The following is a 175,207-nucleotide window of genomic DNA, read 5'->3' as shown; positions in this document are numbered from 1 at the left end:
TTTGCTAAAGGCAAAATCATATACCAGAGACAATGTGGAGTCTCTCGGAAAGCTCCTTCAAATAGCTAATCCCCTGTCTTAGCACCTCTCTGCCCTGTTCAGTTATCGCGAAGTACTTTCTCCTCTCTACGTAGTGGCTCCTTATCAAGCCCTCTTCCTCGAGCTTCTGTGTCACAACGTAGAAGATAACTTTCCCAGCGTCAACCCCAAAGTCTTCCCTTATCCTCTTGATAAGCGAGTAGGGATAATCTTCTCCCCTAGCAAGCTCGGCCAAAACATATAGCCATAGGTTCTCGACACCGGTTTTCCTTTTGAGCCTTTCCAGAGGCTTGAAGGGCTTGTTTCGCTCCACAGCACCAAAGATGAACTCAGATATATAAATCAAGCCAATAGGTTTCTACTACGCCTACAAGGGGTCTGAAATGATCCACTAGCCGTAGAGGACTCCGAGGTTTAAGTGGGCGTGAAGACGTTTGCCGTCAATATACCTCGTGGATACCTTTCTCTTTTTCAATCGTTCGTCGAAGGTTTGGGGATCAAGCTTGTAGAGGTCGTGTTTCTCGGAGGCCACAATGAAGTTGACGTTTGTAGCGAAGCTAGGCATCCACGCCCAGTACTCGGCTACGTGCCTAAAGTTTTTCTCTATGTTTTCCTTTACCTGTCTGTACTCTTTTGGGTAGAAATAGCTCGAGCCTGCCTGCGTCGCCACTACACCATCTGGCTTGAGTATCCTTTTTATCTCCCTGAATGCCTCATAGCTGTAAAGCGGCAAGGCTGTGGGGCCGGCATAGGGGTCTGTCAGGTCCATTATCACCACGTCGAAACTGCCGTCGCCAGTCTTCCTAATGTATTCCAGTCCGTCCATTATGACGACCCTTGCCCTTGGGTCAAAGAAGCTTCCACGGTGCATGACCTCTAGGAACCTTTTAGAGAATTCCACGACCTTCTCGTCAATGTCAACCATGACCGCCTCCTCTACTGTTCCATGCTTCAAGACTTCTCTAAGCGAGGCCCCCTCGCCACCACCTATAATCAGGACCCTTTTGGGCTCCGGGTGTAGGGCCATGGCCGGATGCACGAGCAACTCGTGGTAGATAAACTCGTCCTTCTCGGTGCTCTGGACAAATTCGTCTATGAGTAGAGCCTTGCCGAAGCCCTCCAGCTCCGCGAATACGATCTCCTGGTAGGGGGTCTTTTCGACAGCGTATATCTTTTTCAGCTTAAGTATCTGCCTAGTATATTCGCTTACAGGCTCAATAATCACGAGACCATCCGAGCTAGACATAAGTAAAAGAACAACCACAATCTACATATATTTTTGCCCATAACCAGAGGGGTCAGGTGAAACCCTTTTCTTCACAGAGAATCGGAGTCCGCCAAAGGATCATCATCCACAAACATTTTTTCCAACAAGCCTTAAAAACTTCACTTATTATCAGAGGGGAAGCTACCTAACGTGCACAACGTCCCCAGCATAGAAAGCCCTAACCCCGTCGCCTGTATCGATGTACAGCTCGCCCAAGGGACCAACGTCGACAGCCACGCCGATGTATTCACCATCGGCAGTAATTATCTTCACTGTCTTGCCAAGCGTCACAGAGAGCCTCCTCCATTCTTCAAGAATCACCTCGCCTCGGCCCTCTATGAGCTGCAGATATACATTGTCAATCTCCCTTAACAGTTTCAGGAAAAGCTGGAGCCTCGAAAGCCTCGCGCCAACAACTTCTCGGAGGGCAACAGAAACCTCGGCAAGACCAGGTGGAAGCTCGTTGTTCACATTAAGCCCCACACCAACAAGCGCCACTATGCCGTCCCCTGGGACAGTAAAGCCCTCTACAAGTATGCCGCCAGCCTTCCTGCCATCGACTAGCACATCGTTTGGCCACTTTAGGCCGGCGCTAAGCCCAAGCCCCCTCAACACGCGTCCCACTGCGACCCCAACGCCTAGACTAAGCAGGCCCAGAGCATCGGGTTTTGGCCTTAGAACCACCGTGAACCATAGGCCGCCCCTGCCGGAGAACCAGCGTCTGCCAAGCCTACCCCTGCCATTCTCCTGCTCCTCAGCAACGACAACTACGCCCTCTGGGGCACCTTTCTCTGCCAGCTCCCTAGCGACGTCCTGGGTCGAGCCGCACTTCTCAAGGTAATAGACCTGGTACCTTATCCTGGTGCCTAGGTTGCTCACAATTTTTGTGACTTCTGATAGGTTGTCCTCACTAGCAAGGTCTTCTCTGCTCTTATTCATAGAATCCGCGCACCAGGCAAATTTTGTTCTACTCTGGCGTGGCTAGGACCCTTCTCGCCCTCTTCGCTCTCCAGTTTGAGTACTCGACAGCCACAACGATCAAAGCAATGACTATCACGATGACAAGCAGTGCTAGCCCGAGGAACTCTGTCACAGACAAATCCATGCCGCCTATGCTCAAGAAAACGTCTAGCTGAACGTTGACAACGTTTTCGCGGGAAGGCTCCACAGCAATGGTCTTCTCTACCCTCCTTCCACCATAGTCCACAATAATCCCGTAAGACGCCGCTGGGAGGAGAGTTGTATACACGCCCCCCGCGTCCGTGGAGCCCTCTTCGATAGTCTGACCACCATAAGTAATTTTGATAGAGACCCCCTCTAGGGCTTGGCCACGGGAGCCTGAAACCTTCAGGGTCAGCTTCCCAATGCTTGGGACCACAAGGGTCTGGTTGCTGTATACGGTCATGTTTTGCCTATAGCCTATGGGCACACTCTTCCAGGAAACCACCTCGACAAACAGCACGCCCTTGACGACGTCCCGCACAACAAACGGGTTTCTGGGGTCAAGCGTAAACTCAAATACTCTGCCGTCCAGTGTCGAGACACGTATCTGTGCGCCCCTAAGCTGGGAGCCGTCATAGGCAACGATCTTCAGTGAAGGCTGAGCTATTCCTGGGACATTAGCAATGCAAAGCAGAGCCAAGAGTATCAGTAAAGCCCATAGACGCATACTTTTATTTGGGCAGACATGGATATCAGTTTAACGCCGGCGCCTTCACCGCAACATTAAAAATTTTTTAACCTCGGTGCGCCTATTTACATGTGTGCAGGATACTTGTCCTCGTAGGAGAAATACAAGGAGAAACACTAAAACTCCTCACAAGGGCGCTTGTTGACTCTGCTCGTAGAGACCCATACAACGACAATGATTCTCACGGAGACGGGTGGGGATACCTAGAAATAAGCCTCGAAGGAAACGTTGGAAAAACAGTCCGCTATAGGAGCATCAGGCCCATCTACGAGGAAGAGGAAGTCCTGCGAGGAATAAAGCCTGGACGCAAAATCCTCATGTTCCACGCGAGGAAAAAGAGCCCAGGCACACCCCTAAACATTCACTCTACACACCCGGTCATGGCTACCACTAGGCTGGGCTACGAGCTATACATGATACACAACGGAGAATTCACCCTAGACCCTTTCATGCAAGAAATAAGCCAACTACTCGGCAACCCAAGGCTACTCCAAGAATTCAACGACACCTACCTTGCAAACCTTTGGCTCGCAAGCAAGACACTAAATGAAATAGACCAGTCACACTTAGCGAAACTACAATCCACGGCAAAAATGGCCAACATAGCCCTAGCCCTCCTAGCACCACAAGAAACGACACTAATCGTGTCGACCAAGTACCCCTCCCAGAAAAAAGACTACGCCAAGCTCTACCACTGCACAGCCCAAAACCTCCACATCTACGCCTCCTCGACCCTAATCGACTACTACACCCCCACAAACCTACTCAACTGCACCGTGCTAGACAACCTCACAGCCCACAAGTATACAGCAAAAAACAACGAGATAACGGGCCCAATACAACTAAGGCTACAAGCCTAGCCCGACCCCACCCGCACAACACTGAGCCTCAGACCCGGGTCCAGCCTACCCAAAACATCCCCAACAATCTCGGCAAGCCTCTCAGCATCCTCTCCCTCCCCACGCAGAAAGAGAGAAGCAGAGCCCCTCGAAGGCTCAAGCAACAAGACCCCAAGAATCCTGCCCCTGTAGCCAAGCAGATACTCGTAGGCATGAAGCCTGACATAGACACCCCTCTCCCTAAGCATCCAAGCAAGCCTAAGCCTGTTCCTTGCCACACCCAGCTCACTAAACACGGCAAACAAACACCCACAAACACTTATATTCATTCTGTGAATCAAAGAAATAATTGGACACTGATACGTGAGAATGCTTTATCTCTTTTCATATATGACCCGCATCTCTTTTTTAACGTCTTTTTGCTGGGCTACGCGCCGTGGCGTGTGTTTAAATGTTTTACTTTCGGCGTTATCCCCCCTATGCAGGAGTGTCTCCAGTGTTTATAAGGGGTTTTCTCGCACAACTGCCTGTGGTATCCATGTTGATGAATGCGAGGAGCCTCCTAGAGCTTCCCAGGCTGTCCACGGGCCTCTCGGGACTAGACAGGCTTGTGGGCGGGCTTGTGCCCGGCTCTGTGGCCACGTTTTATGGTGACGAGGATTCTAGGGGAAAGATGCTCTACACCCTTCTTGCCTCAGCCCTCTCCGGGGGCTTGCCGCCGCTCGTCGTCAACATGAGGGACTACCATGAGGGGAGGTCTATAGACACGTACGCTTTGTCGGAGGCCCTGATGTGGCGGGGCGTGGATCCGGAGGAGGGGCTCTCGAGGATACACGTAGCCAATGTCTACGGCGTTGGACAGGTGGGCTCTGTTGACTTGATTGTGGAAGAGGCACTGAAGAGGGGCGTGGGGCTCATAGCTGTTACCCATTTATCCGAGCTGTTTAGCCCGAAGAGCTACGACAGGCTCGTGATGTTTCTGGGGAGGCTCCAGAGGCTGCTGGAGAGGGGCGCGGTAGTCGTGCTATTTGCGGGGAGGTCTAGGTTTTCTAGGAGGCCTCTTCCAGAGGTCCCCGTGTATGCTAGGCATGTTTCCAGCGTTATAGCTAGGCTCGAGGACGTTGGAAAGAGGTATACTAGGATAACTGTCGAGAAGGGCCCTCTGGCTACCCCCATGGTTGTCTACGCTGAGAGGACTGGCTGGGGACTGAGGGACGTGGAGGGGTGGTTCTAGTGGGCAGGGCTACCCCGAGCGTCAGGGAGAAGTACCTGCAGTTGCTCAACGAGCTCGAGGCCGAGTTTGTCGAGCTCTTGAGGAGGGAGAGGAGGGAGGCATACATCTACGTCAAGAAGGCCTGGGGCGAGGAGCTGGGCGCCGTGACAAACTATCCTAACCCGTACCTCCTCGGCTCGCTCCTCCTCGTTTCTGTGCTTGACCTCGAATGGAGGCTCAGGGAGCTAGAGCGCAGGCTGAGGGACCTAGAGGATGAGGTCGAGCGAATCAGTAGTGGTTGACGCCTCTGTCTCGCGTGGAGAGGCCAGGCTGTGGCTCAGGGGGCTTGACGGCGGCGTAGAGGCTCTCCGCAGGGGCTTCGAGGACTACTTCCTGGTAGAGAGTAGCGCTCTTGGCTTCCTCGCCTCCCTGTGGGATCAGGGCTTCAGTGTCGAGGAGGTTGAGAGGAGGCTTGTAGGCGGGAAGACTGGGGCATTTCTAAGGGTCTCCCACGGGTCCCGCAGGCTCCTGCAAAAGGCTCTGAAGGTCGTAGAGGGCGCCGGTTTTACTAGCTACGACTCAGACGTGAACGTCGTCCAGAAGCTATTCGCTGAAGTGGGAATCGTGGCTCTCAGGTCGTATAGGCGTAGCGGCTGGCTCTTCGTGGAGGGCGAGGACAGGGTCGAGCCGCTCCCACTCGTGACGGTGAGTCTCGACCTACACGTGCGCGGGGGCTTTCTCTCTAAGGCTGTCATTAGGAGTAACGGGGGCGAAAAAGTCTTTGAGGGGTCTGAGTCTAGGATCCTTGAAGGCCTCGACGCCGTGCTCAAGGAGCTTGACCCCGACGTTGTAGCTGTGAATATGCCTGTGAAGGAGCTTCGCAAGCTAGCTATTGGGGTTAGGAGGCGCCACGGCTGGTTTAGGCTTGGGAGGGGAGACGGCGTCCTCGAGGGGAGGATATTCGTCGAGAGGGGTCTGCTGGACGGCATAGGGCTCGCTGGCCTCGAGGAGAGGTGTAGGGCTACGGGGCTGTCTCCGACCCTGGCGGGTATGACAAGCTATGGCAGGCTGATTGACGCTAGGCAGGTCTACCTGTTGCTTAGGAGGGGCTACGCTGTGCCCAGGGCTAGGCATAGGAACGTCCACGTGAGGACAATGCTTGAGCTCCACAGGGGCGACAGGGGAGGGCTCATATACCAGCCGGTAACGGGGATATATGGGAACGTCGCGGAGCTAGACTTTGAGTCTATGTTTCCCAACTTGATTGTTAGGTACAATATCAGCTATGAGACTGTCTCGCTCGGCGGGGTCGCCAGGGAGCCTAGGGGGATACTCGTGGACGTTGTTGAGCCGTTGCTTGAGCGTAGGCTCAGGTTTAAGCATATGGCCCGGGAGCTCTCTGGAGACGCAAAGAGGTTTGCAGACCAGAGGCAGAAGGAGCTCAAGATGATACTGGTCTCTAGCTATGGGTACAGTGGTAACAATTATAACAGGCTCGGGAACCCGTTGACGTTCGAGTGGATAAACAGGCTCGCCAGGAGAGTCATGCTGGGGGTCTACGGGCTCCTGAGGGAGAAGGGCTACACGGTCATCTACGGCGACACGGACAGCGTCTTTGTCTATAGGGACGGCGCCTCGCGGAGCGACTACGAGGAGCTTGCAGGAGAGATAGCCGAGAAGTACGGTATGCCGATAAAGGTCGACAAGCTGTTCAGGTTTATAGCTTTCCCAGAGGCGAAGACCACGCGTGCGTCACCCGTAAAGAGGTACTTCGGCGTCACGGCTGAGGGCGAATACGTGTTTAAGGGCGTCGAGGCGGCTAGGAGCGACTACCCGCCATTCGTCAGGAGCTTCCAGGCAAGGCTCGTGGAGACAGTCTTCAGCACGCTCGAGAAGTCCGGCGTAGACGGGGCCTTGTCAGCGGCCGAGGAGCTTCTGAAGAGGGAGGTCGAGAGGCTACGTAGCGGGCTGGTCCCGGTGGAGGAGCTCTTGATAGAGAAGACTCTTAGAAGGGAAAAGTACAAGGTCAAGGCCATGCACGTTGTTGCAGCCCAGCAGGCAGGCGTGTCCGGGAAGGGGTCAAAGGTATGTTTTGTGTTAGCAAAACATCCAAAGTCGAGCCCCCACCTCCGCGTAAGGGTGCCGGGCACTGGGACTATTCTCCCAGACTACGACGCCTATGAAAAGCTACTTGTAAGGGCCTACGAGACAGTGATCTCCTCGCTTGTAAACGTCAATATACCTGCTTCACATTAAAGTGGAGCCCAGTGGTAGAGGCTAGAAAAGATTATAGAAAAATCCCAAACATTTGAGGAAGTTTTCTTCGAGACTTGTAGATGAGGATATTTAGTGTTGTCACGGGATGTAAATGGTTGAAAACCTTTATAACGTTAAACTATAAATAATGATCAGACAATGATGAGTGGTAGGATTATACGTGTTAGTAAGAAGGGGGTTATTGTTATACCAGTAGAGGTGAGGGAGGTTTTAGGCATTAAAGAAGGGGATCTGCTTACGCTCGAGCTAATCGATGACACGATGGTTATTAAGCCTTTGAGGCCTCTACGTGTCAAGCTTGGCGGTAAGGCGCAGGAAATTGTCAGGGAAGCTAAGAGGGAGGAACTTGAACTCGAGGAGGGTCTTCGTTCTGGATACTAGTGTGATTGCTGAGTATGTCGATGAGGCTTCGCCATTCCAAGTAGACAAGCTTTTTGATTTCTTGCGGGCAGGCGCGGTAAGGGCATACGTGTCTCCTGTCACTATAAGCGAGGTCATATATGTGGCTTCCAGAATGTATAGTGAGGCTGGTGTTCAGGACGCAAATAGGGAAGCTCTAGAGCTAGTTAGGTGGTTGCTCGCTTTGCCGGGCGTGGAGCTAGAAACAATAGGCAGAGAAGTAGCCGTGTTGGCTGGAGAGCTTAGGAAAAAGTTTAAGATGGCTCTCTCTGACATTTATGTCATCGCTGTTGGCATGCATAGACAGGCAACTCCTCTATTCTTGAAGAGAGAAACAGAGATGGCACCATACGAGAACGAGCTGAGGAAACTTGGTGTAGCTTTTGGGAAGAGATCTGCCAGCAATTCTAAGATGCTAAACCCTATGCGTGAGATTAATGACGTATTTATTGGGACTGTCCTTAGTCTCTTGTTTACAGATGTAGGAGAACGAAACAGTATGTTAAGCTTAAGGAAAAATTTTTCCAGTAGCCTTTCTGTGAGAATGCATCCTGGGCTGAGCCCAAGAAAGTGAGTTTAAAATATTAATTGTAGATTTAGGAAATAATGTGTAGAGTCACATGGAAATCGTGAAAATGGACAAGCATGGTCGAATAGTGGTTCCGGCAGACATCAGAGAGAAATTTAATTCAAGAGTGTTTTTCGTGGAAGCTACCGGCAACGAGATTAGGCTTATTCCCATCGAGACTATTAAGCTAACTGAGCTATTCGACTCGATAGAAGTAGACGTGGACGACTTTACTGATACCCATAAGCTTAAGGAGTCTCTATATAAGGAGCTCGCGTTCACTTAACGCTTACATATTAATAATGGTTTCCAAGGAGCCACGAGTTGCCTATCCACACCTTTTCTAGCCCCTCTTCCTTTGCGATTCTTAGAGCCTCGTATGCATGTCTTTTGCTAGTGGGTGGCAGGTCGTCCATTAGGTATCTAGGGTAGAATGCGAGGAGGCTCAGCGGTATCTCTGGCGAAAGCTTTGCGAGGAAGCTCGTTATGCCTCTTATCTCGGTCTCGTCTATGTAGCCTGGCACTAGTAGGACGCTGGCAGTGAACAGGGGGATCTCGGGCCTCTGCCCTGAAAGCTTTGCCACGTATTCCGTGTTCCTGTAGAGGTTTCCAACGTCTACCCCGGTTAACGCCTTGTATACTTGTGGGCTCCATGCCTTCAGGTCGAACTTGACTATGCCCCCTGTCTTGAGGGAAAGCCTGGCAACTGTGGGTAGAATTCTTGGTGAGAAGTGCCCGTTGGATTCCCAACATATCCTCATTATCGTGTTTTTAGACTCCTCTAGCAACTTCCTAGAGAAATAAATGGCGTGAAGAACTTGTGGCCCAGGGTCTCCGCCGAAAAAGCAGACACATGTTACCCTGGGGTTTAAGGCGGCCTTGAGGAGTTGCTCGGTGCCTATCTTTGGCTCCTTCTTGGCTAAGAGTTCCCTGTAGAACCAGTTCTGGCAGAAGAGACAGTTATGGTTGCAGGCGCCGTAGAAAACTGCAAGGTTCATGTATCCGTGTTCCCCGCTTCTTCTCAAGGCGTACTTGGGATAACCTGTACCAGTTGCCCCAGGGCAGAACCAGTAGGCTACACAGTTTGTTGGGTGGGGGTCGTAGTAGTACTCTAGCAGGGCTGTGTATGGCTGTCCAGAAAGGTGGACAAGTCTGCCCCCAACGTTCTTTACGAGCCCGCAGTAGCCAAGACCGCCGTCTGGGATTACACAGTCGAGGTCGCATAGCCCACATTTTATGCCTCCAGGTGCCCTTGGAGGCTCAGGTGGCAAGCCCCACTTTTTTCTCTCAGAGTAATGTGTCTCCATTGCTATCTTTAGGGCTTCGGGGTTGCTTCTCAGGCAGTCCACGCATACTCCTATGGCTTCAGATATCAGCTTGGATTTTTTCCCGCATAGTTTACATGTTTTCTCTGCTGTCCAAAGTTTGCTGTAGGGCATCTCTAATGTATGTTTTACTTTTTAGTCAAATATTTGTTTACTTTCAGTCTACTTGTAGATTTATTTAAAACACCCAACAATAAACATAAGGTTAGAAGTAGATGTCCTCGAGGGCCGCGGCTCTGTGCCTCAAATGTAGGGGGGCGAAAAACCTGTGCGGGAAGGCTTTCTGCCCCCTAATGAGCTACTGGAAAGCGCTAAATGACGTCAGGCTTCCAGAAACAACCGAGCTTGAGGGTCCGACCCCGCCAACAGTGTTTGTTGGGAGGCAGGGCTATCCAAAGGTAAGATTTAGCATCGGTGTCCCAGCTACGGGCGGAGACCCATCTTTCTATGAGGCCCAGGAGAAATGGCTCGAGAAGCCTCTCTCAGAGATACTTAGGATGAGGCTTTCATTGATACGGGGAGAGACGAGCGTAGATGTGCGACGGGCAGACGTCCCAGAAGAGGTTAGACTTGCATCTATCTCTAGGGAACCAGTAGAGGTAGAGCTGAATCTCTCCAGGAAGCCAAGCCTAAAAGCATTGTTGGACCTTTTCTCTCCACCCCTCGGCCCAGCAAGCCCCGTGGAGAGGATACGGGTTAGCGGCGAGCCAAAGCTTCCCAGGCCAGTCGAGAAGATGTATTACTCTCTCGACATAAAGGCGTCAGATGCAATCATGTATCTCTACGAGTCGGGCGTCCCTGTTAGCCAGATCCAGAGAATGCTTTCCACTGGCTCGCTTGGGTATGGCTTCCAGAGGAGGCTTGTCCCAACTAGGTGGTCTATAACGGCCGTCGACTCGACTATTTCTCAGAGGCTTATCGAGAAGATAAAGGAGTATGATACCTTTTCGAGCTATTTGTTTTTCCAGTGGAGACACGAGGACAACAACTTCATCGCGATAATTGTGCCCCGTGAATGGAGCTACGAGTGGATAGAGGCCTGGTTCCCCCACACAATGTGGAATCCCTCCAGCATAATAGAGGTTGAAGGGGACCATGAGGGCTACAGGGGCAGAACCACGTATGCCAGTCTAGGAGGTTGCTACTACGCTGCGAGGCTTGCAACAGCCGAGTACATGCTTAGGGAAAAGAGGCAGGGGACAGCTATACTCATAAGGGAGATATATGAGGGCTTCTTCTCGCCCATAGGGGTTTGGTTTGTAAGGGAGAATGTTCGACAGCTCTACAGGACAACGCCCGAAAGATTCGACTCGTTAAGCGAGGTTCTCGAGAGGCTTGGAAGAGCAACCAGGCTACCTCTTCACGTTTGGCTTGAAAAATCCAGGCTTATCAGGGACCTCACGAGGCAGGAGACACTACTCAGTTACTTGACGAGATCCTTACAGGGGAGGTGAAAAAGTGGACAGCGTGGACAAGGTTACCTATAAGAAGATAAAGGTTAAGACAGCCCTTTCCAGGTCAGGACTCTACGACCTCGACTATGCATATAACCCATACGTGGGTTGCCTTCATGGCTGTATATACTGTTATGCTAGGGCATACACCAGGTACGATGAAGTGTCTCTGAACTGGGGCAAAATAGTCTACATAAAGGAGAACATTCTCGAAGTACTCAGTGAAGAAGTAAAAAAGAAGCCCAGAGGAACAGTCGGCGTGTCAACACTTACAGACCCCTACCAGCCAATCGAGGCCACTGAGGGGCTCACCAGGAGGGGCCTGCAAATCCTACTGCAGAGCGGCTTCAAGGTCAGCGTGCAGACAAAGTCCCCATTGGTCACGAGGGACATAGACATATTGAAGAACCACATCCCCCATGTAGACGTTGGCTTCACCATAACGACGCTGGATCCCCAGCTCGCAAAACTTATAGAGCCAAACGCTCCGCCACCACATCAGCGCGCCAGGGCTCTACGAGAGGTCAGCACAGCAGGAATACCTACATGGATATTTATTGGGCCAATTATCCGTGGCTTAAACGATACAAGGGCAAACCTCGAGGAAATAGTTAGGCTAGCTGCAGAGACAAGCTCCAAGGTCTACTATGACTATCTCCACCTAAAGCCAGGGATAAGGGAGTCCATGATGCCACTCATCGAAAAGTTTCCAAACATGTTGTCCTCTAGCACAACTTGGATAACCACAGTCGAAGACAGGATCCGAGATTTGTGTAGAAAATACTTTGTAGAGTGTGAAGCCGCCTTCCCCAAAGAAGAAAAACCACGCCAAAATAAGATTACCCAATACCTATGAGGGAGCCTCATGAGAAGAAGGGATCCCTCTAGACAAGAAGTCAGAGAGACGCTTAGACAGGCAGAGAAATTAGTCAAGGATTCGCTAGAAACAGCAAAGACGGACTCTCTCAGTGAGGCAATAAGACAGCTATATCAAGTTTTCCCCAAAGAGCAATGGCTGGAGAGAGCGGTTACACGCTACCTCCTCGCAACAGTGGAGGAACAGTCAAGACATACATGGCTAGTCAAGGGTGTCCCTGAGCTTGGAGACAAAAAGGCATACTATCTTGTCACCCAAGTGGGAGACAAATACGAGTGTAGTTGCTACAATGCGCCATTCGGGTGGACACGCAGAAAAAACATATGTACCCACATAGCGGCTGTTATGCTCTATAAGAGGCGAAGATACATTGATGAATATATTTCTGACGAAAACAATGATTACTAAATAGGGTGTCGGTCAGATTTAACGGAAGATTTGTGTGGCGAGTAGAAATGGTCGAGGTTCAAGATGTATGACGCTTTGTCAAATTTTCATGGGATATCTGCTGAATTTATCATTGAGAATGCTTATGTAGAGTGATGGCATAGTTCCCACGAAATGAGAAAAGACTTAAACTTGAAAATAGATTCGCAAGGACAAACAAATATGACAAGTTTCTCGAAGATCAAGTTCTCTCAGTGTGGTTTTGTTAAAGGAGAAGAAGACAAAAAAGTAGCTGTGATAGGCGCTGGTCCTGCGGGTCTCTCTGCCGCGGCAAACCTTAGATGTGTAGGTTACAGGGTAGATATATTCGACAAGATGCCCGAGCCAGGGGGAATGCTTGTGTTCGCAATTCCCGAGTTTCGCTTGCCGAAGAAATCTGTCTTTGAGAGTATTAGGGATGTGGAAAAAATGGGGGTGGGTTTCTTTCTTGAGACAGAGGTGGGGAGAAATCTCAGACTGGCCGAGTTGCTCGAGGACTATAATGCTGTCCTTGTATCGACTGGGACATGGAGAGATAAAAAGCTTAATATCCGCGGAGAAGATAAGAGGAACGTATTCTATGCGCTAAGTTGGATTCACACTTATATGTCTTATCTTCTCGGATATTCCAATAGAGCTCCAGCAGAGCTTAGAGGAAAAGTCGGTATAATAGGTGCAGGCTTAACAGCTGTAGATATAGCCGAACTCGCGGCGCTAGAATACAACGCAGAGCCCGTCATCTTATATAGAAGACCGAAAACCTTGGCACCGGCAAGGCATTTGGTTAAGCACTTGGAAAGCCTCGGTGTAACCTTCATTGAAAATGTTGAGCCCATAGAGATAATTGGGGAATCAAGCATAGGGGGAATAAGGCTGGCAAGAGTAAAGCCAACCACAAGTAGAAGTGAAAAAACAGAGATAATTCCAGGAACGGAGTTCGAGCTCGAGCTAGATACTCTCGTCATAGCGATAGGAATGGAGCCCACTCCACCACCTTGCTTAAGACAAATAGGGGCAGAACTCAACCACGATGGCTCGGTAAAAATCAGCGAAAACTACATGACTACTCTCAGAGGCCTATTCGCAGCTGGAGACGTAGCGCACGGTCCCTCAAATATCGGTTTAGCTATTAGGAGCGGGAAAATTGCTGCCCAAAAGATAGCAGAGTGGCTTAGACGAAACAGTTAGACCTATATTTTACATCTGCTAGAATCACTGGTGCAATTTGACGATCCTATACACCATCGGCTACGGAGGCCGAGCCCTAGATGACTTCCTTGAAATCATTAAAACATACTCGATTAAAGCTGTAATAGATGTCAGGAGGTGGAATTCATCTAGAAAGCTACCCGAATATTCTGGGAAAAACCTGGAATATGCCCTTAGACAGCTGGACATAGAGTACCACTGGTTTCCACTTCTCGGTGGCTACAGGAAGTTCGGTGTAGACGTGGAAGACATCGGTGTTGCTTGGTGCTTCGAGTCTGAGGGGTTTAGGGCCTACGCCACCTACATAACCCTAAAGGAAGACGTTAAAAGCAACCTCGAGTCAGTGGAATCAATAGCAAGAAGCAAGACGGCAACACTCCTGTGTAGCGAGAGGATGCCCTGGAGGTGCCACAGGAAAATACTTGCAGACTACTTTCTTGCTAGAGGCTTCACAGTCCTACACATACTTGAAAGCAAAAAAGTAGTCGAGCACCAGCTCAGCAAGTGCGCCGAGATAGTTGAAAATAGGCTTGTATACAAATAAAAAAATTGAGTTTCTCAGAGCGTCTGTGTCTCGATAATAAAGTCCCTAAATATCTTTTCAAAGTTCTTCTGGTTTACTACTGGCTCTCCCTGGACTTCAATTACAGAGTTTGACGGGTTAAGTCCTGGATAAGCCTTTAACCGCTGGGAAATCCTTTCCTCAAACGTTGAAACAAATGGGTTAACGTAGAACCTGCCAATGGGTATTTTTTCGCCCTGCTGTAAAGCCTTCTCCATGGCTCTCAACATCTTTTCTTGTGCCTCCTCGGGCTTTCTCACGTAGGGGTCCCAAGCCTTGTCGTCCTCTAGCTTGTAGACAGACTTCCTATAGAAGTCCGCCGTGTAGACATCGTTGAATGTCACACATGGCTGGAGAACATCTATAAACGCGGCGCCCTTGTGGAGCACAGCCTCCTTGATTATGTTTTTTAGGTGGTTAGTATCAAAGGCATAGCTCCGTGCCACAAAGGTATAGCCGGCGGCCAGAGCCAGCATTATCGGGTTAAAAGCATTCTGGATGTTTGGCTCCACTAGGGACTTTGTCTTCACACCGAGTGGAAGAGTTGGGGAAGCCTGCCCCTTGGTAAGCCCATAAACACCGTTATTGTGAAGAATGACTACTATGTCGAGGTTTCTTCTGCCAAGAGCCACGAAGTGCCCTGCGCCAATCCCTAAAAGGTCCCCGTCGCCCCCATGCACAATAACGGTGAGCTCTGGATTTGCAAGTTTTATGCCTGTTGCAAACGGAATGGCTCTTCCATGGAGAGTGTGGACACCGTTTGCGTAGACGAAATGCGGTATCTTGCTAGAGCACCCTATGCCAGAAACTATAACTGTCCTGTCTGGGTCGAGGCTCAGCTCTTCCAGGGCCCTATATATCCCCGTTAGTATACCGAAGTTTCCACAGCCTGGACACCAGTCTACCCACACGTTTGTCCTATAGTTCCTACGCTCCATACCTGCAAACCACCTTTTTCTCTTTACCGCTCTCTATAAGCTCGAATCCCTCGATTACTTCTTTCAGAGTTAGGGGTCGACCCGTAAACTTCACTATGCTTTTCTCAATGGAGATCCCCGTATTCATCTCTATGAGCTTAGCAATATTAGCGCCATAGCTGTGTTCGACGACAATCATCCTGTCTGCTGGGACATTTTCAGCAGCCTCAACGAACTCCCTTTCAGGGAAAGGCCAAAGCATCTTTATATTTAGGTACTTAGCCCTTATACCCCTCCCTCTGAGGACATCGATAGCTTCGAGAACAGTGTTCTTTACGGAGCCCCAACCAACGAACATATAGTCGGGGTTTCTGTCTCCATAGATCCCTATTTTCTGCTCACTTGGAACCCTATCCTTGATAAGGCTCATTTTCTCGATTCTCTTTGAATACATGGCTATCCTGTTCTCGGGGTCTTCAACTATGTGACCATACTCGTCGTGCTCGTCGCCAGTATACCACATGACTACACCTCTTGTACCAAGGAAAGCCCTTGGCGATACTAGTGAAGCGAGGCTGAACCTCTTGTATTCTTTTGCTTCCCTCACTATCGCCCCTCTACTTATCTTTATCTCGTCCAGTCTGGGCAGACTAACCGTAGCGGTAGAATTTGCGAGGAACTTGTCGAGCAAGTGAATTACGGGTACCTGGAACTCCTCGGCCAAGTTAAACGCTAGAATAGTGTCATAAAAAGCTTCTAGGTGGTCCCCGGAAGACAACACTACACGTGCAAATTCCCCGTGTCCAGCAAAAATAGCGTTGAATAAATCGCTCTGACTGCCCCTTGTCGGCTGGCCAGTGCTCGGTCCACCCCTCTGGTAATAAGTTATAACGACGGGGGCCTCATTCATGCCTGCCCAGGAAAGACCTTCAACCATCAAGTCAAAGCCGGGGCCACTCGTAGACGTCGAGCTTCGTGCCCCTGTTAGGGAGGCTCCAATCGCGGATGTTATGGCGGCAATCTCGTCCTCGGTCTGTAAAACTAGCAGGGGACCAATATTCTCGTCCTCTATAAAGCTATACCTCTCTAGGAGCACGCTTTCGTCTGCCGCAGGCGTTATAGGATAGTAGCTCTGATACCTCACACCTGCAACAATTTTTGCAATAGCTACAATGTCATTACCTGTCACAAACATAGTCTTTTTCTGATTAATGCGTGGAGGAGCAAGCATCAATGCTCCCTTATAGCCTCCCATTTCTCTCACAACAATCCTATAGAGATCCATGTTTTGCTCCACTATCTGAGCTCTCTCCTTAAAGTGTAAAGACAAGGCATAGCGAAGAGAATCCTCGTCGAGGGCTAATAGGACAGCAAATGCTGAAAAAACGATCCCGCTCAAGTATCTTGAAAGCTGTCTAGGGTCAATCTTGTATTTATCAAAGAGCTCCCGTATAATTTTCTCGTATTGGAGCGATATGAGACTAGCCTTCTTCTTTTCGGCTAGATATTTCAGAATAGATTCGACACTGCAGTCTAGTCCTAGTTCATTGCATCTCTTCTTTATTCTTTCCCTCGTTATGTCCTCAATACTAGGTGCTTCTTCAAGAGTTTTATGCAAAGAGGCATTATCACATACAATGAAGCCTCGGTTCGAAACGTCTTCAAAATGCATAAAAATAGTTTCAGCATCCATTGCAACAAGCAGGTCTACTGGGTAAGTTAATGATCTAGGATATTCGTCACTCTTTACGCGTAGGTGGATATAGCTGTGTCTCCCAACAATGTTAGAGAAATACTCCCTGTTTGCAAGAAAACCGTATCCCCTTCGTGCCAGTGCCCTGCCAATTATCATCATTGATGTCTCTATTCCTGAACCCTGAGGTCCACCCAAAATCGCGTTTAATTCGGTGAGGGGCACTAGTCTCCACCTGCCTCCTCGCCTACAGAGGTGTCGATCACAACTTCTTTTGCTATAACATGTTCCTGAAAGTGTTTCTCGAGCTCTTCCCTTGTAGTGATGATTTTCCTACAGTTTATACAGTAGAGCCACCCATTCTCTTCGAGGTGTTTGGCTAGGTCCTCGAGGGATACAGGCTTGAAGCTTTCACATGGCGCGGCTCTATCGATAACATCTGTACGATAAACATTGCAGAAACCTATGTAGGGAACATAGACGTGCGGCTTGAAGTACACACAGCCTGTACATCCTAGCCTCTGCATCTTTTCATCCTTCTATTTTCTCGATCTTTATAGCCCCTACGGGGCAAACATCTGCACCGTTTCTAGCACACTCGTAGAGCTCTTCGGGGATCTCTCCAATAGATACACTGCTGTCTGTCTTTACACTGTATTTCTCTATAACTCTATTCTTCCCGTTGTCGGAGCCAAGCTCGAATACTTCTGGGCACGCGGCAGGAGCGGCACCACAAGCTATGCAAGCATTTCTATCAACAATAACACGGTATTTAACCAAGTTTTTTCACCAACATTAGAACAATGTCAACTCAAACTTATAAGTGTTGTTTTTGAAGAATTCTTATTTAAAAAGAGAACCTTACCAATAACTTTGCTTTCGAAATAGTTAAGAGACGGAAAAAGGCCATAATTGTCTTGAATGTTTCCTTATTCATGTACTTTTAGAAATTACTTGCAGGAAGACATTATTTGTGGACAGGTTGATCTTTAAGAAAGTATAGGGTAAGACCTACCAAGAACCATAGCAAGGCCAAGATTCTTCCCTCCGGGTGTAAAAACACGAGGAGTGTCAGCATAAATATGCAGGCGACTGTAGCGAGGATGCCGAGAAGCTTCTCTTGCTTATTTGCTGACAGCTTCACTAGGCTAATCGAGGCGTAGATATATGCAACTATGGCGCCGAAATTATAAAGTGAGGCAATAAGCTCTAGGAGGTGCAAGCTAGTAGAGAAACCATTCACGATTATTAGTCCTGTAGCTATAATGGTGAAAACAGCTATCGAGATATATGGAACCCCTCTTCGACTAATTCTCCTAAAACCTTCTGGTAGAAGTCCCGTCCGGGCCATCGAGTATGCCACTCTACTTACACCTATTACCCCAGAGTTCGCTGAGGCAAGGTTAATCAGGAACCCCATTAAACCTACCCAGAGGGCAAGCCACGTCCCTATGATGGGAACCTTTAGGGCTAGCCCAGCAAATGGGTGAAGCGCTTCATCATTGTTGACTGGGCTTGATGCAATGAAGAATGCTCCTGCAAGAGCCACTAGTAGTGTCAAGGAGACCGTGAGGTATGTCGCTTTTGGAACAGTTTTACTAGCGTTACTTGTTTCCTCTGCAGCCTGGGATATTGCCTCGACACCAACGTATGAAGCCATGGCAATCGTGACTGCGTAGAGGAAGTTCCCCACAGGCACATCTTGACCAATGCTGGGAGGTTTCCATGAAAAGCCATTGAAAAAGAAGTATATGCTTCCGCCGACGCCTAGAACCAAAAACAGCGTTGCCAAGTCGAGCGCCACGAACAGCTTGTTCAGCCTTACAGATTCCCGTATCCCCAATATATTTAGGAAACCTAAAAACCCAACAAAAAGAGCGCTGACAAATGCATAGTATGGGTTGACGAGTAGCAAGCCAAAGCAAGAGTGGCTTTGAGGAGGTATCCAAGGTAGCCAACTGAGGCCAACACAAAGAGGGCAATATCAATTGTATAGTCGAGCATCAGCCCCCACCCAGCAATAAAACCATGCATGGGTCCAAGCGCCCTCTGAGCGTAGAACTGTGCACCACCGGCATAGGGATAACGTCCAGAAAGCTTTGCATAGACACTTCCAACAAGGACGTAGACTATACCAGCAATGATGAGGGCCAGAGGTGTGGCTCCTCCAGCATAAAGAGCTACAAGTCCAAGCGTAATATATATGTCCGCTCCCACGTCAGCATAGCCTATACTGAATGCTCCAAATAGGCTCACTTCTCTTCTGAGGTCGCCCTGGGGAACATTCTCTTCTTCCTGCATACAGATTCCTTAGCATCCTGTCAGTCTAAAAGGAAAAACAAATGAGACTTTAAATATATTTCTTGAAATATTGTTTTCTTCCACAGTTTTCCCTTAAAACATCCATAACGAAGGGGTTCAAAACCTCAAAATTTTTTAACAAGCTTAATATGATAAGCGCGCGCTAAATTAGTTTTTAGCATGACCTGGGCTTACCAAGCATGTTCAGAGCTATGGGGGCTAGAGGCCGAGAGATTTTTCTATTTCCTTTTTAAATTCTTCCATTGTCGCCTCTCTTTTGCATTCCTCGCATAGCCACAGGCTTTCCCGTTGCTCCTTGCTTACACCCTTCTCTGCAAGCTTCCTCTCCAGTCTTATAATCATCTTTTCTGGACCTATCTCTTTTCCACACTTCCTGCATCTAGCAACGTTGCTTGTGGCGATCTCAATTGTCTTCCCGGAATAGAGTAGTGAGGGATTTGTAGCTTTTTCGATGGTGAGGGCTTTTTCGGGGCAAATCTTTACACAGGCGTTGCATCCTATACAGCTGGAATGATTGAAGAGTAGCCTATAGTTGCCGTCACGTGTGAGTGTCAGGGAATTGCTTGGACAAGCCTTTACGCATGCACCGCAAAGGGTGCAGAGATTCTCGTCTGCTTTTACGCGGAAAAGCTCTAAGCGTGCAAGAGGGGTCCACTCGTCCCTGTCAACGGCTAGCGGGGCGGCTAGTTCGGTTATCTTGTTGCTGTATACGGGTCTTCCCAGCGGCTTCGGCCTTATTATTTCCTCTGCCTCACTGATAAGTGCGAGGTAGTCTTCGACAGCCCTCCTTTTTGGACACTTATCCCTTTTCTCGCTGGGGCAGAAGAAGGTCACATCGAAGCCCAGTTGTCGGGCAAAAAGGTATTCATGTATTCTAAGCGTAGCTATGCAGGGCAACTCGAGAATAGCACCCCTAAGTTCCTCTTTCTCATATACCCCTGCCCTGTTCAATAAACAGGTGACTATGAGCTTTTCAACGCCGCTTTTCTTGAGCTCGTAGAGGAGGCGCTTTACAGCTTCAGGTGAATGCGTGGGAGTATAGAGGAGTCCTGTGGGGCAGTAAGACGTGCATAGACCACACTCGGTACACTTCCTTTCTGAGGCTTTAGGCGGCTTTCCCTCCAACGCGGAGTACGGGCAACTAGCCAGACAAAGGTCGCAGGACCCCAGAGAGGAACACTTTTCATCCAGAACATCCGGGATAGAGGTATACACGAAGAAGACTCCCAGCCCACCCCTTAGCAGGTCCCGTCTAGAAACAATCTTTCCAGCGTCTGATACCACCACTGGAACATATGTGCCCAACGCCTCGAGGTAGGCTCTATATGCCTCAACAAGACTGTCGGCTCCTATACCAGCCTTGTCTGGGTCACGTTCATCAATATAGACGACACGGTGCCACCTAGCCCCAGCCTTACGTAGATACTCGAGAAGCCTAGGCCACTCAGAAGCCCACCTACCCACGACAATTACTCCGTCGTGTTCGTCGGCTGAGCGTGCCAGCTCATCGCCTGGTAGCGGCTCCTGGGCATTTACAACCTCGATATCTGTCATAAAAGAAACATGTTTTAGCATCAATATATGTGTTTATACTCCCTCCCAATGAACCAAGCTTTTTATCAACCTTTTTAAAAAGAAAATCCATGTGGACAAGTACAGGTTCGTTGTACATGAACACAATGCACGTCGGGCCGGGCTACACTACGACCTCCGCCTCGAAATGGACGGCGTGCTGAAGGACTGGGCCTTTAGGAAGCCCCTGCCGCTCGAGCCAGGGGTCAAGCGGTATGGTGTCCAGCAGGAGGACCATGACCTTTACTGGCTGGACTTTGAGGGCGAGATAGAAGAGGGCTACGGGGCTGGAACAATGAAGATATGGGATAAGGGCGAGTACGAGGTTCTTGAACGAACACCTGACAAGATGGTTCTAATGTTCCATGGGTCAAAGCTTAAGGGAAAATATGTGATGCTTAGATTTAAGGATGGGTGGCTCTTTTTCAAGGTCTAATTCAACTTGTACTGCTGTGCAACGCGTGCCTACTTGTTATAATTGTTAACCACTGTTTTTTTAGACATGTTTCAAAGAGAATGTTCAAGGATCTGCTTTGGCAACTACGCCTCAATTGCTTTTTGAAGAGGCGAGGAGAGAAGGCAGGAAAAAGCTACTGGAACACGAGGCGCTAATGCTCTGTGAACACTATGGGTTGCCGGTGCCAAGGTACGGTGTAGCAACAAATAGTAAAGAGGCTGTAGAGGTGGCAACGAAGATAGGTTTCCCCGTAGTAATGAAGGTCATTAGCCCAGATATTGTCCACAAGTCTGATGTCGGGGGCGTCGCTTTAGACGTGAAAACTCCTGATGAGGCACGTGAAAAATACATTACTATTACACGTAGCGTCATGCTGAGGGCTCCTAATGCAAGAGTCACCGGCATCCTTGTAGAAGAAATGCTCCCGAGAGGTCTCGAAATGATTGTGGGCGCCTCGAGAGACCCGTTTTTTGGCCCAATAGTGATGATTGGTGTAGGAGGCATTTTCGTAGAAGTCTTAAAAGACGTTAGTTTCCGGGTGGCGCCGCTCACTCCTCCCGATGCCTACGATATGCTCAGAGACCTTAAGGGATATGTCCTCTTTGGGGGCTTTAGGGGGATGGGTCCCCTAGATGAGGAGGCAGTTGTCGACGTTTTAATGAAGGTCTCGGAGATGATTACTCAACTTGATGAAGTTGCAGAGATAGACATCAATCCTCTATTAGTATATGAGAGGGGGAGAGGAGCAAAAGTTGCAGATGTAAGGTTTATTCTTGGTGATACACGTGGAGAGTGAGCTTTACAGGTTATTTTATCCTAGGGGAATAGCGATAGTAGGCGCATCCAAGAATCCATCAAAGATTGGACACATTGTTCTTAAGAACATCTTGGATGGCGGCTATAAGGGAAGGGTTTACCCGGTGAATCCGACGGCTGAAAGCGTACTGGGCTTGCCATGCTATCCTAGCGTTTCAAGCATTAATGGAGAGGTAGACGTTGTTATAGTCTCGGTTCCCGCCGACAAGACAATAGAGGTAGCCGAGGACGCTGGCCGAGCCGGTGCGCAGTTCCTGGTGGTCCTAAGTTCTGGCTTCAAGGAGGTGGGCAACAAAGAGCTAGAGGAGAGACTCGTCCAAGTGGCTAGGAAAAATGGTATGAGGGTTCTTGGTCCAAACATCTTTGGATACGTCTACACGCCGGCAAAACTCAACGCGTCCTTTGGTCCGCCAAACCTTCTGCCGGGCAATATTGCCTTTATAACTCAGAGCGGAGCCCTAGGCATAGCCTTGATGGGCTACTCAATTGTCGAGGAGATAGGAGTCTCAAGCGTCGTAAGTGTAGGTAACAAGGCGGATATAGACGACGCTGATCTCTTGTCTTTCTTTTTAAATGACCCAAACACTCAGGCCGTCATAATGTATATAGAGGGAATCAGCGACGGCAGAAAATTCCTAGACATTGCAAGCGAATTCTCAGCCAGGAAGCCCATAATAACTATCAAGGCAGGCAGAACAGAGTTTGGAGCAAAAGCAGCGGCTAGCCATACAGGGTCACTTTCAAGCGGGCCAATATTGTGGGAAGGAGTCCTAAGACAGGTAGGTGCACTACAAGTCAAAGATGTACAGACCGCTTTTGATTATGCTAGGATTTTTGAGCGAAACATTAAGCTGCCTGGTCCAAATGTATTAGTCATTACGAACGGTGGGGGAGCAGGTGTACAAGCCACAGATACCTTGGCTGAAAGGGGCATTCGCTTGAACGAACCCCCCAAGGATTACGTAGACTACCTAAGAACATTCCTGCCGCCCTTTGCGTCGACGAGGAACCCAGTAGATATAACTGGAGGTGCGAGCGATGAATACTACTACCTTGCACTCCGTAAGGCTCTGGAGCATGAAGAGATACACTCAATCCTTGTATTATACTGTCAAACTATGACCACAAACCCGATGAAGACGGCTGAGGCAATAATCAAAGCTGTTCAAGAGACAGACATAAAGAAGCCTGTTGTAGCCGGCTTTGTAGGTGGACCCGAGTCAAAGGAAGCCATAAGCTATCTATATAGAGCAGGTATACCTGCATACCCAACGCCTGAACGCGCAGCTGAAGCTCTTTCAGCAATCTATCTCTACAGCAAGAGGAGAAGCGTGGTAGAAGCGCGCCTAGCCTATCTAAAGACGCTATATGGGAAGTCTCAAAGACTTGTCGAGACAAGGATAATAGGAGAAAAATAAAATTTTTTTAAAGTAAAGCCATTACGGCCGCCATCGTGAAGGCAACAGTGAGGGCCCTAAAGATCGACGTGATGCCGATGTTTCTATATTCCTTGTAGAGATAGCTCGCGACAAACGCGTGTAGCATTTCAACACTCATGAAGGCATAGTATAGACCGTATGCGTTCATGCCGAGGAAGGACTTAACTGTGTCAAGGTTCTCTAGAGAAATTAGCCCTGCCGCGACATATTGCTTCAATATACCTTCGGCTACAAGTGGCTGGGCTACTAGTCCAACCCACCATGCAAATGGGAGGACTCTCAACATGTACTCGAGTATAATTGTTATGCCGAGCTGTAGCCACCATTTTTTAACTGGGATCTTGTCTTGGATGAGTTCTCTAAGGTAGAACTCGTCGACAAATATGGGTAGCAGGCAAAGAGCAAACAAGTAGAACATAAATGCGAACCTAGTGGGTGTCATAGCATAATTGGCTACGACACCTGTCAGCGAAATATTATACATGATATATACTGTCAGCCAAGCAATGAGCACCGTTACTAGACCAGGTATCCAGTTCTTCTTTAGTTTTTGAACTGCATCACCAAGAATCTCTCTCTTGATGGCCACGAGGACTATGATTATGGGTAAAAGGGCTAGTGCAAGGAATAGGAAGTAGAAGATGGTATACTGCGCTCCTGAGAACCTTGCAAACTGGTATACTCGCCAGCCCCAGTCAACTATCAATGGGAAAGTATAGAACGAGGCAAGAATGTACAGAATTGACAAGACAATGATGAGAACTATAGCAAATGTTCTGCGGATGCTCGATTTTGATTCAACCTGGACAATTTTCCCTTTGGATCTATAGTACCTTGTGACTAGGTAAGCAACACATAGAACCGCTATTATCGAAAGGAAACTAGCAGAGCCAGAGAGCGAGCCCAGTACAGAGGGATCCAAGTAATAGGTCGCTTTCCCCTTTCCAAAACAGAGTAGGACCCATTCAACTGTCTCCTCTATAGCCTTTTTGGTAAAAACGATGGTGTAGTGGTCGGCTCCGGGAACAATCACAAGTTTCCTGCCGGTACCTGCACTTGGAGAACCAAAGACTTCAGAGGGCTTTCCAGAGGAACTCGTTGCATAGTTAAAGAGCAACTCGGCAAAGGACGGCGGAGTAATAATGTCATTTTCACCCACGATTATAAGGAGGTTGTTTGGTCTCGTTGTGTTTACAGTGCTAATTTCCCATGCATAATACGGTCCAATCATCACTACGGGGTTTATGTTTGGAGCAAGGATTCCAAGTCTTAACGCCGCCCTAGAGCCCATCGAGTACCCTATGACACCTATATGTTGTTTGTCAACGTCTGCCCTGCTCTGCAGGTAAGTTAGGGAAGCGTAGAGGTCGTTTGAGATGTTTGGCGCCGCTATTGGGTCGCCGATATAGTTTACCCCGCCCTCGCTACCGTCGTGTCCCCTATAGTTCAGTGATAAAACTAGGATGCCGTTTCTTGCAAGCTCCGTGGAAATAGCATTCATTGTATCTGATGAGGCACCTAGCCCGTGGACAACAATGACTGCTGGTAGCTTCCCTTGAGCATTAGAAGGCTTATAGATCACTGCCCTAAGTTTGGCTCCGTCGAGACCCGTTATCCAGACTTCTTCTGTCTGGACGCCTTGGTAGAGTAGTGTCTTAGCGGTGAAAGAGCCCGATAAGGCTAGCAGGGCTGAGAGGACGAGAAGTATTACTGCGGCTAACAGCTTTTTGTCTAGTTTAGGTTTTTCTTTGCTCATCAGTTTAAGTTATTTGGGATAACATTTTTATTTGCTTTGTAATATAGGTTAACCAACATGCTTTTATTTATCTTAAAAGGCTAGATATTGATCGACAAATGATAAAAAAGAAACAATTCACAGCACCATTTTTCATGCTACTGTTTTTCCTGGCTTTTACTATGCCTGTGCTCCAGGCTTCCTCGAGCGACAGTTATCACCCATACGGCTACTTCGTGCACCCCTATCCAAACGTCTCGCTTAGACCAGGCGACATCGTAATTGGTCATTACCCTGGACAGGAATATACCATAGTGGGCTACTGGTCCCATGCGGGCATTTTATACAAATATGATCCAACAATTGGCGACTGGCTGGTTGTAGAGGCACTATTCGAGGGTGTAAGAATAAACACTCTAAGCGAATTCATGTCCCGTTATAGTGCTGTCATAATTCTGAGGGTCAAAGGCGTGACAGACTCACAAGCCCTAAGTGCCGCCAACTGGGCGTACTCCAAGCTTGGCTATACATACGACTATAACGGATACTACAAACAAGTATATGGCCCATCCTATTACTGCTCTGAGCTTGTCTGGGCGGCATACAAGGCTACGACAGGCGTCGATATCGACGCGTACTACTGGTTGCCGCAAAACTGGTACGGCGTTCTTCCAGGAGAAATAGTGGCTGATTCAGATGTATACACCCTCTGGCTAAGCGACCTGGGCTTCTAATTTTTTCTATTTCTATCTAGGTAACAATGTTAACCTCTCCGCTTTTAGGCAAGTGTTGAAATTTCCTATTTGGTGACACTAACGCCCCAAAACGGTAGAATAGGCGTTGTAGGAGCCTATAGCACAAAGTATGAGGCCAGGAGTCAAAAGGAGACACACGAAATGATACGTGAAGCTGTCGAGGGAGCCCTGAAAAGCGTTGAGAAGGGGATTTCTCCGCAGGAAATAGACCTAATCATAGTCTCCAACTACAGTGACTCCTTCGGGGGCTTACTGCATACAGCCCCCCTTGTAGCAAGCTACATTGGGAACCTAAACGCTACGGGCTTCAGGGTTGAAAATGCCTGTGCAGCTGGTACAACAGCTGTTTATCTTGCACACAAGCTTCTCAGTGCTGGCTTCTTTAAAAACGCCCTGATTGTTGGCTTTGAAAAAATGAGCACTGTGGGGACGTCTGCAAAGTCGAATGAGATCTTGATGCGTACAAGTGCGCCAGAAGAGTACAAAGTGGGGGCTCCATTTCTAAGCCTCTATGCTTTAATAGCTAGAGAATACATGAACCGCTACGGGGCAAAGGAAGAGGACCTAGCCTTGGTCGCCGTAAAGAACCATGAAAACGCTACAAGAAACCCGCTCGCCCAGTTTCAGAAGAAGATCACAGTTGAAGACGTCTTGAAGTCTCCATACATATCACCGCCCCTAAAACTATTTGATGCCTCGCCACTCTCCGATGGGGCCGTAGCCCTTCTCATGAGCTCGGAGCCTAAAAAGTATACTGATACACCCGTCTACATCAGCGGCATAGCTATGAAGCATGATTATTCAGGGGTCTACCAAAGAAAAGACATGTCAGCTATCGAGGCGGCCAGGCAAGCCGCCCAAGAAGCTTACAAGATGAGTGGATATGACCCAGAAAAGATAGACCTTTTCGAAGTCCACGACGCCTTTACAATCGCTGAGATAATTCTCTACGAGATGCTTGGGCTTGCACAGAGAGGCGAAGGCTACAAGCTGATTAGGGACGGGGTAACAGCATTCACAGGATCTAAGCCAGTAAACCCAAGTGGTGGGTTGAAGGCTAAGGGACACCCCATTGGTGCAACGGGTGTAGGCATGGTCGCAGAGGTATACTGGCAGCTAAGGGGTGAGGCCGGGGCCAGGCAAGTGAAAGATGCAGAAAGAGGCTTAGTTGAGAATCATGGTGGGACTGGGGCAACTTCAGTAGTTATCGTTTTTGAGAGGTGAAGGGAATGGCGTGGAAAGTAAGAATATTTACCGAATTGCTGACCCCTGTAGAGCCCTACAAGTCTACGTACATCGTCGCCATAGTTGAGAATGGAAATGGAGAAAAAAGAATCGCGAGAATACCTCAAAAATACATGGGGCTTGTAAAGGAGGGAGCTGAAGGAGAACTCACAGAAGAATTGACAGTCTTCGGCAAAATCCCAGTATTTATCCCGCGTGTCGATCAGCCAAGAAAAGTCGTCCTTGTTACCGGGGGAAGCAGAGGCATAGGAGCGGCAATATCACTAGAGTTTGCTCGGCACGGTTACAACGTCGTCATTGCGGATATAGTGAGAGATCAGGAAGCAGAAAAAACTCTCGAAGCTATAAAGAACCTAGGTGTAGAGGCATACTTCGTAGAGATGGACGTCAGCAAGAGTGAGAGTGTTTCTAAGGGCATATCAGAGGCTTTACGGCTGGCCGGCCGGATCGATGTATTGGTAAACAATGCTGGCATAACACGTGACACTTATCTAGAGAGAATGAAGGACGAAGACTGGGACAGCGTATTAAATGTGAATCTAAAGGGAGCTTTCCTATGCTCAAAAGCTGTTTTCCCAATAATGAAAAGGAACGGCGGGGGAGTAATCATCAATATTTCGTCAATTGTAGGATTGCTTGGAAACATTGCCCAGGCAAATTATGCGGCTTCTAAGGCGGGACTCATAGGTCTCACTAAGACGCTTGCAAAGGAGCTTGCCCCCTACGGTATCAGAGTCGTAGCTATAGCTCCAGGATTCGCCAAGACTAGGATGGCTCTCGCAGTGCCTTCACCGATCCTCCAAGAATACTTAAGGAGGATTCCAATAGCGAGACTCGTCGAGCCGGAAGAAATTGCTAAATTGGCATACCACGTGGTGGAAAACGAGGCACTCACAGGAATAGTGATACCCATAGACCTAGGAACCACTATTGCATCTCCACTGGCTTAGAGAAAAAATAAAAAAATTATTTAAGTGTAGTTTTTCTCCCAATCTTTCTTAACCATTGACACAAATTCTACAACGGGACCTAGCACCTTGTATTCAGCTTTCCTAAGCGACTTAATTATACTCACACGAGAAACGCCTAGCATTCTTGATAGTTCAACGCTATCAACCCCCTTCGGCCACGAATAATATCCCTTAGACAAAGCCAGCTTTAACATGTTCAGCTGATTGGGGGTCAGCTTGTTCAGTTGCGAAACCAATTTAAGTATAGATAGATAGTTTGCAGAAACAGTTACAAAGTCCTCCTCCTTTACCTCTGTCAAGTAGTATTTCTTTACATGGTCTCTTTCCCTGATCAAAGACAGAAAATCGTAGAACTGTTTCTTACTTATGAAGCCTAGGGTCCACCTCTCAACGCCGCTTCTCGCAATCCACGGAGAAACAAACATTGCACCAAGATTTACACTAGCCTCCATTGTATGTGTCTTTTTAATGTTCATGAGTATTCTCCATGCATCGTCAGACTTCCCAAGTACTTTACAGTTCTTTACTTCGGGAATTGTTTGCGCGACTTCTAGAATGTCCTTAAGCTTGTCCTGCTCGGAACTCTTAATTGTTAAAAAGATCTGCTCTACTCCCCTTGAAAGTTCAGATACATTTACTGATAGAACTGTTGTTGTAACGCCTTCTCTTTTCTCGGTCAATTTAACAACGGGGCAATCATATTGCTCAATGTCGAACACTCCAATGTACATCATTATCCATGCAAAATATTACGAAAACAACTATTTAAATTTTCTGTAGTGTGTTTTTATAATGTAGCCTACTGTCGTAAAAACTATAGAAAAAGAGATACCTTTTAATCGTTGAGAAGGAAATATCCTTGTAGCAACGATAAGAATGGCACCCCGGTCATTAATATTATGTCAAAGGTTAACAATGTTAACCTAAAATGTATAACACGATTTCACCTATTAACATGCATTATATGTCTCTGGAGAGAATCTATACGTGTGGAAAATGGGTCAACAACTGGATAGCTCGTAGAGCAGATATAAGTGGTAATTGGATAGCACTCAAGGACGACCTAACGATACCCTTACGTACGGTGTCCTTTGCACAGCTAAACGAGATGTCCAACAAGATTGCTAATTTTCTTCGGGAAAATTTCGGAATAAGCAAGGGAGATTATGTAGCTATTCTTTCGTGGAGCCGCATAGAGTTTGTTGCCACGCTTCTTGCATGTTTCAAGATTGGCTGTGTCCTAGCTCCTATAAACACGAGGTACACTTCACGTGAAATTCAAGAGTTTGTTGATAAAGTCAATCCAAAAGTTCTCCTATATGAAAAAGAATTTTCAGAAACCGTCTCTAACATAGAGACGAAGAAAGTGTGCTATGACTGTCCAAACGAGTTTAATTATGAGAAATACTCTTCCAATGATGTCTCGACGGCGTGTTGCCTCGAAGACCCCGCCCTAATACTACAAACTGGTGGAACAACTGGAAAGCCAAAATTTGCAATAGTAAGTCACAGGATGATTCTCTGGAACGCCTTGAACACTGTTAGGGACTTGGTTATACCTGGCGACGTCACAATCAACACGTTACCTCTCTTCCACATTGGTGCCTTCACATATCTAATCCCTCTATTAATGTTTGGAGGGACAAGTATTCTAATGCGAAGATGGAATGTTGATAGGTTTATTGACCTCGTAGAAGAGGAGAGACCAACATTTCTCTTCCTGGTTCCGACGCAACTTAGGATGTTGCTTGCTTCGCCCCGTTTCAAGGACGCAGACTTTTCATCCGTTAGGTGGTTTACAAGCGGCGGGGGAGCGTTAACGCCAGACATCATCGAGAAAATATTTGAGAAGGGTGTTGTCCAGAAACAAGGTTTTGGGATGACCGAGATGGGTCCAGGTATTTTTGCTCTCGATCCATGGGACGCTAAGAGGAAAATGGGGTCGATTGGGAAACCGAACCTATTGATAGAGGCCAGGGTTGTTCTTCCAGATGGAAGTGAGGCTCCCAGAGGTGTTGAGGGCGAGCTGTACCTAAGGGGTCCAAGCGTGTTTTCAGGATACCTGAAAAACGAGGAAGAGATGAAGTCTATTATAAAGGATGGATGGCTGGCTACGGGAGACGTTGCTAGGGTAGATGAGGAAGGCTATTTCTGGATAGCTGGGAGAATTAAGAACATCATTAGGAGTGGTGAAGAGAGCGTGTATCCAGAAGAAATTGAGAGGCTTTTGATTATGCATCCAAAGATTAAGGATGCAGTGGTTATAGGAGTCCCTGACCCCAAGTGGGGGGAGGTTCCAAAGGCATTGATTGTACTTAAGGAGGGAGAAAAGATAACGAAAGAAGAAGTCATAGATTTCTTGAAAGACAAGCTCGCGAAATACAAAATACCAAAGTATGTAGAAGTTGTTCCCCAACTTGTCTACACGGAGACTGGGAAGGTGGCTCGCCAGCCTCTTAAAATCCTTTATGGAAAACCTGAAGACAAGTTAGAGGTGTAGGATCCATGGCGTATTTCACTACAACGGACGGTATAAAGATCTATTACGAGGTCGAAGGTGAAGGGGAAAAGACGGTAGTGCTACTCAATGGCATAACGATGAATACTGTAGGATGGAGGCTTCAAGCAGAATATCTGAGGAACCTAGGCTATAAGGTAGTTCTACATGATATGCGTGGTCAGGGACAAAGTGATAAGCCGAGGACAGGTTATAGTATTGATAGACATGTTTCTGACTTGAAGGAACTGTTAGATTACTTGGGCATTAACACTTTTACGCTTGCAGGCATCTCTTATGGCGGAAAAGTAGCATTGGCTACTGCGCTAGCCTTCTCCGAGCAAGTCGAAAAACTCGTAATTCTAAATTCGTCGCACACCGTAGACAAGGCCTTGAGACTGCGTGCCGACAGGTGGATTTTGGCGGCACGGCTTAAGTCAGGTAGATTCCTGTGGCAAGTAATGATTCCGGACATATTCTCAGACGAGTTCATCAATAACAGTTTCTCCTTTATTTCTTCTTTGGCACCTAACTTCGAGCTTGTAGACATGGTAGCATTCGAAGAGATGATTAAAGCTTTTCTTAGGCTCGATCTGAGGGGAAAGCTCTCCAAACTAACAATGCCAACTCTTGTTGTTGCCAGCACTCATGACAGATTCTTCCCGCCTAGATACTCCAAGTTGATAGTTGAGGAGCTTCCCAATGGAAAATATGCTGAAGTTGAAAGTGGGCATGTCTCTATTTGGGAAAAACCGGGCGAAATTAATGTACTGGTGTCGAATTTTCTTAAGGGAGAGGTGAAATAAAAATGTCGCAGGGATTAGAGCACAGGTATGCAGTATCAAAAGACGGTATAAAGATACACTATGTTGCTGAAGGAAATGGAACACCAATAATCTTCGTACACGGCTTGGGCGAAAGCCATCTTACATGGAAACCCCAGTTAGAGTTCTTCCCAGCTAGGGGGTACAGGGTATTAGCACTAGACCTTCGCGGGCACGGCGAAAGCCAGATTCCCCCAAAAAGGATATCAATGGAGGATTTTGCTAGAGACGTAGAAAGCGTCCTCGAAGCCGAAAAGATAGAGAAAGCGCTCATGGTAGGCTACTCAATGGGCGGCCTAGTCCTGCTAGAGCTTTACCGCTTGTATCTACAAAGATTTGAGAAGATTGTCCTCGAAGCCATTGCACCTGAATACCCACCAGCAATGACAGAAGTTCTTGAAAACATGTCTATGCATGAAATAGCCAGCCAAGTAGCTGAGTTCGCTGTGTCGCCATACGCATCTACCGAATTAAAACGAGAAATCTATGAGATAATCTCACGAACTGATAAACGTGTCTACATACAGAGCGCTGAAGCTGCGACAGAAAAAAGCTACAGAGACATAATCAGATCACTTAGGAACCCTGTTCTCTTCATTTCTGGAGAGCTAGACTACATATCCCCACCAGAGGTCGTCGAAGAAATGCACGCCATGGTGCCTACCTCAAAGGCGCACATAATGAAAGGCGTAGGACACATGCCCCACAGGGAAAGACCCGAAGAATACAACCAATTATTGCTAGAATTTTTCAGGGGCATCTAACATGTCAGGCATAATTCTACGCACAGAAAATCTCACAAAGAGCTTCGGTGGACTCGTAGCTGTCAGCAATGTTAACCTGAAGGTGGCGCAGGGCACGGTTCATGCTATAATAGGTCCCAACGGTGCTGGGAAAACAACGCTATTTAACTTGATTACTGGAGTCCTCAAACCTACAAGTGGTAAAGTGTATTTTGAGGACAGAGATATAACTGGTAAACCCCCTCACTACATTAGCTCCCTGGGTCTAACAAGGTCTTTCCAAATATATTCGATTTTCCCAAACCTTACTGTTCTCGAAAACATAAGGCTTGCTGTCCAAGCAAAATGGAAAAACGTGAGATGGGACTTCATTCATCCAACAAGCCATTACAAAGATGTTGTCTGGGAAGCCATGCGGATTGCCTCCATAACTGGCCTCTACGGCAAGACAAACATTTTGGCAAGTAGCCTCACCCCAGGCGACAAACGGAAACTAGAAATCGCTATTGCCCTTGCTGGAAACCCAAAGCTCATAGCATTAGATGAGCCCACGGCCGGCGTATCTCTAGAGGAGGTAGCACCAATTGTACGTCTCATTAAAAAGCTGAGAGACGAAATGAAGAAAACAGTTGTAGTGATCGAGCACAAAATAGATGTTGTTCTCGAAGTAGCAGACAAAGTCAGCGTAATGAATCAGGGAAGTATTCTCGCGGAAGGGTCTCCCAAAGAGATAGTTGAGAATAGGGAGGTTCAGAAAATCTACCTGGGTGAATGATGTGGCGTCTCCAATTCTGAAAGTAAAGGATCTTCATGCATATATAGGCGGCTTCCATATACTTCAAGGAGTAAACTTCGAAGCGGAAGAATACAAGCTCACGGCCATTCTAGGTAGAAATGGCGTGGGAAAAACAACAACTCTAAAAACAATAATGGGAATATATAAGGCAGCTAGGGGAGAAGTGTTTTTCAAAGGAGAGAACATCACTAATTTCCCAACGCATAGCATAGTCAAGAGGGGAATAAGTTTTGTCCCAGCAGAGAAAAATGTATTTGCAAACCTTACCGTCATTGAGAACCTTAAGCTAGCCTATAATGGCCCAAAGGAAAAATTCGACGACAAGCTTGAAATGGTAATGAATCTTTTCCCAGAGCTTAAACGGTTCTCTGGCCTCCTAGCAGGAGAACTTAGCGGCGGTCAGCAAAGAATGCTTGCACTTGCATGTGGACTGGTAAGGGAGCATGATCTTCTCATACTAGATGAGCCATCTGAGGGTCTAAGCCCAGCTTATGTTAAAAACTTCTACAGGCAGCTGAGGCACTACATGCTTGAAAATAAGAAGACAATACTATTGATTGAACAGAACTTTGCTTACGCCCGCGAAATAACAGATTACATTTACCTGATGGATAAAGGTGTTGTGGTGACAGGTTTTCCCTCGGAAAAAATAGAAGAAAACAATCATGTAATAAGGAGAATCCTGGGTGTAAGCTTATAGGTGGTGGATATGGTTTCACCTGAATTGATTCTAAGCGCAGTTATAGACGGGTTGACTTATTCATCAATGATCTACCTTGCAGCCATAGGACTTGTGATTATTTTTGGCTTAATGGATGTCTTTAACCTAGCACAGGGCGCCTTTTTTGGACTAGGAGCATATCTCTTTGTGACGTTTTATTACATGACGAATAACTTCCTGTTGAGCCTATTGTTAACTTTTCTTATAGGGATAGTCCTTGGTCTTCTAACCGAGAGAGCAATAATACGGCCGGTATACGGGAATCCATTAGCACAATTACTACTTACCATGGGACTAATGACTCTATTGTATACCTTTATGCAACTAATATGGCCAACAGGGCTCGTATTTCCGGAGACTCAAAACTTCTTGTTGTCAGGATATATACAGCTAGCAGATGTCAGGATAAGGATCTATAAGTTTGTTCTTATAGCGATTGGATTTGTCCTATTCGGCACCATGAGTACACTTCTTTCAAAAACCATGATTGGTATAAAGCTTAGGGCGGGGACAGAGAACCGAGAGCTCGCTACAGTCTTCGGTGTAGATATCTCGATGCTCTTCACGTCTGCATTTACATTTGGCGTCGCCCTGGCACTACTGGGTGGCGCACTAGTTGCTCCACTGACGCATGCAACCATAGAGCTCCCTGTCCACTTTTCACTTCTAGCATTCGCTATCCCCGTGGTAGGAGGCATGAAAAGTTATTCGGGAGCCTTCTATGCGAGTCTACTGATAGGATTTGTCGACAGGCTTGTAGCCTACTTTATACCCCAACTGGGCTTTGCGATAGATCTCATAGTCATGATAGTTGTCCTAGTGGTTAAACCAGAAGGATTATTCAAGAGGTGAGAAAATGGAGAAACTAAGGAACTACTTGTTGCCTAATAGGTTTCTTGGATACTTGTCCTTAACAATACTCCTTGCCATTCCATGGCTAGACAGGTCACTGGCTACAGGCATTCCCCTGACATTTGTATGGGCTCTACTTGCACTAAGCTACAACATAGTTTTGGGTTTCGCGGGAATCCCAAGCTTCGGGCACGCAGTTCCATTCGGTGTTGCTGCCTTTATTACGGCGGTGCTTCTCAAGCAGGGTGTCCCGTTCCTTCTATCTCTTATTCCCGCCGCACTTATTTCGGGAGCTGTTTATGTCGGCATGGGTCTTCCCGGCTACCGTGTTAGGGGACTGTACTATGGTATCTTAACGCTTGCTATTTCGGAAGCCATTAGAGCTACTATTGAGTACTCTGCCCAAACCACTGTTGCTGTGACGGTAGGTACGATACCTGAGATGGCTTCACTTGAAGGGCTGTACCTCTACCTCGCCCTCTTCACAATATTTCTTGCTCTATCACTTGTGACCGGGATGATAGACATCATTAGCACAAAGCGGAAACGCCAGAAAGTTCTCAAAACACTGATTGTCTTATTGCTCTTTATCTTCTTAGGTTATAGTGGGTACGTAATCTTTAGCTCCTCGGCAACATTCCTCCATGAAGTAGGTTCAGGTCTTCCTTATGTAAGAATCCTGCGATTTGTATATCCTCTTAACGTGTACCTAGTCTCTCTCCTTAGCCTCTACATATCATATCTGTTGATTAAGAGAATCATCACATCCCCTCTGGGAAGCACATTTATAGCAATAAGGGAGAATCCGGTAAGGGCATCTGTTATAGGCTACAACGTTTTTCTCCACCAGTTAATAGCTTTCTTTATTTCAGGCGTCTTTGCAGGGGTAGCCGGAAGCGTGTACGTCGCCTGCATACCTACAATCCAGCCAGACGTCTTCGCAACCGATAAGACCTTCATTGCCATGACTGGTGCTATACTGGGTGGTCTCGGCACATTCGTTGGACCAGCTATTGGCGGTATCCTTGCTGGCTTCCTTAGAGACTACCTTTCAACGATAACTCCAGCACTCATATCACTAGGCTTCCTTTCACTCCAACAACTGCAACTCTTCCCCAGCTTTATTCTAGGACTCCTCTACATAATAGTTGTCCTGGCATTACCATACGGTATCTACGGTACATGGTTGCTTAAAGGCTGGAAGCTCAAGAGAAAGATCGAAAGCATCTTCTAGGTTTCGGGAAATAGTTAACCGTTTTTATTTTATAGGATTTTTCCCAGAGTATTTTGATGGCTACGAAGCCTGAAATAAAAAAATATGCCAGGATAGTGAGCACGGGCATAGCCCTTGGAAAAACACTAGTAACTAACGATGACTATGAAAAGTTCTTTGGTCTTAAGCTTCCCGATGCATGGAGAAATGCACTAGAAAACCGCATAGGCATCAAACACCGATACGTCTCTGCGCCAGACCAGGCCCCCTCGGATCTAGCCGCAGAAGCCGCTAGAATGGCTCTTCAAAACGCCAACCTCACTATAGACGATATCGACCTTATCATATTCGCAACAGATACCCCAGACTTCCAGACCCCACCAACAGTTTGTGCAGTTCACCAGAAGCTAGGCGCAAAACTAAAAACAGGAGGCTTCGACATAAACGCGGCCTGTGCAGACAACACAATAGCCCTCATGCTTGCGGCACAGAACATCATGCTCAACGAAGACGTCAACTATGTCTTGGTAGTTTCACCTTACACGATGACCAAATTTATTGACCCACAAGACGTGACTGCCTCCATTTTCTCTGACGGAGCCGGAGCCGTCATCCTTGGCCCATCAAGTGAACCTGGCTACATTACTGGAAAAATAATCGCGGATGGTAGTTATACAGACTACTGGGGCATATACATAGGGGGTGCAAGACCAGTAAACGAGAACGTCGTAAAGGAGGGATGGCACAAGCTGAGGTACCTTAAAAGGTATCCACCCGACATAAACCTTCGCCACTGGCCTGGACTAGCACAAGAGGTACAGAAAAAGGCAAACTTAACAGCCAACGACATAAGCTACTACTTCGTAACACAGGTAAACAGAGAGATGATCCACCAGCTCATGAGGCTACTTGGACAGCCAATCGAGAAGGCTCCAACCATAATGGAGAAATATGGATACACTGGATCTGCCTGCGTATTCATGGCTCTACACGATACTCTAACACAGGGCAAGATTAAGAAGGGAGACTACATACAGTTCATCACTTCCGGAGTAGGCTTCGTCATGGCAAGCGCAATCTTCCGCTGGGTATAAAAGGCAAATATAGCCCAGAAATAGTAGTTAACCCTTTTTTTATTGAATAAGAAATTATTATTACAACTGTATGAAAACAAAAGAACGAGCTAAAAGTCTTTCCCTCCTTTTGATAGCACTAATAGCACTAGCGTTTGTACCAATAAACGTCAAGGCCCAGAACCCCAATGAAATCGTTATAGGCATCGTCACCGACAGGACAGGTGCACTAAGCTACTACGGCGACATGTCAATTAACGGCTTCATTCTTGGACTCATGTACGCGCTAGAGATACCAAGCTTCGAGACAGTTACGCCAAACCTAGAATGGAAACTTAACTGGCAAGGCAAAACAATACACATCATAGCGGCAACCAATGTTCCAGCCGGCCAGCAAATCCCAGACCCAGCCACAGCTACAAAAGCAGCCGAGGACTTGATACAAAACAAGGGAGCCGAGATACTCGTAGGCTGTTCAGACAGCCCGTCAGCTATCGCCCTTACACAGATAGCCCAAAAATACAAGGTCGTATTCCTGGTTGTCCCAGCCGCTGACCACGAGATAACCAAGACCTACCTAAACAGGTACGTTTTCCAGATTTCAAGTACAACTTGGCACGACGCAATTGCAGGTGGAACATTTGCCACCACCCTCGGCAAAACAGTTGCATTCATAGCACCGAGCAACTCCTGGGGACGCTCTACTGTCGATGCCTGGTCAACAATCATTCAACAGAAAGGAGGAAGCGTTGTCGCCGCAATATATGCCCCCGTAACAACCACTGACTTTACGCCCTACATCCAGTCTCTCCTGGCCTCAAAGGCAGAGGTATTCATTCCCGTATGGAGTGGAGCAACAGCTCTAACACTCTACCAACAGATAAACGCTTCAGGAGTTTACCAAAAGATGAAAGTCACCTCAGGCATACCAGACCTAGCAACCCTGAACCTATTAAAAATGGGCCTATACCTGCCCAACTACAAGGGAATGATGAAGTATGCTTGGAACCTACCACAGAATAACCCAGTCAACGACTGGCTTGTCTCAAAGTATGTTGAACTCTACAAGAAAAAAGCACTTCCAACGATGGGCTCAGTCCTCATAGCCTTCCCCTTGCCAGACCTTTTTGTCGGCGAGGGATTCGTGGCTGGCCATGCGCTTGGACTAGCATTAAAGAAGACCGGCGGCTCAACAGACTCTGAAAAACTAATCAACGCGCTTGAAGGCCTCACATTTACATCTGTGAAGGGAGACATAAAGATAAGAAAAGAAGACCACAGAACAGTACAGGACATGTATATTGCACAAATAGTGTGGGATACAACCTCTCTTGCCAAATACTATACCGAGCAGGATCTACCAGACCTCTACAAGCCCCTCCTCAAAATTGGAATGTTTGCTCCACAATACATAGACACAGTTAAAAGCGTTACACCCCCAGTAGAGGTCAACCTGTATCCGCCACAACAACCAGCACAACAACAGCCAACACAGCCCACGAAACCCGCTCAGCCACAACAGCCTGCACAAGACTTTACTCTGTACATTGTCCTGGCTATAATTGTATTAGTGATAGTGTTAGCTACAGTTTTACTGCTTAGGAGAAAGCCCAAAAAATAAATTTCTTTTTTTGTGTTTTCCCGGGCGCCTTTTCATCCAGCCCACATACGGGGCAGTCGAGGCGCGATCCTACCGGATCAATATATAAATGTGCAGACAGACATATAAATTTCATGCCGCCCCTTTCTCCCATAGATTTGCGTAACTTTATTATCCCTGCATCACACATTCCTTTTTTGTGGAGAGGTTGTTTGTTTATTTGAGGCTTGCCGAGTGGGAAAAGAGGATAATTGAGGACGTTCTAGGCGGAAAAATCGAGATTCTCTACTGGAGCGGTGCCGACTTTTCTGGCCTAGAAGACTCGTCCATAGCTATGGCTGTTACCTTGCCAAGGGAGGCAATCGAGAGAGCGGGAAAACTTAAGTTTGTCCAGGTTCCCGCGGCTGGCGCAGACAACTTAGACCTAGAGGCCCTGTTCGATAGAAACGTCATGGTTGCCACGGCCAAGGGCTGTAACGCCAGGGCAGTAGCAGAGCACGCCTTCGCACTCATGCTTTCACTTGCCAAGAAAATTGTAGAGCAGGATTACGAGGTAAAGAACGGCAAGTGGAGAAGCTACACAGAGGAAAACTTCTTACTAGACCTTGAAGGCTCAACACTAACCATCGTTGGATACGGCAATATCGGCAGAGAGATAGCGAGGATAGCAAAGGCATTCAACATGAAAGTAGTAGCTGTCAAGAAGAACCCAGAAAGAGACGAGTACTGCGACGAATGCTACGGACAAGACAAGCTCAAAGAGGCTCTCTCCCAGGCAGACTATGCAGTAATAGCTCTCCCGCTGACACGAGAGACGAGAGGCCTCATAGGAGAAGAAGAACTAAAGTCAATGAAGAAAACAGCCTATATCATAAACATAGGCCGGGGCCCCGTTATAGACGAACACGCATTATACAAAGCCCTGACACAAGGCTGGATAGCCGGGGCAGGCATAGACGTATGGTGGACCTATCCGCCAAGCCAAGGCTACCCCTCAAGTATAGGTGTCCACAGGCTCCCAAATGTTATAGCTACGCCCCACAAGGCAGGATGGACAAAGAAATCCAGGGAGAAATGCCTCAGGTTCGCTGCAGAAAACATAGCAAGATACCTTAGAGGAGAAAAACCTCTAAACGTATTGACCAAATCAAGAGAGTATTAAATAAAGTTTCGCTAAATATATTTATCGGCAATTTTAGGGGCTCTTTTATAAGCATTACTGATATGCATATTCTAATGGTAAGTTTTACACATATTCAAAGATGTTCTTGACACTTTTTTCAAAATTCTTACCTTTGTTTTGCAATTTTCTGCGAAGATATTTGGCAAAGACATATATAGCCTACATATCGCTGTACTACATCCCCCAAGGGGGAGAACACATGACACAACAAGCAGGAAAATCTAAGTTTAGCGTACAGTTCATCGCCGCAGTTATTGTTACACTTATAGTTGGAATGGCCATTGGCTTCGCCGCCTCGGGATTCTTCGCTGGTCCCCAGCAAGGACAGCCCCAGCAACCCGCTGGAGGACAACCCTCGGCATCTAAAAAAGTTATACAGATAGGCTTCACTCTCCCACTCACTGGCTCTCTTTCATCTATAGGTAAAATCTGGGAAAAAGTTGCACAGATGGCTATAGAGGACTTGAACAAGGAGGTGCAGGCCTACGGCTTCAATGTCGAGTTTAAGGCTGTTATATTGGATGATGGCACATCTGTTGACAAGGCCGTATCAAATGTCCAGACGCTTGCACAGCAAGGAATAAAGGTGGTCATCGGGCCAGCTGCAAGCTCTCAGGTCAAAGCAGTAAAAAGCTTTGCAGACAGCAACCAGATAGTAATAATTTCTCCATCCTCGACCGCGCCAACACTCGCGATACCCAACGATTTTATATTCAGGACCGTCGGTTCTGACGCTGGCCAAGCAAAAGTCCTCGCAACCCTTGCTTTCCAGGAGGGTGCAAGAAAAGTAATAGTCTTCCACAGGAACGACGAGTATGGAAACGCGTTTGCCGACTTCTTTTCAAAGGCATTTACGCAATTTGGCGGGAAAGTTGTCGACATGCCTTATCAGCCAGACCTTTCTGACTATGCGGCGGACGTTAACAGCCTTGCGAGCAAGGTTCAGACTGAGCAAGCCGATGCTGTTGTATTAATCTCATTCGACACGGACGGCGGAAACATACTTTCCCACGCTGCAGAGTCGTCTATTCTCTCTAGTGTTAGATGGTTCCTTTCGGAGGGCCCGCATGGAGCAGCAGAGCTTAAGACACCTGCCGTTGGAGCTTTTGCTGCAAAGGTTAAGCTTCTGGGAACACGTCCGCTTTTTGTAGCGAATCCTCTCTATGAAGAGTTCAAACAGAAACTTAAGGAGAAGTATGGGGTAGATGCCACAGTCTTCTGTGACAACTTGTACGACGCAGTCCAGGTTGCGGGCTGGGCAATCCTTAGGGCTGGAAGCAACGACGGCAATGCAATTAGGAACGCCCTGGTGGAAGTTGCAAAGCACTACTACGGTGTAAGTGGCTGGACGATCTTTGACAGCGCTGGTGACAAGGCAAACCAGGACTACGGCGTATGGGCCATAGTAAAGACTGGCGCTGGCTACGACTTCAAAGACGTCGGCTTCTACCAGAATGGACAAATAATATTCACCGAGAAACCATACCCATAGGGTGAAGCAACAATATATGCTACCACTTGACCAAAACACAATAATAAATTTTCTTTTTTACTCTTTCTTCTATCTACTCTTTGCCGTACCCCTTACCCTTAGCTATCGAACGACGCGGGTCATGAACTTTGCCCACGCCAATTTTATAACCTACGGAGCCTATGTAGCCGTATTTCTTAATGGCTTGCTTGGCAACCAGAGCCTTCTCTTATCGTGCCTACTGGCGTTCCTCGTTTCTGGGACGCTTGCTGTTGCTAGTCACATTTTTGTCTTTAAACCCCTTAGTGATAGAGGAGCTTCAATGTCTCTCATAATGATAGCGTCGATGGGTCTCTGGATAATGTACAACTATGTCCTCTACATGTTGGCTGACATAGCACACGCACTTAGCGGGGTCAACTTTGTCTCGTATGGGAGAATACTCTATAATGACGTACCAGAAATCACGATAGGGGGCCTAAGGTTGTCTGGCGGCTTCATTGCGGTTCTTGTGGCAGCTGTCGGCATGGTTGTATTTCTCTACTTTTTCCTGAATAAAACCTCGCTGGGAAAAGCGATGCGCGCCGTTGCAGACAACCCGGTCTTGGCCGAGATTTCTGGGATACCCAGGAACAAGGTAATAACTGTTACATGGCTGATAACGGGCGGCATAGTCGGGATAGGTGGAGCAATTTGGACAAGTTTCTCGGGAACAGTCACGCCTACAACCGGCGACGCTATGATTCTACAAGTCTTCACCGTTGCATTTATCGGGGGGCTGGTCTCATTGGTTAAGACAGGCATTGGAGCATTCGTGATTGCCCTCATAGAGAATGTCGGCATTAGTTTCCTGAATGCTTGGTTCGGTGTCCCAACTAGCTTTAGAACCTTCTTGACATTTGTAACATTGCTTGTTATCTTGATTGCTTTTCCACCTCTTGGCGCAGCTGGTGGTTTACCATTCAGGTATAGGAGAAAAAGGGGGTGAAGCCAGATGATAGATGTGGTTGGTTTCCTGATAAGCTGGCTTACGTTCTTAGGGATATATGGTATACTCGCTGTAAGCCTGAACTTCGAGTCTGGCACTAGCGGTGTGACAAACTTTGGAAAGGTGTTTTTCTATGGCCTCGGAGCCTATATCGGTGCAGCTTTGACGGTTTACCTTTTCCTTTTGCTTAGCGGTGTAGATACATCTAAAGTTTCACCCTTTGATATCGAGGGAATTGTGCTTCTAGGCGAACTAGCTACGAAGAATCCTATTCTCGATATAGGACTACTGGTAGCATCATTGGTTTTAGCTTTTCTGGTAGCCGGCATAGTAGGGTATCTCCTTAGCTATCCAATTATAAGGGTTGGACCGGCATTTGTAGGCTTCACATTACTTAGTACAGGCGAGCTTTTCAGGATCTTTGTCCAACACTATGAGCCACTAGGAGGAAGCAAGGGCATAATGTCTATTCCGCACCCATTTGCCTGGGTACCTAATCCAACGCTGAGGGCATTGCTCTACCTATTTATCGTATTGGCTCTTCTAGCACTTACTTACTTTGTATTTCGCCGTCTCTACAATTCGCCACTCGGGCGAACACTAAGGGCAGTAAGAGATGACGAGATAGCTGCACTGTGCCTAGGCAAACACGTACCAAGGCTTAAGGCAATGGTTCTCTTTATTGGGTCGGGTTTCGCTGGTATGGCCGGTGTACTCTTAGCCTTTTACTATAGCTCAATTAATCCAGACATATTTGTTCCTGCAGTTACATTCAATGTTTGGGCAATGATAATTCTTGGAGGTATGGGCAACCTTGAAGGTTCGCTTCTAGGTGCCGCTATCTTTACTCTCTTTGACAGGCTCCTCGCCTTTGTGACGCCACAGCTCGGCATAACAATTATCTCACCCGACTATATCAGAGGATTCCTGGTAGGCTTCTTGATCGTTGTTGTCCTCCTTTTCCGTCCTCAGGGAATCCTGAAGGAGGGAAAGATAGAGACACCTGCATGGAAGGTATATGAAGAAGAGGTAAAGGGTGAGAAAAGTGGCTAACATCCTAGAGGTAGACAATGTAACTAAGACTTTTGGAGGGATCGTAGCTTTGCAAGATGTAAGTATAAGCGTGCCAGAGAGAGGCGTTGTCGGCCTTATAGGCCCCAACGGCAGTGGAAAGACGACACTCTTCAACGTGGTCTCTGGCTTCTATGTGCCTGACAAGGGGGAGGTCTGGTACCACAATGGAGGCAACAGCGAGAGGATAGACGGCCTAAACCCCAACGAGGTGTTTGCAAAGGGCATAGTGAGGACCTTCCAGATACCACGCTTGTTCAAGTCCCTAACAGTCCTCGAAAACCTCCTGTTGACCCCCTTCGGCCAGAAAGGCGAGCATCCATTGAAAGCTATCAACCCTGAGACTTGGCAGGAAGAAGAGAAAGCGCTTGCAAAAAAGGCCATCGAACTACTAAATAGGTTTGGCCTCCTAGAATATGCAAACGTAAGGGTTTCAGAGCTGAGCGGGGCACACATGAAGCTCATAGAAACCATTAGGGGCCTTATGACGCCTGCAAGAGTATTCTTGCTAGACGAGCCGGCAGCCGGCGTAGAGGCCACAGCGGCACACAACCTGTTTAGGCTTGTGAGGGAGCTTAATGCTAACGGCTACACATTCCTAATAGTGGAGCATAGAATAGAGGTGATGATGCAGTACGTGGACTACGTCTATGTCCTCCACAACGGCCAGCTATTGGCAGAGGGGAAGCCGGACGAAGTTGTGTCAGATAAGAGGGTTATCGAGGCGTATTTAGGTGATGCCAATGCTTAAAATAAGCGAACTATACTCTGGATACGGCAAAATGAGGGTTATCCAGGGGGTAAGCCTCGAGCTTTCAAAGGGAGAAATACTGGCTATCCTTGGCCCAAACGGTGCAGGGAAAACCACGCTCCTAAACTCGGTTTTTGGGATAGCGACCATACATAGTGGAGATATCTATCTCGACGGCACAAAGATAACTGGCAAAAAGCCATCAGAAATAGTCAAGCTAGGGGTAAGCTACTCTCCACAGCTAGACAACGTTTTCCCAAACCTCACCGTAGAGGAAAACCTCTACGTCGGCGCCTTTATAAGGGGCAGAGACCCAAAAATCAAGGAAGACATCGAGAACATCTTCGAGCTCTTCCCCGAGATAAAGAGGAGAAGACACCAAAAAGCAAAGACACTGAGCGGCGGAGAGAGGCAGATGCTTGCAGTGGCCCGCGCACTCATGACGAACCCCAAGGTCTTACTACTAGACGAGCCTACAGCCGGTCTTTCGCCAAAAGCCGGGATAACTCTTATGCGAAAGGTCAGAGAAATAAAGGAAACAATGAACATAGCCGTTCTAGTCGTGGAGCAAAACGTTGCGAGAGCCCTCGAGGTAGCAGACAAAGCCTCTGTCCTTGTGGGCGGGAGAATACTCAGAGAAGGCTCAGCCGAAGAATTTAGGCACATAGAGATAGAGAAGCTCTTCTTTGGAAAATAATTTTTTCCTTAATCTTCCTAACTTTATAATAGCAAGTCATTTATGCGTTTTGTTATAGGTAAGTCTGGCGAGACAGATGGACTCGCTGTCACTTCTAGGTCTTATAGCTTTGGGGCTTTGCTCGGGAGGCGTTACAGGGCTGATAGGATCAAGCGGCGTCCTAATCGTCGTTCCAGCGCTAACGCTCTTGTTTGGTCTTCCAATTCACACAGCTATTGGGACGAGCCTCGCAGTAGACGTGATAGCCTCTATAATCGTGTCAATTGTTTACTATAGGATGGGAAATGTAGAGCTAAGATCAGGCCTGGGGCTTGCACTTGGCGCAGTGGTTGGGGCACAGGTGGGAAGCAGGATTGCTAAATACATACCAAGCGCAAATTTAGGCAGGGGCTTTGGCATCTTTTTAGTCATCATTGGTGCAGGAAGACTAAGCGGAAAAGGACTAATCGGGCTACTAAGCTCCCAGCACTCCCCTCAAAGCATGGACACCAAGAATGTTTCGGGCCAAAATAATAGCATAAAGGTCGGGCCTATACAGGTCGCGGTCTCACTTGTTTTGGGTTTCCTCTTAGGGATAATCAGCGGCATCTTCGGCGCAGGAGGCGGTATAATGTTTCTTCTAACGCTCATAGTTCTCCTTAAGTATCCGCTACACAAGGCAGTCGGAACCTCCACATTGATGATGACTCTGACTGCTCTATCAGGAGCTATTGGCTATGCCCTCAACGGATATGTGTCGCCATTAGCCTTCATCTTGGTAGGTGCAGGAAGTATTGTGGGTGGGAGGATAGGCGCAGTATATGCAAACAAGGTTCCCGAAGCCTCCCTCTCAAAGATAATAGGAATAGTATTCATAGCCCTAGGGATAATAATGATTGCAGAACAACTACTATAAAAAGAGTCGGGCTGCCATTTTCGTAAATGCTCGTTTCCTTTACTATAACCATCGATGTTTTTGCAGAAGCTTTTTATTTCCTCAGAAGAAAATAGAATCAAATAGTATGAAGGTTAGGATGGGCAAGAGGGGCGTCATAGTTGTCCCCAAGGCTGTTAGAGAGAGACTTGGGCTCAAGGAGGGCATGGTTCTCGAGCTAGAGGTTAAAGGTGATGAACTTGTTTTGAGGGCGAGAGACTTATGGGCTGAGCTTAGGGCGAGGGGTGAGGGCCCAAAGTTTGATGTTGACATGTTTGAGAGGGAGCTAGATGAGAATGAAGAGAAATGGCTGGAAAGACGCACTGAAAATGCTTGGTTATAGAAACATTTGCTATATGAGCTATTTTAACGTGGAATATCACGCTGGCAACACATTCGTATTGTTTCAAGGTATAGGTACTAAAGAACCTACTTGGTAGTTCTTATTTTTTTGGATATAGGCAAATTTGCACAAGAAAATGGATTTTTTCTAAAGGTTTAATATCTAAAAAGTTTATATGATTGTAAAAATAATTTATAGTGAGATTCATGAGTTTGCGAGAGAAAATACTAAAAAATGGGTTATACTCGAGTCTTCTACTCGGGATAAATAATCAGACTAAGACAACTCTCCACGATATGTCTCATATGGTCAATTTAAGTAAGGATGAAATTGTTCATGCCTGTATGTATTCCCTTCTGCAGAACTCTGAGTTAGCCCGAATATTTCGCGAGAGGGGGCTTGAACCTGGATACGTTAGAGGTATTTTGGAAAACATATTAGATGAGATGTTTAAAGGAGACTTCAGCGAAGAACATACAGTTAGAATCGCCAGGTTGACTTTTGATCTAATAAAGATAGGCATCCCGCCTAGGATGCTTATCATGCTTATGTTCATTCTTTCTCAAGAAATTGTAAGGCATAGCCATTCAAATTCCAATCAGGTAAAGGCAATCATACAAGCATGTGGATGGTTGCTGTCAAACATGATGGAGAGTTACTTTACGATAGATGAAGAGGTTTTCGCGAACAGCCTAGGTATCACTAGTGGAAGTTATGATCGTCTATTGAAGCTTACAGCTGAGAAAATTTACAGGAATATAGACAAAGAACTGGCTTAGACGTGGCCTTGACAGGCTAAATAGCTAATAGGTTAGCTTCCCCTTTCCAAGCACTGTTTCAAATCGTAGGAAAGTTTGTGAAGTAGCTGGATTAGTTAATAGTAAAACATAGTTTACCTCTAGAGTTATATTCAATCATTACGGTTGGATGTTGTGGCGCATGAGGAATCTCTAAGAACCATTCTAGTTTCTGGCTGTGAAGAGTTCTCTTCTCTTGGGTATAACAGAAGACGTTAAGAAAAACTTAAAGGAAATATACAAAGCAATTTCTGCAAGGAAAGAAGAAATAGTGAGGACAGCACTAGACTCGATATCAAAAAACAATGATTTGTCAGAAGCCTTGAAAAAGGCCGGGCTAGACGAGACAAGATCCAAGAGGCTTTTTGAATATTGGTTCACAACTATTTTCCAGAGTGATTACGGCGAGCGTCACTGCCTAGATGTCGCTAGGATTGGCCTATTGCTTGTTAGGGGAGGTTTCCCCTTGCACTCTCTATCTCCCTTGGTCTCTGTTTTTCTATCTGAGACTCTGAAGACAAGCGACGGTGAACCGAGCCATATAGTTATGCTTGCAAAGGTCTTTGGGTGGAATCTCGCCGTCATGATTCTCAGCTACGAAATAATAAGGCAGAGAGTTTTCAAGAAAGCCACAGGGATCAGTGAAGAGGTCTATAACAGGCTAGTCGACATATACACCAGGACATTCTTAAACGAATTGGCCAAGGAGCTAAAAGTATGGTGGTTTATGTGAGTGTTGAGGAGGTTAGGCGTGTTGTTGAAGGCGTGGCTAGGGTTGGTGGTGTTGAGGGTTTTGTTGTTTCGAGTAGTGATGGTTTGCCGTTGTTTAGTAGTCTGGCTGACAAGGAGCTGGAGGAGAAGGTTGTAGCGCTGACAGCTGTGTTGAGCGAGGTGGGCAACAGGGCTAGCACGGAGCTGGGAAAGGGTGAGGCAGAATGGATCACGGTCAACGCCCCAGACGGCTCGGGAATAATATACACCAAGCTAGGCCAAATAGGATACCTAGCAGTACTATTCAACAAAGACACACGTCTAGGAGTACTACTATACACACTAAGAGACATAAAGAAAAAACTAGAGACAGCCTAGAAAGGGCTAGCCTTCTTCTTGTGAGGTTATCCTTCTTGTTTCTGCCACTTTGCCGTCTACAAGCTCGATCAAAGTGGAGTTTGGAGGCTCCTCTATCTCGACGTGTGTAATTAGGAAGACTTGGTCGAATACACGGGTCAGCTCGTTGGCGAGGAGTTTAACTATTTGTTGGCGTCTCTCCTGGTCAGAGGAGCCGAGCGGCTCGTCTAGGAACAAGAACCGGGGGTAGGTTCCCTTCGCTGAGGGTAGAAGAGCCAGCGTAAATGCGATTCTCATTGCGAGAAGCATCTGGTCATTGGTGCCGCCGCTGTATATGTCGCGGCGCATCCACCTGCCTGCCTCCGCGTCGTAGACCTCTATGTCGTAGTTGTCTGGGTTTATCTTTACTGCCTTGTATCTTCCTCCAGTCACGTATGAAACGATCCAGTTCATGTTTTGCTCTACGCTTGGCGCAAACATGCTCCTCCTCTTCGAGGATATGTCCCTCAAAACTTGTATGGCTTTTTCACGGGCCTCGACCTCTATCTTAAGGTTTTTGACATCTTTTTCGAGCCTGTCTAGGTCTTCCTTTATTTTTGGAAGCTCTTTCAGCTGTTCCTCTGCTTGTCTAATATATTGTTCAAGCCTGTTTTTCTCGGCTTTTTTGCTTGCAACTTCACGTGTCTTAGATTCGTATTCTCGATGGTAGACATGCAAGAGTGCTTCCACGTCTTCGACATCGTTCTCGCTTACGGGCATCAAGAGACCCTCTATCTCGAATGGTGGTTGCGGGACGTGAATAGATGCATATTGTTCTTCGACTGCTTTGAGTTGTTCGCGTATGTTTGCTATGTCTTTGTTCCTAGCGTTTTCGTTTATAGAAAGGTCTTCTAGAGTTTTCTTGAGATTATGTATGTTTTGGTCTGTTTTTGATGTCTCAGACAATATTTGTTGATAGTGTTTTCTCACTTCTTCGGTTTTTTCCTGGAGCTTTTCTACCTCTTCCTGTAGCCTAGCAACATATTGTTCGAGGCCCACTGCGTCTTCAAGTTTAGCCACGCTTTTGAGCTGGCCGAGGATCTGTTTCTGCTTTTCCTCTAATTCAGCCTTTCTCTTTAGTAGTTTCTCGTATTCTTCTCTTTCTCTTTCTAAAAGCCTGAGTTCACCTTCCATGGCGCTTCTCTGGCTCAGAAGCTTTGATTTTTTGTCCTGCAGGTATAGTAAAGCCTTTTGCTTGTTTTGTTGGCCAACGAATAGAGGTACCAAGCTTGAAAAAAGTATGGCCAGGCCGGCTGGCAAACTGAATATAGATAAGAAGAGTCCCAGAAGAGCTATCCCGATTGAGGCATAAATGTATAAGGGTGGTATCCTTACTTTTCGTATTTTTTCCTCGGTGTTCTTCAGCTCTTCGCTTATTTGAACTATTTCTGTGTTTACTTTTTCGATCGTTTTAAGCTTCTCGGAAATAATCGAGATCTCATCTTCAAGGTTCTCTAGTTCCCTTTTCGACTCTTCAAGAGTATTCCACAATTCGCTTATCTTGGCTAGTAGGCTCTGCCCATTTTCATACTCTTTTTCTGTCTGGGTAAGTTCTTTTTCGAGCACTTCTTTTTCTTGCTGGAGCTGCTTAAGCTTTTCTTCTGCTTCTGCAAGCCCCTGCTTTGCTAATTCAATTTTCTTCCTTGTCTCCGAGAGTTCTTCTTCATTTCTTTTCAGGTTCTCTTCTAGGTATTTTTTCTTCTCGAGCAGACTTTTCCTTTCACGAAGCTTTTTGTATAGGTCTTCGAGATATTTTACCGTCTCGCTTAGCCTCTTCTCTTCTTCTTCAAGGCTGGGTAAAATCTGCTCAATAGCTTGGAGCTCTTCCCTATGCTTTTTCAGTTCCTCTTCTAGGCTCATCAGTGTCCTTAAATAATCTTCTAGAGCCTTCTTTTCTGTCTCTTTTTTCTCGAGTTCAGCTTTTTTTGTTCTTTTTTCTTCTTGAAGTGTCTCGATCGCCTTGTTGTAGCTTTCAAGCCCCATGAACATGTTTATGATTTTTTCTCTGTCGGTTTTCCCTAGACGTATAAGCCTCTCGAGGTCCTTCTGGGCTATAACGTTGGAGGCAATCATTTCCCTCCAATCTACACGGATGAGCTTGACTATCTCTTCGTTGACTTTCTGCGTTCCCGACGCCAATAGCCTTTCGTTGCCGCTTGTTACGTCGAAGAGTTTTGCGTCAACTTGCCTAGCGTTTTCTCCCACTTTCTCTATAATCCTCTCAACCCTAAACTTTCTACCCTCGACCTCGAATGTTACTTCTACTTTTGCACGGTTCGAGGCATGGTTTACCACGTCGAGTAGCTTGGCTTGGCGGTCTCCGCGGATCTCCCTAAGGATGTTGAAGTCGCCGTAGATCCCAAAGAGGATAGCCTCAAGTATTGTTGATTTTCCGGCCTCGTTTCTGCCCCTAATTATGGTTAGGCCTTTTGGGAAGTAGAGGGGATCCTTGAAGTTCAGTCTACGGAAATTGTTTGCCTTTAAACTTATTATTGTCACCATGCCCCGCTCTCCTCTAGAACCTTTCTACCAATTTCAAGCGCCAAGTTGAAGACTTCCCTTTCTTCGCCCTCCGCCTTAGAAAGTAGCTCCCTTACTGCTTCCTCAAAGGCCTCTATCGGGCTCTTCACCTCGTTGCCCATGCTGACTATTTTCTGCATGGTGCACTTGAGGTCAATATCATCAATTGTGGCGGCGAAGAACCTTTCCTCGAGTTCTCTAAGCAGTGCCGCCCTGTTGTACCTAGACACCTTGTTTAAGGGAAGCGTTCCGTCAACGACGAGTCGAAGCAAAAGGTCTTTGTTGGGTGCCGGTAGCCTGGACACGATTTCTCTCAACGGGTCCTCCGTTTCTTCGCTCAGCGTTACCTTTACAGTCTTCATTGGCCTCGTTGGCACTGGGACAAACTCTGCCCTTGGCAGAGAGTCATGGCCTAGCTCTACATATAGGAAGCCCTTTGCCTCGTCTCCCTCTTCTTGGAAGCTTCTCCTCTCTGTGCTTCCAGGATAAGCTACAAGGGTCTTTCCCCTGAGTGGAAGGGTCATGCTTGTATGCACGTGTCCAAGAGCAACGTAGCGGTAGTTTTCTGGGATGTCTTCCCATGAAACCTTGGGGGCCCTCCAGCTCGGCGGTACACTTATCCCGCTAAAGTTGTAGTGAAGCATGGCTATCGCGACGTCGCCCTCATCTGGAAGCTTTACATTGTTCTTTTTCAGCGGGTTCTCGTCTAGCCCAACAGTGTGGTCATAGCTCAGGCCTGTTATAGCTACGTCTAAACCCTCAATGTAGAGGTGCTCGACCTCGACCTCGCTGGTCTTCGAGAAGAACCTCGCATAGCCGGCGGCCTCTATTTCCTGTAGTGGAGACATTCCCTCCTCCAGGCTCCTCGGCATGTCATGGTTGCCAGCAATCATGAAGACCCTGATGCCCTCGCTGGACAGCCTCCTGAATAGCCTTATGACCTGCGTCCTTATCGGGTTTCTCGGATTGACAGAGTCGAAGAGGTCTCCCGAAACCAGAACAATGTGGGCCTTTCTCTCTAGGGCAAACTCTACAACTCTGCGGAAAGAGTTGAAGAAGTCCTGTCTACGCTCAAACCTCTTAGCGCCGAGGAAGCTGAACTTTGGGTCCAAGTGATTGTCAGCCGTGTGGACGACCCTAATCATGTCCTAGACCTCTGAGAACAGGTCTTCACTCCTACCCCTACTAATCTTTAACCCTATCTCGCTCCTAGCCTTCCTCAGCTCCTCTACGAGGTCTATGTCTGCGCCGCCCTCCCTGGTTCGCCTATGCCTAACCTTGACAATTACGGGAACACGTGTAAGCTCACCCACAATAACAGCCTCTCCAACATTGAGCCCGGGCAGGTCCTTCATGAGCTCTGCCCCAAGCCTCTCGCTTGCCTCTGCGACAGCCTTCTGGTCCGCTGGGTTTGTTATCCTCAGTATTATCTGGCTGTTGCACTGGCTCAGGGCGTCCGCGTCTATCTTGCTGGGCCTCTGGGTGACCAGTATCAAGAATACCCCGAACTTTCTGCCCTCGGCGGCAATCATCCTGATGACGTCCGAAGACATGGTTGAACGGTTAAGGGACTTGTTTGGAATAAACCTGTGTGCCTCCTCTACTACTATGAAGACTGGGTACCTGAATTCGCCCGAATACCTGAGGCGGTATATTTCTTCTAGGACCCAGCTCACTATGTAGTCCTGGCTAGCGTCGTTGAGGCCCGAGAGGTCTATAACGCTTATGTGCCCCGGCTTCAGGATCTCGTCCCTGACAGACGTCGTAACGCTCCCAAACACCTTGAACTTTTTTAGCCTAACTAGTCGGCTATAGGCAGCCTCAGCGCTTGCTGCTTTCTTGGCCTTTTCGGTCTTCATGAGTCTCTGTAGCTCTTCTAATAAATCGTCCAATGTATAGCTATTAGAGGTTTTTCTCAGCTCCCCAACAGCGCTCCTAATGACGCTCCTAATGTTGCTCCACTTCTCAGGTATCCCGGCGATCCTTGCAATATCTTCGGGCTCTAGGTCTGCAAACTTCACCGTGAGCTCGTGGACGTTGTCTAGCTGGCTGGGGTCATATCTACCAGTACTGTTAGGATTCCTAAAAACCAGAACCCTGTCTGAAGCCTCGTGCCTCCTCATCTCCCTGTCCCTGCTAAGGAAAACATAGTCAGCATGCGGGTCAATCACGACGGCAGTCGCCCCGAGCCTCAGCAGTTCCTCAAGAATAACTCCCACCGTATATGACTTGCCAGCTCCAGTCTGGGCTATGACGGCTACGTGTCTCCTGAACCCGTTCACTGAGAGATACACGTCTACACTTGTCCTACTTACAAGGCTTCCAATGTGTATCCCCTCTTCCGACGGATAAGAGAAAAACTCCCTCACAAACCCGTCTGGCGCGAGATAGACTGGGTTCCCCGGGAAAAACGCCCGTCTAGGCACGAGAACCGTTTTCCTCCCATTTTCCTCCGCGATAAACCCAAGGCTCCTGGCAACACATAGAAGGTTAGAGTCGTCTATCCCTGCCTGGTAAATCCTCTCCAGGCTTTCGAAGTCCAGCTTGCTAGTATATGCGGTGCTCCTACTAACTACACCAACAACCTGGCACAATACGTCTACTTCCCTCTCCTCCCCATTAACGAGCTCCCGGGACTTGACAAGGACATACTCGTACTTCGCTGGATACACATCCTTGCTCGTTACAAATATGAAAGTCTCAGGCGTAGACTCCTCGACAATCCTCCCAACCTGCTTTAACTCAGCCATGCCTGGTTCCCTCGGGAAAAATCCACCTTATCTCTTAAAGGATAACCCATTCTCTTGGTAGCCTCTTTTTCCACAATATTACCCCACATTATAGTCCTTATTAAGCTTCCACCAAGATAAAACCGAAAGTATCCAAAAAAGGCGAGCTTGTTCTATGAAATCTAAAATGGAAACAAAGAAGAAAGGGCTAGAAAAACTACGTGACGTTTTGGAGGCTATAAGTATCGAAAGAATTGTGAAACATGTAAGGGAAGACAGAGAGCCGTTAAGAAACAAACTATACTTGACAGCTAGAAGAACTACTCCGAGCATGAATACTTACTGGAAAGTCGATGCCATTTTGGTTAGGGATAGAAGAATCTTCTATCGCTACGTGAATGCATCACCAGTGTTTTAAGCTCCTGCATAATCAGCCTGTGGTACATCTCCATCGTGTCATGTGTAGTCCTAACCCTCTTGTCTGCCTCGAGCAACAGTACATTGTAGCTTCTTGGACCAGCATAGAGGCCAGCTATGCTCTTCAGGCCTTTCAGCATCTCCTCTGGGATAGCCTCTAGGAAATGAGACTCGCCACGCGTGGGATACTTTCCCTTTAGTGCAACATCGACTCTGATAGGGTCGTCTCCCTGCTCTAGAACAACATATGTAACAGCTATAGGCGGGTAACTCTTTAACGCCTCTATCATCCTCGAAGCCTTCTCTTGAAAAGAATCTCCCAACTTGTCCCTGGTTGCAGGGAAAACCCTCTCCAAGAGGCCTAGGAGCTTCTCGTGGGAATCAGAGAGAACGAGCTCAAAGACCCTAGCGGAAACCTTCTCGATGCTCAACTGCAAAGGCAGGCTCAGCCCTCTGCCAAGACCAGCAGAAAAAATAATCTTGCTGTCTGGAGCCCCACTGGTAGCGTTCCTAAACAACTCGTATACTTCCATCGAGACCCCAGACTTCAGCAAGTGCCTCAAGCCCTCCAGCGCTTCGCGGGGACGCCGCTTGATCTCCCCGAACAGGCCGAGAACAGTCTCCCGAACAGAAGGCTCAAGGCTTGCCACTAATTCTCGGAGCTTAAGCATCAAGAGCTCCTCCTTGAGCACTGTGGACCTCGAATCCTTACTTACACCAACTACCGCTACATTCCTCTTTAAAGCCTCCCTTAAAAAACCCGCATAAGTCTCGATATACTCAAACATGAAGTCCTCGTAGCCATCAATATTTATCTCGCGCAGTACATGCGTCATCCTCGCATAGAGAGAGCCATCAATAAGCACGGTCTCCGCCCCTCTCTCGACAGCCTCCAGCCCAGCAAGGTGCTCGAGGTGCTCCCGCATGAGCCTTTTCAGCTCCTCTTGGTCCCGGATATCCCTGGGGAAAAACGCGTCCAGTCTCAGCTTCCTAACCTCGTTGCCACCCACACTCAGAGCGATTGCCCTAGAAATAAGAATAGAGCCGCCCCCAACAACATCTATATCGTCACAGCTACTATCAACCCCATAAACCCGTCCGTCAACCTTGTCCTGAGACAAGTCGCTCAACCAGACCCTCCTAAGAAGCTCGCCGTAATAGTTCCTGAGGTCGCCTTCCCCACCAATCACACGTGCAAGTTCTTCCCTCTTCCTCCTGACCTCCTCTACAAGCAAATCAGCAAATCTTGGCACAGATATTTTAACATCCACGCGGAAATAAATATTGCCAAGAAACAACAATGAAAGTTAATTCGTCTAATGCATCAACCTTAGACCTAGATACGACTTTGGCCAAGAATAATTAAATAACTATGTTACTGTATATTGACTAGGATTTGAGGGACGAGCCTTGCCACACATAGACGAAGTAAAAATTCTTAGAAAAAGGGCAAAAGCCTTCCGGAAAACCGCTGAAACAGCTTACCAAGACGGAGAATACGACCTCACCGTTTACCTCCATGAACAAGCCATACAACTCCATCTAAAATCTATCCTCTTAGAAGAACTAGGAGACTACCCTAGAACCCACTCCTTAACATATCTATTCCAGCTACTCCAAAAATTGAGGAGCTCAGAAACCTATATGATGTCTACCAGAACAACAAGCGTCTAGTAGCATTCTTGGAAGATGCTTACATAGCTACAAGGTATCTCCCAAGAGAATACAGCAAAGAAGAAGCACAAGAAGCCATAAAACTAGCACACGAGGTGTTGAAGTATCGAGAACTACATTGAGGCACTAATCGAGAGAGCAAAAATACTCAAAAACTGGAGACCATACACAGAAAAAATAGCAGAGGCCGCAAAAAGAGTCCTCCCAGACGCAGAGGTCTACGTGTTCGGTAGCGTCGTAAGGGGCGAAGCAGTTGGCGGGAGCGACGTAGACCTACTCATAAGGTCAGACATGATCCCAAAAAGCAACATCGAGAGAGCAGAGCTAAAGCTGAAAATAGAGGAGCTAGCTGGTCTACCTCCCTTTCACCCATTCGAAATACATCTAGCCAACAGCGAGGAGATGAGTTTCTACTCGAGAATAAAAGAGTTAACAAAAATAGGATAGAAAAAGAAAAAATATTTTTAGATGGACTTGTAGCAGAACCACCAGTCAAAGCACTCGATCTCCTTCTTCTTTGCCTTCTCTAGGCGCTCCTTCGCAGTCTTCTCGTCGCTTGCAGGCGGAATAATTGCCTTGCCGTCAATCAGCTCGTTGTTCGGCCAGTTAGCAGGCAGAGCCACGCCATACTTGTCAGAGGTCTGCAACGCCTTGACAAGCCTCAGGATCTCGTCCATGTTCCTTCCAATCTCCTGCGGGTAGTACAGTACAGCCCTCACTATCCCGTTGGGGTCGATAACGAAGACGGCCCTAACAGTGTTGGTGCCCTTTCCAGGGTGAATCATTCCATATTTTTTAGCTATCTCCCCGGTGTCGTCCGCAATGATTGGGAACTTTATCTCAACTCCAAGCTTCTCCCTTATCCATTCAACCCACTTAATGTGGCTGAAGACCTGGTCAATGCTTAGACCTACCAGCTGGACGTTGAGCTTCTCGAATTCCTCGAACCTTTTCTGGAAAGCCACAAACTCAGTCGTGCATACAGGCGTGAAGTCAGCTGGATGGCTAAATAGTACAACCCATTTCCCTTTAAAGTCGTCTGGGAAGTGGATAACGCCGTGAGTCGTCTTAGCTGTGAATTCTGGCGCTTTTTCACCCAACAATGGCATTCTAATTTCGCTCATAGTTGGTCAAACAAATAAAAATGTAGAAATATTTAAACTTATGGTTTGGAAATCTAATCATTAGTTTAGATACTCAAAAATTCTACAGCTAGCTCCCAAAGATTCAAGTACATCTCAAAAAAAGAATTGGTAAAGGTGATTAAGACATTATTCATAGTTCTGTAAAATGCACTACTTTTTTATGGTTACAAGCATATCTTAAAGAGGCATCCATAATGAAGGCTGGCATTGTCCATGAAAACGCCGAGATATTTGTAGAGGGCTCAGCTAGGCGGTACCCATCGTTGCCCCTAAAGGAGGATCCAGTTGAGGTCACAGAGGTTCCTATGCCTGCCCCCAAAAAGGGTCAAGTCCTTATAGAGATCGAGGCCTGCGGCGTCTGCTATACAGACATAGACATCATAGAGGGCAGGATAAGGTGCAAGCTCCCACTCATACCTGGCCACCAGATCGTAGGCAAGGTAGTAGAATCGGCCGGCGTTGACGGGCTCGTAGGGGAAAGGGTTGGTGTAGCATGGATAGGCCACACGTGTGGAACCTGTGAGTATTGTAGGAAGGGCCTCGAGAACCTCTGCCAAAGCTTCAAGGCTACCGGCTGCGACCTCGACGGCGGGTACGCGGAGTATACCGTTGCCTACGCAGACTACGTATACACGTTGCCCCGAAACGTAGAGGCTGTAAGGCTAGCCCCACTCATGTGTGCAGGCTCCGTTGGCTTCAGGGCATATAGGCTCCTAGGCATGCATGACGGGGCACGCGTAGGGCTCTTCGGCTTCGGCTCCTCGGCACACATAGCTATACAGGTCATCAGGAAGCTCCACCCATCCACAGAAATCTACGTGTTCACCAGGAGCGAGCACCACAGAGACCTCGCCAAGAGGCTCGGCGCCGACTGGGCAGGGCCTCCAAGCGAGGACCCGCCGAAAAAGCTGAACTTCGCACTAGACTTCACGCCCGTCGGCGAAACAATCCCAAGGGCCATGGAGCTCATAGACAGGGGAGGCAGGCTCGTAATAAACGCAATAAGGAAGCAGACACCAGTCGTCCTAGACTACGCGACACACCTATGGCAAGAAAAAGAGATAAAAAGCGTCGCAAACGTAACAAGGGAAGACGTGAAGAGCTTCATAAACTTCTATACCATCCACGGGGTCGACACACACGTCCAAGAATACAGGCTAGAAAAAGTAAACAAGGCACTAAGAGACCTAAAAGCCGCAAAAACAATAGGGGCACCAGTCCTCAAAATAAAATAGCACTTATACCCGGTCGCGCGCCAGCGGAGCCTTTACGCTTTGTGGCCCGACAGTCTAAAATAATGGGAAAATACTTTCACACTTCCCTTACAGAAAGATTTTTTTTATCCTAAATGAGATACTGTGTTGGGGTGAATGACTGTCACGGCATCCTCGCATTCTGTGCACTTCACGGAGAAAGTGTTAGAGACGCTTAGGGGCCAGCTCGTGGACATACATGGGGACGGGGGCACCTACAAGGGCGTGATAACCTCCCAGCAACTAATAGAGGTGGCGAGGCTCCTCCCAAAGGAGGAGCTGGAGGTGGTGGTCAACAACATCCCGCCCATCAAGGACTTCGCCGAGCTTGCAAAGAGGGAGCCGAGCATCCTCTTCCTCATTGAGGTACTTATGGGCGTTGGCGTGACTGTAGAGGACATGCTCATCCCCTGGGACAAAGTGGAGTTTGCGATAGCCGTCTACAAGGAGCTCAAAAAACGAGACTTGCATCCCGATGAGGTTTCCCTAGCTGTCGAGCTGGACGTAGAAGGAAGAAGGACATTCGTCTCCCCCTTAATACTTGAGGACAAAATCTTAGCTCCTCTACTGAAAGAAATATATGAAGATTTTGAAGTGCCTAAGAAAGAGGAGGAAGATGGGAAAGAAAGCCTTATGTTTGTCAAGCCTTGGCGCGATATAATGTACACCGACGTATTCTCAGTGAAAGGGAAGGAGTATAGCCTAACCCGCGAAGAGTTCGAGGCGATATTGGCAAAGGGAAAAGTGTACATAAGGTTCTGGTGGGACTAAACCTAGCTTAAAATAGAAAAAAATAATTTTTTATGTTTACCTGACTACCACGCTGGCTGGGTTTACCTCATTACCATTCTGGTCGAAGCAGTAGACCTTCTCGCCGAAGTTGAGGCAAGCCACTGGCTTTCCCACGGTCTTGAACTTTGCAACTGGTGTAATCTCTAAGGTAAGCCCCTCAACGCTTATAGTGGTGCTTCTATCTCTGGGCAACTTGGACAACATATCTTTGGGTATTATCGCTATCAACCCCGTTAGAACCTCATCTTCGGTTGTCTCCTCCACAGAGACACCGAGGAGTCTTGCAAGCTCAATAATCAAATCGCGAGCAACATCAAACTTTGCCCGAGCGGTCTCACTTATAAAGTTTCTGGCTCCAGTGTTTATGAACCATCTGACTACAGCCTTGCCCTGCTTTTGGAGGATGCCGTCTTGTATCATCTGCTTGACAGCACGCGGGAAATCATTCGCTAAGTCATAAGCAGCTTTAAGCTCGGCTCTGGCCGAACCTATGCGCCCATCATGCTCACGTATACCCCACTTGGCTGTTTTGAGGACTTTTTCGAGTGTGGTGTAGTATAATTCCCGAAGGACTCTATCGAGCTTGTCGTAGAGCCCAGTCTCTTGTAGCCTCCGCGCCACTTTCTCCACTTCCTCATCGGGATTATCAATTTTTATCCTCTTCTCTTCAGGCTTTAGTTCCTCAACTTTAATGCCCTTCCCTGCAAGCACATCTTTCAAGATCTCTGCGTTATCGCTACTGAGCCTGATTATGTATTTCACGCCCTCAACGGTCGCCTCTCTGGGGACTGGGTTTACTGGTGAGGGTGGTAATGTTGATGGATTGGTGGGGGTTGGAAGTTGGGAGGGCTGTTGTCCTGGCTGGGTTGGCTTTGGGAGCTGGGAAGGCTGGTTTCCTGGCTGGGCCGGCTTTTGCCCTGGTGGTGAAGTTGGCTTTGGAGAAGTGGGGGAGCTTGGACCTGTGGGCGTCTGGGGACCGACTGGGGTAGATGGACCAGTTGGAATAGTAGGAGTTATTGGATTTATTATTGGAGGTGGAACAGGTTGTAGTAGTGGTTTACTTGGCGAATCTGGCTGAGTGTCATCGCTTAGAACAAAGTTACGCCTGTAGTTCCAAGGCACTGCGTATATGGTTAAGGACTGCGCCAGAGCCAGGGCAATAATGAAGATTATCACTGCCCTTAAGCCCAGGCTCTTGTCCTTCATCGACCATCATAATTCGGCACAGCCAGAAAAAGTTTTTTCAATTATATAGGCGAAAGTAAAACTTAAAAAACTAAGATCCAGGAGAATGGGTCAACCAAGCAAGACAACTGATAAACGGATAGCGCGCCTTAGAATTCCGGCAGGCCTACCACCTATTAGGAGGCTTGATGCGCCCCCCAGCTTATGTCTAAAGACGCTTTATTGCGGGAATACTCCTCCCTTTGTCCTTTTCCTAGTGCTAACCCCCCATACCTGCTAATACTTACAGTATTGTGAAACTCTTTAGTAGGCGTTGCACATACTGCATGGGTGCAGGCATGTCCAAGAAGAAGAGGACCACTATGGTCATCCGCTTATTCGCCAGGCCAAGCAAAAAGGGGCAAGCTCAGTAAAAGGGAGGAAATCAAGAGAGGACATAAGGGCAGGTGTCCTAGAGCGCGCGCTAAACTTATACATTTTTTAGTTTTCGAGGAAGGTTTTAAGGGCTTGTTCATGGAAAAGTTTAAGGCTAGAATGTAGCTTTTTAGGGGGCTAGAGGGGCGCACACGTTCATCCGCTACCCCGGGTGAGGTTGCCCCTCTAGAGCCCCTGGGCTTTCTAAGTTTCTTGGTGTTTATATGTTCTTCTGCCCTTTTTATGAAATTTTTGCAGAAAAAGACTATAGGTTCTGAAATTTTTCCTAAAAACGTGTCGTATGTTTCGGGGAAATAGTTCATGTCTTGCTCAAAAATTTAGAATTTGTTTTCGGATGTTTGGAGCTAGAAGTATAGTGCTAGTAGGGGGGAGAAGAGTAGTGTGGGGAGCATGTTGGCTACGCGTATCTTTTTGAGTTTTAGGAGGTTGATGCCTACGCCTATTAGGAGGACTCCTCCAGACGCTGTAAGTTCTGCTATTGCTTTTTGCGGTAGCATTGTGCCTGTGAGTGCGCCGAATACTGCTAGGGATCCCTGGAAGGCTAGGACGAGCACTGAGCTTAGTAGGACTCCTATGCCTAGGCTTGCCGCGAAGGCTATCGAGGCTACCCCGTCCATTACTGACTTTGCGAGTAGGATGCTTGGGTCACCGAGGCCGTCCTTTATTGAGCCTACTATAGTCATTGGCCCGACGCAGAATGTTAGGAAGGCTGTGAGCATTCCGTCGACTATGCTCTGGGAGCTGGACCTCGAGATTTTTTCTGAGAGCCTTTCGAGCTTGTGCTCTATGCCTGCTATTTCTCCAATGAAGGTTCCGACCAGTAGGGAGGCTACGAGTATTATTGGGTTTTTTGTCTGGAGGGACATCTGTATGCCTATTGCGACCGTGAATAGGCCGAGGGCGTCTGTTATGAAGGTTGTCTTTTCTGGGGATATGTTTCTTCTGAGGAGGAGCCCGGCGAGCGAGCCGAGGATAACCGTTATTGTGTTGGTTATGGTTCCAATCATATTTACCAATCTATTCATGCATTGTTTTTAAGTGTTTGCTACTCTGTGTTGCATGTTTTTCAGTTGAAGTATATAGGGCGAAAGTTAAAACATGCAATCCTGTTACTTGGATTTATACCGTTCGACGTTTACTTCACCCTTTTTTCCAATGATTGTATTAGTTATTAAACCAATGAAAGATGACTAAGATTTAACCCAGAGTACAAGAAGCGTAATAGTGACGGTGAAAGGTGAAGGTGGAGGAGGACTCATCGAGTAGTAAACTGTTACTGGTAGCGACGCCGCTTATTCGGCTGACTTCTATCAAGAAATTGTTGGGCTTTGATGGTGCCCCAGTTTACCTAAAATATGAGGGTGCAAACCCGACAGGCACACATAAGGATAGAGCGGCCATTTCACACGTGAGGGAGGCCTTGGTAAACGGCTATGACACGATTACTGTTGGCACTTGTGGGAACTATGGTGCAGCCATAGCGTACTATGCACGGAGGGCCGGCGTCAAGGCTGTTATCTATGTACCCAAAGGGTACAAGCACAGCAGGGTCTCCGAGATGAAGAGATACGGAGCAAAGGTAGTCCTTGTTGAGGGCCCATACGAGACAGCCGTATCGCTGAGTGTCGAGGCCGCGAAGGCGAATGGATGGTACGACGCTAACCCTGGGAGCATAAATGACCACGCGAGCCTCGACGCCTACTCTGAGATAGCCCGTGAGATAGTTGAACAGCTCGGCGACGCGCCTGCGGCGATAGCTATACCTGTGGGCAACGGAACCACGCTGGTAGGCGTCTATAACGGTTTTAGGAGGATGTACAAGGCGGGAGACACGACGAGGATTCCTAGAATCATAGCGGCGAGCACTATACATGTTAACCAGCTTGTATACTCGTGGCTAATGGGCTCCATAGACCCACTGCCAGTGAACACGTACCTTGCAAGGGAGACCCCTGTCAACGAGCCCCTGGTCGCAATACAGTCCCTAAACGCAAAGGAAGCACTCATGGCTATATACCACTCTGAAGGCGTCGCCTACGCCTACATGGACGATGAGATGGTCGAGATGTCGCTGTTGCTGAGGGCTGTCGAGGGGGTAAACGCTCTCCCAGCGTCGTCTTCTTCCCTTCTGGCTGTGAGGGACTTCCTGTCTCGGGAGCAGGTCGACGGGCCAGTCGTAGCGGTGATTACTGGGAGATGGAGGAGGGAAAAGCAGTAGTACTGGCCGAGGGTTTGTATTCTTCGACAGACGGCAAGACGGCGCACGGCCTCGTGAGGAAAAGCCTTCGATACAAAATCGTTGGAGTTATTGACAGCACGCTGGCTGGAAGGGACGCGGGAGAAGTGCTGGACGGCAAGCCTAGGGGGATAAAGATCTATTCTTCACTAGGGGAAGCCTTAAGAGAGCACCCAGACACAAGGTTTCTAATAATAGGCGTCGCTACAGCCGGCGGAAAGTTGCCAGAAAACTATAGGGCCATAGTGAAAGAGGCCCTGAAGAAGGGTCTAAGCATAGTTTCTGGTCTCCACGAGTTTCTGAGCGATGACCCAGAGTTAATGCGGCTCGCAAGGGAGCACGGCGCAGAAATAATTGATGTCAGGAAGATCTACTATAATAAACGTGTCTTCTATACTGGCAGGATAAGAGAAGTCAAAGCCCTCAAGGTCGTAGTTATCGGGACTGACTCAGCGATAGGCAAGAGGACCGTAGCCCACATGATTACAGACGAGCTTAATAAGAGGAGTGTAAAGGCCGTATTCGTGGGGACCGGCCAGACCGCGTGGATGCAGGGTGCAAAATACGTGTTTGTTCTCGACAGCGTAATCAACGACTTTATCCCGGGGGTTCTCGAGGAAACTGTCTTGAGGGCATACGTAGAGGAAAAACCCAAGGTAATCGTTGTGCCCGGCCAGGGGTCGCCTTTGCATCCAGTTTTTCCAGGTAGCTACGAGATCCTCAACCTCCTGAAGCCTGAAGTAGTCGTTCTCCAGCATGCCCCTGGAAGGAAGCATCTAGACGGCTTCCCAGAGTACCCCATGCCTCCCCTGGAAAAGTTCCTAAGGCTCGTGGAGCTCATAACGGATAGAAGGGTATATGCAATAACGATCAACACCGAGGGCCTCGGCAGAGAGGAGGCGCTCCGAGAAAAAGAGAGAATCGAGAAGGAGACAGGCATACCAACGGTCATCCCGCTACTGGAAGGGGTAGGCAGAATCGTCGACTTGATGCTGAGAGATTTCCCCGAGCTAAAGGTGTAGAGGATTGGTAAATCTGAAGTGCTTCGACAGGATCATCGTTGGTCCAGCCGAGGTAAAGGGTAGAAGGACTAGCGTCAAATACACGCTGGAGTTCGACGGGCTCAGGAAAGAGTATGAATTAGTCAACGTTTATCCCGAAGACATCGACCAAAGGGTCCTATCAGCCTTCTTCAATGTTGCCGGCATTGTCCCAGCCATAAACTATACCTTGTTCAGCGACGAGATAAAGCTTGACCTCGAGCTCGACCAGGTAGACTTGAAGTTTTTCGAGGACATGTCACGTGTAACGGCAAGAGACATATTTGTAAATAGGATAGTCAACCGGACTGGGCTCATAAGGGAAGAGTACCTTCCCAATCCAGAAGACGTAACCCCGGAAGACGCAGAGCCGAAGGCACACGTCTCGGCCGAGAAAATAACTAGCAAAGATATTGGCCCCGTCCAGCTCGACGAGAAGAGCTGCGGCGTAATGTCGTCAGGTGGAAAGGAAAGTCTCTTCACGTATGGGTTGCTCCGAGAAATGGGCTGCAATGTTTACTCATTCTTCCTCAACGAGTCTGGGAGACACTGGTGGACAGCCCTAACAGCGTACAGGGAGCTGGCGAGGAGGGACCCAAACACCAGGAAGGTCTGGAGCAACATTGACAGGCTTTTTGCCTTTATCGAGAAAAACATGAAGATAGTTGTCCCATACTACTGGAGGAAAAACAGGGAAATCTACCCCGTAAGGCTCTTCTGGTACGCTAACTATATCCTCTCATTTATACCAATAGCGCTTAAACATGGGGTCGGCAACATAGTTATGGGCAACGAGTTCGACGACCCATCCGGCCTCACATTCGAGTACAAGGGCATAAGGCACTACTATGCAACCTTTGACCAGAGCCTAGACTTCGACAACTACATGACAGGCTACTTCAAGGCCAAGGGGCTCGACATAAAGCAGTGGTCCCCACTGAGGCCACTGACGCCCATAAGCATGCTGAAAATATTCAAAGACAGGTATCCAGACCTAATCCCACTTATAACTAGTTGCCACTCCACACACATAGAGAACGGCGTAGTAAAGCCATGCGGAACCTGTTTCAAGTGCAACGGGGTACAGCTAATGCTCCTAGCAGTCGGAATAGACCCTAGGCTCCTAAGATACGAAGACAAACACATAGAGACCCTGCCGCAGAGAATAGCCAGGGGACTAATAAGGCTAGAGCCATCACTGATACAGCACTCGATATACCTTGCTACACAGAGGGGCGTGTGGAAGCAGGGAAAAGCGGAGCCAGTGTGGCACGTCGAGATGCTACACTTCGACAACATCAATGCTACGCCCACCTTTATACCGCACAAGTGGCTGAGGAGAAAGGTTCTCGACCTATACGAGAAATATACGCTGGGATATGTGAAGCTAGTAGGCGACAAGTGGGTGCCGATGACAAGAGAAGAGATAGAGAGGATAAAGGAAACGTAAAAACTTATATAGGTATTTGTGTATAATTTATACGAAAATACATGTCAGGAGAAGAACTAAAAAACGAACTAGAACAAATGCTGAAAAACATTGAAACAAGGCTAAACGACTTGCTCGCTAGTATAGATAGGCTGGTTGCGGAGGGAAAAACCCAGGAAGCATACAATCTTTGGAAACAGGAATCCACAAGCATGATGAGTGATTTTCAGGCGTCATTCGAAAAGTTCCGCGAGAAAGCCAAGACAAGCGACGAGGCTACACAGCGAGAGCTCGAAAAAATATTCGAGGAGAAATTCAGGGAGATAAAGTCTTCCCTAGAGAAAATCTCGCAGAAGCTTTCGAAGCCCTCACAGTTCGAGTCACAAATATCGCAGTCACTCAGCACGATTTCTAAGAGCCTAGAGAATATTGGCGTGATTATAGGTCAAGCAATAGACTCCGTCACGAAAGGCCTAGAAGAAACATTCAAAACAATTGGCAAGACCCCCAACATTGTCTCGGCGAGAATAAACAGGAAAGACCTCGAAATTATAGACGAGCTCGTCCAGGCGGGCATATTCAGGACTAGAAGCGAGGCTGTAGCATTCTTCGTGTCCAAGGGCATTGAGGCAAGCAAAGACTGGGTGCAAAGGGCACTGGACCAAGCGAGGAAAATCAAGGAGCTCCAGGAATCCCTCAGAAGAGAAGTGGAGAGCCAGTTCAAAGAAGAGTAGGCGTCTCTTCCTAGCGCAACTGGAACAGTTTAGTAAGCTAGAAAGTCTTTTTTTACAGGCACCTTTTGGAAAGATTTTTATAACAGATGCGAATATTCCTACCAGAATATTCACATGGAGCAAATTGTGCTTAGGCGGAGAGAAGCTGAGGAACTTAAGAAGGCGAGGGGCTGGCTACTTGTATATGGTAGGAGAAAGGTTGGTAAAACTTTTCTGCTTAGAAGGGAGCTTTCTTGGAGCATTTATGCAACTGTAACGAGGTCTAGGGAGATTTTTCTTGAAAGCAATGGGGGCATCGAGAAGACAGGTTTAGAGGAGGGGCTTCAGCGTGTCGTAGATGCCCTCAGAAGGGGGGAGTGCGTAGTCATTGATGAGTTCCAGAGGCTTCCTGAAAACTACTGGGACATGCTGGCCCTTGCGCACCCTTTAGGCAGGCTCGTGCTTTCTGGGTCAAGTTTTGGTGTTGTTGAGAAGGTTTTTTCCAGGAGGAGCCCCCTGCTGGGCCTGGTGAATCCTCTCCGGGTCGATGTTGTAAGCTATGCGGATGCAGTTTCTTCTCTTGTGGAAAGGCTTAATCCTGAAAAAGCACTGCTTTGGGCAATAATTGTTAGGGATCCATGGATTGTCCCCTTTGTTGACCTAAGCCTGCCCCCTGCGGTTTTCATTGCTGAAAACGCTGGGAGGCTGGCGCTTGCAAGTATGGGTCTTGTTGGAGAGGTGTTCGTGGAGGAAGAGAGGAGACTCACAACGCTGTATGAAGCAGTGCTGAGGTTGCTCGCAGAGGGTTATTGGAAGCCGGCCGAAATCGCGGGCGTCTTGGCTCCTAAGGGGCTCGTGGAGGGTGGAGCCTCTGCTGTTGTGGGTATACTTGAGCGAATGGTGAAAATGGGATTAGTCAGGAAGTTAAAGGCTTGGAGATCTGGAGGAGCCAAGGTCTACTACAGGCACTCTTCACCACTACTGTCGCTGGTCTACTATTTGGATCAAAAATTTTCGGTGAGTGAGGGCTACCAGGCTACCCCGGAGGCGGCAAACACGGCACTGGGAAGAGAGGCAGAAGCATGTATTGCCGAGCTAATGGCTGAAAGGTACTCCGGTGTAGCAGGGTTTTATGTTTCACCGTTTGGAGACGTAGACGTAATTGTACTTAAGGGTAAAAGGCCCATCGCAGGCTACGAGGTAAAGCTAGGTAGCATTGAGCAAAACGAGGCCAAGAGAGCCCTTGAAAGAATACACTCCCTAGGAATACCCCACGCGGGACTCATCAGCCTGAAAGAAAAACCTCCAGAAATAGAGGGCGCTGAGACGCTTGGTCCCGACGAATTAGTCTCTCTTGCAAAGATGGTCAGCGAGACAAAAATCTCCACACAGAAGGCTCATGAATCAGGTGAACTTTTTTGGGATAACAAATGAAGAGCTCATTGCTACTGGCACGTTAGAGGCGAGATCAATGCTTGAGGAAATTGAGAGTAAAATTGAGAAAGCCCGGAGGATTTTAGAGTCACTTAACTATCACCTGGATGTCTCTGCTCAAGATCTTGTCGACTACATGTCTACTGATACCTACACTGAGGACAAGGTTAACTTTAGAGATGTTCTCGAAAACGAATATCTTCTGATACACGAGCTCGTTGAGATAAATGAATGGAAGAAAAGGGGTTTTAAAATTCACAGGAGGATAATTGTTGATTCTCCCAGAACACTAGTTTACACAACTCACTATATTGCACTCGAAAAGGAAATAGAATACGCACTGCAGAGAGGAGATTACGCTTGGGCAAAGGAGAGGATCAGAAGTCAATTAGAAGACCCATATATGCCGGAAGAATTTAAACCACAAGCCAAGCTAATTCATGAAAAGTTCATTAAAATCCTAGAGAGCAAGGAGAAATCACTCGATCCCTGAACCTCTGTCCTCAGGCTTTGAGGCCTAAGCTCATCTGAGCGTAAAGAAGAGTTTCTCCGTTAGGGGTTTTCCAGGAGCACTTTCCCGTTTTTAGCATCCAAGACGACTCTTGTCTTCCCAAGTTCAACTATTCCCCGTGAGACACGAAAGCTCTCCCCGCAGAAGTAATTAGCGGTTGCTTGGAGAAAGATATCGCAGGAAAAGACCTTCTGAGATGCATCGCCGAGTCCTATATTTCAAAGTATTCTGACCCAAAAATGAGAAACCTCTTGCTACATTCCCTCTCAGCCTCAAGCCACTATGAGCCCCTAGCCGAGTTGCTCAAGAAGACATGCGGGGAACTGTTGCAAAAGGCAACGCTGAAGGTTTTCGGAGAACTTAACACAAAGAACATTGTAAAGATGAGGGTTCTTTTGGGCGATTTAATGTGTTACTCTAAGCCTACGGAGCTTAGCGAAAAAGAATACATAGAAGAAGTCTTATCCATTATATATGAGAGTTCCAATAAGTGAACCACGTTAAACGAGAATCATGGAAAAAGGTTTCTTGGGCATCAGTTTAGAGGAGATATGCTTGCCGATTGTCCAAATGTTTTCCTGATTTCTTCGATGAGGAACTTTTCCACCTTATCGACAATATTGCTTGCCTCTTCCTCGCTGCTGGAAGAAGCATATACGTGTATCTCTACAACTGGCACCCCATCCTCGAGACCGCGCGGGTGGCTCTTTACGTATGCCTTTTCGTCGATTTTAAGTGCTCTTCTAAGTATTGGTGTAAGGTCTGCCTCTGGGACACCCTTTACCCTAATCATTTTTTCCCTATAGAAGTACGGCCTCCCCCTTGACTTGAGGATTGGCTCGACGTGGTCTTTAAATATTGCTTCCATTTCTGCTGGTACCCCTGGAAGAACAATGATCAGGCGTGAATCTGTCTCGACCATTATTCCGGGAGCCGTCCCCACTGGGTTTGGCAGGGGTCTAGCGCCCTTGGGTAGCTTTGCCATTTTTTCGCGTTCAGGGGTGAGGGGGTAGCCCCGCTTAGCGTATTTTTCCTTGAGCATTTCGAGCGCCTCGGGGTTTGTCTCGAGCTCCCTGTTGAGCGCCTTTGCTAGGGCTATGTTTGTAATGTCGTCTGGTGTGGGTCCCAATCCGCCCGTAGATATGACGAGGTTTGCCCTGGAAACCGCCCTATGGAACTCCTCTACAATGTCGTCCATGTTGTCTGGCAGGACGATTATTCTCTCTACACAGTAGCCTAGGAGTGTTAGCCTCTGGGCGAGCCACGACGCGTTCGTATTGGTGACTTTTCCAATTAAGAGCTCGTTTCCAATGGAGAGTATGTATGCCTTAGCCTTGCAGTCCATGTGGAGAATAGTATTTTAGGGGGCGATAAACTTATTGTAGCAGGATGCCCAATTTTGTAGAGGGTCGGAGAAGTGGCTTTAACTGGTCTTCAGGTAAGGTTTGCCGAGAAGGGCGACCTAAAACAGGCAAAAGAAATACTCAGAAAGTCTTTTACTGGCTCCTATAGGTATTGGAGCGAGCTCCTCCTCGGCAGGCTAGACACTCTCGTTGCCATTATGGATGGGCGAGTCGTAGGTGTGGCCGAAATATACACAAAGGAGACTAAAACCCACGGGAAGATAAGCGTAATAAGCTTTATAGCCGTAGACCCCGGCTACAGGGGCAGGGGCATAGGTAAAAACCTTGTAGCCGAGGCAGAAAAGATATTCAGGGAACATGGCTGTAGATATTCTGCGGCCAGCACTAGGCGAGACAATTTGGCCTCGATAGGTATGTTCACGAAAATGGGCTATTCACTGTATAGGCGGGGAGAAAAAGAATTCGAGGAGCTTGAGGGGCCGCTCTATGCTTACGAGGACGATATAATCCTTGTTAAGAAGCTAGGATAGAATTGGCCTATTGAAATTCCCAAAAACACTATAAATGGCCCGCAAAAAATTAAATCGTAAAGCCCCTAAGGAATATATGGCTTACAGGGACGTTGTCGCGTTCCTCGCTATCTCGTTTGGGCTCGCATTCCTGGCCGACGTACTCGTATTCACGATTTCGCAAAATGTGCCATCTCCCCTTGTTCTGTCACAGGTAGCTCTTTTGTGGGGCCTCTTCAGGATGTATACCCCCACTGTCGGTGCGGCTGTAGCCTTACGGATGTCTGGGAAGAGTATATCCGGAGAATTTAAAAGCTATCTTAACGTGAGGGATAAAGCTGTCTACTGGTATTTTCTGGCACCCCTAATAGTTTACATTGCACTAGGAATCTACTTTCTCATAGGCCTAGCCTTCAACGTCATCGACCTAGAAAAGCCTGTAAGGATAATAGCAGAGCAGGGAAAAATATCCATAGAAGCCGCCCGAGTACTCCTGCTTGTACAGCTTGTCTCCGCTTACCTAGTAGCCCTAACCATCAATGCTCTCTACGCTTTGGGCGAAGAGATAGGGTGGCGAGGCTACCTCTATAAGCGGCTAGGCTCTGCTCCAAGCCTTGGAAACAGTTTCATCGTAGGAACCGTCTGGGGACTGTGGCATGCAACAGCTATAGGGCTTCTAGGACACAACTATCCAAACTTGAAGTGGCTCGGTGTTCCAATTTTCGTGGTGTTATGCATACCTCTAACATTTATAATGCTAATCTTAGTATCCAGGACTGGGAGCATACTTCCCTCAGTCTCTCTGCATGGAGCTCTAAACGCGCTTTGGGCATTAACAATATTGACGAATAATTTAGAGGATGCTACTGGAGAACTTCTGGGTGGGAATGGCCTATTGGGAATACTCTCTTTAGTACTTGTGGCCACAATTGCGAAGATTTTTCTGGGAACAAGGGGCAACGTAAATTAGCTAAGACTTTCTTTCCGAAAAAATAGACATGAGATACTATGGCTATTGTATCGTCTTGATGTCTGGGGTTCTTATCAGCTTTAATTGTGTCTCGTGACTTGCGAGTGGACACATTGGATCCGAGGCAAATAGGTCTCCTGTTAATGCAAGGGTTCTAGCTCTGCAGCCCCCACACACGTCCCTATACTTACAAGTGGCACATGGACCCTTAAGATTACTTCTGTCTCTAAGAGCCCTGAATACTGGGCTGTTTCTCCATATTTCGAGTGCTGACTGTTCCCGCAGGTTTCCAGCTTTTATGGGGACGAATGCACATGGCCAGACGTCGCCGTTGGGCTTTATGTAGAACATTCCACTGCCCGCGCTACATCCCTTAAAGAATGGGGAATAGATTTTGAACAGTGGAGAATCTTTAAGGAGATAGGCGAAGTATTCGGGCAGACCTACTGGCACGATTACAGGCTTTACTTCTCGCTGTATTTTCTTTACTCTCTCCATAACCTGCAGAAATTCTTCACGGGTTAATAGCAAGTTCTTTAATTCTTCTCCCCTTCCAAACGGCAACAGCTGGTAGAGAAACACGACATAGGCCCCAAGCCTGTCAGAAAGCCGCATCAAGTCCTCTAATTGGTCGAGGTTCAGCTTGGAGAGCGTGACATTTATGTGGATATATAGACCTTCGCTGGCCGCGTTCTTTATTCCCTCTATGGCGCGTTGAAAAGCCCCAGGCACGCCTCGGTACTCGTCGTGTTGCTCCGGCTTTACAAAGTCTATGCTAGCAGCTATACCCTCAACTCCCAGTTCCCGCAATTTCTTTGAAACGCTCTTTGTGATTAGAATCGCATTTGTAGCTAATACAACACTGAAGCCGAGACTCTTAGCGTAAGAGATAAGCTCGTAAATGTCTGGCCTGACAAGTGGTTCTCCACCTGTAAAGACAAGTACGCGGAACTCAGGAACCTCGGCAAGCTTCCTTATTACTTCTTTAGCTCCCTCAGTGTCTAGCTCGTCTGGGTATGGTTTACCCCCTCTGGCGTGGCAGTGCTTACACCTAAGATTACAGGCGGCAGTAACCTCGTACACTGGATGTATAGGCATCCCGAAACAGCCAAAGCCAATAGCCCCTGCGGCAGTGCGCAACAGTAGTCCGGCCTCTGGAAGCCACCTGTCCAATCCAGGCCAGCCCGTCAACTCCTTGAAAGCAAGTAGACTGCCTACTTGTCTCAAGACCAACGTAGGAGGAATATAGAAAGGTAAAACATGGGGAGCGCGTTCTGGCACTAAATCCACCTGGCTACAATGAATCCAAGTGATAGGAGAAAAGTCGTGAGAACAAAAACCAAAATAGTGTTTTTCATGGACGGGACGAGGCCTCGAGGATTATCAATATTCTTCACTGCATTCCTAGTAGCTTGTATCGCTATGGGAAGCGTAACCAAGGAGAACAGTGTATATAGAGGAAACATTCTAAGAACGACACCGGCAATAACGGTAGCATATGCCAAAATGAAAAACCATGGATATACGAGGACAGCCTTCTTCTTTCCCAGCCTAACGATCATGTTTCTTTTACCCACAGTTTTGTCGGCTTCATAGTCTGGAAACTCGTTGATCCAAATGACCGCGGTGATCAGGAAGCCTGGTACCAGAGATGCGAGAAGTGCCACTGTGTCTAAGCGGCCTGTCTGGACAAGGAAGCTGCCAAGCGTAATGAATGGGCCATAGCTAAGCCCTATCATTGCTTCGCCTATTCCTCGATACGCAAAAGCAAAGGGAGGAGCCGTGTAGCCTAGAGCAGCTATCATTCCCAAGATTGTTAAAACTAGAACCAGTGGTCCGCGGAGCCAGGTTAGGTACAGGCCTATTGCGACCGTGACCAGAGATGCGAAGAGCCCAGCGTCAAAAACTTTTTCGGGATTCAGCAGGCCTGAGGGGAGAACCCTGCTACCAGAGTTGAAAGGAGTGACATGTTCATCTTTGACAACAAGATCCACTCCGCTTTTAAAGTCAAAGTATTCATTGAAAGTATAGCTTCCAATCATTGCAGTAACTATGCCGAAGAGTGTCAGCAAAAATAGGTCGGGACTCAATAGGCCCTCAACATAGTATGCAACTGAAAAACCGAGAATCACAGGTGGTATGCCGGCTGCAAAGAACTTGACCCGTATAACGTTCATCCATGCAAGTATTTTTTCCAAGCTGTTATCCTTCATTGTGAATCCGCTTTTCTTTTTTCATGAATGCTATAAATTTTATCTAAAGCTACCCTTAGCAATTTTTAGCACTACAAAGTTATCAACAATGTGTGTCCTATGTCAGCGAGCTTTTCGTGGAGATTCCTTATCCTATGGATGGTCTGTTTGGAAGGAAACATGAAAGAAAGAAGAGGTTCTGAACATTAAATGCTTACAACAAGTTGCCCACCGCGGAGGCTTGCAACGACATAGAACTTCTTTATGCCGGTCTTAGCCGTGAACTCTGTCCACTTGTCTGTGTAGGCCAATACAACTAGGCCCCCCACGGGAATAGCTTTTGCCTGCTCAGCTATGCTATATAGGGCCGACAAAGACTCAAAGTTTTTAGCTGTGCCCTTAACGAAGAGTACCCTTGAGTCCCTCTTTATAGCCTCCTTAGGGACATGTAGGTAGACATACTCCTCTCTCTCAGAGGAGTTGTAGGGAGCGGAGTAAAACTTGCCCCAGCTTGTCCACGCATGCTCAGTAGCTACACAAGCGTCTGCCGAGAGCCACTCTGCCAAAACAACTGCGAGGGCACTATTCTTTTCCCCAGCCGTCATGACTAGATTGACCTCGTCGTCCTTAAAATGCTTCCATGCAAGATAGCCCACAAGGTTCAATATCCTCGGGTTAAAGAGGAGGCGCCACTCCTCAGCTACCCCTGTCTCCCTGGAAAGGGCCTGCTTCAGGGCCTTCTCGATGAGCCTGTTTTCACGGATAGCGTCAAGTATCTTTTTCGCTGTCTGCCTCTCGGGAAACTGGGAAAAAGTAGTGTACCTCCAGAGAAGCTGGCTGGGCATGTCCAGGATCTCCTCGAGCTCTTTGAAGGTATAGACCTCCTTCAGGCTGTTCAAGAGCTTTGCAACTATATACGAGCTCTCCTCGGTCTCGCCTATACTCATACACTACAATCTTGTTTTGTCTCACCTGGGTATTAAGTTTAATGTCATAAATGTTCCAAGCACTATTTAGCCTCAATCTTGCCCTGAAACTCAGGAAGTCCATACCTGTCTAATAAATTAAACTAAAAATGAGCGAAAGAATTGATGAAAGGTGAAGTCTTTGTTGAACTACGATGAGCGTCCGATCCTCGTTTTCTGGGGAACATAGAAAGCATGCCTCTTGAAGTGCAAGCACCGCAGGGCATTGGCTAATTCATATAGCGTGCTCGATCTCTTAAAATATATAAAAATTTTCTAGGGAAATATTGATAAGGATCCAAAAAGACCTATTTAGTGAAAAGCCATGATGGAAGTTGAAAACTTTTACCTCTTGCTTCACCCTAGGCCGGCATACCTCATTGGAAGCGGAAAGGTAGGCGAGAAAGTCAACTTTATGGCCGCTAGCTGGGTCTCGCCTGTGAGCGAAGAGCCTCCACTGGTGGGGGTAGCCATTGACGTCAATAGCTATACAAGGGAGCTTATCGACACGTATGGGGAATTCACTGTGAACGTTCTGCCTTTACAGTCGCTCGAGAAGCTCTACTATGCGGGGACTGTCTCTGGTAGAAGCGTGGACAAGACAAAGGTTATCAGCTACAGGAAGGGAGAAAAAGTCGATGCCCCCGTTGCAGAGGAAACTATCGGTGTGGTTGAGTGCCGTGTATACACCAGCATAAAGACGGAAGACGTTGTTTTCTACCTTGGCAAGGTTCTCTCTGCCAAGGCTGACGAGCGCTTTTTCGGGAAGAGGAGTGGATGGGATCTGAAAAAGACTAATTTGCCGCTACACAATTGGGGCGCAGGCTTCTATGAGGTTGGCCGGCTACATATAATTCGGAAAGGTGGCCCCTAGCTCTGGGGCTTTACTCCGAGGTTTATGACTTCTATTTCTATAACTGGAACGCTCTTTTCCTCTTTTAATTCGCCTACCTCAGTAGAATATATCTTTATCTTGCCGTAGCCAATCTTGTCCCCTGTTAGGCGCCTAACGCTCTCGGTTACATATACTGCTTTCGAGATGTTTCTCCCGTGGGCCTTAACGATTACTCTCTGTGCGCCCTTTCCAAGCATGTTTATGAGCTCAAGAGTATAGGATCCCTCATGCTTTTCCCCAACAACTATCTCGTGTACAAATTGGCTCATTATGTTAATATTGCTTTGGCATAATAAATATTTTCTTATTTCCTCAACAGAACAACGAGTAGACCTCCAGGAGTCTTCTCTGTTTTGACAAAGCCCATTGATTCAAGCCTTTTTATCCTCCTGAGGGCAGTTGTAGACGGCAATCCAAGGGCTTCACGTATCTCCTTTAGATAGGCCTTCCCGCCCATGGACTTCAAGTAGTCGATGATTGCCTGGTCCTCTTCAACTAGTGTCTCGGGGGCCTTTTTGTTTCTCCCAGTAAGCAAAAAGCCCAAAATAATTACGGCCAGCGCTAGGGCTAGTACAAGGATCCAGAGAGTATAGTCTTCTTTTGGAGGAACATTTGTAGGTGTCGTCGCTTGTGATGGTGCAGGTGGCTTTCCTTCGCCCGGTAGCCCGGTCTCAGCCAGCTCGAGCTGTAGACTTGTTGAGAGGTTTCCGAAGCCGAGGTACACATAGCCCGGCTTGTAGGAGATCTCGTCTGGGGTTGGATATATGCCTAGAACGGTATATGTCTGGCTAATGTAGATGTTAAGCTTCTGGTTTATGGGTTGCAAGGTAAGAGAAATGGTAGAAACATTTCCTAGGTCACACGTGAAAGTTACGTTTACGTTGGTATTGGGGTCCCCATATATTTGTAGAGTTGAACCGCTAAGCGTGTATGTTGGGACACCTTTCTCTGGGTAAACGGCAACTGTTGGGACACTACAGGGGAGATTTACCTCTGCCACTCCCTCGCTGGAGAGAGGCAAGAAAATGAAGCCCCTTAGGACCCCACCCTCCTCTATGTAAAGTGTTTCTACGGGCTGTCCAGAAACCAATACTAGTCCTATAGCTAGATAGATCAGTAAAGCTCCCCACATGAGGCGGATAGTTTTTCCACTCATTGTTTCCTTATATTTAGCCCTAAAAAATAAAGTTTTTTTATTGCCGAGAGTGCCTAGACGAGTCCCGGATACATGTATTTTTTGCCCCGAGCTTTTTTGATCTGGTCCCACTCGTGCAGAATCTTTACAGCCTCGTTTGCAACCCTAATTGCCATCTCCACGCCTGCGTTCTCTACAAGCTCGTTTTTTATCCTATTTGCGACGGCCGCTAGGACTGCTCCAGCCCTAGCCCCATATATGTTCGAGAGGGTAAACAGGGTTGAAGCCTCCATCTCGAAGCTCAGCACCCCGGCTTTCTGCAGGTCAGGGATGAGGTCACGCATCCAGCTCTGCTCGTACTGCCTGTATCCTGGACGCGCCTGGCCCGTGTAAAAGGAGTCGGTCGACGCGACTATGCCAACGTGGTACCTGGCTCCGAGGGACTCTGCGGCATGGATGAGGGCGGAGACAACCTCGAAGTGCGCGAATGCCGGGTACTCGACCCTCACGTACTGCTTGCTTGTGCCGTCGAGCCTCACGGCGCCAGTAGCAATGATTATGTCTCCCACCTCGATGTCTGGCTGTATCGCGCCAGTCGTCCCGACCCTTATAAATGTCGAGGCCCCAACCCTTAGTAGCTCCTCTACAGCGATTGCGGTAGCGGGCCCGCCGATGCCTGTTGATGTGCATGAGACGGGGACGCCCTTATATCTGCCTGTATATGTGACGTATTCGCGGTGGCGGGCTACTTCCCTTTGTTCATCCCAGAAGCTAGCTATCCACGGCACTCTTTCAGGGTCTCCTGGCAAAAGAACAAACTCTGCAACGTCTCCGGGCTTGCACCTGATATGGTACTGGAGCCCCTCCTCGGTGGATGCCTTTGATGCTGAGAATCTCTTCACGGTGCCTTTGCTTGACATGGAAATTTCATAAATTAAGAAAATTTAAAAATAAAAATATTTTTTATCCGAGCTGTTCTCTCCAAGCCTTTACATCTGACTCTGTCTGTGGGAGTGGTACCTGTACTTTGCCTTCACGTATCTGTGCCTCTAGCTCGCTTACCGCCTGCCATACCCACTGTGGTACAGAGTCCCTCATTGCCTTTACCTTGGCCCTGATCTGTTCTGGATCCATGGGTAAGACTTTCTTGCCTACATATTGTTCAGCCGCCTGTCCCATTTTTATGAATTCATCTAGGTCGTTGAGTGTACTGACGGATATACCCTCCATTGATTCGCCGTCCACTTTTGTTCCGATTCCTAGGAGAAGAATCCCGTTGTTTTTCACAGCTATGTCCTTGAATTTGCCCTTCTGTACTAGGTAGGCAGCGTAATATACTCCTTTGTCGACCCTCTTCATCATGCTTGCAATCACGAAGCCTGGGTTGATCCAGTCTTGGTCAGCGTCTACCCCTATCCAGAATGGTGGACCCATGTTGAGGCCTCTGGCCTTGGCTATTTCGTCTAGTGCCTGGTTTATGCCGAGCCCAAGTGGGCCTGCGACGTTGTATACAGCGACGGCTTTTTTGGCATACATTGCTTTTGCGGCTTCGTAGCCCTTGGTGATGTCGCTAAAGGTTCCCGTGTAGGTCCAGAGGACTCTCTCTTTAACAGGTTGGGCCAATATGTTGTCTGGGTTCTTGATTTTTGACGCATACTGGTCTGGGAACTTCTGCTTGTACCATTCTATGGCCCAGTTGCATCCCCACTTGTAGCCTATCTCGAACTTCCAGAGAACTGGTATCTCAATTCCTAGAACCATTCCTACGTGTGGATAGTCATAGTTGATGGCTAGGAGGCATGCAAGTGCACCTACGAGCGCGCTTCCCTTGTGCTCCTCAAACTTTATGTCGATGAGGTTTGGCAAGGGGTACTTGTCAGGATACTTCTGTTTAACTACGTCTTGGGCATATGTATCGATGCCTGCAAAATACTTGTCGGGATACTTTACTGCTACCTGGGCTAGGGCCTCGCTAAGCAGGAAGCCTACGCCCACAATTAGCTTAGTGTTCGGGTCCTTTGCGGCTGTCTCAAGGTTAGGTATGTAGTCAGCCTCTGTCTTGCTAATTAGCTCCATAACGTCCCATCCAAAGTCGCGGGCAGCCTCTTCTGCGCCTTTGAAGCCCATGTCGTTGAAGCTTAGGTCTCCCCTGCCACCGATGTCTGAGACTACAGCTATTTTAGGCTTAGCAGTGACTCCGGCAGGTCTCTGGGTCAATATATAAGCAGCGAGGCCGGCGACGACAATGATGGCGAGAATAATTATTGCATAAATTGTCTTTATGCCGTTTCTTTTCTTCATACAGAAATAATAAGGTTTAATAAACTTTATAAGACTTACGCTGAAGTTTTTTACTCTTTCTTATAGGGTACCCCAAGCGCCCTCGGGAATCTCCGCTTCCCTATCATCACTGCAACAACGACAAGTGTAACAATGTAGGGTATCATGAATACAAAGTAATATGGAATGGTCTCCTTTATCCCCGGCGTGACAGCAAAAGTATAGGCTACTGCCTCTGAGAACCCGAAGAGAAATGCGAAGCCTGTGGCTAGAATTGGGTCTAAACCGCTTGCCACGACACACGCCAAGGCAATGAAGCCTCTTCCAGCCGAGATCTCCTTGACAACTCCCTTGAACCATACAAGAGACATGAAGGCGCCTCCCAGACCGGCAAGGAGACTGCCAATTGTGGCTGTCAGTATCCTGACCTTGTATACGTCTATTCCCGCAGCATCGATTGCCTCAGGGCTCTCGCCTGCGGCCCTTATCCAGAGGCCTAGGGCTGTTTTCTGCAACAGCCAGTTGAATACGAATGTGAGAAGCAAGGCCAGGATAGTTAGCTCGCTAAACACAAAGTAAAAGTTCCCTAGAGGTACATTCCACAGCTGTACGAGTACCTCTTTTGGAGGTACACGTATGCCGGGCATGTGCCATACTGCCATTAGGAAGTAGGGGACGAAACCATACGCGAAAATGTTGATTCCCATGCTTGCTACCACTTGGTCGGCTCTTCCATATGTACTTAATACTCCATGTATAAATCCAATAAGTGCACCAGCCAAGGCGCCGAAAAGCAACCCTATGTAGCCGTTTCCAGCCAGCTCGGCTCCGTATACTCCAAGCGTAGCGCCGATTAGGAGTATACCGTCTAGCCCTATGTTTGTTACGCCTGCTTTTTCGTTGATGACCTCGCCTATGGCTGCCAGTGCCAGTGGAGTCATTGCTAGGAGCGCTGTGTCAATTATTTTCAAGGAGCTTATCCCGGCGTACTCAAGTAAAAAGAGGAATGCAACGAAGACAACAATTGTTATGATAAGGCTTTTCTTTATCATAGCGTCACCCCTTGAGGATTCTGGAAAGCCTCTTTGATAGCTCGGGTATAGACAAAGCTATTACAATCAGCCCTATAATTGCCCTGCTAAGCTCCGAGGAAACACCAGAGTATGGTTCCATCAGTCTGCTCCCATTCCATAGGCCACCAATAAATATTCCTGACAAAATGATTGCTAGTGGATGGTTCCTGCCAATTAGAGCTACCCCCATACCGTCAAAGCCGACATTCATTATGTTTCCAAGGGTTCCGTAGAGAGCCCACACAGGCGGCCTCCCAGTGATTACAAGTCCACCTGCCAAGCCGCTGAGGGCTCCAGAGAGTAGGAAAGATGTTATCACGATATTTTTGTAGTTTACACCGGAATATTTAGCTGCGTCAATATTTGAGCCAGTGATTCTTATCTCAAAGCCGATCCTCGTCAACGTTAAGAGGAGGTGTATCAAGACAGCTGAAAAGATAGATACCAGGATTGCGGTGGTTAGGACGGCTGACCCGGGAACAACGCTGAACCTCGCGTTTTCTACTACTGGTAGAGACATCTCTGGGCGGGATGGGTTTACGAGTGGGCCCCTTACAAGAAACATTACGAAGTTGTATGCTATCCAGTTAAACATTATTGTGGAGATTACTTCGTGGACTCCTCTATAAGCCTTGAGCAGTGCAGGCGGCAGTGCCCAGGCAAGTCCAAGAAGCATAGATCCGGCCAGTGCCAATATTAGGGAGAAGGGTGACAGGATTGGGAGAAGCCTTGGAACGAGTCCGCCGAATATGATTGCTCCTATTGCTCCCATGTATGCTTGCCCCTCGACGCCGACGTTGAACATTCCTCCCTTAAAACAGAGCCCAAATGCGATGCCGGTAAGCATGAGTGGTGTAGCATATCCAAGTGTGTCTAGAATGCTTTCTAGGCTTCCGAAGCCGCCATAAAAGAGCCAGTAAAACGCCTTGATAGGGTCGTAGCCGTAGGACAGTATGAGTATCGAGGATGCCAATAGCCCGGCGAGGAGTGCTATTAATGTCTCGGCCACACCACGAACATCAAGGTTGAACTTCTGCATATTGTACGCCCTATTATTTCTCTCTGTAATTAAAAAGATTTCTACAGAAAGAATAAATATTCGGGAAACAATGCTACTAGCAATGAAGGAGCCCTATGTTGTGATGAAGGACATACACAAGACATACCCTGATGGAACAGTTGCACTCAGAGGTGTCGACTTAGAGATTTACCCCGGAGAAATATTGGGACTTCTCGGTGAAAACGGTGCCGGCAAGTCCACACTAATGAAGATACTGTCGGGCTTCATTAAGCCCACTAAGGGAGAAATCTATGTAGAAGGAAAACGTGTAAAGTTCTCCTCTTCGAGAGACGCCCTGGCCAGAGGCATAGCGATGGTTCACCAGGTATTTACACTTGTCCCAAACATGACTGCACTAGAAAACATAATCCTAGGAACCGGAAAAGGTTCCGAAGGCGTTCTCCAGGCGTTAACACCTCTAGATTTTGACTTTGGCAGGCGACAAATAGAGGAGCTCACGAGTAAGCTAGGCCTAAAGATACCCCTAGACACTCCTGTGGAAAGCTTGTCGCTTGGAGAAAGACAAAGAATAGAAATCATAAAGGCGTTAAGCAGGGGTACAAAGGTTCTCATACTCGACGAGCCCACAACTTTCCTGACGCCGATGGAGGTCTCAGAGCTATTCAATTTTGTCAAGAGGTTTAAGGAACAAGGCGGTTCCGTCGTATTCATAACCCACAAGATAAAAGAGGCTCTCGAGATAACCGATAGAATAGTTGTGCTAAGGAAAGGAGCCGTTGCTGGACAACTTAAAACAGGAGATGCTACTCCGGAAAAACTCGCCGAGCTAATGGTAGGGAAAGAAGTAGACCTAGAAGCGTTGACACATCTTGAGCGCATGACCATTACAGGAGAGACCATTCTCAAAGTCGAAGAGTTATGGGTAAACAACGACATGGGAGTTCCAGCGGTTAAAGGGGTCTCTTTCGAGGTAAGGGCTGGCGAAGTCTTTGGCATTGCTGGGGTAGAGGGAAACGGGCAAAACGAGTTGATCGAGGCTGTTACAGGCTTGAGGAAGATTGAAAAGGGCAAAGTATACCTAAATGGCAGAGAGGTAACAAACAGGTCCGTTATAGAGATGTACAAGAGTGGGCTCTCCCATATCCCGGGAGACAGGGAGAGATACGGGTTGATACTTGACTTCACGGTCATGGAGAATAGTATTATTGGCCGTCAGTGGGAGCCCTCTTTCCTAAAGGGGTCCCGCATAGACTGGGAGAAGGTAAGAAAGTATACCGAACACCTAGTAGCCAGGTTTAATGTCGTTGCTCCAAGAATTATTGCTCCAGCAAAGAGTCTAAGCGGCGGAAACAGGCAAAAGCTCCTCGTGGGGCGTGAGCTCAGCAGAGAGTCGTCCCTTATAGTGGCTGTCCACCCAACGAAGGGCCTGGATATAGCCTCCACTCTATATGTGAGGGAGCTCTTACTGGAAGCAAGAAATGCTGGCAAAGCAGTTTTACTTGTGTCAGCAGACTTGGAGGAAATACTCCAGTTGTCAGACAGAATAGCCGTGATGTACGAAGGCAAACTTGTAGCACAAGGAAAAACCAGTGACTTTACACTTGAGGAAATCGGAATGCTAATGGGAGGAGTTGCTCTCCAGAAGGCACCGAAGACAACCTAATTTTTGAAAATTCCCACGTGACAAATAAAGTTTTATAGGTTTGAGCCCTATATTTTCCACATGTCGCCCTGCATAAGCATCGCGGCTTCTAGCCTTGGCGTTGAACAAGGCAACAGGCTAGAGTCACAATATTTGGCTCCAGTGTTGCGAAAGTTAGATGGAGCCTTATACGAGGGTGTACTGACGTCAGGAGAAAACGCAAGGGAATGTCTGACAAGAGTTGTCCTCGTAGCTACGGGGGGAACAGAGGACACAATAATCTCGTTGGCCAAGAAGACAAAGCTCCTTTACCTGCTATACATCGAGGAGTACAACAGCCTGCCAGCAGTCATAGAGGCTGTTGGATACCTGAAAAACAATGGTAAAGATGTCTCTGTCGCAAAGCTGGAAGGCACCCAGCAGATCCAGGAATTATTGGAGAAACTTGGACGCATAGAAAAGACATATGAAAAGATAAGGGTTGCAAGGCTTGGACTGATAGGTGGCATTAGCCCATGGCTTGTCTACAGCAAGGTTGAGCCAGAAACACTACACAAGAGATTAGGGGCGGGACTCGTTGAGGTCCCCCTAGAGGAACTAGTCAAAACCTACAACTCTGTCTCTGAAGTAGAAGTGCCCAGGGAAATAATAGAAAATGCACTTGAAGTAAAGATACCAGTGTCCGAGATACAGAAAGCCTACAGGTTGTACCTAGCCATCAAGCAAGTTATAGCTGAAAAAAGCCTCGACGGCTTGACCATTAAATGCTTCGACATTATAAAGGAACTGGACACCACCGCTTGCCTCGCTCTTTCACTTCTAAATACCATGGGCTTTCCAGTAGCCTGCGAGGGAGACGTTCCTCTCCTCGTCTCTATGGTTCTAGGCGAATGGTCAACTGGTCAGCCAGTCTTCATGGCTAACCCCGCAATTATAAGTGGAGACAGTGTCCTCTTCGCCCACTGCACGGCCCCCCTCATCTCGTCCTACTCTCTAATGACCCACTTCGAGAGTGGCAGGGGTGTCGGAATAATGGTAAAATTTCCCGTAGGCGAAAAAGTCACAGTATACAGGGTTAATCCTAACCTAGAAACTCTCCGAATATTTACAGGCACAATTCTAGAGTCTCCATGGAGTAACAGGCACTGCAGGACACAAGTAAAGGTCAAACTTTCACAGCCTAGAGTAATATTGGATAGGAGCTTTGGAAACCACTACGCACTGGTTTTAGGCGACCACACTGAGGAACTATCCGGCGTAGCAAGACTCCTGGGTCTAAACCTGGAAACTTATTGAGGTTTTCCCTAATTTTTAAAGGATTTGCATAAATTTTGTTGGATCATACTAGTTGTGATGCTGGTAGTAATAACTGGTCCCATGTTTTCGGGAAAAACTACAGAGCTTATAAGGCGAATCGAGAGACAAATGATAGCTGGCAGAAGAGTCGTAATATACAAGCCAACAATAGACACGAGGTATCACCCATCAAGCGTCATATCACATAATGGTCTAAAGATCAACGCATTGGTGGTTCCTCCCGACGAGGAAGGAGTAAAAAGAATAGCCAGCGAAACCATAAACTATGACGTTATAGGGATAGATGAGGCACAATTCTTCCCATCCATACTGGCAGAGGAACTCAACAAGCTAGCCATAGAAAAAATGATAGTTGTCTCAGCTCTAAACCTAGACTTCAAGGGAGAACCCTTCGAAACAACAATGAAGTTGCTCGCCTACGCAGACAAAGTTGTAAGCTTGACAGCAATATGCAAAGTCTGCGGAAAACCCGCCACTAGGACCCAGAGGCTCATAAACGGCAAGCCTGCACCAAGAGACAGCCCAAGAGTCCTCGTAGGCGGCTCAGAAACATACGAGGCAAGATGCAGAAAACACCATATAGTCCCCTAGATGGTCCCCTCTAAGTTTACAAACATCAGAAGCGCTCTAGAAACTTTTTTTATGTGTTCTAGAATGGACTCCAAAGACTGTGTTTTTAGATGCTCGATTTTTCCGCTTATATGTTTATGGTGGGGTACGTATATATTTCTGGATGGTGTGGTCTGTTATCTTAAAAGTAAACGTTTAACTTAGATTTTATGAACATCACAATATTATGATGATAGGAGAACATTCATTATTTAACCTGAGATACTTATTGTACAAGATACTAGGCATGTATAAATACATTTTAAACGGAAACCCCCATTAATAGTAAAAATAAAATAAAACATTTAGCAGAATTTTTAAATAACTGTTTTGCGAAGAAATACTCGCTGAAAGCTTGGTGAAAATTTGGATAAAAGAACTGTGTCCATAATTCTAGGAGTACTGGCAGTTTTCCTAATCGCCCTATACTTTATACCGATACCGGGAGGACCGTCTGGCGAACCAAAGCTAGAATACAAAATCTTAACCTCGAGACACATTATAAGCGCTGCGTATAAGGTATATGGTAGGCCTGAGCTAGGCCTCTGGGTTGCAAAGGTTATTCTTACAAATAACGGGACATCACCCATATATGACTTGAAAATATCCTATTCCATTGACAAATATTCTGACTGGGTTGAGGGCGGAAAATACCCTGTCCTGTTGCCGGGAAGCACTGTTGTAAACCTCTACTACCCAATTGTTTCCAGCGAGGTCGCCAAGCTGACGACATCTACCCCTTCAAAGGTCAACATCAAGATTACCTATGTCGATGCTAGGGGAGCCCAAAAGGAGATAACTGAGAGTAAATCAATAGAGATTCTCGGGGCACATGACTTTATATTTACAAGTCTCTCTCCAGAGGAAAACACCGGGACGTTCTACGACATATTCAGCAACTATCCCCTAATAGCCGCATTTGTAACACCCACTGACCCCGTTGTTAGGGAATACGCAGACATGGGCAACAAGCTGGCTGGAGGCGCAGGTGCAACACTTTCAGATGAGGAAGCCTTAAAAAGCTTGTCAGGAATGTGGGAGCTCTCTGTCTACAATGGAATATCATATAAGACAGAGCCACAGGCATTTTGGACAGGACAGGTTTCACAGTATGTAAAGTATCCAAGGGATGTGATTAGGGACAGGGCGGGGACGTGTCTAGACACGGCAATCTTCTTTGCCTCGCTGGCTATCGCTCAGGGTCTCGACGCATATGTAGTCCTGATGCCAGGTCATGCCTTCACGGTTGTAGTGCTACCACAAAGTAGACAAATAATACCGATAGAGACAACAACACTAAATCAGAAGGTTTCATTCGAGGAGGCTGTACAGGTAGGGGTAAAAGTGTTAAAAGAAGCTATAAATGGTCCACATTATGTAGTAGATATTAAAGGTTTTCAGGCTTTAGGTATAACTCCTCCCGAGCTCGAAACCCTGCCGCCAGACACACTCGCGAAGTGGGGGATAAAGCTACCCTCTGGCATGTCTGAGAGTCCATCACAAGGCTCGTCTTCAGGCTCGCCGGGCCAGCCTAGCACAGGTGGGTCTCTACAATATACAAACCCCTCGCCAAGGTGGAGCATGTCATATCCGAAGAGTTGGACTGTTTCCCAGCATGGATCATACGAGGTCGACTTTGTCTATCAAGACCAAGCCCTGATCGTTGTCTTGTGGGTTCAAGGCGTCAAAAGACAGGAGTTGAGAAGTTATTTTGAGAACGCTATGAGCCAGCAGGGTGACTTGAAAGTCTTAAAGGAACAAAAGGTGTCAGTATCAGGTGTCCAGGCTGACGCAGTTGCATATCAGTATAGTTTCAGTGGTCAAAACTTTATCATAGTTGCAAGGTACTTCGAGTATCAGGGTTACGGCTTTATCATATTTTACCAAGTCTTCGACCAGAACATGATAAATACATGTGAATCTATCATTCAAACGTTTAGGCTGGGGTGATAAAAATGAGAAGGTACTTGTCTATTCTAATATTAATGCTCCTCGCGATAATCCTATTAGATGGCTTTACCACGTGGGCACAGGTTCAGCCAATAGCGGTCTTAGAGCTTGAGGACAAGGCTACCTACAATATTGCGGAAAATGGGGATGCATACGTTGAGGAAGTTATAAGCATGTCTGCAACTGCCTTCGCCAGCTTTAAACAACAGTACCCAATGCTGAGCATGCTAACTAGACTCTTCAAATCAAAAAGAACTGATGTCGAGATAACAAATCTCAATATTCAGGTCGACGAGGCAAACAACAGGATCATTGCTAAGTACGTTATAAAGGGCGCCGCAGTATACAAGAAGGATTACTGGGAAATGAAGATTGCAAGTGAAAAGCAGAAGGTAACACTTTCAGCCCAGACGGGTAACACCTTAGTATTCACTTATGCTGGGGCGGTTACAACAGATACTAGAATGATAATCACATCAACTATTAACCTGCCAAAAGAGGCAAAAAACATCAAGTTCATAAGCGATACGAATACATTGCGATATGAATATACTCCTCCAACAGCGTCAGGCCTCTCAATGGCGGGGAACCCAATATTTTTGGTTCTAGGATTAGTATTAGCTATCTTCGCCATAGCAAACATGGTCCTGCCGATGAGAAAGACGGCTCCGACTGCACCTCCCCCACCGCCTCCCCCTGCTAACCTTTGAGAAGCTTTTGAAGGTAAAAAGGAAATTTTTATTTTAAACCATTTTTGTTTTAAATTTTCAAAAACCTTACTTTATGAATTTATATCTCATGGAATGGCCTCTCAATACTTGTAAAGCCCGGGAATTCATCATTTTCACTTAAGTATGACACTCTGAAGCCCTTCTGCAAGAGCTACATTATGCAGACTCCTGTCCCCCGTATACATCTTGTTCGCCTTTACGTACTTGGCTGAAACCACTTGAAGTGCATCAGCCTGGTAAATGTGGTATTTTTCTTGGAGCCTCCAAGCCTCTGCGAGCAGTCTAACTCGGATAGGCACAAGGATCAAAGCTCCAAGCTTCAACAATCTTATAGTTTCTCCGATAAACATCATCCTTGCAGCTACATAGCTTTCATCGTCCAACCACGCTCTTCTTCGATACCTCTCTAGAACCCCCAGCACCTCCCCAATATTCCAGGCTGAAAACGAAAGAGTTAGGTTGCCAGCCAATGCTGAGTTGTATACATCGCGGGCAACCTCGCTACCAGCTTCTTCTACGTAACGTTTAACGATTGTGCTGGAATCAAGGTACACTATTGGGTTTTTCATTTTCTCTCTCCCTCAGCTCCCTTATAGCCTTGCTGGCGTCAGTGGGAACCTTGGGCTTTACAGGCTTGACTTCAATGAGTGATGAGGTCTCTACCATTTTTGAGAGCTCATCTGCTACCACTAACTCGGCAACCTCATCTTCTAGAAGTTCTTCCACAGCTCTGCTCAAAGCTCTCAGCCCAACACGGCTTCCTACTTTGAGCTTAAACTCCTCCCATAGAGCTCGATTTATAAACAGGCTTGTTTTCACTTTCTCACTCATACTCTTCACCTTAATTACTCCAGAGAGTATAAAAAGGTTTTTCAGTAACTTGTTTTCTATAACTACCAGCTGAAGTTTTGCTTTAAAGCTCTGTGAAAAACTTATAATGAGTATTAATACACACGATAGGAGGTAAAACGGGTCTCCAACTATCCTATATAAGGAAACCAAATTATCTGGACTTTTCTTCAGGTGGTAGTGTTATCTTTACTCTCTTGATCCGTGCAAATGTTAGGACAATGTTTTGATACAGCGTGTACAATTCAAACATACCTACAGAACTTCACTGCACGCTCTACTTAGCGCGCTGATTTGATAGAGCACCCGCTTTGGTTGTCCATGGCGGCTCGACCGGAAGACTAAAAATCAGGCACCTGTTATACATGTTTTGTGAAGATATTTGGGACAGCTGGTGTCCGGCTAAGGTTTCCCAATGAACTAGACCCGATCTTGCTTTACCGCGTGGGGCTTGTCTTGGGGAATCTAGGCCTTTCGGGGACGAGTCATATCGTGTATGATTCTAGGATCACGAGCCACCTTGTAATGTATGGATTAGCATTGGGGATGTTATCCTCTGGGATAGACGTATATGAGGTTGGGCTCGCCCCAACACCCATAGCTGGCTTCGCCGCTTCTAGGAGGAAAAGCCTCGGCATAAGTGTAACTGCTAGCCATAATCCTCCCGAGTATAACGGCTTTAAGTTATACACGCCTGACGGCTTTGAGTCTACGCGGGACCTCGAGGAGAAAATCGAGCTCTTACTTGATAAAAGCTTCAGGCCCGTTTCTTGGCAAGAAGTTGGGGGGTTTTCCCGCGACAGCCTGGTCGTCGAGGAATATGTTACAGAGCTTTTAGAAAGATTTGCCCCGTCGAGGACTGCCTGGAGACCCATAGTAATTATCGACTGTGCAAATGGCGCTACTTTTGACGTCTCGCCTAGGATAGCTCGGATGATGGGGGCTAGGCCTATAACCATGAACTGTAACCCTGACGGGCATTTCCCGGCACGTTTACCTGAGCCCAGGAAGGACGTGCTAGAACAGTACTCTGGGATTGCAAGCGTTGTAAATGCATCGATTATCCTGGCACACGACGGGGACGGGGACAGGCTTGCAGTTCTTGACACGCAGAGTGGATACATAAAGCTGGACAGGCTACTAGCATACTATGCAAACTTGGCACTCGAGGACAAGCCTGGCCATGTTATAGCAAGCATTGATACCGGATTGGCCCTAGACGAGGTCGTAGAGAGGCACGGCGTAAGGCTAGAGAGGTACCCCCTAGGAAAGACCCATGAACGTGTAAAGCAGCTAGGGCCCGGCAACGTTGCTGTGGCATGCGAGCCTTGGAAGCTTATCCTCCCCTCCTGGGGACACTGGGTCGACGGCATCCTACAAGTAGCAATAATACTAAAGAACATGGTTGAAACCGGGAAGCCTCTCTCAAAGTTGCTAGAGGAAGAAAATATCCCAGACTATCCCTGGGACAGGAGAAGCTATATCCTTGACCCCGAAGAGATACGGGACAGGCTTTATGAAGAGCTGGTAGAAGAGCTTAAAGGTCTCCTAGGCGAGCCGGCTAGAATCATCGACATTGATGGATTTAGATACGAGTATCCAGACGGGTCCTGGTTGCTCGTCAGGAAGAGCGGTACAGAGCCAAAGCTTAGGATCTACTCGGAGGCTAAAACCAACGAGAGACTGCGAGAAATAGTTTCAAGTGTGGAGGCAAAGATATTTGAGCTCGCGAAGAGGCTTGGAGGAAAAATAATAGAGAAAACACTCGGCTAAAAATTAGTCATTAGTTTCGGAGTAAAGGCTATAAATTGGGAAAACTATACGTCTAAGTGATGAGGGTAGCTTTTGGCTCCGATGACAACTACTCTATTGTATCCTTCATTGTCCAGGAGCTGAAAAAGAGGGGGCACGAAGTAATCCTGGTCGGCTCGGCGCTGACAGGCAAGCCTTATCCATGGCCAAAGGTCGGGCAGGAAGTTGCACAGCTAGTAGCATCTGGCAAGGCGGATACGGGCATAGTTATGTGCTATACGGGGACAGGTGTAAGCATAGCGGCTAACAAGGTAAAGGGAATAAGAGCAGCGCTATGCACAGATGCAAAGAACGCAAGAGGCGCAAGGCTGTGGAACGATGCCAACGTTCTAGCGCTAAGCGCGAGGTTGCTCTCAGAAGAGGTAGCCAAAGAAATACTCGACGAATGGTTCTCGGTAAAAGAGCCCGACCCCTCTGAGAGGGAAAACATAGACTACCTCAAAAATCTTGACCAAGCCTGAACGGCTTAACGGGAAGAGTTTTCTTTTTATTTCTTTATTTTCTCAACGTATCTTGCTTCTTCTCTTTCTCTTGGAACCGACAGTGCAACTATTATCGAGCCCGTCAAGAAGAAGTAGTGCCAAACAGCCCAGAAGAGGTTTACCAGTATCGCGGCTTGCAGAATCATTGGTGCAGATGGGTACCACGCGACACCAGCAAATATTGATAAAAGCAAGAGAATGTCAAAGAAAACGTGGGGTACAACAACGCCGAACGCTCTTCTCCCCCTGCCTTTCGGGGTCACCTTGAATGGACGTTTACGCCTAGCAAGCCAGGAGAAAAATGAGACCGTTAACCCGAAGAAGGCTATGTATTCTACGAACTGGTGGAGAAGGAAGCCCCTAAGACCATAGGTTTTTCTCCGTATGCTATAGGTGAATATGGCCGTCGAGAAGAACAAATAGGGAAAGTAGACAATGGCATAAAGGAACGGGTCAAGCTTGATGTAGGGTCTCCTTAACAATAGGAAGACTATTGGCGCAATTATTTCGAACAATGTAAGGATACCCTCTTTCAGCCAATAATAAAAGCCAGCAGCATAGTCAAAGAAGACCTGAATGTCGAGGCTCATCTTTAAAAGATTAGGTGTAAGCTGGAAATAGCCAAAAGACCATCTGCTCTGCTGCTGTACATATGCAGAAGCGTCTGGAGGCGGCTCTCCATACCAGATAAGCTCCTCGTCCAGGTAGGGGGAGAGATATTTCATGGAGTGAATCTTTACAGAGGTTGCCGCGTCCTCAGTTATGCTCGACTCGTCCATGCCCCCGACTTCCTTAAGGACGCTTGCCCGGAAAACCGTGCCAGAACCCAGGGAAAAAGCCGACGACTCGCTTCTCCCACGCATTATTATCCTTAGGAAGGGCTCCTGTTGGTACTTTGCGCCCTGAGAGACATAGGAGTCTATCTCGGTGTATTTTTGAGGAACCTGGACAAATGCGACATTCTCGTCTCTAAAGAATGGAATTACCGCATCAAAGAAGCCTGAGGTTGGACGCTGGTCAGCGTCGAATATAGCTATGAGGTCATACTTGTCTCCAACAAGCCTTAGGGCATTGTTTATGGCTCCAGCCTTGAAGCCTCTGCGGTCAGTCCTATGGATATAATATATACCATTAACTTTACAAAATTCCTCCATTTCTTTGACTATCTCGGGCCTGGTCGAGTCGTCCAAAAGATACACGTCGCCTCTACCCTTAAGTGCGGCCTTAACTGAGAGAAGCGTGTCCTTAATAATACCTGTCCTCATTAAATGACGTGACAAAGGCCGCAATCCTAAGGTTTAGGGGTTTCCCTACGTACCTTGCATCATACTTTCTGTATCGAAGTGTCACAAGTGTGTAGTTTAGAAATACGAAGAAACCCGTAAACATTGCTAGCCAAACGCCATATGCAAGCCACACCAGCCAAACGTCGCTGAAGGTAAGATAAGTTGCAATTAGTGCCGCGAGGAAAGGCGAAAAAAAGACGAGGTAATTTATTATTCTCTTCATGTTTCTAGCCAGGGATCTTTGATTGGAGAACTGTGCATTTTGGAACCCCCTCTTTGTAGTCTGAACGTATAGCTATATCTACCAGTCCCCTCAATGCTTGGCACTGTGCTCCAATAGGCTCACATAGGAGGATTATAGAAGCATTTTTTGTTCCATGCTTAAGGCTTTCTAGGAACTCCTTCCAAAATGCCCTAGAGAGCTGGGGCGCCTCTTGTGAGGGGTATATGGGTTCGAGGTCATTTGTACTTGCTATTACTATAATTTTTTCTGTATCGTCTGCCTCAATCTCTCTAATGAAGTCCTGTGCCAGCTTTTTGGCTAGTCTTATAACTTCTTCTACGCTCCCTGTTTTTAGCTTGGTTGCTTCATAGGAATATGTTGTTCCATAGTAGTCAACATAGCTTGATTCTGCTATTAGGGTCGAGAATCTCTGTGTTGAGAAAATTAAGGCCTTGAATTCCTCAGAGTATATTTTCTTTGGAACCTCTAGTATCTCCTGTATGCATTTGAGAATATTGGAAGAGTCTGTCTCAATAAGCATAGTGGACCTTATATAAACTGCTTTCTTTAAGGCGTCTAGATGTGAAGGGGTATACATTATCTTTTTGTTTCTTTCTAAGGCTAGCGCTATTTCCATGACGCCTACGGGAATCGGGTAAAGCGTGAAAGCCCCGGGTCTATAGAGAACATAGTCATTAATAATAGGGATAAGCGCGCCAACCTTGGCGCCACTATATTCCATGGCTTCCTCCAGTATCTCTCTAGCCCTTGTCATAGTTTCTTCGTCTGTGGGAACTTTGTTAACTATGATGGCCGAAAACGGTAGCTGTTCTTTAGCCTGTAGTGCATCAATATACCTCTTTGTAGAGCTGAGAGACACTGGGGTCGGCTCGAGAACCATTATTATCCCTTCTTGGATCCCCTTGTATGTCTCGTGGAAATTTTTTCTTTCAATAGAGAATAGTGGATCTTCATAAGACAGGGCCGCCTCATGGTCAACAATAACATAGTCAACATTTTCGCTATTAAGCGCTCTCGTATATGTCTCAGAGAACTTGTCTTTAAAAGACAATAAGTCTCGCTTCTCTACTTCTAGGGGAATCCTTTCACTATATATCCTCAAAACTGTTAGAGTCCCCTTTCCAGTCTCAATTGTTTTTAGTGATGTCCTATAGTCAAGATTTTCTTTTACAGCCTGGATAATGCCCTTAGCCTTGTGTCCAACAAGCTCAGATATTGTGCTTACTGGATCCGCGTCTACAATTAAGACTTTTGAACCTCTTAGCGCTAGAAACTTGCCAAGCGAGAGTGCTAGTGATGAGCCGCCAACACCACCTTTAACCTTTAGGAAAACATATCTACGCATGTTTATATTTCCGAAAAAGGAAGTATTTATATTTTTTAGTTCAATTTAGACGCTTGACTGAGCGTTCCCGTTTAAGGGAAAAGTTGCTCCAAAACCTGTCCCCCTGTCAAATATTTTTCTAGAATCTTCATCTGTATCAATTTTTCACCAATGACATTATATGTCATTTTTCCATCAAAAACAAACAAAGAGTATGCGATTCCTTTATGCTCGAGCTCCATATTCTGGATATCGTTCAAGATTCCTTGCAAAGGACTTCTCTTTGAGAATTGCCTGAAATACTCCTCTAATTTTCTCATAGCGCTAGGTACGCCTAGCATTCTTACGGCCAAGTAGTCAGTTTGTTCAAAAGAAACATTTTGATGCATTTGGAGCGACTGTTCTCTATACATATTTGTAAGATATTCTAGAACATCTCTTTGGCAATCCTTGTCAGGGTAGAGGGGAAACTTGAAGGGAATATTTTCAGAGCTTGCCAGGTACTCTTTCTCGATCCGTCTAGACAATAAGAGGCTCAATGAGTCGTTCCTTAGTTTACTTGAAAATACGCAGTCAAAGAGGTAAACATATTTTGGGTTGTGGAGGCTTGTATAAAGGACGTAGGGGAGCCAGACTTTCTTCCACGTGCTAATCTTTTGTAGCACTCTCTCCGAGACATTTATATACAGCATATGGATAAAGCCAAGCATCGGCTAGTTAAATCTCACTGCATATCTTCTAGCTGTGTTTTCTTATGAGGCTGACATAGCCTGAATGCAACCTTGGATGATTATCTTCAAATATTGGGCCCTCCCTGTTATATAGATAGGAAAATCTTTCCTTTACGTTTAACCCTCGGCTCGATGCTATTTCTACAAAAATTTTCCTCGCAAGCAGAGAGTATCCGCTCCAAGACTCTACGGGAAATTGGTCAAGATGAGAGGTACCTGCTACAAGGTCTTCGCCTATTCTATAGAGACGCATATGTCCGTAGAGATACCCATTAATCAGAGGGAGATAGATGAGTCCCTTTGTTCCCCTGTCTCCCGTCCAGGAAGCGCTTGTCTTCACAAGCATCTTCATTTCGTTCCCGAAAGGTGTCTCGCCAAAAAAGTAGTTTTTTACTTCTCCAATCGTGCGGAATCCCTTGAAGATAAGTGACACGGGCCAGTCAATGTTTTTAGCGGAGACATCTTCGGACTGGAAGTCGTAATTGTAGGTTATCGAGGAATCTATGGAGACTTCGGCTAGGCCACTAAGAGGGTGAACTAGGCGCGAGAAATAGTACTCAGCCCAAAGAGACCTAAGATTGAAAACACTGGCATTGAAGGCTTTTCCCGAGAACCTCGGCTCAATCCTTGAACCCAAATAGCCAACAATTGTGGCTCGTTTTCCTTCCCAAGCCTCATATATCCTTAGCTTCCCTCCAAGTCCAGCAAGCCAGAATTCACCTAAAAGGAAATGCTCTTTCCCATATAGGTCTATAGGAGCTCCATCATGATCCGCTAGACCCTCACTCTTTTGGGAACCTGAAACGATGGGATCCACTAGGACAACTCTTTCCTTTTTTGCATCGTAAAATACGTGCAGGCTACTCGTCCAAACTCTTGCCTTGTAACTCCGGTTGTGTAGAAAATCCCAGAAAGAACCCTTAACCTCTCTTGGCTCCTCGAATCTTACAAGATAGGCGCATCCATAGTTGCCTGTCGACCTATTGAACCAGTCATGAGTAAATACTACATGATAATCTTGCTTTACAAAAATTTGAGCATATTCACCATGTATTGCCCGTGGTTTTTGCATTTTCCCCTTTAAACTGCAAGGTTCAAAATGCAACGAGGTATTTTCAACTAGCTGTTTTAGGCTTGCCCTAACTTTTGAACGTTTATAATTCATGTGATTTCTATCTTTAAAACCAAATAAAAAAGTAAAGAAATAAACTTATAAAGGATAGCTAAATTTCTCAAAGGAATTAAAACGGTTGTTTCAAGGAATTTGACATATTTGCATCTTCTCCTTAAGGGAATTGTTCAAGAATTTATTTACGACTTCTTTATTTAATAAAAAATCTTTAAAGATAGCTTGTAGTTTGTCAATGATAATACTTTAAATAGTTATTCTTATCCTTTAATGTGTGCAAACAACAAAATCCAAAGGCTTAAATAAAAATACCTTATACGCTGTAATCATTGCTGTAATACTTCTAATTGTTGCGGTAATAGTTTTGCTTCCAAAGGGTCCCACACCCACGGGACCAGTTGCACAGGCTAGACCCTTCCACAAGCAAATACTCTACGTAATTGTCAACGATGAGGGAACAAGAATTAACATGTATAAAACTGGGGTATTTGATATAGCTGCTGTAACCCCGGCGAGATGGCCTGATGTAAACAATACAAAGGTAGGTAACTTTACCCTCCACCTGGTGAGGAGACCAGACAAGCCACAACTTACAATTCAGTATGTAGGACTTAACCCCATGAAGGAACCCCTCAATATTCCGGAGGTTAGACAAGCACTGGCATATGCTGTGCCCTACGACGTCATACTGAAACAGGTGTTTGGAGGCCTATACACGAGGCTCTACACTATAATACCCAAGGGGATGCCTGGCTATACAGAGTTCGGCATAAACAAGTATGAGTACGACATGAATAAGGCACAACAGATAATGTCCCAGCTTAAGGCTAAAGGCTTCGACCCAAGCAAGTACGTTATAACCATTATCTATAACGAGGGCAACACTGCGCGCCAGCAAATAGCGACACTGCTCCAGCAGTCATGGAGCCAGCTAGGATTCAAAGTGACAGTAGAGTCTTACTCGTGGCCAAAGTACCTCGACCTCGTAGACCACTTCCAGTACCAAGTCATGCTTCTAGGATGGATCCCCGACTACTTCGACCCAGACGACTACTTGATGCCATTTGTCTGGGGAGGCGCAGAGTTCAAGAATCTAGAGGTCAATAGCAACGTCGCTCCAGGAGACGTTGGAAAGTATCTTGCAAACGTAAACATGACTGTAGAGACCGAGAAGTTCATAGTCGTTGCCGGCGAGAAGGGTACCGGCGCAAAATACACAGGTCCAACAAACAAGCCAATAATCACTATTGGCTACGTGGTTGACTGGGACACAACCAACAGCAACTGGGCAAACCCAGTAAACATGGTCACATTGGGAACAGGAGGACTCAAAGATGTTGCGCTAAGTGCCCTATGCAAGGCCGCCCAGAGAATAGTAGACCCAACGATCAGGGAAGCAGTGCTCCAGGCGGCAACAATCTACTTCAATAAACAGGCAACGTTACTCATGATTGGGCAACAAATCACGGGCGAAAACTATGGATCATGGGTACACGACATGTACTACCCCGTGGCCACCTTTGCTAGATACGACTTGGTATGGGAGGATCCCAACGCCCCAGTCGCTGACACCGGTGTAGCGGGCGTCAAGAACAGTCCAGAAACAATGGTTATTGGAGATATCGGCTGGCCGGACACATTTGACCCAGCAAAGTCCTACGAGAGCTTTGGCTGGGAAATATTCTGGCACACCTATGGAAAGCTAGTCACGATGTGGAAAGAAGATACCGAGCCTATCCCAGAGCTTTCAGTCGCGTGGGCCTTCAGCAAGGATCTTACGGAGCTCTACTTCGTAATGAGGGGCAACGTTAAGGCATACGACCCGTGGAATAACAAGACCTACCCCATTACAGCTGTAGACGCGCTCTTCAGCGTGTGGCGCGCAGTTAGACTAAACCTGCCAGGTGGGCCCCAATGGATGATCGACAGCTATATTGATGTTAATGCTTCAAGCGTTATGACAGAGAGCGAGCTAGACAACCTAGCAAAGACAAACGGGCTAGTAACATTCTACATGGGCAAGTCTGCAGAAGTCCACAGCCTAAACGAGCTACTAAGCTTCTTCAAGTACAGCGGGCCGACAGCGGGCGTAGTAAAGTTCAAGCTACGCTTCCCCTACGTCCCAATACTCCAGATATTCGTCACAGGCGTCGGCTCAATTATACCGATGCAGTATGCCCTTGGAAACAACTACCAGGCGGCTCTAGCGGACTCAAACAATGGTAGAAACCCCGCGGCGTGGGCTAAATATGTGGGTGTAGGCGAAGATGACCCGACATTCAAGCTACTTTCAACAAAGCCTGTATCAACTGGTCCATACTATGTTGCAGACTACAAGGAAGACAGCTACATCCTGCTCAAATACAACCCATACTACTGGAACGCGACATTATGGCAACAACTATACGGATTCAAGCCCTAAAAACTTAAAAACTATTTTTCTTTTTTTGGTGAGTTGAAAAATGGGGCTAGGAAGTTATCTTTTAAGGAGACTGCTGACCTTTCTGCCCAGCGTGATAGGGGCGTTGCTGATAACTTACCTAATTGCATACGTTATACCCACTGACCCCGTCAGGGCATGGGTAGGAGAAAAACTCATGGATCCATCAACCCTCGACAAGCTAAAAAAGGAATACAAGTTCGACGCTCCCTGGTACGAGCAATTCGCCTTCCTGATTGAAAAGTTGCTGAGTGGCACACTTATTGACCCGGTGCGTGGAACCCCAGTTGTCCAGCAAGTGGCACAGAGATTCCCCATAACAGTTGAGCTGGCGATTTTTGGGATGCTGTTTACGGTGGCTATAGGGATACCTCTAGGCATAGTTGCTGCCGCAAAGAAGGACAGCGTCATCGACTTTTTTGTAAGGATATTTGCATTGTTCGGTAGCTCTATTCCAGCCTTCGTGCTATACTACTTTTTGATACTCGCCTTCTATGTATATGTCAGAGCCTCTTTGCTCGCTGGAGTACCGTTCTATTCTCTTTCCTGTGCCGCCCGCCTAGACTCTATAAGGGACACAGTGCCGGTGCTGGGCTATGTGGTATGGGCAGTTGGGCAAGTCCCAATCTTTGGCGCCCCAATGTGTGGAGAATTTAGTGTTGTTTCCGATACGGTGGTAAGGATGTGGCTTCCAGGACTGGCTCTTGGCCTGCTGTCAGGGGGATTTATTGCCAGAATAGTGAGGAACAGTCTTCTCGACGCCCTCACATCGGAGTCAATCCTTTTTGCAAAGGCTAGAGGGCTGACAAACCAGCGGATATGGCGCCACGCTTTGAAGAACGCCTTTGCACCAATAGTGACCATTCTTGGACTTGATTTTGCCGGGCTACTTACCGGGGCAATTATAGCTGAGACTGTCTTCAATATTCCTGGAATGGGGCTCTACATGTATCAGGGGATAACTAGGCTTAACTTCCCTATAATCATTGCTGGAACATTCCTGTTCTCGATAATATACATAGTCATGAATCTCATAGTAGACCTCATTTACGCCTTGATTGATCCCCGGGTGAGATACTAGAGGTCGAGAAGCATGAACCCTGTTTACCGTTTTGGAAGCTGGCTTATAGACAAATATGCAGGTCTAAGGGAAAAGATAAGCCCGGGATGGCTCGAAAAGAACAGGTCCAAACTCGTTGAGACAAAGCTCTCCGTCTATGTCTTCACTTCTTCCAGGATAGGGCTCACCGGTCTAGCCCTTGTTGTCATTACACTTTTTCTAGCGATATTTGGCCCCTTTATTGCATGGGAACCGTACGACGTATACCCGATACTCAACAAGCCCGAGCTAGCTGGAAAGTTGCCTCATCCACCGTGTTTTGGGAACTGTGAAGGTCTGCCAATGTTTGGTACAGACCAGTATGGAAGAGACGTTTTAAGCCTAGTGGTAAGGGGTTTCAGGATAGCCCTTGTTATGAGCATAATAATTGTTGTAACTAGCTCTCTTATAGGCATTCTGATAGGCCTAGTCTCGGGCTATTTCGGAGGACTAGTAGACGAAATCCTAATGAGGTTTACCGACATGATGCTCGCTTTCCCAGGGCTAATCCTAGCTATAGCATTCAGCTTAACGCTCCGGCTCTCTCTTAGAGACTTCCTGATGGCAAACCCAACGGCAACAAGCATAGTTGCCTCCCTATTTGCCCTTAACCCCAAGGACGCTCCTAACCTCGCAAACCTGCTCTCTGTCTTCCTCGCACTTATACTCGTGTGGTGGCCCCCATACGCAAGGGTTGTGAGAGGCTCCGTCCTATCAGTAAAGGAGCAGGGCTTCATAGAGGCCGCAAAGGCTCTGGGGCTTTCAACGTGGAAGATACTCACCAGGCACATTTTCCCCAACATCATGTCTCCACTCCTAGTCATGGTTACATTCGATTTTGCGACCGCGACACTTAGCTCTGCGGCCCTATCGTTCCTGGGTTTGGGCCCCCAGCCACCTGTCCCCGATCTGGGCCTCATTATTTCACAGGCGGGGCAGTACTTCCCGGAGAAAAGCTGGTGGATAGTAATAGAGGCCGGGACAGCATTGCTACTAATATCTCTTGGATGGAACCTAGTGGGAGACGCCCTGAGGGACGTCTTCGACCCGAAGACTAGGCGCTCAATAGAGTTAAAAGCCAAGATAGAGGTGAGAAAATGAGTAGCACTTTGCCCGAAAACCAGGTATTAGCGGTAAGAGACCTCTCGGTGAGGTTCTACACGTATGCCGGCGTTGTACACGCTGTCTCGCAGGCCTACCTAGACGTGTTCGAAAGGGAAACAGTCGCCCTGGTTGGAGAGACGGGCTGTGGGAAGTCTGTTTTCACAAAGGCGATTACAGGCTTGATAGATCCGCCTGGGCGCATTGAGACTGGACAAGCATTGTTCAGGAAGAGAGACGGGACAATTGTTGACCTGCTAAAGCTGTCGCCAGAAGAGATCAGGGAAATAAGGGGAAACGAGATTGCCTACATATTCCAGGACCCCTCAAGCTCACTAGACCCACTATACACTGCAGGAGACCACATAGCTGAAACCATTCTTGAGCATAGACCAATAACTAAGGACGAGGCTTATCAAGAGGCTGTCCAACTGCTCCGAGACGTATTGATTCCGAACCCCGAGGTCAGGGTCAAGAACTACCCACATGAGCTTAGCGGGGGGATGAGGCAGAGAGTTGTGATTGCCACAGCTATAGCAAACAAGCCGAGGCTCCTAATTGCAGACGAGCCGACAACCAACCTAGACGTAACAGTCCAGGCACAGATCCTAGACCTGTTGAGGGGGCTGAAAGAAAAATACAAGATGAGCCTCCTCTTAATCACACACAATCTAGGAGTAGTAGCAGAGACAGCTGACAGGGTTTATGTCATGTATGGAGGCAGAATAGCCGAAACAGCAGACGTAAACACTATATTCGAGGCACCAATGCACCCCTACACCCAACTCCTATTAAGGGCCGTCCCAAACCCATTGAAACGAATCGAGCGGCTAGAATCAATACCGGGCACCGTTCCCAACTTGATAGACATGAAGCCTGGTTGCCCCTTCGCCCCCCGATGCCCATTCGCTATGGAGATCTGCAGAAGGGAAGACCCTCCCAGAATAGATCTAGGTAACGGTCACGTTGTTCACTGCTGGCTACATGCAAAGAGGTGAGAAAAATGGCGGAACTTATACGGGTTGAAAACCTGAAGAAATACTTCAAGGTAAGAGGCTCCCTATTTAAGACTGTCAAAGCCGTCGACGGCGTCGACTTCACTATAAGCCAGGGCGAAACCCTTGGACTCGTGGGTGAAAGTGGGTGCGGAAAGTCGACACTAGGCAGAACCGTTATACGCCTCCTAGAGCCAACGTCTGGAAAAATATTCTTCAATGGAAAAGACGTCATGTCCCTTAGGGGTGAAGAGTTAAAACAGTTCAGGAGGAATGCCCAGATAGTCTTCCAAGACCCCAACACATCTCTAAACCCCAGGATGACCATTTTCGAGATACTCTCTGAGCCACTCTTCGAGCACAATATCCCGGTCGGAGACCCCGAAGAATACATTGTAAAGCAACTAGAAAGCGTTGGCCTGGGAAGGGAGCACCTATACAGATACCCCCACGAGCTCAGCGGTGGACAAAAACAGAGAATAGCTATCCTCAGGGCGCTCACCCTGAACCCAAGCTTCATAGTCCTAGACGAGCCGACATCTTCCCTAGACGTCTCTGTGCAGGCATCTATACTAAACATGCTTAAAGACATACAGAGAGAAAGGAAGATATCCTACCTCTTCATATCCCACGACATAGGAGTAGTCAAATACATGAGCCACAGGATAGGAGTAATGTATCTAGGAAAAATCGTCGAGCTAGGGCCATCGGATAGAATATTCGAGAACCCCCTGCACCCATACACAAAGTTCCTACTGAGCTCAATACCTATACCCGACCCCAAATATGCGAAAACCAGGCAGAGACTAACAATCCAGGGCGAGCCTCCATCGCCAATAGACATACCGAAGGGATGCAGGTTCCACCCCAGGTGCCCATTTGCCACGGAAAAATGCAGGACAGCCGAGCCGCCACTTATAGAAGTTGAGCCCGGCCACTATGTCGCATGCTGGCTACATGAAAAAGCCTAAAACTCTTCTATTCTAGGCTTTATTTTCTCAATGTCTTCCTCAATCTCTGTTAAACAATAGAGTACGATGTTTTCTTCTGGCTGAAATGTAAAGGCGCCATGCTAGCGTGCAAGAACTAGTTCCAGCTTGTTGTTTCTCAAGGCTTAATGTAGTACTTCTAATCTTTTTCTCTCTCAACAAATAACATACTCTAAATCATTATACTCTAGTATTATACTTGTGATTATTACTTCCAAAACTTTGTTCTTCAAACCCGACAAGCATGGCAATATTGAAGAAAATAGTCAATGAAAAGCTAAAAGAGACAGACACGATGCAACTCTAGGCTTGTATACTCTCTCCTAAACCTTTTCTTCTACACTCCCAATCTCTACTATTTTTGTCCTAGACTTCCAGCCAGAAACAATTTTTACCTGAGAAGATGAAACCCCAAAGTACTTTGCAAGCTTCTTAATAAGCTCCATGTTTGCTTCTCCCCTTTCCGGCCTCGACTTGAGACCTACAAATATCTTGTCGCCCTCCACCCTGACATAATCCTTGTGAAACTCGACCTCTACTTGATACCTCAAAATCATCACCATATGGATAATAACTTTCGGAAATAAATTTTGAGCGCGCGCTGTGATCCACATTTCTCTGCTAGAATCCTCTCACCAAGTGCAATACCCACTTCCTTATCCTCACAGTTGTGCCACGCCTCTCGACAAGCCCACTCCTAAGGAGGACGTCTAGCATCTCATCGCCTATCCTTTTACGTGCCTCCTCTAGTTCGACCTCTTGATCGCCTAGCTGCTCGACAGTTCTCAGCATGGAGTCCTCAAGCTTTACAGGTATAGCTGGGACCTCCACAGTGCTCCTCATGGCCTCATGTATATAGTAGGCCTTCTCGACGCCCAGCCTAGACAGACAGGAGACAAGATACAGGACAGCCGCCTCCAGCTTGAAGCCCCCCGTAAGGTTTATCCATGCCCTATAACCTAGACCTCTATACCTTGCCACAACGCCTGCAACCGTGTCCACCAGGTTAATCAGACCCTCCTGAAAGTCCAGGCCGAGGCCCGGCACCCTAATTGTTTCTACTTGTTTCCCCTCCGAGGAGAGATAAGCCTCAAGAAGCCTCCCAGAGAACTCAGACACACCAGTATCAGACGAAAGAAGCACAACGGCGTCGACCATTCCCTCCTCGAGGTAAGACCTCATAGCGTTAAGCTCAGCGCTCACCTCATACGGCTTGCTGGCAAGAAACCTCAGCCCAGCCTCGAACTCCTCGCAGCCGCTACAAGCCCTCTCACCAGCTTCAGCGTCCTCCCTGCTCCTGGGAGAAGCCTGAGCCCACCTCTTGAATTTCTCTAAAATGTCGCTAGAGACGCTTTGTCCAGAAGCATTTTGCGCCAAGTTCCTAACAATGCTCGTCCCCACGGTAACAATATGGGCAATCCTTCGGTGATCCATCGATATCGATGAAAATGCTCTAGAACTCCGATATAAAGATTGGTTCATAAGTGAGTATTAATTGGGAATGTTTTTACAAGCCAGCTTTGGTAACCAAGATTTCTATTTTTTTCCTCAATCTTTTTGGAAACTTTTCCGCATAGCTTAGAAGCTTTTCAGAGTCTAGGAGGTCGAGGTTGAGCTCTGGCGGGACGTAGCCTCGGAGGTATATTGTGTCTAATAGGGCTTTTTCAGGCTCTGCGATCATTTTGCCTGTATCGAAGCCAAAGTAAAGTTTCCTGCTTATCTTGTGCAACTCGAACGCGTAGACACGGCTTTTTACTTTTCTGGGCTTTCCCAGCCAGACAACGGTGACTACCTGCGAGGGCTGGTCAATAATTTCGTGGTAGTGTAGGGCCCACTCCATCGATATGTAGCCCGAGGGGAAAGCTGTCCTTACAACCTCCCATACCTCACACTTGCCTAGGCATACCCAGCCCCTAGCAACCCTATGGACGAGCCCCAACCTCTGGAGCCTCCAGAGCGCCACATTTAGCGAAGCATCGCCAAGCCCGGTCATTGAACGAAGAGCACTAACGTGGACCACTTTGTATCCTTTTTCTTTGAGTTCCTCCACTAGTTTTACCCACTCACTTAGCCTCATTCCTAAGCACCTCGACAGCTTCACCTAGCACATCAAGTGTGACAAGCAAGTATTTCTCCACAAGAACGTAGTCAACAAGCGAAGGGTTCAGAAGCCTGGAGAGCTCGTCCACTACGCGTTTGTAATCTTTTTTCTCAAGAATTCCCCGAATAAAGTTCGTAGCACCTAATAGATCATCGAGTCGCTCAACATAGCTCCCAAATTCCTCAAATAGATACCCCTTGTCTAGGGTTGCCCCCTTCTCCCTAGCCCAATAAATATCAAACACGTCTCGCCACCTTATAAAGCCCCTGTGCCAGCCACCTGCAAGGGAGCACACCTTATCAGCCAGGATGCACCCGAGCCTCTTTACCCTTACACCTACCACTGTCGAAGAGGGGAAACTCACTCCTATAGTTTTCAACTCGTAGTATTCGGAACTATACCTTCTACGAAGAACTTCTACCTTTATCCTTGTCTTTCGACCTAGAAGTCTCTGCGTATCAAATACAAGGAAATACCTGTAGAAGCCCCCGGCAACATCCAACTTGGAACCCGACACATGTACCTTAATGTTTTCGGAAGCAAGTAATCTCTCTACTTGATTCTTGATTTCCTCTGAATGTTTAACAGCCCCATTTATATCTTCCTCAAATGTAAAGTCTAGGTCCAGTGACAGTCTAGGAGAACCATAAACTAGGCGCAAAGCTGTCCCACCTTGAAGAGTATATTTCGCGTATAAACCACTGCGTGCCATAGCATAAAGTACTAAGCGTTGTAAATGTTCCCGCAATATCCATTCTCTTTCATCGCCGCTTGGAGGAAGCAAGTTTTCCATCATAAAAATTATTCCTAAACTATTACATAAATGTTATAGTTTTGGAACATTTCAAACCGACAACTTACCGTCTTTTCTCTCCACTGCTTTTAATAACCTCGTCAAGCCTTGTCAAGAGGATAATCCACGAAACATAGCCGGAGATTTTTCCTTCATCATTCATGACTAGGAAGTGGCTTTTTCCTGTTTCAACCATTTTCTCAATAAGTTCCTTTAGAGGCGTATTCTCGCTGACTACTTCGGGCTTTTTGAGCGGCGCGAATGCCAACGACATGCCCCACTTGTCTTCCGGCAATGCAAGCAGGTCTGGCAGAACTACTTCCCCAAGTAGGTTCCCCGAAGAATCGACAACGAAGCATGGTTCTTCCGGAGCCTTTTTAAGCAAGTTTATCGCATTGCTTATCATCTCTTCTTCACTAATCAGGCAAACATCTCTTGTCATTACGTCCTTTACACGTATTCTATAGAGTAGCCTTGTCCGGCCTAGGTCGGAAAGTATCTTGAAGAAGGGTTTTTCTTCTTCTAGTTCTCGTATGGGCTGAACATCCCTGTAGAAGGACGACCTACCCGAGACATAATAGGACACAGTCGACGCGACCAAGGAGGGGATAATCGAGGATGCGCCGGTCGTCTCGGCTACGAGAGCGATGCTTGCCAGCAGGGTCTTATTCCCAGCGGCCACCACGCTCGCCATACCAGCCATTACTAGGACGGCATTATCCCTTCCCAGGGTAACCCGGCTATATGCCGCACCAAGCATCGCGCCGACAAAAAGAGAGGGAACAAAGAGGCCGCCCGAGCCCCCCATATTGAGCGTAACGCTTGTCGCAAATACCTTTGCAAACAATAGAAGCAAAATGAATGCAACGCTCCAGGACGAGGCCTCCCCACTAAGCACAGCATGGATAGAGTCATAGCCTAGACCCAGAACTCCGGGCACAGCCATCCCCGTGAGCCCAAGCAAAAGTCCCCCGACCAGGGGACCGCTAAAACCCTCCAGCCTGAATCTTCCAAGCCCCTCATATAGCCAGACAAAAAACAGTGACACAAGCCCAGCCAAGACTCCCAGAACGAATGAGTGCAGGAGAACCTGGAGGGAAACATATTCGCCACCACCCATCGCCGGAAAAATTTTTTCCGTGCCAAGAAGCATCACAGTAAGCAAATAGGCACTAACCGATGAAAAAGTAGCCGGAATAAACGCCTCCTTGGCCAAGTCCCTCTGAAAAGGAATTTCAAGTGCAAAGAGTATCCCAGTCAGGGGAGCCCTAAAAATCGCAGACAAACCGGCCGCGGCCCCCGCCAACATGTACACCCTCGCCTCACCAATCTCAAGACCAAAAAGCCTATACAGGCTCGAAGCAACTCCACCACCCAGGAGAAGACTAGGACCCTCCATTCCAGCGCTACCCCCTAGACCAATCGTAACAACAGAGGCCAGAGTCCTCTCAACAGAGTCCCTAAAACCCAGAAAGCCATCGCCAAAATTATACGACTCGACAACACGATGAGTACCACAACCCCCCTTCTCCCCGCCCGCAACAAGCCTAACAACCATTAATCCACAGGCAAGGGCAAGAAAACCGAAAAGCAAAGCCCACAGACTGCCATAGAATAGGAACCTGCTAGAAAATTCCCATAACGCTCGAAAAACTATTGAAACAGCCACTATGCTTAGACCCACAACTATGCCGACAAAAATGCTAAACGATGCCTCCAATAGGGGCCGTAAACTTCTCACATCTGAGCCAATATATTAAAACACATAAAAAATTAACCTAGGAAAACTTTGTAAGGAGCATATACTTGTATAGGCTTCCAATAATATACGTTTCAGGACACAGCAACTCACTTGGAGCTCGCGTTTTTATTGGATCTGAGGTTTCTGACTCCCCAGACGGTCAGCCAAAACGCATGCTAAGTTGAAAATCTTTTTAAACCGATAGAGGTGATTGAGGACAATGTCTTTTCCTAGGGAGGATCTTGCCATCGAGATACAGACGTGGAAGCTCCGCTAGCTCTTAAAGTGGAGGGACTACCTGGAAATACTCGTAGAAGCTGTTAAAACCGTCTTTGGGGAAGGTGCAGAGGTCTACGTATTCGGCTCGGCGGTAGAGGGCAAGCTCACGGTTGACAGCGATGTAGACATCGCAATAATCCTAGAAGAGCCTCCTAGAGCATCGCGGGAGAAATCCAGGCTACTGAGCAGGCTATGGAAGGTGATGGAGGAAAAAGGCGTGCCATGGTGGTACCCCTTCGAGATACACCTGCTTACAAAGGAGGAGCTCTCACTCCTGGAAGGAGCAAAGCTGGTTAGGGTCCTGTAGTCTCGCGCTAATCCAAAAGTGGCACCTAAACAACCTGCTGCTATAATTATCGTAGCGAGGAGTTATACAGGCAATGCTGAAAGAGTCCCTGAGTCCCCTCAAAGCCTTTAACGTGTGTTCTTTCCAAATCGCTTTGCCAACCTCATACGCAGTGGGATCCACACCGCGATGAGAACAAAGTAGCCGAAGAGATTATCCCTCAGCTTCAGCATGAACGGGTAGAGTGCAGAGGCATAGAGCAGGCACTCATGCATTAATGTTCCCTCCTAGCTTCCCTAACAGCCCTAACCCATTCCTCAACTGTGATGTCGCAACCCTCTAGGGCTTCCTTGAGCAGTCTCCTGAACTTCTCTTTCTTCACCTTCTTCACAAACCCTCCCCTCTCTTTATAACCAGCTCTATATCCCTGAGGGTTAATTTCCTACCAAGCTTAATCCTTGGGCGCTCAGGTGACTTCCTAATTATAATCTTTTCCTCGTTTAATACAACCTCTACAATATCCCCCTCCTTAAGACCAATCTTGTTTCTAATTTTGGAAGGAATCGTGACCCGAAAATTTCTAGTAACCTTAACTTTTTCTTTTATGGTTTCCATCTTTACTCAATATTTACTTTGAAATATACAATTAGATAAAAATAACCTCAAAAACGAGTTTTGCACGCTAATCTCCCAGTAAGCCGGGAGGCTATAAAAATGGAGTAATGCGTCCTAGGTGAAGCAAAGATCATCAGAGTTCTATAGGTTGACGTTTCTCATGTTGATGCTTTAAAATATTGATGTAAGCATTGCGGAGAGGAGCTAAAGAGACAAAGCTTAATGAGCCAAAAAGCCCGAGATAATTGGAAACATTCAGCTTCTATTACTACCAGTAGAGTCACGCCTTCTAGTGAGCCCCTTCCTTACAATTATGCATGCTTTTGAAACTACTTTTTCGTTTATAACATGAGACGAAAAGTATATATGTAGCTATTACTACATTATCACATGTCTAAATACACGACGATAAGGGTATCCCTCGAGGACAAACAGAGGCTTGAACGCCTAGCCAAGCTGGCAGGCAAAAAGAGCATTGCCGAGGCATTGAGGTTTGCACTAACAATTGCAGAAAAAGAGCTTGAACACTCAAAGACCATCCCCAGCAAAGTCCTTTCGTCACTTGCTTATGCTAGGGACATAGGCGAAACAAACGCCGAGAAAGTCGACGAATACGTCTATGGTGCAGAAAAGTGACTGCGCTCATAGACACGGGCATCTTCTTCGCCTTCTATAGCCTCAGAGACGAACATCACCTAGATTCACTAGCTCTTATAGTTCACCTTCTTGAAGACAAGTGGGGCCAGGGATACGTGACGAACCACATACTAGACGAGACCCTTACTATCCTCAAGTACAGGGTCTCGGAGGAAACAGCGAAAGCCTTCATCGAGTCGGCAATAGATACCGGAGCGGTCAAAGTACTATACCTCGAAGAAGAATTGGAAAAACAAGCACTAGCCTTATTCAAAGAAAATATACGCAGAAAAGGCTTCAGCTACACAGACGCCACCACAATCCTAGCAATGAAACAATACAAGCTAGGCTTCCTATTGTCCTTCGACCAGCGCACCTTCCAAGGACTAGTCCCAAAGATCATAGGACCAAATTATTGGGCCTCGTTACCAGAGGAAGAACGAGACAAGATACTAAAGCTCGCACAAAACTACCTACCACGACTGAAATGAAAAGTTTTCTCAGCACGCGTCTAGAAACCATTCTCCTCACAAATGGAACAATTGTGCTTGTTTTCCTTTCAAGGATTATAGATTGTGGCGCCTCCTATTGTCACTGTTGTGCCGGAACCAATAAGCTTAAAGCTTTATGCGTAGAATATTCCTGTTGTAAGGTGGTTAAATGGATATAGATATAATGAGCCTTTTGTTCTATATCCTCCTCCTTTACATTGTCTTCCATCCACAGCTACAGATGAACGCTTTGACCAGGGCAAGGCTGAAGCTTATACAGGCAATAGAGAAGAAGTACGGCTGGAGAGTCATCACTCTCATACATAGACAAGAAAAAATAGGCTTCCTAGGCTTCCCGCTCTACAGATACATAGACATAGAAGACTCAGAGGCAGTCATAAGGGCTATCAGGACAACCCCGCCCAACCAGCCGATAGCACTCATACTACACACGCCGGGCGGACTAGTACTAGCAGCGTCACAAATAGCAATGGCGCTCAAACGGCACCCAGCCAAGAAGATAGTCATAATTCCACACTATGCTATGAGCGGGGGAACCCTGATAGCCCTAGCGGCAGACGAGATAATCATGGACCCCAACGCTGTCCTGGGACCCCTAGACCCACAGATACCCGTGGGCAACACCGCTTACCCGGCACCAAGCCTAGTAAAAGTCGCAAAGCTCAAAGGCGAACAGGCAAAAGAAGAATTCCTAGTCCTAGCAGACGTAGCCGAAAAAGCAATAAACGAGATACAAGACTTCATAGTCTCCCTACTCGCTGACAAGATGCCCCAAGAAAAAGCAAGAGAAATAGCCAGAACCCTCACAGAAGGCAGATACACACACGACTACCCAATAACAGCCGACCAGGCAAAACAGCTAGGACTAAACATAAACACAAACATCCCGCCAGAAATCTATACACTCATGCAACTATACCCACAAGCTCTACAGCAAAGACCAGGAATAGAGTACCTCCCACGACCACCAGTCCCATTCTACCCCACAAGACAAGAACCAGCAAAACAATAACTGTAAGAGAGGGGCTTGACAAGCCAGAAAACCTTCTATATACTCGGTCTTTTTAGCTGTATTCAAAAATCCTAGCACACGCTAAGCATTTTGAATCTAAGGGAAAACTCGTAGCATGCGTGGGAGACCTGTGAAAAGGGAGATAAACTAATAATCTCTCACGAAGGGTTTGCCGGTATAACCAAATAAGTGGCTTTAATTAAGATGAATTGTTTTTCAAATAAATTTAAATATTTAAAACTTAATCTAATTCTTTGAACAAGAATGTCTGAATCTGAAATTTTAAATGACATTTTCACCAATGGAATTATCGGACCACACGTCAAAATGCTAGGTCCCGTAGCTGACGGCGGCAGGATAAGGTTCCTCACAACCCCTGGATGCTGGGGTCCAATGATTACACCAACCCTGAGGGGCGGCCACGAGGTAAATGTCCCAGTAGCCGTAGAGGGAGCCAAGATTGGAGACGCAGTAGTTATACGTTTCGAGAGCCTCAAGATACTCTCTAAAGCATCTTCATCAGGCGTAGACAGGTCAGTAGAGGGGGCTTTCATTGGCGACCCCTATGTGGCTAAAAAGTGTCCCGTCTGCAAGGAGCCCTGGCCAGAATTCGAGGTGAAGGGAATAGGGCAGGAAGCAATCGTTTGCAAAAAATGCGGATCTCCAGCTTCACCCTTTAGAATGGTGCACGGCTACACAATGTTACTTAACCATTCAAAGGGCTTTGGCGTGACTGTTGACGCCGATAAGGCAGCACAAGTCGCAAAGAAAGCTTGGGAGTACGCCCAGTTGCCCTCAAAGTCAAGGCAGGTCCCCGTCCTAGTGCTAGGAAAAGGCGATATGCCGGGTGTACCTGCTAGGATGAGACCCTTCCTTGGCCAGCTAGGCTCTACACCAGCAGTCGACATTCCAGACTCCCACAACGCGGGCGACTTCGGCTATTTTCTAGTCAACGCACCACACCCCTACTCCATAACGAAGGAGCAATACGAGAGGGACCTAACCGATGGGCATCTAGACATAGACTCTGCAAGGCCAGGCTCAATACTTATCGTCCCCGTTAAGGTTGACGGTGCCGGAATCTATGCTGGCGACGCCCACGCTATGCAGGGGGACGGCGAAGTAGCCGGCCACACCACCGACGTAGCAGCAGAAGCAGTTGTCCAAGTTGAAGTCATAAAGAAACTCGCCCTCGACGGGCCAATACTCCTACCTCCCGAGGAAGACCTCCCACCCCTCGCCAAGCCCTGGAGAAAAGAAGAATGGGAAGAACTCAAAAATTACGCAAAAGAGCTAGGCGTACAGCTAGAGGAGTCAGCACCCGTACAGTTCATAGGCTCAGGACCCACAATAAACGATGCAGCCGAGCGGGGATTCGCGAGAATCGCAAAACTCTTCGGAATGAGCATAGAGGAAGTGAAGAACCGCGTAACAATAACGGGAGCCGTCGAGATAGGCAGGCTACCAGGCATGGTTCAAGTGACACTTCAAGCCCCCCTAACAATTCTCGAGAAACTTGGAATCGCCGACATCGTTATAAAGCACTACAGACTACCCTATTAGATTTTACAAAAATATTTTTTCTTTTTACTTCCATGAAGACATTATTTCCGGGAACCCTTATTATTACGTCTGGGAAAAAGTCTCCAGAGACATAATTAGTGTGGAGCAGTATGTATGGTCAGCGGAAACTCTGCATGCACAGCGAGATCCTAAATATAGAAGTTTAAAGCTTGCCGCTAACCAAGACTTTAACATGAAGTTACCAATGTATGAGTCTAGTCTTTAGAAATACTTAAAAGTTTTTAGCAAAACATATATTGTGACGAATAAGCATGTCACAAGTTCAAAAAGATTGGGCAGCCCTTGCAGAAAAATTTCACAGACAATATGGAGGAAAAATAGAGATTTCGCTTAAAGCTCCAATAACTACACTCGATGACTTCTCAATCTGGTACACGCCAGGCGTAGCAGAACCCTCTAAGAGGATCTATCAGGGTGGAGAAGACCTATCATTTGAATATACCTGGAGATGGAATGCAGCCGCAGTTATCAGCGACGGTTCGAGGGTACTCGGTTTAGGAGATATAGGTCCCGCCGCCGGGCTCCCAGTCATGGAGGGCAAAGCGATGCTATTTAAATATCTTGGAGGCGTAGATGCCTTCCCACTCGTGATACGGGAAAAAGACCCAGACAAATTCATATATATTGTGAAATCCTTAGAGCCAAGCTTCGGGGCTGTAAACCTTGAGGACATCGCGTCTCCAAAATGTTTCTATATCCTCGAAAAACTCCAGCAAATGCTAGACATATTCGTATGGCATGACGATCAACAAGGAACATCCTTAGTTGTCATGGCTGGCCTGTTAAACGCGCTGAAGCTGACTGGAAGAAAAATAGAGAACACAAGGTTTGTTATTTTCGGTACTGGAGCCGCAAATATAAGCAATTATAAGTACCTCAAAGCCTTTGGAGCAAGACCAGACAACATTATAGCTATAGACATCAAGGGTGTCCTACACAGGGAGAGGCCTGACCTCGAACAAATGAAAAGGGAAAATCCATGGGAATACCAAATAGCCGTAGAAACAAACCCGGAAAACATTAAGGAAATCCCCAAAGCATTCGAGGGGGCAGACGTTGTCATAGCTTTTTCAAAGCCGGGTCCAGGAGTAATAAAGAAGGAATGGATCAGTCGAATGAATAAGGATCCAATTGTAATTGCTGGCGCAAACCCGGTTCCAGAGATATGGCCATGGGAAGCCAAAGAGGCTGGAGCAAAGATTGTCGCTACAGGAAGAACGGACTTGCCGAACCAGCTAAACAATAGCCTTGGATTTCCAGCTGTGTTCAGGGGAGTGCTAACTGTCAGGGCGAGGAAGATGACAGACGAACTACTATTAGCGGCCGCAACAGCCATAGCCAAGTATACCGAGGAAACAGGCATGCACGAAGAGAGAATCATAGGCACAATGGAGGAGACGGAACTCTACGTTAGAGAAGCTATCGCAGTAGCCGAGAGAGCAATGGAGCTTGGACTAGCTAGAAGAAAGCTCTCACGTAGCGAGCTAGAGAAAGAAATACGAGAACTAGTAGAGAGACCAAAGAAAATGACAAAGGCTCTATTAGATTCAGGCCTAATAAAACCCATGGATCAGCTGGGAAATATTCCTCAGCAAAGGTGATGACGCATGTCCACGGCACTAAATACCGAGAGCAGGCTTACCACGCTCCTATCAAACTTCATAAACCTAGTAGCTGTGAAGTTGCCGGACGATACTTACAAGAGGCTAATAGAGCTACGAAAAAGAGAAATTTCTCCTCAGGCCATTTTTATATATGATGCCATGTTTAAAAACATCGAACTTGCCTTGCAGAGAAAAGCCCCCCTATGTCAAGATACAGGCGTACTAGAGTTCTATATCTCCTTTGGCGAAAACTTCCCCTACAAATCAGCGCTCCTAAAGTCCATAAAGGAGGCTACTATACGTAGCACACAGCTAGGATTCCTAAGACCAAACGTCGTTGATAGTGCGACAGACAAGAATACTGGTAACAATGTTGGTTCCAGGCTACCGTGGATAGAGACAGAAATAATACCAGATGCAAACTATACAGATGTAAAGCTATACCTCGCAGGGGGCGGAACCAGTAGACCTGGAAGAGCAACCACGCTTGACCCAAGTGTACGATGGGAGGGGCTCATAAAATTTGTCGTAGACACAATATCCGAGTATGGGCCACCGGCGTGTCCTCCATTACTGGTGGGGGTAGGTATAGGGGCAACAATAGATATCGCAGCCTCGTTATCTAAGAGAGCTTTGCTTAGACCAATAGGTACAAGGAACGAAGAGCCAAAAATAGCGAAGCTTGAAGAGATACTTGAAAACGAGCTCAACGAACTCGGCATTGGTCCGCAGGGCCTAGGAGGCAGAACATCTGTTATGGGTGTCCATATCGAGTATGCGGGGAGACACCCAGCAACATTTGCAGTAGCTGTCAGTACTGGTTGCTGGGCCTTGAGGAAGGGTCATATGAGGATCTATCAAGACCTTTCTTATGAGCTCTTTAGTCATAGGGGTGATAAACTTGAATGAGAAAGAGAACATAATTGTGAGAACACCAGTCACGGACGACGCTACCCTCATGTCTCTGAAGGCTGGAGACGTATTCTATATAACGGGGACTATTGTAACGGCTAGAGACGCTGTACATGAGAGGGTCATAGTTGAGGGCATGAAACTTCCCATAGATCTCAAGGGACTAGCAATATTCCACGCGGGCCCCGTGATGGTTAGGGAAAAAGACGTGTGGAAATGTGTATCAATAGGTCCCACTACAAGCAGAAGAATGGAATACTTCGAGTACGAATTCATAGAGAGGACAGGAGTCAAAATCATCATTGGAAAGGGCGGCATGGAGCCAAAAACCGCGGAAGCATGCAAGAAATACAAAGCTGTCTATGCCATATTCCCGGGTGGCTGTGGAGTTCTAGGTGCTAGCGCCGTGAGGAGGGTTGCCGGCGTAGAGTGGCTTGACCTGGGTGTACCAGAAGCATTGTGGATACTAGAGGTAGAAAAGTTTGGACCATTGATTGTCACCATAGACACCTACGGTAATAATCTAGCGGATGAAATTGTTAACAATGCTATGCGAAAAAGAGAAAGCATAGTACAAGAGGCATTGAGAAGATTTTCGGAGAAATAGTTTTTAGATACAGATATATCAACAATATCGAAAAAGTTTTTAAATAAGGAAAATAAAAATATCCTTGTAAAAAAGGTGAACTTGAGTGCCCAACACAAAACAAACGCTAAAAATGTTAGCCCCGATAATTGTAGGCTTGATAATTGCCCTTATACCTACTCCCCCAGGCCTAAGCCCTAATGCATGGTACTACTTCGCCCTTTTCGCGGCTATTATTACCGGCATCATTCTAGAACCTTTACCCAATGCTGCTATCAGCCTTATCGGCCTCACAATAGCCGCCGTCTCTGGTTTAGTCTATACTAAGCCAGATGACTCAATAAAGTGGGCTCTCTCAGGCTTCAGCGACACCGTTGTATGGCTAATATTTCTCGCATTCCTGTTCGGTCTCGGCTACGCTAAGACCGGTCTCGGTAGAAGGATAGCGCTCTACCTGATAAAGGTATTGGGAAAAAACTCTCTCGGCCTCGGATACTCAGTTTCAGCCATAGACCTCGTCTTAGCACCATTCATGCCGTCCAATACTGCACGTAGCGGAGGCACCGTATATCCCATAGTCTCAAACATACCACCAATTTACGGGTCAACACCTGAAAAAGGCACGGAAAGAAAGATAGGTTCATATATAATGTGGACAGCATTCGCGGCAACATGCATAACTAGTAGCATGTTCCTGACAGGCCTAGCGCCAAACCTCCTAGCGGCATCACTAGCCCAAAAAACCGCCAACATACAGTTCGACTGGCTAACCTGGTTCCTAGGGTTCTCTGTTGCAGGCATAGTTCTCTTCGTCCTTACACCCCTCCTAATATACAAGCTCTATCCGCCCGAAATAAAATCCTCAATAGAGGTCTCGCGGTGGGCATCCGAAGAACTCAAAAAGATGGGGCCCGTAACGACAAAGGAAAAAGTCTTTCTAGTATTTGTTGTGATGGCACTGCTACTCTGGATTTATGGAGGAAGCTTCATCAATTCAACAACCGTAGCCCTCCTCGTAGTAGCACTCATGCTTCTATTCAAGATCCTCTCATGGGACGACGTCCTAGGCTACAAATCCGCCTGGAACACACTGGTATGGTTCGCAACACTGGTCTCCCTCGCCGACGGGCTCTCCCGGGTAGGATTCACAGGCTACATAGCAAACGCCCTAGCATCATCCCTCAAAGGCGTCGACCCCACAACAGCCCTCATAGTAATGATCGCAGCGTTCTACTGGCTACACTACCTCTTCGCAAGTTTGACCGCACACACTACAGCACTCTACCCAATATTCCTAAAGACACTAATCCAGCTCGGCATACCCCCCGCGCTTGCAGCATACAGCCTCGCATACACGCTTGGACTAATGGGCATAATATCCCCATATGCGACGGGACCAGCCCCAGTCTACTACGGAAGCGGATACATCAAGGGCTCCGACTACTGGAAGCTAGGACTAATATTCGGAATCATATACTTCATCGCCTACCTAGCCCTAGGACTACCCATCCTAATGCTTATACTCAAATAAACCCAAACCAAACCTTTTTTCTAACAAATAGTCCTCTATAATTAAACCCCTTTAGACCAAGCTAGATACCTTCAACACATTGAAGATTGGCAAAAACACATTAGAACCGCTTCAAAATATCCATGGTTCTAGCTGTTCCCACGTAGCGTGAAGCCTTCGAAAGAAGCTTATCATCATCGGATACTAAAGTTAACTTATCTCTGCGCGCAATGTATAGATAAGAGGCATCATACACTGTTAGCCTCTCCCTCGATGCCAACTCATACACCTCCATCTCAACCCCTTTAATACTCTCTAAGGGAACCACGCATAACGCACCCATCAAGATTTCTACGAGGCCCCTAGCAGTATCCACATCAATCATTTTCTGCAACACATGCTCCTTCCACACCGCATTAAGTGCCTCGTACAATGCCAGGTCGAGACTTAAACCCTCTCCTAGCGGCTTAAGTAAGCCCCTCTTAGCCAAGGTTAACTATAGCACTGGCATCAAACAGGCAGATCTCTACCTCCCCTCTCTATCCTCACGAATAAGAGATGCTACCTCCTCATCACTTATGTGGCTTAGCCTGGTACTCAGCTCCTTTCCATTCTCCTCAAGCCCCTCCAATACACGCCTCCTAACCTCCTCAAGAGCCCTCCTAATCACGGGTCCCGGCTTGATACCATACCGCTCAAGCATCTCCTTTAGACGCCTAGGAATCTTGGCAGAGACAGTCACATAGCTCATTAATATCAAGTAGACATAAAGGCAGTTATATATCAGGTTTACCTAAATATCTCACCATAAACACGCGAGCTCCCGAGTAAAGAATAGGACTAGAACAAACAAAACAAGTTGCGAGAAAACTATAAGAAGAAGTAGAGACTTAAAAACCCTTTTCCCAAAGTATTCACAAATGTGAAAATAAGGGAAACGAGATACCAATGGTGATAGATTACATTGAAAACACATGCATTGCATAGCCTAATCAACCATAAGGCACTTTAGAAAGTGGTTTATCCTCTCCTGTTCTCTATGTATTCTTCCAATAGAGACTTCAAAGTTTCCAAATAGGCGAAGCCCTCCTTGACAGTCGGCTCGAAATAGCTCCACTCTCCCCAATCATTCCAAGTGTCAATCTTCAAAATAGGCAACCTAGGATCAAGATACTTCAAGGCTATCTCCAGCCTTTTCTTGAACAGGTCTGCACCACGAGGAAGAGGAACCTGCGGTCCACCCCAAGAGTAAGAGTTATCGAAACCTGGCGCAACAGTTACAATGAAGTCCTTCCCCCAATCCTTAGTAAACCAGTACCATGCATCTAGCTGTTTCGCGTAATAGAACTCATATTTATTTACATATTCCTCTGTGTTCAATCCCACTTGATGCAAACCTATCCACCCAGTAAATGCATCCACAACTCTCAAACCGTCCCCACGATACTTCTTTAAAACAAACTGGAAATATTCATCTGAGGGCATTGTAGGGATCCTGGGGAACCAATCAGCAATAATGTATAACTTATCTCCAAACATTGCTTTAACAGCCCTATAGGTTCCTGCCTGATTGAAGAAAGCACCCTCATCCCAAATATATAATACAGGCTTCCCATCAATTCTCAAATAATTTTCATTATCAGCAAACCTCATCAACATCTGAACAAACCAAATAAAAGTTTCATTATTCCTTGGGAGACTCAAGTCTATAGCCCACTCTGGGATATCTCCGCTCTGCTTACCATACGTGAAATGTCTTATAGATGGACCCATAAGCCAAGCAACCTTAACCTGACCAGTCGAAAGTAGCGCCCTGCAAATAGTAAAAACCTTCACCATGACGCCTGGCCACCAATGATTCTGAGAGTCTAGCAGGAACACGTTTACACCATACCCAGTAGCCCAGTCAACATGCTTCATTAACACAATATCGCTAATAGTATCGTACCTTCCCAGTAAGGGGTCATCGTCCTTACGAGGAATAGAAGACATATCAAACGGCAAATACACAGCCATAACAATTACTCCCTTATCAAAGAGCACCTTCCCAAAATTCTCATACTGCCTAATATAAGGTAAATCCAGCTCTGCTCTGTGCTCGTTCCCGGCAAGGTCTCTGACGAGGGCGACTATTTTGTATTCTCTTCCTCCGACTATGTCTTTTATTTGGACTGAGAATTTCTCTTCTAGGCCGTCGAATTTCCCGTCTATGGGCGTGAGGTTGTATACTCTTTCCTTTTCTGGTGGGAAGACTTTTGGGTAGTCTTCTGGCCTCATCCCGTATTTTTCAATCATGTAGTAGTACTCCACGGGTATGAATCTGAGCTCCGCGTAGGCTATTGGTGTCTTGTCGTCCCTCGCCGTGAATGTCACGTTTATGTCGTATACCTTGTCTAGGACGACCCTCGTTGGCGTCCAGTTTAGCCCGACTATTTCTAGGCGTGAGGGGTTAACGAACTTGGCTTCGAAGAGCCTCCGCTCAGCCTCGCAGACAATGTTGTCTGAGAGTATCTGGCCTAGCAGCATGGCCACGTCGATGGAGCCCCTCTTCTCCCTGGGCAGCGAGGCGTAGAGGTCTACGAGCCCCCTAGAACTATCATTAAAGTCTTCAACGTTCTTGAAGAGGAGAGCCTCCTCTACGGGTAGCTTCCCCAGAGCGTATGCAAACAGATAGTTGGGCCTATACGGGTCTGTCCCATAAACCCTCTCCACATCGTCAGGAATACCGTCACCATCAGAATCAACAACACTCACATTACCTGTAGAAGTAGCCACAGAAACATTCACAGGAGCCCGTACGGGACCACGCCCACCACCAACAAGAAAACGATAAACAAGAAACAAACCAAGAACAAGCAAAAAGAAAACAGCCAAGACAGCAAGCCTCCTCAAAGAGGATCGCCCAAGAAAAATGCATCGACTCAAGGATTTAAGGCTTTCCCATGACATCTCCAAGTAGTCACCATGCAGAGGCAAAACTCCAACCTTAAAGATCCTCGCCTAACCATCCCAAGCTAATCTCTAGGAGTATCTAGCTATATGTAAGTTCTCTGTAAAAGCACGCACATCTAGAACTAGCATTTTTCACGAGCCTTTCTCCTGTTTTCCCATAGAGCGCGCGCTAAGCACTAGGCCTCCCATAAGGCAACCTCTAGGGTTCCAGTAAGGCCCTGGAACCTGTAAACATTGCACACCACTACCTAAAAATCGACGCTTTCCCAAGCTTTACACAAAGTTTTATTCCAAACTGTTTGTTAGGACTTAGAAGAAGAAGCGATCGAGACATATGTCTCACGTCTCACTGGAACGTCTACTGAGAAAAACAAAACCAAAACCTCGACTTTACCATCAAGTGTAACCTTGACTTTGCCGTTGTGGGCAATAACTGTCTGCACAATACTCGCCAGGCTTTGGGCCGATGTAGAGGAAGCATCTAGAGTCAAAACCAAGTGTACAGGACGGGACTCCCCCGGCTCGATAGTGAACGGCTAGGAACTATTCACAAAGCCAACATATTGCCCTTCGAGATAAATATCAGAAGAAAAACTCTTCACCTCTACAGGCAAAACACCTCCACCCTTAACGTTCAGATAAACATCTATACTAAGGCGGCGACTAGTCAAAATGTTTAGCAACTGGCCCGGACTGGAGAACCCAACCTTATCAACACTAATCTCAACATTCATCCCAGAATAATAGAGAAGCCCAAGGTAAACCAGCAAAGCTATAACGAGGAGAACAACTATAGACTTTACAGATCCACGTCTACGTGAAGCTTTTGGATAGAGCTTTATCGAGGATACCCCAAAGCCGTCCTTCACCACAAAAATAAAAATTGGAAAATGATCAAAAATATTTTACTACAAAATCTTCAAAGAGAAACACGAAGAAGCGCGTGCAAAGCCTCCCAAATATTCAGCAGAAGACAGCATGGACAGCCTTTAACAAAAAGCCTTTGAGGAAAGGCCTGTCACTTTCTCCAAATCGTTTGATGCATGTCCATATTTCCACAAATTTTATGTTGCAGGTCTAGGAGTACCCAAGCTTGCTAAGAAAAGGTACTTTCAATTCATTAATGGCTCTTCCTTTTATCAATGATTTCGACCGGCTCCAGTCTCGGTATCTCCAAGTTATTGAAGTTCCTCGTCGAATGAAACTATGGCATCTGCACCAATAGAGAGAGCAACAGCGTACTGCAGTGCATCATCTATGTCCAGTTTCTTCTCCCGCGCCAATTCCACCGCTCTAACCTCCTCCGCAATAGACGTATAATGCACAGCTAGACCCCTGTACCCCGTCAAGCTCAGGAGAAAAGTCTTCAGCTTCTCGGACCTGTTAAGCCTGTCCAAGAGCACCATTATTGAGTGAACCCGAGAAATCGATCACGGCCCCCAATATTTCGCCGTCCCTCAACATCTCTGAAAGCGCTTGCACCTGTCCATCCTCCTACGGGAAAGCATGACCTCGAGAAAGATGTTCGTATCAACCAGGTACATCCTTGAGCACCTTTGAGGCCCAGAACTCCTTAAGCCTATGCTGAAGCTCCACCGAATCTACATCAAGGTCCGCAAGCATCCCGTCAATAGCCTCCACGGGGTCCCCCTCAAACTTTAAGCTCTCTTCCTCCACCCATGAAACCCACCGCGCAATAGCTTCCTCGACTGCTCTTTGCAGAGAGTCCTTTCCGTATCCAAACCTCCTCATCGCAAGTTCCCTAAACCTCCTCACAAGATCCTTACTTATATTAGCCCTTATCATGCTACTAGCAACATAATTCACTTAAGACCTAAAAGCCTTCTTGCCACTTTTACATCTATCCTCCCTTATTCAAAAGACCGCAGTACCCTAAAAACGGGTATCCTTGTCCTCTCTAGACACTGAGCCCCAGAAGACCGAGTATCTTTTCGCCCACCCTGCTGTCGAGAACATTGAGCGCCTCGCCCCACTCTTCGCGCGCTAAGCAAATGTACCTACCTTAACGTAAAGCGATACTTCAGCAGAAGCGAAGCCATACTGCAATATGAGCTCGCAGAAAATGAAAAAATAGAACTCGAGCTAAGTCCCAACTATACCTCGGATCCTCGATAAATCACCATGCCAAACAATTAATCGTATAAACTTAAATAAAGAGATAAAGATAGAAACATATGAGTAAGGAAAAAACGAGCGAAAACCGCGGCCCCGACAAAAAGGGAAAAGACCCTCCATACATGAAGCACGTCTACGACGGCGACCAGTGGGGCATCTTCTACCTCCCAATAGACGACTTCGAGCAAGAACTACCAGAGCTCGGAAAAGCCCTCGACCACATACAGCAAAACCACGGCGAAGCCACAGCAGTCATCCCAAACATAGGCCTCACAAAGGCAAGCCTCTTACTCGGAACCTCCTTCCAAGGAGTCAAAGGATTCGCAATAATATACAAAAAGCATAATCTCTGAATTTTCAGGCGGTATGCATCTTTTAGGATTTTTGCCTACGGGGGACTAGGAGGGCAGTCCGAGGCTATTAGCGCAGAAGACTCTAATCATCAACAACTAGTTAATCTCTTTGCAATAAATGCCCCTCTTTTCTAATTCCCTAACTATGCCATTTACATGCATCTTTCCTCTCACTATTAGAACAGTTTTACCAGAATTGACCAATTCAGTTGCTCTTTCCACCACCTTGGAATCACGGATGTCAATTGTTCTGTAGGCAAAAATCGGCCCGCTGAGAAGCAAGCCACCTGTAACTAGTAAAGTAGCAAGTTTGAAAGCTTGCTCCGGTTGCATCATCACTAAAATTCCAGACTGGATCCCCACTTGGAAAATTTGAATAAAATATTCCCAATAAAAAATACCATTAGCTGTGATTATAATTTCAATGAATAGCGTCAATAAGATCAATACAAGCAATGGAATCCCCACTAAAAATAAAATAAAAACAGTGAAAACTTCCACGTAGACACTCTTTTTCAAAGCATATACTTCATGAAAGTCAGAATCTGTTCTTTCAATTATTTTTCCTCTTTCCTTTGCCAGCGTCGCCACGGAGAACATATCCCCCTTGAACTCTATACCACGGAATACCTTATAGTACCATCTTGCTATTCCAAAAGCTATCTTCTCAACTAATAACGAAAAAAGCACGCCTAAAATAGACACTATTGTCACAGGATCTTTCCTCACCAATTTCTCCCATTCCCGTATTAAAAAACCCTCAAGCAAAACGACATCCACCTTGTCCAATGCATTTTCAAGATGAGGTAACAAGATATGTATAGATCCATAGATGTAACATTTGTCCTTTATCATTACTTTGCCACCATAATTACTCAAGGTAATTATTGTAAAGATAATTTTCTAAAATAACACTGAAAGTTATTTTGATATATTGCTAGTATAGCTACGTACCTCGCTATTAAATGACAAAGTGAAGACTTACAGAGGATAAGAGAAAAAGTTCTCTCATTTTCCTTACTCCCTTTGAGAAACCTTTCCAAAAACCCTAAGCATGAGTTCCGGCTCCTCCGTGTGGACCGGCACTATCTCCCTCGGCTTGACGAGCCCAACAAGCCTAGCGAACTCGTGGGGATAATAGTGCCCAGAAACCCTCAGCCTATACGACTGAAGCCCCAGGCGGCGGAGCCAGCCGAGCGCAACGGCCTCTTCCACCCCCTCTTCCGCCTCGTGCTCGGAGATCATAAGGATGGCTATTCCCCCTTGGAGCTCTATCTCCCTTGCAGCCCCCCTAGCAAAGTCTACCACCTCGAAGAGGTCTGCGATTACCGTATATGCGCTGGGGTTCCGTAGATCATCGTAGCCGGCAAGCTCGACTAGGGACGGCTTCTCGGCAAGTGTGGGCGCACGGAATATTCCCTCCGTCTCCAGGTTGAGATGCGAAGTCCACAGCTCGACAACGTCTAGGAGTTTTTTCGAGGCGATAATACCCCTTCGACCTGTCTCACGAAGCAGTGCATATAGGGCCATAAACAGGTCGAACTCGAGCCTGTGGAGGGCTATAAATAGTGGAACCCTTGAAGACAGTATCTTCTTTAGCAATGGTAGAGAGTCTTCCCAGGATAGGGGCCACACTGGCCTGCCAAAGTTTGTACCCTCAACTATGAGTTTGTCAATCCTTATATCAGGGTTCTCCTCAAAGTAGTCAAAAAGAGTGTGTGGATAGAGCTGAGCGGTTCCCTGGAGTTTATCGAATCGGAAGTCCCCAGTATAAAGTATGTTCTCGTCGCTCCCAAAATAGAGGTAAGCAACCGAGGGGTAGGAGCTGTGAGGCACACGCAGAGCCATAACACCACGTTTATCTACGACTCTATGCTCCGACTCTTCTATCTTCGCCGCGTATCTCGGAGGAACATATGCAGTCCAGTCGGGAGAATTTTCGTACCATTCACTGATAAGCATTAAGGCCTCTACAGACGGCACCTTTATGACTAGTTCGTCCGGAAGATCGCCAAGAAGCCCCAAGTGGTCAAAATGGAAGTGGGTTATGTAGAGCGCCTCGGCCTCCGCTAGCTCGTCCCTGCTCGGCAGAACTCCAACTTCTCTAAGCTCGTCTGGCCCCGCGGGCCTAAGCCTATAGCCATAGAGCTTTTTTAGCCATTTAAACCTTAGCCCTTGATCAAATACGAGAACCCTGTCTCGGTCCCGTATCCTTATACAGTTGCCCCCAATCTCCGAGTCGCCCTGTAAGACCTCAACTTGTACCATACAAGTCGCCCCTAGGAACACCAACGAACTTAAGGGCTCCAACAGGCCGGAAATCTATCTTTGAAATAGGATCCCTTATAGGTATCAGCTCGGGTCTTCCAAGCTTAATATTCCTGACAATGTATATCCAATACCTGTCCCTGTTCTGGGAGGCGAAACGGTACTCGTCCTCAGTAAGCTCGACAATCAGCGAGGGTCCAGCGTGCCCCTTTACCTCTATGTATCTCACCTCGCCGCTCACAGGGTCTTGGCTCAAAATGTCGTAGTGCTCTCTTTCGTGTACATCAAGGGGTTCACGGCCCTGCTGGCGCTCATGTTCCATTGCGATACGCATAGCTTCAGCTTCTATCTCGGCTTTCTCCTCCAGGCTTAGAGACTCTTCTGACAGACGTGAAGCTCTCGAGGTGAAGAATATTTTTCCTATGAGTCTCGGCTCCTCTACGCTTAGACTTTCAATGAGTCTCTGAGGAGACTTTTCCCTTAGCAGGTTTTGTTGGGCAACTTGGCTCCTGTACCGTTCATAGTCATTTGCCAGATCTCTAGCGAGCCCCTGAATGTGAAGTGTCAACATGTGCTTGTCTGTTGCTGGTACCTGGTTCTCGACATCTGTATCTACTGTATCAAAGTACTTGTTTTCGATAGCCCTTGCCAGGATCTCTAAGAGCTCTTTGCCCCTAAAGATTCTTCCATCATCAGAAATGGCGACAGGCTCCCTATAAAGAGTGGGCCCGCCGCGAAAAGATATTCCTACCACATATATTCTTACTTCCTGGTCTCTCTCGCCCGTCGACACTATTATTGGCACAGCACTTTTAGCCTTTGATTCGCGCGAAGCAATGTTCGACAACAAGGTGATAATAGCTTCTTGTGCCTTGTCAAGGGGAACCAGGGCCCCTCCAGGTGCCTTTACATAGATTTTCCCATCCTTATTTTGCACCAAGTCCGGGTACCTTTTACCAATAGCTTCAACGAGTCTGGCCATATAACTAAAGGCCTCCTTAGAAGAAGTGAATCCCGTCGTCTTCTCCATAAACTGCATTATTTGTTCACGTGTAAGCCTCTTACTACCGCTAACCTTTTCAAGATCCTTCTGGAGCTGCTGTATAGTTCTTGCAATAGAGTCTACGAGCCTCTCGAAGCCCTCTCTGCCCTTTTCGATGTACTGCCTTCTAAGCGTGTACTCGCTTACCTTTTTGAGCCTTGATCCACTCTTAACAGATAGAGTAACAGGTTGCGGCTCTCTCCTTTCCTCGAAGTCGATAACGTATGCCTCTTCTCCGACTGGAGGCTTCTCGAGCTTCCCCAGAGCCCTCCCCATTGCAATGAGCTTCTTGTATAGCACGTCTAGGACATCCTTGTCGCTGTCGACAGCAAGGAAAACAGTATAAACATTTACATCCTTCTTTTGACCCAGCCTCCAAACTCTCCCAATCCTCTGCTCCAGTTTTATAGGGGACCAGGGAGGCTCATAATTTATCAGGACATTGGCAACCTGGAGGTTAAGGCCCTCAGATGCCACGTCAGTTGCAACTAGAACTCTCTTCCCGTTTTCCTCGAGCCACGAACGTATCGACATCAGCTCTTCTTCCCTGGTCGCCTCGTCACTAGTGAGCAACCTCACGTTTTCTCTGCCGAGAACCTTCACCAGAGCATCGAACACGTAGTGAGCTGTATCCTTAAACTCTGTAAACAAGATTACCTTGTCGCCCATGCTTACATGTTGCTCAACAAGGCTGACAACGCCCTTCAGCCTGCTATCATTAGTCATCGAAGCCTTGGCGAGCTGGACAAGATGCTGAAGCTCTCTCACATCATTTTCAGAAAACAGGATAGAGCACCTTTCTGCAAACTCTTCAATAACCTTGTCTGGATCAACATCTTCCTCATATTCCTCAAAACCAGTGCCAAGTAGAGCCTTGGCAAGATTAATCCTTTTCCTTAAATCTTTCTCGGCAATAACCCTATGTTGGAGCCAGTATGCTCGCTTCTCGAGGATAACCTGCATAGTGTTAATAGCAGCGGCCGGGCTCGATGAAGCCCTCTTAAAGATCAATGCATTGAGAAGACCAAGAGCCCTAGGCTCGGTTCCACTCATATTATGGTAGTCGAGGATCTTCGTCCTGAGGAAGCTTATAAGCTTCCTATGGAACTCGCTCTCGTCACGGGTAGCAGGGACAATCACCGCTGAAACGCTACACCCTGGAAAGACCTTCTCACCTTCATAGACATTGTTCACGTCGAGCTTTGTTCTTCTAAAGACCAGCACATTCTGTGTAGCACTATAAAATAACACATTGTCAAGCCTCTGAAAATCTGTCGTTAAGGAGGGGTCCAAAAGCATAAGCCTGGAAAGATAGTCCTTAGGGTCTCCACGGTGGGGCGTAGCAGAAAGCAAAAGGATATGCTTGGACTTGTCGACCGCAATCCTAGAGACAAACCTGTACCTCTGGGTCTCTTTTTTGGTAGATGACTTGCCTACCCGGTGAGCCTCATCCACAATCAGCAAGTCCCAGGAAACACCTAGAATCTTATCCATGTACCTCTCCCTTTTAACTAGATCCATCGACGCGACATAGAAACCCTCTGGAAAACCGCTCGAAGAAAGACTCTGAAAGTTCGCTCTCTCGATCCTTGTGGCCCTTATACCGAAGCGTTCAAGCTCTAGGAGCCACTGCCTCACAAGTATCCTGGGAACCAATATGAGAACCCTCTTGGCAAGGCCCAGATCGGAAAGCCTCTTAGCAGTCGAAATAGCTGTAATAGTCTTGCCGAGACCTATCTCGTCCGCAACAAACACGCGGACCGGCACCCTAACCATTGTACGTGCAAGGAACTCGGCTTGATGCAGATAAGGATAAACGGGAGGCCTAGCCCTCTGAAGGCCAAGATACAGAATCGGGTTATACCGGGAATAAAGATCCAAAACGTCGTGGACAAGGCTGAGAGCCATACTAATCAAGCCCGTACAAAACCCTAAACGCCCTAGCAGGCCTATTGAGAGCCTGCCTGCCCCTCTCCGTTGCAGCAATAAACTTCGCGAACCAAAAATGCAGCTCGTATTCGTCCAGCCCAGCAACTATCTCGCGGAGCTCTCCAGCCTTCGAAGGATCCCTAATCCTCTCCCTCACGACACCATACACAAGAAGCCTCTTGTAAACACCGTCGTCCACGCGGAGCGACCTCTTGCCAGACAAACGCGCACCAAGAGACTCCGCGAATAGGACTAGCTCGCTCCACGGACACACCGCGGAAACCTCTGGCTTCTTGGAATAAGTATAGGGATAAAAATGACAGACCTGAACTACTCCACCATGTTCAGCCTTCTTCGACTTCCTTTCAGTGTAAGAGACACGTCTAAGAGGCTCCCTACTCATATGCTCGTCACAATCTTCTCTACACTCCTAAACCTTGAAAGAATATCTTCAACTTCGGAAAGCTCTTTTGGTTGCTTAAACTTGAACCTAGCAGAGAAGCCTTCAAGTCTCCTAATACCGGTGAGACTCATAGCCTCCTTGACCATTTCTATAAACACGACTGGATCAGTATTCCTAGTCTTCAAAGTGATCTCTTGCTCGCCAGACCTCAAAGCCGCAAAGCCATCTTCAAAAACCAAATCTGGGAAAGTCTTGACTATATCCTCACTTTCCAACAAATCCATCACAACTAGGCCGACAACTTTTACCTTCTCTTCTCCCAACACTTTTACCTGTAGCCTCCCAGAAACAGGTCTCCTATACTCTACGGACACCTCAAACTCGTAGGTTCCCGGCTTATTCGGTAGCTGAAGCCTCCAAACAGCAGTAAACGGCGGCCTGCCCTGGCCGGGCTCGATTTCTCCTTGACTTACCTTAATCTTCACTACGTCGTCGACCTTGCCCACCGGAGTTATGTCCACAAACACTTGAACCATGGAGCCAGGCTTATCCTCAACAAAGCTGGGACGAAGCGTAACCTCGATCCCCTCAGTGATCTCCTCCTCTTTCCTAACCAGAGGATAAGTCTTCAGAAGCTTCGCAGCATCCTCCGTGCTAAGACTACTCAAGTCATGCTCCCTACCCCCTTCCAATAACACGTACCGAATCCTGATGACCTTGCCATCCCTCTTCTCACTTACAGGCTTCAACTGTTCCAACAAGCGCTCAGCCGCAATCCTCCAAGGAAGCACAATATCATTGTCCTCCAGCATGCTGGGCGGAGCCCCCTCAATAATCGTCGGTACATTTTCAGGGCTATAAATGCGAACCCAGTAAATCTGGCCACCCCTCTGGATACCAATCTTGAGATTTCTCACGCCCTCAACTAGGGCCTGAATCACCAGGTTCCTGGGAACAAAAGGCAACCCGGGGTGAGTATAGAAGTAGCCCAAAATTTCTTTCACTGTAAGCTCCCTACTACCTTCACTAATATCAACACTAATCCCCTTCAACAAGTGCTCGAAAACATCATACCCTAAGGAGGTCAGATATGCCTTTCCAACATCAGGACTCTCTAGAGCCTCCTCCGCGATCCTCGCCAGAGAAGTCGCCTCTGGCCTCACAGGTGAAGTCTTTGCATAATTGTCGCCGCGCTCGCTCACGCTAGGATAACCTATAGTGTCAAACGCGTTAATTATTTCCTGGTAGAGCTGTGTCTCCCTGTCCCTCATGTACTGTCTAAGCTTTCTAGTCTGAAGCTCCCGTATATCCTCATCCTGATAAATCTCATTAAGCATCTCAGCAACATTCTCACAGGCAATAAGCTCCCTAGCAAGCTCCAATAGCCTATTAAACCTCCTCCCATCGCTCGGATAAAGCACCGCCACAGTATTCCTATAGACCCTGGAGCGGCCACCTTCGTCCTCAAAAATCAGCCTCCTCAAGTCTTCCTGTGAGAGTACCCGGGGGGCAATTATCAACGAATATTTTGGCTCATCTGTGGGTAGTGGCTTGTCCCTTACATCGACGAGAGAAAAGAGCTTCTGCTGTTCCTGCTTCTTTTTCCCAGTAGTCGGTGGGGGCTTCTGTGACAGGCTTCTAATTGCATCGAGCAAACGGTTTCTAGCCTCAACCTCGCTCACACGCCTAGCCTCGTCCTGGACAATCGCTATTATTGGAGAAATAGGGGTAAACCAGTACCTTCCGTCCTTCTCCTGTATAAACAGCAATTCACGTGAAGCAACATCCAAGGCATTCAACACGTCGGCTGGCTTCGAGTTGGTCTTTTTAGCAAGAGACTCCTCATAAACCATGAAAGCCACGTCTTCCCTAGTAGGGAACACCCGCTCCGGCCTCGTTGCGAGGCCATAAACATACGTCCTAACAAAGATGGCGAGCGCAACCGCGTGAACAAGCGGGCCCCTCTTCAGGGCGTTGTCATATATGTCCCTGTCGACAATCGGCTTAAACTTCGAGAAACTCTGTCCAAGCAAAAGCGCATCAAGACGCCCAACATTTATATGCCAAGGCATAACAAAGTCAGGATCCTCGGCACTATTCCAGATCTCCCTTACCACTACACGAGTAATCCTAAGTGCGTCCCTCGTCCTCTGGAGCCCGGGGTGCCTTGTAACAATGTCGTATAGAACATCAATGTAGCTTGGATGGAAAGGCGCAAGCTCATCTATCCTAGAAGCCTTCTCGACCGCAGATTTTCCGAAAACTTGCTCCTCAGAGCTGTAAAGCTCCAGGTATCTACTTCTAAGCGCCACGACAGCGTCACGATCAATCTTCTTAAAGATCCTCCTCTGCAGTACACGGACAACGTCCCCCGCATCAAGAGGAACATCGTATGCCGATGCAACCCTCCCAATAGCGTCCCTAAGCATCTTAGTCTCCTCCTCGTAGGCCTCCATGTAGCGCTCCTCTTCACCCCTAACCTCCACCGGAAGAGTAATAACTACGACAGACCTCGTCCCCTCGACAGCCTTCACAAGGCTCTCAACAAAAGCCACAACGTTCTTCCCATAGTCCCGAAGCTTTTCGTCCTGGCTCCCCCTAAACCTCGCAACATACTTCGCAATCTCGTCAATAAGGATGATTACAGGCTCGTCCCCAAGGAGCTTCCTGATAGCCTCCACAGATGGCGCAAAGCCACCCCTATCCTCCTCCTCGAAAAACCTATACTTCCCAAGCTGGTGAGCCATAGAGCCCCAAACACTCCTAACCACGTAATGCTTCACATCCAGCGGCCTGGCAGGGCTCGGACAAAGCTCGTCAGAATCCCCATCCAGCACCACAAGCTTCGCCCCAGCCTCAACAAAGCGAACAGCCAGATCCCTATCAACCCTTGAAAGCGACTCTGGCTTCCTCACAGCGTGGAGCACTGCGAGCAACAAGTGCGTCTTTCCGCCGCCATAAAGCGAGAAAAGCGGGAAAACCCTCCTAGTACCCTTGCCCTCCACAGCCTCCACAATGCCCCTGAGAACCCTCCTCATAGAGTCCGAGAAATACGTAGACTCAAAGAACAGCACAGGGTCAGAGTAAACCTCGTGGCCCCTACCCATATAAACCTCTGAAAGCGACGGAGCAAGCTGCTCGTCAAGCCTCTCGTCGAACAGCTCCCCCCTAACATCACAGTACCCCTTAAGCCCCACCCAACCACCCCTCAAGCGTACCAGCACCACTCACATATGACAAGACCCTCTCACAGAGCCTCCTCTCCGGGTCAACACTCGGGACAAGACGGCCAGAAAACACCTTTGCAAGCCTCAAAGCCTCATCTACGAGCACGGCATTAACAGAGCGGAGCTTCTCGTACTGCTCCCTAAAGCCTTTGACATCAAAAGTAGCGGCATAATACTCCAACAAGTGCAGGGCATCAACAGCACTCCTCAACACCGGCCTAGACGGGTCAAGCTCCCTAGCACGTAGAAGCTCCACAAACTCGCCCCTCTCTTCGCCACGGGGCTCCAAAAGACGGAACTCACTGCCAACCTTTTCCACAATCTTCATGCTAGTCAGCTCCTTGTCGTCGAGCCCCGTCCCAAAGCCAATAATGTGAACCGTGCTCCTATCCATCACCCTCCCCCTAGCCCTTCTATTCCAAGGCAACAACACCTTGGCAAGCATATAGAAAAGCGCTCCAGGATCCCTAACCTCCTCCCCCGCCTCGTTGCCACCAACAAGCCTCGAAACAGCTCTCGCCAGCCCCCTAGCAGCCGCAGGGTAAGCACGCTCTCTAACAAACCCACCAATATCATCTATGCCAACAATTTTCTCACGAGAAGTCACAGCGGAAAGAGTTGCAGCCAGAGTTCCCACGAACAAGTCCACTCCCGTACGACCAGCCCTAAGCATTTCAAGAGCTCTTTCCTCAGCGGCCACCAAAGCATCCCTATAAACCTCGTCCCACAAAGCCTCACCCTTAACACCAGGCCTCCAGACCACCACAATCGACGTGTCAAGAGCTGCCTTCCCCCTCGCAGTAACACGCTCAGCAGACTCCGTTGAGACGGGAAAAGCCGCGGAAACACGGAAGCCAGCCCTCCATCCAGCAGATATCAATTCCTCCCAAGCCTCCGGGTCAGTATGAGCATAATAGGTAACCAAACTACCATCGTCCTTTAAAACCCGCCTCATAGACATAAAAGCCCTGTACAGAAGATCAATAAAATACCTACGTGCGTCTTCCTCATTAGCCACTTCACCCTTAAAATGTTTCAGCCTACCAACGTTAAGCCCAACCTCCCTCGGCGCAAGTTCCTCCCACTGAGTCCTAATTTCTCTGAAGGTAGCTCCGATGGGCTTGAAGAAAGCTTCGCTCAAGAAGCGTGGCGCTAGTTTTCCATTATATGTATCGCTGAGAGCACGCTTGAGCCATACATAGTAAAAGTCGCTAAGTTCTACGTAAGGTACATCGTCTCTATAAGGAGGGTCAGTAACTATCAGATCAAACACTTCTTCTCTCAGCTTAGTAAGAAAAGTTGCGTCGTCAAGATCAATTTTGATGCTTGTTCCTACATTGTTTAAAATGTCGATAAGTGTATCAATTCCTGTTTGAACAGATTTCAGGGATTTAGTAAAAGAACCTAAAAAATTACTTATAGGTACAACTTCCATCCAATTCCAAGTTATTGCAATTCCTCTGAAGGCTAAGGTTTCACGAATAAATTTCTGAGTAGGCTCTGTTGAAGTTAGAATAGAATTGTAATTAGCTTGTTTAAGTACTGCTAGAGCTAAATATGTAGTTATTTTCTCTGCATAGTTGTACGCATTCTCTTTGCTCCAACCCTCTCTTAGCTTTTCTTCTTCTATTTTTTGCCGGCTTCTCTGACGAGCTTAACTAGCTTGACGAGGGTTAAGAGCTGTCGCGGGTTAAAAAGTTTATAGAATTTATCAAAACCCCATACTATAGTATGATATGTTGACGAACAATATGGTTCCGTCAATTCTTTCGGTATATCTGGGTCACTCCACATCTCCCTGAGTTTTTCTAGTGCTTTCCTCAGCTTCTCTGTGTCCTGCTTGGTCGCTGGCTCGAATTCGAGGTCTCCCCTTTTCACCTTCACTTTTACGAGGAGGGTTGGTCTTGCTGGGCTTTGGAGGAGTTTTTCTAGGTCGATTTTTCCGTTGAGGTAGTCTTCGAGTAGTTGGTTCCACTGTTTCAAGGCGTGTTTTATGTACCACTCTGTTTCTGCGCCTTTTGGCTTCTCTATGCTGTGTTTTCCGGTTTTCAGCGAGATGTATCGTATCTGGTTTCCGCAGTGGAGGCATGTACCTGTTTCGCGTCTCGCGTATATATTTGGCTTCCTGACCGTCCTCTTGGTGCCGTTGACCACGACGTAGCCCTGCTTGCTGTTGACCTTGGCCTCGATCTCGCTTGTTTTTAGCTCCTTGTTGAGGTCTACTATCTTTATTGCCCCGTTTTCCCAGTCCATCCATGCAAGCCTGCTAAAGATCTTCTTTTTGGCTCCCTCCTCTTCTCCCTCCTCTGTCTCCTCTGATGAGCCCTTGGATACTCTTGCTAGCCACCAGTTGCCTATGAGGGGCGTGTATTTGCCGCAGTGGGGGCACTTTACTTCCCATGTGCCTATGTAGACAGCAACGTCGGGGTCGTATAGCTCCTTGATGTCTGGGTCGCCGGCGAGCTGTTCTGTTATCCATTTTCCCCACTTCTCAACGTCTCTGACTAGCTGTTCTCCTAGGCCTCTCTCTGCGGCCCACTTTGGATACTCGAGTACAGCCTTAAGGAAAACATAAGTTGTCGGGAGCAGTTCTACCGCAACTACTTCGCCGAAGCCGAGCCTCATCGCCTCTAGTGGTATAGAGCCGAAGCCCGCGAAGGGGTCTAGCACTTTCATCTTGGCGAAGCGCTCCCTCCACTCGGGTGGCGGCGACGGGTTCTCCCTGTGCGGGACGTTTTCGACTTGCCCCTTAAGGTTTACTTTTGCCTTGAGGACCTGCGTGACAAAAGTGTGTACATCTATGTCTGGGGGGAGTGCGGCCGCCGCGAGCACTGCGCGGGCGCTTGCTAGGGGTTTTCTCGTCCACCAGAAGACCATTTCCCAGTGTTCTGGGCGTCCTCCGCCCTTTTTCTCTTTTTCTGCGGCCTGGTTTACAATGTCTACGGGGAATTTGGGGGATTCGAGGAATGAAGACATCACAATATAGAGCGGTATATGAATAAATCTTTTTTCATTATCTTTTTAAAGTAGAAATTATAGAAGTAAGAATAACATTAAAAACTATCCATAAAGATAATCTGAATCTTGATGGGCTTCAAGGTAAGGATCCGCAGGGAGAAGGATGTATATTCTGTAGTAATAGATAATGGTTCATCATTTACTGTAGATGAAGTGAAATTGGACGGAACTTCTTTAGACGATATTGAGAGCATTTTTGATTTGGAACAACTCAAGGAGTGTCTTCTTGAAGTTAAAGAAATTTATCTTTCTGAAAAGTCACACAAGAAAAAGACGATTCTCTTCTTATATCGGGAAGAAATAAGCTAATTTTTCCTTTTTTATTAAGAAAAAATGTTTTGAAAAAGTTCTAAAAAATAAAAATAAATAGATGTCCAACGTGAAAACTTTGAAGTTGTATGAATTACTGGACTCTTGTCGGTACGCTTGACAACTGGATGATTGGAATCGAGAGGGGCGTCTGGGGCGTCAGGGAGAGGGCTAGGCCGCTCTGGGGCAAGGTACAGCCGGGCGACAAGGTCGTCTTCTACGCCGTCAAGACAGGCGTCCTTGGCTATGGGACCGTGGAGGGCAAGTTCGAGAGCAGGGAGCCTCTCTGGCCCAAGGAAAAGGAGAGAGGCGAGCCCATCTGGCCCCTAAGGCTCAAAATAAGGGTCGAAAAGGTCTTTGGGGAGCCAAAAAAGAAGCCAGCCAAGATGCTGGTAGGCTTCGCAATAAACAAGCTGGACCCAGAAACATTTAGAGAGATAGCGCGCTAGGTTTATTGGAGCAAATTTGCAAACTCTAGGATGACCGCTTATGGCTGTTGGCAGAATAGAGGATGCCCGAGCGAGGCTTTACGCAGCAGAGAACCATCTCAAAGAGCATGATTACTCCGGTGCAATGCTCGAAGCCCAAATGTGCATGGAGCTCTCGATTAAGGCTCTTCTCGACAAGCTGGGCATAAGCTATAAGACTAGGGAGGGGAGGATACCACACGATGTCAGTGATAAAATCCCCGAAGCTTATGAGAAGCTGAAGCAATGCCCGCAGGACTTGAAGGAATACGAAGTTAAGTCGATAAGAGTGGAGTTAGCTAGATCCGCTGTGCTCTTGCGGCTCTTAACTTCGATCAGAGAGTATCTGGAGTATGGCGTGAATGGGTTAGCGGGTTCTAAGGAAGTATTCGAATTCACATTCGCTGAGAAGCTAGCAGCTACTATTGTTGAACAGGTGAGGAACTCCTATTGGAGAATCTATGATTTGATTAACAGACTAGAGAAAGGCGCAACGATAGCCTAAGCTTTGCTGTTAGCGCGCTATCTGAAGATTATGACATGATGCTAGATGTCAGTTATTGTGGCGAACTGGTTCTCGGCGTGCTCGTTAGCTTGGCGCACGCCCAAAAGTTTCTTAGAATCTGTTTTCCCTAATCTAGCAGGCTCCTTTCTGAGTGCTCTTCGATTTCTTCAGAGAATATAGTACGCTATCATCACTACGCTAGCAACCTGTGGCTTCTCAGGAAGAATGTAGAGCTCCGCCTCAGCAACGTGTACGAGAAAGAATTAATTTTTAGGAGATGCTAAGCAATCTACGCGCCCATTGGGAGTATATATTCGTTCTTCAACAACGTCTAGTCAAGCTCGAGACCTGAGTAATAACACTTCAGCTGCTAGTAATCCCGCTCCACCCCCCAACACCTTTCCCACTTCTTTTAGCGAAGGTCGCACTTTCACCTGCATTCAGCTCGCGTAATAGGTTCCCCGCCTACCACCCCGTAATCCCTTTTACTAGCGAGGAGATTCTCAGCTCGCTCGCTACGTCGTCAAGCACACGTAGCGTCTTGCTATAAATGTCTAGGATGAAGAACTTGACTTCCTACCCCCAGCTCCGCGCTTCTGCGGCTGAATTTTTCGACTAAGCCGGCGGGAGGGGGCCAGAGTGAAACTGCGAAAGCGCACTACGCTCAACTCCCAACTCAGCTTAACGAGGTAAGTTATCGAGCACTTGGAGCGCGCTTTCTAGCTTTCACTGCAAATACGGCTACTGCTACAACGGCTAACAGTAGCCCGAGCAACAGGTAGGCGCGCGTGTAGTCCTCCCTCCAAACGGCAACCAGGCTCCTAGGCCGGTTTACAAGCACCCTCACGGTGCCGCGCTCCACAACCACGTCTCCTGCCTCTAAGCCCTCCCACCTTTCGAAGCGGTACGTCACGAGCCCTGCATCAACGTCAGTCGCGGTAAGCTTCACCGTAGCGTAGCTCCCATCGTCGTACCAACCTTCCCCCTCCGCTGAGCCGCGGTCTGTAATCACCCCAACGTAGTGCTGAATCCTCCACCTCGCCTCCAGCTTCACCGACTCGTTCACGGGTAGAATGACGATTGATGGGTTGTTCGAAAACAGTTTGCCGTCCTTGTACCAACCTTCGAACGAAGCTCTGCTGCAGCCCCAGGTGCAGTATCCTTGCGTCACGTTACCGGAGAAGTACACTTCGGCATTCCTGATGCTCAGCGTAGCCATTGTGCTTTCATCGTACCAGCCCTCCCCGCGCACCAGGTTGCGCAAGAGCATGTTAGGCGATACAACCTCGACCATATACTGCCTCGTGTACACAGCTGTTAAGTTGACTGGCGCATCGACGATAAGCTCGAGCGAGGGGTTCGCCTGTGATGCGCTCCCAGTAGGCTTTTCGACCTTCCACATTCTAAACACGTAGCGAACACCGGGAAGCTCTTCGACCGTTAGAGGTGCGGTAATCCTAACAGTCTCCCTAGGCGAGTACCATCCAGCTCCAGCCAGCTGCGTAGGCGCGTTTGACGTCACGTTTACAGGGAAAGCTGGGCGCAACGCGTAAACCACCCACCGGCAATCGTACTTGGCCCCCTCTCTCCCTTGCTTAGCGCAATCGCTGCCGGCAACGTACAAGTTGAGACCGTCGGTCACCGCTAGGCCGGTAGGGAACTCGTAATCTCTTTCGGCTTCCCCTCCCAACGTGAAACTGAATATGTTTTTAAGATTTTCATCATAAACATATAATGCATGGTTAGAACGGTTATCAACGAGCTCCCCGCTGAAGAGGTAAAAGTACCCTTGAAGCGTTATCCCGCATCCAAGGGGGAAATCTGCACGGTTAGTAAAATTGTATAGGTCATCATCATTGAAGAAAGAGTAAGAAACCTCTGCGAGATTCCTGAAGAGGATATAGTTGAAAAAGCGCTCAGGTTGCAGAAGCCAGCCTGGGCGAAGTCCTTCGCTGCTGGCTACCTGCACCTCTCCAGCTTTGCTCAGTTTCAATATGTCACCGGCAGTTAGAATGTACGCTGAACCATTTTCGTCGAACGCTACGGCTAACGCTGCCTCACCACCTATTTTTAGCTCCCTTTGGAGCTCAAGCTCGCGGTTTAGGATCAGCGCGCGCCCCTCACGAGTTGCAAGCCGTTTCGACGACGCATTATAGAGCTCCCCGACAACCCAAAGCTCCCCCGTAGCAGGGTTCACACCCACACCCCAAGCCCACTCGTCCCCGATTGAGGGGTTGTAGAGGTACCTTTTCACTAGCTTCAGGGCGGGATCCCTCTTCTCGATAACCCAAGCGGTATCGTTTCCCCGTAAACGCTTCCACCCAGCTATGTAGAGGTACTCGCCGTCCGTCGCCACCTGCATGACAGCGTAGTCCAGCTTAACCCGCCCTTTCTCGTACAATTCAAGGCTGAAAGTTGCTAGCACGTTGCCTCCGCCAACGTAAAGCGTACCACCAGTAACGGTGCAAGTGTAAAACTCTCCTTTACCCCTCCAAACTTTAATTAGATTTCCAGTATTTTTGTCTCTAACTTCAATCCTACCAGTCGAACCGTTTTCAACACCAATTACATAGACGTTGTCACCGGAAAGACAAGTGCACAAAGCCTTATCAATGCTGGGCGAAGGATCACTAAAAACCCTCCAAACAACCGGCTGGGCTTGAACCAAAAAGCTGGAAGCGAGAACGATCGTCGCCAGTGCAACTAGCCAATGTAGCTTCACATGCTAAATAAAGACTTCTTCGGTATATTAACGTTTAGCCGTCTATTCAACGTTCACCCCCTTTGCGATCCCGCTTTTTTCTTGGCTGCTAATGTTCTCATCAAACCCTCCCCGGCTATTATTGCCGCGATGATCATGATCGCTATTAAACCCGTTGCTCGCCACGCGGTAAGCTTGCTCTCAAGCCACTAGTAGGAGCTCTGCAGGTCAGAGTAATTGGTTTGGAGCTCCTCGTAGTTACCCCTCAGTTGATTGTCATTGGTTTCAGTTGCTTGTAGTTGCTCTCTAGGCATGTGAAGTTTTCCAACGCTTCGTTGTAATTCTGTTGGCACGCGCTCGTTTTTAAATAAGCGAAACATGTTTTCTCTCTCCCTAGTCCTTTTTATTTATTGCTTTGAAAAATATATTACTGGATTTATGATGCATTCTTTTTTCATAGGCAACACAGTAAACTTAATCTATTAGTGATACGTTGAAACTTGAAAACTATTAATACCATCTCCTTTAAGGGGTACGTATTGATGCCTTCCCATAAGGTTCATCAGAAATGCGGGAGCATGATTGGCCTGCCCATAGATGTTGTGAGATACGTAGATGTTTTGATCGATACTGGCAAGTGTGGCAAGCATGACATCGGCTTGGAGATTTATACTGAGAAGCTGAGCGAGGAGCTTAACTTGGAGGTTGCTCTGGAGCTTGGAGTTAGGAGGCTATTTGAGTGCCTTGGCGCTGGGGGGAGACTCGGCGAGGATTATTTGAGGGCCGCAGCTCTGCACTTCTTGCTTGACTGCGTGGACCGGAGGATGAAGAGCCTGGGGACGTTGGTTTTCGAGGGGAAGGCGAGGAAGGCTCTTGAGAACTGTGTCGAGTGGATCGATGCGAAGCTTAGGACTCAGAGCTATAGGTATTTCTTTGGCGAGGGTCTAGAGGAGATAAAGGTGCTTGTGGGCTATATGCGGCGCTTATTAGACGAGCATGGCGCTGTGCTGGAGCGCTGTGTAGACTACATTGTGGAAGAAAACAAGTCTAAGCAGACTCCGGAGATTGGTTCGGGAACAATTGCAGGGCTACTCTCGGAGGTCTGTAGAAGGTATGGGATAAAGTGCCTCTTTTATGTGAACGGGAAACTCTTACCTCCAGCCTCTGCGGCAAGGAAAGCATTGAGTCTTCTCGAGAGGGGCGAAAAAGTAGAACTTGTAAGCATAGATGGGAAAATCCGGATAACTGCTAATAACAGCGAAGAGTTTTTCACTAAAATAATGGAGGTTCTTGGCCAATGAACGAGAAGCATTTTTAGCACGGCTTCGAGAGGAAAAATTAATATTGCTATTCTTGTATAATTTTGCGATGAGTTTAGAGAACTTTGTTTCCGAGCTTGAGTCGATGGGTTTTTCTGAAGAAGTCATACAAGAGGTCTTGCAGGCTTTATCAGATTTGTATATAGGAGTCCGAATACCCTATAAGATTATACCAAAGGGATCTGGTGGCATTTACTATTCTCCGATTAGAACGAAGTATTGGCCTTACAGCGATATAATTGAGAAGATCTTGTTACAGAGCGGCTTCGTTGATACAAGTAGTGCTTTTACCGTTTATATGCCTGAAGCCAATTGGTATTTCTTAGCCTTAACAGAGAAAGGTGTAGCAGTTGCCCAGGAAGCTTATATGAGTAAACTCGAAAAAAGCCTCGACTTTGTTAAAGATCACTTGCAGAGATACAAAAGATTGGCGCCGATACTTTACTATGGGGCTATTTATGATGAGAGTCTTGGAAGAATTTATTTTAATAGTAAGCCTATAGAGAGCATTGACCGGGTTCTAGGATTTGAAACAACTTCGATCATTGATGCTAAAATTGGTAAGGCTCCTGAGCCGCCCCAGAAGAGAAGGACGTATCATACCGCGGAGGAGCTGTGGGGTAAGGTTAAGGACATATATGGGATGCAACCTCTAGACATGGTTAGGGTAGCATTTCAGGCTACCGCGCAGACACAGACTGTTACAAATGTTGTCAACGAGTTCTTTTCGCCACTATATGAGAGACGCCTAGTACTTCTTATTCCATCTTATAGCAAAAGAAACGTATATACAGACTGGGAGAAGTGGTATGTTACAAGCGAATTTATGGATGTAGTCAAGGAATCCAATGTTGGGATCGGCCAAGAAAAGCTTAAAGAGTTCGTAACAGAATTTGTCTCCCTCTTTTTGCTTTATCTAGGCTCAAAGCATTACACAAAGGGCGAAATCCTAAAGACCTTAGAGGTTATTCTAGACGAGAACAAAGAGCTCGGCCTCTCATACGATGAAGTTCTCGAGCGTCTACGAGACCTTATACAAGAAATTAGCTCGTCTACTGGTAGTATCTCCGGCTTCAACGAGTACGGTGAACCAGAGAGCCCACCTTTCATGGTGATGGATTGGGAGAGGCTGGACAAAGCAATGATGGAGTATCTCGAGCTTCTTGGCTCTAGGGCATTTTCATTGGTCTAGACTACGGCAACTCTAACCATTTCCTAGGGCTAGTTAAGGAGTATTTTCGCCTAAGAATACGAGTTCTTTTACTAGATCTTCTTCTCTTAGGGGATCTTGTTGGAGTCTCCACTTGTAGTTTTTGATGAGGTCGCTCACGGAGACTTTTTTAACTTTTATATCGTCAAAAAGCCATTTGATTCTTGATGTCCCCCTTGTAATTATCCACACTTGTTTTGTACATCTAGAGATATTTTTCGTGAGATTTAGATTATCTCTTTGATAGTCTATATAATCCTTTCTTAGCATATTGACGTAATTCTCGATCTGTTGATTTTTAGTTTATTCAAATTTTGTGTCAAGTGTTGCGTCATATATAACGGCGAGATTGTTGACTATGAAAAATCCGTCTGGGCGACCTTTTTGTTCCGTTTTATCATACCTAAATATCTCATTGATTCCTATCAATTTCAACAGATAGGATACCCCGTCTTCAAACTCCTCCCAGTTATTAGTTGCTAGTAGCTCGGAAAAGAATGGTGGAACGAGAGAACTAGCGTGAGATGTTTCAATGGGTAATACTTTTTCTTTAAGATACCATCCAGATTTTCGTAGTGCTTGAATTTCCGGTGGAAGTTGATGCAGAGGAATTTCTCTCTCAATTTTGACTTTAAAATAAATCTTGTTTTTCTCCCTCTTTGTATCATAACCATATACTAGACCTATCCACGCTTTTTCAGCTGTTGCGTGCTCATCAGAAAGCTTAATGAAGAGGGTTTTCGCATATTCTATAAGCTCATTGGGTTGCACACCTTTTAGAAGCCTCCTAGTGTAAGATGTTTCGTTGTTTGGTAAGTTATTCCAGTGATTTGGATAGTATGTTACCATGATGTATTTTATATCTTTCATGAAATCTTCGGACACGTTTTTAAATTAACTTAAAAGTTACTAAAATTTTTCTGTATAAAACTTTTGCACAGCGCTTATCAGTCTTTTATGTCTTCGCATTGGTCTTTGCATGGGGCCATGACTCGTGGTGTGGAGTTTTGGCTTTTTATGAATGCGATGTAGCCGTCTTGGGACTGGAGTAGTTCTGTTATTTTTTGTGGTTGGACTGCCTTGATGGTCTTGGTGCTTGTTATCTCGATGAGTTCGTACCATTGGACGTCCCACTCTGGTGGGAGGGATGTCTTGTATTCTACGAGTTTGAGGGTGAAGTCTCTTATCCTTTTCGGGATTCTTTCGATAAGATAGACGTTTCCAAGAATTGGGTCGACATATTCGATGAAGGTCCAGTCGTCGACGTAGCCTAGTGTAGCTTTGTCTTCTGATGATGAGAGCCAGTATAGGTTTTGGAAGGGGCGTAGTTCTATGAAGTCTTTGCGTGTGCCCTCGTAGCCGAGGTAGACGTCGCCCTTCTCGTCTGTTTTGGTGAACCACTTGTTGCCGGTGCCTGTGAGAAAGATGAGTTTTTCTTCGTCGTACTCGATCTTGGCTTTCTGGGTGTTGTCTTCCTTGAGGGCGAGCTTGAATTCTCCCTGTATGAGGTCGAACAGGTCCTTTATGCCAGATTTAAAGACTACTCTCATGTTTTGTGACCCTCTCTCTGGGCAACAATAGGTGTGCGGGGCCTGCATAAAAATCCAGCTTGTGTCCTATTCATCTGGAAAAAGAAGCCCTTCATACAGTACAACCGTCAATACGGGTATTTATTCCAGAGATTAGCGCGCGACGATCAGCATTAAGGCGTACCGCATGTCTTTACTTACCAAGAGTATCGGGTGTATCTTCACGCGTCCAAACTGGTTTGGCGAAGTAACATCCCTAAGCAGTGCCGGCAATACGTTGTCATAGCTCAACGTGGGGTCGATCATCACGTTTTTGGTGTTGTCTTTTTTTTCTGTGGCTGGGCCGAGTGTTGTGCTGTTGGTTTTCTGCCTCTTCTTTTTTCGCCTCGTAATATGCGTATGCGCCGGCGAAGTATGCCTCTGTGAGGGGGTCTAGGCTTTTCCACATGTCCTTGAAGGCTTGTCTGCCTTGGGTGGTTACGAGGTATTTGTCTCCGCTTTTCTGGATGTAGCCTTGAGAGATGAACACCTCTAGGATCCTTTTTATTGAGTCTAATTTTACGGATACATGTTTCTTTTCGTCCATCAATTTGTATGCGTTCTCTATGATGCCTCTTATGGTTTCGGCGTCGAAGTCGTCCCTGTCTTCTGTGTACAGGGCAATTACGGCCCCGACGGTTTCCGGCTTAAGCATTCTGTGTAGTCACCTCGATGCGGGCTGTGTCTTGGATATTGGTTGATAGCATTAGAACCATTTATCTTTAGCGCTCGTTGCCTATAAATTTTTTGAATTGTATGCTTCGGTCTTTTTAAAGAATCTGTTGCTTTCAACTATGTAATAGTCACAAGGGATCTTCTCGTGATGGGGGGCCAGCTCTCTTGTAATGCTAGGTCTCCCTTCTCTTAAGGAATAGTAGCTTTATGGGAATATTCCTGCCAGAAGAAATGCTTCACTATAAAAGAGCCTTCGCGATACCTTAAAGTGTACCTTGGGAGGGTTATAAAAGAGCAGTTCGGCTACAGAGTTGCTTTGGGGAGCGGGATGTGTTTCTCTAAGACACATATATTTGAGACTCGAAAATGGACAAATGTCTTTGAGAAAGCATGGGCTTGAGAGGCTAGCTCGTATCTGGTTTGGAGGGGAATGCTTTTATCCAGGTTTTCCAGGTTATACCTGGTTGTGGCTGGTGGCCCGGATTGTTGTGAGGGTGGGTAGGAACTACGCGGTATACCTCCCCAAAAGAGTAGTGGAGGAGCTGAAGCTCAAGGAAGGGGAGAAGCTGATCCTGACAGTGGAGGGTCAGAGCATAGTGTTGCGTAGGCCTCTGGATTTCTTCGAGGAGATTAGGAGGAGTCCTAAGAGGTTGCGCCTGACGCCTGAAGAGTTCGAGAAAACCAGCGTGGAGGCTCAGGAAGAGCATATGGGTCTTAGTGATGCTCAGGCTGCTACTTGACATGTCCTTTTTCCTATCAGCCTTCGGGGCGTACAAACTAGAGGAAAAGTTAATCACGTGTTAGAGCAAGGGATCGCAATTTTAGCTCCTGCGCCTTGAGTGTTCTTTGCTCTAGTTGTCCTTTTCCTCAGGCTGATGCTGGGGGCTCCAGTCTGGTTCTAGATTTGAGAGGTCGTTCGGTCTGTTTAAACGGTTTGTGCCTTGGCAGTCATTGCGGTGTTTGTGGGATGGCTTGCCGTCTGGGGGTATTGGTTCCAGGAGAAGGGTTCAAAAATAGCCGGCTTCTCTAGAGTACTAGGGGGATTTTCGCCTTGATTCTGTGCTCGTCTAGCTCGGCTAGTGGGATGCCTACGATGTGTGCTGCTAGCCTCAGGTCTCCGATTTCGACTAGGAGCCTTAGTGCGGCTTTGAGTGGGTCTGGCTGTTTCTCTATGTATTCCCAGTCCGCGCTTTTGGCTCTTATCTCTCTCGCCTCGTGCTCGAGCTCTTCGAGCTCTTTTAGAGCCTTGGCTAGGGCCCGCTTGTTTATGGTGAAGCCGAACTGCTTGGCAAGCTCAGCGTTTTCAGCTGTCGATTCCATAGGTTTTCAGCCTCGTCCTCGAGAATACAAGCCCTGTGTCCTCATTATAAGCTTTAACTGCCTCTACAAGGTCGCCGCCGTAGATAAGGGCTAAGATGTCTAGGCTGTCAAGGGCCTTCACTCAGGTGTAATCTTTTAGGATCTGGGTGAGCGTGCGCTGAGGGAGCTAGTCTTTCAGGCTTAGAGGTTGAAGGTGCTACTCCTTCCAGGCGCCCTGAGGTGATAGGCTCAGTAACGAGGTTACTTTTAGTTATTGGGGTGGGTGCATCGTGTGCTCATATATTTTGAGGATGCGTGACTCTACATGTACGATAAGTTTATATTTATTTTGATATATCAAATCCTTTAGATTTCGCATGGATAATGGAAAATATGTTGCCAATAATGGGGATGTCATTGTTTCCAGGAAATCTGGCTCGCCTGTGTGGGAGGAGGCTCTCTTGGAGGAGCTCCTCTACGCGATTGGCCACGTAAACCACTGTGAGCAACACCTTATCGAGGCAGACTCGGAGATACAGTTTCCCGTCTTCCTGGACATTACTAGTAGGCTTCGCGAGGATAGGAAGACTCTGGGCCAGGTTCTCTTCGCGCTGGAAAAAGTGACATCGGAGGAGGGGGGCGGGGACCTGAGAACGGCCTGGGAAAGTGTCTGGTGCACCTTGAAGCACATTACGACGGCCCTTATACACGTGGACGAGTGTATTGAGAAGGTGTCGAAGCTCTCCGAGAAGGGGGCTTCTCAAGAACTCAGTATACAGCTATTAGACCTTCTCAAAGTGAGGCAACGGCTCTTAGAGAGCACTATAGAGCTGATTAACAGGGCGAAAGCCAACGCCAATATGCTTAGGGAGTCAAGCGTTAGGTGCAGGGAGGATCTCTGCTTAGAAGCCGAGGAGCAGAAAGAGCAGGGACAAGAAGCCCAGCAGCAGACAACAAGCTAAAAGAGAATCTAGGATACCTGTGCTCCTATTGGTGTTTTTGGCATTCTTCTCCGTGGCGGGATTTTCCACAGCCCTCTGTTAGTTCTTCTAGTTTTCCCTGTAGATAAGCCTCGACAACCTCTTTGACTGTTTCTGATTGTGCCCTGTAGACGGCGACTCCTGCCTCCTGGAATCTGCTGATCGCGCGGGGTCCCATTCCGAAAGTTATGACTGCGTCGGGTCTAAGCTGTAGTATTAGGTCTGGGGGTAGCCCGTATCCGCCGAAGTGTTCGCTTTGGTTTGGCACTGCCTGGACGCTGGCTACTTTGTCTCCTTGTATCTCGACTACCACGAAGTAGGGGGCTCTGCCGAAGTGCTGTGAGAGCCTGGCATCTAGGCCGTTCCCTTCCTCTGTTGGTATAACAAGTCTAACCATTTTTTCACCGAGATGGCCCTTTTCGGGGCTATCTTTATCACTAGTGGATTGAATGTATAAAGCTTTTGCTACATCGTGGTCGACAGCGCGCCTGAACTCTTATTTTTTGGTTGCATGGTGCCGGCTCCTGGCTTTGCTTGATGTTCTAGACGATTGTGTAGAATGTTTCTAGTGTTTGTTTTAGCATGGTTTGGCTGAACTGTATGTTGTTTATTGAGATGCGCTCGTCTATTCCGTGTATCATTTTGAGTAGCTGGCTTAGCGGGAGGTCTGCCCTGATGGGTATGAAGCCGTATGCAACTGTGTTGAAGGCTACGCGGAAGAAGCGTGAGTCTGTGCCGCCTGTAGACATGTATGGTGCGGCCTGTGCTCCTGGGACGATAGCTGATACAGTTTCCTCGATTGCTCTGTAGAGTGGCGTGTCTATTGGGGACTGGGTGGCCGGGTCTCTGTGGATGAATTCTAGCCTGTAGTCTAGCCCTTTTAGTGTTTCTTTGAGGTAGGCTTCTACCCATTTCTCGGTGTGTCCAGGGAGTAGCCTGCAGTCGACGCTTAGCTGGCTTGTTGAGGGTATGATGTTTACCTTTTCCCCGGATGCTATAACTGTAGGCGTTAGTGTGTTCCTGAGCATCGCGTCGAGCATTGGTCCCGAGTCTCCCGAGACGCCTGGTAGCAGGGAGACGAGTGGCCTTGAGGAGAGTAGCTTTGCCACTGGCCGGGGTGTGCCCCTTGATTCTTGGAGCTTCTGGACGAATAGCTTTACGTGGGGCGTAGGCTCGATGGGTGGGCTGTTCTCGGCGATTCTCGTAGCGGCCGAGGTCTAGTTAGCCGGCTGGCGTAGGTGTGGAGGAGGAATTTGGTGACAAGATTTGTATTGGTAAGGTTGGCATAACTTTATTATTATTTGTAATAACTTTGTTATTCTTGTTATTTTGAACAGAGAAATCCAAAAATAACTATATTATGCTTAATAATAACAATGTTATTATTGAATGTTTTAGCGAGGCTACCATCGGGATTGAGGGTTAGATGAGCCCTTTTTCTCTTAGCTCCTGCAACATTCCTTCCTTTATTTTTTCTCCTAGTTCTAGAGCCTCTTTCTCGGTTAGTCTGCTTTTTGTTGCTAATGCTTCTAATACGAGTCTCTGGATTGTCTTTGAGTGGAGGCATCTTTGCCTTAGGATTTTTAGGTTAATGAGTTTTAGTACGATGTGGGCTAGCATCTTTTTTGCTTTCTCCATGATGTTCGTGGCTAGCTTTTGATTGTTTCCATAAATTTTTAGCGATGGATTGCCTGAATCGGCTGAGCAAAGATTTTTATAGAAATAGAGAGGGACAGCTGTGGTTTTTGTGGAGTATATTAGGGTTTTGGATAGGAAGGGTAGGCTAATGTTGCCCAAGGAGTGGAGAGAGAAGTATGCGAGGTACAGGCTTGTCCGTGTGAGAATCGATGGGGAGAGGATCATTATTGAGCCTGTTAGGCCGGAGGACTTTTCTAGTGAGACTGATTTCATGGAACCACGATTTAAAAGCGACGGTAATAGGGAGATGGCTTAGGCTTGTTGGGGGCGATTTTTAGGCTAGGTTATCCGGACTCTTGCTTTTCTTAGGGTTTCGATGAAGTCTTCTAGGTCTAGGCCTGAGGGTTTTTGGCTTAGTCTTAGGTCTCCTTTTTCTATGAATAGGATTACTGCCGCCTTTACTCTGGGCGGGAGCGTGTTTATGTAGTTCCAGTCTGCGTTTTGTCTCCTCATTTCGGCTACTTCTTTTTCCCGCTCTTCGAGCTCACTTAATATGTCGCTCATAGTCCCAGCCTTTCAAGGTCTTTTGCCGGGAACCTAGCGCGCGCTTTAGTTGACATGTGGGCTCCTCGCTTTTATGCGTTGCTCGTTGAATTATGCCGGCAATCTTTGCAGAGACGTAGAGGTCGCCTGTCTCGATGTAGTGGACGAGTGCTAGCTTTAGCTTGGTTGGTTGTTGATATAGTTCCAGTCTGCTTGTTTTCTCCTGATTTGTCTAGCTTCTTCTTCCCTTTTTTTGAGCTCTTCTATAATGTTGTTTTTCTCCATTGCTCTGTATCCCTTTGTCCCTACTTCTAAAACGGCACAGGTATGCTTAAATTTTTGTGTCAAGGTGGCGCAGACAGGATTAAAGTTAGTGGGGCCACGTGTTACGATGTTGAGAGGTACTTGTTTCTGATTTCTCTTAGGATATCTTTGTTTGTGTGGAGCTTTTCTGCTAGCTTTGTTAGTGTTTGGGCTGTTTCCTCGTCTTGTAGGAGTGTTGCCAGGAGTTTCTGTATCTGGTCGAGGTCTGGGTAGAACATTTTTGTTGTTACTCCTCCGTCTATTGTGATGTTTGTCCCTGTTATCCACTGTGCGTCGTCTGATGCCAGGAATGCTACTAGGGCGGCTATGTCTTCTGGCTTTCCTACGCGTCCGGCGGGGTGCCACTCGTGGTCTAGGGGTGTTAGCTGTGGCTGTCTGGGTGGTACTTGCCAGTGGCTCGTGTCTACCCATCCGGGGGATATCGATATGACTCTTATGTGGTACTTTGCTAGGGAGACTGCTAGTGCGTGGCTAAGCGCTATTATTCCTCCCTTTGACGCTGAGTAGGGCTCTGTGTTTGGCTCTGACTGGAAGGCCCTTGTTGATGCGATGTTTATTATAACTCCGCCGGTCTTCTTCATGTATCTGACGACGTGTTTTGTGCAGAGCCATGTGCCTGTCAGGTTTGTGTCTATGATTCTTCTCCACTCTTCTAGGGTCTGCTCCTCGATGCTTTTGCCGGAGAACCCTATGCCGGCGTTGTTTACGAGTATATCTATTCTCCCGTGCTTGCCGTAGAAATCTTCAACCGCTTGTTTAACCATTTCCTCGCTTGCCACGTCTACCTTGTAGAAGACTGCCTTTATCCCGTTTTTCTCGAGTTCGCGTTGCCTGTATTCTCCTGCTTGCTCGTCTATGTCGAATATTGCAACGGTGCACCCCTCGGTGCCAAGCTTAGTGGCTATGGCGGCGCCTATGCCGCGGGCTCCGCCTGTAACTATGCATGTTTTTTCCCGAAATCTATCCATGAGAAAAAATGTTTGTTTGATAATTATATTCCTGTTGTTTATAAAGGGGGATGAATCTTTCTTTCATCCGTAGGGATATGATTCTAAGGACAGCTTGCTTTATACATTCTTGTTTTTCGCCAAGCTTTTCTTATTGTTTCAAATATCTTATTGATTTTTTCTTCTTCTGTATCTTTCCAGATGCCTGCAAACTCCGAAAATTCTAACTTCTTCTTGAGCCTTTGCCGCATCATCCCAAAAATCGTTTAGTGGTTTATATATTTCAAAGGTATAGGTATGTCCGCTACTAGGATACAGCTGTAAGAAACGCCTATGGCTCCTACATCTTGCTTAGAAGTGTTAAAGCTAGGTGTTTTACTTTGTTTTCTTCGCTTTTTCTCAGGAAGTATTCCTCGTTGAAGTCTCCCCTCGCCTTTGAGTATGCTACTATGTCTTTTGCCTTTACAAGGTCTTTGATCCCTCTGTCGAGGGACGAGACTAGGTAGAGTACGGCTAGGTCCTCTGGGGAGAGGATGGCTACTTCACCAATTTGGCCGATTTTTACGTGTCTTCTCCTCGCTACTACCTCTGGGTCGTAGTTGTAGCCCTTGGGCTTTACGAGGTCGAATCGGAAGCTCTTTATGTAGACCTTGTACTTCCAGTGCCCAATATCCATAGGCGATACTTGAAAGCGGGCGGACGCATATTCGAGGATCTTTTTTAGTTTCTCATGGTCGTCTAGGTTTACGAGGAAGTCTACGTCTAGTGTTGTTTCGGGAGGGGCGTAAAAGTTTCTTGCGAACCTGCCTATTAGGGCGTATTCTGGAAACCACTTTTTGACTAGCCTGACCGCTAGTCTCAGTGCGCTGTAGAATCTGTATTCTGTTGCCATGCCTTAGCGCCCAGTACAAGTGCGAGTACGACGAGATCTGTCCTCGTGAGACGGGTCGCTGGATCCATTTGTCTTTCAAGGTAGTCTCTTATCTCTTCTGGGTCGACACTTAATTGCTCTGCCGCAATGAGGAGTTCTGCGAGCTTGTTGTTGGTGGATTTTCCCAGGTAGAATCTCTTTGGTCTCTTGTACTGTTTGTCCCATAGCGTCACGTAGAGGTAGCCATTAACCCTCTGAAACTTCACAGTATATACTATGAAATCATAGTATATAAAAATTACCGTCCCTAGGGTACCGTGTCATTTGTGCAAAGAGCATGTGTTTTCCCTCAAAAGGAAAATGATATATGTATGTGAGTATACAACTTATATGTGTCTAGGCAAGGTTCTAGTTTGAGTGATTGCAGAGAGCAACTTGTCTGGGTGCCTAGCGCCGGCGTGGGTCTTTCTGGTGTCCTCCATCTTCCCGCTGGTGTCTCTAGGCCGGTGCTTTTTCTGCATGGGTTTACTGGCAACAAGAGTGAAAGTGGTAGGCTTTATACGGACATGGCTAGGTTTCTCTGTAGCGCTGGCTATGCGGCTCTAAGGTTTGACTTCAGGTGCCACGGAGACAGCCCCTTGCCGTTTGAGGAGTTCAGGATATCTCTTGCCGTGGAGGATGCGCGCAACGCTGCCGGATTCTTGAAGAATGTTCCTGAGGTGGACGGGACAAGGTTTGGCGTTGTGGGGCTAAGCATGGGCGGAGGAGTCGCTGTTAGCCTGGCGGCTGGTCGTGAAGATGTAGGCGCCCTGGTTCTTCTTTCCCCTGCATTGGACTGGCCCGAGCTTTTCCAGCGTGCACGGGGCTTTTTCAGGGCTGAGGAGGGATATGTTTACTGGGGACCCAACAGGATGAGGGACGTCTATGCCATGGAGACGATGAATTTCTCTGTTATGGGGCTTGCTGAGGAAATCAAGGCCCCCACTCTAATCATCCACTCTGTAGACGACATGGTGGTTCCAATTAGCCAGGCGAAGAGGTTCTATGAGAAGCTGAAGGTAGAGAAAAAGTTTATAGAGATCGAGCACGGCGGCCACGTCTTCGATGACTACAACGTTAGGCGTAGAATCGAGCAGGAAGTCCTAGACTGGGTAAAAAGGCACCTTTAAGAAGACACTGGACTCCCGGTTAAGTATCATGTGTTAAAGGTTTGTATGGTGCTTGAACTCTTATGTGATTTTAAAGAGGAACGAGAACTGTCTCTGCCTCTTCTATTTCTGCTAGAGTAGTATCAGAGGTTACAATTTTTGCTCTTAGTTGTTTTGCTAGGACAGCTAAATACGCGTCCGCAAGAGAAAGCTTGTTCCAGTATTTGTGCTTTAGGCGGACAGATTCTAGTGTGAGTTCCCCGTCCAGTGTTACAATTTTGATTGGACTATTACGGGGGACAGAGTGCCTTATAATAGCAGTTTCCCAACCAAGGACTTTAGCCGTGCTGTAGAGAAATTCGGCAACATTAATTTCACACAGGCAAGGCTGGTTTCTACCCCTGCATACATCTTCTATGAAGCGTTCTATCTCTTTCCTTCCAGCAAAATATAGTGAGACCGCGCTAGAGTCGAGCACGAATCTCGGATTCGCGTTCTCTCTTTCTCTCCTCCAATATAAGTCTAGTAACCTCGATTGCCTTTTCGCCATCAGCTCCAAAAAGGCTTTTGAGGTTCTTTACTGTGTATTTTTCGGTCACAAATTGAAATGTTGAACTTTTCCTAATAGGTTTAACGTTAAACAAGTATTATTGTAGCTAAAGTCAGACGCAAATCGCATGAAACTCCTTGAGCTTTCCTCAGTGACCAGAAACCTCATCACCAGTTCATACGGGGAGTTCAATCATCATCGCTGTAAGTAAAGACATGAAAAGGACAATATAACTTTTTTCCGTAGAGACAAGTTAAACTATTTCTTTGTATTCCTTTATGAGTTGTTTGAATATTTCTGCGTCTTTCTTGTTTAGTACGTGGATCTCTATTCTTGTGTTTGGTGCAACTTTTCTGGCCTCGTGTAGCACGCTGAGTCTGTCGATGTTGTCCGGTATCTCGATGAGAATGTCTATATCGCTTGCGGCTATGTTTTCTCCCCGAAGGTAGGAGCCGAAGATGTAGGCTTTGCCGCCATTTTTCTCTGCAAGGCTTTTGAGGTCTGAGAGATATTTTTCGAGGTTTTCTTCTAGGTCTTTTCTTGTCTTTTTTAGGTACTCGATATGCCTATACATTGAAAGACTACCTCCATGAAGTTTTTCGCCTCTACGTATTCTTTCTCGCCATAACTACGGACAAAGTACCTTGCCCCTGTGTACGCATCTTCAAGTATGTCGATGATGTACCATTTCTCGTTGGAAAGCCTAATGCTCAGCGCGACCACCTGTCCTTGAAAAGATAATTCTTTGCTATGTTAATAAATCCTTTATATTCTAATATATTCTAAAGGTCTATAAGCGAAAGCACTGAGAGATACTCATATCTTTTTTGCTCTTTTCCAAGAGTTTTCCTTTACATATATCCTCGAGGGAAAACTCTTCAGGAGTTTTTCTAGGGGCTGTGTCTCTGATCCCTCTGGCCTAGACTTGAGGAAATCCACAACGTCGTCGAGGACCTGGGGGTCGCCTGGGACGAATTTTTGCTTGACAATGAAGTAACCGTCTTGCTCTGAGAAGTAGACTAGGAATAGGGGTCCAAGCAGTGAGAATACCCCTGCCTGTACCTGGACGTGTTTCTTCGGCTCTTTTTCTATGTCGAAGCTTTTTACCTCGTAGAACTGTCCAACGGTGTCTTCGAAGTCTGGCTGTGCGTATAGTGCTCCGATGAAGTCCCCGCTCCTCATTATTATTACGTGGGTCTTGGGCCTGAGGTATTTCATGTAGGGGCTCTTGTACCACGCGGCCAGCATGCGCCACATCTTCCTAGCCTGTTCCTTTAGCTCTTCTCCTGAAACTTCTACTCTCATGTTTTTTAGCTCGTTCCTAAGCACTGCCATTGCGCATCTCTGGGCTTTCCCGAGTAGCGACCTGGTTGTATGCATGGAATAGTAGTTGTACTGTGAGATTGCCCTGTCAAGTGCTTTTCCAAATGCAAGTCTTATGGGTGGATCGTTTTCTGGGGCCCGGCTCCTTACGTAGAGGTATGTTGGGGCAACGACAACGTTTATAGCCATGAGTCATCCTTTCGGCTTAAGAAAACCGTTTTAATTTAAGTGTTGCTTTACGAGGCAACGTCCCTAGTGGTAAGCATGTCTCCAATTATGTCGGCTCCGATAAAGTAGATGATGAGTGAGATGGGGAGGCTCACAGCAGACAAGAGAATTAGCTGGCTGGGATAGCTGAACACCATCTGGAAAAGGGCGACGCTTAGGCTTGAAAGAGACATAGAAATAGCCAGGGTGATGAGGGCAAGCATGTCTTCAACTAGGTAGAAGCCCCTAGAGGAGAACCTGACAATTCTCCTCCTAGTCATGACTAGTGCTACCGAGCCAAGTGTGAATACCGCGTTGAGAACGATCGATGGGAGCGAGAAAAGGGGCAAAAATAGTGACACAGAGTCGCCGGTGACGCTGAAGAGGAAGAGCCCGCCTGCAAGGAAGGATACAAGAGTATAGAGGGAGATCTTTGCTACAGCCACCCTTGCCAGCGGCTTGAGGTTTGGCATGCTTACCCTGTAGAGCCATATCGGGGAGAGGTCTTCCTGTATAGACAGCTGGAGCTCGATAATGATAACCATTAAAATGATTATTACAGCAAAGGTTATGAGTGAGTACGGGTCAAGCAGGGGGAAAAGCTTCTTCACAACTATTCCAGCAACATAAGAAACAATGAGTCCCGCAAATAGTATGAGCCCCTGGATACCGAGGAGAGGTCTAAGCAGGGACACCTTCAAGATGCTTACCTCTGGTCTTTCAGAGTAAAAGCCTAGGTCTAGTAGCCGTATCCCTAAACGGATAGTTAGTGTCCTCGCTGAGAATGGTTTTACTTTTTCTGGATAAATGTAGGAAGACACGAGGTACTGGAGAGCCATTAAAGCAAGGACAAAAATTCCGAGAAGCATGGTCTCAAGCAAGACTAGGCTTGAAGGCTCTTTGATGGTGAAGCAGTGGACAAGCGGCTGTACAGCTAGCAGTGTTGGGGCCTTTAAAAGTATAGGAGTCTTCCCAGTGAACAAGTATTCGGCTCCCGCCGTTAATAAATACAGAAGTGCAAAGAGCCTAATTTCTTTCTCTCTCTGCGTCGCAACTTTGACGTAGCTGATTAGGCCTTCGAACGCCTCTGAGAAAGTGATCCAGAGGACAAGCGCAAGAGGGAAAAGTAAAACTTTGACTGTGTTTCCAGCCGAAAAAGCCGCCACATAGAAGGCTCCCGGCACTAGGAACACTGACTGTACGAGGACTGACTGTGTGATTAGGTGGAGTGAGCGCCCGAGCATGTATTCCTGCATGGTTACAGGCATTGTTAGTAGGACCTCGTACTCGGCCTGCTCTGAGACTGTTATGTCACGCCTGGGGAGCATGGCTATAGCAATGAATGTGAGGGTCTGGAAGACTGCAAGTGTCTCTGTAACGTTTTCCTTGTTGAGTCCAGGGAGAGCTACGCTTTTTCTCGCGTTTTGCCAGACGTAGGGGTTGAGGATTGTGAGGGAAACAACGAAAAGGTATAAAGAGATTATCAGGGCTCCTAAAAATATTAGCGCTACTTTAGCTTTACCGGCCCTTAGAATGCTCAGAGTATTTAGTGTAAGATACTTGGATATTGTTAGGGCTTTTCTCACTCTAGACCCCCTTAAGGACTCTCAAGAATACCTGTTCAAGTGTAATGTCCCCGCGGGCCTCCACTTTCCGTTTCAGCTCTTCCAGTGTCCCTTCTGCAATTATCTTGCCATCAGCTATGATGCCGACCCTAGTTGCAAATCTTTCCACAGTGTCCAGCATGTGGCTGGAGATGAGGACTGCGCCACCCTTAACCGCATGCTCCCTTAGAACCTCCTTAAATGCTATTTGGGACTCTGGGTCCATGCCTGACATTGGCTCGTCGAGGACTAGAACGTTGGGCTCGTGTAGAAGGGCTGATACAACTAGGACTTTTTGGAGATTTCCCTTGGAAAGCTCTCCCATAAAGGAGTCTTCAAACTTTTCAAGCTGGAAAAGCTGGAGATACTTTTCTGTCCTCTCCCTCAAAACATCTCTGGGTATACCTCTCAAGGATGCCACAAACTCGAAGAACTCTCGGACCCTGAGGTAGTCGAAGCCCACGGGGTTTTCGGGGACATATCCAATGTTGCGTAGAGCCCTGGCCCGGTCAGCGTGGACATTTACCCCGTCGATAAGGACGTAGCCAGAGTCAGGCCTGAGCAGACCCACAATGGTCTTTAGCGTGGTTGTCTTGCCGGCTCCGTTAGGGCCGAGAAGCGCATATATTTCTCCGGGTTCCACTCTCAGCGAAACACCATTGACTGCTGTCTTGCCGCCATACCTTTTTACTAGTCCCTCGACGATTATCCTAGATGTAGACACATGGTTAGCGAGTTGTAAAGAATAAAAGGTTTGCTTAGTAGCTGGTGGAGAGTTTCTTTGAACCATTGGAGAAAAAAGGCCTAAATGGCTTCGGCCAGCTTTTTTAACCTATTTAGCCCCTCCAATATTTTTTCGCGTGGAAGCGAGAAAGAGAACCTTAAGTGGTTCGCTCCTAAGCTTTCAGAGTAGGCGTCTCCAGGCAAAGCGATCACTCCTAGACGTTCCAGCAACATAATGGCCAGCTCCCGGGAATTCCTCGCCCCCAGCCTCTTTGCCAGCTCTCTTACGCGTGGAAAAACGTAAAAGGCTCCCCCAGGCCTATACGCTTCGACGCCTGGAATCCTAGACAAGCCCTCAACTAGGAGATCCCTATTAGCCTTATACATCTCTCTCACCTTTTCAAACCATCCAAGACCGTAATCCAGGGCCTTCAGTGCGAGTAACTGTGAATAGGTCGGTGGCGAACCATACATGCTTATTGCAACGTTTTCAAGCTTTTCTATGAGCTCTGCACTAGCAACCATGTAGCCTAGCCTGTATCCGGCGAGACCCCACGTCTTAGAGAAGCTTCCAATATATACGGCTCCTTCTAGCAACTCAGGAAACTCCAGCACTGAAAAGTGTCTATTCTCATATACGAAGTCCTCGTAAACCTCGTCACTTATAATGAAGAATCTTTTCCTGCGGGACGCCTCGGACAAGCATTCCATCATTTCCCTAGATGCAGCTGTCCCAGTTGGATTATTTGGAAAATTAATGACAACGACTCCGCCTTCGCTATTAATAGCCTCCAGTTGGCAATCCCACTTGAAGTCATCATTGAAGTTTGCCCTCCAATATGTAACTCTTCCCCCAAAGAATGAGGCTACGTCCTTATACATCGGGAATCCCGGGTCTGGAATGTAAACATTGGTCTCGTCCTTGACCAATAGAAGCATAGACATGAATAGGGCAGATGTGGCCCCAACAGTTATAGCCACGTTTCCAGCCTTCAAGTCTGCCTTGTATTTTTGGCCTAGAAAATCAGCTATTCTTTCTCGGAGCTCCGGAAGGCCCAGGGCAGGAGAGTAGCTTGACACATCTTTCTGGGAGGGTTTTATGCCAGAGAATATCTCTCCTGGTGGAAGATGGAATGGCTGACCAATGCCGAAACTCACAGTATCCTTGTACCTGTTTGCCAGGTTGAGGAACTCGTATGATGGATCCTTCCTGAAGGCTTCGGTCTTATCCATATAAGTCCAAGTCACAAAACACAGAGAGACTCGGAAATATATAAATAATTCAGATGTTTAGATTTAAATAAAATTAGATAGGGTTGGCTTTTACCCTTTATAATGATTTAAGATTTCTTGTAGAGCCTCTTCTACCGTCAGAGCGTTTATATCTATGCCCTTCTTTCTCAGCTCGCTTGCTAGCTGGACTATTTGGGGCGGCTTTATCGCCGCCTTCTTAAGTACGTCAAAGGCATTTAGGACTTCTCTTGTAGATCCATCCATGAGTATCTCGCCGTTAGAGACGAGGACTACCCTGTTTACAGTCTCAGCTACGAACCTCATGTCGTGGGTAATTATCACGACCGTGAAGCCTTCTCTGTTCAGCTTTTTTGAGAGGTTGGATAACAGGTGGCGTCCAGCGTGGTCCTGTCCAGTTGTGGGCTCGTCTAGTATGAGTACCTGTGGCTTCATTGAGAGGACTGATGCAACCGTTAGTAGCTTCATCTTTCCATAGTCTAGGTCGTATGGATTGTATTGCTCGTATCCCTGCAGTCCCACTTCGCTCAGGGCCCACTCCACCCTCTGCTTTACCTCTTCCGGTGATAGCCCGAGGTTTGTAGGTCCATAGGCTACTTCTTTCCACACAGTGCTCTCAAATATCTGGTGAGAGGGGTTTTGAAACACGTATCCAACTCTCTTGACAATCTCGTGGGTGGGGGCCGTCTTTGTGTCTAGCCCATCAACCATGACTCTTCCCTTTGTGGGCTTTAAGAGACCGTTTAGGTTCTTGGCGAGTGTGGTTTTTCCGCCGCCGTTCTGGCCGATTATTGCGAGTAATTCTCCTTTCTTTATTGTTAGAGATACTCCCTTTAGGGCCCAGAAGTCTGCCCCTTCATATCTAAACCATACGTCTTCTACACGTATTATTTCACTCATTTCTTTCACCTCAAAAGCTCGGAGTATAGCTTTACAGCTTCCTCCAATGTGACAGGGAGAGCCAAATCGACCCCTGTCTTCTCTTTCAAGAGGCTTGTCAGCTCTGTGACGGACGGCGGGTCTACGCCGCGCCTCTTAAGCTCCTCAACCATGGTAACAACTTTTCTGGTGTCACCGTAGGCTACGGCTTCACCCTTGTCTAGCAGAAGCATCTTGTCTGCAAAGTATACGACTTCCTCTATTTCGTGCTCTGCAATGACAATTGTTGAGCCAGACTCGGCCAGCTTCTCGATTACGCTTAAAACCTCGTATTTGCCAAGTGGGTCGAGCTGGGCGGTAGGCTCATCCATCACTATGACTTCTGGGCGAAGGGCTAGGACAGTCGCAATTGCTAGTCTCTGCATCTGTCCTCCTGAAAGCTCAAATGGAGACCTCTTCTCGAGCCCAGTAAGTCCAACGTAGTCTATTGCTTCTTTAACCCTCTTGTCTATTTCTTCTCGTGGGTATCCAAGCATCATCAATCCAAAGGCGACCTCTTCCCAAACGGTTAGCGCGAGTCCAGAGATCTGGTCTTCTGGGTCCTGGAAGACAAAGCCGACCTTTGTCGACATCTTTGAGATAGGTGTGTTTAAAACCTCGAAACCTGATACGATAACCCTGCCGCCGTATTTTCCACCGTAAAAGTGTGGCACGAGGCCGTTTAGAGCCTTTAGTAGGGTGGATTTTCCCGCCCCGTTTGGACCGATGACTGCAAGTACTTCTCCCTTGTTGACGGTGAATGAGATATTTTTGAGAACAAAGTCTTTGCTCGTTGGATATGCATATGTCAAGTTTTCAACCTTGATTACCGGCTCCATGTTCTTCACCCAGACCATATCCATGGAAGATGAGTCAAGGGGGAGAAGCCTATGTATATATAGACCCAGGCAAGGAAAACGGTTACGAGGATCATTGCCGTGAGGAAGGCATAGTCAAGCTTTGTGAAACTCGCCTCGTAGAGGAGGGTCTTCTTAACGGGTGCACTGAAGCCTCTCGACTCAAGGGCTATTGCTCTTATCTGTACCTTGTTCAGTGCGCTTAGGGTTAGTGGGATAACGACTGCCAGGTAATTTTTTATTTTCTGCACGAAGCCGACGTCTGTCCTCAGTCCCCTCGCGATCTGCGCCTGCATTATAGTGTTGGCTTCCGAAGCTAGGAGAGGAATAAACTGGAAAGTAGCTATCACCATGTAGATGAGCTTGAAGGGAAACTTCATTTTGAACATTGTGGCGACAAGTTTGGCCTGGTTAGTTGTCAAGAAGAACAATAACGCAGTAGAAATTGCTACTGAGACGCGGAGGGGCCAGGTGACGCCCCACCCCAAGCCCTCAAAGTAGACAGGGTAGTTCTTTCCAAGGATGTTGATGTAGCCTATTATTGTTTTGTTCCATGGGAATCCAAGCGGCAAAGCCAATATTGGAACCGCGAATAGTATCCATGGCACTACGATAATGAGTAGTGTCAGAGCGATGGGTTTCCAGCATTTTGCGTAGACTGCTAGAGCCATTGTGACGGCTAGGAATATCAGGTTGAGTATGGGGTCGAAGAAAATATAGACTATTATAGTTGCCCAGAGGAAATACAAGAATTTGACGCGCCCGTCAAGCCTCTGGACAAAGGTTTCTGCCTCTACTGCGGTCTTCTTTAGAAGTGATACTCCTACCGACATTGAAGTCTAGCACCCATACATACATTTATAGTTTTAGACTACAAAAAAGAACCATTTTAATGAAGTGCCCCCTATTGTTTATTTGGCAAGGACGAATCTCTTCGGTATGCGTTGCGCTATAATCACAGAGATTATGAAGCTGATGGGCTTGTCAATTATTTCGGTGAATGCATTCTGGACATAGTTTGCCAGCCAGAAGTTTCCAGTCGAGGACAGCACACCAGCATAGACAGCTGCTGCTAGTGGCTTATAAAGGGGTCCCCCGCCAAAGACAAGGATGCTTATAGCTGTCGTGAATAGGGGATATACAAGCCCGTAGAGGATAATCATCATGACCCATGTCATCGGCTTCTTTAAATCGGTCCATCCCATCTTCATCATGAACCAAGCGATTGCTGCTATAGCTACGTTTGCGAAGCCCCATACCCAGCTTGGGAGACCCCAAACCGTGAGAGCCATTATTATGTTGTAGAGGAATCCTCCAGCCGCTCCTACCCAGAAGCCTCCTATAAATGTGCCAAGTATTGTTGCCCAGGTGTCTCCCCATATTGGAGCCTTTAGGGCTTCAACAATGACTCCGCCCACGTAATTTAGGGCGGCAATTGTGGGGATAAGGACGACGGCGATTATTGCTTTTCCTGTTGGAGAGACTTCTCTTATTTCTTGGCTCATGGTTTGTCGAAATATGTTTCGACAAAGCTCTATTTATAATTTTTTGTGTACAGTTTTTAACGGGTTATTAATAGTCTAAATGCTGTGAGCCTGCAATACCACATTAGATGCAAACCGGGAGACGTTGCAAAGTATGTAATCCTGCCAGGCGACCCCGGAAGGGTGCCGCTCATAGCTAGCTACCTAGACAGCGCTAGGAAGATAGCCGAGAACAGGGAATACGTCACATATACGGGGACATGGAAAGGCATCGGTATATCTGTGACATCGACGGGTATCGGTTGCCCCGCGGCAACCATAGCTGTCGAGGAGCTGGCAAATATTGGTGCAGAGGTCTTTATTAGGCTGGGAACATGTGGGGGAATAGACCCATCGGTGCATGCAGGCGATATCATCGTTGCCGAAGCGGCGGTGAGGGGTGACGGCGCTACAAAAGAGTATTTGCCTGTCGAGTATCCAGCTGTGGGAGACCACTACGTTATACGTGCACTGTTGGACTCTGCAAGGTCGCTCGGTATAGGCGTTAAGAGGGGGATAGTGTGGACCCATGACGCGTATTATAGGGGGACATGGATAGGAGAAATGCCCCCCTCAAAACGAAGCGTATATGACCCGTGGCTTGAGGGGGGCGTCCTATGTGTAGAAAACGAGGTGAGCGGAATATACATAGTCAGCAGGGTGAGGAGGAAAAGGGCGGGAGCTATCCTTCTCTGTATGGGAAACAACCTTGTGGCTGAGCCTGAAGCTTTTTCACAGGAAGACTACATGAAGGGCGTCGAGAAAATGGTTAAAATTGTCTTGAATGCCGTAAAGTTGATGGAGGAGAACAAGGATGAATATACTCATTGAAAATGCTGGCATAGTCTTCACACAGAACGATAAAAGGGAGGTACTGAGAGACACTTCTATCTACATATCTGGAGGTATTATAAAGGAAATAGGTAAGTCTTCTCTCTTGAAAGAAAAGTATACGCCGGACCTTGTTCTAGACGCTAGTAAAATGGCGGTTCTACCAGGCCTAGTCAACCTCCACACGCACTCGGTGCAGGTACTCCTACGTGGGCGATTCGACGAACCATTGATGAATTGGCTACGCCTAGTTGACTTGGAATACGAGAAGCTGGACGATGTGCACGTAAGGGCGGCGGCTAGGCTTACATTTATCGAGGGACTTCTCTGCGGGACGACTACCTTCCTTGACATGGAGGGAAATGTTGAGCCAATCGTCAGCGCCGCGAGGGAAGTTGGGATAAGGCTCTACGAAGCCATTGCACTTGTGGACACAGCTGAAACAGGGGTTAGTGGGTTTACACAGGTGGCAGACCCAGAAGAAGAGGTTAAAAAAGCCTTGAAGGTGGCTAGGGAGAAAATGGCAACGGGGCAATTAAATTTTCTTTTGGGGCCAGTGGGGTTCCCAAGTAGTAGCCCTGAATTGCTAAGGATAGCCTCCGAGGAGGCGAGAAAAAATGGGCTAAAGCTACACGCCCACCTATCTGAGAGCATGGTAAACGAGGAGCTTTCTAGGAAGATGTTTGGCTTAAGTGAGACGGGCATGCTTGAGAAGATAGGCTTTCTGGGGCCCGACGTTATCGTTGCCCACGGCGTAAACCTCGACCCCATCGATATACAGGTCTTAGCAAAACATGGCGTGAACGTGGCGCATTGTCCCACGAGCAACGCCAAGCTTGGAAATGGCATAGCGCCTGCCTTGAAAATGATTAATCAGGGCTTGAATGTTGGGCTGGGAACCGATGGAGCGGCGAGCAATGATTCTCTAGATCTTTTTTCCGAGATGAAGACCTTTATCCTAATGCAGAGGTCCAGAGAGGGCTTCGACAGGCGTGTAAATGCACAGCTCGCCCTTGACATGGCTACCAGGAACGGCGGACTGGCTCTCGATTCAAGCGGCAAGCTTGGAGTAATATCTCCAGGGGCATACGCGGATCTCGTCTTAGTTGACTTGACCCTTCCCTCTATGTTGCCATCGGAAAATGTTCTCGATAACCTTGTTTTCTCTGGTGGATGTAGAGCTGTTAGACACGTGATAGTAAACGGTGAACTCTTGGTCTACGATGGTAGGCTAAGAAACGAGGAACTTTATAGTAGGGCTCTGGAAGAGTTCAATGAGGCTGCTAAAAGAGTGAGCTATAAATGAACGGGAAAATGATCCTGTATCTTTCCTCCTTCATTTTTATGCTGGGGGTTGGAAGCGTTGTTGGAACAATTCCGGCACTAGCAGAATCGATCGGCCTTGGACAGCATACAGGGCTAATTATTAGTGCATGGGGCTTCACCTACCTATTATGCAATATCCCGGGTGGCGCAATTGTAGACAGGTTTGGCTTCAAGAGAATTGTGCCACTAGCCATGTTGCTGAATATTTTTCCTGGCCTGCTCTTCCTAATGGGTCGAAGCATAAGTCTGCTAGTCCTTGGAAGGATAATTGAGGGAATACTCGAAGCTTTCATTTGGTCTGGCATAATCGGCGAGGTTTCCAGGTCTTCGGGTGAAAGGAGAATTGTAGACATAGGCCGTCTTTTCATAGCTACTTCCCTAGGCTTCACAATTGGCCCCTTCATAGCTTCCCTCCTCCAAAAGCTTGCTGTTGCTCTTCCATTCCTATTCTATACGTTAACGTCTATTTTTGGCGGTGGCCTGCTTCTCCTAACGGGTGACAATTATTTTAGACAACCATCTCCTGGTCCAAGAAGGGAAGTTCTCCGCTTTAAGTTTTCTCCAGAGTTGTTTCTAGCCCTAACCGTGGGACTAGTTGAGAGTGCTCTTCCTGCCCTCTCAGTCCCCATAGCTTTTGAGGTGGGGCTTTCAGCCACGGATTCAGGGCTTCTATTGACTCTCTACTATTTTTCAGGCTTTATTGGACAGTATACTCTTAAGTATGCTTCACGAGAGGTCGAGGGGAACCTTTACCCATATGTAGCACTATTCCTGGGGCTTGTTCTATTCTTTTCTCTGGGAGGCTTCCTCGAGTTGATTGGAGTATTTGCTTTAGGAGTAATTAACGCTACACTCATTAGTAGGGCTCAAAGCCTCGTTACGAGGACATATGAGGGCAACGAGTCTCTAGGATCGGGGACAGTTAATTTTTCTTGGTCTCTTGGCTATTCGCTGGGAGGATTAATTGTAGAAGCTATTAGCGCCCCAGCTAGCGCAAGAATCGCTATGATTCTAGCCCTAGGGCTGCTACTTTATCTCGTGGGGAAGAATCTTAAATGGGAAAAGTTAAACTAGCCGAAGCATAAGCATTAAGCATAGAGACATCATTTTATCCTCAAGCGTTCTATGCCAAATATAAGGGAAGCCAGGAGAGTGGCTATCAAGACTGCTATTCTGTCGGGATTTATCGATTGAGACTGTATGACAAGTATTGCCTCACCGATGGCAAAGCCTAGGAAGAACAAAGAATAAAGGGTAAATCTATGGATGACCCTCCTACCAATAACAATGTAGTCTCTCAGCTTTAGCCGCTGTGCAACTTTGTAGCCGTCTGTGGTTTTCTCAACGTAGCCCAGCTCTTCTAGACGCTTTAGATGGTAGTGAACCGTGCTTACCGGGAGGCCTAGATCTCGGGCTATTTCTCTTACCCCTGCATCTTCGTTAGACTCTAGGAGGTAGATGTATATTTTGAGAGCTGTGCCTTCTAGTTCGCCCTTTACACTCATCTATTCATTAGACAACTGTTCCATTATATTAATCAATGGGTTGTTCAAATGTTGAACGAAAGTGTTCAAGACATACAGTGATAAGCACCCTGCGCAAATACTTCTTGATGCAAATGGAAAGTAAATATATGGCACTTGCTGTCTTGCTACTAGTTCTAGGCGTAGCCACACCCATAATGCTAAATCTTTTCTGGTCGACAAGTCCAGCAAACCTCCAAACCCCCAAAATCCAAACTAAAACTGCCACTATGCATTCTCTCTTAGAGTTCTACCCAATCGGCGCGAACAGCTTCCAGTCTATAGAGGAGGTTCTTAGATTCGTTGAGGAGAGAACCTCAAGCAAAGGCTACATGGGTCCCCCCTCTTACCTGGTTAGAGGCGAGACACAAACAATACCTGCAACAACTGCGCCTGCTACACCCGAAAAAACTTCTCAAAGCCCGAGCACTCCGTCAAAAACAAATGTGCAAGTGGTAGGCATTGATGAGCCAGACATTGTCAAGGCCTATGGCGATATTCTTGCAGTGGCAAGTGGCTCAAAGGTAAACATCGTAAGCATGCGGGAAAAGAGAGTGGTAAGCGTTATAGATCTAGCGGAAAGCAACGTTTACGGCCTATACCTCCAAGGAGACAAACTAGTCATTATTTCTGTCTATTACACGGCCAGCTCGATAAGGATCCAAGGCTCAATGGGACCCGAAGTCCCTATATCAGCTGGCACATCCAACACGTCTATCTACGTATACTCCCTTACTACACCGGCCAAACCCGAGTTGCTTTACTCAACATACATTTATGGGATGCCCATGGGATCTAGGCTTCTAAACAATACCCTATATCTCGTCGCCACGCTTCCACTAGAAGTCAAGCTTCCAGTAATAGACGGGCAGCCCCTCCCGCCAAGCTCCATAGCAAAAATAGACCCATACGCCAATAGCTACATAGTCATAGTTGCAATGGACATAGACACCGGTAAGAGAACAGCATTCGCCTTTACCTCTAGCCCCTCAACATGGATGTATATGAGTAGGGAAAGGCTTTACCTCGCAGTGCAGAGAAACATTGGTGAAGATTCCTATCGCTACTTCCTAAACGCCTCTCTAAACTATCTACCCACTGAAGTAAAAGCCAACATATCAAGTCTCATAAGCATGGGACAATACATGCAGGCCCTAAGCGAGCTGCAAAAGTATCTGGCAGCATTGAGCTACGAGAAGGCAGAGGAAATAGTGAAACAAGTCATGGAACAGCTAAAGCCAATGACCGACAAGACGTATTTCTATGTCTTCGGCATAGACGGGCTCCGTGTATCCAGCCTTGGAAAATTCGAAGTAGACGGCAACGTGCTGGACCAGTTCTCGATGGAAGAAGTAGGAGACAGCTTTATTGTAGCTACAACAATATCTAGGTGGCAGGTCTACGCCCAGATGGGACGGGTAATCGAGATTGTTTACAGGCCATGCAATACAACCATGGAAATAGAGATACAGACAGATGGTCAGACTAAAATACAAGTCATCAGGTTCAACGAGACCCAAGTCACACCTGCACCATCTACACACCTCGTTGTATACACTGTCAGGATAGGTGAGTCAGAAAACGCCTTATTCATTGTAGATGTCAAAAACCTCAGGATAAGAAGCTCGTTGACTGGCATCGCTAAGGGGGAAAGAATTTACTCAGCTAGGCTCGTGGGCAAAACATTCTACCTTGTAACGTATAGACAAGTGGATCCCCTTTTCGCTATAGACGTTTCAGACCCCTCTAAACCTAGTGTTCTTGGCTACGTTAAGGCTCCCGGCTTCAGTGAGTACCTGCATCCCATAGACGACAAGACTCTTCTAGGAGTAGGCCTCACAGACGACAGGAAACTGAAAATCTCACTATTCGACGTGAGCGACCCCACAAACATAAAGGAAAAGTCGACTGTAACACTCGATGCATGGTCCAACATATTATCAGACCACCACGCATTTACATTCGACCCGTCAACTGGGGAAGTATTCATACCGATACAATCTTGGAAGGCAAATTCGGGCGGAGTCCTAGTTTTAAAGATAAAGGGCGACAGCCTAGAATACGTCAAACTCCTAGAACACAACCAGGCACTTAGAACAGTATACACGGAGACAGAGCTATACACGGTCTCCACAAGCCAAGTCAGAGCATACGAAAGACAAGCCTACACTTTGACAGCAAAAATAGACCTGTCTGCCGGATAGAGTTCAAGGGTCACATTAAATCTTAACTATTTCTCCTGGATCAATGAATCTGAGATACCATCTTTCAAACATTTTTCTGTCCGTAACATGTAGCTCGATAGGAGCGTCGAGCCTCTGATACACGGCTAACATCATGTCATATTTGTGTTCGAGCCGCTGTGTTACAACGAGGATGTCTATATCGCTGGAGGCCGTCATTTTCCCCTTTACTACCGAGCCGAATAAATAAACCTCGGCCTCGGGGTCGAAGCCCTTAACTATCTCCTTGACCTGTCTGGCGAGGTCGAGGTATTTGCCGATACTTGAAAGACTAGGGCTATATTGGCTCGACAAGCGGCTTAAACACCTCCTCTATAAACTTGTAAACATCCTTAGCTTCCTCGACCTCATACTCAATTGGCGCGTAGCGGGAGGATATATAGGCTTCCTCTAGTTTTGCGATATAATGTAGGTTCTTGACATCGTTTACGAGTGTTAGAACCTCTGGAGGAACTTCTCCAAGCGTCCTTATTAGGCGTCGGAGTGAGTGTGCTTTGGGGTAAAAACCCCTGAGTAACAACAATTTATATTTAAGGATTAGCTGGCAGTACTGCTCCATGCTAAACATTGCTAGATCTGCTTCTCTCTTCCAGCAATCTTTTAGCATTTCGAGAAAAGCCTCTGCTCTTCTCCGCAATATGTCCAATTCCTCATAACTCATATCTCTCATGATGCAATGGGAAGTTATACCTATTTAAGGTTTCCAAGCATTGCATAACCACTGAGGCTTTTGAACAAGCATGCTTTAAAGGGAAATCCCAAAGGCGACAGCTATTTCTTTTATTTTCTTGTATTCCTGGAGAAAAGACAAACCCTTGCTAGTGGGTTTTATTTTTACTTCTAAACTCTGCCTCTCGATGACAACTAGGTTATTTGCCTCCAGTTCGCTTAGATATTTTGATAGCCTGTCATAGGAGAGGTTTGCAGCTGTAAGTAGCTGGCTTATGTTCATTTCTCCGCTTTGTGCCAGTGCCTCTAATATGTCTGCAAGTATCTGTAGCTTTGACCGCCGCTCCTTCATGGGGTTTTTCCCACCTTTAACGCTAACCAGAGGAACACGTAGAGGCCGGCAATGTATACTAGCCGCGACAACAGAACGATTAGCTCGTCCCTTAGTAAGAATGCCAAAATGCTCAGAATGTTTGAAAGTAGAAAGAGGATGAAAGCTAATAGTGGAGCAAGGGTCAAGCTCTGTTTGTTCTTGGTGTATATGGCAAAGGCGTTCAGGCTTATATATACCAGGATTGAGGCTGAAAAAATGTTAACCATGGGAAAGGTCAAGGGTAATCTTCTCACCTGGAAAACTATAATCGATGCCAGCGCCTTCTCTTTCCCAAAAAGCTCCATAGTGTATCCCAGTGCAATCACTAGGAAGCCAAGTATTTCCAGGACTTGGGACAGAAGGGCTACAGAGTGGTCTAGAAAGAAGAAGAAAAAGCTAGGCCTCGGCGTAAAAATTATTGTCAAGAATAGGAAAAAGCGTCCAAACTCTCCTAGGCCCAGAATAGTAAAACCCGTGAAAAAATAGAGGAAGAGGCTATTCCCCGAGATCCTGTAGGCTCGATAAAGCAGAACGCTTAGCGCCGCCAAGGAAAGGATCCCCACGAAATCAAGTATTGGCAAGGCTAGGTGGAATGGCTCGAACGGCATCACTTTTCACTGTCGAGCTAATAAACAACTTCAAGATAAGTCTTTCCAAAGTTGTAGCCAAGCTTCATATCGAAAAGTTAATGTGTACATAGACAATCTAAATATGTGTGTGACACACTTGTTGCCTTAAAAGGCTATACAAAAGGAAATGTCACTATTTTTGCTAAGAACAGCGATCGAGAACCCAACGAGGCACAGGTCCTAGAGTACATTCCCCCCGCACAGCACACAGAGGAAAAAGTCAAAACAACCTACCTATTCGTCGAACAAGTAGACGAAACCTATGGCGTCCTTATTTCACGTCCCTTCTGGATGTGGGGGGCAGAAATGGGCGTAAACGAGCATGGGGTAGCAATAGGGAACGAGGCTGTTTTTACTCGCGAGAAATATGCCGATAAAGGTCTAGCTGGTATGGATCTGCTTAGGCTGGCGCTGGAAAGATCCAGGACTGCAAAAGAGGCGCTGGAATGGATTATCGGATTGCTCGAGGAATATGGTCAGGGCGGCAACTGTAGCTATTTTGGCAAGATGTTTTACCACAACTCTTTCATTATAGCTGACCCAAGGGAAGCATGGGTTCTGGAAACAGTCGGCAAGCACTGGGTAGCAGAGAGGGTTAAAGATGTTAGAACAATTTCTAACGCTCTCTCCATAGGTGAAAAATGGGACCTGTCCTCTGACGGCCTAGAAGAATACATGAAGCAGAAAAACTGCGGAAAAAGCTTCAAAGACTGTTTCTCAGACAGGGTCTACACGTGGGTTTCCAAGGGTAGGGAAAGACAACAATACACACAAAAACAGCTAGAAAACAATCTTGGAAAAATAGACTTTTTCCTCGTAGCAAGAATTATGAGGAGCCACAGCCACGAGCCCTACGACCCTTCAAGCGGGTCAAATAGGGACATATGTATGCATGCTGGCGGCTTTACCAGGCCTTCCCAGACAGCCTCCTCAATGATAGCTTTGCTATTTGAGGACACTCCACTCGTATTTGCTACTGGAACCAGCCTCCCATGCATAAGCATGTACAAGCCAGTATTCGTAAATGCAGGGCTCCCAGATCTTGGTCCTAAGCCCGCAAGTGCCTACGATGGGGGACAAAGTATATGGTGGAGGCACGAGATGCTTGCAAGAAAACTTGTCTATAATTATACCAGATATGCACCAAGGATAGCTAGTGAGTTGCAGAGCTTGGAGAGAGATTACTACGAAAAAGCACTAGAGGCGCGCGAGGGATACCTACAGGGAAAAATCGACGCTGAGGAATTAAAGAAACTTACATCTGAAGCATTTGAAAGGGCGTCTACCATTGAGGAAAAATACATAAGGGAAATAGACAAGGGAAGATGCTTTAACATACCCTACATGCTGTACTGGAGGAAAATAAACAAAAAAGCCAATATTTGAAAAAATTATTTGTTTTCTTGTCTACGTACGAAGAACATGTAGGACAATACGACGAAGACTACAATGTATATGGTGGGAACCAGTATCGCGGTCCAGTTCTGAGCTATTACAGCACCTATATCTAAGTGGCTTTGTTGCCTCTGGACAGTAAAGATTGCGTTGGCTAATGTATTAAACTGTGCGTTGGGCGAGATAAGCTGGACTGTTCCCGTTATCTGTCTATAGTTTCGCTCGTACTGCTGGAGCTGGGGTGGAAGCTGTGCTGGTCTTGTAGCATTTATGCCGGTTGGGAGGGCGGGCGGCGGGCCGAGTATGCTACTGGCTACGAATGCAGAGATTAAGGGCATTACGAATGTTAAGAATATCCATACTACTACCGCCACTACGAGTGCATAGCCTGACCGGTTTGTGTTTACCGAGACAAAGAGTGAAATTGCGTAATATGTAAGTGCTAGTAGAATTGCCGGCACCAATAGGAAAAGCAGTCTAGCCAAGTCGTCTCCCGTCAAATTAGCTTTTTGTAGGACTAGGGTTACGGGGATTCCAATTACGAATGATATGCCGATAGCCAAAAGTATGAGTATTGTCCCAGCCAATATCTTGCCATTTAACAAGTCGTCCCGATAGATTGGCCTAGAAAGTATGAGTCTTAATGTTCCTTTCTCTCGCTCACCTGCAATGGCCCCAAACCCCAAAGCAATACCTATTATTGGCGCAATGTACTGGAATGAGTTCGCCAGGCTTCTCCCCACGGATCTAAAGAAACGCTCAGCAGGCGCTGCTCCACCGAACCTAAAGGTAAAGCCTACACTGTAACTGCTAACAATTATTAGCAGTATGAAGAGTCCCAATAGTCCCCAGAACCTTGCGCTCTTTATGTTGTCTTTTATCTCTTTCTTTGCAACTATCCATGCCTTACTCATTCCAGCCACCTCCCTGATAGAACACGTATATCTCGTCCCATCCAGGCTTGACCTGGCTGAGTGATACTAGCCCGTAGTTCGAGGCTAGCCTTGTAAGCTCTTTTTCTGCCTCACCCATCACCCTTAGCACTACCTTGTTTCCCTGTATAGACGCCTCGGCGACGCGTAGCGCCTGCTTTGCCTCCAATAGGAACTTCTCCGGGTCCCGCGTAACCGTCACCTCGTAGACGTAGCCCTTGGCCTCGCTGAGCTTCCGTGACAAGTCGTCTATGTGGCCCTGGGCAATTATCCTGCCCTGCCTGATGAGGGCCGCATGCGTGCACAGGTAGCCCAGCTCCCTGAGAAGGTGCGTCGACACGAGGATAGTCTTCCCACTCTTCACGAGGTCCTGCATAATTCCCCTGAAAACCTCGCTCCCACTCGGGTCCAGGCCAATAGTTGGCTCGTCAAGAATCAAGACCTCTGGGTCTTTTAGGAGCGCCTGGGCAATGGCAAGCCTCTGTATCATGCCCCTCGAGAAGCCTCCAACCTTTGCATCTGCCTTGTCTTTTAGCCCCACGAGCTCTAGGACACTCACTATCCTTGACTTGATTTCCGACTCTGGTATCCCGTCGAGCATCGCTAGGTACTCGAGGTTCTCGTAGGCAGTCATGTGCTCGTAGAACCCAAAGTTCTCTGGCAATACCCCTACCCTCTTCCTTATCTCGATCGACTCCCTAACCGAGTCGAAGCCAAGAACCCTTGCCGTGCCCCTAGTGGGCAGGGAAAGCCCAATCAGTATAGATATCAACGTGCTCTTCCCGCTGCCATTGGGCCCAAAGAGGCCGAAGAGGACGCCCTTTGGAACCCTTATGTCCACGCCGTCCAGGGCGACTGTCTCGCCACCCCTGTCCCTATATATCTTTACCAAGCCCTCTGTCTCGATAACATACTCCATACACTATTCACCTCCTACCAAACCTCCTATAAACAAGATAAAGTGCTCCGACAACAAGCAAAACTGCTACCAAAGCCACATATACCATTGACTGCTGGGGCTTTACAAATACGTGGAGGTCTCTAGACGTCTGGGGCAACTGGTCCGCCTTGACGACAAAAGTCAAGTAGTAGTCCCCGGTATTTATGTCTCCCGTAGTCGTAATCGTTACTGTGAATGTCGCTGTGTCGCCCGGCGTCAGAACCAACACGTTGACTGGGTCAACGTTGACCGTGAAGCCGCTTGGCACACTTGTGAATGCCAGGTTAAGGTTTGTGAGGCTACTATAGCCAGTGTTCTGCACCTGTATCTGGAACGTCTGCGTGGAGCCCGGCACCGTCTCCAGGTAGAAGCTCTGGGTCACGAACGAGAGTTTATATGTCCCCATAACCCCTAGGCTTAGTTGCGCCTTGTCCATGCTGGAGCCGCAGGAAGCTGAGAGGGTTAGGGGTATAGTTGTAGGCTCAACTTCCGGGGGTATAGTGACGGCAAGCGTTAGGCTTGCGGTGGAGCCTGCCTTGACGTAGACCTGTGAGACGACGTTTCCCTGGCTGTCTGTTATCTGCCACTTGTAGCCGTTTGGGAGTCCTGAGAGGTTGAAGGATGCTAGGCAGTCGGCTGTCCCCGTGTTGCTAAGCGTGAAGGGGAACTTTGCTGTCGCGCCTGCATATGCGTCTACGTGGGGGGCGTTTAGGCTCAGGGCTACATTGGGCGTGCCGGCAACGATGTTGACCTGGAAAGCGAGGGTCTCGGTGAAGTATGGTTCTCTGCCGGTGATCTTTACCTGTACTGGGTAGCTGGCCTGCTCTGCGTCCTTGGGTACGTAGACCTTTAGGAGTAGCTGGATCGACTGCTGGGGATCCAGCTGTATAGTTGAAACCGCGTTTCCGTTCTGGTCTTGTAGCGAGGCTGTCCAGCCCTGCGGCAAGCCTAGGGCCAGGTCTGCCGTAAATATTTTAGACAGGGTATTAGTAACCTTGACTGGAAGGCTTACTGTTGCGCCTGGCTGTGCCGTTATGCTTTTTGTCTGTGCCGAAATTGTCCCCAGCGTCGTGTTCAATATGTTTACCTGCATAATTATTGTTCTCGGCACAGTGGTGTCGAGGTATATGTTTACTGTGCAGCTGGCTGTTTTCTGGTAGGGGGCCCACAGCCTCATCTGGAGGCTCAGGGTGTCGCCTGGGTTCAGCGATGCCTTCGAGACTATTGTTGTTCCCTGGAGGAATTCAACTGTTAGGCTACAGTTTGTGTTGGTCCTTATGCCTATGTCTTCGGACCTTGGCCCCTTGTTGGTAATTGTGAATGGGAGGCTTACATAGGTTAGGATTGGTATGGTTATGTTCCTCACTGGCAGGGAGTACTGGACAGCGTAGTCTAGGGTTATATTTCCAAGGAAGACCGGGTAGCCTGTCTTGCCGTAAGTGAACTGTATTGTCTTGTCTACGTAGCCAGCCTTGGAGACCCTAAGCGTATACGTGCCCGGCAGCAAAGCTACCTGGAAGAACCCATTGGGACCAGTAGTTGTCATAGCTACAACGCCGCTGTTAGAGTCTAGCACTGTGACCACTGCGTCTCTGACAGGACTGCCATTGGGATCAACAATATAGCCATAGGCTCCTGAGTCTGCGTAGAGCATGGGAGCAAACAGCATTAAAATGGCCAAAGTTAGTGCCATTAGTAGTGTGTATTTCGTCATAGCAGTTGTGTTAACTGGGCACATATTTTAAGTAGTATGTACGAAAAATCCATTCATAGATATTCTTGTTTCTTAAAACAAAGATTTATGCCTTTGCCTGTTACTGGCTGAGGGAATATGATGCCTAATACTTGTTTAAAAAAGTAACCCAGCAATGACAAAGGAGAAAACATGGATAGGCATATATAGATAAGCCGTTTCACATATACATGATGAATCTGCCAGATGCCTTATTATTAGCCGTGCTGGGCTTTATAACGGCTGTATGGGGCTACAAGCTTGCACGTCTATGGGTATCACTCTTGTCTGGAATAGCGCTTGGATACGTTTTTTACCAGTACTCTTCCCACGAGCTCCAAGCTGTTCTCACACCGCTTGTTCTCTTCGTTATAGGCTTCATAGTGGGCGCGATGATAGGCTTCGCGATTTTTAGGCTTGCCATTTCCCTTGTAGCAGGCTTCGCTATAGCCCAGTCATTGATAAGTGCGGGCCTCTTTGTGGCGAACGAGACTGTTCTGATTGTCCTCACAATAGTATTTGCAATGATACTCTATGCAATAGTTGACAAGCTCCTAGCCTTAGTGTTCGTAATTGGGGGAGCTGCACTCTTCTTCATAGGTCTCCTAGCAGTACAGCTACCAATGATAATTGTTGCTATACTCACGTTGCTAATAATCGTTCTGGGCATCTACAAAAACATTAGAAGATAGCTCTTCTTTTTCTCATAAAACAAATAGTGAACCTGAGGACGATAAAGCTTAATAGCTACTAGAGTCTAGACTAGCACATGCCGGTAGACGCGGGTTTTCCAGCTCCAGACTTCGAGGCAGAAAGCACAAAGGGCAAGATAAGGCTAACTAGTCTGAGAGGAAAAAGAGTCGTCTTATACTTCTATCCCAAGGCCTTCACACCGGGATGCTCGAGAGAAACACAGAGATTCGCCGAAATGTATGAAAAATTCAAAGAGCTAAACGCAGAGGTGATAGGGGTAAGCGCCGACAAGCTCTCTACACAGGAAAAATTCGCCCAAAAGTACAACGTGAGCTTTCCACTCGTGGCCGACCCAGAGCTAAACATCATTCGTGCATACGGTGTCCTCAGCGACTCTGGGAAAAGCGCCTCAAGGGTTACCTTTATCATAGACGAGAACGGAGTGATAAAAGCCGTAATAAAAGGACTCAAGAAGCCAGAGGAACATGCCGACAAAGCTCTTAATCTATTAACGGCTTTTTAAAGTGAGATGAGATTTCAAATAATTCAATTGGAAAATTAGATAATGTCATCAGCTAGTATCATTAGTTTCAAAGCTGAATATGGAAATATTTAAATACATGGATATAGAATATGATGTAGTGTAAATTGATGTACACTAGAGTTGTTTTAGGCATATTGTTAACTATAGTGATTTTCGGCATATTTTCAAGTGTAAAGCTGGTATCTGCTGACGGAAATATTCAGAGCGAAATTGAGGAAGGAAAGAAATTAGTAGAGAGTGGGATTAGTTGTGATAAATTAAGCGATGAGCAACTCGAAGCAATTGGAGAATATATAATGGAGCTAATGCATCCAGGTGAAGCCCACGAAATCGTGCATAAAATGATGGGCATTGAAGAAGGGACAGAATATCATAAACAATTTCACATAAATTTGGCAAGAAGGATGTATTGCGGCGAAGTAGCAACGATGGGACCTGGATATATGATGGTATGGAGGTCTCCTCCACGAGGAATAAACGAAAATTGGTGTCCTGGATGTGGATGGAATTGGTGGTATCCTGGATTGGGATTGATCGTTTGGATCATGTTCTCCATCGTGTTGATTGTTGCTCTTATAATTCTAATTTATTTAGGATTCATAAAACATGAGAAAGTGGATCTAGGAAAAAAGGGTAATATTCTAGTGATTGTTTTAGTTTTACTAATCCTGCCATTTCTTTTTACTTTTGGCTGGGGATTTGGATTCATGGGTGGTATGATGTTTTTTGCTCTCATCTTCATGGTACTTGTATTTGTTCTTATAGTCTGGTTAATAGTATCTTTAACTCAAGCCATTGGAGGAGCTAGAAACCAATGAAAGATAAGCTCTACAAAAATTTATTTATCCCCTCGGTATAACCTTATTACTGATGGCTTTAATTACTTTTTTTGGTCACGCGGCTTTCGAACTGGTGCTTAAAGGACTAGATGGACAAGAAAAGAGGGTTCTCGTAGACCCTTGGCTCGAAAACTCACTAAGCCCCGTAAAGCCCTCCGCATACAGGGGGACAAGAGTCGACTATATCATCGTTACACATGACCATGGAGACCACCTGGGGAACAGCTTTGAGATCGCAAAAATGACGGGCGCCAAGTTTGTAGCCGTATATGAGCTGGCAGAGGAAGCATCCAGCCAAGGCATAGAGGCTATAGGCGCCAACATTGGCGGTCCCCTCAGCATACCCGACCTTAAGATTGTATTTACGCCCGCTGTGCACAGCTCCTCCAAAGGCACACCAACAGGGGTCGTAGTTTCCGGTAAAGATGCAACAATTTATCATGCCGGCGACACGGGCCTCTTCGGGGACATGGCTCTCATAGGGGAGCTCTACAAGCCAGACGTAGCCCTTCTACCAATAGGCGGACACTTCACTATGGGCATCCACGAGGCAGCGAAGGCCGTCCAGCTGATAAAGCCAAGGATAGCTATCCCGATGCACTACAATACTTTCCCAGTTATAAGGGCGGATCCAGAAGAATTCAAGCAGTTGGTCGAGAAAACCACCAGTACAAGAGTTGTTGTCTTGAAGCCTGGAGAAAAATATTCGCTCTAAGGGAAGCATTTCTTATGAGTTTACACAACAACTAGGCCCCCTCTTAAGATACTATGTAATTACGATTTTTCTAGGAAAATATAGCGACCGGATGTAAAGCGGATCTGCAACATTAAAGGAAGCATACAATTTCGCATAACATACACTGTTGTCTTTTGTCAAGCCTTCAGCAATCGAACCCCTCTTCTCTAGTTCTTCAACAACCTTGGTTGCGAGGCGCGCAACTTCCCTATATTTCTTATTGGTTATAATGTCCCAAACAATGCTAGAGTCAACATCACTATATTCGTGTACAACCACGTTCCGGAAACCTACTATTCGGGGATAGAGATCCAAATCCTTGTCAGTAATTATGTCTTTAGCCCTCAACTTATGTCCAGCATCAATATATCCGTCCACCCCAAGGCCTAGAGTAGAGGAGGCTCTAGCAAATATATCCATCAAAACTTGGGCCTGGGTCTGTAGCAAGTGTAGAGCCGCATAATACTTATACTCGTCTTCTAGGTCTTCAGGCTTGAGCCCGTCGAGCAAGCTTGTGTAGTATAGCAAATTATCGAGCAAGCGCTTTAGGACTCCCAACGCTTGGTCACCGCTTCCATTTGTACCTCTGAAAGTCTCAGTTTTTTGGCGTCTATCATAAAGTCGAAGCAGGGAAACAAAATCCTCATCTGTACATCCAGAAAGCTCTCGAAGTCCTTGACGTAGATAGGTTTACCCTTCCCGAGTATCTCGATGAGTAGCGTGCATGGCAACTTCTCGTAGAGGTTTAACACGACTATGTCAATGGCTTCCTCGGGCACGCCTAGCTGCTTGGACAGCGAGTACTGGAGGTCGGCGGCTCTCGCAAACAGCTCGTCAAAGCCTTTTAACTCCTCCAGCCACACAGCGATGTCCCAGTCGCCTCTGAAAACGTTGCCACTCACTCTAGAGCCAAAGAGAACCGCGAAAGCAACTCCAAAGTCCTTCCAGTTGAAACTTTTCAGCGTCTCTAAAGATTGTTCCATATAAATAATGATCAAGCCTGGGAATTTAAACCTACTCTCTAATAAGGTAACTAGCCATGAGCAACATATCTGTCAGTATTACATCCTTTATTGTAAAAGCTACGCGCTTAAAACAAAATATGTTTTATTGAACTTCTACCCTGCCGTCGGGATGAACTATTACCTTTTCCCCAGTAGAAATTTTTTCTAGGACTTCTTCTCCAAGCTGGTCGACAAGGACTATTCTTGCGTTGAACCAGTTATTTGCCAGTAAAACTCCGCTTAACGTAAGGGTATCAACGGTATGGGCACATAGGATTGCTTTAGGCTCCAGCCCCATGCATGCAATCTCGGCAATGACAAGTCCCCCAGTCGTGGATCCAATCCCATGGGGGATAACGAGGATTTTCTGCGTAAGATCTTTTTCAAAGACGTCTGGGTTGTTCTTGTCTGCTCCTATCGCTCTTTTCGTTCTTGACACGACCGTTTTCTGGTAAGTTGCCAGCCAGTTTAGCCCGTTCTTGGTTACTACTGCCTCTCCCTCTACATAACCGGGTACTAACGGTCTACCTCTAAACTCTCTGCTAACCATATTTTATCTACCTCTTAACTGTAAAGTTCTCTATGAGCGTATCTTCTCTAAAGAAAACAGCGTGGCTGTAATATGCAAGCTTACCAGAAGTGGTTGCGATGTTTAGCCTTCTCGATGTCGGGATATTTGTAAACATGAGTGGACAAATGCTCGAAAGTCTAACGCCTGCCTCCTTTAATCGATCATAGTCCTTCGAGTTTTTGATTTCGGAAACAATTCGTGGAGCCGCAAGCATAAATGTCCTCACGTTAAACCGTCTGTCCTCTAGCTTAGTGACCCAGCTATGAATTTGTTCGCGAGAAAGGTGTGGACACCCAATGACAATAAGATCGGGCTTCTCGATTGTTTGACCCTTGGTCATTTCCTGCTCCATTTTCTTCAGCTTTGCATCATCAACTACCAAATGTTTATGGTCATCTCTTATAAGCCTGGGACCTTCCTCCCTCGCTTCAGCTGTAAGCTCCCCTGCGTGGAAAAGCCCAACTGCCCCCCAAGAAGCCATGGCTGATCCTAAATCTTTAAGCTCGTACTCCTTTAGTTCCCACTTTTCAAGTCCAACTATATAGGGTACATCCTCACCCACAGTTTTCCCAATTAAACTTCCAAGAATAAATGGGTCAGGTTTTGATGGAGTCTTGACCTCAACAAGCCATGTGGCTTTGCGATTTTCATCTAACAAGAGACCAAATTCGGGCGTCTCTCCCAATATTCCAGAAAATATTTCAATTATAGATGAGTTTCTATTTGTTCTTGCCCCCAGTACAGAGTTTGCGTAAATAACAGCTGAAGACTCGCGCGCGCGCGCGCTAAGCTATTTTTTGCCTAGGTTTAATATTTCTCTGATTCCCTCCTCTAGACTCACTGAAGGATTATAGCCCAGCTCCATCTTGGCGCGGTTTATGTTTGCCTGTGAGTGCTTTATGTCCCCTGGCCGG

The 175,207-nt window shown here is 47.1% G+C and carries 193 protein-coding genes and 1 pseudogene; 95 read left to right on the top strand and 99 right to left on the bottom strand.

Annotated features, from left to right (window positions below; translation table 11 throughout):
- Nucleotides 1-16 precede the first annotated feature (16 nt).
- The 4 genes from QXT17_RS06640 to QXT17_RS06625 all read right to left on the bottom strand — a co-directional run bounded on the left by QXT17_RS06640 (nucleotide 17) and on the right by QXT17_RS06625 (nucleotide 2,975).
- Nucleotides 17-352 (bottom strand): PadR family transcriptional regulator, encoded by a 336-nt coding sequence (locus QXT17_RS06640; protein WP_342793645.1) that lies wholly within the window; start codon nucleotides 350-352, stop codon nucleotides 17-19.
- 78 nt (nucleotides 353-430) lie between these two features.
- Nucleotides 431-1,285 carry a polyamine aminopropyltransferase gene (gene speE, locus QXT17_RS06635; protein WP_342793644.1) on the bottom strand — a complete coding sequence of 285 codons (855 nt, stop codon included), beginning with the start codon at nucleotides 1,283-1,285 and terminating at the stop codon, nucleotides 431-433.
- A gap of 162 nt (nucleotides 1,286-1,447) precedes the next feature.
- The gene (locus QXT17_RS06630; RefSeq protein WP_342814469.1) at nucleotides 1,448-2,245 is read right to left on the bottom strand and encodes a biotin--[acetyl-CoA-carboxylase] ligase; all 798 of its coding nucleotides are present in this window, start codon (nucleotides 2,243-2,245) and stop codon (nucleotides 1,448-1,450) included.
- Between the two features lie 28 nt (nucleotides 2,246-2,273).
- Entirely contained in the window at nucleotides 2,274-2,975 is a 702-nt protein-coding gene (locus tag QXT17_RS06625; protein WP_342814468.1) for a carboxypeptidase-like regulatory domain-containing protein, read from the bottom strand.
- 92 nt (nucleotides 2,976-3,067) lie between these two features.
- Between QXT17_RS06625 and QXT17_RS06620 the strand changes: the two genes are divergently transcribed.
- Nucleotides 3,068-3,856 carry a class II glutamine amidotransferase gene (locus QXT17_RS06620; protein ID WP_020961712.1) on the top strand — a complete coding sequence of 263 codons (789 nt, stop codon included), beginning with the start codon at nucleotides 3,068-3,070 and terminating at the stop codon, nucleotides 3,854-3,856.
- Here the strand turns inward: QXT17_RS06620 and QXT17_RS06615 are convergent.
- The gene (locus tag QXT17_RS06615; protein WP_020961711.1) at nucleotides 3,853-4,131 is read right to left on the bottom strand and encodes a hypothetical protein; all 279 of its coding nucleotides are present in this window, start codon (nucleotides 4,129-4,131) and stop codon (nucleotides 3,853-3,855) included. The genes QXT17_RS06620 and QXT17_RS06615 overlap by 4 nt on opposite strands.
- A gap of 155 nt (nucleotides 4,132-4,286) precedes the next feature.
- Here QXT17_RS06615 and QXT17_RS06610 point away from each other — a divergent pair, with 155 nt between their 5' ends.
- The 6 genes from QXT17_RS06610 (at nucleotide 4,287) to QXT17_RS06585 (ending at nucleotide 8,578) form a co-directional block, all read left to right on the top strand.
- A complete protein-coding gene (locus QXT17_RS06610) occupies nucleotides 4,287-5,069 on the top strand; it encodes a hypothetical protein (RefSeq protein ID WP_148681912.1) in 783 nt (260 codons plus the stop codon).
- Nucleotides 5,069-5,350 (top strand): hypothetical protein, encoded by a 282-nt coding sequence (locus QXT17_RS06605; protein ID WP_020961709.1) that lies wholly within the window; start codon nucleotides 5,069-5,071, stop codon nucleotides 5,348-5,350. The genes QXT17_RS06610 and QXT17_RS06605 overlap by 1 nt, the downstream gene beginning before the upstream one ends.
- Nucleotides 5,322-7,304: a DNA polymerase domain-containing protein gene (locus QXT17_RS06600; RefSeq protein ID WP_148681911.1), complete on the top strand. Its 1,983-nt coding sequence runs from the start codon at nucleotides 5,322-5,324 to the stop codon at nucleotides 7,302-7,304. Before QXT17_RS06605 ends, QXT17_RS06600 begins: the two co-directional genes overlap by 29 nt.
- 159 nt (nucleotides 7,305-7,463) lie before the next feature.
- The gene (locus QXT17_RS06595) at nucleotides 7,464-7,706 is read left to right on the top strand and encodes an AbrB/MazE/SpoVT family DNA-binding domain-containing protein (RefSeq protein ID WP_148681910.1); all 243 of its coding nucleotides are present in this window, start codon (nucleotides 7,464-7,466) and stop codon (nucleotides 7,704-7,706) included.
- Nucleotides 7,645-8,298 carry a PIN domain-containing protein gene (locus QXT17_RS06590; protein ID WP_342783816.1) on the top strand — a complete coding sequence of 218 codons (654 nt, stop codon included), beginning with the start codon at nucleotides 7,645-7,647 and terminating at the stop codon, nucleotides 8,296-8,298. The genes QXT17_RS06595 and QXT17_RS06590 overlap by 62 nt, the downstream gene beginning before the upstream one ends.
- Nucleotides 8,299-8,344: 46 nt before the next feature.
- Complete coding sequence (locus QXT17_RS06585; protein ID WP_020961705.1) at nucleotides 8,345-8,578, top strand: AbrB/MazE/SpoVT family DNA-binding domain-containing protein; 234 nt, start codon at nucleotides 8,345-8,347, stop codon at nucleotides 8,576-8,578.
- Between the two features lie 10 nt (nucleotides 8,579-8,588).
- Here QXT17_RS06585 and QXT17_RS06580 read toward each other — a convergent pair whose 3' ends face one another.
- A complete protein-coding gene (locus QXT17_RS06580) occupies nucleotides 8,589-9,731 on the bottom strand; it encodes a radical SAM protein (RefSeq protein ID WP_342814467.1) in 1,143 nt (380 codons plus the stop codon).
- Nucleotides 9,732-9,832: 101 nt separating this feature from the next.
- Between QXT17_RS06580 and QXT17_RS06575 the strand changes: the two genes are divergently transcribed.
- From QXT17_RS06575 to QXT17_RS06555, 5 genes are all read left to right on the top strand, one after another.
- The gene (locus QXT17_RS06575; RefSeq protein ID WP_020961703.1) at nucleotides 9,833-11,071 is read left to right on the top strand and encodes an Nre family DNA repair protein; all 1,239 of its coding nucleotides are present in this window, start codon (nucleotides 9,833-9,835) and stop codon (nucleotides 11,069-11,071) included.
- Between the two features lie 4 nt (nucleotides 11,072-11,075).
- On the top strand, nucleotides 11,076-11,927 hold the full coding sequence (locus tag QXT17_RS06570; RefSeq protein WP_020961702.1) for a radical SAM protein: 852 nt from the start codon (nucleotides 11,076-11,078) through the stop codon (nucleotides 11,925-11,927).
- 9 nt (nucleotides 11,928-11,936) lie between these two features.
- Nucleotides 11,937-12,356, top strand: a complete 420-nt coding sequence (locus QXT17_RS06565; RefSeq protein ID WP_020961701.1) for an SWIM zinc finger family protein — start codon at nucleotides 11,937-11,939, stop codon at nucleotides 12,354-12,356.
- A gap of 153 nt (nucleotides 12,357-12,509) precedes the next feature.
- Entirely contained in the window at nucleotides 12,510-13,562 is a 1,053-nt protein-coding gene (locus QXT17_RS06560) for an FAD-dependent oxidoreductase (RefSeq protein WP_020961700.1), read from the top strand.
- Nucleotides 13,563-13,599: 37 nt separating this feature from the next.
- A complete protein-coding gene (locus QXT17_RS06555) occupies nucleotides 13,600-14,127 on the top strand; it encodes a DUF488 family protein (RefSeq protein WP_020961699.1) in 528 nt (175 codons plus the stop codon).
- Between the two features lie 14 nt (nucleotides 14,128-14,141).
- Here QXT17_RS06555 and QXT17_RS06550 read toward each other — a convergent pair whose 3' ends face one another.
- The 7 genes from QXT17_RS06550 to QXT17_RS06520 all read right to left on the bottom strand — a co-directional run bounded on the left by QXT17_RS06550 (nucleotide 14,142) and on the right by QXT17_RS06520 (nucleotide 20,631).
- Nucleotides 14,142-15,083, bottom strand: coding sequence for a 2-oxoacid:ferredoxin oxidoreductase subunit beta (locus QXT17_RS06550; protein ID WP_020961698.1), 942 nt, complete (start codon nucleotides 15,081-15,083; stop codon nucleotides 14,142-14,144).
- Nucleotides 15,073-16,980: a 2-oxoacid:ferredoxin oxidoreductase subunit alpha gene (locus QXT17_RS06545; protein WP_342783195.1), complete on the bottom strand. Its 1,908-nt coding sequence runs from the start codon at nucleotides 16,978-16,980 to the stop codon at nucleotides 15,073-15,075. The genes QXT17_RS06550 and QXT17_RS06545 overlap by 11 nt, the downstream gene beginning before the upstream one ends.
- Nucleotides 16,980-17,282 carry a hypothetical protein gene (locus QXT17_RS06540; protein ID WP_020963592.1) on the bottom strand — a complete coding sequence of 101 codons (303 nt, stop codon included), beginning with the start codon at nucleotides 17,280-17,282 and terminating at the stop codon, nucleotides 16,980-16,982. Before QXT17_RS06540 ends, QXT17_RS06545 begins: the two co-directional genes overlap by 1 nt.
- A 4-nt stretch (nucleotides 17,283-17,286) precedes the next feature.
- Complete coding sequence (locus QXT17_RS06535; protein ID WP_020963591.1) at nucleotides 17,287-17,535, bottom strand: ferredoxin; 249 nt, start codon at nucleotides 17,533-17,535, stop codon at nucleotides 17,287-17,289.
- 187 nt (nucleotides 17,536-17,722) lie between these two features.
- Complete coding sequence (locus QXT17_RS06530; protein ID WP_020963590.1) at nucleotides 17,723-18,598, bottom strand: APC family permease; 876 nt, start codon at nucleotides 18,596-18,598, stop codon at nucleotides 17,723-17,725.
- Nucleotides 18,599-18,612: 14 nt separating this feature from the next.
- Nucleotides 18,613-19,056 carry an APC family permease gene (locus QXT17_RS06525; RefSeq protein ID WP_020963589.1) on the bottom strand — a complete coding sequence of 148 codons (444 nt, stop codon included), beginning with the start codon at nucleotides 19,054-19,056 and terminating at the stop codon, nucleotides 18,613-18,615.
- A gap of 219 nt (nucleotides 19,057-19,275) precedes the next feature.
- A complete protein-coding gene (locus tag QXT17_RS06520; protein WP_342814466.1) occupies nucleotides 19,276-20,631 on the bottom strand; it encodes a 4Fe-4S binding protein in 1,356 nt (451 codons plus the stop codon).
- A 91-nt stretch (nucleotides 20,632-20,722) separates the two neighbouring features.
- Here QXT17_RS06520 and QXT17_RS06515 point away from each other — a divergent pair, with 91 nt between their 5' ends.
- The 3 genes from QXT17_RS06515 to QXT17_RS06505 all read left to right on the top strand — a co-directional run bounded on the left by QXT17_RS06515 (nucleotide 20,723) and on the right by QXT17_RS06505 (nucleotide 23,340).
- A complete protein-coding gene (locus tag QXT17_RS06515; RefSeq protein WP_020963587.1) occupies nucleotides 20,723-21,085 on the top strand; it encodes a DNA polymerase ligase N-terminal domain-containing protein in 363 nt (120 codons plus the stop codon).
- Between the two features lie 97 nt (nucleotides 21,086-21,182).
- Nucleotides 21,183-21,902 carry an acetate--CoA ligase family protein gene (locus tag QXT17_RS06510; RefSeq protein WP_020963586.1) on the top strand — a complete coding sequence of 240 codons (720 nt, stop codon included), beginning with the start codon at nucleotides 21,183-21,185 and terminating at the stop codon, nucleotides 21,900-21,902.
- Nucleotides 21,892-23,340 (top strand): acetate--CoA ligase family protein, encoded by a 1,449-nt coding sequence (locus QXT17_RS06505; protein WP_020963585.1) that lies wholly within the window; start codon nucleotides 21,892-21,894, stop codon nucleotides 23,338-23,340. The genes QXT17_RS06510 and QXT17_RS06505 overlap by 11 nt, the downstream gene beginning before the upstream one ends.
- 7 nt (nucleotides 23,341-23,347) lie before the next feature.
- Here QXT17_RS06505 and QXT17_RS06500 read toward each other — a convergent pair whose 3' ends face one another.
- On the bottom strand, nucleotides 23,348-25,117 hold the full coding sequence (locus QXT17_RS06500; protein ID WP_020963584.1) for an alpha/beta hydrolase: 1,770 nt from the start codon (nucleotides 25,115-25,117) through the stop codon (nucleotides 23,348-23,350).
- A gap of 98 nt (nucleotides 25,118-25,215) precedes the next feature.
- Between QXT17_RS06500 and QXT17_RS06495 the strand changes: the two genes are divergently transcribed.
- The 3 genes from QXT17_RS06495 to fabG all read left to right on the top strand — a co-directional run bounded on the left by QXT17_RS06495 (nucleotide 25,216) and on the right by fabG (nucleotide 28,046).
- On the top strand, nucleotides 25,216-25,830 hold the full coding sequence (locus QXT17_RS06495) for a YiiX/YebB-like N1pC/P60 family cysteine hydrolase (RefSeq protein WP_020963583.1): 615 nt from the start codon (nucleotides 25,216-25,218) through the stop codon (nucleotides 25,828-25,830).
- 72 nt (nucleotides 25,831-25,902) lie between these two features.
- The gene (locus QXT17_RS06490) at nucleotides 25,903-27,075 is read left to right on the top strand and encodes a thiolase C-terminal domain-containing protein (protein WP_342814465.1); all 1,173 of its coding nucleotides are present in this window, start codon (nucleotides 25,903-25,905) and stop codon (nucleotides 27,073-27,075) included.
- A gap of 5 nt (nucleotides 27,076-27,080) precedes the next feature.
- A complete protein-coding gene (gene fabG / locus QXT17_RS06485; protein WP_240366739.1) occupies nucleotides 27,081-28,046 on the top strand; it encodes a 3-oxoacyl-ACP reductase FabG in 966 nt (321 codons plus the stop codon).
- A gap of 20 nt (nucleotides 28,047-28,066) precedes the next feature.
- Here the strand turns inward: fabG and QXT17_RS06480 are convergent, their stop codons facing one another.
- Nucleotides 28,067-28,801 carry a helix-turn-helix domain-containing protein gene (locus tag QXT17_RS06480; protein ID WP_148682211.1) on the bottom strand — a complete coding sequence of 245 codons (735 nt, stop codon included), beginning with the start codon at nucleotides 28,799-28,801 and terminating at the stop codon, nucleotides 28,067-28,069.
- 230 nt (nucleotides 28,802-29,031) lie between these two features.
- Between QXT17_RS06480 and QXT17_RS06475 the strand changes: the two genes are divergently transcribed.
- The 20 genes from QXT17_RS06475 (at nucleotide 29,032) to QXT17_RS06380 (ending at nucleotide 47,689) form a co-directional block, all read left to right on the top strand.
- On the top strand, nucleotides 29,032-30,567 hold the full coding sequence (locus tag QXT17_RS06475) for an AMP-binding protein (RefSeq protein WP_342783194.1): 1,536 nt from the start codon (nucleotides 29,032-29,034) through the stop codon (nucleotides 30,565-30,567).
- Nucleotides 30,568-30,572: 5 nt separating this feature from the next.
- Nucleotides 30,573-31,370, top strand: coding sequence for an alpha/beta fold hydrolase (locus QXT17_RS06470; RefSeq protein WP_020963578.1), 798 nt, complete (start codon nucleotides 30,573-30,575; stop codon nucleotides 31,368-31,370).
- A 2-nt stretch (nucleotides 31,371-31,372) separates the two neighbouring features.
- Nucleotides 31,373-32,152 (top strand): alpha/beta hydrolase, encoded by a 780-nt coding sequence (locus QXT17_RS06465; RefSeq protein ID WP_342783193.1) that lies wholly within the window; start codon nucleotides 31,373-31,375, stop codon nucleotides 32,150-32,152.
- Nucleotide 32,153: 1 nt separating this feature from the next.
- Nucleotides 32,154-32,906 carry an ABC transporter ATP-binding protein gene (locus QXT17_RS06460; protein WP_020963576.1) on the top strand — a complete coding sequence of 251 codons (753 nt, stop codon included), beginning with the start codon at nucleotides 32,154-32,156 and terminating at the stop codon, nucleotides 32,904-32,906.
- 1 nt (nucleotide 32,907) lies between these two features.
- The gene (locus QXT17_RS06455; RefSeq protein ID WP_052885721.1) at nucleotides 32,908-33,627 is read left to right on the top strand and encodes an ABC transporter ATP-binding protein; all 720 of its coding nucleotides are present in this window, start codon (nucleotides 32,908-32,910) and stop codon (nucleotides 33,625-33,627) included.
- Between the two features lie 9 nt (nucleotides 33,628-33,636).
- On the top strand, nucleotides 33,637-34,500 hold the full coding sequence (locus QXT17_RS06450; protein ID WP_148682208.1) for a branched-chain amino acid ABC transporter permease: 864 nt from the start codon (nucleotides 33,637-33,639) through the stop codon (nucleotides 34,498-34,500).
- A gap of 4 nt (nucleotides 34,501-34,504) precedes the next feature.
- On the top strand, nucleotides 34,505-35,734 hold the full coding sequence (locus QXT17_RS06445) for a branched-chain amino acid ABC transporter permease (protein WP_020963573.1): 1,230 nt from the start codon (nucleotides 34,505-34,507) through the stop codon (nucleotides 35,732-35,734).
- A 56-nt stretch (nucleotides 35,735-35,790) separates the two neighbouring features.
- A complete protein-coding gene (locus QXT17_RS06440; protein ID WP_228647347.1) occupies nucleotides 35,791-36,807 on the top strand; it encodes a 3-oxoacyl-ACP synthase III family protein in 1,017 nt (338 codons plus the stop codon).
- A 70-nt stretch (nucleotides 36,808-36,877) separates the two neighbouring features.
- The gene (locus QXT17_RS06435) at nucleotides 36,878-38,407 is read left to right on the top strand and encodes a substrate-binding domain-containing protein (RefSeq protein WP_342783192.1); all 1,530 of its coding nucleotides are present in this window, start codon (nucleotides 36,878-36,880) and stop codon (nucleotides 38,405-38,407) included.
- A gap of 178 nt (nucleotides 38,408-38,585) precedes the next feature.
- Nucleotides 38,586-39,548 carry a 2-hydroxyacid dehydrogenase gene (locus QXT17_RS06430; RefSeq protein WP_342783191.1) on the top strand — a complete coding sequence of 321 codons (963 nt, stop codon included), beginning with the start codon at nucleotides 38,586-38,588 and terminating at the stop codon, nucleotides 39,546-39,548.
- A 220-nt stretch (nucleotides 39,549-39,768) separates the two neighbouring features.
- Nucleotides 39,769-41,061: an ABC transporter substrate-binding protein gene (locus QXT17_RS06425; RefSeq protein WP_052885720.1), complete on the top strand. Its 1,293-nt coding sequence runs from the start codon at nucleotides 39,769-39,771 to the stop codon at nucleotides 41,059-41,061.
- Nucleotides 41,062-41,077: 16 nt separating this feature from the next.
- Nucleotides 41,078-42,028: a branched-chain amino acid ABC transporter permease gene (locus tag QXT17_RS06420; protein ID WP_342785262.1), complete on the top strand. Its 951-nt coding sequence runs from the start codon at nucleotides 41,078-41,080 to the stop codon at nucleotides 42,026-42,028.
- Between the two features lie 6 nt (nucleotides 42,029-42,034).
- Nucleotides 42,035-43,081 carry a branched-chain amino acid ABC transporter permease gene (locus QXT17_RS06415; protein ID WP_020963567.1) on the top strand — a complete coding sequence of 349 codons (1,047 nt, stop codon included), beginning with the start codon at nucleotides 42,035-42,037 and terminating at the stop codon, nucleotides 43,079-43,081.
- Complete coding sequence (locus tag QXT17_RS06410) at nucleotides 43,074-43,850, top strand: ABC transporter ATP-binding protein (protein WP_020963566.1); 777 nt, start codon at nucleotides 43,074-43,076, stop codon at nucleotides 43,848-43,850. Before QXT17_RS06415 ends, QXT17_RS06410 begins: the two co-directional genes overlap by 8 nt.
- Nucleotides 43,843-44,547, top strand: a complete 705-nt coding sequence (locus tag QXT17_RS06405; RefSeq protein ID WP_020963565.1) for an ABC transporter ATP-binding protein — start codon at nucleotides 43,843-43,845, stop codon at nucleotides 44,545-44,547. The genes QXT17_RS06410 and QXT17_RS06405 overlap by 8 nt, the downstream gene beginning before the upstream one ends.
- Before the next feature lie 76 nt (nucleotides 44,548-44,623).
- Nucleotides 44,624-45,442 carry a sulfite exporter TauE/SafE family protein gene (locus QXT17_RS06400; protein ID WP_020963564.1) on the top strand — a complete coding sequence of 273 codons (819 nt, stop codon included), beginning with the start codon at nucleotides 44,624-44,626 and terminating at the stop codon, nucleotides 45,440-45,442.
- Nucleotides 45,443-45,548: 106 nt separating this feature from the next.
- Complete coding sequence (locus tag QXT17_RS06395) at nucleotides 45,549-45,803, top strand: AbrB/MazE/SpoVT family DNA-binding domain-containing protein (protein ID WP_020963563.1); 255 nt, start codon at nucleotides 45,549-45,551, stop codon at nucleotides 45,801-45,803.
- A gap of 206 nt (nucleotides 45,804-46,009) precedes the next feature.
- Nucleotides 46,010-46,582: a protoglobin domain-containing protein gene (locus tag QXT17_RS06390; RefSeq protein WP_020963562.1), complete on the top strand. Its 573-nt coding sequence runs from the start codon at nucleotides 46,010-46,012 to the stop codon at nucleotides 46,580-46,582.
- Between the two features lie 214 nt (nucleotides 46,583-46,796).
- Entirely contained in the window at nucleotides 46,797-47,333 is a 537-nt protein-coding gene (locus tag QXT17_RS06385) for a hypothetical protein (RefSeq protein ID WP_148682205.1), read from the top strand.
- On the top strand, nucleotides 47,330-47,689 hold the full coding sequence (locus tag QXT17_RS06380; protein ID WP_187147026.1) for a roadblock/LC7 domain-containing protein: 360 nt from the start codon (nucleotides 47,330-47,332) through the stop codon (nucleotides 47,687-47,689). Before QXT17_RS06385 ends, QXT17_RS06380 begins: the two co-directional genes overlap by 4 nt.
- 6 nt (nucleotides 47,690-47,695) lie before the next feature.
- Here QXT17_RS06380 and QXT17_RS06375 read toward each other — a convergent pair whose 3' ends face one another.
- The 3 genes from QXT17_RS06375 to QXT17_RS06365 are packed head-to-tail and all read right to left on the bottom strand — an operon-like array spanning nucleotide 47,696 to nucleotide 52,977.
- Entirely contained in the window at nucleotides 47,696-50,209 is a 2,514-nt protein-coding gene (locus QXT17_RS06375; protein ID WP_020963559.1) for an AAA family ATPase, read from the bottom strand.
- Nucleotides 50,203-51,372: a DNA repair exonuclease gene (locus QXT17_RS06370; RefSeq protein WP_020963558.1), complete on the bottom strand. Its 1,170-nt coding sequence runs from the start codon at nucleotides 51,370-51,372 to the stop codon at nucleotides 50,203-50,205. Before QXT17_RS06370 ends, QXT17_RS06375 begins: the two co-directional genes overlap by 7 nt.
- A gap of 3 nt (nucleotides 51,373-51,375) precedes the next feature.
- A complete protein-coding gene (locus QXT17_RS06365) occupies nucleotides 51,376-52,977 on the bottom strand; it encodes an ATP-binding protein (RefSeq protein ID WP_020963557.1) in 1,602 nt (533 codons plus the stop codon).
- Between the two features lie 154 nt (nucleotides 52,978-53,131).
- On the opposite strand from QXT17_RS06365, the gene QXT17_RS06360 reads away from it, so the two are divergent.
- Nucleotides 53,132-53,374, top strand: coding sequence for a hypothetical protein (locus QXT17_RS06360; RefSeq protein WP_148682204.1), 243 nt, complete (start codon nucleotides 53,132-53,134; stop codon nucleotides 53,372-53,374).
- Here the strand turns inward: QXT17_RS06360 and QXT17_RS06355 are convergent.
- Entirely contained in the window at nucleotides 53,322-54,626 is a 1,305-nt protein-coding gene (locus tag QXT17_RS06355) for a DNA double-strand break repair nuclease NurA (RefSeq protein WP_020963555.1), read from the bottom strand. The two genes, QXT17_RS06360 and QXT17_RS06355, sit on opposite strands and share 53 nt — an antisense overlap.
- 157 nt (nucleotides 54,627-54,783) lie before the next feature.
- On the opposite strand from QXT17_RS06355, the gene QXT17_RS06350 reads away from it, so the two are divergent.
- The 3 genes from QXT17_RS06350 to QXT17_RS06340 are packed head-to-tail and all read left to right on the top strand — an operon-like array spanning nucleotide 54,784 to nucleotide 55,494.
- The gene (locus QXT17_RS06350) at nucleotides 54,784-55,047 is read left to right on the top strand and encodes a HEPN domain-containing protein (RefSeq protein ID WP_020963554.1); all 264 of its coding nucleotides are present in this window, start codon (nucleotides 54,784-54,786) and stop codon (nucleotides 55,045-55,047) included.
- Between the two features lie 8 nt (nucleotides 55,048-55,055).
- Nucleotides 55,056-55,169: a HEPN domain-containing protein gene (locus QXT17_RS06345; protein ID WP_020963553.1), complete on the top strand. Its 114-nt coding sequence runs from the start codon at nucleotides 55,056-55,058 to the stop codon at nucleotides 55,167-55,169.
- Nucleotides 55,153-55,494 (top strand): nucleotidyltransferase domain-containing protein, encoded by a 342-nt coding sequence (locus QXT17_RS06340; protein WP_187147078.1) that lies wholly within the window; start codon nucleotides 55,153-55,155, stop codon nucleotides 55,492-55,494. Before QXT17_RS06345 ends, QXT17_RS06340 begins: the two co-directional genes overlap by 17 nt.
- 17 nt (nucleotides 55,495-55,511) lie before the next feature.
- On the opposite strand, the gene QXT17_RS06335 is transcribed toward QXT17_RS06340, so the two are convergent.
- Entirely contained in the window at nucleotides 55,512-56,171 is a 660-nt protein-coding gene (locus QXT17_RS06335) for a peroxiredoxin (protein WP_020963551.1), read from the bottom strand.
- A gap of 215 nt (nucleotides 56,172-56,386) precedes the next feature.
- On the opposite strand from QXT17_RS06335, the gene QXT17_RS06330 reads away from it, so the two are divergent.
- Both QXT17_RS06330 and QXT17_RS06325 read left to right on the top strand, forming a co-directional pair.
- On the top strand, nucleotides 56,387-57,427 hold the full coding sequence (locus QXT17_RS06330; RefSeq protein WP_342814464.1) for a zinc-binding alcohol dehydrogenase family protein: 1,041 nt from the start codon (nucleotides 56,387-56,389) through the stop codon (nucleotides 57,425-57,427).
- Between the two features lie 135 nt (nucleotides 57,428-57,562).
- Nucleotides 57,563-58,216 (top strand): hypothetical protein, encoded by a 654-nt coding sequence (locus QXT17_RS06325; protein WP_020963549.1) that lies wholly within the window; start codon nucleotides 57,563-57,565, stop codon nucleotides 58,214-58,216.
- Between the two features lie 36 nt (nucleotides 58,217-58,252).
- Here QXT17_RS06325 and QXT17_RS06320 read toward each other — a convergent pair whose 3' ends face one another.
- Both QXT17_RS06320 and QXT17_RS06315 read right to left on the bottom strand, forming a co-directional pair.
- The gene (locus QXT17_RS06320; RefSeq protein WP_020963548.1) at nucleotides 58,253-59,443 is read right to left on the bottom strand and encodes an SPOR domain-containing protein; all 1,191 of its coding nucleotides are present in this window, start codon (nucleotides 59,441-59,443) and stop codon (nucleotides 58,253-58,255) included.
- Nucleotides 59,444-60,201: 758 nt separating this feature from the next.
- Nucleotides 60,202-60,864 (bottom strand): DUF554 domain-containing protein, encoded by a 663-nt coding sequence (locus QXT17_RS06315; protein WP_020963546.1) that lies wholly within the window; start codon nucleotides 60,862-60,864, stop codon nucleotides 60,202-60,204.
- Nucleotides 60,865-61,094: 230 nt separating this feature from the next.
- On the opposite strand from QXT17_RS06315, the gene QXT17_RS06310 reads away from it, so the two are divergent.
- The 7 genes from QXT17_RS06310 (at nucleotide 61,095) to QXT17_RS06280 (ending at nucleotide 67,714) form a co-directional block, all read left to right on the top strand.
- Nucleotides 61,095-62,075, top strand: a complete 981-nt coding sequence (locus QXT17_RS06310) for a pyridoxal-phosphate dependent enzyme (RefSeq protein WP_342783818.1) — start codon at nucleotides 61,095-61,097, stop codon at nucleotides 62,073-62,075.
- Nucleotides 62,054-63,115 carry a DUF1611 domain-containing protein gene (locus tag QXT17_RS06305; RefSeq protein WP_020963544.1) on the top strand — a complete coding sequence of 354 codons (1,062 nt, stop codon included), beginning with the start codon at nucleotides 62,054-62,056 and terminating at the stop codon, nucleotides 63,113-63,115. The genes QXT17_RS06310 and QXT17_RS06305 overlap by 22 nt, the downstream gene beginning before the upstream one ends.
- A 4-nt stretch (nucleotides 63,116-63,119) precedes the next feature.
- Entirely contained in the window at nucleotides 63,120-64,583 is a 1,464-nt protein-coding gene (locus QXT17_RS06300) for a hypothetical protein (protein ID WP_020963543.1), read from the top strand.
- A 41-nt stretch (nucleotides 64,584-64,624) separates the two neighbouring features.
- Entirely contained in the window at nucleotides 64,625-65,296 is a 672-nt protein-coding gene (locus QXT17_RS06295; protein ID WP_020963542.1) for a hypothetical protein, read from the top strand.
- A 114-nt stretch (nucleotides 65,297-65,410) separates the two neighbouring features.
- Entirely contained in the window at nucleotides 65,411-66,709 is a 1,299-nt protein-coding gene (locus QXT17_RS06290) for an ATP-binding protein (protein WP_020963541.1), read from the top strand.
- 37 nt (nucleotides 66,710-66,746) lie between these two features.
- Nucleotides 66,747-67,202: a hypothetical protein gene (locus tag QXT17_RS06285; protein ID WP_148682201.1), complete on the top strand. Its 456-nt coding sequence runs from the start codon at nucleotides 66,747-66,749 to the stop codon at nucleotides 67,200-67,202.
- A gap of 179 nt (nucleotides 67,203-67,381) precedes the next feature.
- The gene (locus tag QXT17_RS06280) at nucleotides 67,382-67,714 is read left to right on the top strand and encodes a hypothetical protein (protein WP_052885592.1); all 333 of its coding nucleotides are present in this window, start codon (nucleotides 67,382-67,384) and stop codon (nucleotides 67,712-67,714) included.
- Nucleotides 67,715-67,755: 41 nt separating this feature from the next.
- On the opposite strand, the gene QXT17_RS06275 is transcribed toward QXT17_RS06280, so the two are convergent.
- A complete protein-coding gene (locus QXT17_RS06275) occupies nucleotides 67,756-68,565 on the bottom strand; it encodes a nicotinamide mononucleotide deamidase-related protein (RefSeq protein ID WP_342783281.1) in 810 nt (269 codons plus the stop codon).
- A gap of 72 nt (nucleotides 68,566-68,637) precedes the next feature.
- Between QXT17_RS06275 and QXT17_RS06270 the strand changes: the two genes are divergently transcribed.
- Nucleotides 68,638-69,114 carry a GNAT family N-acetyltransferase gene (locus tag QXT17_RS06270; RefSeq protein WP_020963537.1) on the top strand — a complete coding sequence of 159 codons (477 nt, stop codon included), beginning with the start codon at nucleotides 68,638-68,640 and terminating at the stop codon, nucleotides 69,112-69,114.
- 76 nt (nucleotides 69,115-69,190) lie between these two features.
- Nucleotides 69,191-70,063: a CPBP family intramembrane glutamic endopeptidase gene (locus QXT17_RS06265; RefSeq protein WP_020963536.1), complete on the top strand. Its 873-nt coding sequence runs from the start codon at nucleotides 69,191-69,193 to the stop codon at nucleotides 70,061-70,063.
- A 42-nt stretch (nucleotides 70,064-70,105) separates the two neighbouring features.
- Here the strand turns inward: QXT17_RS06265 and QXT17_RS06260 are convergent, their stop codons facing one another.
- The 3 genes from QXT17_RS06260 to QXT17_RS06250 all read right to left on the bottom strand — a co-directional run bounded on the left by QXT17_RS06260 (nucleotide 70,106) and on the right by QXT17_RS06250 (nucleotide 73,202).
- The gene (locus tag QXT17_RS06260; RefSeq protein WP_148682199.1) at nucleotides 70,106-71,344 is read right to left on the bottom strand and encodes a radical SAM/SPASM domain-containing protein; all 1,239 of its coding nucleotides are present in this window, start codon (nucleotides 71,342-71,344) and stop codon (nucleotides 70,106-70,108) included.
- Nucleotides 71,344-72,276, bottom strand: coding sequence for a prenyltransferase (locus QXT17_RS06255; RefSeq protein WP_020963534.1), 933 nt, complete (start codon nucleotides 72,274-72,276; stop codon nucleotides 71,344-71,346). Before QXT17_RS06255 ends, QXT17_RS06260 begins: the two co-directional genes overlap by 1 nt.
- A gap of 185 nt (nucleotides 72,277-72,461) precedes the next feature.
- Entirely contained in the window at nucleotides 72,462-73,202 is a 741-nt protein-coding gene (locus QXT17_RS06250; RefSeq protein ID WP_020963532.1) for a hypothetical protein, read from the bottom strand.
- A 343-nt stretch (nucleotides 73,203-73,545) separates the two neighbouring features.
- Here QXT17_RS06250 and QXT17_RS06245 point away from each other — a divergent pair, with 343 nt between their 5' ends.
- Entirely contained in the window at nucleotides 73,546-74,094 is a 549-nt protein-coding gene (locus QXT17_RS06245; RefSeq protein ID WP_052885591.1) for a flavin reductase family protein, read from the top strand.
- Here QXT17_RS06245 and QXT17_RS06240 read toward each other — a convergent pair.
- The 6 genes from QXT17_RS06240 to QXT17_RS06215 are packed head-to-tail and all read right to left on the bottom strand — an operon-like array spanning nucleotide 74,091 to nucleotide 79,642.
- The gene (locus QXT17_RS06240; RefSeq protein WP_020963530.1) at nucleotides 74,091-74,384 is read right to left on the bottom strand and encodes a hypothetical protein; all 294 of its coding nucleotides are present in this window, start codon (nucleotides 74,382-74,384) and stop codon (nucleotides 74,091-74,093) included. The genes QXT17_RS06245 and QXT17_RS06240 overlap by 4 nt on opposite strands.
- A 35-nt stretch (nucleotides 74,385-74,419) precedes the next feature.
- Complete coding sequence (locus QXT17_RS06235) at nucleotides 74,420-75,271, bottom strand: winged helix-turn-helix transcriptional regulator (RefSeq protein WP_020963529.1); 852 nt, start codon at nucleotides 75,269-75,271, stop codon at nucleotides 74,420-74,422.
- Between the two features lie 53 nt (nucleotides 75,272-75,324).
- The gene (gene udp, locus QXT17_RS06230; RefSeq protein WP_020963528.1) at nucleotides 75,325-76,170 is read right to left on the bottom strand and encodes a uridine phosphorylase; all 846 of its coding nucleotides are present in this window, start codon (nucleotides 76,168-76,170) and stop codon (nucleotides 75,325-75,327) included.
- 43 nt (nucleotides 76,171-76,213) lie between these two features.
- On the bottom strand, nucleotides 76,214-77,551 hold the full coding sequence (locus tag QXT17_RS06225; RefSeq protein ID WP_020963527.1) for a BMP family protein: 1,338 nt from the start codon (nucleotides 77,549-77,551) through the stop codon (nucleotides 76,214-76,216).
- Nucleotides 77,552-77,601: 50 nt separating this feature from the next.
- Entirely contained in the window at nucleotides 77,602-78,582 is a 981-nt protein-coding gene (locus QXT17_RS06220) for an ABC transporter permease (RefSeq protein ID WP_342783280.1), read from the bottom strand.
- Between the two features lie 4 nt (nucleotides 78,583-78,586).
- Nucleotides 78,587-79,642 (bottom strand): ABC transporter permease, encoded by a 1,056-nt coding sequence (locus QXT17_RS06215; protein WP_020963524.1) that lies wholly within the window; start codon nucleotides 79,640-79,642, stop codon nucleotides 78,587-78,589.
- 82 nt (nucleotides 79,643-79,724) lie between these two features.
- On the opposite strand from QXT17_RS06215, the gene QXT17_RS06210 reads away from it, so the two are divergent.
- From QXT17_RS06210 to QXT17_RS06190, 5 genes are all read left to right on the top strand, one after another.
- Nucleotides 79,725-81,287 carry an ABC transporter ATP-binding protein gene (locus tag QXT17_RS06210; protein WP_052885718.1) on the top strand — a complete coding sequence of 521 codons (1,563 nt, stop codon included), beginning with the start codon at nucleotides 79,725-79,727 and terminating at the stop codon, nucleotides 81,285-81,287.
- Between the two features lie 60 nt (nucleotides 81,288-81,347).
- The gene (locus tag QXT17_RS06205) at nucleotides 81,348-82,562 is read left to right on the top strand and encodes a hypothetical protein (protein WP_020963522.1); all 1,215 of its coding nucleotides are present in this window, start codon (nucleotides 81,348-81,350) and stop codon (nucleotides 82,560-82,562) included.
- 57 nt (nucleotides 82,563-82,619) lie between these two features.
- Entirely contained in the window at nucleotides 82,620-83,174 is a 555-nt protein-coding gene (locus QXT17_RS06200; RefSeq protein WP_052885590.1) for a thymidine kinase, read from the top strand.
- Between the two features lie 384 nt (nucleotides 83,175-83,558).
- Nucleotides 83,559-85,142, top strand: coding sequence for a hypothetical protein (locus QXT17_RS06195; RefSeq protein WP_020963520.1), 1,584 nt, complete (start codon nucleotides 83,559-83,561; stop codon nucleotides 85,140-85,142).
- A 5-nt stretch (nucleotides 85,143-85,147) separates the two neighbouring features.
- Nucleotides 85,148-85,852: a hypothetical protein gene (locus tag QXT17_RS06190; protein WP_148682198.1), complete on the top strand. Its 705-nt coding sequence runs from the start codon at nucleotides 85,148-85,150 to the stop codon at nucleotides 85,850-85,852.
- 134 nt (nucleotides 85,853-85,986) lie between these two features.
- Here QXT17_RS06190 and QXT17_RS06185 read toward each other — a convergent pair whose 3' ends face one another.
- Both QXT17_RS06185 and QXT17_RS06180 read right to left on the bottom strand, forming a co-directional pair.
- A complete protein-coding gene (locus QXT17_RS06185) occupies nucleotides 85,987-86,442 on the bottom strand; it encodes a type II toxin-antitoxin system VapC family toxin (RefSeq protein ID WP_020963518.1) in 456 nt (151 codons plus the stop codon).
- On the bottom strand, nucleotides 86,417-86,704 hold the full coding sequence (locus tag QXT17_RS06180; protein WP_052885717.1) for a hypothetical protein: 288 nt from the start codon (nucleotides 86,702-86,704) through the stop codon (nucleotides 86,417-86,419). The genes QXT17_RS06185 and QXT17_RS06180 overlap by 26 nt, the downstream gene beginning before the upstream one ends.
- Nucleotides 86,705-87,094: 390 nt before the next feature.
- On the opposite strand from QXT17_RS06180, the gene QXT17_RS06175 reads away from it, so the two are divergent.
- Nucleotides 87,095-88,495, top strand: coding sequence for a hypothetical protein (locus QXT17_RS06175; protein ID WP_020963516.1), 1,401 nt, complete (start codon nucleotides 87,095-87,097; stop codon nucleotides 88,493-88,495).
- A 59-nt stretch (nucleotides 88,496-88,554) separates the two neighbouring features.
- Complete coding sequence (locus QXT17_RS06170; RefSeq protein WP_020963515.1) at nucleotides 88,555-88,995, top strand: RpiB/LacA/LacB family sugar-phosphate isomerase; 441 nt, start codon at nucleotides 88,555-88,557, stop codon at nucleotides 88,993-88,995.
- A gap of 26 nt (nucleotides 88,996-89,021) precedes the next feature.
- On the opposite strand, the gene QXT17_RS06165 is transcribed toward QXT17_RS06170, so the two are convergent.
- The 5 genes from QXT17_RS06165 to QXT17_RS06145 all read right to left on the bottom strand — a co-directional run bounded on the left by QXT17_RS06165 (nucleotide 89,022) and on the right by QXT17_RS06145 (nucleotide 93,766).
- Nucleotides 89,022-90,281: a glycosyltransferase family 2 protein gene (locus QXT17_RS06165; protein ID WP_342783366.1), complete on the bottom strand. Its 1,260-nt coding sequence runs from the start codon at nucleotides 90,279-90,281 to the stop codon at nucleotides 89,022-89,024.
- Nucleotides 90,262-90,525 carry a hypothetical protein gene (locus QXT17_RS06160; protein ID WP_342783365.1) on the bottom strand — a complete coding sequence of 88 codons (264 nt, stop codon included), beginning with the start codon at nucleotides 90,523-90,525 and terminating at the stop codon, nucleotides 90,262-90,264. Before QXT17_RS06160 ends, QXT17_RS06165 begins: the two co-directional genes overlap by 20 nt.
- Before the next feature lie 4 nt (nucleotides 90,526-90,529).
- On the bottom strand, nucleotides 90,530-91,891 hold the full coding sequence (locus tag QXT17_RS06155) for an ArsA-related P-loop ATPase (RefSeq protein ID WP_020963513.1): 1,362 nt from the start codon (nucleotides 91,889-91,891) through the stop codon (nucleotides 90,530-90,532).
- Nucleotides 91,892-91,962: 71 nt separating this feature from the next.
- Complete coding sequence (locus QXT17_RS06150; protein WP_020963512.1) at nucleotides 91,963-92,562, bottom strand: hypothetical protein; 600 nt, start codon at nucleotides 92,560-92,562, stop codon at nucleotides 91,963-91,965.
- 46 nt (nucleotides 92,563-92,608) lie between these two features.
- Nucleotides 92,609-93,766, bottom strand: coding sequence for a hypothetical protein (locus QXT17_RS06145; protein ID WP_342814463.1), 1,158 nt, complete (start codon nucleotides 93,764-93,766; stop codon nucleotides 92,609-92,611).
- 238 nt (nucleotides 93,767-94,004) lie between these two features.
- Between QXT17_RS06145 and QXT17_RS06140 the strand changes: the two genes are divergently transcribed.
- Genes QXT17_RS06140 through QXT17_RS06120 form a run of 5 tightly spaced genes read left to right on the top strand, consistent with a single transcriptional unit; the run spans nucleotide 94,005 to nucleotide 100,336 of the window.
- Nucleotides 94,005-96,152, top strand: a complete 2,148-nt coding sequence (locus QXT17_RS06140) for an ABC transporter substrate-binding protein (RefSeq protein ID WP_342814462.1) — start codon at nucleotides 94,005-94,007, stop codon at nucleotides 96,150-96,152.
- A gap of 40 nt (nucleotides 96,153-96,192) precedes the next feature.
- Nucleotides 96,193-97,251, top strand: a complete 1,059-nt coding sequence (locus QXT17_RS06135; RefSeq protein ID WP_342783821.1) for an ABC transporter permease — start codon at nucleotides 96,193-96,195, stop codon at nucleotides 97,249-97,251.
- A 12-nt stretch (nucleotides 97,252-97,263) separates the two neighbouring features.
- Nucleotides 97,264-98,370 (top strand): ABC transporter permease, encoded by a 1,107-nt coding sequence (locus tag QXT17_RS06130; protein WP_020963508.1) that lies wholly within the window; start codon nucleotides 97,264-97,266, stop codon nucleotides 98,368-98,370.
- Nucleotides 98,367-99,368: an ABC transporter ATP-binding protein gene (locus QXT17_RS06125; protein ID WP_342783302.1), complete on the top strand. Its 1,002-nt coding sequence runs from the start codon at nucleotides 98,367-98,369 to the stop codon at nucleotides 99,366-99,368. Before QXT17_RS06130 ends, QXT17_RS06125 begins: the two co-directional genes overlap by 4 nt.
- A gap of 5 nt (nucleotides 99,369-99,373) precedes the next feature.
- Complete coding sequence (locus tag QXT17_RS06120) at nucleotides 99,374-100,336, top strand: ABC transporter ATP-binding protein (protein ID WP_342814461.1); 963 nt, start codon at nucleotides 99,374-99,376, stop codon at nucleotides 100,334-100,336.
- Nucleotides 100,337-100,677: 341 nt separating this feature from the next.
- Here the strand turns inward: QXT17_RS06120 and QXT17_RS06115 are convergent, their stop codons facing one another.
- The 5 genes from QXT17_RS06115 to QXT17_RS06095 all read right to left on the bottom strand — a co-directional run bounded on the left by QXT17_RS06115 (nucleotide 100,678) and on the right by QXT17_RS06095 (nucleotide 104,989).
- A complete protein-coding gene (locus QXT17_RS06115; protein ID WP_342783300.1) occupies nucleotides 100,678-100,911 on the bottom strand; it encodes a DUF167 domain-containing protein in 234 nt (77 codons plus the stop codon).
- Nucleotides 100,912-100,975: 64 nt separating this feature from the next.
- Complete coding sequence (locus QXT17_RS06110; RefSeq protein ID WP_342783299.1) at nucleotides 100,976-101,788, bottom strand: putative CRISPR-associated protein; 813 nt, start codon at nucleotides 101,786-101,788, stop codon at nucleotides 100,976-100,978.
- 73 nt (nucleotides 101,789-101,861) lie between these two features.
- A complete protein-coding gene (locus tag QXT17_RS06105; RefSeq protein ID WP_342783298.1) occupies nucleotides 101,862-102,431 on the bottom strand; it encodes a hypothetical protein in 570 nt (189 codons plus the stop codon).
- Nucleotides 102,418-103,167 carry a nucleotidyl transferase AbiEii/AbiGii toxin family protein gene (locus QXT17_RS06100; RefSeq protein WP_342783305.1) on the bottom strand — a complete coding sequence of 250 codons (750 nt, stop codon included), beginning with the start codon at nucleotides 103,165-103,167 and terminating at the stop codon, nucleotides 102,418-102,420. The genes QXT17_RS06105 and QXT17_RS06100 overlap by 14 nt, the downstream gene beginning before the upstream one ends.
- A gap of 145 nt (nucleotides 103,168-103,312) precedes the next feature.
- On the bottom strand, nucleotides 103,313-104,989 hold the full coding sequence (locus QXT17_RS06095; RefSeq protein WP_342783823.1) for a chloride channel protein: 1,677 nt from the start codon (nucleotides 104,987-104,989) through the stop codon (nucleotides 103,313-103,315).
- 298 nt (nucleotides 104,990-105,287) lie between these two features.
- Between QXT17_RS06095 and QXT17_RS06090 the strand changes: the two genes are divergently transcribed.
- Nucleotides 105,288-105,575 (top strand): nucleotidyltransferase domain-containing protein, encoded by a 288-nt coding sequence (locus QXT17_RS06090; RefSeq protein ID WP_342783304.1) that lies wholly within the window; start codon nucleotides 105,288-105,290, stop codon nucleotides 105,573-105,575.
- A 107-nt stretch (nucleotides 105,576-105,682) separates the two neighbouring features.
- Here QXT17_RS06090 and QXT17_RS06085 read toward each other — a convergent pair whose 3' ends face one another.
- Together QXT17_RS06085 and QXT17_RS06080 are read right to left on the bottom strand one after the other, a co-directional pair.
- Nucleotides 105,683-105,829 carry a hypothetical protein gene (locus QXT17_RS06085; RefSeq protein ID WP_342783296.1) on the bottom strand — a complete coding sequence of 49 codons (147 nt, stop codon included), beginning with the start codon at nucleotides 105,827-105,829 and terminating at the stop codon, nucleotides 105,683-105,685.
- Between the two features lie 112 nt (nucleotides 105,830-105,941).
- Nucleotides 105,942-106,169, bottom strand: a complete 228-nt coding sequence (locus QXT17_RS06080; protein ID WP_342783295.1) for an AbrB/MazE/SpoVT family DNA-binding domain-containing protein — start codon at nucleotides 106,167-106,169, stop codon at nucleotides 105,942-105,944.
- Nucleotides 106,170-106,559: 390 nt separating this feature from the next.
- On the opposite strand from QXT17_RS06080, the gene QXT17_RS06075 reads away from it, so the two are divergent.
- From QXT17_RS06075 to QXT17_RS06040, 8 genes are all read left to right on the top strand, one after another.
- Nucleotides 106,560-106,805: a hypothetical protein gene (locus QXT17_RS06075; RefSeq protein ID WP_342783294.1), complete on the top strand. Its 246-nt coding sequence runs from the start codon at nucleotides 106,560-106,562 to the stop codon at nucleotides 106,803-106,805.
- Entirely contained in the window at nucleotides 106,802-107,296 is a 495-nt protein-coding gene (locus tag QXT17_RS06070) for a PIN domain-containing protein (RefSeq protein WP_342783293.1), read from the top strand. The genes QXT17_RS06075 and QXT17_RS06070 overlap by 4 nt, the downstream gene beginning before the upstream one ends.
- Nucleotides 107,297-107,465: 169 nt before the next feature.
- On the top strand, nucleotides 107,466-108,329 hold the full coding sequence (locus tag QXT17_RS06065; protein WP_342783292.1) for an SDH family Clp fold serine proteinase: 864 nt from the start codon (nucleotides 107,466-107,468) through the stop codon (nucleotides 108,327-108,329).
- Nucleotides 108,330-108,593: 264 nt separating this feature from the next.
- Nucleotides 108,594-109,892 (top strand): acetamidase/formamidase family protein, encoded by a 1,299-nt coding sequence (locus QXT17_RS06060; protein ID WP_052886869.1) that lies wholly within the window; start codon nucleotides 108,594-108,596, stop codon nucleotides 109,890-109,892.
- 272 nt (nucleotides 109,893-110,164) lie between these two features.
- Complete coding sequence (locus QXT17_RS06055) at nucleotides 110,165-111,514, top strand: NADP-dependent malic enzyme (protein ID WP_052886868.1); 1,350 nt, start codon at nucleotides 110,165-110,167, stop codon at nucleotides 111,512-111,514.
- 6 nt (nucleotides 111,515-111,520) lie between these two features.
- Entirely contained in the window at nucleotides 111,521-112,426 is a 906-nt protein-coding gene (gene ttdA, locus QXT17_RS06050; protein ID WP_052886867.1) for a L(+)-tartrate dehydratase subunit alpha, read from the top strand.
- On the top strand, nucleotides 112,419-113,036 hold the full coding sequence (locus tag QXT17_RS06045; protein ID WP_342783290.1) for a FumA C-terminus/TtdB family hydratase beta subunit: 618 nt from the start codon (nucleotides 112,419-112,421) through the stop codon (nucleotides 113,034-113,036). The genes ttdA and QXT17_RS06045 overlap by 8 nt, the downstream gene beginning before the upstream one ends.
- A gap of 85 nt (nucleotides 113,037-113,121) precedes the next feature.
- Nucleotides 113,122-114,546 (top strand): anion permease, encoded by a 1,425-nt coding sequence (locus QXT17_RS06040; RefSeq protein WP_244870355.1) that lies wholly within the window; start codon nucleotides 113,122-113,124, stop codon nucleotides 114,544-114,546.
- Nucleotides 114,547-114,646: 100 nt separating this feature from the next.
- Here the strand turns inward: QXT17_RS06040 and QXT17_RS06035 are convergent, their stop codons facing one another.
- The 7 genes from QXT17_RS06035 to QXT17_RS06005 form a co-directional block, all read right to left on the bottom strand.
- The gene (locus QXT17_RS06035; RefSeq protein ID WP_148684623.1) at nucleotides 114,647-115,015 is read right to left on the bottom strand and encodes a type II toxin-antitoxin system VapC family toxin; all 369 of its coding nucleotides are present in this window, start codon (nucleotides 115,013-115,015) and stop codon (nucleotides 114,647-114,649) included.
- A gap of 36 nt (nucleotides 115,016-115,051) precedes the next feature.
- Nucleotides 115,052-115,276: a hypothetical protein gene (locus QXT17_RS06030; protein ID WP_342814460.1), complete on the bottom strand. Its 225-nt coding sequence runs from the start codon at nucleotides 115,274-115,276 to the stop codon at nucleotides 115,052-115,054.
- A 269-nt stretch (nucleotides 115,277-115,545) separates the two neighbouring features.
- Entirely contained in the window at nucleotides 115,546-117,417 is a 1,872-nt protein-coding gene (locus QXT17_RS06025; protein WP_052886864.1) for a glycoside hydrolase family 99-like domain-containing protein, read from the bottom strand.
- A 362-nt stretch (nucleotides 117,418-117,779) separates the two neighbouring features.
- Complete coding sequence (locus QXT17_RS06020; RefSeq protein ID WP_187148199.1) at nucleotides 117,780-117,920, bottom strand: hypothetical protein; 141 nt, start codon at nucleotides 117,918-117,920, stop codon at nucleotides 117,780-117,782.
- Nucleotides 117,921-118,013: 93 nt separating this feature from the next.
- Nucleotides 118,014-118,346, bottom strand: coding sequence for a hypothetical protein (locus tag QXT17_RS06015; RefSeq protein ID WP_342783289.1), 333 nt, complete (start codon nucleotides 118,344-118,346; stop codon nucleotides 118,014-118,016).
- A 309-nt stretch (nucleotides 118,347-118,655) separates the two neighbouring features.
- Nucleotides 118,656-118,883, bottom strand: coding sequence for a PIN domain-containing protein (locus tag QXT17_RS06010; RefSeq protein ID WP_052886862.1), 228 nt, complete (start codon nucleotides 118,881-118,883; stop codon nucleotides 118,656-118,658).
- Between the two features lie 124 nt (nucleotides 118,884-119,007).
- Entirely contained in the window at nucleotides 119,008-119,283 is a 276-nt protein-coding gene (locus QXT17_RS06005) for a hypothetical protein (protein WP_342814458.1), read from the bottom strand.
- Nucleotides 119,284-119,672: 389 nt separating this feature from the next.
- Between QXT17_RS06005 and QXT17_RS06000 the strand changes: the two genes are divergently transcribed.
- Nucleotides 119,673-119,966 (top strand): hypothetical protein, encoded by a 294-nt coding sequence (locus tag QXT17_RS06000; protein WP_342783081.1) that lies wholly within the window; start codon nucleotides 119,673-119,675, stop codon nucleotides 119,964-119,966.
- Nucleotides 119,967-120,062: 96 nt separating this feature from the next.
- Here the strand turns inward: QXT17_RS06000 and QXT17_RS05995 are convergent, their stop codons facing one another.
- From QXT17_RS05995 to QXT17_RS05965, 7 genes are all read right to left on the bottom strand, one after another.
- A complete protein-coding gene (locus QXT17_RS05995; RefSeq protein ID WP_148682194.1) occupies nucleotides 120,063-120,821 on the bottom strand; it encodes a TraB/GumN family protein in 759 nt (252 codons plus the stop codon).
- A 162-nt stretch (nucleotides 120,822-120,983) separates the two neighbouring features.
- Nucleotides 120,984-122,234 (bottom strand): MBL fold metallo-hydrolase, encoded by a 1,251-nt coding sequence (locus QXT17_RS05990; protein ID WP_020963488.1) that lies wholly within the window; start codon nucleotides 122,232-122,234, stop codon nucleotides 120,984-120,986.
- Entirely contained in the window at nucleotides 122,221-125,184 is a 2,964-nt protein-coding gene (locus QXT17_RS05985) for a helicase-related protein (protein ID WP_342783082.1), read from the bottom strand. Before QXT17_RS05985 ends, QXT17_RS05990 begins: the two co-directional genes overlap by 14 nt.
- A 1-nt stretch (nucleotide 125,185) precedes the next feature.
- Nucleotides 125,186-125,608: a hypothetical protein gene (locus tag QXT17_RS05980; protein ID WP_342783083.1), complete on the bottom strand. Its 423-nt coding sequence runs from the start codon at nucleotides 125,606-125,608 to the stop codon at nucleotides 125,186-125,188.
- Nucleotides 125,605-128,805, bottom strand: coding sequence for a DUF499 domain-containing protein (locus QXT17_RS05975; RefSeq protein ID WP_342783084.1), 3,201 nt, complete (start codon nucleotides 128,803-128,805; stop codon nucleotides 125,605-125,607). Before QXT17_RS05975 ends, QXT17_RS05980 begins: the two co-directional genes overlap by 4 nt.
- Entirely contained in the window at nucleotides 128,795-130,270 is a 1,476-nt protein-coding gene (locus QXT17_RS05970; protein WP_342784349.1) for a hypothetical protein, read from the bottom strand. Before QXT17_RS05970 ends, QXT17_RS05975 begins: the two co-directional genes overlap by 11 nt.
- Before the next feature lie 191 nt (nucleotides 130,271-130,461).
- Nucleotides 130,462-131,811, bottom strand: coding sequence for a DUF1156 domain-containing protein (locus QXT17_RS05965; protein WP_342784350.1), 1,350 nt, complete (start codon nucleotides 131,809-131,811; stop codon nucleotides 130,462-130,464).
- Nucleotides 131,812-131,922: 111 nt separating this feature from the next.
- On the opposite strand from QXT17_RS05965, the gene QXT17_RS05960 reads away from it, so the two are divergent.
- From QXT17_RS05960 to QXT17_RS05950, 3 genes are all read left to right on the top strand, one after another.
- The gene (locus QXT17_RS05960; RefSeq protein ID WP_020963483.1) at nucleotides 131,923-132,162 is read left to right on the top strand and encodes a hypothetical protein; all 240 of its coding nucleotides are present in this window, start codon (nucleotides 131,923-131,925) and stop codon (nucleotides 132,160-132,162) included.
- A gap of 89 nt (nucleotides 132,163-132,251) precedes the next feature.
- Nucleotides 132,252-132,611, top strand: coding sequence for an EVE domain-containing protein (locus QXT17_RS05955; RefSeq protein ID WP_020963482.1), 360 nt, complete (start codon nucleotides 132,252-132,254; stop codon nucleotides 132,609-132,611).
- 40 nt (nucleotides 132,612-132,651) lie between these two features.
- Complete coding sequence (locus tag QXT17_RS05950; protein ID WP_020963481.1) at nucleotides 132,652-133,134, top strand: HEPN domain-containing protein; 483 nt, start codon at nucleotides 132,652-132,654, stop codon at nucleotides 133,132-133,134.
- A 694-nt stretch (nucleotides 133,135-133,828) separates the two neighbouring features.
- Here QXT17_RS05950 and QXT17_RS05945 read toward each other — a convergent pair.
- A complete protein-coding gene (locus QXT17_RS05945; RefSeq protein WP_020963480.1) occupies nucleotides 133,829-135,856 on the bottom strand; it encodes an InlB B-repeat-containing protein in 2,028 nt (675 codons plus the stop codon).
- A gap of 521 nt (nucleotides 135,857-136,377) precedes the next feature.
- On the opposite strand from QXT17_RS05945, the gene QXT17_RS05940 reads away from it, so the two are divergent.
- Together QXT17_RS05940 and QXT17_RS05935 are read left to right on the top strand one after the other, a co-directional pair.
- Nucleotides 136,378-137,136 carry a hypothetical protein gene (locus tag QXT17_RS05940; protein WP_148682193.1) on the top strand — a complete coding sequence of 253 codons (759 nt, stop codon included), beginning with the start codon at nucleotides 136,378-136,380 and terminating at the stop codon, nucleotides 137,134-137,136.
- A gap of 67 nt (nucleotides 137,137-137,203) precedes the next feature.
- The gene (locus QXT17_RS05935; protein WP_342783085.1) at nucleotides 137,204-138,346 is read left to right on the top strand and encodes a hypothetical protein; all 1,143 of its coding nucleotides are present in this window, start codon (nucleotides 137,204-137,206) and stop codon (nucleotides 138,344-138,346) included.
- Nucleotides 138,347-138,379: 33 nt separating this feature from the next.
- Here the strand turns inward: QXT17_RS05935 and QXT17_RS05930 are convergent, their stop codons facing one another.
- The 5 genes from QXT17_RS05930 to QXT17_RS05910 all read right to left on the bottom strand — a co-directional run bounded on the left by QXT17_RS05930 (nucleotide 138,380) and on the right by QXT17_RS05910 (nucleotide 140,587).
- Nucleotides 138,380-138,556: a hypothetical protein gene (locus QXT17_RS05930; protein WP_187147024.1), complete on the bottom strand. Its 177-nt coding sequence runs from the start codon at nucleotides 138,554-138,556 to the stop codon at nucleotides 138,380-138,382.
- Nucleotides 138,557-138,667: 111 nt separating this feature from the next.
- On the bottom strand, nucleotides 138,668-139,249 hold the full coding sequence (locus QXT17_RS05925) for a hypothetical protein (protein WP_020963476.1): 582 nt from the start codon (nucleotides 139,247-139,249) through the stop codon (nucleotides 138,668-138,670).
- 62 nt (nucleotides 139,250-139,311) lie between these two features.
- Nucleotides 139,312-139,914 (bottom strand): hypothetical protein, encoded by a 603-nt coding sequence (locus QXT17_RS05920; RefSeq protein WP_052885585.1) that lies wholly within the window; start codon nucleotides 139,912-139,914, stop codon nucleotides 139,312-139,314.
- A 132-nt stretch (nucleotides 139,915-140,046) separates the two neighbouring features.
- Entirely contained in the window at nucleotides 140,047-140,199 is a 153-nt protein-coding gene (locus QXT17_RS05915; RefSeq protein ID WP_342783086.1) for a hypothetical protein, read from the bottom strand.
- Nucleotides 140,174-140,587, bottom strand: a complete 414-nt coding sequence (locus QXT17_RS05910) for a hypothetical protein (RefSeq protein WP_020963474.1) — start codon at nucleotides 140,585-140,587, stop codon at nucleotides 140,174-140,176. Before QXT17_RS05910 ends, QXT17_RS05915 begins: the two co-directional genes overlap by 26 nt.
- 331 nt (nucleotides 140,588-140,918) lie before the next feature.
- Here QXT17_RS05910 and QXT17_RS05905 point away from each other — a divergent pair, with 331 nt between their 5' ends.
- Nucleotides 140,919-141,347, top strand: a complete 429-nt coding sequence (locus tag QXT17_RS05905; RefSeq protein WP_342783825.1) for an AbrB/MazE/SpoVT family DNA-binding domain-containing protein — start codon at nucleotides 140,919-140,921, stop codon at nucleotides 141,345-141,347.
- Nucleotides 141,348-141,633: 286 nt separating this feature from the next.
- Here QXT17_RS05905 and QXT17_RS05900 read toward each other — a convergent pair whose 3' ends face one another.
- Both QXT17_RS05900 and QXT17_RS05895 read right to left on the bottom strand, forming a co-directional pair.
- Nucleotides 141,634-141,927 carry a hypothetical protein gene (locus QXT17_RS05900; protein ID WP_342783088.1) on the bottom strand — a complete coding sequence of 98 codons (294 nt, stop codon included), beginning with the start codon at nucleotides 141,925-141,927 and terminating at the stop codon, nucleotides 141,634-141,636.
- The gene (locus QXT17_RS05895; RefSeq protein WP_342783089.1) at nucleotides 141,911-142,048 is read right to left on the bottom strand and encodes a hypothetical protein; all 138 of its coding nucleotides are present in this window, start codon (nucleotides 142,046-142,048) and stop codon (nucleotides 141,911-141,913) included. The genes QXT17_RS05900 and QXT17_RS05895 overlap by 17 nt, the downstream gene beginning before the upstream one ends.
- Nucleotides 142,049-142,283: 235 nt before the next feature.
- Between QXT17_RS05895 and QXT17_RS05890 the strand changes: the two genes are divergently transcribed.
- Nucleotides 142,284-142,868 carry a hypothetical protein gene (locus tag QXT17_RS05890; RefSeq protein WP_342783090.1) on the top strand — a complete coding sequence of 195 codons (585 nt, stop codon included), beginning with the start codon at nucleotides 142,284-142,286 and terminating at the stop codon, nucleotides 142,866-142,868.
- A 25-nt stretch (nucleotides 142,869-142,893) separates the two neighbouring features.
- Here the strand turns inward: QXT17_RS05890 and QXT17_RS05885 are convergent, their stop codons facing one another.
- Together QXT17_RS05885 and QXT17_RS05880 are read right to left on the bottom strand one after the other, a co-directional pair.
- Nucleotides 142,894-143,283, bottom strand: a complete 390-nt coding sequence (locus QXT17_RS05885) for a NifB/NifX family molybdenum-iron cluster-binding protein (RefSeq protein ID WP_342783091.1) — start codon at nucleotides 143,281-143,283, stop codon at nucleotides 142,894-142,896.
- A 145-nt stretch (nucleotides 143,284-143,428) separates the two neighbouring features.
- The gene (locus QXT17_RS05880; protein WP_342783092.1) at nucleotides 143,429-143,995 is read right to left on the bottom strand and encodes a M20/M25/M40 family metallo-hydrolase; all 567 of its coding nucleotides are present in this window, start codon (nucleotides 143,993-143,995) and stop codon (nucleotides 143,429-143,431) included.
- On the opposite strand from QXT17_RS05880, the gene QXT17_RS05875 reads away from it, so the two are divergent.
- Complete coding sequence (locus tag QXT17_RS05875; RefSeq protein WP_342783149.1) at nucleotides 143,901-144,107, top strand: hypothetical protein; 207 nt, start codon at nucleotides 143,901-143,903, stop codon at nucleotides 144,105-144,107. The two genes, QXT17_RS05880 and QXT17_RS05875, sit on opposite strands and share 95 nt — an antisense overlap.
- A gap of 201 nt (nucleotides 144,108-144,308) precedes the next feature.
- On the opposite strand, the gene QXT17_RS05870 is transcribed toward QXT17_RS05875, so the two are convergent.
- Nucleotides 144,309-144,524 carry a hypothetical protein gene (locus tag QXT17_RS05870; RefSeq protein ID WP_342783093.1) on the bottom strand — a complete coding sequence of 72 codons (216 nt, stop codon included), beginning with the start codon at nucleotides 144,522-144,524 and terminating at the stop codon, nucleotides 144,309-144,311.
- Nucleotides 144,525-144,633: 109 nt separating this feature from the next.
- Between QXT17_RS05870 and QXT17_RS05865 the strand changes: the two genes are divergently transcribed.
- Nucleotides 144,634-144,840 carry an AbrB/MazE/SpoVT family DNA-binding domain-containing protein gene (locus tag QXT17_RS05865; protein ID WP_342783094.1) on the top strand — a complete coding sequence of 69 codons (207 nt, stop codon included), beginning with the start codon at nucleotides 144,634-144,636 and terminating at the stop codon, nucleotides 144,838-144,840.
- A 23-nt stretch (nucleotides 144,841-144,863) separates the two neighbouring features.
- Here the strand turns inward: QXT17_RS05865 and QXT17_RS05860 are convergent, their stop codons facing one another.
- The 5 genes from QXT17_RS05860 to QXT17_RS05840 form a co-directional block, all read right to left on the bottom strand.
- Entirely contained in the window at nucleotides 144,864-145,088 is a 225-nt protein-coding gene (locus tag QXT17_RS05860) for a hypothetical protein (RefSeq protein WP_342783095.1), read from the bottom strand.
- A 156-nt stretch (nucleotides 145,089-145,244) separates the two neighbouring features.
- Nucleotides 145,245-145,415 (bottom strand): hypothetical protein, encoded by a 171-nt coding sequence (locus QXT17_RS05855; RefSeq protein WP_342783096.1) that lies wholly within the window; start codon nucleotides 145,413-145,415, stop codon nucleotides 145,245-145,247.
- Between the two features lie 38 nt (nucleotides 145,416-145,453).
- Nucleotides 145,454-146,359 carry an SDR family oxidoreductase gene (locus tag QXT17_RS05850; RefSeq protein ID WP_342783097.1) on the bottom strand — a complete coding sequence of 302 codons (906 nt, stop codon included), beginning with the start codon at nucleotides 146,357-146,359 and terminating at the stop codon, nucleotides 145,454-145,456.
- Nucleotides 146,360-146,678: 319 nt separating this feature from the next.
- Nucleotides 146,679-147,230, bottom strand: coding sequence for a hypothetical protein (locus QXT17_RS05845; RefSeq protein WP_342783098.1), 552 nt, complete (start codon nucleotides 147,228-147,230; stop codon nucleotides 146,679-146,681).
- On the bottom strand, nucleotides 147,197-147,475 hold the full coding sequence (locus QXT17_RS05840; protein ID WP_342783099.1) for a hypothetical protein: 279 nt from the start codon (nucleotides 147,473-147,475) through the stop codon (nucleotides 147,197-147,199). Before QXT17_RS05840 ends, QXT17_RS05845 begins: the two co-directional genes overlap by 34 nt.
- A gap of 147 nt (nucleotides 147,476-147,622) precedes the next feature.
- Between QXT17_RS05840 and QXT17_RS05835 the strand changes: the two genes are divergently transcribed.
- The gene (locus QXT17_RS05835; RefSeq protein ID WP_342783100.1) at nucleotides 147,623-148,378 is read left to right on the top strand and encodes an alpha/beta fold hydrolase; all 756 of its coding nucleotides are present in this window, start codon (nucleotides 147,623-147,625) and stop codon (nucleotides 148,376-148,378) included.
- A gap of 70 nt (nucleotides 148,379-148,448) precedes the next feature.
- On the opposite strand, the gene QXT17_RS05830 is transcribed toward QXT17_RS05835, so the two are convergent.
- The 11 genes from QXT17_RS05830 to QXT17_RS05780 form a co-directional block, all read right to left on the bottom strand.
- On the bottom strand, nucleotides 148,449-148,907 hold the full coding sequence (locus QXT17_RS05830) for a type II toxin-antitoxin system VapC family toxin (RefSeq protein ID WP_342783101.1): 459 nt from the start codon (nucleotides 148,905-148,907) through the stop codon (nucleotides 148,449-148,451).
- 253 nt (nucleotides 148,908-149,160) lie between these two features.
- Nucleotides 149,161-149,481: a nucleotidyltransferase domain-containing protein gene (locus tag QXT17_RS05825; RefSeq protein WP_342783102.1), complete on the bottom strand. Its 321-nt coding sequence runs from the start codon at nucleotides 149,479-149,481 to the stop codon at nucleotides 149,161-149,163.
- Nucleotides 149,457-149,630 (bottom strand): hypothetical protein, encoded by a 174-nt coding sequence (locus QXT17_RS05820; RefSeq protein WP_342783103.1) that lies wholly within the window; start codon nucleotides 149,628-149,630, stop codon nucleotides 149,457-149,459. Before QXT17_RS05820 ends, QXT17_RS05825 begins: the two co-directional genes overlap by 25 nt.
- Nucleotides 149,631-149,723: 93 nt before the next feature.
- Nucleotides 149,724-150,419 (bottom strand): hypothetical protein, encoded by a 696-nt coding sequence (locus tag QXT17_RS05815; protein WP_342783104.1) that lies wholly within the window; start codon nucleotides 150,417-150,419, stop codon nucleotides 149,724-149,726.
- Between the two features lie 47 nt (nucleotides 150,420-150,466).
- Entirely contained in the window at nucleotides 150,467-152,023 is a 1,557-nt protein-coding gene (locus QXT17_RS05810; protein ID WP_342783105.1) for a hypothetical protein, read from the bottom strand.
- 1 nt (nucleotide 152,024) lies between these two features.
- Nucleotides 152,025-152,765, bottom strand: a complete 741-nt coding sequence (locus QXT17_RS05805) for an ABC transporter ATP-binding protein (protein ID WP_342783106.1) — start codon at nucleotides 152,763-152,765, stop codon at nucleotides 152,025-152,027.
- A gap of 80 nt (nucleotides 152,766-152,845) precedes the next feature.
- Nucleotides 152,846-154,012, bottom strand: coding sequence for a pyridoxal phosphate-dependent aminotransferase (locus tag QXT17_RS05800; protein WP_342783107.1), 1,167 nt, complete (start codon nucleotides 154,010-154,012; stop codon nucleotides 152,846-152,848).
- 75 nt (nucleotides 154,013-154,087) lie between these two features.
- Entirely contained in the window at nucleotides 154,088-154,915 is an 828-nt protein-coding gene (locus QXT17_RS05795) for an ABC transporter ATP-binding protein (protein ID WP_342783108.1), read from the bottom strand.
- A gap of 5 nt (nucleotides 154,916-154,920) precedes the next feature.
- Complete coding sequence (locus tag QXT17_RS05790; protein ID WP_342783109.1) at nucleotides 154,921-155,772, bottom strand: ABC transporter ATP-binding protein; 852 nt, start codon at nucleotides 155,770-155,772, stop codon at nucleotides 154,921-154,923.
- Nucleotides 155,773-155,777: 5 nt separating this feature from the next.
- Nucleotides 155,778-156,623: an energy-coupling factor transporter transmembrane component T gene (locus tag QXT17_RS05785; RefSeq protein ID WP_342814457.1), complete on the bottom strand. Its 846-nt coding sequence runs from the start codon at nucleotides 156,621-156,623 to the stop codon at nucleotides 155,778-155,780.
- Between the two features lie 78 nt (nucleotides 156,624-156,701).
- A complete protein-coding gene (locus QXT17_RS05780; RefSeq protein WP_342783111.1) occupies nucleotides 156,702-157,295 on the bottom strand; it encodes a hypothetical protein in 594 nt (197 codons plus the stop codon).
- An 84-nt stretch (nucleotides 157,296-157,379) separates the two neighbouring features.
- On the opposite strand from QXT17_RS05780, the gene QXT17_RS05775 reads away from it, so the two are divergent.
- From QXT17_RS05775 to QXT17_RS05765, 3 genes are read left to right on the top strand one after another with little or no spacing between them, the layout of a single operon-like run.
- The gene (locus tag QXT17_RS05775) at nucleotides 157,380-158,144 is read left to right on the top strand and encodes a nucleoside phosphorylase (RefSeq protein ID WP_342783112.1); all 765 of its coding nucleotides are present in this window, start codon (nucleotides 157,380-157,382) and stop codon (nucleotides 158,142-158,144) included.
- Entirely contained in the window at nucleotides 158,128-159,450 is a 1,323-nt protein-coding gene (locus tag QXT17_RS05770) for an amidohydrolase (protein ID WP_342783113.1), read from the top strand. Before QXT17_RS05775 ends, QXT17_RS05770 begins: the two co-directional genes overlap by 17 nt.
- Complete coding sequence (locus QXT17_RS05765) at nucleotides 159,447-160,544, top strand: MFS transporter (protein ID WP_342783114.1); 1,098 nt, start codon at nucleotides 159,447-159,449, stop codon at nucleotides 160,542-160,544. Before QXT17_RS05770 ends, QXT17_RS05765 begins: the two co-directional genes overlap by 4 nt.
- 29 nt (nucleotides 160,545-160,573) lie before the next feature.
- Here the strand turns inward: QXT17_RS05765 and QXT17_RS05760 are convergent, their stop codons facing one another.
- Nucleotides 160,574-160,975, bottom strand: a complete 402-nt coding sequence (locus QXT17_RS05760; protein ID WP_342783115.1) for a winged helix-turn-helix domain-containing protein — start codon at nucleotides 160,973-160,975, stop codon at nucleotides 160,574-160,576.
- 128 nt (nucleotides 160,976-161,103) lie between these two features.
- Between QXT17_RS05760 and QXT17_RS05755 the strand changes: the two genes are divergently transcribed.
- On the top strand, nucleotides 161,104-163,197 hold the full coding sequence (locus tag QXT17_RS05755) for a beta-propeller domain-containing protein (protein ID WP_342783116.1): 2,094 nt from the start codon (nucleotides 161,104-161,106) through the stop codon (nucleotides 163,195-163,197).
- A 15-nt stretch (nucleotides 163,198-163,212) separates the two neighbouring features.
- Here the strand turns inward: QXT17_RS05755 and QXT17_RS05750 are convergent, their stop codons facing one another.
- The 4 genes from QXT17_RS05750 to QXT17_RS05735 form a co-directional block, all read right to left on the bottom strand.
- Nucleotides 163,213-163,530 carry a nucleotidyltransferase domain-containing protein gene (locus QXT17_RS05750; protein WP_342783117.1) on the bottom strand — a complete coding sequence of 106 codons (318 nt, stop codon included), beginning with the start codon at nucleotides 163,528-163,530 and terminating at the stop codon, nucleotides 163,213-163,215.
- Nucleotides 163,514-163,897 (bottom strand): HEPN domain-containing protein, encoded by a 384-nt coding sequence (locus QXT17_RS05745; RefSeq protein ID WP_342783118.1) that lies wholly within the window; start codon nucleotides 163,895-163,897, stop codon nucleotides 163,514-163,516. Before QXT17_RS05745 ends, QXT17_RS05750 begins: the two co-directional genes overlap by 17 nt.
- An 84-nt stretch (nucleotides 163,898-163,981) precedes the next feature.
- Nucleotides 163,982-164,257 (bottom strand): winged helix-turn-helix domain-containing protein, encoded by a 276-nt coding sequence (locus tag QXT17_RS05740; protein ID WP_342783119.1) that lies wholly within the window; start codon nucleotides 164,255-164,257, stop codon nucleotides 163,982-163,984.
- Complete coding sequence (locus QXT17_RS05735) at nucleotides 164,254-164,886, bottom strand: hypothetical protein (RefSeq protein ID WP_342783120.1); 633 nt, start codon at nucleotides 164,884-164,886, stop codon at nucleotides 164,254-164,256. Before QXT17_RS05735 ends, QXT17_RS05740 begins: the two co-directional genes overlap by 4 nt.
- A 105-nt stretch (nucleotides 164,887-164,991) precedes the next feature.
- Here QXT17_RS05735 and QXT17_RS05730 point away from each other — a divergent pair, with 105 nt between their 5' ends.
- On the top strand, nucleotides 164,992-166,293 hold the full coding sequence (locus QXT17_RS05730) for a C69 family dipeptidase (RefSeq protein ID WP_342783121.1): 1,302 nt from the start codon (nucleotides 164,992-164,994) through the stop codon (nucleotides 166,291-166,293).
- A 5-nt stretch (nucleotides 166,294-166,298) separates the two neighbouring features.
- On the opposite strand, the gene QXT17_RS05725 is transcribed toward QXT17_RS05730, so the two are convergent.
- Genes QXT17_RS05725 through QXT17_RS05715 form a run of 3 tightly spaced genes read right to left on the bottom strand, consistent with a single transcriptional unit; the run spans nucleotide 166,299 to nucleotide 169,888 of the window.
- Nucleotides 166,299-167,216, bottom strand: a complete 918-nt coding sequence (locus QXT17_RS05725; RefSeq protein WP_342783122.1) for an ABC transporter permease subunit — start codon at nucleotides 167,214-167,216, stop codon at nucleotides 166,299-166,301.
- Nucleotides 167,209-168,153: an ABC transporter ATP-binding protein gene (locus QXT17_RS05720; protein WP_052886816.1), complete on the bottom strand. Its 945-nt coding sequence runs from the start codon at nucleotides 168,151-168,153 to the stop codon at nucleotides 167,209-167,211. The genes QXT17_RS05725 and QXT17_RS05720 overlap by 8 nt, the downstream gene beginning before the upstream one ends.
- 7 nt (nucleotides 168,154-168,160) lie before the next feature.
- Nucleotides 168,161-169,888 carry an NEW3 domain-containing protein gene (locus QXT17_RS05715; protein WP_342783123.1) on the bottom strand — a complete coding sequence of 576 codons (1,728 nt, stop codon included), beginning with the start codon at nucleotides 169,886-169,888 and terminating at the stop codon, nucleotides 168,161-168,163.
- 209 nt (nucleotides 169,889-170,097) lie between these two features.
- Between QXT17_RS05715 and QXT17_RS05710 the strand changes: the two genes are divergently transcribed.
- From QXT17_RS05710 to QXT17_RS05695, 4 genes are all read left to right on the top strand, one after another.
- On the top strand, nucleotides 170,098-170,598 hold the full coding sequence (locus QXT17_RS05710; protein ID WP_342783124.1) for a hypothetical protein: 501 nt from the start codon (nucleotides 170,098-170,100) through the stop codon (nucleotides 170,596-170,598).
- Between the two features lie 77 nt (nucleotides 170,599-170,675).
- Nucleotides 170,676-171,122 carry a peroxiredoxin gene (locus QXT17_RS05705; protein ID WP_342783125.1) on the top strand — a complete coding sequence of 149 codons (447 nt, stop codon included), beginning with the start codon at nucleotides 170,676-170,678 and terminating at the stop codon, nucleotides 171,120-171,122.
- A 128-nt stretch (nucleotides 171,123-171,250) separates the two neighbouring features.
- Complete coding sequence (locus QXT17_RS05700) at nucleotides 171,251-171,961, top strand: hypothetical protein (protein ID WP_342783126.1); 711 nt, start codon at nucleotides 171,251-171,253, stop codon at nucleotides 171,959-171,961.
- Nucleotides 171,962-172,013: 52 nt separating this feature from the next.
- Nucleotides 172,014-172,697, top strand: coding sequence for a metal-dependent hydrolase (locus QXT17_RS05695; protein WP_342783127.1), 684 nt, complete (start codon nucleotides 172,014-172,016; stop codon nucleotides 172,695-172,697).
- A 51-nt stretch (nucleotides 172,698-172,748) separates the two neighbouring features.
- Here QXT17_RS05695 and QXT17_RS05690 read toward each other — a convergent pair whose 3' ends face one another.
- From QXT17_RS05690 to QXT17_RS05675, 4 genes and pseudogenes are all read right to left on the bottom strand, one after another.
- On the bottom strand, nucleotides 172,749-173,276 hold the full coding sequence (locus tag QXT17_RS05690) for a DUF86 domain-containing protein (protein ID WP_342783128.1): 528 nt from the start codon (nucleotides 173,274-173,276) through the stop codon (nucleotides 172,749-172,751).
- Complete coding sequence (locus tag QXT17_RS05685; RefSeq protein WP_342783129.1) at nucleotides 173,264-173,701, bottom strand: nucleotidyltransferase domain-containing protein; 438 nt, start codon at nucleotides 173,699-173,701, stop codon at nucleotides 173,264-173,266. Before QXT17_RS05685 ends, QXT17_RS05690 begins: the two co-directional genes overlap by 13 nt.
- A gap of 124 nt (nucleotides 173,702-173,825) precedes the next feature.
- A complete protein-coding gene (locus QXT17_RS05680) occupies nucleotides 173,826-174,272 on the bottom strand; it encodes an aconitase X swivel domain-containing protein (protein ID WP_342783130.1) in 447 nt (148 codons plus the stop codon).
- A gap of 7 nt (nucleotides 174,273-174,279) precedes the next feature.
- A pseudogene (locus tag QXT17_RS05675) lies at nucleotides 174,280-175,053 on the bottom strand (aconitase X); the annotation flags it as partial.
- Between the last annotated feature and the right edge of the window lie 154 nt (nucleotides 175,054-175,207).

The organism is Thermofilum sp., assembly GCF_038871435.1.
Lineage (GTDB): Archaea > Thermoproteota > Thermoprotei > Thermofilales > Thermofilaceae > Thermofilum > Thermofilum adornatum.
The sequence above is the reverse complement of the archived record's forward strand: the minus strand, read 5'-3'. Positions and strand labels throughout refer to the sequence as shown.

What these genes read in the sequence shown, in the direction of transcription:
- speE (WP_342793644.1), bottom strand. Translation starts at nt 1,285, where the DNA reads ATGTCTAGCTCGGATGGTCTCGTGATTATTGAGCCTGTAAGCGAATAT.
- QXT17_RS06630 (WP_342814469.1), bottom strand. Translation starts at nt 2,245, where the DNA reads ATGAATAAGAGCAGAGAAGACCTTGCTAGTGAGGACAACCTATCAGAA.
- QXT17_RS06625 (WP_342814468.1), bottom strand. Translation starts at nt 2,975, where the DNA reads ATGCGTCTATGGGCTTTACTGATACTCTTGGCTCTGCTTTGCATTGCT.
- QXT17_RS06610 (WP_148681912.1), top strand. Translation starts at nt 4,287, where the DNA reads ATGTTTTACTTTCGGCGTTATCCCCCCTATGCAGGAGTGTCTCCAGTG.
- QXT17_RS06600 (WP_148681911.1), top strand. Translation starts at nt 5,322, where the DNA reads ATGAGGTCGAGCGAATCAGTAGTGGTTGACGCCTCTGTCTCGCGTGGA.
- QXT17_RS06595 (WP_148681910.1), top strand. Translation starts at nt 7,464, where the DNA reads ATGATGAGTGGTAGGATTATACGTGTTAGTAAGAAGGGGGTTATTGTT.
- QXT17_RS06585 (WP_020961705.1), top strand. Translation starts at nt 8,345, where the DNA reads ATGGAAATCGTGAAAATGGACAAGCATGGTCGAATAGTGGTTCCGGCA.
- QXT17_RS06580 (WP_342814467.1), bottom strand. Translation starts at nt 9,731, where the DNA reads ATGCCCTACAGCAAACTTTGGACAGCAGAGAAAACATGTAAACTATGC.
- QXT17_RS06575 (WP_020961703.1), top strand. Translation starts at nt 9,833, where the DNA reads ATGTCCTCGAGGGCCGCGGCTCTGTGCCTCAAATGTAGGGGGGCGAAA.
- QXT17_RS06565 (WP_020961701.1), top strand. Translation starts at nt 11,937, where the DNA reads ATGAGAAGAAGGGATCCCTCTAGACAAGAAGTCAGAGAGACGCTTAGA.
- QXT17_RS06560 (WP_020961700.1), top strand. Translation starts at nt 12,510, where the DNA reads ATGAGAAAAGACTTAAACTTGAAAATAGATTCGCAAGGACAAACAAAT.
- QXT17_RS06550 (WP_020961698.1), bottom strand. Translation starts at nt 15,083, where the DNA reads ATGGAGCGTAGGAACTATAGGACAAACGTGTGGGTAGACTGGTGTCCA.
- QXT17_RS06540 (WP_020963592.1), bottom strand. Translation starts at nt 17,282, where the DNA reads ATGCAGAGGCTAGGATGTACAGGCTGTGTGTACTTCAAGCCGCACGTC.
- QXT17_RS06525 (WP_020963589.1), bottom strand. Translation starts at nt 19,056, where the DNA reads ATGCAGGAAGAAGAGAATGTTCCCCAGGGCGACCTCAGAAGAGAAGTG.
- QXT17_RS06520 (WP_342814466.1), bottom strand. Translation starts at nt 20,631, where the DNA reads ATGACAGATATCGAGGTTGTAAATGCCCAGGAGCCGCTACCAGGCGAT.
- QXT17_RS06500 (WP_020963584.1), bottom strand. Translation starts at nt 25,117, where the DNA reads ATGAGCAAAGAAAAACCTAAACTAGACAAAAAGCTGTTAGCCGCAGTA.
- QXT17_RS06495 (WP_020963583.1), top strand. Translation starts at nt 25,216, where the DNA reads ATGATAAAAAAGAAACAATTCACAGCACCATTTTTCATGCTACTGTTT.
- fabG (WP_240366739.1), top strand. Translation starts at nt 27,081, where the DNA reads ATGGCGTGGAAAGTAAGAATATTTACCGAATTGCTGACCCCTGTAGAG.
- QXT17_RS06480 (WP_148682211.1), bottom strand. Translation starts at nt 28,801, where the DNA reads ATGATGTACATTGGAGTGTTCGACATTGAGCAATATGATTGCCCCGTT.
- QXT17_RS06475 (WP_342783194.1), top strand. Translation starts at nt 29,032, where the DNA reads ATGTCTCTGGAGAGAATCTATACGTGTGGAAAATGGGTCAACAACTGG.
- QXT17_RS06470 (WP_020963578.1), top strand. Translation starts at nt 30,573, where the DNA reads ATGGCGTATTTCACTACAACGGACGGTATAAAGATCTATTACGAGGTC.
- QXT17_RS06465 (WP_342783193.1), top strand. Translation starts at nt 31,373, where the DNA reads ATGTCGCAGGGATTAGAGCACAGGTATGCAGTATCAAAAGACGGTATA.
- QXT17_RS06460 (WP_020963576.1), top strand. Translation starts at nt 32,154, where the DNA reads ATGTCAGGCATAATTCTACGCACAGAAAATCTCACAAAGAGCTTCGGT.
- QXT17_RS06450 (WP_148682208.1), top strand. Translation starts at nt 33,637, where the DNA reads ATGGTTTCACCTGAATTGATTCTAAGCGCAGTTATAGACGGGTTGACT.
- QXT17_RS06445 (WP_020963573.1), top strand. Translation starts at nt 34,505, where the DNA reads ATGGAGAAACTAAGGAACTACTTGTTGCCTAATAGGTTTCTTGGATAC.
- QXT17_RS06440 (WP_228647347.1), top strand. Translation starts at nt 35,791, where the DNA reads ATGGCTACGAAGCCTGAAATAAAAAAATATGCCAGGATAGTGAGCACG.
- QXT17_RS06435 (WP_342783192.1), top strand. Translation starts at nt 36,878, where the DNA reads ATGAAAACAAAAGAACGAGCTAAAAGTCTTTCCCTCCTTTTGATAGCA.
- QXT17_RS06425 (WP_052885720.1), top strand. Translation starts at nt 39,769, where the DNA reads ATGACACAACAAGCAGGAAAATCTAAGTTTAGCGTACAGTTCATCGCC.
- QXT17_RS06420 (WP_342785262.1), top strand. Translation starts at nt 41,078, where the DNA reads ATGCTACCACTTGACCAAAACACAATAATAAATTTTCTTTTTTACTCT.
- QXT17_RS06415 (WP_020963567.1), top strand. Translation starts at nt 42,035, where the DNA reads ATGATAGATGTGGTTGGTTTCCTGATAAGCTGGCTTACGTTCTTAGGG.
- QXT17_RS06405 (WP_020963565.1), top strand. Translation starts at nt 43,843, where the DNA reads ATGCTTAAAATAAGCGAACTATACTCTGGATACGGCAAAATGAGGGTT.
- QXT17_RS06400 (WP_020963564.1), top strand. Translation starts at nt 44,624, where the DNA reads ATGGACTCGCTGTCACTTCTAGGTCTTATAGCTTTGGGGCTTTGCTCG.
- QXT17_RS06395 (WP_020963563.1), top strand. Translation starts at nt 45,549, where the DNA reads ATGAAGGTTAGGATGGGCAAGAGGGGCGTCATAGTTGTCCCCAAGGCT.
- QXT17_RS06390 (WP_020963562.1), top strand. Translation starts at nt 46,010, where the DNA reads ATGAGTTTGCGAGAGAAAATACTAAAAAATGGGTTATACTCGAGTCTT.
- QXT17_RS06375 (WP_020963559.1), bottom strand. Translation starts at nt 50,209, where the DNA reads ATGGTGACAATAATAAGTTTAAAGGCAAACAATTTCCGTAGACTGAAC.
- QXT17_RS06370 (WP_020963558.1), bottom strand. Translation starts at nt 51,372, where the DNA reads ATGATTAGGGTCGTCCACACGGCTGACAATCACTTGGACCCAAAGTTC.
- QXT17_RS06365 (WP_020963557.1), bottom strand. Translation starts at nt 52,977, where the DNA reads ATGGCTGAGTTAAAGCAGGTTGGGAGGATTGTCGAGGAGTCTACGCCT.
- QXT17_RS06360 (WP_148682204.1), top strand. Translation starts at nt 53,132, where the DNA reads ATGAAATCTAAAATGGAAACAAAGAAGAAAGGGCTAGAAAAACTACGT.
- QXT17_RS06335 (WP_020963551.1), bottom strand. Translation starts at nt 56,171, where the DNA reads ATGAGCGAAATTAGAATGCCATTGTTGGGTGAAAAAGCGCCAGAATTC.
- QXT17_RS06330 (WP_342814464.1), top strand. Translation starts at nt 56,387, where the DNA reads ATGAAGGCTGGCATTGTCCATGAAAACGCCGAGATATTTGTAGAGGGC.
- QXT17_RS06325 (WP_020963549.1), top strand. Translation starts at nt 57,563, where the DNA reads ATGACTGTCACGGCATCCTCGCATTCTGTGCACTTCACGGAGAAAGTG.
- QXT17_RS06320 (WP_020963548.1), bottom strand. Translation starts at nt 59,443, where the DNA reads ATGAAGGACAAGAGCCTGGGCTTAAGGGCAGTGATAATCTTCATTATT.
- QXT17_RS06315 (WP_020963546.1), bottom strand. Translation starts at nt 60,864, where the DNA reads ATGATTGGAACCATAACCAACACAATAACGGTTATCCTCGGCTCGCTC.
- QXT17_RS06305 (WP_020963544.1), top strand. Translation starts at nt 62,054, where the DNA reads ATGGAGGAGGGAAAAGCAGTAGTACTGGCCGAGGGTTTGTATTCTTCG.
- QXT17_RS06295 (WP_020963542.1), top strand. Translation starts at nt 64,625, where the DNA reads ATGTCAGGAGAAGAACTAAAAAACGAACTAGAACAAATGCTGAAAAAC.
- QXT17_RS06290 (WP_020963541.1), top strand. Translation starts at nt 65,411, where the DNA reads ATGGAGCAAATTGTGCTTAGGCGGAGAGAAGCTGAGGAACTTAAGAAG.
- QXT17_RS06285 (WP_148682201.1), top strand. Translation starts at nt 66,747, where the DNA reads ATGCTTGAGGAAATTGAGAGTAAAATTGAGAAAGCCCGGAGGATTTTA.
- QXT17_RS06275 (WP_342783281.1), bottom strand. Translation starts at nt 68,565, where the DNA reads ATGGACTGCAAGGCTAAGGCATACATACTCTCCATTGGAAACGAGCTC.
- QXT17_RS06265 (WP_020963536.1), top strand. Translation starts at nt 69,191, where the DNA reads ATGGCTTACAGGGACGTTGTCGCGTTCCTCGCTATCTCGTTTGGGCTC.
- QXT17_RS06255 (WP_020963534.1), bottom strand. Translation starts at nt 72,276, where the DNA reads ATGAAGGATAACAGCTTGGAAAAAATACTTGCATGGATGAACGTTATA.
- QXT17_RS06250 (WP_020963532.1), bottom strand. Translation starts at nt 73,202, where the DNA reads ATGAGTATAGGCGAGACCGAGGAGAGCTCGTATATAGTTGCAAAGCTC.
- QXT17_RS06245 (WP_052885591.1), top strand. Translation starts at nt 73,546, where the DNA reads ATGATGGAAGTTGAAAACTTTTACCTCTTGCTTCACCCTAGGCCGGCA.
- QXT17_RS06240 (WP_020963530.1), bottom strand. Translation starts at nt 74,384, where the DNA reads ATGAGCCAATTTGTACACGAGATAGTTGTTGGGGAAAAGCATGAGGGA.
- QXT17_RS06235 (WP_020963529.1), bottom strand. Translation starts at nt 75,271, where the DNA reads ATGAGTGGAAAAACTATCCGCCTCATGTGGGGAGCTTTACTGATCTAT.
- udp (WP_020963528.1), bottom strand. Translation starts at nt 76,170, where the DNA reads ATGTCAAGCAAAGGCACCGTGAAGAGATTCTCAGCATCAAAGGCATCC.
- QXT17_RS06225 (WP_020963527.1), bottom strand. Translation starts at nt 77,551, where the DNA reads ATGAAGAAAAGAAACGGCATAAAGACAATTTATGCAATAATTATTCTC.
- QXT17_RS06220 (WP_342783280.1), bottom strand. Translation starts at nt 78,582, where the DNA reads ATGATAAAGAAAAGCCTTATCATAACAATTGTTGTCTTCGTTGCATTC.
- QXT17_RS06215 (WP_020963524.1), bottom strand. Translation starts at nt 79,642, where the DNA reads ATGCAGAAGTTCAACCTTGATGTTCGTGGTGTGGCCGAGACATTAATA.
- QXT17_RS06210 (WP_052885718.1), top strand. Translation starts at nt 79,725, where the DNA reads ATGAAGGAGCCCTATGTTGTGATGAAGGACATACACAAGACATACCCT.
- QXT17_RS06205 (WP_020963522.1), top strand. Translation starts at nt 81,348, where the DNA reads ATGTCGCCCTGCATAAGCATCGCGGCTTCTAGCCTTGGCGTTGAACAA.
- QXT17_RS06200 (WP_052885590.1), top strand. Translation starts at nt 82,620, where the DNA reads ATGCTGGTAGTAATAACTGGTCCCATGTTTTCGGGAAAAACTACAGAG.
- QXT17_RS06190 (WP_148682198.1), top strand. Translation starts at nt 85,148, where the DNA reads ATGAGAAGGTACTTGTCTATTCTAATATTAATGCTCCTCGCGATAATC.
- QXT17_RS06185 (WP_020963518.1), bottom strand. Translation starts at nt 86,442, where the DNA reads ATGAAAAACCCAATAGTGTACCTTGATTCCAGCACAATCGTTAAACGT.
- QXT17_RS06180 (WP_052885717.1), bottom strand. Translation starts at nt 86,704, where the DNA reads ATGAGTGAGAAAGTGAAAACAAGCCTGTTTATAAATCGAGCTCTATGG.
- QXT17_RS06170 (WP_020963515.1), top strand. Translation starts at nt 88,555, where the DNA reads ATGAGGGTAGCTTTTGGCTCCGATGACAACTACTCTATTGTATCCTTC.
- QXT17_RS06165 (WP_342783366.1), bottom strand. Translation starts at nt 90,281, where the DNA reads ATGAGGACAGGTATTATTAAGGACACGCTTCTCTCAGTTAAGGCCGCA.
- QXT17_RS06160 (WP_342783365.1), bottom strand. Translation starts at nt 90,525, where the DNA reads ATGAAGAGAATAATAAATTACCTCGTCTTTTTTTCGCCTTTCCTCGCG.
- QXT17_RS06155 (WP_020963513.1), bottom strand. Translation starts at nt 91,891, where the DNA reads ATGCGTAGATATGTTTTCCTAAAGGTTAAAGGTGGTGTTGGCGGCTCA.
- QXT17_RS06150 (WP_020963512.1), bottom strand. Translation starts at nt 92,562, where the DNA reads ATGCTGTATATAAATGTCTCGGAGAGAGTGCTACAAAAGATTAGCACG.
- QXT17_RS06145 (WP_342814463.1), bottom strand. Translation starts at nt 93,766, where the DNA reads ATGAATTATAAACGTTCAAAAGTTAGGGCAAGCCTAAAACAGCTAGTT.
- QXT17_RS06135 (WP_342783821.1), top strand. Translation starts at nt 96,193, where the DNA reads ATGGGGCTAGGAAGTTATCTTTTAAGGAGACTGCTGACCTTTCTGCCC.
- QXT17_RS06130 (WP_020963508.1), top strand. Translation starts at nt 97,264, where the DNA reads ATGAACCCTGTTTACCGTTTTGGAAGCTGGCTTATAGACAAATATGCA.
- QXT17_RS06125 (WP_342783302.1), top strand. Translation starts at nt 98,367, where the DNA reads ATGAGTAGCACTTTGCCCGAAAACCAGGTATTAGCGGTAAGAGACCTC.
- QXT17_RS06120 (WP_342814461.1), top strand. Translation starts at nt 99,374, where the DNA reads ATGGCGGAACTTATACGGGTTGAAAACCTGAAGAAATACTTCAAGGTA.
- QXT17_RS06115 (WP_342783300.1), bottom strand. Translation starts at nt 100,911, where the DNA reads ATGATTTTGAGGTATCAAGTAGAGGTCGAGTTTCACAAGGATTATGTC.
- QXT17_RS06110 (WP_342783299.1), bottom strand. Translation starts at nt 101,788, where the DNA reads ATGGATCACCGAAGGATTGCCCATATTGTTACCGTGGGGACGAGCATT.
- QXT17_RS06105 (WP_342783298.1), bottom strand. Translation starts at nt 102,431, where the DNA reads ATGAGGCTAAGTGAGTGGGTAAAACTAGTGGAGGAACTCAAAGAAAAA.
- QXT17_RS06100 (WP_342783305.1), bottom strand. Translation starts at nt 103,167, where the DNA reads ATGGCACGCAGTGGTTTATACGCGAAATATACTCTTCAAGGTGGGACA.
- QXT17_RS06085 (WP_342783296.1), bottom strand. Translation starts at nt 105,829, where the DNA reads ATGCATGAGTGCCTGCTCTATGCCTCTGCACTCTACCCGTTCATGCTG.
- QXT17_RS06080 (WP_342783295.1), bottom strand. Translation starts at nt 106,169, where the DNA reads ATGGAAACCATAAAAGAAAAAGTTAAGGTTACTAGAAATTTTCGGGTC.
- QXT17_RS06075 (WP_342783294.1), top strand. Translation starts at nt 106,560, where the DNA reads ATGTCTAAATACACGACGATAAGGGTATCCCTCGAGGACAAACAGAGG.
- QXT17_RS06065 (WP_342783292.1), top strand. Translation starts at nt 107,466, where the DNA reads ATGGATATAGATATAATGAGCCTTTTGTTCTATATCCTCCTCCTTTAC.
- QXT17_RS06060 (WP_052886869.1), top strand. Translation starts at nt 108,594, where the DNA reads ATGTCTGAATCTGAAATTTTAAATGACATTTTCACCAATGGAATTATC.
- QXT17_RS06055 (WP_052886868.1), top strand. Translation starts at nt 110,165, where the DNA reads ATGTCACAAGTTCAAAAAGATTGGGCAGCCCTTGCAGAAAAATTTCAC.
- ttdA (WP_052886867.1), top strand. Translation starts at nt 111,521, where the DNA reads ATGTCCACGGCACTAAATACCGAGAGCAGGCTTACCACGCTCCTATCA.
- QXT17_RS06030 (WP_342814460.1), bottom strand. Translation starts at nt 115,276, where the DNA reads ATGAGCTATGTGACTGTCTCTGCCAAGATTCCTAGGCGTCTAAAGGAG.
- QXT17_RS06010 (WP_052886862.1), bottom strand. Translation starts at nt 118,883, where the DNA reads ATGGTGCTCTTGGACAGGCTTAACAGGTCCGAGAAGCTGAAGACTTTT.
- QXT17_RS06005 (WP_342814458.1), bottom strand. Translation starts at nt 119,283, where the DNA reads ATGATAAGGGCTAATATAAGTAAGGATCTTGTGAGGAGGTTTAGGGAA.
- QXT17_RS06000 (WP_342783081.1), top strand. Translation starts at nt 119,673, where the DNA reads ATGAGTAAGGAAAAAACGAGCGAAAACCGCGGCCCCGACAAAAAGGGA.
- QXT17_RS05995 (WP_148682194.1), bottom strand. Translation starts at nt 120,821, where the DNA reads ATGATAAAGGACAAATGTTACATCTATGGATCTATACATATCTTGTTA.
- QXT17_RS05990 (WP_020963488.1), bottom strand. Translation starts at nt 122,234, where the DNA reads ATGGTACAAGTTGAGGTCTTACAGGGCGACTCGGAGATTGGGGGCAAC.
- QXT17_RS05985 (WP_342783082.1), bottom strand. Translation starts at nt 125,184, where the DNA reads ATGGCTCTCAGCCTTGTCCACGACGTTTTGGATCTTTATTCCCGGTAT.
- QXT17_RS05980 (WP_342783083.1), bottom strand. Translation starts at nt 125,608, where the DNA reads ATGAGTAGGGAGCCTCTTAGACGTGTCTCTTACACTGAAAGGAAGTCG.
- QXT17_RS05970 (WP_342784349.1), bottom strand. Translation starts at nt 130,270, where the DNA reads ATGGAAGTTGTACCTATAAGTAATTTTTTAGGTTCTTTTACTAAATCC.
- QXT17_RS05965 (WP_342784350.1), bottom strand. Translation starts at nt 131,811, where the DNA reads ATGTCTTCATTCCTCGAATCCCCCAAATTCCCCGTAGACATTGTAAAC.
- QXT17_RS05960 (WP_020963483.1), top strand. Translation starts at nt 131,923, where the DNA reads ATGGGCTTCAAGGTAAGGATCCGCAGGGAGAAGGATGTATATTCTGTA.
- QXT17_RS05955 (WP_020963482.1), top strand. Translation starts at nt 132,252, where the DNA reads ATGAATTACTGGACTCTTGTCGGTACGCTTGACAACTGGATGATTGGA.
- QXT17_RS05950 (WP_020963481.1), top strand. Translation starts at nt 132,652, where the DNA reads ATGGCTGTTGGCAGAATAGAGGATGCCCGAGCGAGGCTTTACGCAGCA.
- QXT17_RS05940 (WP_148682193.1), top strand. Translation starts at nt 136,378, where the DNA reads ATGCCTTCCCATAAGGTTCATCAGAAATGCGGGAGCATGATTGGCCTG.
- QXT17_RS05935 (WP_342783085.1), top strand. Translation starts at nt 137,204, where the DNA reads ATGAGTTTAGAGAACTTTGTTTCCGAGCTTGAGTCGATGGGTTTTTCT.
- QXT17_RS05920 (WP_052885585.1), bottom strand. Translation starts at nt 139,914, where the DNA reads ATGAGAGTAGTCTTTAAATCTGGCATAAAGGACCTGTTCGACCTCATA.
- QXT17_RS05915 (WP_342783086.1), bottom strand. Translation starts at nt 140,199, where the DNA reads ATGATCGACCCCACGTTGAGCTATGACAACGTATTGCCGGCACTGCTT.
- QXT17_RS05910 (WP_020963474.1), bottom strand. Translation starts at nt 140,587, where the DNA reads ATGCTTAAGCCGGAAACCGTCGGGGCCGTAATTGCCCTGTACACAGAA.
- QXT17_RS05900 (WP_342783088.1), bottom strand. Translation starts at nt 141,927, where the DNA reads ATGGAATCGACAGCTGAAAACGCTGAGCTTGCCAAGCAGTTCGGCTTC.
- QXT17_RS05890 (WP_342783090.1), top strand. Translation starts at nt 142,284, where the DNA reads ATGGATAATGGAAAATATGTTGCCAATAATGGGGATGTCATTGTTTCC.
- QXT17_RS05885 (WP_342783091.1), bottom strand. Translation starts at nt 143,283, where the DNA reads ATGGTTAGACTTGTTATACCAACAGAGGAAGGGAACGGCCTAGATGCC.
- QXT17_RS05870 (WP_342783093.1), bottom strand. Translation starts at nt 144,524, where the DNA reads ATGGAGAAAGCAAAAAAGATGCTAGCCCACATCGTACTAAAACTCATT.
- QXT17_RS05860 (WP_342783095.1), bottom strand. Translation starts at nt 145,088, where the DNA reads ATGAGCGACATATTAAGTGAGCTCGAAGAGCGGGAAAAAGAAGTAGCC.
- QXT17_RS05850 (WP_342783097.1), bottom strand. Translation starts at nt 146,359, where the DNA reads ATGGATAGATTTCGGGAAAAAACATGCATAGTTACAGGCGGAGCCCGC.
- QXT17_RS05845 (WP_342783098.1), bottom strand. Translation starts at nt 147,230, where the DNA reads ATGGCAACAGAATACAGATTCTACAGCGCACTGAGACTAGCGGTCAGG.
- QXT17_RS05830 (WP_342783101.1), bottom strand. Translation starts at nt 148,907, where the DNA reads ATGGCGAAAAGGCAATCGAGGTTACTAGACTTATATTGGAGGAGAGAA.
- QXT17_RS05825 (WP_342783102.1), bottom strand. Translation starts at nt 149,481, where the DNA reads ATGTATAGGCATATCGAGTACCTAAAAAAGACAAGAAAAGACCTAGAA.
- QXT17_RS05815 (WP_342783104.1), bottom strand. Translation starts at nt 150,419, where the DNA reads ATGGCTATAAACGTTGTCGTTGCCCCAACATACCTCTACGTAAGGAGC.
- QXT17_RS05795 (WP_342783108.1), bottom strand. Translation starts at nt 154,915, where the DNA reads ATGAGTGAAATAATACGTGTAGAAGACGTATGGTTTAGATATGAAGGG.
- QXT17_RS05790 (WP_342783109.1), bottom strand. Translation starts at nt 155,772, where the DNA reads ATGGAGCCGGTAATCAAGGTTGAAAACTTGACATATGCATATCCAACG.
- QXT17_RS05785 (WP_342814457.1), bottom strand. Translation starts at nt 156,623, where the DNA reads ATGTCGGTAGGAGTATCACTTCTAAAGAAGACCGCAGTAGAGGCAGAA.
- QXT17_RS05780 (WP_342783111.1), bottom strand. Translation starts at nt 157,295, where the DNA reads ATGAGCCAAGAAATAAGAGAAGTCTCTCCAACAGGAAAAGCAATAATC.
- QXT17_RS05770 (WP_342783113.1), top strand. Translation starts at nt 158,128, where the DNA reads ATGAATATACTCATTGAAAATGCTGGCATAGTCTTCACACAGAACGAT.
- QXT17_RS05765 (WP_342783114.1), top strand. Translation starts at nt 159,447, where the DNA reads ATGAACGGGAAAATGATCCTGTATCTTTCCTCCTTCATTTTTATGCTG.
- QXT17_RS05760 (WP_342783115.1), bottom strand. Translation starts at nt 160,975, where the DNA reads ATGAGTGTAAAGGGCGAACTAGAAGGCACAGCTCTCAAAATATACATC.
- QXT17_RS05755 (WP_342783116.1), top strand. Translation starts at nt 161,104, where the DNA reads ATGGCACTTGCTGTCTTGCTACTAGTTCTAGGCGTAGCCACACCCATA.
- QXT17_RS05745 (WP_342783118.1), bottom strand. Translation starts at nt 163,897, where the DNA reads ATGAGTTATGAGGAATTGGACATATTGCGGAGAAGAGCAGAGGCTTTT.
- QXT17_RS05740 (WP_342783119.1), bottom strand. Translation starts at nt 164,257, where the DNA reads ATGAAGGAGCGGCGGTCAAAGCTACAGATACTTGCAGACATATTAGAG.
- QXT17_RS05735 (WP_342783120.1), bottom strand. Translation starts at nt 164,886, where the DNA reads ATGCCGTTCGAGCCATTCCACCTAGCCTTGCCAATACTTGATTTCGTG.
- QXT17_RS05725 (WP_342783122.1), bottom strand. Translation starts at nt 167,216, where the DNA reads ATGAGTAAGGCATGGATAGTTGCAAAGAAAGAGATAAAAGACAACATA.
- QXT17_RS05720 (WP_052886816.1), bottom strand. Translation starts at nt 168,153, where the DNA reads ATGGAGTATGTTATCGAGACAGAGGGCTTGGTAAAGATATATAGGGAC.
- QXT17_RS05715 (WP_342783123.1), bottom strand. Translation starts at nt 169,888, where the DNA reads ATGACGAAATACACACTACTAATGGCACTAACTTTGGCCATTTTAATG.
- QXT17_RS05710 (WP_342783124.1), top strand. Translation starts at nt 170,098, where the DNA reads ATGATGAATCTGCCAGATGCCTTATTATTAGCCGTGCTGGGCTTTATA.
- QXT17_RS05705 (WP_342783125.1), top strand. Translation starts at nt 170,676, where the DNA reads ATGCCGGTAGACGCGGGTTTTCCAGCTCCAGACTTCGAGGCAGAAAGC.
- QXT17_RS05700 (WP_342783126.1), top strand. Translation starts at nt 171,251, where the DNA reads ATGTACACTAGAGTTGTTTTAGGCATATTGTTAACTATAGTGATTTTC.
- QXT17_RS05695 (WP_342783127.1), top strand. Translation starts at nt 172,014, where the DNA reads ATGGCTTTAATTACTTTTTTTGGTCACGCGGCTTTCGAACTGGTGCTT.
- QXT17_RS05685 (WP_342783129.1), bottom strand. Translation starts at nt 173,701, where the DNA reads ATGGAACAATCTTTAGAGACGCTGAAAAGTTTCAACTGGAAGGACTTT.
- QXT17_RS05680 (WP_342783130.1), bottom strand. Translation starts at nt 174,272, where the DNA reads ATGGTTAGCAGAGAGTTTAGAGGTAGACCGTTAGTACCCGGTTATGTA.